248 protein-coding genes and 2 pseudogenes (1 of these 250 cut by a window edge) are annotated in these 219,883 nt (G+C 60.9%); 122 read left to right on the forward strand and 128 right to left on the reverse strand.

Features of this window, described 5'->3' with window-relative positions:
• Positions 1 to 124 precede the first annotated feature (124 nt).
• The 4 genes and pseudogenes from AB4Y32_RS15330 to AB4Y32_RS15345 all read right to left on the reverse strand — a co-directional run.
• Positions 125 to 1,279: pseudogene (locus tag AB4Y32_RS15330) on the reverse strand (DUF3422 family protein); the annotation flags it as partial.
• Between the two features lie 159 nt (positions 1,280 to 1,438).
• On the reverse strand, positions 1,439 to 1,573 hold the full coding sequence (locus AB4Y32_RS15335; RefSeq protein WP_368722140.1) for a hypothetical protein: 135 nt from the start codon (positions 1,571 to 1,573) through the stop codon (positions 1,439 to 1,441).
• A gap of 146 nt (positions 1,574 to 1,719) precedes the next feature.
• The gene (locus AB4Y32_RS15340) at positions 1,720 to 2,892 is read right to left on the reverse strand and encodes a WD40/YVTN/BNR-like repeat-containing protein (RefSeq protein ID WP_368722141.1); all 1,173 of its coding nucleotides are present in this window, start codon (positions 2,890 to 2,892) and stop codon (positions 1,720 to 1,722) included.
• A 74-nt stretch (positions 2,893 to 2,966) separates the two neighbouring features.
• Positions 2,967 to 3,236 carry a MoaD/ThiS family protein gene (locus tag AB4Y32_RS15345; protein WP_368722142.1) on the reverse strand — a complete coding sequence of 90 codons (270 nt, stop codon included), beginning with the start codon at positions 3,234 to 3,236 and terminating at the stop codon, positions 2,967 to 2,969.
• A gap of 794 nt (positions 3,237 to 4,030) precedes the next feature.
• On the opposite strand from AB4Y32_RS15345, the gene AB4Y32_RS15350 reads away from it, so the two are divergent.
• Together AB4Y32_RS15350 and AB4Y32_RS15355 are read left to right on the forward strand one after the other, a co-directional pair.
• Positions 4,031 to 4,525, forward strand: coding sequence for a hypothetical protein (locus AB4Y32_RS15350; RefSeq protein ID WP_368722143.1), 495 nt, complete (start codon positions 4,031 to 4,033; stop codon positions 4,523 to 4,525).
• Positions 4,526 to 4,838: 313 nt separating this feature from the next.
• Entirely contained in the window at positions 4,839 to 5,882 is a 1,044-nt protein-coding gene (locus AB4Y32_RS15355; protein WP_368722144.1) for a methyltransferase, read from the forward strand.
• A 190-nt stretch (positions 5,883 to 6,072) separates the two neighbouring features.
• Here the strand turns inward: AB4Y32_RS15355 and AB4Y32_RS15360 are convergent, their stop codons facing one another.
• Complete coding sequence (locus AB4Y32_RS15360) at positions 6,073 to 6,705, reverse strand: class I SAM-dependent methyltransferase (protein WP_368722145.1); 633 nt, start codon at positions 6,703 to 6,705, stop codon at positions 6,073 to 6,075.
• A gap of 124 nt (positions 6,706 to 6,829) precedes the next feature.
• On the opposite strand from AB4Y32_RS15360, the gene AB4Y32_RS15365 reads away from it, so the two are divergent.
• Positions 6,830 to 7,456, forward strand: a complete 627-nt coding sequence (locus tag AB4Y32_RS15365; RefSeq protein ID WP_368722146.1) for a class I SAM-dependent methyltransferase — start codon at positions 6,830 to 6,832, stop codon at positions 7,454 to 7,456.
• 45 nt (positions 7,457 to 7,501) lie between these two features.
• Here AB4Y32_RS15365 and AB4Y32_RS15370 read toward each other — a convergent pair whose 3' ends face one another.
• From AB4Y32_RS15370 to AB4Y32_RS15385, 4 genes are read right to left on the reverse strand one after another with little or no spacing between them, the layout of a single operon-like run.
• The gene (locus AB4Y32_RS15370) at positions 7,502 to 8,662 is read right to left on the reverse strand and encodes a betaine/proline/choline family ABC transporter ATP-binding protein (RefSeq protein ID WP_368722147.1); all 1,161 of its coding nucleotides are present in this window, start codon (positions 8,660 to 8,662) and stop codon (positions 7,502 to 7,504) included.
• Positions 8,659 to 9,312, reverse strand: a complete 654-nt coding sequence (locus AB4Y32_RS15375; RefSeq protein WP_087734931.1) for an ABC transporter permease — start codon at positions 9,310 to 9,312, stop codon at positions 8,659 to 8,661. Before AB4Y32_RS15375 ends, AB4Y32_RS15370 begins: the two co-directional genes overlap by 4 nt.
• Before the next feature lie 25 nt (positions 9,313 to 9,337).
• On the reverse strand, positions 9,338 to 10,255 hold the full coding sequence (locus AB4Y32_RS15380) for a glycine betaine ABC transporter substrate-binding protein (protein ID WP_439899792.1): 918 nt from the start codon (positions 10,253 to 10,255) through the stop codon (positions 9,338 to 9,340).
• Positions 10,252 to 10,971, reverse strand: coding sequence for an ABC transporter permease (locus AB4Y32_RS15385; RefSeq protein ID WP_368722148.1), 720 nt, complete (start codon positions 10,969 to 10,971; stop codon positions 10,252 to 10,254). The genes AB4Y32_RS15380 and AB4Y32_RS15385 overlap by 4 nt, the downstream gene beginning before the upstream one ends.
• A gap of 809 nt (positions 10,972 to 11,780) precedes the next feature.
• On the opposite strand from AB4Y32_RS15385, the gene AB4Y32_RS15390 reads away from it, so the two are divergent.
• Entirely contained in the window at positions 11,781 to 13,337 is a 1,557-nt protein-coding gene (locus AB4Y32_RS15390; protein ID WP_368722149.1) for a hypothetical protein, read from the forward strand.
• A gap of 458 nt (positions 13,338 to 13,795) precedes the next feature.
• On the forward strand, positions 13,796 to 14,809 hold the full coding sequence (locus AB4Y32_RS15395) for an AraC family transcriptional regulator (protein WP_368722150.1): 1,014 nt from the start codon (positions 13,796 to 13,798) through the stop codon (positions 14,807 to 14,809).
• 377 nt (positions 14,810 to 15,186) lie between these two features.
• On the opposite strand, the gene AB4Y32_RS15400 is transcribed toward AB4Y32_RS15395, so the two are convergent.
• Entirely contained in the window at positions 15,187 to 15,528 is a 342-nt protein-coding gene (locus AB4Y32_RS15400; RefSeq protein WP_090866774.1) for a helix-turn-helix domain-containing protein, read from the reverse strand.
• An 80-nt stretch (positions 15,529 to 15,608) separates the two neighbouring features.
• Between AB4Y32_RS15400 and AB4Y32_RS15405 the strand changes: the two genes are divergently transcribed.
• The 3 genes from AB4Y32_RS15405 (at position 15,609) to AB4Y32_RS15415 (ending at position 17,242) form a co-directional block, all read left to right on the forward strand.
• On the forward strand, positions 15,609 to 16,427 hold the full coding sequence (locus AB4Y32_RS15405) for a hypothetical protein (RefSeq protein WP_368722151.1): 819 nt from the start codon (positions 15,609 to 15,611) through the stop codon (positions 16,425 to 16,427).
• Between the two features lie 254 nt (positions 16,428 to 16,681).
• Entirely contained in the window at positions 16,682 to 16,912 is a 231-nt protein-coding gene (locus AB4Y32_RS15410; protein ID WP_368722152.1) for a hypothetical protein, read from the forward strand.
• A gap of 69 nt (positions 16,913 to 16,981) precedes the next feature.
• The gene (locus AB4Y32_RS15415) at positions 16,982 to 17,242 is read left to right on the forward strand and encodes an H-NS family nucleoid-associated regulatory protein (RefSeq protein ID WP_368722153.1); all 261 of its coding nucleotides are present in this window, start codon (positions 16,982 to 16,984) and stop codon (positions 17,240 to 17,242) included.
• Here AB4Y32_RS15415 and AB4Y32_RS15420 read toward each other — a convergent pair.
• A complete protein-coding gene (locus tag AB4Y32_RS15420; protein WP_368722154.1) occupies positions 17,239 to 18,591 on the reverse strand; it encodes an MFS transporter in 1,353 nt (450 codons plus the stop codon). The two genes, AB4Y32_RS15415 and AB4Y32_RS15420, sit on opposite strands and share 4 nt — an antisense overlap.
• Positions 18,592 to 18,845: 254 nt before the next feature.
• Between AB4Y32_RS15420 and AB4Y32_RS15425 the strand changes: the two genes are divergently transcribed.
• Positions 18,846 to 19,736, forward strand: a complete 891-nt coding sequence (locus AB4Y32_RS15425; RefSeq protein ID WP_368722155.1) for an alpha/beta fold hydrolase — start codon at positions 18,846 to 18,848, stop codon at positions 19,734 to 19,736.
• 94 nt (positions 19,737 to 19,830) lie between these two features.
• Entirely contained in the window at positions 19,831 to 20,718 is an 888-nt protein-coding gene (locus AB4Y32_RS15430) for a ketopantoate reductase family protein (RefSeq protein WP_368722156.1), read from the forward strand.
• 49 nt (positions 20,719 to 20,767) lie between these two features.
• On the opposite strand, the gene AB4Y32_RS15435 is transcribed toward AB4Y32_RS15430, so the two are convergent.
• Positions 20,768 to 21,118 carry a VOC family protein gene (locus AB4Y32_RS15435; protein ID WP_368722157.1) on the reverse strand — a complete coding sequence of 117 codons (351 nt, stop codon included), beginning with the start codon at positions 21,116 to 21,118 and terminating at the stop codon, positions 20,768 to 20,770.
• Positions 21,119 to 21,140: 22 nt separating this feature from the next.
• Positions 21,141 to 21,737 carry a glutathione binding-like protein gene (locus AB4Y32_RS15440; RefSeq protein WP_368722158.1) on the reverse strand — a complete coding sequence of 199 codons (597 nt, stop codon included), beginning with the start codon at positions 21,735 to 21,737 and terminating at the stop codon, positions 21,141 to 21,143.
• On the opposite strand from AB4Y32_RS15440, the gene AB4Y32_RS15445 reads away from it, so the two are divergent.
• Together AB4Y32_RS15445 and AB4Y32_RS15450 are read left to right on the forward strand one after the other, a co-directional pair.
• A complete protein-coding gene (locus AB4Y32_RS15445; protein WP_368722159.1) occupies positions 21,719 to 22,534 on the forward strand; it encodes a TetR/AcrR family transcriptional regulator in 816 nt (271 codons plus the stop codon). The genes AB4Y32_RS15440 and AB4Y32_RS15445 overlap by 19 nt on opposite strands.
• Before the next feature lie 3 nt (positions 22,535 to 22,537).
• A complete protein-coding gene (locus AB4Y32_RS15450; protein ID WP_368722160.1) occupies positions 22,538 to 22,939 on the forward strand; it encodes a DUF4148 domain-containing protein in 402 nt (133 codons plus the stop codon).
• 92 nt (positions 22,940 to 23,031) lie between these two features.
• On the opposite strand, the gene AB4Y32_RS15455 is transcribed toward AB4Y32_RS15450, so the two are convergent.
• The 3 genes from AB4Y32_RS15455 to AB4Y32_RS15465 all read right to left on the reverse strand — a co-directional run bounded on the left by AB4Y32_RS15455 (position 23,032) and on the right by AB4Y32_RS15465 (position 25,196).
• Positions 23,032 to 24,099, reverse strand: coding sequence for a hypothetical protein (locus AB4Y32_RS15455; RefSeq protein ID WP_368722161.1), 1,068 nt, complete (start codon positions 24,097 to 24,099; stop codon positions 23,032 to 23,034).
• A 240-nt stretch (positions 24,100 to 24,339) separates the two neighbouring features.
• A complete protein-coding gene (locus AB4Y32_RS15460) occupies positions 24,340 to 24,858 on the reverse strand; it encodes a phasin family protein (RefSeq protein ID WP_368722162.1) in 519 nt (172 codons plus the stop codon).
• Between the two features lie 137 nt (positions 24,859 to 24,995).
• Complete coding sequence (locus tag AB4Y32_RS15465; protein WP_368722163.1) at positions 24,996 to 25,196, reverse strand: hypothetical protein; 201 nt, start codon at positions 25,194 to 25,196, stop codon at positions 24,996 to 24,998.
• Between the two features lie 795 nt (positions 25,197 to 25,991).
• Between AB4Y32_RS15465 and AB4Y32_RS15470 the strand changes: the two genes are divergently transcribed.
• Positions 25,992 to 26,909: a LysR family transcriptional regulator gene (locus AB4Y32_RS15470; RefSeq protein WP_368722164.1), complete on the forward strand. Its 918-nt coding sequence runs from the start codon at positions 25,992 to 25,994 to the stop codon at positions 26,907 to 26,909.
• 64 nt (positions 26,910 to 26,973) lie between these two features.
• On the opposite strand, the gene AB4Y32_RS15475 is transcribed toward AB4Y32_RS15470, so the two are convergent.
• Positions 26,974 to 27,795, reverse strand: coding sequence for an SDR family oxidoreductase (locus AB4Y32_RS15475; RefSeq protein WP_368722165.1), 822 nt, complete (start codon positions 27,793 to 27,795; stop codon positions 26,974 to 26,976).
• A gap of 127 nt (positions 27,796 to 27,922) precedes the next feature.
• Here AB4Y32_RS15475 and AB4Y32_RS15480 point away from each other — a divergent pair, with 127 nt between their 5' ends.
• Complete coding sequence (locus AB4Y32_RS15480) at positions 27,923 to 28,960, forward strand: LacI family DNA-binding transcriptional regulator (RefSeq protein ID WP_368722166.1); 1,038 nt, start codon at positions 27,923 to 27,925, stop codon at positions 28,958 to 28,960.
• Here AB4Y32_RS15480 and AB4Y32_RS15485 read toward each other — a convergent pair.
• The 8 genes from AB4Y32_RS15485 to AB4Y32_RS15520 form a co-directional block, all read right to left on the reverse strand.
• Complete coding sequence (locus AB4Y32_RS15485) at positions 28,950 to 29,831, reverse strand: sugar phosphate isomerase/epimerase family protein (RefSeq protein ID WP_368722167.1); 882 nt, start codon at positions 29,829 to 29,831, stop codon at positions 28,950 to 28,952. The two genes, AB4Y32_RS15480 and AB4Y32_RS15485, sit on opposite strands and share 11 nt — an antisense overlap.
• The gene (locus AB4Y32_RS15490; protein ID WP_368722168.1) at positions 29,828 to 31,075 is read right to left on the reverse strand and encodes an NAD(P)/FAD-dependent oxidoreductase; all 1,248 of its coding nucleotides are present in this window, start codon (positions 31,073 to 31,075) and stop codon (positions 29,828 to 29,830) included. Before AB4Y32_RS15490 ends, AB4Y32_RS15485 begins: the two co-directional genes overlap by 4 nt.
• Positions 31,072 to 31,419, reverse strand: coding sequence for a MocE family 2Fe-2S type ferredoxin (locus AB4Y32_RS15495; protein WP_368722169.1), 348 nt, complete (start codon positions 31,417 to 31,419; stop codon positions 31,072 to 31,074). Before AB4Y32_RS15495 ends, AB4Y32_RS15490 begins: the two co-directional genes overlap by 4 nt.
• A 32-nt stretch (positions 31,420 to 31,451) precedes the next feature.
• Positions 31,452 to 32,483 (reverse strand): fatty acid desaturase, encoded by a 1,032-nt coding sequence (locus AB4Y32_RS15500; protein ID WP_368722170.1) that lies wholly within the window; start codon positions 32,481 to 32,483, stop codon positions 31,452 to 31,454.
• 205 nt (positions 32,484 to 32,688) lie between these two features.
• Entirely contained in the window at positions 32,689 to 32,823 is a 135-nt protein-coding gene (locus AB4Y32_RS15505; RefSeq protein WP_087737313.1) for a hypothetical protein, read from the reverse strand.
• 176 nt (positions 32,824 to 32,999) lie between these two features.
• Complete coding sequence (locus AB4Y32_RS15510) at positions 33,000 to 34,136, reverse strand: porin (protein WP_368722171.1); 1,137 nt, start codon at positions 34,134 to 34,136, stop codon at positions 33,000 to 33,002.
• A gap of 325 nt (positions 34,137 to 34,461) precedes the next feature.
• Positions 34,462 to 34,872 carry a DoxX family protein gene (locus AB4Y32_RS15515; RefSeq protein ID WP_087737315.1) on the reverse strand — a complete coding sequence of 137 codons (411 nt, stop codon included), beginning with the start codon at positions 34,870 to 34,872 and terminating at the stop codon, positions 34,462 to 34,464.
• 44 nt (positions 34,873 to 34,916) lie between these two features.
• Positions 34,917 to 35,642, reverse strand: coding sequence for a pirin family protein (locus AB4Y32_RS15520; protein WP_368722172.1), 726 nt, complete (start codon positions 35,640 to 35,642; stop codon positions 34,917 to 34,919).
• 156 nt (positions 35,643 to 35,798) lie between these two features.
• On the opposite strand from AB4Y32_RS15520, the gene AB4Y32_RS15525 reads away from it, so the two are divergent.
• The 4 genes from AB4Y32_RS15525 (at position 35,799) to AB4Y32_RS15540 (ending at position 41,205) form a co-directional block, all read left to right on the forward strand.
• Complete coding sequence (locus AB4Y32_RS15525; protein WP_368722173.1) at positions 35,799 to 36,689, forward strand: LysR family transcriptional regulator; 891 nt, start codon at positions 35,799 to 35,801, stop codon at positions 36,687 to 36,689.
• A 201-nt stretch (positions 36,690 to 36,890) separates the two neighbouring features.
• On the forward strand, positions 36,891 to 37,088 hold the full coding sequence (locus tag AB4Y32_RS15530; protein ID WP_087737318.1) for a DUF3311 domain-containing protein: 198 nt from the start codon (positions 36,891 to 36,893) through the stop codon (positions 37,086 to 37,088).
• Positions 37,085 to 38,560, forward strand: a complete 1,476-nt coding sequence (gene mctP, locus AB4Y32_RS15535) for a monocarboxylate uptake permease MctP (protein ID WP_368722174.1) — start codon at positions 37,085 to 37,087, stop codon at positions 38,558 to 38,560. Before AB4Y32_RS15530 ends, mctP begins: the two co-directional genes overlap by 4 nt.
• 161 nt (positions 38,561 to 38,721) lie before the next feature.
• The gene (locus AB4Y32_RS15540) at positions 38,722 to 41,205 is read left to right on the forward strand and encodes a penicillin-binding protein 1A (protein ID WP_439899793.1); all 2,484 of its coding nucleotides are present in this window, start codon (positions 38,722 to 38,724) and stop codon (positions 41,203 to 41,205) included.
• Positions 41,206 to 41,213: 8 nt separating this feature from the next.
• On the opposite strand, the gene AB4Y32_RS15545 is transcribed toward AB4Y32_RS15540, so the two are convergent.
• The 3 genes from AB4Y32_RS15545 to AB4Y32_RS15555 form a co-directional block, all read right to left on the reverse strand.
• The gene (locus AB4Y32_RS15545) at positions 41,214 to 42,026 is read right to left on the reverse strand and encodes a hypothetical protein (protein ID WP_368722175.1); all 813 of its coding nucleotides are present in this window, start codon (positions 42,024 to 42,026) and stop codon (positions 41,214 to 41,216) included.
• A 19-nt stretch (positions 42,027 to 42,045) separates the two neighbouring features.
• Positions 42,046 to 43,509, reverse strand: a complete 1,464-nt coding sequence (locus tag AB4Y32_RS15550) for a hypothetical protein (protein WP_368722176.1) — start codon at positions 43,507 to 43,509, stop codon at positions 42,046 to 42,048.
• Positions 43,510 to 43,708: 199 nt separating this feature from the next.
• The gene (locus tag AB4Y32_RS15555) at positions 43,709 to 44,608 is read right to left on the reverse strand and encodes a DUF72 domain-containing protein (RefSeq protein ID WP_368722177.1); all 900 of its coding nucleotides are present in this window, start codon (positions 44,606 to 44,608) and stop codon (positions 43,709 to 43,711) included.
• 427 nt (positions 44,609 to 45,035) lie between these two features.
• On the opposite strand from AB4Y32_RS15555, the gene AB4Y32_RS15560 reads away from it, so the two are divergent.
• The 3 genes from AB4Y32_RS15560 to AB4Y32_RS15570 all read left to right on the forward strand — a co-directional run bounded on the left by AB4Y32_RS15560 (position 45,036) and on the right by AB4Y32_RS15570 (position 47,939).
• On the forward strand, positions 45,036 to 45,344 hold the full coding sequence (locus tag AB4Y32_RS15560; protein WP_368722178.1) for a hypothetical protein: 309 nt from the start codon (positions 45,036 to 45,038) through the stop codon (positions 45,342 to 45,344).
• 347 nt (positions 45,345 to 45,691) lie between these two features.
• Positions 45,692 to 47,344, forward strand: a complete 1,653-nt coding sequence (locus AB4Y32_RS15565) for an acyl-CoA synthetase (protein WP_368722179.1) — start codon at positions 45,692 to 45,694, stop codon at positions 47,342 to 47,344.
• 340 nt (positions 47,345 to 47,684) lie between these two features.
• Positions 47,685 to 47,939, forward strand: a complete 255-nt coding sequence (locus AB4Y32_RS15570; protein WP_368722180.1) for an H-NS family nucleoid-associated regulatory protein — start codon at positions 47,685 to 47,687, stop codon at positions 47,937 to 47,939.
• Between the two features lie 207 nt (positions 47,940 to 48,146).
• On the opposite strand, the gene pcaG is transcribed toward AB4Y32_RS15570, so the two are convergent.
• Both pcaG and pcaH read right to left on the reverse strand, forming a co-directional pair.
• Positions 48,147 to 48,737 (reverse strand): protocatechuate 3,4-dioxygenase subunit alpha, encoded by a 591-nt coding sequence (pcaG, locus tag AB4Y32_RS15575; protein WP_368722181.1) that lies wholly within the window; start codon positions 48,735 to 48,737, stop codon positions 48,147 to 48,149.
• Positions 48,738 to 48,740: 3 nt separating this feature from the next.
• Positions 48,741 to 49,445, reverse strand: coding sequence for a protocatechuate 3,4-dioxygenase subunit beta (gene pcaH, locus AB4Y32_RS15580; protein WP_368722182.1), 705 nt, complete (start codon positions 49,443 to 49,445; stop codon positions 48,741 to 48,743).
• A gap of 108 nt (positions 49,446 to 49,553) precedes the next feature.
• Between pcaH and pcaQ the strand changes: the two genes are divergently transcribed.
• Positions 49,554 to 50,603 (forward strand): pca operon transcription factor PcaQ, encoded by a 1,050-nt coding sequence (pcaQ, locus tag AB4Y32_RS15585; RefSeq protein WP_368722183.1) that lies wholly within the window; start codon positions 49,554 to 49,556, stop codon positions 50,601 to 50,603.
• Positions 50,604 to 50,734: 131 nt separating this feature from the next.
• Positions 50,735 to 51,862, forward strand: a complete 1,128-nt coding sequence (locus AB4Y32_RS15590; RefSeq protein ID WP_368722184.1) for a 4-hydroxyphenylpyruvate dioxygenase family protein — start codon at positions 50,735 to 50,737, stop codon at positions 51,860 to 51,862.
• A gap of 29 nt (positions 51,863 to 51,891) precedes the next feature.
• Here the strand turns inward: AB4Y32_RS15590 and AB4Y32_RS15595 are convergent, their stop codons facing one another.
• Positions 51,892 to 52,521, reverse strand: a complete 630-nt coding sequence (locus AB4Y32_RS15595; RefSeq protein WP_368722185.1) for a helix-turn-helix domain-containing protein — start codon at positions 52,519 to 52,521, stop codon at positions 51,892 to 51,894.
• Positions 52,522 to 52,858: 337 nt separating this feature from the next.
• On the opposite strand from AB4Y32_RS15595, the gene amaB reads away from it, so the two are divergent.
• On the forward strand, positions 52,859 to 54,358 hold the full coding sequence (amaB, locus tag AB4Y32_RS15600) for an L-piperidine-6-carboxylate dehydrogenase (RefSeq protein ID WP_368722186.1): 1,500 nt from the start codon (positions 52,859 to 52,861) through the stop codon (positions 54,356 to 54,358).
• A 131-nt stretch (positions 54,359 to 54,489) separates the two neighbouring features.
• Entirely contained in the window at positions 54,490 to 55,662 is a 1,173-nt protein-coding gene (locus AB4Y32_RS15605) for an NAD(P)/FAD-dependent oxidoreductase (protein WP_368722187.1), read from the forward strand.
• 40 nt (positions 55,663 to 55,702) lie between these two features.
• On the opposite strand, the gene AB4Y32_RS15610 is transcribed toward AB4Y32_RS15605, so the two are convergent.
• The 3 genes from AB4Y32_RS15610 to AB4Y32_RS15620 form a co-directional block, all read right to left on the reverse strand.
• On the reverse strand, positions 55,703 to 56,212 hold the full coding sequence (locus tag AB4Y32_RS15610) for a metal-dependent hydrolase (protein WP_368722188.1): 510 nt from the start codon (positions 56,210 to 56,212) through the stop codon (positions 55,703 to 55,705).
• Between the two features lie 127 nt (positions 56,213 to 56,339).
• Positions 56,340 to 56,678, reverse strand: a complete 339-nt coding sequence (locus AB4Y32_RS15615; protein WP_368722189.1) for a sugar ABC transporter ATPase — start codon at positions 56,676 to 56,678, stop codon at positions 56,340 to 56,342.
• 350 nt (positions 56,679 to 57,028) lie between these two features.
• Positions 57,029 to 58,183, reverse strand: a complete 1,155-nt coding sequence (locus AB4Y32_RS15620) for a porin (protein ID WP_368722190.1) — start codon at positions 58,181 to 58,183, stop codon at positions 57,029 to 57,031.
• Positions 58,184 to 58,873: 690 nt separating this feature from the next.
• Between AB4Y32_RS15620 and AB4Y32_RS15625 the strand changes: the two genes are divergently transcribed.
• Entirely contained in the window at positions 58,874 to 59,377 is a 504-nt protein-coding gene (locus AB4Y32_RS15625; protein WP_368722191.1) for a hypothetical protein, read from the forward strand.
• A 26-nt stretch (positions 59,378 to 59,403) separates the two neighbouring features.
• Here the strand turns inward: AB4Y32_RS15625 and AB4Y32_RS15630 are convergent, their stop codons facing one another.
• Complete coding sequence (locus tag AB4Y32_RS15630; RefSeq protein WP_368722192.1) at positions 59,404 to 59,838, reverse strand: HIT family protein; 435 nt, start codon at positions 59,836 to 59,838, stop codon at positions 59,404 to 59,406.
• Between the two features lie 1,020 nt (positions 59,839 to 60,858).
• Between AB4Y32_RS15630 and AB4Y32_RS15635 the strand changes: the two genes are divergently transcribed.
• The 7 genes from AB4Y32_RS15635 to AB4Y32_RS15665 all read left to right on the forward strand — a co-directional run bounded on the left by AB4Y32_RS15635 (position 60,859) and on the right by AB4Y32_RS15665 (position 64,880).
• The gene (locus tag AB4Y32_RS15635) at positions 60,859 to 61,377 is read left to right on the forward strand and encodes a PAAR domain-containing protein (RefSeq protein ID WP_368722193.1); all 519 of its coding nucleotides are present in this window, start codon (positions 60,859 to 60,861) and stop codon (positions 61,375 to 61,377) included.
• On the forward strand, positions 61,374 to 61,892 hold the full coding sequence (locus AB4Y32_RS15640) for a PAAR domain-containing protein (protein ID WP_368722194.1): 519 nt from the start codon (positions 61,374 to 61,376) through the stop codon (positions 61,890 to 61,892). The genes AB4Y32_RS15635 and AB4Y32_RS15640 overlap by 4 nt, the downstream gene beginning before the upstream one ends.
• Positions 61,893 to 61,902: 10 nt before the next feature.
• Positions 61,903 to 62,415 carry a PAAR domain-containing protein gene (locus AB4Y32_RS15645; protein WP_368722195.1) on the forward strand — a complete coding sequence of 171 codons (513 nt, stop codon included), beginning with the start codon at positions 61,903 to 61,905 and terminating at the stop codon, positions 62,413 to 62,415.
• 5 nt (positions 62,416 to 62,420) lie between these two features.
• The gene (locus AB4Y32_RS15650; protein WP_368722196.1) at positions 62,421 to 63,083 is read left to right on the forward strand and encodes a M35 family metallo-endopeptidase; all 663 of its coding nucleotides are present in this window, start codon (positions 62,421 to 62,423) and stop codon (positions 63,081 to 63,083) included.
• 104 nt (positions 63,084 to 63,187) lie between these two features.
• Positions 63,188 to 63,571 carry a hypothetical protein gene (locus tag AB4Y32_RS15655; RefSeq protein WP_368722197.1) on the forward strand — a complete coding sequence of 128 codons (384 nt, stop codon included), beginning with the start codon at positions 63,188 to 63,190 and terminating at the stop codon, positions 63,569 to 63,571.
• Between the two features lies 1 nt (position 63,572).
• A complete protein-coding gene (locus tag AB4Y32_RS15660) occupies positions 63,573 to 64,064 on the forward strand; it encodes a hypothetical protein (RefSeq protein ID WP_368722198.1) in 492 nt (163 codons plus the stop codon).
• Between the two features lie 39 nt (positions 64,065 to 64,103).
• On the forward strand, positions 64,104 to 64,880 hold the full coding sequence (locus AB4Y32_RS15665; RefSeq protein ID WP_368722199.1) for a hypothetical protein: 777 nt from the start codon (positions 64,104 to 64,106) through the stop codon (positions 64,878 to 64,880).
• A 203-nt stretch (positions 64,881 to 65,083) separates the two neighbouring features.
• On the opposite strand, the gene AB4Y32_RS15670 is transcribed toward AB4Y32_RS15665, so the two are convergent.
• Both AB4Y32_RS15670 and AB4Y32_RS15675 read right to left on the reverse strand, forming a co-directional pair.
• Positions 65,084 to 65,227, reverse strand: coding sequence for a hypothetical protein (locus tag AB4Y32_RS15670; protein ID WP_368722200.1), 144 nt, complete (start codon positions 65,225 to 65,227; stop codon positions 65,084 to 65,086).
• A 162-nt stretch (positions 65,228 to 65,389) separates the two neighbouring features.
• A complete protein-coding gene (locus AB4Y32_RS15675; RefSeq protein WP_368722201.1) occupies positions 65,390 to 65,827 on the reverse strand; it encodes a hypothetical protein in 438 nt (145 codons plus the stop codon).
• Positions 65,828 to 66,131: 304 nt separating this feature from the next.
• Between AB4Y32_RS15675 and AB4Y32_RS15680 the strand changes: the two genes are divergently transcribed.
• The 5 genes from AB4Y32_RS15680 (at position 66,132) to AB4Y32_RS15700 (ending at position 71,027) form a co-directional block, all read left to right on the forward strand.
• On the forward strand, positions 66,132 to 66,821 hold the full coding sequence (locus AB4Y32_RS15680; protein WP_368722202.1) for a CDP-alcohol phosphatidyltransferase family protein: 690 nt from the start codon (positions 66,132 to 66,134) through the stop codon (positions 66,819 to 66,821).
• Positions 66,818 to 67,684 (forward strand): HalD/BesD family halogenase, encoded by an 867-nt coding sequence (locus AB4Y32_RS15685; RefSeq protein WP_368722203.1) that lies wholly within the window; start codon positions 66,818 to 66,820, stop codon positions 67,682 to 67,684. Before AB4Y32_RS15680 ends, AB4Y32_RS15685 begins: the two co-directional genes overlap by 4 nt.
• Positions 67,681 to 68,685, forward strand: coding sequence for a flippase-like domain-containing protein (locus AB4Y32_RS15690; protein ID WP_368722204.1), 1,005 nt, complete (start codon positions 67,681 to 67,683; stop codon positions 68,683 to 68,685). Before AB4Y32_RS15685 ends, AB4Y32_RS15690 begins: the two co-directional genes overlap by 4 nt.
• A 21-nt stretch (positions 68,686 to 68,706) precedes the next feature.
• On the forward strand, positions 68,707 to 69,471 hold the full coding sequence (locus tag AB4Y32_RS15695) for an NTP transferase domain-containing protein (RefSeq protein ID WP_368722205.1): 765 nt from the start codon (positions 68,707 to 68,709) through the stop codon (positions 69,469 to 69,471).
• 107 nt (positions 69,472 to 69,578) lie between these two features.
• On the forward strand, positions 69,579 to 71,027 hold the full coding sequence (locus tag AB4Y32_RS15700) for an MFS transporter (protein ID WP_368722206.1): 1,449 nt from the start codon (positions 69,579 to 69,581) through the stop codon (positions 71,025 to 71,027).
• A 57-nt stretch (positions 71,028 to 71,084) separates the two neighbouring features.
• Here AB4Y32_RS15700 and ehuA read toward each other — a convergent pair whose 3' ends face one another.
• The 4 genes from ehuA to ehuB form a co-directional block, all read right to left on the reverse strand.
• Positions 71,085 to 71,972: an ectoine/hydroxyectoine ABC transporter ATP-binding protein EhuA gene (ehuA, locus tag AB4Y32_RS15705; RefSeq protein WP_439899794.1), complete on the reverse strand. Its 888-nt coding sequence runs from the start codon at positions 71,970 to 71,972 to the stop codon at positions 71,085 to 71,087.
• Entirely contained in the window at positions 71,969 to 72,628 is a 660-nt protein-coding gene (ehuD, locus tag AB4Y32_RS15710; RefSeq protein ID WP_368722207.1) for an ectoine/hydroxyectoine ABC transporter permease subunit EhuD, read from the reverse strand. The genes ehuA and ehuD overlap by 4 nt, the downstream gene beginning before the upstream one ends.
• The gene (ehuC, locus tag AB4Y32_RS15715; protein ID WP_368722208.1) at positions 72,625 to 73,296 is read right to left on the reverse strand and encodes an ectoine/hydroxyectoine ABC transporter permease subunit EhuC; all 672 of its coding nucleotides are present in this window, start codon (positions 73,294 to 73,296) and stop codon (positions 72,625 to 72,627) included. Before ehuC ends, ehuD begins: the two co-directional genes overlap by 4 nt.
• Before the next feature lie 126 nt (positions 73,297 to 73,422).
• Entirely contained in the window at positions 73,423 to 74,277 is an 855-nt protein-coding gene (gene ehuB / locus AB4Y32_RS15720; RefSeq protein ID WP_368722209.1) for an ectoine/hydroxyectoine ABC transporter substrate-binding protein EhuB, read from the reverse strand.
• Positions 74,278 to 74,531: 254 nt separating this feature from the next.
• On the opposite strand from ehuB, the gene AB4Y32_RS15725 reads away from it, so the two are divergent.
• The 11 genes from AB4Y32_RS15725 to ppk2 all read left to right on the forward strand — a co-directional run bounded on the left by AB4Y32_RS15725 (position 74,532) and on the right by ppk2 (position 87,565).
• Positions 74,532 to 75,941 carry a MocR-like ectoine utilization transcription factor EhuR gene (locus AB4Y32_RS15725; protein WP_368722210.1) on the forward strand — a complete coding sequence of 470 codons (1,410 nt, stop codon included), beginning with the start codon at positions 74,532 to 74,534 and terminating at the stop codon, positions 75,939 to 75,941.
• A gap of 184 nt (positions 75,942 to 76,125) precedes the next feature.
• A complete protein-coding gene (gene eutB, locus AB4Y32_RS15730) occupies positions 76,126 to 77,100 on the forward strand; it encodes a hydroxyectoine utilization dehydratase EutB (RefSeq protein WP_368722428.1) in 975 nt (324 codons plus the stop codon).
• Positions 77,101 to 77,214: 114 nt separating this feature from the next.
• Positions 77,215 to 78,216 (forward strand): cyclodeaminase, encoded by a 1,002-nt coding sequence (locus AB4Y32_RS15735; RefSeq protein ID WP_368722211.1) that lies wholly within the window; start codon positions 77,215 to 77,217, stop codon positions 78,214 to 78,216.
• Between the two features lie 9 nt (positions 78,217 to 78,225).
• Entirely contained in the window at positions 78,226 to 79,437 is a 1,212-nt protein-coding gene (doeA, locus tag AB4Y32_RS15740; protein WP_368722212.1) for an ectoine hydrolase DoeA, read from the forward strand.
• A gap of 4 nt (positions 79,438 to 79,441) precedes the next feature.
• The gene (doeB, locus tag AB4Y32_RS15745) at positions 79,442 to 80,482 is read left to right on the forward strand and encodes a N(2)-acetyl-L-2,4-diaminobutanoate deacetylase DoeB (RefSeq protein ID WP_368722213.1); all 1,041 of its coding nucleotides are present in this window, start codon (positions 79,442 to 79,444) and stop codon (positions 80,480 to 80,482) included.
• 15 nt (positions 80,483 to 80,497) lie between these two features.
• Complete coding sequence (locus AB4Y32_RS15750; RefSeq protein WP_090866948.1) at positions 80,498 to 80,989, forward strand: Lrp/AsnC family transcriptional regulator; 492 nt, start codon at positions 80,498 to 80,500, stop codon at positions 80,987 to 80,989.
• A gap of 154 nt (positions 80,990 to 81,143) precedes the next feature.
• Positions 81,144 to 82,649 (forward strand): NAD-dependent succinate-semialdehyde dehydrogenase, encoded by a 1,506-nt coding sequence (locus AB4Y32_RS15755; protein ID WP_368722214.1) that lies wholly within the window; start codon positions 81,144 to 81,146, stop codon positions 82,647 to 82,649.
• Between the two features lie 40 nt (positions 82,650 to 82,689).
• Entirely contained in the window at positions 82,690 to 84,087 is a 1,398-nt protein-coding gene (locus AB4Y32_RS15760; protein ID WP_368722215.1) for an aspartate aminotransferase family protein, read from the forward strand.
• Between the two features lie 160 nt (positions 84,088 to 84,247).
• Entirely contained in the window at positions 84,248 to 85,981 is a 1,734-nt protein-coding gene (gene ggt, locus AB4Y32_RS15765) for a gamma-glutamyltransferase (protein WP_368722216.1), read from the forward strand.
• Between the two features lie 101 nt (positions 85,982 to 86,082).
• On the forward strand, positions 86,083 to 86,469 hold the full coding sequence (locus AB4Y32_RS15770) for a VOC family protein (RefSeq protein ID WP_368722217.1): 387 nt from the start codon (positions 86,083 to 86,085) through the stop codon (positions 86,467 to 86,469).
• Positions 86,470 to 86,638: 169 nt separating this feature from the next.
• Positions 86,639 to 87,565 carry a polyphosphate kinase 2 gene (gene ppk2, locus AB4Y32_RS15775; RefSeq protein ID WP_368722218.1) on the forward strand — a complete coding sequence of 309 codons (927 nt, stop codon included), beginning with the start codon at positions 86,639 to 86,641 and terminating at the stop codon, positions 87,563 to 87,565.
• Positions 87,566 to 87,652: 87 nt separating this feature from the next.
• Here ppk2 and AB4Y32_RS15780 read toward each other — a convergent pair whose 3' ends face one another.
• Positions 87,653 to 89,242: an inorganic phosphate transporter gene (locus AB4Y32_RS15780; protein WP_368722219.1), complete on the reverse strand. Its 1,590-nt coding sequence runs from the start codon at positions 89,240 to 89,242 to the stop codon at positions 87,653 to 87,655.
• A gap of 546 nt (positions 89,243 to 89,788) precedes the next feature.
• Between AB4Y32_RS15780 and AB4Y32_RS15785 the strand changes: the two genes are divergently transcribed.
• Complete coding sequence (locus AB4Y32_RS15785) at positions 89,789 to 90,868, forward strand: diguanylate cyclase (RefSeq protein ID WP_368722220.1); 1,080 nt, start codon at positions 89,789 to 89,791, stop codon at positions 90,866 to 90,868.
• A gap of 212 nt (positions 90,869 to 91,080) precedes the next feature.
• Here AB4Y32_RS15785 and AB4Y32_RS15790 read toward each other — a convergent pair whose 3' ends face one another.
• Positions 91,081 to 92,151, reverse strand: coding sequence for a DedA family protein/thiosulfate sulfurtransferase GlpE (locus tag AB4Y32_RS15790; RefSeq protein ID WP_368722221.1), 1,071 nt, complete (start codon positions 92,149 to 92,151; stop codon positions 91,081 to 91,083).
• A gap of 123 nt (positions 92,152 to 92,274) precedes the next feature.
• Complete coding sequence (locus AB4Y32_RS15795; RefSeq protein WP_368722222.1) at positions 92,275 to 94,290, reverse strand: bifunctional DedA family/phosphatase PAP2 family protein; 2,016 nt, start codon at positions 94,288 to 94,290, stop codon at positions 92,275 to 92,277.
• A 546-nt stretch (positions 94,291 to 94,836) separates the two neighbouring features.
• Between AB4Y32_RS15795 and AB4Y32_RS15805 the strand changes: the two genes are divergently transcribed.
• Positions 94,837 to 95,481 (forward strand): H-NS histone family protein, encoded by a 645-nt coding sequence (locus AB4Y32_RS15805; protein WP_439899801.1) that lies wholly within the window; start codon positions 94,837 to 94,839, stop codon positions 95,479 to 95,481.
• A gap of 256 nt (positions 95,482 to 95,737) precedes the next feature.
• A pseudogene (locus AB4Y32_RS15810) lies at positions 95,738 to 95,911 on the forward strand (GMC oxidoreductase); the annotation flags it as partial.
• A 108-nt stretch (positions 95,912 to 96,019) separates the two neighbouring features.
• Here AB4Y32_RS15810 and AB4Y32_RS15815 read toward each other — a convergent pair.
• Positions 96,020 to 96,613, reverse strand: a complete 594-nt coding sequence (locus AB4Y32_RS15815) for a YigZ family protein (RefSeq protein WP_368722223.1) — start codon at positions 96,611 to 96,613, stop codon at positions 96,020 to 96,022.
• 134 nt (positions 96,614 to 96,747) lie between these two features.
• Between AB4Y32_RS15815 and AB4Y32_RS15820 the strand changes: the two genes are divergently transcribed.
• Positions 96,748 to 97,833, forward strand: a complete 1,086-nt coding sequence (locus AB4Y32_RS15820) for an ATP-dependent DNA ligase (RefSeq protein WP_368722224.1) — start codon at positions 96,748 to 96,750, stop codon at positions 97,831 to 97,833.
• 108 nt (positions 97,834 to 97,941) lie between these two features.
• On the opposite strand, the gene AB4Y32_RS15825 is transcribed toward AB4Y32_RS15820, so the two are convergent.
• The 9 genes from AB4Y32_RS15825 to AB4Y32_RS15865 all read right to left on the reverse strand — a co-directional run bounded on the left by AB4Y32_RS15825 (position 97,942) and on the right by AB4Y32_RS15865 (position 102,766).
• Positions 97,942 to 98,685, reverse strand: coding sequence for a lipase family protein (locus AB4Y32_RS15825; protein WP_368722225.1), 744 nt, complete (start codon positions 98,683 to 98,685; stop codon positions 97,942 to 97,944).
• Entirely contained in the window at positions 98,670 to 98,924 is a 255-nt protein-coding gene (locus AB4Y32_RS15830; protein WP_368722226.1) for a hypothetical protein, read from the reverse strand. Before AB4Y32_RS15830 ends, AB4Y32_RS15825 begins: the two co-directional genes overlap by 16 nt.
• Entirely contained in the window at positions 98,924 to 99,382 is a 459-nt protein-coding gene (locus tag AB4Y32_RS15835) for a hypothetical protein (protein WP_368722227.1), read from the reverse strand. The genes AB4Y32_RS15830 and AB4Y32_RS15835 overlap by 1 nt, the downstream gene beginning before the upstream one ends.
• A gap of 30 nt (positions 99,383 to 99,412) precedes the next feature.
• Positions 99,413 to 99,616, reverse strand: a complete 204-nt coding sequence (locus AB4Y32_RS15840) for a hypothetical protein (RefSeq protein ID WP_368722228.1) — start codon at positions 99,614 to 99,616, stop codon at positions 99,413 to 99,415.
• A gap of 44 nt (positions 99,617 to 99,660) precedes the next feature.
• Positions 99,661 to 100,953, reverse strand: coding sequence for a GDSL-type esterase/lipase family protein (locus AB4Y32_RS15845; protein ID WP_368722229.1), 1,293 nt, complete (start codon positions 100,951 to 100,953; stop codon positions 99,661 to 99,663).
• A gap of 4 nt (positions 100,954 to 100,957) precedes the next feature.
• Entirely contained in the window at positions 100,958 to 101,356 is a 399-nt protein-coding gene (locus AB4Y32_RS15850) for a hypothetical protein (protein ID WP_368722230.1), read from the reverse strand.
• 1 nt (position 101,357) lies between these two features.
• Entirely contained in the window at positions 101,358 to 101,855 is a 498-nt protein-coding gene (locus AB4Y32_RS15855) for a hypothetical protein (RefSeq protein WP_368722231.1), read from the reverse strand.
• Between the two features lie 72 nt (positions 101,856 to 101,927).
• Positions 101,928 to 102,374 carry a glycoside hydrolase family protein gene (locus AB4Y32_RS15860; RefSeq protein ID WP_368722232.1) on the reverse strand — a complete coding sequence of 149 codons (447 nt, stop codon included), beginning with the start codon at positions 102,372 to 102,374 and terminating at the stop codon, positions 101,928 to 101,930.
• Positions 102,375 to 102,442: 68 nt separating this feature from the next.
• On the reverse strand, positions 102,443 to 102,766 hold the full coding sequence (locus tag AB4Y32_RS15865) for a hypothetical protein (RefSeq protein WP_368722233.1): 324 nt from the start codon (positions 102,764 to 102,766) through the stop codon (positions 102,443 to 102,445).
• A gap of 181 nt (positions 102,767 to 102,947) precedes the next feature.
• On the opposite strand from AB4Y32_RS15865, the gene AB4Y32_RS15870 reads away from it, so the two are divergent.
• The 3 genes from AB4Y32_RS15870 to AB4Y32_RS15880 all read left to right on the forward strand — a co-directional run bounded on the left by AB4Y32_RS15870 (position 102,948) and on the right by AB4Y32_RS15880 (position 104,916).
• Complete coding sequence (locus tag AB4Y32_RS15870; RefSeq protein WP_368722234.1) at positions 102,948 to 103,241, forward strand: XRE family transcriptional regulator; 294 nt, start codon at positions 102,948 to 102,950, stop codon at positions 103,239 to 103,241.
• Positions 103,242 to 103,249: 8 nt separating this feature from the next.
• A complete protein-coding gene (locus AB4Y32_RS15875; RefSeq protein ID WP_368722235.1) occupies positions 103,250 to 104,068 on the forward strand; it encodes a hypothetical protein in 819 nt (272 codons plus the stop codon).
• Between the two features lie 290 nt (positions 104,069 to 104,358).
• Positions 104,359 to 104,916, forward strand: a complete 558-nt coding sequence (locus AB4Y32_RS15880) for a hypothetical protein (RefSeq protein WP_368722236.1) — start codon at positions 104,359 to 104,361, stop codon at positions 104,914 to 104,916.
• 18 nt (positions 104,917 to 104,934) lie between these two features.
• On the opposite strand, the gene AB4Y32_RS15885 is transcribed toward AB4Y32_RS15880, so the two are convergent.
• From AB4Y32_RS15885 to AB4Y32_RS15935, 11 genes are all read right to left on the reverse strand, one after another.
• Positions 104,935 to 106,725, reverse strand: a complete 1,791-nt coding sequence (locus tag AB4Y32_RS15885) for a hypothetical protein (protein ID WP_368722237.1) — start codon at positions 106,723 to 106,725, stop codon at positions 104,935 to 104,937.
• 291 nt (positions 106,726 to 107,016) lie between these two features.
• Complete coding sequence (locus tag AB4Y32_RS15890; protein WP_368722238.1) at positions 107,017 to 107,265, reverse strand: hypothetical protein; 249 nt, start codon at positions 107,263 to 107,265, stop codon at positions 107,017 to 107,019.
• Complete coding sequence (locus AB4Y32_RS15895; RefSeq protein ID WP_368722239.1) at positions 107,266 to 108,966, reverse strand: hypothetical protein; 1,701 nt, start codon at positions 108,964 to 108,966, stop codon at positions 107,266 to 107,268.
• Positions 108,967 to 109,055: 89 nt separating this feature from the next.
• Complete coding sequence (locus tag AB4Y32_RS15900; RefSeq protein WP_368722240.1) at positions 109,056 to 109,868, reverse strand: hypothetical protein; 813 nt, start codon at positions 109,866 to 109,868, stop codon at positions 109,056 to 109,058.
• Between the two features lie 7 nt (positions 109,869 to 109,875).
• Complete coding sequence (locus tag AB4Y32_RS15905) at positions 109,876 to 110,610, reverse strand: hypothetical protein (RefSeq protein ID WP_368722241.1); 735 nt, start codon at positions 110,608 to 110,610, stop codon at positions 109,876 to 109,878.
• Complete coding sequence (locus AB4Y32_RS15910; protein WP_368722242.1) at positions 110,610 to 111,737, reverse strand: baseplate J/gp47 family protein; 1,128 nt, start codon at positions 111,735 to 111,737, stop codon at positions 110,610 to 110,612. The genes AB4Y32_RS15905 and AB4Y32_RS15910 overlap by 1 nt, the downstream gene beginning before the upstream one ends.
• A 55-nt stretch (positions 111,738 to 111,792) precedes the next feature.
• Complete coding sequence (locus tag AB4Y32_RS15915; protein ID WP_368722243.1) at positions 111,793 to 112,194, reverse strand: phage tail protein; 402 nt, start codon at positions 112,192 to 112,194, stop codon at positions 111,793 to 111,795.
• Entirely contained in the window at positions 112,194 to 112,874 is a 681-nt protein-coding gene (locus AB4Y32_RS15920) for a phage baseplate assembly protein V (protein WP_368722244.1), read from the reverse strand. Before AB4Y32_RS15920 ends, AB4Y32_RS15915 begins: the two co-directional genes overlap by 1 nt.
• Positions 112,871 to 114,016: a phage late control D family protein gene (locus tag AB4Y32_RS15925; RefSeq protein ID WP_368722245.1), complete on the reverse strand. Its 1,146-nt coding sequence runs from the start codon at positions 114,014 to 114,016 to the stop codon at positions 112,871 to 112,873. Before AB4Y32_RS15925 ends, AB4Y32_RS15920 begins: the two co-directional genes overlap by 4 nt.
• A gap of 260 nt (positions 114,017 to 114,276) precedes the next feature.
• Positions 114,277 to 115,230, reverse strand: coding sequence for a hypothetical protein (locus AB4Y32_RS15930; RefSeq protein WP_368722246.1), 954 nt, complete (start codon positions 115,228 to 115,230; stop codon positions 114,277 to 114,279).
• A gap of 3 nt (positions 115,231 to 115,233) precedes the next feature.
• The gene (locus tag AB4Y32_RS15935) at positions 115,234 to 117,006 is read right to left on the reverse strand and encodes a hypothetical protein (protein ID WP_368722247.1); all 1,773 of its coding nucleotides are present in this window, start codon (positions 117,004 to 117,006) and stop codon (positions 115,234 to 115,236) included.
• 166 nt (positions 117,007 to 117,172) lie between these two features.
• Here AB4Y32_RS15935 and AB4Y32_RS15940 point away from each other — a divergent pair, with 166 nt between their 5' ends.
• A complete protein-coding gene (locus AB4Y32_RS15940) occupies positions 117,173 to 117,421 on the forward strand; it encodes a hypothetical protein (RefSeq protein ID WP_368722248.1) in 249 nt (82 codons plus the stop codon).
• On the opposite strand, the gene AB4Y32_RS15945 is transcribed toward AB4Y32_RS15940, so the two are convergent.
• From AB4Y32_RS15945 to AB4Y32_RS16035, 19 genes are all read right to left on the reverse strand, one after another.
• The gene (locus tag AB4Y32_RS15945; RefSeq protein ID WP_368722249.1) at positions 117,403 to 117,876 is read right to left on the reverse strand and encodes a hypothetical protein; all 474 of its coding nucleotides are present in this window, start codon (positions 117,874 to 117,876) and stop codon (positions 117,403 to 117,405) included. The two genes, AB4Y32_RS15940 and AB4Y32_RS15945, sit on opposite strands and share 19 nt — an antisense overlap.
• The gene (locus AB4Y32_RS15950; protein ID WP_368722250.1) at positions 117,873 to 118,034 is read right to left on the reverse strand and encodes a hypothetical protein; all 162 of its coding nucleotides are present in this window, start codon (positions 118,032 to 118,034) and stop codon (positions 117,873 to 117,875) included. Before AB4Y32_RS15950 ends, AB4Y32_RS15945 begins: the two co-directional genes overlap by 4 nt.
• A gap of 35 nt (positions 118,035 to 118,069) precedes the next feature.
• A complete protein-coding gene (locus AB4Y32_RS15955) occupies positions 118,070 to 118,435 on the reverse strand; it encodes a hypothetical protein (protein WP_368722251.1) in 366 nt (121 codons plus the stop codon).
• Between the two features lie 96 nt (positions 118,436 to 118,531).
• Positions 118,532 to 118,963: a hypothetical protein gene (locus AB4Y32_RS15960; RefSeq protein WP_368722252.1), complete on the reverse strand. Its 432-nt coding sequence runs from the start codon at positions 118,961 to 118,963 to the stop codon at positions 118,532 to 118,534.
• An 11-nt stretch (positions 118,964 to 118,974) separates the two neighbouring features.
• On the reverse strand, positions 118,975 to 120,501 hold the full coding sequence (locus AB4Y32_RS15965; RefSeq protein ID WP_368722253.1) for a phage tail protein: 1,527 nt from the start codon (positions 120,499 to 120,501) through the stop codon (positions 118,975 to 118,977).
• A gap of 35 nt (positions 120,502 to 120,536) precedes the next feature.
• Positions 120,537 to 121,046: a BRO family protein gene (locus AB4Y32_RS15970; protein ID WP_368722254.1), complete on the reverse strand. Its 510-nt coding sequence runs from the start codon at positions 121,044 to 121,046 to the stop codon at positions 120,537 to 120,539.
• Between the two features lie 80 nt (positions 121,047 to 121,126).
• Positions 121,127 to 121,264: a hypothetical protein gene (locus AB4Y32_RS15975; protein WP_368722255.1), complete on the reverse strand. Its 138-nt coding sequence runs from the start codon at positions 121,262 to 121,264 to the stop codon at positions 121,127 to 121,129.
• 8 nt (positions 121,265 to 121,272) lie between these two features.
• A complete protein-coding gene (locus AB4Y32_RS15980) occupies positions 121,273 to 122,124 on the reverse strand; it encodes a hypothetical protein (protein WP_368722256.1) in 852 nt (283 codons plus the stop codon).
• Positions 122,121 to 122,762 carry a hypothetical protein gene (locus AB4Y32_RS15985; RefSeq protein ID WP_368722257.1) on the reverse strand — a complete coding sequence of 214 codons (642 nt, stop codon included), beginning with the start codon at positions 122,760 to 122,762 and terminating at the stop codon, positions 122,121 to 122,123. The genes AB4Y32_RS15980 and AB4Y32_RS15985 overlap by 4 nt, the downstream gene beginning before the upstream one ends.
• Positions 122,762 to 123,157: a hypothetical protein gene (locus AB4Y32_RS15990; RefSeq protein WP_368722258.1), complete on the reverse strand. Its 396-nt coding sequence runs from the start codon at positions 123,155 to 123,157 to the stop codon at positions 122,762 to 122,764. Before AB4Y32_RS15990 ends, AB4Y32_RS15985 begins: the two co-directional genes overlap by 1 nt.
• A gap of 3 nt (positions 123,158 to 123,160) precedes the next feature.
• On the reverse strand, positions 123,161 to 123,352 hold the full coding sequence (locus AB4Y32_RS15995) for a hypothetical protein (protein ID WP_368722259.1): 192 nt from the start codon (positions 123,350 to 123,352) through the stop codon (positions 123,161 to 123,163).
• 47 nt (positions 123,353 to 123,399) lie between these two features.
• Positions 123,400 to 124,761 carry a hypothetical protein gene (locus AB4Y32_RS16000; protein ID WP_368722260.1) on the reverse strand — a complete coding sequence of 454 codons (1,362 nt, stop codon included), beginning with the start codon at positions 124,759 to 124,761 and terminating at the stop codon, positions 123,400 to 123,402.
• An 80-nt stretch (positions 124,762 to 124,841) separates the two neighbouring features.
• Complete coding sequence (locus tag AB4Y32_RS16005; protein WP_368722261.1) at positions 124,842 to 125,462, reverse strand: phage scaffolding protein; 621 nt, start codon at positions 125,460 to 125,462, stop codon at positions 124,842 to 124,844.
• A gap of 75 nt (positions 125,463 to 125,537) precedes the next feature.
• Positions 125,538 to 125,873: a hypothetical protein gene (locus tag AB4Y32_RS16010; RefSeq protein ID WP_368722262.1), complete on the reverse strand. Its 336-nt coding sequence runs from the start codon at positions 125,871 to 125,873 to the stop codon at positions 125,538 to 125,540.
• Between the two features lie 8 nt (positions 125,874 to 125,881).
• The gene (locus AB4Y32_RS16015; RefSeq protein WP_368722263.1) at positions 125,882 to 127,333 is read right to left on the reverse strand and encodes a phage portal protein; all 1,452 of its coding nucleotides are present in this window, start codon (positions 127,331 to 127,333) and stop codon (positions 125,882 to 125,884) included.
• Positions 127,334 to 127,336: 3 nt separating this feature from the next.
• Positions 127,337 to 127,972, reverse strand: a complete 636-nt coding sequence (locus AB4Y32_RS16020) for a hypothetical protein (protein WP_368722264.1) — start codon at positions 127,970 to 127,972, stop codon at positions 127,337 to 127,339.
• Positions 127,969 to 128,142, reverse strand: a complete 174-nt coding sequence (locus AB4Y32_RS16025; protein ID WP_368722265.1) for a hypothetical protein — start codon at positions 128,140 to 128,142, stop codon at positions 127,969 to 127,971. Before AB4Y32_RS16025 ends, AB4Y32_RS16020 begins: the two co-directional genes overlap by 4 nt.
• Before the next feature lie 3 nt (positions 128,143 to 128,145).
• Positions 128,146 to 129,426, reverse strand: a complete 1,281-nt coding sequence (locus AB4Y32_RS16030) for a terminase large subunit domain-containing protein (RefSeq protein ID WP_368722266.1) — start codon at positions 129,424 to 129,426, stop codon at positions 128,146 to 128,148.
• Positions 129,419 to 130,177 carry a terminase small subunit gene (locus AB4Y32_RS16035; protein WP_368722267.1) on the reverse strand — a complete coding sequence of 253 codons (759 nt, stop codon included), beginning with the start codon at positions 130,175 to 130,177 and terminating at the stop codon, positions 129,419 to 129,421. The genes AB4Y32_RS16030 and AB4Y32_RS16035 overlap by 8 nt, the downstream gene beginning before the upstream one ends.
• Before the next feature lie 145 nt (positions 130,178 to 130,322).
• On the opposite strand from AB4Y32_RS16035, the gene AB4Y32_RS16040 reads away from it, so the two are divergent.
• From AB4Y32_RS16040 to AB4Y32_RS16050, 3 genes are all read left to right on the forward strand, one after another.
• A complete protein-coding gene (locus AB4Y32_RS16040; protein ID WP_368722268.1) occupies positions 130,323 to 130,517 on the forward strand; it encodes a hypothetical protein in 195 nt (64 codons plus the stop codon).
• A 113-nt stretch (positions 130,518 to 130,630) separates the two neighbouring features.
• Positions 130,631 to 130,771, forward strand: a complete 141-nt coding sequence (locus AB4Y32_RS16045; RefSeq protein WP_368722269.1) for a hypothetical protein — start codon at positions 130,631 to 130,633, stop codon at positions 130,769 to 130,771.
• A 35-nt stretch (positions 130,772 to 130,806) separates the two neighbouring features.
• Positions 130,807 to 131,025: a hypothetical protein gene (locus tag AB4Y32_RS16050; protein ID WP_368722270.1), complete on the forward strand. Its 219-nt coding sequence runs from the start codon at positions 130,807 to 130,809 to the stop codon at positions 131,023 to 131,025.
• Positions 131,026 to 131,186: 161 nt separating this feature from the next.
• Here the strand turns inward: AB4Y32_RS16050 and AB4Y32_RS16055 are convergent, their stop codons facing one another.
• The 22 genes from AB4Y32_RS16055 to AB4Y32_RS16160 all read right to left on the reverse strand — a co-directional run bounded on the left by AB4Y32_RS16055 (position 131,187) and on the right by AB4Y32_RS16160 (position 145,608).
• Entirely contained in the window at positions 131,187 to 132,401 is a 1,215-nt protein-coding gene (locus AB4Y32_RS16055) for a hypothetical protein (protein WP_368722271.1), read from the reverse strand.
• A 1,394-nt stretch (positions 132,402 to 133,795) separates the two neighbouring features.
• Complete coding sequence (locus AB4Y32_RS16060; protein WP_368722272.1) at positions 133,796 to 134,062, reverse strand: hypothetical protein; 267 nt, start codon at positions 134,060 to 134,062, stop codon at positions 133,796 to 133,798.
• A complete protein-coding gene (locus tag AB4Y32_RS16065; protein ID WP_368722273.1) occupies positions 134,059 to 134,340 on the reverse strand; it encodes a hypothetical protein in 282 nt (93 codons plus the stop codon). The genes AB4Y32_RS16060 and AB4Y32_RS16065 overlap by 4 nt, the downstream gene beginning before the upstream one ends.
• The gene (locus AB4Y32_RS16070) at positions 134,337 to 134,849 is read right to left on the reverse strand and encodes a hypothetical protein (protein WP_368722274.1); all 513 of its coding nucleotides are present in this window, start codon (positions 134,847 to 134,849) and stop codon (positions 134,337 to 134,339) included. Before AB4Y32_RS16070 ends, AB4Y32_RS16065 begins: the two co-directional genes overlap by 4 nt.
• 90 nt (positions 134,850 to 134,939) lie before the next feature.
• Positions 134,940 to 135,203: a hypothetical protein gene (locus AB4Y32_RS16075; RefSeq protein ID WP_368722275.1), complete on the reverse strand. Its 264-nt coding sequence runs from the start codon at positions 135,201 to 135,203 to the stop codon at positions 134,940 to 134,942.
• Positions 135,200 to 135,394: a hypothetical protein gene (locus AB4Y32_RS16080; RefSeq protein WP_368722276.1), complete on the reverse strand. Its 195-nt coding sequence runs from the start codon at positions 135,392 to 135,394 to the stop codon at positions 135,200 to 135,202. Before AB4Y32_RS16080 ends, AB4Y32_RS16075 begins: the two co-directional genes overlap by 4 nt.
• On the reverse strand, positions 135,394 to 135,771 hold the full coding sequence (locus AB4Y32_RS16085; protein WP_368722277.1) for a hypothetical protein: 378 nt from the start codon (positions 135,769 to 135,771) through the stop codon (positions 135,394 to 135,396). Before AB4Y32_RS16085 ends, AB4Y32_RS16080 begins: the two co-directional genes overlap by 1 nt.
• A 220-nt stretch (positions 135,772 to 135,991) precedes the next feature.
• Positions 135,992 to 136,753: a DNA cytosine methyltransferase gene (locus AB4Y32_RS16090; protein WP_368722278.1), complete on the reverse strand. Its 762-nt coding sequence runs from the start codon at positions 136,751 to 136,753 to the stop codon at positions 135,992 to 135,994.
• Complete coding sequence (locus tag AB4Y32_RS16095; protein ID WP_368722279.1) at positions 136,750 to 137,367, reverse strand: recombination protein NinG; 618 nt, start codon at positions 137,365 to 137,367, stop codon at positions 136,750 to 136,752. The genes AB4Y32_RS16090 and AB4Y32_RS16095 overlap by 4 nt, the downstream gene beginning before the upstream one ends.
• Positions 137,364 to 137,612: a hypothetical protein gene (locus AB4Y32_RS16100; RefSeq protein WP_368722280.1), complete on the reverse strand. Its 249-nt coding sequence runs from the start codon at positions 137,610 to 137,612 to the stop codon at positions 137,364 to 137,366. Before AB4Y32_RS16100 ends, AB4Y32_RS16095 begins: the two co-directional genes overlap by 4 nt.
• The gene (locus tag AB4Y32_RS16105) at positions 137,609 to 137,953 is read right to left on the reverse strand and encodes a hypothetical protein (RefSeq protein ID WP_368722281.1); all 345 of its coding nucleotides are present in this window, start codon (positions 137,951 to 137,953) and stop codon (positions 137,609 to 137,611) included. Before AB4Y32_RS16105 ends, AB4Y32_RS16100 begins: the two co-directional genes overlap by 4 nt.
• Before the next feature lie 178 nt (positions 137,954 to 138,131).
• Positions 138,132 to 138,365, reverse strand: a complete 234-nt coding sequence (locus AB4Y32_RS16110; protein WP_368722282.1) for a hypothetical protein — start codon at positions 138,363 to 138,365, stop codon at positions 138,132 to 138,134.
• Entirely contained in the window at positions 138,362 to 138,592 is a 231-nt protein-coding gene (locus AB4Y32_RS16115) for a hypothetical protein (protein WP_368722283.1), read from the reverse strand. The genes AB4Y32_RS16110 and AB4Y32_RS16115 overlap by 4 nt, the downstream gene beginning before the upstream one ends.
• Entirely contained in the window at positions 138,582 to 138,821 is a 240-nt protein-coding gene (locus tag AB4Y32_RS16120) for a hypothetical protein (RefSeq protein ID WP_368722284.1), read from the reverse strand. Before AB4Y32_RS16120 ends, AB4Y32_RS16115 begins: the two co-directional genes overlap by 11 nt.
• Complete coding sequence (locus AB4Y32_RS16125) at positions 138,818 to 139,390, reverse strand: hypothetical protein (protein ID WP_368722285.1); 573 nt, start codon at positions 139,388 to 139,390, stop codon at positions 138,818 to 138,820. Before AB4Y32_RS16125 ends, AB4Y32_RS16120 begins: the two co-directional genes overlap by 4 nt.
• Entirely contained in the window at positions 139,390 to 139,881 is a 492-nt protein-coding gene (locus AB4Y32_RS16130; RefSeq protein WP_368722286.1) for a hypothetical protein, read from the reverse strand. Before AB4Y32_RS16130 ends, AB4Y32_RS16125 begins: the two co-directional genes overlap by 1 nt.
• Positions 139,878 to 141,146, reverse strand: coding sequence for a site-specific DNA-methyltransferase (locus AB4Y32_RS16135; protein ID WP_368722287.1), 1,269 nt, complete (start codon positions 141,144 to 141,146; stop codon positions 139,878 to 139,880). The genes AB4Y32_RS16130 and AB4Y32_RS16135 overlap by 4 nt, the downstream gene beginning before the upstream one ends.
• Positions 141,147 to 141,397: 251 nt before the next feature.
• Complete coding sequence (locus AB4Y32_RS16140) at positions 141,398 to 141,751, reverse strand: hypothetical protein (RefSeq protein ID WP_368722288.1); 354 nt, start codon at positions 141,749 to 141,751, stop codon at positions 141,398 to 141,400.
• The gene (locus AB4Y32_RS16145) at positions 141,748 to 143,607 is read right to left on the reverse strand and encodes a toprim domain-containing protein (protein ID WP_368722289.1); all 1,860 of its coding nucleotides are present in this window, start codon (positions 143,605 to 143,607) and stop codon (positions 141,748 to 141,750) included. The genes AB4Y32_RS16140 and AB4Y32_RS16145 overlap by 4 nt, the downstream gene beginning before the upstream one ends.
• On the reverse strand, positions 143,526 to 144,422 hold the full coding sequence (locus tag AB4Y32_RS16150; RefSeq protein ID WP_368722290.1) for a replication protein: 897 nt from the start codon (positions 144,420 to 144,422) through the stop codon (positions 143,526 to 143,528). The genes AB4Y32_RS16145 and AB4Y32_RS16150 overlap by 82 nt, the downstream gene beginning before the upstream one ends.
• 345 nt (positions 144,423 to 144,767) lie before the next feature.
• Positions 144,768 to 145,115, reverse strand: a complete 348-nt coding sequence (locus AB4Y32_RS16155; RefSeq protein ID WP_368722291.1) for an XRE family transcriptional regulator — start codon at positions 145,113 to 145,115, stop codon at positions 144,768 to 144,770.
• 181 nt (positions 145,116 to 145,296) lie between these two features.
• Positions 145,297 to 145,608, reverse strand: a complete 312-nt coding sequence (locus AB4Y32_RS16160) for a transcriptional regulator (RefSeq protein ID WP_368722292.1) — start codon at positions 145,606 to 145,608, stop codon at positions 145,297 to 145,299.
• 108 nt (positions 145,609 to 145,716) lie between these two features.
• Between AB4Y32_RS16160 and AB4Y32_RS16165 the strand changes: the two genes are divergently transcribed.
• The 29 genes from AB4Y32_RS16165 to AB4Y32_RS16305 all read left to right on the forward strand — a co-directional run bounded on the left by AB4Y32_RS16165 (position 145,717) and on the right by AB4Y32_RS16305 (position 161,327).
• Positions 145,717 to 146,538 (forward strand): helix-turn-helix transcriptional regulator, encoded by an 822-nt coding sequence (locus AB4Y32_RS16165; RefSeq protein WP_368722293.1) that lies wholly within the window; start codon positions 145,717 to 145,719, stop codon positions 146,536 to 146,538.
• Positions 146,538 to 147,080 (forward strand): hypothetical protein, encoded by a 543-nt coding sequence (locus AB4Y32_RS16170; protein WP_368722294.1) that lies wholly within the window; start codon positions 146,538 to 146,540, stop codon positions 147,078 to 147,080. Before AB4Y32_RS16165 ends, AB4Y32_RS16170 begins: the two co-directional genes overlap by 1 nt.
• 747 nt (positions 147,081 to 147,827) lie before the next feature.
• On the forward strand, positions 147,828 to 148,127 hold the full coding sequence (locus tag AB4Y32_RS16175) for a hypothetical protein (RefSeq protein ID WP_368722295.1): 300 nt from the start codon (positions 147,828 to 147,830) through the stop codon (positions 148,125 to 148,127).
• A gap of 417 nt (positions 148,128 to 148,544) precedes the next feature.
• Positions 148,545 to 148,730 (forward strand): hypothetical protein, encoded by a 186-nt coding sequence (locus AB4Y32_RS16180; RefSeq protein WP_368722296.1) that lies wholly within the window; start codon positions 148,545 to 148,547, stop codon positions 148,728 to 148,730.
• 142 nt (positions 148,731 to 148,872) lie between these two features.
• The gene (locus AB4Y32_RS16185; protein ID WP_368722297.1) at positions 148,873 to 149,277 is read left to right on the forward strand and encodes a hypothetical protein; all 405 of its coding nucleotides are present in this window, start codon (positions 148,873 to 148,875) and stop codon (positions 149,275 to 149,277) included.
• Positions 149,278 to 149,428: 151 nt separating this feature from the next.
• Positions 149,429 to 149,797, forward strand: coding sequence for a hypothetical protein (locus tag AB4Y32_RS16190; RefSeq protein ID WP_368722298.1), 369 nt, complete (start codon positions 149,429 to 149,431; stop codon positions 149,795 to 149,797).
• 88 nt (positions 149,798 to 149,885) lie between these two features.
• Positions 149,886 to 150,143, forward strand: coding sequence for an acyl carrier protein (locus tag AB4Y32_RS16195; RefSeq protein WP_368722299.1), 258 nt, complete (start codon positions 149,886 to 149,888; stop codon positions 150,141 to 150,143).
• Positions 150,144 to 150,261: 118 nt separating this feature from the next.
• Entirely contained in the window at positions 150,262 to 150,435 is a 174-nt protein-coding gene (locus AB4Y32_RS16200; RefSeq protein ID WP_368722300.1) for a hypothetical protein, read from the forward strand.
• Positions 150,432 to 150,668 carry a hypothetical protein gene (locus AB4Y32_RS16205; protein WP_368722301.1) on the forward strand — a complete coding sequence of 79 codons (237 nt, stop codon included), beginning with the start codon at positions 150,432 to 150,434 and terminating at the stop codon, positions 150,666 to 150,668. The genes AB4Y32_RS16200 and AB4Y32_RS16205 overlap by 4 nt, the downstream gene beginning before the upstream one ends.
• Positions 150,665 to 150,937 carry a hypothetical protein gene (locus AB4Y32_RS16210; RefSeq protein ID WP_368722302.1) on the forward strand — a complete coding sequence of 91 codons (273 nt, stop codon included), beginning with the start codon at positions 150,665 to 150,667 and terminating at the stop codon, positions 150,935 to 150,937. The genes AB4Y32_RS16205 and AB4Y32_RS16210 overlap by 4 nt, the downstream gene beginning before the upstream one ends.
• The gene (locus AB4Y32_RS16215; RefSeq protein ID WP_368722303.1) at positions 150,934 to 151,143 is read left to right on the forward strand and encodes a hypothetical protein; all 210 of its coding nucleotides are present in this window, start codon (positions 150,934 to 150,936) and stop codon (positions 151,141 to 151,143) included. Before AB4Y32_RS16210 ends, AB4Y32_RS16215 begins: the two co-directional genes overlap by 4 nt.
• Before the next feature lie 192 nt (positions 151,144 to 151,335).
• Positions 151,336 to 151,668 carry a hypothetical protein gene (locus AB4Y32_RS16220; RefSeq protein WP_368722304.1) on the forward strand — a complete coding sequence of 111 codons (333 nt, stop codon included), beginning with the start codon at positions 151,336 to 151,338 and terminating at the stop codon, positions 151,666 to 151,668.
• Positions 151,661 to 151,864 (forward strand): hypothetical protein, encoded by a 204-nt coding sequence (locus tag AB4Y32_RS16225; RefSeq protein WP_368722305.1) that lies wholly within the window; start codon positions 151,661 to 151,663, stop codon positions 151,862 to 151,864. The genes AB4Y32_RS16220 and AB4Y32_RS16225 overlap by 8 nt, the downstream gene beginning before the upstream one ends.
• Entirely contained in the window at positions 151,857 to 153,266 is a 1,410-nt protein-coding gene (locus AB4Y32_RS16230) for a hypothetical protein (RefSeq protein WP_368722306.1), read from the forward strand. The genes AB4Y32_RS16225 and AB4Y32_RS16230 overlap by 8 nt, the downstream gene beginning before the upstream one ends.
• 182 nt (positions 153,267 to 153,448) lie before the next feature.
• Entirely contained in the window at positions 153,449 to 154,075 is a 627-nt protein-coding gene (locus AB4Y32_RS16235; RefSeq protein WP_368722307.1) for an ERF family protein, read from the forward strand.
• The gene (locus tag AB4Y32_RS16240) at positions 154,072 to 154,719 is read left to right on the forward strand and encodes a lambda exonuclease family protein (RefSeq protein ID WP_368722308.1); all 648 of its coding nucleotides are present in this window, start codon (positions 154,072 to 154,074) and stop codon (positions 154,717 to 154,719) included. The genes AB4Y32_RS16235 and AB4Y32_RS16240 overlap by 4 nt, the downstream gene beginning before the upstream one ends.
• A 24-nt stretch (positions 154,720 to 154,743) precedes the next feature.
• Entirely contained in the window at positions 154,744 to 155,187 is a 444-nt protein-coding gene (locus AB4Y32_RS16245) for a single-stranded DNA-binding protein (protein ID WP_368722309.1), read from the forward strand.
• Positions 155,188 to 155,329: 142 nt separating this feature from the next.
• On the forward strand, positions 155,330 to 155,767 hold the full coding sequence (locus tag AB4Y32_RS16250; protein WP_368722310.1) for a hypothetical protein: 438 nt from the start codon (positions 155,330 to 155,332) through the stop codon (positions 155,765 to 155,767).
• Positions 155,768 to 155,791: 24 nt separating this feature from the next.
• Positions 155,792 to 156,736, forward strand: coding sequence for a hypothetical protein (locus AB4Y32_RS16255; RefSeq protein WP_368722311.1), 945 nt, complete (start codon positions 155,792 to 155,794; stop codon positions 156,734 to 156,736).
• A 172-nt stretch (positions 156,737 to 156,908) separates the two neighbouring features.
• Positions 156,909 to 157,463 (forward strand): hypothetical protein, encoded by a 555-nt coding sequence (locus AB4Y32_RS16260; RefSeq protein WP_368722312.1) that lies wholly within the window; start codon positions 156,909 to 156,911, stop codon positions 157,461 to 157,463.
• The gene (locus AB4Y32_RS16265; protein ID WP_368722313.1) at positions 157,460 to 157,651 is read left to right on the forward strand and encodes a hypothetical protein; all 192 of its coding nucleotides are present in this window, start codon (positions 157,460 to 157,462) and stop codon (positions 157,649 to 157,651) included. The genes AB4Y32_RS16260 and AB4Y32_RS16265 overlap by 4 nt, the downstream gene beginning before the upstream one ends.
• Entirely contained in the window at positions 157,648 to 157,947 is a 300-nt protein-coding gene (locus AB4Y32_RS16270; RefSeq protein WP_368722314.1) for a hypothetical protein, read from the forward strand. Before AB4Y32_RS16265 ends, AB4Y32_RS16270 begins: the two co-directional genes overlap by 4 nt.
• The gene (locus tag AB4Y32_RS16275; RefSeq protein ID WP_368722315.1) at positions 157,944 to 158,123 is read left to right on the forward strand and encodes a hypothetical protein; all 180 of its coding nucleotides are present in this window, start codon (positions 157,944 to 157,946) and stop codon (positions 158,121 to 158,123) included. Before AB4Y32_RS16270 ends, AB4Y32_RS16275 begins: the two co-directional genes overlap by 4 nt.
• Entirely contained in the window at positions 158,116 to 158,358 is a 243-nt protein-coding gene (locus AB4Y32_RS16280; RefSeq protein ID WP_368722316.1) for a hypothetical protein, read from the forward strand. Before AB4Y32_RS16275 ends, AB4Y32_RS16280 begins: the two co-directional genes overlap by 8 nt.
• The gene (locus AB4Y32_RS16285; protein ID WP_368722317.1) at positions 158,352 to 158,615 is read left to right on the forward strand and encodes a hypothetical protein; all 264 of its coding nucleotides are present in this window, start codon (positions 158,352 to 158,354) and stop codon (positions 158,613 to 158,615) included. Before AB4Y32_RS16280 ends, AB4Y32_RS16285 begins: the two co-directional genes overlap by 7 nt.
• Before the next feature lie 169 nt (positions 158,616 to 158,784).
• The gene (locus AB4Y32_RS16290) at positions 158,785 to 159,435 is read left to right on the forward strand and encodes a hypothetical protein (RefSeq protein ID WP_368722318.1); all 651 of its coding nucleotides are present in this window, start codon (positions 158,785 to 158,787) and stop codon (positions 159,433 to 159,435) included.
• 285 nt (positions 159,436 to 159,720) lie between these two features.
• Positions 159,721 to 160,020 carry a hypothetical protein gene (locus AB4Y32_RS16295; RefSeq protein ID WP_368722319.1) on the forward strand — a complete coding sequence of 100 codons (300 nt, stop codon included), beginning with the start codon at positions 159,721 to 159,723 and terminating at the stop codon, positions 160,018 to 160,020.
• Entirely contained in the window at positions 160,017 to 160,253 is a 237-nt protein-coding gene (locus AB4Y32_RS16300) for a DUF4224 domain-containing protein (RefSeq protein ID WP_368722320.1), read from the forward strand. Before AB4Y32_RS16295 ends, AB4Y32_RS16300 begins: the two co-directional genes overlap by 4 nt.
• A 3-nt stretch (positions 160,254 to 160,256) precedes the next feature.
• Entirely contained in the window at positions 160,257 to 161,327 is a 1,071-nt protein-coding gene (locus AB4Y32_RS16305; protein WP_368722321.1) for a tyrosine-type recombinase/integrase, read from the forward strand.
• Between the two features lie 184 nt (positions 161,328 to 161,511).
• Here the strand turns inward: AB4Y32_RS16305 and AB4Y32_RS16310 are convergent, their stop codons facing one another.
• The 3 genes from AB4Y32_RS16310 to AB4Y32_RS16320 all read right to left on the reverse strand — a co-directional run bounded on the left by AB4Y32_RS16310 (position 161,512) and on the right by AB4Y32_RS16320 (position 162,632).
• Positions 161,512 to 161,652: a hypothetical protein gene (locus AB4Y32_RS16310; RefSeq protein WP_368722322.1), complete on the reverse strand. Its 141-nt coding sequence runs from the start codon at positions 161,650 to 161,652 to the stop codon at positions 161,512 to 161,514.
• A gap of 198 nt (positions 161,653 to 161,850) precedes the next feature.
• Positions 161,851 to 162,057, reverse strand: coding sequence for a hypothetical protein (locus AB4Y32_RS16315; RefSeq protein ID WP_368722323.1), 207 nt, complete (start codon positions 162,055 to 162,057; stop codon positions 161,851 to 161,853).
• Positions 162,058 to 162,407: 350 nt separating this feature from the next.
• Positions 162,408 to 162,632 (reverse strand): hypothetical protein, encoded by a 225-nt coding sequence (locus AB4Y32_RS16320; protein ID WP_368722324.1) that lies wholly within the window; start codon positions 162,630 to 162,632, stop codon positions 162,408 to 162,410.
• A 430-nt stretch (positions 162,633 to 163,062) separates the two neighbouring features.
• Here AB4Y32_RS16320 and AB4Y32_RS16325 point away from each other — a divergent pair, with 430 nt between their 5' ends.
• On the forward strand, positions 163,063 to 165,225 hold the full coding sequence (locus AB4Y32_RS16325) for a serine/threonine protein kinase (RefSeq protein WP_368722325.1): 2,163 nt from the start codon (positions 163,063 to 163,065) through the stop codon (positions 165,223 to 165,225).
• Between the two features lie 41 nt (positions 165,226 to 165,266).
• On the opposite strand, the gene AB4Y32_RS16330 is transcribed toward AB4Y32_RS16325, so the two are convergent.
• Positions 165,267 to 167,171, reverse strand: a complete 1,905-nt coding sequence (locus AB4Y32_RS16330) for an SUMF1/EgtB/PvdO family nonheme iron enzyme (RefSeq protein ID WP_368722326.1) — start codon at positions 167,169 to 167,171, stop codon at positions 165,267 to 165,269.
• 328 nt (positions 167,172 to 167,499) lie between these two features.
• Between AB4Y32_RS16330 and AB4Y32_RS16335 the strand changes: the two genes are divergently transcribed.
• The 9 genes from AB4Y32_RS16335 to AB4Y32_RS16375 all read left to right on the forward strand — a co-directional run bounded on the left by AB4Y32_RS16335 (position 167,500) and on the right by AB4Y32_RS16375 (position 180,196).
• Complete coding sequence (locus tag AB4Y32_RS16335; RefSeq protein ID WP_368722327.1) at positions 167,500 to 167,925, forward strand: DUF4399 domain-containing protein; 426 nt, start codon at positions 167,500 to 167,502, stop codon at positions 167,923 to 167,925.
• A 61-nt stretch (positions 167,926 to 167,986) separates the two neighbouring features.
• A complete protein-coding gene (locus AB4Y32_RS16340; protein WP_152755675.1) occupies positions 167,987 to 168,412 on the forward strand; it encodes a DUF4399 domain-containing protein in 426 nt (141 codons plus the stop codon).
• Positions 168,413 to 168,722: 310 nt separating this feature from the next.
• Entirely contained in the window at positions 168,723 to 168,968 is a 246-nt protein-coding gene (locus AB4Y32_RS16345; RefSeq protein WP_368722328.1) for a hypothetical protein, read from the forward strand.
• Between the two features lie 251 nt (positions 168,969 to 169,219).
• The gene (locus AB4Y32_RS16350) at positions 169,220 to 170,728 is read left to right on the forward strand and encodes an efflux transporter outer membrane subunit (protein WP_439899795.1); all 1,509 of its coding nucleotides are present in this window, start codon (positions 169,220 to 169,222) and stop codon (positions 170,726 to 170,728) included.
• A 276-nt stretch (positions 170,729 to 171,004) separates the two neighbouring features.
• Positions 171,005 to 173,539: an FHA domain-containing protein gene (locus tag AB4Y32_RS16355; RefSeq protein ID WP_439899796.1), complete on the forward strand. Its 2,535-nt coding sequence runs from the start codon at positions 171,005 to 171,007 to the stop codon at positions 173,537 to 173,539.
• On the forward strand, positions 173,536 to 174,909 hold the full coding sequence (locus tag AB4Y32_RS16360; protein WP_368722330.1) for an HlyD family efflux transporter periplasmic adaptor subunit: 1,374 nt from the start codon (positions 173,536 to 173,538) through the stop codon (positions 174,907 to 174,909). The genes AB4Y32_RS16355 and AB4Y32_RS16360 overlap by 4 nt, the downstream gene beginning before the upstream one ends.
• A gap of 99 nt (positions 174,910 to 175,008) precedes the next feature.
• Entirely contained in the window at positions 175,009 to 175,761 is a 753-nt protein-coding gene (locus AB4Y32_RS16365; RefSeq protein ID WP_368722331.1) for a peptidylprolyl isomerase, read from the forward strand.
• A 35-nt stretch (positions 175,762 to 175,796) separates the two neighbouring features.
• Positions 175,797 to 178,853 (forward strand): peptidase domain-containing ABC transporter, encoded by a 3,057-nt coding sequence (locus AB4Y32_RS16370; protein ID WP_368722332.1) that lies wholly within the window; start codon positions 175,797 to 175,799, stop codon positions 178,851 to 178,853.
• Positions 178,853 to 180,196: a sigma-54 interaction domain-containing protein gene (locus AB4Y32_RS16375; protein WP_439899797.1), complete on the forward strand. Its 1,344-nt coding sequence runs from the start codon at positions 178,853 to 178,855 to the stop codon at positions 180,194 to 180,196. Before AB4Y32_RS16370 ends, AB4Y32_RS16375 begins: the two co-directional genes overlap by 1 nt.
• 18 nt (positions 180,197 to 180,214) lie before the next feature.
• Here AB4Y32_RS16375 and AB4Y32_RS16380 read toward each other — a convergent pair whose 3' ends face one another.
• Entirely contained in the window at positions 180,215 to 180,985 is a 771-nt protein-coding gene (locus tag AB4Y32_RS16380; RefSeq protein ID WP_368722334.1) for a PP2C family serine/threonine-protein phosphatase, read from the reverse strand.
• 5 nt (positions 180,986 to 180,990) lie between these two features.
• A complete protein-coding gene (locus AB4Y32_RS16385; RefSeq protein WP_368722335.1) occupies positions 180,991 to 181,275 on the reverse strand; it encodes a hypothetical protein in 285 nt (94 codons plus the stop codon).
• A gap of 458 nt (positions 181,276 to 181,733) precedes the next feature.
• On the opposite strand from AB4Y32_RS16385, the gene AB4Y32_RS16390 reads away from it, so the two are divergent.
• Complete coding sequence (locus tag AB4Y32_RS16390) at positions 181,734 to 182,264, forward strand: lecithin retinol acyltransferase family protein (RefSeq protein WP_368722336.1); 531 nt, start codon at positions 181,734 to 181,736, stop codon at positions 182,262 to 182,264.
• 47 nt (positions 182,265 to 182,311) lie between these two features.
• A complete protein-coding gene (locus AB4Y32_RS16395) occupies positions 182,312 to 182,554 on the forward strand; it encodes a hypothetical protein (protein ID WP_152755683.1) in 243 nt (80 codons plus the stop codon).
• A gap of 72 nt (positions 182,555 to 182,626) precedes the next feature.
• Here the strand turns inward: AB4Y32_RS16395 and AB4Y32_RS16400 are convergent, their stop codons facing one another.
• The 5 genes from AB4Y32_RS16400 to AB4Y32_RS16420 form a co-directional block, all read right to left on the reverse strand.
• Positions 182,627 to 182,881 carry a DUF2866 domain-containing protein gene (locus AB4Y32_RS16400; RefSeq protein WP_368722337.1) on the reverse strand — a complete coding sequence of 85 codons (255 nt, stop codon included), beginning with the start codon at positions 182,879 to 182,881 and terminating at the stop codon, positions 182,627 to 182,629.
• A gap of 373 nt (positions 182,882 to 183,254) precedes the next feature.
• Complete coding sequence (locus AB4Y32_RS16405) at positions 183,255 to 184,706, reverse strand: cytochrome-c peroxidase (protein ID WP_368722338.1); 1,452 nt, start codon at positions 184,704 to 184,706, stop codon at positions 183,255 to 183,257.
• Between the two features lie 431 nt (positions 184,707 to 185,137).
• Positions 185,138 to 185,428 carry a hypothetical protein gene (locus tag AB4Y32_RS16410; protein ID WP_368722339.1) on the reverse strand — a complete coding sequence of 97 codons (291 nt, stop codon included), beginning with the start codon at positions 185,426 to 185,428 and terminating at the stop codon, positions 185,138 to 185,140.
• Positions 185,429 to 185,468: 40 nt separating this feature from the next.
• Positions 185,469 to 187,223, reverse strand: a complete 1,755-nt coding sequence (locus AB4Y32_RS16415) for a peptidoglycan D,D-transpeptidase FtsI family protein (RefSeq protein WP_368722340.1) — start codon at positions 187,221 to 187,223, stop codon at positions 185,469 to 185,471.
• Positions 187,224 to 187,560: 337 nt separating this feature from the next.
• A complete protein-coding gene (locus AB4Y32_RS16420; protein WP_368722341.1) occupies positions 187,561 to 189,102 on the reverse strand; it encodes a methyl-accepting chemotaxis protein in 1,542 nt (513 codons plus the stop codon).
• Positions 189,103 to 189,552: 450 nt separating this feature from the next.
• Here AB4Y32_RS16420 and AB4Y32_RS16425 point away from each other — a divergent pair, with 450 nt between their 5' ends.
• On the forward strand, positions 189,553 to 189,873 hold the full coding sequence (locus tag AB4Y32_RS16425; RefSeq protein WP_013341965.1) for a pyrimidine/purine nucleoside phosphorylase: 321 nt from the start codon (positions 189,553 to 189,555) through the stop codon (positions 189,871 to 189,873).
• Positions 189,874 to 189,915: 42 nt separating this feature from the next.
• Here AB4Y32_RS16425 and AB4Y32_RS16430 read toward each other — a convergent pair whose 3' ends face one another.
• A complete protein-coding gene (locus AB4Y32_RS16430; protein ID WP_368722342.1) occupies positions 189,916 to 190,806 on the reverse strand; it encodes a LysR family transcriptional regulator in 891 nt (296 codons plus the stop codon).
• A gap of 188 nt (positions 190,807 to 190,994) precedes the next feature.
• Here AB4Y32_RS16430 and AB4Y32_RS16435 point away from each other — a divergent pair, with 188 nt between their 5' ends.
• The 7 genes from AB4Y32_RS16435 to AB4Y32_RS16465 all read left to right on the forward strand — a co-directional run bounded on the left by AB4Y32_RS16435 (position 190,995) and on the right by AB4Y32_RS16465 (position 196,755).
• Positions 190,995 to 191,780, forward strand: coding sequence for a TSUP family transporter (locus tag AB4Y32_RS16435; RefSeq protein ID WP_368722343.1), 786 nt, complete (start codon positions 190,995 to 190,997; stop codon positions 191,778 to 191,780).
• 255 nt (positions 191,781 to 192,035) lie between these two features.
• The gene (locus tag AB4Y32_RS16440) at positions 192,036 to 192,749 is read left to right on the forward strand and encodes a succinate dehydrogenase/fumarate reductase iron-sulfur subunit (RefSeq protein WP_368722344.1); all 714 of its coding nucleotides are present in this window, start codon (positions 192,036 to 192,038) and stop codon (positions 192,747 to 192,749) included.
• A complete protein-coding gene (locus tag AB4Y32_RS16445) occupies positions 192,749 to 193,096 on the forward strand; it encodes a succinate dehydrogenase (RefSeq protein ID WP_368722345.1) in 348 nt (115 codons plus the stop codon). The genes AB4Y32_RS16440 and AB4Y32_RS16445 overlap by 1 nt, the downstream gene beginning before the upstream one ends.
• A complete protein-coding gene (gene sdhC, locus AB4Y32_RS16450) occupies positions 193,093 to 193,449 on the forward strand; it encodes a succinate dehydrogenase, cytochrome b556 subunit (RefSeq protein ID WP_439899798.1) in 357 nt (118 codons plus the stop codon). The genes AB4Y32_RS16445 and sdhC overlap by 4 nt, the downstream gene beginning before the upstream one ends.
• 62 nt (positions 193,450 to 193,511) lie before the next feature.
• A complete protein-coding gene (locus tag AB4Y32_RS16455; RefSeq protein WP_368722346.1) occupies positions 193,512 to 194,387 on the forward strand; it encodes a fumarate hydratase in 876 nt (291 codons plus the stop codon).
• A gap of 2 nt (positions 194,388 to 194,389) precedes the next feature.
• Positions 194,390 to 195,004: a fumarate hydratase C-terminal domain-containing protein gene (locus AB4Y32_RS16460; RefSeq protein WP_368722347.1), complete on the forward strand. Its 615-nt coding sequence runs from the start codon at positions 194,390 to 194,392 to the stop codon at positions 195,002 to 195,004.
• Positions 195,001 to 196,755: an L-aspartate oxidase gene (locus AB4Y32_RS16465; protein WP_368722348.1), complete on the forward strand. Its 1,755-nt coding sequence runs from the start codon at positions 195,001 to 195,003 to the stop codon at positions 196,753 to 196,755. The genes AB4Y32_RS16460 and AB4Y32_RS16465 overlap by 4 nt, the downstream gene beginning before the upstream one ends.
• Before the next feature lie 84 nt (positions 196,756 to 196,839).
• Here AB4Y32_RS16465 and AB4Y32_RS16470 read toward each other — a convergent pair whose 3' ends face one another.
• From AB4Y32_RS16470 to AB4Y32_RS16485, 4 genes are all read right to left on the reverse strand, one after another.
• Positions 196,840 to 197,760 (reverse strand): ABC transporter permease, encoded by a 921-nt coding sequence (locus tag AB4Y32_RS16470; protein WP_368722349.1) that lies wholly within the window; start codon positions 197,758 to 197,760, stop codon positions 196,840 to 196,842.
• Complete coding sequence (locus AB4Y32_RS16475) at positions 197,753 to 198,562, reverse strand: ABC transporter ATP-binding protein (RefSeq protein WP_368722350.1); 810 nt, start codon at positions 198,560 to 198,562, stop codon at positions 197,753 to 197,755. Before AB4Y32_RS16475 ends, AB4Y32_RS16470 begins: the two co-directional genes overlap by 8 nt.
• A 2-nt stretch (positions 198,563 to 198,564) precedes the next feature.
• Positions 198,565 to 199,584 carry an ABC transporter substrate-binding protein gene (locus AB4Y32_RS16480; RefSeq protein WP_368722351.1) on the reverse strand — a complete coding sequence of 340 codons (1,020 nt, stop codon included), beginning with the start codon at positions 199,582 to 199,584 and terminating at the stop codon, positions 198,565 to 198,567.
• Positions 199,585 to 200,088: 504 nt separating this feature from the next.
• A complete protein-coding gene (locus AB4Y32_RS16485; protein ID WP_368722352.1) occupies positions 200,089 to 200,874 on the reverse strand; it encodes a GntR family transcriptional regulator in 786 nt (261 codons plus the stop codon).
• A 309-nt stretch (positions 200,875 to 201,183) separates the two neighbouring features.
• Between AB4Y32_RS16485 and AB4Y32_RS16490 the strand changes: the two genes are divergently transcribed.
• The 5 genes from AB4Y32_RS16490 (at position 201,184) to AB4Y32_RS16510 (ending at position 206,217) form a co-directional block, all read left to right on the forward strand.
• Positions 201,184 to 201,453 carry a UxaA family hydrolase gene (locus AB4Y32_RS16490; RefSeq protein ID WP_235851095.1) on the forward strand — a complete coding sequence of 90 codons (270 nt, stop codon included), beginning with the start codon at positions 201,184 to 201,186 and terminating at the stop codon, positions 201,451 to 201,453.
• Positions 201,454 to 201,546: 93 nt separating this feature from the next.
• Positions 201,547 to 202,722, forward strand: coding sequence for a UxaA family hydrolase (locus AB4Y32_RS16495; RefSeq protein ID WP_368722353.1), 1,176 nt, complete (start codon positions 201,547 to 201,549; stop codon positions 202,720 to 202,722).
• Between the two features lie 185 nt (positions 202,723 to 202,907).
• A complete protein-coding gene (gene dctA / locus AB4Y32_RS16500) occupies positions 202,908 to 204,242 on the forward strand; it encodes a C4-dicarboxylate transporter DctA (protein WP_439899799.1) in 1,335 nt (444 codons plus the stop codon).
• Entirely contained in the window at positions 204,239 to 205,219 is a 981-nt protein-coding gene (locus AB4Y32_RS16505) for a hydroxyacid dehydrogenase (RefSeq protein WP_368722355.1), read from the forward strand. Before dctA ends, AB4Y32_RS16505 begins: the two co-directional genes overlap by 4 nt.
• On the forward strand, positions 205,216 to 206,217 hold the full coding sequence (locus AB4Y32_RS16510; RefSeq protein WP_368722356.1) for an Ldh family oxidoreductase: 1,002 nt from the start codon (positions 205,216 to 205,218) through the stop codon (positions 206,215 to 206,217). Before AB4Y32_RS16505 ends, AB4Y32_RS16510 begins: the two co-directional genes overlap by 4 nt.
• A gap of 46 nt (positions 206,218 to 206,263) precedes the next feature.
• Here AB4Y32_RS16510 and AB4Y32_RS16515 read toward each other — a convergent pair whose 3' ends face one another.
• Entirely contained in the window at positions 206,264 to 207,136 is an 873-nt protein-coding gene (locus tag AB4Y32_RS16515; RefSeq protein ID WP_368722357.1) for a right-handed parallel beta-helix repeat-containing protein, read from the reverse strand.
• Between the two features lie 162 nt (positions 207,137 to 207,298).
• Between AB4Y32_RS16515 and AB4Y32_RS16520 the strand changes: the two genes are divergently transcribed.
• Complete coding sequence (locus AB4Y32_RS16520; protein WP_368722358.1) at positions 207,299 to 207,688, forward strand: hypothetical protein; 390 nt, start codon at positions 207,299 to 207,301, stop codon at positions 207,686 to 207,688.
• 248 nt (positions 207,689 to 207,936) lie between these two features.
• Positions 207,937 to 208,212, forward strand: coding sequence for a hypothetical protein (locus tag AB4Y32_RS16525; RefSeq protein WP_152755711.1), 276 nt, complete (start codon positions 207,937 to 207,939; stop codon positions 208,210 to 208,212).
• A 383-nt stretch (positions 208,213 to 208,595) separates the two neighbouring features.
• On the opposite strand, the gene AB4Y32_RS16530 is transcribed toward AB4Y32_RS16525, so the two are convergent.
• Positions 208,596 to 209,624 carry a LysR family transcriptional regulator gene (locus AB4Y32_RS16530; protein WP_368722359.1) on the reverse strand — a complete coding sequence of 343 codons (1,029 nt, stop codon included), beginning with the start codon at positions 209,622 to 209,624 and terminating at the stop codon, positions 208,596 to 208,598.
• Between the two features lie 451 nt (positions 209,625 to 210,075).
• On the opposite strand from AB4Y32_RS16530, the gene AB4Y32_RS16535 reads away from it, so the two are divergent.
• Positions 210,076 to 210,612 (forward strand): Ohr family peroxiredoxin, encoded by a 537-nt coding sequence (locus tag AB4Y32_RS16535; RefSeq protein ID WP_368722360.1) that lies wholly within the window; start codon positions 210,076 to 210,078, stop codon positions 210,610 to 210,612.
• Positions 210,613 to 210,649: 37 nt separating this feature from the next.
• On the opposite strand, the gene nudC is transcribed toward AB4Y32_RS16535, so the two are convergent.
• The 3 genes from nudC to AB4Y32_RS16550 all read right to left on the reverse strand — a co-directional run bounded on the left by nudC (position 210,650) and on the right by AB4Y32_RS16550 (position 214,409).
• Complete coding sequence (gene nudC / locus AB4Y32_RS16540; protein ID WP_368722361.1) at positions 210,650 to 211,642, reverse strand: NAD(+) diphosphatase; 993 nt, start codon at positions 211,640 to 211,642, stop codon at positions 210,650 to 210,652.
• Between the two features lie 106 nt (positions 211,643 to 211,748).
• Positions 211,749 to 213,467, reverse strand: coding sequence for a SulP family inorganic anion transporter (locus tag AB4Y32_RS16545; RefSeq protein WP_368722362.1), 1,719 nt, complete (start codon positions 213,465 to 213,467; stop codon positions 211,749 to 211,751).
• 84 nt (positions 213,468 to 213,551) lie between these two features.
• On the reverse strand, positions 213,552 to 214,409 hold the full coding sequence (locus tag AB4Y32_RS16550) for a class I SAM-dependent methyltransferase (RefSeq protein WP_368722363.1): 858 nt from the start codon (positions 214,407 to 214,409) through the stop codon (positions 213,552 to 213,554).
• A 197-nt stretch (positions 214,410 to 214,606) separates the two neighbouring features.
• On the opposite strand from AB4Y32_RS16550, the gene AB4Y32_RS16555 reads away from it, so the two are divergent.
• Genes AB4Y32_RS16555 through AB4Y32_RS16570 form a run of 4 tightly spaced genes read left to right on the forward strand, consistent with a single transcriptional unit; the run spans position 214,607 to position 218,909 of the window.
• Positions 214,607 to 215,815: an efflux RND transporter periplasmic adaptor subunit gene (locus AB4Y32_RS16555; RefSeq protein ID WP_368722364.1), complete on the forward strand. Its 1,209-nt coding sequence runs from the start codon at positions 214,607 to 214,609 to the stop codon at positions 215,813 to 215,815.
• 5 nt (positions 215,816 to 215,820) lie between these two features.
• On the forward strand, positions 215,821 to 216,540 hold the full coding sequence (locus tag AB4Y32_RS16560; protein ID WP_368722365.1) for an ABC transporter ATP-binding protein: 720 nt from the start codon (positions 215,821 to 215,823) through the stop codon (positions 216,538 to 216,540).
• A gap of 33 nt (positions 216,541 to 216,573) precedes the next feature.
• Positions 216,574 to 217,728 carry an ABC transporter permease gene (locus AB4Y32_RS16565; RefSeq protein ID WP_368722366.1) on the forward strand — a complete coding sequence of 385 codons (1,155 nt, stop codon included), beginning with the start codon at positions 216,574 to 216,576 and terminating at the stop codon, positions 217,726 to 217,728.
• Positions 217,729 to 217,742: 14 nt separating this feature from the next.
• Positions 217,743 to 218,909 (forward strand): ABC transporter permease, encoded by a 1,167-nt coding sequence (locus AB4Y32_RS16570; protein ID WP_368722367.1) that lies wholly within the window; start codon positions 217,743 to 217,745, stop codon positions 218,907 to 218,909.
• A gap of 52 nt (positions 218,910 to 218,961) precedes the next feature.
• On the opposite strand, the gene AB4Y32_RS16575 is transcribed toward AB4Y32_RS16570, so the two are convergent.
• The gene (locus AB4Y32_RS16575) at positions 218,962 to 219,399 is read right to left on the reverse strand and encodes a YciI family protein (protein WP_368722431.1); all 438 of its coding nucleotides are present in this window, start codon (positions 219,397 to 219,399) and stop codon (positions 218,962 to 218,964) included.
• A 338-nt stretch (positions 219,400 to 219,737) separates the two neighbouring features.
• On the opposite strand from AB4Y32_RS16575, the gene AB4Y32_RS16580 reads away from it, so the two are divergent.
• Positions 219,738 to 219,883, forward strand: the 5' end (the start) of a protein-coding gene (locus tag AB4Y32_RS16580) for a GNAT family N-acetyltransferase (RefSeq protein ID WP_368722368.1). Its footprint extends 346 nt past the window's final position; the window shows 146 of its 492 coding nt (coding positions 1–146); the start codon lies at positions 219,738 to 219,740; the stop codon falls past the right edge of the window.

Raw genomic sequence — 219,883 nt, forward strand, 5'->3', positions numbered from 1 at the left:
CCCGCGCAAAGCGCCTGCGGCGCGACCAAATGAACCGGAATGACCATTTTCATTGGTGATTCGGAAAGTTTACGCATGCGCCATCGCAATCAGTCGCGTTTACTCGGCTTGATCAGCATTGCCTTAGCACGTGCAACGCCTTGAACGCAGCAGCCGCCAACGAAAGCACGTAGTACGAGATCGCGGCCACGGACAGCCCTTCGACGGCATGCTGCAAATGCAGCTGGTTCCGTGCCGTGCGCTCCATGCCGGCAAGCAGGCGAGTGACGTCCTTTTCCTGCGCGAGATTGACTCGCGTGCGCAACAGATCGACGGCGCGCGCGATGCGGGCCGCGATCTGTTCATGGCGTGCCCAGACGCTGCGGCATGTTTCCATCGCGGGCGCGAAGCGCCGTTCCATGAACTCCTGGATGGTCGGCATGCCCTCGATGCGTTCTTCGCGCAGTTCCTGAATGCGCGCCAGCACCAGTTTTTCGTAGGCTCGCGAAGCACTGAACCGCCCGCCCGATCCCGACAGCGATTCGACGCGCACCGCGAGGTGCGTGAGTTTGACGAGAAGCTGCGAGTCGTCATCATCGGCGCCTTGCGCATCCATGCTTTGCATCAGCGATTGAAGCGACGCATGGATCTCGTCCAGATCACGGCTCATCCGACGCGCAATCGGCAGCGCCAGCAGCGCCATCATCCGGTACGTTTCGATTTCGTAGAGGCGTTGCAGCAGGCGTCCGCCTTGCTCCTCGCGAAAGCCCTCATCCATGACGAGAAAGCGCATGAAACCGTCCGGGCGCACGTTCCAGTCGCAGAACACCTGGCCGCCACCAAGCACATTGCTGCCGACGAGAATCGGTCCATCGATCCATTGACGCAACGAATCGCGCGCCACGCGTGCGCGGTCTCCCGTCAATAGTTCCATGCGGGACGCGACGAACCGGCTTCCGGAGAGTTGCGTGAACCAGCCGGCGGGAATGCCGTGGATTGCACTGTCGTTGAAATAGTCGCTGTCGTTGCGCGGGATGACAAACGTGAACGTGGAGAATTCGGTGTGACGTTCCCACTTCAGATGCCACCCGCACGGGGACTGCACGGAATAATGTGTGGCACTTTCCGCCGGCATCGGTATGCCCGTGTCCCGGCACAATGCGTGCAATAGCGTCTCGTGTATCGATGGATCGTGCTCGGTGTAAATCGCATAGTGCGTGAGGGCTACAGACTCGGCGAGCTTCAGGAACGGGCGAGCATGCAATTCCGCAGCCAGTGTGGCGCGCAATGGGTGGTCCATGGTTGATGTTTTCACGGGTTGCTATTCACGCAGTCATCGACGACTGCAAACACCTGCGTGCAAGAACTATGGCAGAAGCGCGTCGACAAAGAAATCTCATAGTTTTAATCGCGAACTTCAGTTTTTCTGATGACACGAGAACGGCATGGCGGCGAAGGGCTACGCGTCATTGATGTCGGCATCGAGCCAGTGCTGGATCACGTCGTTGACCTTCACCCTGCTATGGTGGTGAAGCGCGATGAACTCTGTCCCGGCGGTGCATCGCCGAATCTGCGCCCCGTTATCCGTCAGCATCGTGACAAGCCGCGCTGCACAAAGCGGTTTTCCGGCGCGTATAGCACGAAGTGTCTATCCGTCACCCCGATGAACGCATTCAGGCCATGTCCCCTGAATGAACGAAAACATTGGCGCTTCATGTCTTACTGATCCGCCCCTCGACCTCATCCGAACCGGACACAATAAACAGGCGGCAAATGCGCTGAAATCAATTGCCAGCTTTCGCCGCCGTCGCAGGACGTCCATAGCGAGCCAGTTGTCGACCCCATCGCGAGGTGTATGCCGGAGTCATCGACAGCGAGCCCGTGCCGATACACGAGGTCATACGCCGGTGCAGGCGGCAATCCGCTCGAAAAACGCTCGAACGTGCGGCCGCCGTCGCGAGTGCGTGTGACGACGAACCGGCCGTCCACGGGAATGCGGCACTGGTCTTTCACTGCGGGCACGAACCACGCGGTGTCCGGCTCGCGCGGATGCACGGCAACCGCGAAGCCGAAGCTCGATGGCTGTGCTTCGATGCGCTGCCAGTGCGCCGCGCCGTCGGTCGAGCGGAAGATTGCGCAGTGATGCTGCGTCCAAAGCGCATCCGGGCTTGCCGCGCATTGCACGACGCGGTGCGGGTCTTGCACGTTGGCATCGCCGCGCCGCTCCGGCGGCATGTAGTCGGCCTCCATGCCTACGGCAGTCACGCGCCAGGTCGCGCCGCCGTCGGCGGTTTGCCAGACGCCGCCGCACGACACACCGATCGTCACGTGCCGGCTGTCGCGCGGATCGACCATGACGGAATGGATGCCCGGCGCGTCATAGCCGCCTCCGAACCATTCGCGGCGCTCCGGGCGATCCCACAGCGCGCGGTTGAGCACCCATGTATCGCCGCCATCGTCGGAACGGAAAAGCCCGCCTGGAATCGTGCCGGCCCACAAGACGCCCGGCTCGTCCGGACCGCCGGTTTCGAGCGACCAGATTTGCTGAAGCGTCCAGGCAGGGACGGGCGGGCTGGGCGCTGTGGCGCTCGCATTGTCCGCGCCGGCGTCTGCACTCGCGCTCGCACTCGCGCTCGCGCCGTCGCCGGTGCGTGTCTCGTCGGCGGGCTGCGGCGGGTAGACGGGGACCGCGCACTCTTCCCAGTCGGCCATGCCCGCGCGCCGGCGATGCAGCTTCACGCCGAAGTGGCCGAGATTGAGCGCGGCATACAGTGATCCGTCGCGTGGATCGGGCAGCACCATACTCACCGGCTCGCCGACGAAATACGGCTCACCGAACGTCCAGCTGCCCTTGCCATCGGCTTTCAGAACGAGCAGACCCTTGCGGGTTGCGACAAGCAATCGATCGCTCATGTCGAGTGTCTCCTGTCGGCGGGCGTCGGCGCTTCGGCGCTTACTCTGGAAGTTCGGGTACGGATGGAGCCCGCCTATCCACCCGACAGCGCCTGTACGACATAAACCCGGCTCTCCTCGCCGAGCGCATCGGACAGATGTTGTCGGTCGCGCACCGGCCGTCCGTCGACAAACACGGCGAGATGCCGCCGCACTGAGCCCTGGTCATCAAGTATGTAGCCGCGCAGTCGAGGTTGCACGGTAAAGACGGCCTCGAGCGCCTCGCCGAGCGTGCGCGCATCGATCTCTCGCTCGGGCGTTGCGATATGCCGCTGAATCGAAGCAGCGAAGAAGATGTGCGCCATGACGGGGTAGCGGCGCGGGAATGGCCGCGTCCGCTGGTTCTGTAGTTTAGGCGATCCGCCGTGTGATTCGCGACATCGCCGTACACCAGACGTCAGCTTGCGCTGCATTGCGAGAAGCGGCAGGCTTCGGCGCCCCTCACATATCGATAAGACGACGTCGACCAGATGACCGTCACAGTCCACAAGATCAAAGGCACAACGCAACGAAATGTGCCGCCGCGAGCTGTGAAACAGGCACACGCGCTTCTACGATCTCCGGTCGCGGACAGACGCACCGAAGGTTGCAAGCGCATAAACCGATTCGAAGCGAACCTTCAGATTTTTGGATATCGGCCGTTCAATAGAAGTCCTTTTCCGCTCTTCGAGTCGTCAATCATACGGACGCCACGCGAGTTCACAGATCATGAGAATCGATCATGCAAATGGCGCCTCCATTGACACCTGTACGTGCTCACATGCGATCTTTAGTTGAACAACGACGCGCTTTATGTGATCGATTCGGCACGCGATTCGCTGAATGTGATCCGCAGCTCAAGGTCGGCGTGTCATGGAACGTACGCAGCGGAGATTTCGACAGACATTCTGGGTGACGACTCTTTCCAATCTGTCTGGTTGCACCACCTGAATTTGGCTATAACAAAAAGGGAACAGGTGGTGCATGCTGTGGCCGGCCCTCGAATTGCCGATCGGCTATCCGCAAAGCACCATCAGCCTCTCGGGCACAAGTATCGAGGGGACCCTATCCGTCAGTTGGACCCGTCTGCGACGCCACTAAACCAGCCGGGAGGTACGACATGAAGATGATCGGTTTGCTGGGACTGCTGGCGAGCGCCGCCGTGCAGGCTCAGGTCACCCTGCCGTTGCCAGCGGCATACCCGACACTGCTCGGGGCCTCGTGCGGCGGTGTACACGTGGCCAGCTATGTCACGGGATTCGACGAGAATGGGTATATCCGCGGCGAGGTCTACGCGTGGACCCGCTGCGGCGGTTCGGGGCGCGGCGGCGGCTACCAGAGCCAGGCCTATCAGGCATGGCACACCATCGTGTGGGACCTGCGCCAGAACTACAAACTGCTGCCTTACGACAACGTCGTTCCCGACCCGGCATTCAGGGCCACCGATGCACACGGCAATAGCATCCTCAACACCTGTTCCGTTACAACCGATGGACAGCCGGCCTGCGTCGCGAGTGCCTATATTTACTATGTTCCGCCCACGATGAAGCCGATTTCGGACACCGTCCCTGTCAACCAGGCCGTTCCGGTGATACCTGTCATTCGCGATCGCTGAACTACGAAGGTCCGCAAAGCGACGACCTGCGCTCGCGCGCAAGACCTGATGGCCGTGAGTGGCATCGCGAGCTCGCAGACTGACAAAGGTCACAACCGCGCAGCTTGCTGTCGATTGCAGGTCGTTGAGCGGAAGCTCTTATCTCCCAACAAAGTCCATCGGCGATCGACACGATCCCGTTACGGCGCACATACCGAGGGGCTGGAGTCCGTCTGTGCGGTAGCGAACGCTTGAAAAATTACGCTTCGCCTACCATCCTGTCTGACGCTTCTTCACACGTCCTCCGGGAGCAATGATGGAAAGCACATCGAGCATGGTTCAACAGGAGCCTGGCGCCGACAACACGCGCCAGCGCGAGCCCTCCCCTGAACGGGTATTCCAGCTGGGCATGGGGTTCTGGGCGTCCAAGACCCTATTGTCCGCAGTCGAACTCGGTGTGTTCTCGCGCCTCGCGACGGGTCCTCACGACGCTGCGGAGCTTGCTGAGGCACTCGGACTGCATCCGAGATCGGCCCTTGATTTTCTTGACGCGCTGGTCGCATTGAATCTGCTGGAACGCGAAGACGGGAAATACCGCAATACGCCGGACGCCGGGCTCTTTCTGGACGTGGCCAAGCCCAGCTACGTCGGTGGATTACTGGAAATGGCCAACGCGCGCCTATATCCGTTCTGGGGCTCTCTGACGGAAGCCCTTCGCACGGGGCTGCCACAGAACGAGGCAAGAGGGGGTGGCAATCCCTTCGACGCGATGTATCGCGACGAACACAAGCTACGGGGATTTCTGCGGGCGATGAGCGGGGTCAGCCTGGGCGCGGCCAAGGCGATTGCGCAACAATTCCCCTGGCAGAACTACGGCACCTTCATTGACATCGGCGCGGCCCAGGGCGCCTTACCTGTGCAGGTTGCGCTCGCTCATCCTCACTTGCGCGGCGGCGGCTTCGATCTGCCGGTGGTGGGCCCTGTGTTTGAAGAGTACGTAACGTCGCACGGCCTGCAGGAACGGCTGCATTTCTATCCGGGCGACTTCTTCAAGGACCCCTGTCCGGCGGCCGACGTGCTCGTGATGGGGCACATCCTCCACGACTGGGATCTCGGGCAGAAGCTCGAGCTCCTTGCGAAGTGCTATGCGTCGCTACCTCCCGGCGGTTGCCTGATCGTCTACGACGCGGTAATCGACGATGACCGCAGGCGCAATGCCTTTGGCCTGCTGATGAGCCTGAACATGCTTATCGAGACACCTGGCGGTTTCGACTATACGGGCGCGCAGTGTCGCGAATGGATGCAGGAAGTCGGCTTCACACAGGTACGCGTCGAGCCGCTTATCGGCCCCGACTCAATGGTGATTGGAACCAGATAGAAACTTGCCGCGAGATTCGCGGGCATTCTCAGGGGCGGGAACTGACGCCACGGTACTGGTTTGGACGACGGGCGCGTTGCGCGCGACATGCCGTCGTCCGCACCAGCATCTCGCCGACGATTTCCCCAAGTGTTCGACGGCCGGAATTAAAAGCGCTTGTAGAAGATTGCGTACGAGAAGCGGCTTCGGCTTAACCTTGTCGGAGTTCCCAAACGCCGGCCGGCGGCGTGTTGCGCCAGATGACACGCCGCCAGCGCCAGGTGAGGCTCGTCGGGACGTCAAACGGCGTTCTAGGCTGATAGGTGAACTGCACGAGCCTGCGCCCGACATTCTGCATGAGAAATCTTGCGAGAATCACCGTCGTCGGGCGAATGACCTCTTTCGGCAACGAGCGAAACGGCAGCGCCGAGACGATTAGCGCGCGCTCCGGCAATGAATCTAAAATCTGCGCCCGTTCGTGGAAGCAGCCGGCGACTACTTCGATGCCCGGATGTCGCGCGGCAAGCTTGCCAGCCAGCGCCGGGTCCAGTTCGAAGGCTATCAGTCTTGCCGAAGGGTTGCGCTCGATAAGCGCATCGGTAATGACGCCGGTGCCGGCGCCGAGTTCAATAATCGTATCAAACTGGTCGGCCGGCTGTGCCATTGCGCGCGCCAGATGCAGGGAAGATGGAGCGATCGCGCCCACGGCGGCGGGGTTTTTCAGCCAGTGTTTGATGAAGTGGATATTCACGAATTTAAAGGCTACGGCGTCTACGCAGCACAAAAACAGCTGACAAACAGGGATAGTGTCCAGACCTGGACACAGCGCCAGCGTTGCAATCATCGTGCCTGCCATGACTGGCAGATACCCGATTGAACGGCATCCGTCTCTAGCATACCGCGCGTGCCGGTGCTGCATGACACGATACTGCGGAACCTACCCGGATCACCACACAGGAGAGTCGTCAGTGTCTATCGACGTACGCGGTACGGAGGGCTACGCGCAGGCCGCTCGATCGCTCATCGGTCAATGGCGGAACATCCCTTTTGCCGAGCATCACGCGGCCGTTTTGCATCTGATACCAACCCGTCCGTCCCGTGTGCTCGACGTTGGAGCAGGTATAGGAAGCGACGCGGCTGCGCTTGCTGCAATGGGGCATCACGTAGTCGCCGTCGAGCCGGTCGACGAGTTCCGGGCGGCTGGCGTCAAGCTGCATCCGGCATCGCGGATTGAATGGCTCGACGATAGCCTTCCGGACCTCAGCGTCCTGCGCGCAACGACACGACATTTCGACCTCGCGATGCTGACGGCCGTCTGGATGCATCTCGACGAAGAAGAACGTCGTCGCGCGATGCCGAATGTCGTTCGTCTGCTGTCTGACGGCGCTTTGCTGATCCTGTCATTGCGGCATGGTCCGATTCCAGAAGGACGGCGGATGTTCGACGTCTCGGCTGAAGAGACCATCCAGCTCGCGAATGTCCACGATTTACAACCGATACTCGGCGTTCGATCGGAATCCGTCCAGCGATCGAACCGGCGCATGAACGTGACGTGGACCCGACTCGTGTTCATCAAAGGCCCTGGATCGAGCTGACGTCGCGCGAATCGCCAGCAACAGTGATTGAGCGCATTTCGTGCTTCAAGTCACCTCGCTTGTCGTGAACACGGGCGCCTTGCCGGTCTGATGACGCGAGCGGCCCGAGCTCAGATACTCCGCGATCGAGTCCTGCGTGACTTCGCCGACATATACGCCGTCGGCGTCGAGTACCGGCATCCACGACGTGCGGAACTGATACATCTTCGAGAGCACGATGCGCAGATTGTCGCCGTCGGACACGGTGGCCGGGAATGCGGCCAGCTTGTCCGCGCACACGCCTTCGACATGGCGCGCGGCGCGGCGCGTGACGAAGCCTTGGGCGTGGAAGGCTTCGTCCACCACGGTCAGATAGCGGAAGTCATGTTCGTCCATCGTCATGAATGCCTCCGGGAGCGGCGTGTCGGGACGCGCGGTTTCCGGCGTCGTCGCGGCATCGCCGGCCTTCACCAGCAACAGGCGCTTCAAGGTGCTGTCCGCGCCGACAAACTGGCCGACGAAGTCGTCGCGCGGATGTGCGAGCAGCGTGTCGGGATGGTCGTACTGCACGAGCTTGCCGCGCCGAAACACGGCCACGCGATCGCCGAGCTTGATCGCCTCGTCGATGTCATGGCTCACCATGATCACGGTCTTCTTCAGTTGCCGCTGCATCTGGAAGAACTCGTTCTGAATCGCCTCGCGGTTGATCGGGTCGACAGCCCCGAACGGTTCGTCCATCAGGAGCACGGGCGGGTCCGCCGCGAGTGCGCGAATCACGCCGATACGCTGCTGCTGGCCACCCGACAACTCGCGCGGATAGCGCTTCAGATACTGCTTCGGATCGAGCGCGACCATCGACATCAGTTCGGTCGCGCGCTCCGCGCAGCGCTTCTTGTCCCAGCCGAGCAAGCGAGGCACGACCGTGATGTTCTCCTCGATCGTCATGTTCGGGAACAGGCCGATCTGCTGGATCACGTAGCCGATATGACGGCGCAGGTCCGTTTCGTTCAGCGTGCCCGTGTCCTCGCCGTTGATCAGCACGCGGCCCGAGGTCGGCTCGATCAGCCGGTTGATCATCTTGAGCGTAGTCGTCTTGCCGCAGCCCGAGGGTCCGAGAAACACACAGATTTCGCCCTCGTTCACCTCGAGGCTGACAGAATCGACGGCGTGTACTTGCTGGCCGTCTTTCTGCGTAAAAGTCTTGGTCAACTGGTCGAGTTCGATCATGTTTCCTGTACTCCCTTCGGTGTCAGTACGCGCTGCAACAGTTGCAGCAGCAAATCGGCGACGATCGCCAGGATGCTCACGAGCACCGCGCCCACCAGCAGCTTCATCATGCTGCTCTGGCTGATCGCGCGCAGAATCAGCGAGCCGAGGCCGCCCGCGCCGATCACCGCCGCAATCGTCATCACGCCGATGTTCATCACGACGGCTGTGCGCACGCCGCCGAGTATCACCGGCACTGCGAGCGGAAGCTCCACGAGCCGCAGTCGCTGCCAGCGCGTCATGCCGATGCCGATGCCCGCTTCCTTGATGCTCGCCTCGACGTTATGCAGCGCGAGATAGGTGTTGCGCATGATCGGCAGCAGCGAATAGAGAAACACGGCGGTGATCGCCGGCACAGCGCCGATACCCTCGCCGAAGCGCGAGAAGACGGGGATCATCAGGCCGAACAGCGCGATCGACGGCAGAGTGAGGATTACCGTCGCGATGCCAAGCAGCGGCGCGGCGAGCCATTCCCAACGGCTCATCAGGATGCCGAGCGGCACGCCGGCGATGATCGCGCAGCCTACCGCGAGGCTCACGAGCCACGCATGCTGCAGCGTGAGTTGAAGCAGTTCAGGCCAGTTCGCCGACAGATAGTCGAACAGGTTCATCGTTCCTCCGTTGTTGCGGCAGTCGTTACGGCAGTTGATGCGCGCGCAGGAATTCGGCTGCGACCGCCTGCACCGACCTGCCGTCTATATCGACCTGCTTGTCCATGTCGAGGACCACGTCGTTGTTCAATAGCGCCGACAGTGCGTTCAGTTGTTCCGCGAGCTTCGGGTTCTGTTGAAGGATCGGCGCGCGTACCACGGGGGTCGCGTTGTACGGCGGAAAGAAGTGCTTGTCGTCCTCGAGCGGCACGATGCCGAAACCCTTCACGCGGCCGTCCGTCGTGTAGACGAGGCCGATCGCGATCTGGTTGTTGTGGAGGGCGGTGTAGACGAGGCCGGGGTCCATCTGGCGCGTTTCCTTGCGTGTGAAGTGCATGTCGTAAGCGGCTTCGAGCGGCTTCAGGCCGTCTGGACGATTCGCGAATTCCGCGTCCATGCCGAACACGTTATGCGTGCCTTTCGGGTCGCTCTTCATCTTCGCGGCCAGTTGCGAGATCGTGCGGATGCCGGTTCTTTTGGCCGCTTCGGCGGGCAGCGCGAGCGCATACGTGTCGTTCATCGGCGACTTGTTCAGCCACACGAGGCCGCGCTTCGCATCGAGCTCTTTCACGCGCTGGTACATCTCATCGGGTGTCATCTTTTCCGTGAGCTTGTCGTAGACGAGCGCCGCCGTGCCCGTGTATTCCCACGTCAGATCGATCTGGTTGTTCTCCTGCGCGCTGCGCAGCAGCACGCTGCCGAGGCCCGTGCGCGTTTCTATCGTGTAGCCGCGCGAGCGCAGATACTGCGCCGTGAGTTCGACGAGCACGTATTGCTCGGTGAAGTTCTTGCCACCGATGACGATTTTTGCGGCCCACACAGGCATGCTCAGGCACGCGGCGACACAACCGGCGATCAGCAGCGTAACGATGCGGTTCAGTCGATCAGCAATCAGTCGCGTCATGCCGCCACCCCTTTACGTGTGAGCCACACGCGGCTGATTGTCGAGACGATTGCATCGAGCAGCAGCGCGAGAATGGCCGTGGCGGCCGCGCCGAGAAGCAGCATCTGGTTGTTGTTGAGATTGATGCCGGGAAAGATCAGCGTGCCGAGGCTGTCCGCGCCGATCAGATACGCAAGCGGTGCAGTGCCCACGTTGATCGCGAGCGCGGTGCGAATGCCGCCGACAATGATCGGCATCGAGTTGGGCAACTCGACTCGCAACAACGATTGTGTATTCGTCATGCCGAGCCCGCGTGCCGCTTCGAGCAGCGCCGGCGCGACGCCCTTCATGCCCACATACGCGTTTCGCGTGATCGGCAATAGCGACGCGAAGAACAATGCAACGATAGCCGGCACATCGCCGATGCCGAAGATGCCGAGCGCAATTGCCAGCACGGCGAGCGACGGCACCGTGTTGCCGATGTTGAAAATCTGCATGAACGCTTCGGCCTGGCGCGCCATTGACGGCCGGCTCAGCAGCACGCCCATCGGCACGCCCACGAGGATCGCAAGCACCATTGAATAACCCACCAGTACCAGATGCCGGATCGCGTAGTAAGCGAGATCGCCCGAGTACTGGCGGTAAGTGCCGGGCTCGATTGCCCGTGTGAGAAACACGACGATGAGCACGACGAAGATCAGGCTGCCCGCGAAACGGACAGTGCGTCGGTTAGGCAAGATGGCCTCCTTTTTCTGGCTGAAGCGGAACCTGTGTCCGCTGTGGACGCATCCGGCAAAGCGCGCAGTCCATTCGGGTGGCGACGACTCAGGCCGGTGACGAAGGCGGCAACATCGACGGCTCGGAGGAGACCGGACGCTGCATACGGTGAGGCCGACGGCCTGCCGGCTCGTTGAACAAGGAACGCACGCGTGGCGACGTTCCGTGGATTTCAAAGGTGTGGTTGTGTTGGCTTCCCTTGTGTTGCTGTGAACTCAAGTGTCTCGCGATGAGCACCGGGAGGATGCAGCAAGCAGCGTGCCTCTCTGTTGGCGATCTCGATAGCGAAGCCCGTATTTCTACGGAATCATTCCCTAATTAATCAAAAACTCGTTCCCTGATTAAATTCCAATTAATTAGGGAGCTATAGAGAATAAAATTCCGATACCGAGTGGGCGAACTCATCAGGTAGGCGATAAAAACGTTTTCTCTGTAACATTGTGTTACATGCTGCGGAAGCATCCCTCTGCATAGGGCTGTACGCGAAAAAAATCTCTTGCCTGTATATTCATCAGAAGAAACGACTTATTTGAGTTTTCGCCCTACTGTGCCGCCTTTCTGCTGCCGAAAAACAGGCATTAATTGCGCGTATTCGCGAGCACTAAGGCAGTAATTACCGATTAAGCGATTGGTTCCCACTCGGCATTTCGCGCGGGGATCAATGGCAGATATTTCGGAATGCGAAGTAACTCTATCGGTCTTCACTCGTCCGGACGTGCCGCTGTAACCACCGTTCCTTTTTAGCCGTTTTCGGCAGCGGACCATTTCCATGATTAATCGACGTCAATTTCTAGGCCGCGTCGCGGCACTTGGTGGCAGCTACGTGCTCAGCGCATGCGGCGGCGCATCCGATTTCGGCACGGGCGATACCGTTACGGCCAAGGCGGCCAAGGCAGTCGCCAAAGCGGTGGGGGCATCCGCCAACGGGACAACGATTCCGCCCGCCAACTCGATCATCGACAACCAGGGCGCCGTCTGGACACTGGTTGGCGGTTCCGTCTACAAGAACGGGGTCAAGGCCAACAACAACTACAACGTGTCGATGGTGCTGTGGTATGGCGGCGGCGTCTATCACCAGGGAACGGGCGGGCAGTTCTACGGATGGAACGGCTCCACGTGGATCGCGTGCAACGATCCGCGGCTCGGCGGTACTTCTGTCGATGGCACGACGATTCCGTCCGCCTCGTACATCATCGACAAGGTCGGCAATGTGTGGACCGTCGTGAATGGCGTCATTTATCGGAATAACAACACTGTCGGCAATACCTACAACGTTTCGCTGCTGCTGTGGTACGGCAGCAAGATCTGGCATCGCGGCACGGGTGGACAGTTCTATGTTCTTACTGACGCGAGCACATGGTTGCCGTGCAACGATCCTCGCATCGTGTCGGCGGCGACGGCTGGTACGTTCTACGGTATCAACGGACACTACGATTATCGCTACACGCCCGACCAGATCGTGTCGATCATGAAGAGCATGGGATGCTCGACTTACCGCGTCGGTTGCATTGACGACCCGGTATCGCTAGGCGCAGTCGTCGAACTGGCCAAGGCCTTCCAGGCAGCGGGACTGACGTTGTTCGTGCTCGTCAATTTCGGCATCCACGAATCGCCCGGCGTCATGTTCTCGAGCGAATCGGCCGCCTATAACCGCACACGTGCAGGCGCGGCCACTATCGCGGCCGCGCTCGCACCGTGGGGCGTCACGATGTACGAATGCGGCAACGAGCTGACCCGGGAAATCGAGATCATCCTCGATCCGACCAATGCGGGATCGAAAGCAGTCGACTTCAACAACGTGAACTGGCCGATCATGCGCGGCGCGATGCGCGGCATGATCGACGGCGTGAAGTCGGTGCAGCCCACGGCCAAATGCGGCGTCAACTTCTGCGTGGCCGACGTCGGCGCGTCCGATGCGCTGTGGGACGGCATGCAGCCGGACGGCACGGGCGGCTATCCGAAAGTGCGCTGGGACATGACGACGTGGCACAACTACGAAGTCTACGGCGACATCTTCAACCTCGGCACGGATGGAGCGGGTCCGGGCTTCGACCTGCCGACCTACTGCAAGGCTCGCTACGGCGTGCCGTTCCTGATCACGGAATGGAACACCGGGCCCGAAAGCACGGAGGCTTATCGCGCGAACTACATCAGCACGCAGTTCGCGAACTACTATCGTGCGCGGAAGACGAAGAACATCCAGTCCGTGATGTATTACGTGCTCGACAGCGGAGATACGACTTATGGCCTGATGATCGACGGAGCCGTGGTGGCTCAGCCCTATAACGCATTTACTGCGTTCGTCGCCGGCAACCCTGACGCCTGATGGACTAGTCGCTTATTGCAGGCCCACGCGCATGAAGAAATGCGTCTGGGCCTGGCTGCTTTCCGCGTCATCGCTATGTCGCCCGAGAACCCGGCAAACGCAGGATCGCGTTCATCGTCGTTGGCTGCCTTCCGCCATTCGACGCTTCCCGGCCGACCACGCATCCTTTCAGCTTTCTACGGATTTGCCAATAAAGCCCCGTTAGTCAATCGCGAAAGAACTGGACTCGAAGAACGAAAGGCGCGCTCTCTTGCTGTCATATAATCCTCGCTCGACCGCCGCCGCTTCTTTTATGTCCCTGCTCGAAACAAAAAGTCGAAGACATCAAAGTCGCTGATCCACAATGACGCATGAGCCGCGCATGCACGAAAGCTCGATCCGAAGGCTCCCGGATCAAAGTGAAAAAAACAGCGACGCGTGCCGTGAAGCATGAAGTCCTCACTTCGACGGGAACACGAATGCAAACACCAAGTGCAACTGTCCCGATCTCGCTCGTCAACGGCTTTCTGGAGGCGGCCGGCGCGCGAGTCGACGTCACGCATCGCTATCTCCGCGAGGCGGGCATCACGCCCGCACTACTCAGCAAGCGCGGCGCCCGCGTGACCGAGGAGCAGTTCTCCACGCTGTATCGCATGCTCGCGATCGAACTGGACGACGAAATGCCGGGCATCTTCAGTCGCCCGCTGCGCAGCGGCACATTGAAGTTTCTCTGCCTCAGCCTTCTGGATGCACCGAACCTCGAAACGGCGCTGCACCGCTTCGGCCAGTTCTTTCATATCGTGCTCGACGACTTTCGTCTGGAATCGCGCCGCAGCGATCTGATAGCTCAGGTCGAACTGCGTCCGAGTCCTGCCTATGGGAACATCGGACCGCTCGGCCAGGAGTTGACGCTCAAGCTCGCGCACGGTGTCTCGTCGTGGCTCGTCGGCCAGAAAATACCGCTGCTGCGAGTCGATTTCGCGTGTCGGCAACCTCCGCATGCCGTCGATCACCGCTACTTCTTTTCAGGCCCCGTGCGCTTCGGCTGCGATGCCACGCTGATGCGCTTCAGCGCGGCCTTTCTCGACATGCCGATCCGCCAGCGCAAACGCAATTTGCGCAAGTTTCTCGCGCGCTCTCCGGGCGAGTGGATCTTCGAGTCGTTCAGCGAGCAACTTGTCAGTCATCGCGTTCGCCAATATCTCGCAGGCGATCTGCCCGACCTGCCGACGATCGAGCAGGCCGCGAAAAATCTCCATTGCTCGGTCCGCACGCTGTGCAGGCGCCTTTCCTCCGAAGAGACGACGTTTCAGATGCTCAAGGACGAACTGCGGCGCGACATCGCGATCCAGCGGCTGACCGAGACGCAGGACACGATCGCCGTCATTGCCGGCGACATCGGCTTCGACGATCCAAGCGCTTTTCATCGAGCGTTCCGCCACTGGACGGGCAGCACGCCCGGCACCTACCGACGGCCCGTCGAGGCTGGTTGAAACCCTGGCGCCGGCACGAGCGCGCCCGCCCGTCGCGGCCAGTTTCGTCAGTGCTTGGGCACCTTTGGGCAGCCGATTCACGGCATATGCCGCTACGATCGGTTGCATCGTCATGGCCTGGCAATTTCCTTTTGAGCGTCGTGGCAGTGATCCATCGACCGCTTGATTGGACGAATCACCATCACCATGAGCTACACCACATCGAACGCTGCCCGCGATGTTCCACTCAATGCGTAGCGATGCGGACGAGCAACGAAACCGCATTCGCAATCTGCTCGCTTCTTCTCTCCCAGCGGCTGCCACGTGGCCCTTCCATCGCGTCCCGCACCAACTCATCCCGCACGGCATAGCCCGTCGAGCGTCCCGACACACGCCGCTCACCCCATCTTTCCGCTCAATCCCTTCAGCCCTTTGATCACGACGAGCAATGCGCGACCGTGCTCTTCAGAGCCGTCCCATGCGTCGACGATCGCATTGCGCAGCAACTCGTTGTAGCCCGCTGCCCGGCCGCTCGCACGGCGTGGCTCCACGCCGTAGAAACTGCATAGCTTATTGAATGAGGCGCTCTTGCGCACACGCTGCCCCTCCGACAGCCGAAGCCGCGACACCGTAGGCTGGCTGACTCCAGAAAGCCTCGCAATTTCGCTGGACGAACGCGTATCCGCCAGCAAGCGGCGCATCAGGTCCTGCACGGGAAAATCGCTCTTCGGGGCTTCCATTCGACGCATTATATCTATACATTAGCGCTTATTGAATTGGCCAATCAATTTTGACGAATGGCTGCCTCCCGAGGAAGTGAATGACACTGAAGCACCTACCGCCCACGTTCTGCTGGACCAAGACCGGCCACGAGTCCAGTGAAGGTCTGCCTGTCGTCGTCCTTCAAAAGGAGTGGGAGCGCAGGCTGGGCGGCGGGCGTTTTCTGTGGGGCGTCGGGCGGTCGCTGGGCAACAGCGCGCAAGTCGCGGCGCACCGCACGGGCTCGCTGCTCGCACTCTTTTCGCCGGCATCGAGCAAGCCCCGATCCGCCGGCCGCAAAAAGGAAGACATGCTGCTGTGGAACGCGTGGATCGACAGCACGGGGCAGGTGCGGCAGCTTCCGCCTCACGCGTTCATCGTCAGCCGCGCGACGCTGCCTTCCGGGCAGCGCAAGGAACAGCACTACGCGCTGGTGTGCTCGTCGCCGACGGAACTGTGCATGGGCACGCGCTTGCGCGTGTACCCGGAACATCTGCGCAGCGTGAGCACGGGCAAAGCGCTAGGTGCCGCGCACGGCACGGCCGTGGTCGATTGCATCGCGCGCGCGGGCAACCCGAATGCCGAGAGCGGAAAGACCGGCAAGAGCTATCCGGTTGCGCTCGCCGTCGAACTCGAAGCGCCGTATTTCGTGCGGCTCACGCAACCCGGCGTGCTCAAGGCGCGCGATTTCGCGGAGGTCAACAAGGCCACGCGCGACGGCGATCTCGCAACGTTCATCGAACTGGTCGGGCGTTTGCGCAGCCGGCCGCCGCAAGAGCGGGTGCGCGGCTTCACGCGCGACCTGTTCGATATGCCGCCCGTCGAAGCGATGGCTGCATTCAGCAACGCGGCACATGCGCAGCCGAGCTTCGCGACGTGACAGACGCGGACGGTCTGCGAGTGTTCATTGCATGGAACCTGGGGGCACTGACACTTCGGTGCTCGCGTTAAAAAAGCGCGTGTTGTTGTATTCCCGCCCTGGCGCTTGGCCGCGAGCGGAGAGAAAATCGGCGTGTCGCGCAATGCATTGCAACCGATATCCGTTCAAGTCGCTGGCTCGAACCAGTGCTATCGCTGCACCGTGTGCTTCCGCAAATGAAGTACACGGACCTGAAACGAAATGGAGGAATGCCTATGTCGGCGATTACGCATTCGCGGCAGGCTCAGGCCGCGCAGCGTTTTGTAGAGGCGACGCGAAATGTCGATCTGGCGTTTCGCGCCGTGCGCGGCGATACGGAAGACAGCACATCGAACGTCGAGTATGCTGCCGCCGTCGCGCAACTGGACCGCGCGCTCGACGAGCTTGCGCGAGCGCAGGCGCTGTTCGACTCGGCGGTTCGCATCGACGCGCGGCGGCGCAATTGAATTCGTCACGCATCGCCATGCCCGTACGAATGGATTGCTGAACACTTCACCTTTCGAATCGCACGAGCAATGTCTACTTCAATCGCAAAACTCGACGGCCAGGCCAGAGAGCGCCTGATCGCGTGGATACGGCACAAGATGACCGAGTTCGGCATCACCGTCGACGCGATCGAACGGTCGCTCGCCGAGGACCAAAAGTCGGCGCGCGCGGTACGCTATCAGGATGCGCTCGGGCATGTCTGGGACGGTCAAGGCGATCTGCCCGACTGGCTGCGCCGCGCGGTCGCGTCGGGACAGAGCATCGATTTTTTCCGCTGCGAGCAGGGCTAGACGGAACGATTCACTGATCCCGATGCGCGCAGGCTGCGCAGCGTCAGCAGAACGAGCACGCCCATCACGAGGGCCGTGAACAGATAGAGGCCGGCGGGGCCCGCGATGGCCATCATCGCGGATGCGAGCGTCGGGCCGCCGCTCGCGCCAAACGAGAAGATCAACAGCAGAGCAGCGCTCACGGCGATCCGCTCGTCGGCGGGAATGCAGTCGTTCACATACGACGCGACGACGCCATACATCGAAAACGCGACAGCAACGTACAGGTAACCGAGTGCCTCGATCAGCACGCCGTCGCGCAGCACGAACAGCAGGACGCTCAACGTTCCGGCGCTTACGGCGAGAGTGAGCAGGACCTTGCGCCGGTCGAACCGATCGGCGACGCGCGCAACGGGCCATTGCGGCACGAGCGCCGCGAGCAGCGCAAAGCCCATGAAATGCGATACGTCCGGCACCGAATAGCCGACGCGCCGCATGAACACCGGCTGCATCGTGTAGAACGCGCTGTTCAGCAGCCCGGCCGCAAGGCACGCGATCACGCCGAGCGGCGCCCATCGATAGATCGTCCGCAGCCCCGACAGGCCGCGCGCGAGACGTGAGCCGTAGGCCGCGCCGTGAGCATCGTGCGCGATGGCGGGCGCGGGCGCCGTGCCTGCGAGCGCGACGGGAATCAGCGATGCCGCAAACAGTGCGCTGACGGCGCTGAAGAGTTCGAAGCCCGCCGGGTCGGCGAGGCCGATCAGAAACTGGCCTGTGCCGACGCCGAGATAGTTCGTGATCAGATACGCGGAGAACACGCGTCCGCGCTGCGCGTTGCTCGCGACCTGATGCAGCCAGCTCTCGATCACCGTGAAGATGCCGACGAGACAGAAGCCCGTGATGAAGCGCAGCGCGGCCCAGGTCGCGGCGCTGCTCCACACCGCATAGCCGAGCGCGCAGCACGCCGATGCCGCGGCGAACGTGACGAACGCGCGATGATGGCCGACGCGCCCGATCAACGAGCCGCCATACACGGCGCCCAGCATGAAGCCGACGTAGTACGCGGACTGCACGACGCCGACCACGATCGACGGCGCCTGTTGCTGAATGAGCCGCAGCGAGATCAGCGTGCCGAGCAGGCCATTGCCCGTGATCAGGATCGCGTAGCCGAGCAGCAGGATCGCGGTGGAGCGCAGGCTGCTGACGGGAGGCAGCGGCGCTGGGATGGGCGCACGAGTGCAGTGATCAACGGGCGCAACCCGCGCGTTCGACGAAGAACCGCTCTCGACAAAATCGGTGCGCGGCTGCGCATCCGACAGAGAAAATGCGCCGCACGGCTGGCGGGCCGCCGAATCGTGTGCCTGGTTCATCGTGCTCAGTCTCGTTCGTCTTTCGCGGCACCCGGATCGCGACGTTTTACGGGCTTTCTCTCGTCGAATGTAGCGGGCGTGTGCGTCGCCGGCATGGCACGAATCCGACATCGGCTTGCGGTAAAACGACTTCTCTTTCGCATTGCTCTTATACGAGGCACATGCGCACGGCCGTCAGCGTATTTCGTGCGGCGGCGCTACCATGAACGCTCTCTGTGTTGTCGCCATCAGCGCTTGATGCGGAGCCGCCGATCATGCTGAAGCACGTGAACACCGAACTGCTGAACATCGCCTATGAAGAAACGGGCGATTCGCAAGGCTGGCCTGTCGTGCTGTCGCACGGTTTCCCGTACGACATCCATGCGTACGACGAAGTCGCGCCGCTGCTGGCTGCGCGGGGCGCGCGCGCGATCGTGCCTTATCTGCGAGGCTACGGTCCCACGCGCTTTCTTTCCGCCGACACGCCGCGCTCCGGCCAGCAGGCCGCGCTCGCCGCCGATCTGCTCGCGCTGCTCGACGCGCTGTATATCGAGCGCGCGCTGCTCGGCGGCTACGACTGGGGCGGGCGCGCCGGCTGTATCGTCGCGGCGCTGTATCCGCAGCGCGTGCAGGGGCTCGTGACCATCAACGGCTACAACATCCAGGACATCGCGGCGTCGGGCAAGCCGGCGCCGCCGGAGAACGAGCTGCGCCACTGGTATCAGTACTACTTTCACGGCGAGCGCGGCCGCGCGGGGCTCGCGGAAAACCGGCGCGCACTGTGCCGCCTGCTGTGGACGCTCTGGTCGCCCACATGGCGTTTCGACGACGCGTGCTACGAACGCACGGCGGCATCGTTCGATCACGCCGATTTCGTCGATGTCGTGATTCATTCGTACCGGCATCGCTATGCGCTCGTCGAAGGCGACCCGCGTTACGAAGACATCGAGCGGCGTCTCGCGGCGCAACCTCCCATCAGCGTGCCGTCGATTTCACTCGACGGCGGCGTTGACGGCGTGATGCCTGTCGGCGGCACTGCGCATCATGCGCCGCATTTCACAGGGCCTTACGAGTATCGCGTGATCGCGAATGCCGGGCATAACCTGCCTCAGGAAGCGCCCGCCGCATTCGCCGATGCGTTGTTCGCCGTGCGCACGCGCGCCTGACGACACGCCTCTTCGCAGGTTCGCCGACGATTCATCCTTGCACGCCATGTGGTAACTTTTAACGGTTCAAAACCATTCAAGAAGAGCGTTGCTTATGAAAGTTGCGGTGATGGGCGCGGGCGCGGTGGGCTGCTATTACGGCGGGATGCTGGCGCGCGCGGGACACGAAGTGGTATTGATCGGACGGCCTCCGCATGTCGACGCGATTGCGCGTCGCGGCCTTCGGCTCGAAACGCAGGCATTCGACGAGCACATCGATCTTGCCGCCAGCACGAACGCGAGTGCCGTGCAGGGCGCGAAGCTCGTGCTGTTCTGCGTGAAGTCCACCGACACCAACAGCGCCGCGCTCGAAATCAAGCCCTTTCTCGCACCCGATACGCTGGTTCTCTCGCTGCAAAACGGCGTCGAGAATGCCGACGAAGTGCGCAACGTCGTGCAGCAGGAAGTGGCCGCCGCCGTCGTCTATGTCGCGACTGAAATGGCAGGGCCGGGACACGTCCGCCATCATGGACGCGGCGAGCTGGTAATCGAGCCGTCGAAGGCAAGCGCGGAAGCCGCGCAGGCGCTGATCGCGGCGGGCGTGCCGACCGAGATCTCCGATAACGTGCGCGGCGCGCTATGGGCGAAGCTGATTCTGAATTGCGCGTACAACGCGTTGTCGGCGATCACGCAGTTGCCTTATGGTCAGCTCGTGCAGGGCGCGGGCGTGAAGGCAGTGATGCGCGATATCGTCGACGAATGTCTTGCCGTCGCGAAGGCGGACAGGGTCACCGTTCCCGGCGATGTCGACGCGGCCGTGCGCATGATCGCGGAGACGATGCCGCGACAGTATTCGTCGACGGCACAGGACCTGTCGCGCGGCAAGCGCAGCGAGATCGACCACCTGAACGGGCTGATCGTGCGGCGCGGCGAAGCGCTCGGCGTGGCGACGCCGTCGAACCGGCTGTTGCATACGCTCGTCAAGCTGATCGAGAGCAAGTAGCGCGGCCTCAGCCTTCACGACGCCTTCACGCGTGAAGGCGTTTTGTGCGTTAGCGATGCGCGAGGATGTTCACGAGCTTGCCGAACGGATCGCGCACATAAAAGCGCCGCACGCCCCACGGCTCGTCGACGGGACCGTATTCGACCGCGAAGCCGGCAGCGTTCATCGCGTCGAACGCGGCGTCCACATCGTCGACTTCGATTGAGATATCGGGCACAGGCGTGCCCGAACCGCCTTCCTGCGCGAAGCTGATTTGCACGGTCATCGACTGGTCCGAACCGTATGTGCGAATCCAGCCGAGATCCATCAGCAGATCGAGGCCGAGAATCTCCTGATAGAAGCGCTGCGCCTGCGCCGTGTCCTTGACCTCGATGTTCGAGACGATCCGGTTGACTTTCATCGCTCAAGCCTCACGTGGCCCGCTATTGCTGGGCCTGTTCTTCACGAAACAGCGCCACTTCCTCCGACAGCGCTCTCGCCACGTGCGGCCGCGCGACGATGCGCCGGAAGTACGCGTCGACAGCCGGCCATTGCGCGAGATCGACACCGCAGTACTTCGCCCAGTTCAATACAGTCGTCAGATACGCATCGGCGACGCTGAAACGATCGACCAGGTACTCGTGTGCCGCGAGATGCGTCTGCAACAGATCGAACCGCCGTGCCAGCTTCTGCCGCGCGTATTCCGCTGCTTCAGGCGGCGCGGTGGGATCGAGCACCGGCACGAAGACACCTTTGTGCAATTCCGTGCTGATAAAGCCGAGCCATTGCTGGAGTTGCGCGCGCTCGCGTGTGCCGGATGAGGGCGCGAGCCCTGCGGCGGGAAACCGGTCGGCGACGTAGGGCAGGATAGCCGTGTTTTCCGTCAACAGCCAGCCTTCGTCTGTGCGCAATACGGGTACCTGGCCGAGTGCGTTGATCGCATAGAAATCGGAACCGTCGCGCAGCTTCTTCTTTTTCGTGTCGACCTGAATGAACCCGACGGGCGCGCCGGCTTCGTAAAATGCGATGCGCGTGGCCATCGAGCACGCGAGCGGAGAAAAATAGAGATCCATGGCGATGTCTCCCGATCGTTGGATTGTTTTTGTACTATAGTGAACAAAAATCGACGGTGTCAAATATTTATATGCGAGACGGTACAAAAAACGAAAAACGTGCGCGCGGCCGGCCACGTGCTTACGACGCAGACGAAGCGCTGAGCAATGCCACTGACGCGTTCTGGGTGAACGGCTATTCGGGCACCTCGCTCGACGCGCTGAGCGAGGCGACGGGCATGAACCGTCCGAGCCTCTATGGCGCGTTCGGGGACAAGCATGCCCTCTATCTGAACACGCTGGACCGTTATGTCGAAGCGGGTGTGCAGGCAATGGAATCTGCATTGAGCGACGATATTCCGTTGGCGCAAGCGTTGCAACGTGTCTATGATGGAGCGCTCGCGCTTTACCTGCCTGCGGGCGGCACGCCGCGTGGCTGCTTTCTGATCGGCACGGCGGTTGTCGAATCGAAAGTCGATGAAGAAGTGCGCACCCGATTGACGCAAGGGCTCAAATCGTTTGATCGTGCATTCGAAAGGCGCATACGGCGCGCGCAGGCTGACGGAGAACTTTCTGCAACTGCGGATGCGGTCGTTTTGGCGCGCGTCGCGTCAGCGATCATGCATAGCCTCGCGCTACGTTCGCGCGCGGGCGATTCGCGGGCGTCGCTGCGCGCGACAGCGGCAGAAGGGGTCGCGTTGATTTGTGGTGCGCGCAATGACGGTTCGTCGAAACCCGGCAAACGCGCATCTATTACGCGCTCCGTAAAGCCTGCAAGGAAATAGACGATGCGCGTCGATTGGCGCCTTTTCACGCTCGTTTCATGGCCACTACGGGTACAGGGTTTGCGCAAAAACACTTGTATCAGCTATTTCATGGAGGAAGTCATGAAACTGATCAAGCATGTCGTCATTCTTGCAGCCGTGACGGGCATTTCCGCCGCAGCTTACGCGCAAACAGCCGTCCAGCAGAATCGGCCGCTTACTCGCGGCGAAGTGAAACAGGACCTGAGAAACGTCGAAAGCCAAGGCTATCGTCCGGGCGATGGCGACCGCACCGATTATCCGCGGAACTTGCAGGCGGCCGAACGCCGTCTGTCAAAACAGCAGGGCCAGGCGGAAGGCTATGGCGGCGTGACGAATGGCACGACGGCGTCGGGCATGGCGCCGCGACCAGAGAAACGCCATTGATTGAGTTGCCGTGTACGCAAGCGCAATAGCAAGGACGGGCCGCCTGATAGTGCGGCCCGCTCATCTGTTGTTCCCGCATGGCGTGTGCATCATCAATTAGCGGGAATCGTCACGATGGGCGCCTTGCTGCTCGTTTCCGCTTCGGCGAGCGCCATCAGATTCTGGACGACCGTGAACGCATATTTCGAATCGAAATCCGAGCGGTCGACCCAATACGTCGACGGGCCATAGCGCACGGCGGCGTATGCATCGGCGGGCGGCTTGTCACCCATCTGCACGATGATCGTCGGCCGCGTCTCGCCGCCGACTAGCGTAACAGTGGGCTTCGTCGAACCGTCTTGGATCTTCCGATCGGGCACGTGCACTTGCGCGCCGAGATCGGTCAGGATGCCGAGCACCGAGCGCGTCAACATTGCGATCTGATTGCCGCCGCGCGACGACTGCCCGTAAACGATTTCATAGTCGCCCGTTTTCGCATTGAGGTGCAGGAGCTTGCGTACCAGTTGCAAATCGGGCGCGGCTTTTTGGGCATCCGTCGTGGTTGCCGTGCCCAGTATCAGATAGACGTGCTGCTCGTTCTTTACGGTACGCGATTCGACATTCAATTCGCCCGCCATTTGCAGGCGGCGCAATGCCTGAATCAATTGAAAGAACTGCGGCGACCCCGCACTGTTTTCTCCGCCGAGCGCAGTACCGTTTTGCAGACCGCCGATCGATTGCGCCGAAATGCGCAGCAACAGATCGATAGGTATGCCGCCTTCGGCGAGCGGCAGGACGAGCGTCGGCGCGAGCGGGCGGATATACGCTTGCGCATAGGCTTCGCCTGTCGTCGGTGTGAACGTGAATGTCGGGTGGTTCGAGTACGACACCGTTCCCGTCACAGACGCATAGTCCGGCATGGTGCCGGAGCCGGCATTTAGCGTGGACGAAGCCGATGCGTCGACGTTATAGGCCGCGATGATCTGGCTGACGGTCAGAAAAGAGGGCGCGTCGGCGAAGCGCAAAGCGATGATGGCCGCGAGTATTTCCCTTTTCTTCGCTTCGCCGAGTGCACGCGAATAGTCGACCTGATCGGCTTTTAGCCGCGTCGGGCCGACGCTGCTGCATGCCGCGAGCAGGCTTGCTGCGCAGCAGACGACTAGACCTTGAAGTCTTTTCATCGACGTAGAAATATTTGCGTGGGTGGCATGGGCGGACGGCATGTGCCGGTAAAGACGTCCGTGGCGAGGCAGCACGTCGCGTGCCTCGCTCTCGACGTGCAATGAACTAACGGAGGTGTACAGCGGGAGACGGACGATTGCGGGACGAAAAAAAGCCCGCTCGAAAGCGGGCTGCAAAATGCGCCTGACGCGGGGAATTGCGTCCGGTTTCCTACTCCTTTTTGCCGCGAGCCTCTCTATTCAGGCCGCGTGCGAGATGTTCTTCGCGCTGCGCGCCACCACGTTCAGATTGCTCTCCGCAGTTTCGACTGCCTGCCGCGCGGTCTTCCAGATGCTCTCGTAAAACTCGTTCGCCGCCGCAATGGCGGTGTTCATCGCGGTTACGGCGACCTCGGCGCCTGCCGGCGCGCGCTGCGCGGCGTCGTCCAGGTCGGCCTTGACCGCGCCGATCTGCGATTCGTATTGCGCGGTCGCATGTTTCATGATGGCCGCCTGCGTACCCGCGATGATGTCGTACACCTGCTGGTTGTAGATCGCGGAGCGCTCGACGATCGACAGATCGCCGGCTTTGAATGCACTTGCGCCGGGCATCTCGCCGTTCGCCAGTGCATCCATCGCGCGTTGCGTGCCGTCGCGCAATGCCTGGAAATTCAATTGAACGAGCTTCTCAAAGCCGCTCACCGCTTCATTCGCGATGCCGTAGAACGTCTGAACCCGGGCTTTCTGTGCAGCAGTCACTTCGTCGATGGACATGAACATCGCAGGGCCTCGCAAGGTTGAATGCGCGAAAGAATGACTGGCATCGATCGCTGGACGATCGGCGCCAACCGGTTGCTTGGGATTTGCCGTAACTCGTTTACCCGTACGGCGACGGCGCGTATTCGCGCCGGGTGACGTCATGACAATGCAGCGCCGAGCCGGGCGAGCAGCGCATGTCCGCGGTCTGTGACGCGCGGAACGATGCGGGCTGCGTCAGGCAGGCCAATGGTGATCAGATCGTGATCAGCCAGCGCGATCAGGTCAGCCTGATCGAAGTCCGACTGATGTTTCGCGTCCTTGATAAGCATGAGCGTCGCAAATTCGTGTGGGCTCAGCACGTGTGTCTCCTGAAAGGCGCATCGCGCCCGTTCGCATGCGTAAATGGCCTTTGAATGCACTTGCGAACGGTAAATATGGTTCGAGGTTTTTTCCGTCTGAAGAAGCGTGCTGCATCGACGGGGAACCCATACTAATGCGGCGAATGTTAAATTTCAATCGGAATTAACGGTAAATCTGCAAGCAGATTTGTCGTAGGAGTCTGCGGCAATTATTGCCTGCGCAAAACACGATTAAGAGGAAAATATACCGGCGTACCTTCGTCTAACCGGCAATCGTTTGCCTACGGCTCGCGGCCTTGTCCAGCGCGCCTTACAGGCATTATGTTGGGATGTGACATCAGATAGTCACACTTTTAGGGGCGTCGGTGCGAATTCAAACGTCGGCGTTTGCGGGCATTAAAGCGCGATCATTTTTGCGGATCTGCTTAAAACTGGCAGCGCTCAATCTGAATCATAGATAAAGCGTCGCTTTAACAGTGAATATCCACTTTCGTCTGGGAGGGAAATAATATTAGTCATAATCGGACTGGTGTCCGGTGCGCGAGGCCAGTAAATCGACGGTATTCGTAAGGCCTTTTAAAACCGGCTGTGAGCGATCCGCAATCCGCAGATAAAGCCCCGCTGTTCGCGCCCCTTCTTGCGCGTGGCGATTATCTGCATGTTATTTTTGCGTCAGCCAGGCTGCGCGCGAAAGGCAGACGGGCAGCCGGACCGACGGCATATCGAACTCCTCCGACATGGCGCAACCCGCCACGCTGGATGTTTTCGCCGCCAAACAATGACAGGGCACAGGAAATGGACCGCTTCGAGGCAATGGAGATCTTCACGCGCGTCGTGGATGCGAACAGCTTTTCAAAGGTATCTGAAATGCTCGATTTGCCGCGCGCAAAGGTGAGCAGAACGATTCAGGCGCTGGAAGAGCACGTCGGCGTGCGTCTGCTGAATCGTTCGACGCGTCAGGTCAGCGTCACGGAAGACGGCGCGCTGTTTTATGAGCGATGCGTGCGCATTCTCGCCGAAGTGGCGGATGCGGAATCGTCGTTGTCGAACAAGCGAGAGAGTCCGACGGGCACGATACGCGTCGATACGTCGGGCACGCTTGCGCGCGCGTTGCTATTGCCTTCGCTGGAAGACTTCTATCAACGCTATCCGCAAATCGACGTGCGCCTGGGCCTCGCGGACCGCAATATCGATCTCATTCAGGACGGCGTGGATTGCGTGATCCGAATGGGCATGCTCGAAGAGTCGAGTCTCGTTGCGAAGCGCATCGGCAATGCGCGCATCATCACTTGCGCGTCGCCTGCCTATCTGGAACGGCACGGCACGCCGAAGACGCTCGAAGAACTCAGCCATCATCAGGCGGTGAATTACGTGTCGGCGCGCTCGGGAAGAACTTTTCCATTCGAGTACAGCGTCGGCGGAGAAGTCGTCCGGGTGCAGATGAAGAGCGTGCTGGCCGTCAACGACGGCTCGGTCTATATCAATGCGGGTGCGTTGGGGCACGGCATCATCCAGCCGTCGCGCTTCATGGTCGCCGATCTCATCAAGCAGGGTGCCCTGCGGGAAATCCTGAGCGAATACAACATTCCATCGACGCCGCTTTCGGTTGTTTATCCGCATCGCCGAAATCTGAGTTCGCGGCTGCGCGCGTTCGTCGATTGGGTATCGGAAATCGCGCAGAAGAACCCCGACCTGCGCATCGCGCAAGAGTGACGCTCGCGCTTGCCTGCTGCGCAACGCAACTTTAAGGCTACTCAGCAGGCAACACGGCTCAGATTTACTTCAAGGGCTCGACGGGATGCGGCGCATTTTCATATGCGCCCCACACGGTCTGATCGAAGTTGACGATCGAGCCCGTCATCAAGCCCGATTCATCGCTTGCGAGAAACGCGACGGCGCGCGCGGCTTCCGCGGGATCGATCAGCCTGCCGAACGGCTGCGCGGCGGCCGCCTGTTGCAGCCAGCCGTCTGTCGCGCCATGAAACTCGCGTTGAATACGGTCTTCGCCGGCTGAAGCCATCCAGCCCAGATTCAGCCCGTTCACGCGAATACGATTGCGCAATAGCGCGTATGCGGTGTTCTGCGTGAGCGTCGCGAGCGCGCCTTTGGATGCGCAATAGGCGGAAATGAACGGCTGCCCCGCCTTCGCGGACATCGAGCCGATATTCACGATCGTCCCTTCGATACGCTCGCGCAGCATCACGCGAATCGTCTCCTGCATCAGAAAGAACGGTGCGCGCACATTGGTCGCGAAGATGCGGTCGAACAGCGCGGGATCGGTATCGAGGATCGTGCCGCGATCGGTCAGTGCCGCCGCATTCACCAGTACGTCGATGCGCCCGAATTGTCGATCGGCAGTGGCGACGACATTGCGGCAGTCATCGACATTCGCGAGGTCCGCCTGCACGAACACGACCTTTGCGCCAATCGTTTCACCAAGCTGGCTCAGCTCGCGTGCTTTCGCTTCGCCTTTCTCTTTCGCGCGGCCGCAAATGACGATGCCGCGTGCGCCGCGCTCGGCGAATAGCGCGGCAATTGCGGCGCCTAGCCCCTGCGATCCGCCCGTAACAATGGCGATCTTCGAATCGAATTGGCCCATACGTTGTCTCCTGTGATTCCTTCAAGAGTGAGAGCAGGTACTGCTTTGAATAGCGGAATAACGCGGCTTGCTGCGCGCGCGGCGTCGATGCGATCATTGTGCTATTTCGATCACAACGAATCCGATCATGACCGAGTCCCGCCGCCGCAAGACGAGCATGAGTGACATCGCGCGCGCGGCGGGGGTCAGCGAGGCGACAGTCGATCGGGTATTGAACGGGCGCGGCGGCGTATCGCGCGACAAGGAAACCCGCGTGCTCGAATGGGCGCGCAAGCTGAAGATCGATCGCGCGCTGGAGTCCGTGTCGGTGCGCTGGCTGCGCATCGCGATCCTGTTGCAGCAGCCCGTCGCGCAGTACTACGTGCATCTGAAGCAGGGTTTCGAGCTTGCGCAAAAGACGTTCGAAACGCAGCGTGTGATTTGCGCGGTCACGTACTTCGACAGCCTCGAACCACATGCCGTCGTCGAAGCGATCGAGCGGGCGACGCGCAAGGCCGATGCGCTCGTGATCGTTGCGTACGAGCATCCGGATATCACGGCGGCGCTGCGCCACCTGAGCCACAGAATGCCCGTCGTCACGCTTGCAAGCGATCTGCCGGGTACGGGCCGGCTTGCCTATGTGGGCATCGACAATCGCTGCGCGGGGCGCGTCGCCGGCGAGCTGATGGGCCGCTTTCTCGGCGATGGGGGCGGCAAGGTGCTCGTGATGACGGGCATGCATGATTTCCTCGGCCATGAAGAACGCGAAAGCGGTTTTCGTTCCGTGCTGCGGCGGCGCTTTCCGGCTTGCGACATCGTCGAGACCGTCGAAAGCCGCGAGCAGTCGTCGATCACCGAAAGCCTCACGCGCGACGCGTTTCGCCGCCATCCGGACCTGCGCGGCATCTACAACATCTCGGTCGGCGACGAAGGCATCGGCAACGCGCTGCGCGCAATGGACCGCGTGCACAAGACCGTGCTGATCGGACACGAGCTCAACGACACCTCGCGACGCCTTCTGATCGAAGGCGTGCTCGATGCCGTGCTCGATCAAAATCCGATCGGAGAAGCGCTGCATTCGATCGAAATCGTTCTGCGTCACTATCATCGAGATCCGGGCGTGACGATGGCGCAGCAGATTCCCGTGTCGGTCCTGTTGCGCGAGAACCTGCCGCTTACCGATTGATCTCGAGCGCGGGCGCTTCGTCTCGCTTCGCTTCGTCCCGCGTCACGTCATTCCACAGATCGCGTATCCAGTCGCGCATCAGCAGCGATTCGGCCCAGCGGTCGGTCGTATCGTTGCCGTCGCGCCCGATGATCGCGTAGGGTTTAGGCCCGAGCTCGCACGTGAACACGAGCGTGTCGTCGGGGCCCGCGCGCTTGCGCCATGAAACGAAACCATCGCGCCACCAGCGCAGAAACAGATCGACCCACATCCGGTGAGGCTCGAATGAAATCTCGATCTGTACGTGCTCGCGGCTCGCCACGCGCCCATGAAATGCCCACGAATGATCGATGATCCGTTGCATCGCGGCTTCGTTCTCTTCGTTCACGGGCCACGCGAACTCGCGGCCGACGAGGTAATGCGAGAGATCGCCGAGCAGACGCAGATCCGGCCTTTCATCGAGAAGATCGAGCGTGAAATGCAGATCGGTCGTCATGCGGTCGCGATGCGTTTCGATGTAGACGGGAATGTCCACCTGTTCCGCGAGCCGCTGCCAGCCGTCGATCAGCGCGAGCGCATCGGCGAGACGGCGCGGCCTCACATCCGGTTGCAGGTCGATATGATGCGCGCCGAACTCGACGGCCTGTTCGAGGATCGGGCAGAGATCGTCGACCGTGCGCGGAAAGCATTGCGCTTCCACTTGCAGACCGAGTGGCGCGAGAACTTGCGTGAGGCGCCGGACATCGTCGCGCGATCCATACGACGCGCTCACGCCTTCGAAACCCGCTTGCGCGATCATGGCGACGTTTTCTTCCAGCGAGCGCTCGAAGCCATCCGTATGACGGCGCTCCATGGCCCACAGCGACTGATAGACGGCAAGCCGTTGCGTCATGCCGCCTCCGCGGCGACGAGATCTTTCAGCTTGACGGCGGGATCTTCGAGCTTTGCAGGCTCGATGCGTGCCTGCTGCGCGATCAGCGCCTGAGCGACGCGCACATCGCGCGCGATCTCGGCGACCTTGCCGACGCCGCTTGCGCCGACCAGCACGCCGTCGCGATCGAGCGCGAAGAAAATGCGCGACGTGGCGCCTGTTTCGCGCACGACAGTCTGCACGCCGAATGCGGGCATGCCGGCGATCTGAATCGTCATGTCGTATTGATTCGACCAGAACCACGGCACTTCCGAATACGTTTCGCCACGCTCCAGCATGTTGCGCGCGACGATGCGCGCGTGGTCCTCGGCGTTCTTCCAGCATTCGAGCCGCATGCGCCGCCTGAACAGACGATGCGGAAACGAGCACACATCGCCCGCCGCGAAGATGTGCGGGTCGTTCGTGCGCAATGTATCGTCGACGGCGATGCCGTCCGCGACATCGATGCCCGCGGCTTCCGCCAGTTCCGTGCGCGGCTTCACGCCAATGCCGACGACCACGCAATCGCACGCGATCTGCGTGCCGTCCTTGAGCTTGACGCCCGTCACGTGCGTCGTGCCCAGCAGCCGTTCGATCTGCGCGGCGAAATGAATCTTCGCGCCCATCTCGCGATGCCTGTCGATCAGGTAGCCCGCGACGACTTCAGGCACCGCGCGCATCAACGCGCGCGCGCCCGCTTCGATGACGACCACTTCGCAGCCGCGCGCAACGGCTGACGCCGCGACTTCGAGGCCGATGAAGCCTGCGCCGACAATCGCGATGCGCCGCGAAGGCTGCAATGCTTCGGCTAGCGCATTGGCATCATCTGCCGTACGCAGCAGATACACGCCTTCGAGATTCGCGCCCGGCACGTCGAGACGCCTGGGTTCGGCGCCCGTCGCGATCAACAGACGCTGATAGACGATACTGCGTCCATCCTTCAGGATGACCTTGCGCGCGCCGCGATCGATCTGCTGCACGCACGCATCGACACGCAGATCGATGCGCCGGTCCCGATAGAACGCTTCGTCATAGAACGCGCACTGCGCCGTGCTTCGCTCGCCGAGCAGCACGGCTTTCGACAGCGGCGGCCGGTCGTAAGGGGCCGTGCATTCGTTGCCGAGCAGCGTGATTTCGCCGTCCCAGCCGTTTTCGCGCAGCGCATGCGCGGTGCGCGCGCCGCATTGGCCTGCGCCGATGATCACCATCGCGGGACGTGCGCTCATGACGCCTCCTGCACGGGAAGGCCAAGCAGTACTTCGCCGTTTTCGACACGCACGGGGTACGTCTTCAGATGCACGCACACAGGCGCGCTCATGGCCTTGCCGCTTGGAATGTCGAAACGCCCCTGGTGCAGCGGACATTCGATTTCGCGATTCACGACGAAGCCATCGGCGAGATGCGCCTGCTCATGTGTGCACCAGCCGTCCGACGCATAGTAGCCGTCAGCGATTCGATAGAGCGCGTAGCTCGCGCCATTGTGATCGAAGCGCATGACGTCTTCTTCGTCGATATCATTGGGCGCGCACGCCGCAATCCAGTGGATCTTTTCATTCGTTTCGACGCTCATGGTGCTTTCCTCTCCTCTAATGTTCTTTTACGTCAGACAGTGGGAAGGTTTCGTTCGATCACATGCGTGGGGTCCGTGCGCTGCTTCCACAACGCGGGCACCATTTCGCGGTACGTCGCATACACACTCGGATACGCGGGCGGCAACTGGTCCTTGATCGCTTCGTGAAGACGCGGCAGTGCATGGAACGGCACCATCGGCAGCAGATGATGCTCGAGGTGATAGTTCATGTTCAGATAAAGAAAGCGGAACACGAAGTTGGTATGCACGGTGCGCGTGTTCAGCCGATGGTCTTTTACGTTGACGGCAAGCCCCGCATGCTGCGTGAGGCCGAGCAGTTGATGCAGCCAGCCGCCATAGAAGCGCGGCGTCCACACGAACATCAGCGGGAGAAAGCTGCGCATGGCGATCGCCAGTGCGATCGTGCCGATGACGATGGCGAGATAGATGCGGCACGACCAGATCATCTTGGGCTTTTCGCTTGCGGGCAGAAAAGCGTCGGTGGCGGCATCGACGCGGCCAAATGCGTGACGCACGATCTTCTTGATTTCGAGCGAGCTGCCGACCAGTCCGACGAAATCGAGGACGATGGGCAGTACTTTTGTCGGGCGCGCGACCTGAATTTCCGGGTCGCGCGTCTGGAAGTACGTATGCGTGTGATGGCGTGCGTGACTCCAGCGCCACCAGTAGCCTTCGCGGATCGTCATGAACGACGACAGGTGATAGAGCGCGTCGTTGATCCAGCGTGTCTTGAACGGCGTGCCGTGCGACAGCTCATGCCAGCGCGCGTCGCTCGACGAATAGATCGTGCCGTAGACGAAGAACGCAGGCACGGCCCACCACGTCCCCCACGCGAAGGCCGCCACTGCGCCGGACGCGGCGAGCAGCACGAGCCACGGAATGAAATTGCGCAGGCCCGCGGCATCGTCGCGCTTCATCAGCTCTTTGAGCACAGCTCGCGGAATGCGCGGCTGATACCACTGCTGCGCGATGCTCGCGTCGAAGGACGAGTCGTCTGCCTGGCGCGCCGTTGCGCGGCCATCGACGGCTGAAGTCGAGGACATGAGTTGTCTCCTTACTCTGGTCCCATGCAAGTTTGTTGTTGCATGCTTTGCGTTTGCGGGATTTCCTTCAGCGGGACGCTTCAGGACTTATTCCGTTTGCACAAAGATAGTGGAAGGAGAGCGAGGTCTCACGTCGAAAAATGATGGATTTCCATCATGCCGCGCGGACGGCGTGTGTGACGCGGTAAAGCGGGGCTTGGCTGGCTCAGGGGCGCAGAAGATCGAACCCGCCGAACACGATCACACCGCTCAATACGATGAGTGAAACCGAGTGCTGGCCGAAATAGAGAACTGCTGCGGCGGACCACGTCGTCAGGCAAAAGGCGGCAATGCGTTTCATGCTGGTACTGCTCGAACAGAGCGACTGCGAATCAAGGGTTTTCCTGTATATCATAGTTCTTCCCGGCAGGTGTTTTGCGCGGCTGAAATGAAAAGCGGGCGACATGGCCTTTCAAAGACCATGACGCCCGCCTTCAGGCATGCGTGCGCGTTACCGGACGCGCGTGCCGTCCATCATCAGAAGATGTTGCGGATGCCGATCGAGACGCCCGTCTGGTTCGACGTGCCGGGGAGTTCGGCCGTCGCTGCGCCCGTGACCTTGTTGAAGTCGACGGTGCCATACACTTCCGTGCGCCTGGACAGCGCGTATTCCGCCACGGCCACGCCCGTGTAGCGGTTGCCGCTGCCGAGTGCGCCGCCGCCGATTGCCGCGTTCTTCATGTGGTCGTAGTAGAACGCGCCCGTGAGCAGCAGCGCCGGCGTCGCTTGCCACGTGACGCCCGCGAACGGACCATCGTCCTTGCGGCCGGAGCCCTTCAGGATATCGACGCCGAGCGTCAGATCCCGTTGCGAGAGCGTGCTGTCGACGAAGCCCGTGTCATCCTTCGAATGCAGATAACCGACATAGACCTTCGCGGTGCTGAACGCGTAGACGGCATTCGCGTTGAAGATCGTCTGCTTGTGATTCGAGTTGTCGCTGTTCTGCTGCACGCCTGCTGCAACGCTCAGCGCACCGAATGCATACGACGCGGTGAAGCCATACATGCTGCCCGCGCCGAGGTGGCCCGGAATCTGGCCGGAGAAGCCATTTGCGCCCGTCGACGTCGAGTCCGTGCCGAACGAATACATCGCCTTGACGTTCAGGCCGCCGAACGTGCCGTCGTACTTCACGGCGTTGTCCGCGTAGAGGCCTGCGCCCAATGCAACGGGAAGCCACGCGTTCTCGAAGTAGTTGCCGACGGTGAGAGGATCGTACGTATCGCCGAGCAAATCGAATAGCGGCGTCTTTTGACGGCCCAGCGTCACCGTGCCGTAGTTGCTCGACAGGCCGACATACGCCGCGCGATTGAAGAGGCGCTTGCTATCCGATTGCGCGCCGTTTTGCAGATCGATGCCGCTTTCCAGCTGGAAGATCGCCTTCAGGCCATTGCCCAGATCTTCGGAACCCTTCAGGCCGAAACGGCTGTTCGTAATTGCGCCGTTGGTCATGAAGAGGCGTCCGTCGTTGTTCGCGTCGGAGTGCGTCAGATAGCGAATGCCGACGTCCGCGACGCCATACAGCGTGACCGAGCTTTGTGCGAATGCGGACTGGCAGGCGAGGGTGATCGCCGATGCGCCCAATGCCGCGGCGGTTCGTTTGAGTTGTTTGTTCATGATTGTCTTTTCATCCGTTGAGAACCCTGTGGAGCTTTTTGTTTTTGCGCGCGACGAGTGAGCCGCTGTGCATTTGCGTCGCCAATGCGTATGTGCAAATTGCGTATTGCAAACCGGCAGGCTGATTGCGAGAGTCTCCTGGCTCGTGCGCGCCTGACTCGATGCAGGCAGGCGGACTTTTATCACATCAATTTCGACGATGCCGCGAACGTGACAATAGTGTTGCGCCGATGCCTCAATTGCAGTGATTTGCGCTTCCGTTGCGATTCCAAAGAAAAAAAAGGGCGGCCAGTGGCCGCCCTGCTTGACACCTCTCCAGGTCTGCCTAGACGCGATCGATCGAGTACTTGCCCGGACCCGTCACGAACAACAGCAGCAATCCACCGATGATGCTGATGTTCTTGTAGAAGTTGATCATATTGACGAAATGCTCCATGCCCGTTTGCGTCCAGAAGTGGTGGCCGATAAACGCGGTGGCGAGCGTATAGACGGCAAGCAGCAGTGCGAGCGGGCGCGTCTTGAAGCCGATGGCGATCACGATGCCGACGGCCAGTTCCATCACGATCGCAATGATCGCGGACACGGCGGGCGCGGGCGCGCCCGTCGCCGCCATATACTGCTCGGTGCCGGAGAAGCCGGTGAGCTTGCTCCAGCCAAACAGCACGAAAAGCACGACCAAAAGCACACGTCCGACGAGCAGCAGTGCGTCCTTGCGTTGTTCGATAAAAGCGTTCATTTCAAAGCCTCTTTCAATGTAGTTAGGTCGTCAGCGTTTGCCGCTTACGACCACAGTTCCGATACTTCGTTATTGCGCAGGTCGAATACGAGAACTTCCGCGTCCTGCCCGTCCGTCAATTCGAGTCGGCGTTCGTTGCGAATGCGCGCGCCGTCGCCTTCTTTCAGCTCGACGCCGTTCACCTTCACGCTGCCGCGCGCGACATGCACATACGCGTAGCGGTCAGCGGCAAGATCGACGCCGGCCGTTTCGTTGCCGTCGAGAAGACCGGCATACACGCGCGCGTCCTGGCGCAATTCGAGCGACCCGTTCTCGCCATCGGGCGACAGCACGAGGCGCAGCGTGCCGCGCTTGTCCTGCGCAGAAAAGTTCTGCTGTTGATAACGCGGCGTCGCACCCTTCACCGACGGCGCGATCCAGATCTGCAGGAAGTGCACCGGCTCGTGTGCCGAATGGTTGAACTCGCTATGCGTGACACCCGTGCCCGCGCTCATCAACTGCACGTCGCCGGGGACGATCACCGAGCCCGTGCCCATCGAGTCCTTGTGCTCGAGCGCGCCTTCCAGCACGTACGAGAAGATCTCCATGTCGCGATGCGGATGCTTGCCGAAGCCGCGCGCCGGGACCACGCGGTCGTCGTTGATCACGAGCAGATCGGAGAAGCCGACCTGCTTCGGATCGTAGTAGTTCGCGAACGAGAAGGTATGGCGTGAGCTGAGCCAGCCGTGTTCGGCGCGCCCGCGTTCATTGGCGTGTCTGAGGTCGATCATTTCCCATCTCCGTTTATCGATTGCCTTTGCTTCACAAGACAGCGACGGTGCCGTTGTCTGAAGCAGTGATCGAAGTGTAGGTCAATCGGAGTGACTATAATCGACGTCAAATGGGAATCACCGTCGCATTAGAGTGGACAAAAGAGGCCGAACCCAATGCAGCTAGACGACTTGAGAATCTTCGTCGCCACCGTCGACGCGCGCAATTTCACGGCGGCCGCGAACCGCCTGCAACTGTCGAAGCAGTTCGTCAGCCGGCGCGTGATGGCGCTCGAAGCGAGCCTCGGCGTGCGCCTGCTCGTGCGCAACACGCGCAAGCTCGCCGTGACCGACCTCGGCTACGAGTTCTACCAGCGCGCGACGCGCATCCTTGCGGACGTGGAAGACGCCGAGCAGGCGATGTCGTCGGGGCGCTCGGACCCGCGCGGGCTGCTGCGGGTCAGCGCGCCGATGTCGTTCGGCATGATTCACCTGTCGCCGCTCGTCGCCGCATTCCTGCGCGCGAATCACGATGTGCGCATCGACATGGATCTGAGCGACCGGGTCGTCGACGTGGTCGGCGAGGGCTTCGACATGGCGCTGCGCATCGGCACGCTGGCGGACTCGACGCTGATCGCGCAGAAGCTCGCGGAAATGCGCATGGTGTCGTGCTGCAGTCCCGCTTATCGCAAGGCGCGCCGCCCGCCCGTGACGCCCGACGATCTCGCGCGCCATGCCTGCCTGCTGTATGGGCAGGAAGGGCGCACCGGCTGGGAGTACATCGTCGATGGGGCGAGCAAGACGATCGAAGTGCACGGTCCGCTGCGTGTGAATAACGGCGAAGTGATTCGCGACGCGGCGATCGCGGGCCTGGGTATTGCGCGCCTGCCGGAGTTCATCGTGGCCGACGCGCTGGCAAGCGGCAAGCTCGTCGAAGTGCTCGACACATTCGTCTCGCCGCCGTTGACGCTTTATGCCGTGTATCCGCAGCACAGACAGGCATCCGTGACGATCCGTGCGTTCACGCAGTTCCTGCGCGACCGTTTTGCGAAGGCCTTACGCAAATGACCTGCAACCCATTTGCACGTAGTGGGTCCGATGGATCTGCCGAGAGACCCTAAGGACCGGGTGCCGTGCCAGCACTTTTGAAGGTTTTCGCACATAATGCGCGTACCTTTGCGGGGGGCGGCGGAAATATGCACATGCACGCATATTGACGCGGCGCCACAGCAAGGCTGAATCAATCAGATAGACCAAAGAGGGACAATCGTGGAACCTACCGAACCGGCCGGCCGCTCGTGGCTATGGCTCATCTTGCTGATCCCCTATATCGCGTTGTTGTGGCTGCCGTTTTACAACGACACGCGCCCTTCGTTCGCGGGCTTTCCTTTCTTCTACTGGTATCAGTTCCTGTGGGTTCCGCTCACGTCGCTGCTGATCTATATCGTTTACCGGGGTATTAAATGAGCGAACTCAACCCCGTGAACCCGGTCGCGATGGCCGTATTCATCGCATTCTTTCTTCTCGTCACGGTACTCGGCTTCATTGCCGCGCGATGGAAAGCAGGCGACCTCACGCAATTGCACGAGTGGGGCCTCGGCGGACGCCAGTTCGGTACGATCATTTCTTGGTTCCTCGTCGGCGGCGATTTCTATACGGCCTATACGGTGATCGCCGTGCCCGCGCTGGTCTATTCGGTCGGCGCGTATGGCTTCTTCGCGCTGCCTTATACGATCATCGTCTATCCGTTCGTGTTTGCCGTGATGCCGAAACTGTGGAAGATCGCGCACGCGAAGAACCACATCACGGCTGCCGACTACGTGCACGGCGAGTACGGCGGCAAATGGTTCCCCGCTGCCGTCGCGCTGACGGGCATCGTCGCGACGATGCCGTACATTGCGCTGCAACTGGTCGGCATGCAGGTCGTGATCAAGGGGCTCGGCGTGACGGGCGAGGCGCCTCTCGTCATCGCGTTCGTGATCCTCGCGCTCTATACCTACACGAGCGGCCTGCGCGCACCGGCGATGATCGCGTTCGTCAAGGACATCATGATCTATATCGTCGTGATCGCGGCGGTGTGGCTGATCCCCGTGAAGCTCGGCGGCTATGGTCATGTGTTCGATGCGGCCGACCAGTACTTCCAGGCGAAGGGCGGCGCGACGGGCATCACCCTGAAGCCTTCGCAATTCACCGCGTTTGCATCGCTGGCGCTCGGCTCGGCGCTCGCGGCCTTCATGTATCCGCATACGATGACGGCCGTGCTGTCGTCATCGTCGATGCAGACGGTGCGCAAGAATGCGATCTTCCTGCCCGCGTACACGCTGCTGCTCGGCCTGATCGCGCTGCTCGGCTATATGGCGATAGCGGCCGGCGTGCACGTGAAATCGGCGTCCGACGTCGTGCCGATGCTCTTCGGCAAGCTGTTCCCGTCGTGGTTCGTGGGCTTCGCGGCGGCGGCGATTGCGATCAGCGCGCTGGTGCCCGCCGCGATCATGTCGATCGGCGCGGCGAATCTGTTCACGCGCAACCTGTGGCGCCCCATCGTGTCGCCGGACATGCGGCCGGCTGAGGAAGCCTCCACCGCGAAGATCGTGTCGCTCGTCGTAAAGTTCGGCGCGCTGCTCTTCATCGTGTTCCTGCCGACGCAATACGCAATCGACCTGCAGCTGCTCGGCGGCGTGTGGATTCTGCAGATCTTCCCGGCCATCGTGTTCACGCTGTACACGCGCCGCCTGAATACGCCGGGGCTGTTCCTCGGCTGGCTGGTCGGCATCGTCGTCGGCACGGGGCTCGCTATTTCGCAAGGCCTCAAGCCCGTGTTCCCGCTGCATATCGGCGATTCGACGTGGCCGATCTATATCGGTCTGATCGCGCTCGTCGTGAATATCGTCGTGACGTTCGTCGTTTCGACGATCACGCCAAAGCGCGCGCATGCCTGATAACGCTTTAGCACTACGCTTCGGCCGAACCCGTCTTCGCAAGCGGGTTCGGCCGTTGTCTTTTCCAGCATTGGATCGGCGGGTCTGCGATTCTTGCAAAACGCCTGTACGTTCGCGCTCTTTTGGTAGGATGCACGCTTTTCAGCCGATGGTGCGTTAGCGTGGGACGGTCGATACTGTCGTTTCTCCGGGAAATCTTCCTCAGGGCGTGGGCCCATCTGAAGCCGTATGCAATGAGCGCGGTGCATCGTTTGCGCCACCCGACACGGCGTGGCGTCGCGTTGTCGATTGCGGCCATTCCGGCGCTCATGCTGCTTTACGTGCTGATCCTGATTCCGTTCACGCCCGGCATCGGGGACATTCGCAAGGCGAAGATCGAGCAGCCCGCGCAAGTCTATTCGGCCGACGGCAAGCTGCTCGCCGAATTCAAGCCGACCAACCGCGTGTGGGTGAAGCTCTCCGATATTTCTCCGCACGTCATCGACGCATTGATCTCGACGGAAGATCACCGCTTCTACGAACATCACGGCATCGACTTTCGCCGTACGGCGGGCGCTGCGTTGCACACGTTTTCGGGCGACCGCCAGGGCGGATCGACGATCACGCAGCAGCTCGCACGCAATCTCTATCCCGACGACATCGGCCGCGCGCCGACGCTCACGCGCAAGATCAAGGAAGCGATCACGGCATTCAAGATCGAAGCCGTCTATACGAAGAGCGAGATTCTCGAAACCTATCTGAACACGGTGCCGTTTCTCTATAACGCGTACGGCATCGAAATGGCGGCGCGCACCTATTTCGACAAGTCCGCCAGTGATCTCACCGTGCTCGAAAGCGCGACGCTGATCGGCATGCTGAAGGGCAATAGCTATTACAACCCGGTGATCAATCCCGAGCGCGCGCTGGACAGGCGCAATATCGTGCTCGGACAGATGGTGAAGTACAGCCGTCTTTCTGTGGCGCAATTCAATTCGCTCAAGGGCAGGCCACTGCGTGTCGATTTCGAACGGCAAACGGAACCGCCCGGTCCCGCGCCGCATTTCGCACAACAGTTGAAAAAATGGCTGATCGCATGGGCCGATGCGAACGACTACAACATCTATTCGGATGGTCTCGTCGTGCGCACGACGATCGATGCGCGTCTTCAGACGATGGCCACGCAGGCGCTGACGTGGCAGGGCAATCAGCTGCAATCGATTGCCAATGCGGCCTGGAATGCACACGGCGCATGCTCCGGCCATAAGGATGTGTTCGACGCGTTCATTCGCGAGACGCCCGAATACCGCAGCGCCAAAGACTCGGGCATCAGCGATGAAGATGCGCTCAAGCATTTGTCGGCGGATCGCGCGTTCATGAAGTCGCTGTGCGAAAGCAAGACGCGCGTGCAGGCCGCGTTCATCGCAATGGACCCGCGCGACGGGCAGATCAAGGCGTGGGTGGGCAGCCGCGATTTCACGCAGGATCAGTACGATCACGTATCGCAGGCGCGGCGTCAGCCGGGTTCGACGTTCAAGCCTTTCGTGTACGGCGCGGCATTCGAGCAGGGCGCGAAACCGGACGATACGTTCCCCGATCAGGCCGTCGAAATTCCGCTTGCAGGCGGCGAGGTCTGGCGGCCGAGCGACGAGGACGCGCCGAGCGGCCGTCCCATCACGTTGCGCGACGGCCTTGCGTATTCACGCAATCGCATCACAGCGCAACTGATGGAGACAGTCGGTCCGGCAAAGGTCGCGCGGCTCGCGCGCGCGATGGGCGTGCGTGAAAGCCCGCTCGAAGCGGTGCCTTCGCTGGCTCTCGGCACGAGCCCCGTGACGCTGAAGGAGATGGTTTCGTCGTACAGCACGATCTCGAATGAAGGCGCGTGGCTTGCACCGATGATCGTCACGCGCATCGAAGACCGCAAGGGCGAAGTGCTAGCCGAATTTCAGCCGTCGCGCGCCGATCAGGTGATGCCCGTCGCCAGCGCACTGAGGTTGATCGATACGATGCGCTCGGTCGTCAACAAGGGAACCGGCTCGGCGATTCGCACGCGCTTCGGCATTCGCGCCGATGTCGCGGGCAAGACGGGAACGACGCAAGACAACGCGGACGGCTGGTTCATCCTGATGCATCCACAACTCGTCGCGGGCGCGTGGGTCGGCTTCAACGACAGCCGCGTCACGTTGCGCAGCGATTACTGGGGGCAGGGCGCGCATAGCGCATTGCCGATCGTCGGCGACTTCTTCCAGCGGGCGCTGCGCTCGCGTCTTGTCGATTCGCACGTGAAGTTTGAACAAGAGCCGCCGCCGGGCATGTTCGAGACGTTCCGCGAGAAGCTGCGCGCGTGGATGGAGCATCTGTTCCCGTCGTCCGGCAAGAGCGAGACGCCTGCGCCGGCTCCGCGCGCGAAGCCGCGTCCGGCGCCTGCCGCGCCCGTCGTGGAGAATGCGCCCCCTGCCTCAGAAGGGTCCGCGCCGACGGATGCCGAGCCGCCGCAGATCATCTCTCCCGCCGCATCGCAGCCGCCGATTCTCCCAACCCCTGGCCAGGCGAGCGCGAAAGCATCGGCGAGCGCGCCCGCTGCGGGCGCTAGCGAATCACAGCCGCCCGTGCTTGCGCCGACGCCTGCTCTGCCGTCCGAGAGTGCGCCTGCTTCACAGCCCTGATATGGCGCTCATCGCTTCGCCTTGCGTTTAGGCGGAGTTGATGAAGAAGGCGAGGGCGCGGACGGCTCTACGATCGGATATGTATGCGACGTGAAGTAGCGGCCGATCGGTTCTCTGCCGTTGAACTTCTCGAAGTACTCGTGCCAGTAGTTCGCGGCGGCCCAGATCGCTTCGGGACATGACGCTCTCGATTCGAGCCCTGGCGTCAGGTCGAAATTGGCGGCTGCGCAGACTGTTTCGATCATGCACGTGGACGGCAGGCCATAGTTGTCGTGCAACGGATTCGGCGTGCGCGCCGCGCCCCACGCAAAGGCGAGCCAGCGCAACACGTGTTCCAGCGCATCGAGTGTCGCGCGCGACTGCTGAAAGCTCGGCACCTTGCCCACCACTTTCTCTTGCTCGACGGGCAATGCAATGACGGCGATGTTCGGAAAGCGCTGCGTGTCGTCGAAATCGGTGAGCGGACGCGCGACGACGCCATTCACGCGCGCCGCAAATGCGGGGCCTTCGGGCTGATGCAAAGGCACATGCAGCGCTTGAGCGTTGGCGAGCGACGCGTCGGCGAGCTTGACGAGTATCGATTCGGACCAGAACGACGGCAGCATGTCGTGCCGCAAATGCGATTGCGCGACGCGCACGCGAAACGCTAGCGTATCGCTGCCGCCGAGCAGCACCACATAGGTCCACTCGTCGGGGCCGCCCGCTTTCATGTCGAGCACGGCGCGCTCGCCCCATGCGGTATTGCTCTCGCCATCCTTGCGGTCGAATGAAACGAATTGCGGATTCGATTGCGTCGTTGTCGATCGTACGATCTTGAGCATGGCCTCGCCTCATTTCTTGTTAGCGCGCGCGCAGTTCGAAGCGCGTCGTGGATACCGATTGCGAAATCGCTTTGTCGCTGGAAATGCCGTAGTACGTGACCTGCATATCGACGCCGCTGCCGACGCGCGTGAACGATACGATCGCCACCTGGTCGCCGCGCTGCCCATATTCCTGCTTGAGCGCGAAGCGATGATTGAGGCCGAAGCGATCCGGCACCGGCTCCGGATCGGAATGGCGCGGCCATGGGGCTTTCGCGCCGAAAATGCCTTTGATCGAATTGGCCGCTTCTTTCGCCGTGTCGAGAAACGGCACGCGAATGAGCCGGGACGGCGATGCAATCACTTCATAAAGCGCGGTGTTCGTCGGCAGATCGTGGCCCGATGCGACGCGTCCCCAGTGCACGTCGCCCGTCATGTAGACGACGGGAATGCCGTCATCCGCAAGCCGGCCGAGCGTCGATTGCAATACGCTGAACTGCTGGTAATTCGGCATTTCCGCGTCGAAGGTTTTCATGCTCCAGTCGCTTTGCGGCGGATCGATAAAGAGCGCCTGGCCCGACGCGAGCAGGCCGACGGCGGGCTTACCCGCTGCATGCGCATCGATCAGATCTTTTTCCCACGCATTCATTGCGGCGACAGCCTTGGGGCCCATCAACGACGTGAGCGCACTGTCGCGATCGCAGCGCATATCGACAAAGAGCATCTTCAATGGCTCGACGTCGAGCCGTATTGCACCGCCCGCGCCGCCTGGCGGCCCGCCGATCTGATAGTCCTCGTATAGCGCGCGCGCCGTATCGCCGAGCAGTTGTCGCGACCCATCCGTCCACGTGTCGGGCAACTGCTTTTGCGCGAACGGGTAGTTGTTCCAGAACTCGTGATCGTCGGGAATGCACACGACGGGCGCACGCTCCAGCACCGATTGCAGGCCCGGCACGCGCAGCGCGCCGGAGAGCCAGTTGAGGTAGTACTTGTTGGCAAGCAGATGCGCGCGGTCCGGATTCCGGTCGGGCACATGCTGCGTGAGCGGAAGATCGAGATACACCTGATCGCCGGCGAGCACCGTCAGATGCGGTTGCACCTTGATCTGCGAGACGATCGTGCCGAGCAGTCCATCGAGATCTTCCGGCTGCGAATAGCACGACGACAGCAGAATATTGAAGCTGCCGTTCATCAGCGTCGGCACTTCTCGAGGCAACGAAGTACTCGCGAATTCAAACGATTCGCCGTCGGCGTCGATTCGAATCTGGCGCGGTCTCGATTCGTCGGACACCTTGAAGCGCATCACGCATTGGTGATTGATCGGCTGGCCGGCGTCGTCGATCCTGAAATCGCGGATCGGAAAGAACTGCGTGGGCGCGAGGGGAATGGCCGCTTGCCGGTCGATGAAAACCTGAGGCGCGGGCGGCGCGGCCACGCCGAATACGCCAACCCATAGTTGCAGCACGCCCGGCTCGCTGGCCTGCGCGTAGCCGGTCAATAGCATCGATACACCCTGGCGTCGTTATTCATAAGCGTCGCTTGCCTTATTCGTCTTATGAAAGCGGTTTGTAATTGCTTTGAATAAGACGAGGCTAGTCGATGCAGACTGAATTGCAACCGGGAAAGTAGCGCAACGAATGCCGCGCGCGAATGCGAGGTTCGCTAAAGGCTATTCAAAGGCTATTGAATGGCGATGCAATGGGTTACGCGAAGCGCTCTTGCTGAAGGATGCGAATCATCGAATGCGCGTTGCGCTGCGCGGAGTCTTCAAAGCAGTTGTTGAAAACGACATGCGTGCGACCCGCGCGTTTGGCGATCTCGCGCACGGGCATCGCAATCTCTTCGAGTTCGCGCTGCGAGTAGTCGTAGTTGAAGCGGCCCGACGCGGTCGCGCTGCCGCTCCATGTTTCTGCATTGCGGCCATGCATGCGCACGATAACCAGTTCCGGCGACGTCGCTTCCCACACGGTATGCGCGCGGTTCGCGACGCCCTCGGGTGCATCCATCACGACATGCACGAGGCCGCGCTCGCGCTCGAATGCGAGCGTCGATTCGCGATGCCGCTCGTCGAACCAGCTCGCGTTGCGAAACTCGAAGGCCGTCAAATACGCTTCCATCCGGTCCGCGCAGTGCTTGACGTGCGCCTTGTCGCGCGGCGCGGTGGAGAGCCACGGCGCGAACTGGAACAGGATCGCGCCGAGCTTGCCCGCCGCGCGCAAGGGTTCGAGTGCCTCGAAGAAACGACGCCACATCTCGTCGATGATGTCGGGCGGCACGTCGCGGTAATAGAGGTTCCGCTTGTCGTTCTGCGGCAGCAGCGGCTGGATGTCCGGCGGAAAGAACTTGCGCTCTGTCTGGTGTCCCGTGAAAAGCCGGAACGCCTTGACGTTGAACGTGAAGTGCTCGGGCGTGCGCTCGGCCCACTGCGCGCAGTTCGCCACGCTGGGCATCGCGTAGTACGACGCATCCACTTCGACCATCGGAAACTGGCTCGAATAGAAACGCAGGCGCGCTTCCGCGCTCGTGCAGCCCTTCGGATAGAAGCGGCCGGATTTGATCAGCGTGGCGTCGGTCCACGACGCCGTCCCGACTTCGATCGACATAGCGGGCCTGGTGTGCGGGTCATTGCGGCCATCGTACTGCATGTTGCGTCGATGCACGCCGGGACGGTCCGCGCGCGCTACATACGGTATTGGGGCAAACCCGGGTTCAGTCAGATTTGCGCACGATCGTTATACGAATTGGAAGCCATTCGAAGTTGCAGTCAATTCCGTGCACAGCGGCTGTCACGCGGCGGTCGGCGCCGCAGAGTACATCCGGACAACGGCCGTGCAGGGAAGCGCCCGCGTTCGAATGAGTCCATCGGTATGCGGCCTGCGGGCCGCGTCCGTCTGCTTCTCTCCCGCTGCGCATCGCGCTTGATGCGTTCGCAGCGCTTCTACGCCGCCCCAAAAGTACCGATCACGCTGGTTCGCTTCGTCTAACCAGACATAAGTGCTACGATGCCTTCAGACGACGATGGAGGTGGAAATGGCAACCTATGCTATCGATGCCGTACGCATTAACCCTATGACGGATCGCGTCACCCACGTCCGGTGGGCCCTCGTCAATCCAAAAACAAACGAATGGCTCTCGCCGCACGAAATCGTCGAAGTCTCGGACGTCGTGACGGCAATTCATTCCGGCAATGCCGTCTGGTCCCTCTTCACACTCGGCGGCATGAAGCTGCTGGGTCCCAAGATCAAAACGGTCTCACACGCCGATGGCATAGACGGGATCGACACCGACGTCCCTGACGGTCACATCGAAAAGTTCATCGACGATCTGCCACGTGTCTGATTGCGCGTTTAGCCCACGTTTCAGCCGGTGATTTTATAAAACGCATTTACGCGGTATTCCGTTTCTCGCATGCGGCGCGCGCTTGATGCGCGCGCCGCGCGTCTGCTTCACGCGTTGCCGCTTCGCGCGATCAGCAACGTTCCGGCACCGGATTTTTTGCGGCGCTTGCGCTCGGCAATCAGCGCTGGCCACTACAGTGCTGGTCCGGTGGGTGACCAGCCACGCGCGATGACATGCCTTGTCGACGTGCCGCTTTCAGCCGCTGCATGTATCGGGCGCCGCTGTCATGCTTCGCATGACGACTTCACGTGATTGACGGAGCCGCACGCTCCGCAGGAGACACAGCCATGACGCACATGTTCGACGCGGGCCTCGAGCGCCGCGAGGCCAACTATGTTCCGCTGACGCCGATCGACTTCATCGCGCGAGCCGCCGACGTTTATGGCGACCGTCTCGCCGTCGTGCATGGCCACATGCGCCGCACGTGGCGCGAGACGTACGAGCGCGCGCGGCGACTCGCGAGCGCGCTGCGACGCGCGGGTGTCGGCCGTGGCGATACCGTCGCGGCGCTGCTGCCCAATATCCCGCCGATGATCGAAGCGCATTTCGGCGCGCCGATGGCGGGGGCCGTGCTGAATACGCTCAACACGCGACTCGATATTCCGTCGATCCTTTACATGCTGCGTCATGGCGAAGCGAAAGTGCTGATCGTCGATACGGAATTCGGCGAGCTTGCTCAGCGCGCGGCCCAGGAATGCCCGCAATTGCGCATCGTCAGCGTGAGCGATGCGATGCCCGCGCGTGCGCAACACTTCGCGGGCGCGACCGACTACGAAGCGTTCCTGCAAGACGCTGATCCGCTATTCGCGTGGACGCCGCCCGCCGATGAATGGGACGCCATTGCGCTCAACTACACGTCGGGCACGACGGGCGAGCCGAAGGGCGTCGTCTATCACCATCGCGGCGCGTATCTGAATGCGCTCAGCAACATCCTCGAATGGGACATGCCGAAGCACGCGGTGTATCTGTGGACGCTGCCGCTTTTTCACTGCAACGGCTGGTGCTTTCCGTGGACGGTCGCGGCACGCGCGGGCGTCAACGTCTGTCTGCGGAAGTTCGATCCGAAGCTCGTGTTCGAGCTGATCCGGCGCGAGGGCGTCACGCACTATTGCGGCGCGCCCATCGTGCAAAGCGCGCTCGCGAATGCGCCCGCCGAATGGCGCGAGGGTATCGCGCATCGCGTATCGACGATGGTGGCGGGCGCGGCGCCGTCGCCTGCCGTGATCGCGCGAATGAAGGCAATCGGTTTCGATCTGACGCACGTGTATGGGCTCACGGAAGTGTACGGTCCGGCCTCCGTGTGCGCGAAGCAGGACGCGTGGGAAGCACTCGCCGACGACGAACGCGCGCGGCTCAATGCGCGTCAGGGCGTGCGTTATCACCTGCAGGCGGCGATCGACGTGTGCGATCCCGATACGCTCGAACCCGTGCCGCGCGACGGCGAGACGATCGGCGAGTTGATGTTTCGCGGCAATATCTGCATGAAGGGCTATCTGAAGAACGAGCGCGCGACGGACGCCGCATTTCGCGGCGGCTGGTTCCATACGGGCGATCTCGGTGTGATCACGGAAGACGGCTACGTGCGCATCAAGGACCGCAGCAAGGACATCATCATTTCGGGCGGCGAGAACATTTCCAGCATCGAGATCGAAGATGTGCTGTACCGGCATCCGGCTGTATCCGTTGCCGCCGTCGTCGCGATGCCGGACCCGAAATGGGGTGAAGTACCGTGCGCATTCGTCGAACTGAAAGAGGGCATGGATGCAAGCGCCGAAGAAATCATCGCGCACTGCCAGCAATTCCTTGCCGGGTTCAAATTGCCGAAAGCCGTGGTGTTTGGCGAATTGCCGAAAACCTCTACCGGCAAGATTCAAAAGTTCGAATTGCGCGCGCGCGTGAAGTCGTCGAGTGCAATCGACCAGACGCGCCGCGATGCCTAGCACGCAAATCCGCGCGTCCTGCGCAAAGCGAGAGCCCGTGCCGCTTTTCGCGGCGCGCGTATCATATAGGAATGCGGCGCGAACGCAGGAATGAATGCTAGAATTGGGTTCAATTCAGGGAACCGGCCTTGGCTCTTCAAGGTCCGTTGATGAGATCCAGTACTCACCGTGCGGGTTTTCACGACCATTCAATCGGCCGGAAATCAGTTAACCCGGGCCGATTATCTGCGGGCCGCAAATATTGACAGAGTCGTATTAAGGCTTCGCTGCAAGCGCGAGGCCTTTAATCTATTTGACGCGAGCTTATTGGCCGCGTCGTTCTAAACGTTATCGGCACGTTATGAAAGAGCGAGAGGAACATCGGACGCTCGACCTCGACGGTCAAGCGCGTGAGCGACTGATCTTGTGGATTCGGCGCCGCATGGAGGAATTCGGCATTACGCTCGAAGCACTCGAAGCGGCACTGATCGCCGATGCCGCCATACCCAAATACCGCGATGCTTTTGGACACGAATGGGACGGCACGGGCGAGCGCCCCGACTGGCTCACGCGCGCGATCAACGCCGGACAGGACATCGAGCACTTCCGCGTCTGAGAGTGACTCTCACGTCGTCGAGCCCAAAAGAGTTCAAACGAAAAAAGCCCGCAATGCAGCGGGCTTTGAAAATACTACTCGGAGTTTCGTTGCGCGATTTGACTCGCGCAACGCATCCTAACGATCATTTGTGAATACGCGATGAACCTTGCATGGAATGCATGCAAGGCTCGCGCGATGACGATTCAGCGTGCGCCGCATTACAGGTCACAGGTCGAAGAACACCGTTTCGTTCGTGCCTTGCATGTGTATGTCGAAGCGATACACGACCTTGCCGCCGCGCTCCTCGCGCTTTGCGACCAGCGTCGCGCGGCGCTCTGCGGGAACGCTCGCGAGCACCGGGTCCTTGTCGTTTGCCGCGGCTTCGTCGTCGAAATAAATGCGCGTGAACGTGTGCAGCAGCATGCCGCGCATCATGAGAATCACGTTCAGATGCGGCGCTTCTTCGGGCGATGCGCGCCCTGGCTTCACCGTCTCGATGATGAAGCGCTTGTGAGGGTCCGTGCCCGTGCCGAAGCGCGCAAAGCCGCGAAAGCCCGTCTTCGCCACATCCTCGCGTGATTGCGGATAGCGCCCTTCGCTATCCACTTGCGACACTTCGAGCATCGCATCGCCGATCGCCTCGCCGTTGCCGTCGAATACCTGGCCGACGAGCGTGACGTGCTCGCCCGCCGCTTCGCGCTCGGCCAACGTTCCCGTGAACAGGCTCTTCAGATCGAAATCGTATTGCTGCGGGCACAGGCCGTATGCGAAGTACGGTCCGACCGTTTGCGAAGGGGTCTCTTTAAGCGTCGTCATGATTTAGCGCTCCATCGGGGTTTCGTTCGGGCCGCGCAGCACGATGTCGAATTCGTAGCCGAGCGCGAAGCCTTCCTGCGTCACGTCGAGCGTGAAGCGCGAGATCAGCCGGTCGCGGGCCTGTTCCGGCGTGCCCTGGAAGATCGGGTCGTATTGCAGGAGCGGATCGCCAGGGAAGTACATCTGCGTGACGAGTCGCGAACCGAAGTAGTCGCCGAACAGCGAGAAGTGAATGTGATTCGGGCGCCATGCGTTCGGGTGATTGCCCCACGGATACGCACCGGGCTTGATCGTCAGGAAGCGGTAGCGGCCTTCGTTATCGGTCAGGCAGCGACCCGCGCCCAGAAAGTTCGGATCGAGCGGCGCATCGTGCTGATCGTTCTTGTGCACGTAGCGGCCAGCGGCATTCGCCTGCCACACTTCGACGAGCGTATTGCGCACCGGGCGGTCGCCTTCGTCGAGCACGCGTCCCGTGACGATGATGCGCTCGCCGACCGGCTCGCCGTTTTTCGCTGCATTGCGCGTGAGGTCGTGGTCGAGCGCGCCGAGATCTTCCGCGCCATAGACGGGCACGCGCTGGTCGCGCAGCCGCTCCTTCAGCGGAATCAGCGGACGCGTCGGGCCGCGCTTGACGGACGAACCATACGGCGAATGGACATAGGCGGGATGCGAAGCGAAGTCGCGCGGACTCAGACTGGAATCGTCCATCAGATGTCTCCTTGGGGATTCGATTATGGGTAGTGGATGACGTGACTTTATAGAAGCCAGGAAGTTATGCAAAATGACGTTTTTTCCCGTCTCGTATAACGAACTGTTATGCAACGCAGCCTCGCCGACAGCCGCGTCAAGTTCCGTCATCTGCAGTGCTTTCTGGCCGTCGCGCAGTTCGGCGGCGTGCAGAAGGCGGCCGAGAGCCTGTCGATCACGCAGCCTGCCGTATCGAAGACGGTCGCCGAACTCGAAGACATCCTCGGCGTGCGCCTTTTCGAGCGCGGCCGCCACGGCGCCGTGCCGACGCGCGAAGGGCTGCTTTTCATGCCGCACGCGAGCGCCTGTGTGAGCGCGCTGCGCCAGGGCGTCGATCTGCTCGCGCGCGCGGAAGGCGAGGCGGCCGCGACGCTCGATATCGGCGTGCTGCCGACCGTGGCCACATCGCTCGTGCCGCCCGTGCTTCGGCTTTTCGCGGAGCAGTGGCCCAATGCGATCGTGCGCCTCAAGACGGCATCGAACACCGAGCTGCTCGAACGCCTGAAGGCGGGCACGATCGAGTTCGCTGTCGGCAGGCTCGCCGATCCGGAGCGGATGGTGGGCCTCACATTCGAGCAGCTGTTTAGCGAGCCGCTCGTGGCCGTCGTGCGCGCGGGGCATGCGATGGCATCGGGCGCTGCATCGCCCACTACGCAATTGCATCGCTATCCCGTCGTCGTGCCGCCGTATGGCACCCTGATCCGGCAGTCGGCGGAAAGTCTGCTGCGCGCGTGGGCCGTGCCGCCGCTGTCGTCGTTCGTCGAGGTGCTGTCGGTATCGGTGGGCCGCGCGCTTGCGCTCGAGAACGATGCCGTGTGGTTCGTGCCCCGCAGCGCGATCGAATACGAACTGGCGCATGGTTTGCTCGTTCCGTTGCCGTTGCCCGTTGCGGGCACGGAGGAACCCGTCGGGCTGATCTTGCGCTCGGACACACAGCCCACGCCCGTAGGCCGCGCGCTGATCGACGCGGTGCGCAAGGTCGCGCGCGAACGTCTCGCGCGTAAAGGAACTGCGGGCACTGCGGGCACTTCGCGCTCGCCGGAGCGGCGTCGCAAGACAGCGGCGAGGAAGAGCGCGAAGCCGCAACGCAGCGCAAAAAACGCACAAGCGCCGCGCTAGGGATGCATCTTTGAACCAATTAGTACAAAATCGAGGTTGCGGGAGAGGCGGCGCGCGGTGTAAAACACGGAGCGCGGCAACCTGATCCCTTTGTCTGTCGAGTTTAAACAGCACGAGCCATGGAGATGCACATGCCCACCGACCTGCCGACCCCCACCGACGCGCTCAAGGCCGTCGCGGACCCGGAGCACAATCCGCTCGGCACGGCCGGTATCGAGTTCGTCGAATTCGCCGCGCGCCATCCGCAGGTGCTGGCCGATACCTTCGTGAAGCTCGGCTTCAAGCCGATCGCGCGTCACATTAGTAAGGACGTGACGCTGTTTCGCCAGGCCGACATGAATTTTCTGCTGAACGCCGAGCCGGATTCATTCGCCGAGCGTTACGCGCAGGAATACGGCGTGGGCATTTGCGCGATCGGCATTCGCGTCGCCGATGCGCAGCGCGCGTACGACCGCGCGATCGAACTGGGCGCGTGGGCCTTCGAAGGCGAGCGCGTCGGCAAGGGCGAGCTGGTGATCCCGGCCATTCAGGGCATCGGCGATTCGCACATTTATTTCGTCGATCGCTGGCGCGGACGCGGCGGACAGAAGGGCGGCCTCGGCGACATCTCCATCTTCGACATCGACTTTCGTCCGATCGAAGTCAGCACCGCGCAGGCCGATCTGAGCCACGCGGGCATGGGCCTCGTCGCCGTCGATCATCTGACGCAGACAGTCGGCGCGGGCCGCATGCAGGAATGGCTCGACTTCTACCGCGATCTGCTCAACTTTCGCGAGATTCACGAGCTGCATGCGAACTGGCACGTGTCGGCGGAATCGCGCGTGATGGTGTCGCCGTGCGGCGCGATCCGCATTCCGCTCTACGAGGAAGGCACGCCGCGCACGAGCCTGATGCACGAGTATCTGCCCGATCATCCGGGCGAAGGCGTGCAGCACATCGCGCTCGCCACCGACGATATCTTCGCGTGCGTCGACCGGCTGCTCGCGAACGGCATCGAACTCGTCGAGCCGCCGCCGCGCTACTACGACGGGATCGATGCGCGCTTGCCGGGGCATGGGCTCGATATCGAGCGGCTCAAGCGCGGCCGGATTCTCGTCGATGGCGAGATCGGCACGGATGGCGTGCCGCAACTGTTCTTCCAGACTTTCGTGTTGCGGCGCGAAGGGGAAATCTTCTTCGAAATCGTGCAGCGCAAAGGCCATCACGGTTTCGGCGAGGGCAATCTCAGCGCGCTTGCGCAGGCGCGCGCCGCTACATAAGCGGCCCTGTATCGGGCGCTTGCCGCGCGTTACTTCTTCGACGTATTGCTCTTGCCCGCATGCGGCAGATCGGCGTTCGTCGCCATCCACAGCACTTCGGCGTCTTCTTCGCTCGTCGAGACGGCCGCATGGCCCGTGCGGCTGTCGAAATAGAGGCTGTCGCCCGCGTTCAGATGCGTCGGCGCGTACAGCTCCGAATACAGGCACACGCTGCCGCTGATCACGTACAGAAACTCCTCGCCTTCATGGCGGCCCCAGTCGTCGAAGGCGTCGAGCGTGTGCGCCGTGATGCGGATGCGAAACGGCAGCATCGCCTTGTGCGCGAGGTCCGTCGCCAACAGTTCCATCTGATAGCCGCGATACGCGTGCCGCTGCCCCGCGTCCTTGCGCGTGAGCGCGCGCCGGCCGCTCGCGTTGACCTTCGGCGTCGAGCCGAACAGTTCGCCGAGGTCGATCTTCAGGCCCACGACGATTTTCTGCAGCACGTCGAATGTCGGCGACATCAGGCCGTTTTCGATTTTCGACAACGTGGAGCGCGATACGCCGCACAAACGGCTGGCCGTTTCGAGCGTCAGGTCGTGTGCGAGCCGTGCGGCACGCACGCGCCGGCCGAGGTCCGACGTCGAGGTTTCGGGCGACTTGGTGAGTGAGGTGTCCATGAGCGTGAATGACAATGCGGCTTGGCGCTTTCGGGGCATTTCGGGGCTGTTTCCGATCATAACATCCATGTGTCCGCGCACCCTTGCGCGGCCTGCGGCAAGTACCGCAGTGTCGACGAATTTCCGATCTGAAACGAACCCGGACAGTGTGCACGAGCGACATTCACGCTGAAAGGCGCTCGACACGAAAACTCGGGAAAACCCTCATATTTCCCTTGTTTTCTGATTGCGCGGAATCTCGCAAGAACGTGTTGCCGCGCCGCTTGTCGCCAGAAATGGCGGCGTGTATAGTTTCTGAACTTACTTTTGTTTCGTATCGGAAATCAAAGGAACCCAGATGAACGCATCGAGCATCCTTGCCGACCTCGGCATCGCGAGCGCCGCGCAAGCAGGCGATATCGCCGTCCATTCCCCCATCACGGGCGAGCTCATCGGCCGCGTGGCGAGCCGCACGGCGACGGAAGTCGATACCGTGCTGGCCAATGCGAAGCAGGCATTCGAGCAGTGGCGCAACGTTCCCGCGCCTCGCCGCGGCGAACTCGTGCGCATCCTCGGGCAGAAGCTGCGCGAGAAGAAGCAGGCGCTCGGCAGCATCATCACGCTGGAGACGGGCAAGATCCTTCAGGAAGGTCTCGGCGAAGTGCAGGAGATGATCGACATCTGCGATTTCGCCGTCGGCCTGTCGCGCCAGTTGTACGGCCTCACGATCGCTTCCGAGCGCCCCGGTCACCGGATGGCCGAAACGTGGCATCCGATGGGCACCTGCGTCGTCATTTCGGCGTTCAATTTCCCGGCGGCCGTGTGGTCGTGGAATGCGGCGGTCGCGCTCGTGTGCGGCAATGCCGTGGTCTGGAAGCCGTCGGAGAAAACGCCGCTGACGGCGCTTGCCGTCAACCACATCCTCGACGAAGCGCTGAAGGAATTCGGCGATGCGCCCGCAGGCCTCACGACCGTCGTGATTGGCGGGCGCGACGTCGGCGCGAAGCTGGTGGCGGACCCGCGCGCGTCGATCGTCAGCGCGACGGGCAGCACGGAAATGGGCCGCACGGTCGGCGTCGAAGTGGCGAAGCGCTTCGGCCGCTCGCTGCTCGAACTCGGCGGCAACAACGCGGGCATCGTCGCGCAGACGGCGGATCAGGAACTCGCGCTGCGCGGCATCCTGTTCTCGGCGGTCGGCACGGCGGGGCAGCGTTGCACGTCGCTGCGTCGCCTGTTCGTGCACGAGAGCGTGTACGAGCAGACCGTCGAGCGGCTGAAGCAGCTTTATGCGAAGGTGCCGATCGGCAATCCGCTCGAAAAGGGCACGCTGATGGGACCGCTGATCGACAAGCAGTCGTTCGCGCGCATGCAGGAAGCGCTGCAACAGGCGACGGCCGAGGGCGGCAAGGTGTTCGGCGGCGAGCGCGTCGAAGTGAAGGGCTATGAGGGCGGCTATTACGTGCGTCCCGCGCTCGTCGAAATGCCGTCGCAAACGGCCGTCGTGTTGAAGGAGACGTTTGCGCCCATTCTCTACGTGCTGCGCTACAAAGAATTCGACGATGCGATCGCTGCGAACAACGCGGCGCATCACGGCCTGTCGTCGTGCGTATTCACGACCGACTTGCGCGAAGCCGAGCGCTTCACGTCGGACTCGGGCAGCGATTGCGGCATCGCGAACGTGAACATCGGACCGAGCGGCGCGGAAATCGGCGGCGCGTTCGGCGGCGAGAAGGAGACGGGCGGCGGACGCGAATCGGGCTCGGATGCGTGGAAGGCCTACATGCGACGCGCGACGAATACCGTCAACTATTCGTCGGCGTTGCCGCTTGCTCAAGGCATCGACTTCAATCTCGGCTGATCGTGAAAGGCGGCGCGCGTTGTTCACACTGCGCGCCGCTTTCTCTTACCTAAACCGCTGCCCCGCATTCTTCAATCTGTCGCGGACATGCGCATTCGATGTCCGCCGACCCGCTTCGTCTGGAGTGGCATGTGAGTTCGAAAGTCGTCATTGTCGGTGGAGGCGTGATCGGCAGTTCGATCGCGTATTTTTTGCGGCTGTCGGACCCGACGGTCAGCGTCACGGTGATCGAGCGCGATCCTGCTTATACGCGGTCGTCGTCGGCGCTGTCGGCGGCGTCGATCCGGCAGCAGTTCTCGACGCCGCTGTCGATCCAGATGTCGCTATACGGCATCGACTTCCTGCGATCGATCGGCGAGCGGCTGGAGATCGACGGCGCGAAGCCTTCGATCGATCTGCACGAAGGTGGCTATCTGTTTCTCGCGACGCCTTCCGGCGAGGCGACGTTGCGCGACAACCATGCGTTGCAAAAGAGCCTTGGCGCCGACATCACGCTGCTCGACAAGCCTTCGCTCGGCGCGCGCTTTCCGTGGCTCAACACGGACGATCTGAGCGCGGGTGCGTTCGGCGAAACGGGCGAGGGCTGGTTCGACGGCTACGGGCTCGTTCAGGCGCTGCGCAAGAAGGCGCAGGCGCTCGGCGCACGCTATATCGCCGACGACGTGACCGCGTTGCATCGGGAAGGCCGCCGCATCACGGGCGTCGTGACTTCACGCGGCGAGATGTATGCGAGCGATGTCATCGTGAACGCGGCGGGCCCGTGGGCGCGGCGTGTGGCGTCGATGGCGGGCATCGGGATTCCTGTGTTCGCGCGACGCCGCAGCATCTTCAACGTGAGTTCGCCGGCGAAGCTCGAACGCTGTCCGCTGTTGATCGACCCGACGGGCGTGTACTTCCGTCCCGAGGGCGCGACGTTCATTTGCGGAACTTCGCCATCGCCCGACAACGACCCTGATGATCTGCCGCTCGATGAAGTCGATCACGCGCTATTCGACGACGTAATCTGGCCGACGCTCGCGCATCGTGTGCCGCAGTTCGAGGCGCTGCGTGTCGAGCATTGCTGGTCCGGATACTACGAGTACAACGTGTTCGATCAGAACGCGATCATTGGACATCATCCCGATGTCGACAACTGTATTTTCGCCAATGGGTTCAGTGGGCACGGATTGCAGCAAGGGCCTGCTACGGGACGCGGCGTCAGCGAACTCATTTTGCGCGGGCGCTATGTGACGCTCGATCTGTCGGCGCTTGGCTTTGATCGTGTGCTGGAGAACCGGCCGATCGTGGAGAAGAATGTCGTTTGACGGTGGTGTTGATGATGGAAGCGGTGTCGGCGGTAGCAAGCTAGAACAGATGCTTGAGCAAACCCAATGGCCCACCGCCTTGCACCCACACACGAGATACGACGAACCAGGCCCCCGCCCAGGACGCTGCGACGACAATCAGATCGCAATGCCCGCTATTCCACAGCTTCAGCGAATGACGCCCGAGTATCCAGGGCACGCCCAAAGGATTCGGCCAGTCAGCGAGCAGATGCATTACGCCGCCGCAGGCGAATCCAAACGCGACGGCCGCAGCCGGATGATGTGGCATCGCATGCCACGAAAAGAACAGCATCGCGAGCCAGCCGACGCCCCAATGCGTGGCCGTGCGATGCGTGATCCAGAGACGCCGCTTGCGCGACCACCACGCCACTTCGAGCCAGTCCGGCGCCGTCGCGCCGGCGAGACCCGCTGCAAACGCCAGCCAGATCCACACGTGAAAAGGGCCGCGGTATCCGTAGCGCGCAGCCAGTGCAGCGGAGATCGCTCCCGCCGCCCAACCTGTCGCGTGATGTGCGTTGCTCGATGCCATTGATGTCTCGCGCCGATGCACGACGCAGAAAAACACGGGCGGCCATCTTCGCAGAAGCATGCGCAAAAAATAGCCCGCGACTTTCGCGGGCTTATGCGCGGGGCGTGCTGTTACGAAGACTTACACGTCAGGTCGTGCAGCGCGCGATTGCAAAGCGCAGTTCTTCTTCAGGCGGATCGTCGCCCGTGCCGCGCACGACCTTGATGACCGAGCCGTGACCTGAAGGCGTCAGTGAAATGAAATACGAACTGTTCGACGAAGAGCCGATCGTCAAATCGGTTACGCCATTGTTCTTCGAAACGTGCACGCGCGACAGGCGGCGGTCGAGGCATCGCGCGATTTCTGATGCGGGACGCGCCGACGACGCATACACCATCGGTTCGGCTGAAGCGCCGGATTCAGGGCCGCGCGACGATCCGCATGCAGCGAGAATGGCCAGAGGGGCGAGAAGGATGAGTCGTTTCATGATGGTGTCGTCGGCGTCTCCATGCGGCGGGATCGTAGGGCGCAAGCGGGATGCAATGCGTCGCGACAAGACCGCTTGCGTTGCCGGGACGTTCATTCAACGTCCATTCATCGAATGATCCATCGACGATTGCAAACGGCCCACGTGCAAGTATAGCCACGCGGGTCGCGTGCAATTGCCACATCGTGTTAGAAATTGAATCGAAGCGCAACGTCGCCATGGCGAGCGGCGCATGCCTTCGCGCAGCCATTAAAAACGCGCGTCGGACTGCACGCGCGCGTTTGTCGTCGAGGACGGAGCCGGCCGATCTTTGCGCCTCCGTCTTCGCGAATACCTGCTTGGACAACTGGTTAGAAGCGGTGACGCAGACCCACTGCCACGGCAGTCTGGTTTTGCGTCGACGACGGCGTCAGCGTGTTGATCGCTGCGACGTTCTCGCCGAAGTTGCCGAGGTTGCCAGAAGCGTGCTGGTAGACGCCTTCCAGGTACACGTCGGTGCGCTTGCTGAGCGAGTAGTCGCCCTGCAGCGAAACCGTGTGCCACTTCGGCGAGCCCGAGCCGTTCGAACCCGACACCTTGCCGTCCGTGAACGTGTACGCGGCAGCGAACGCGAGAGCCGGCGTCAGTTCGTAGCGGCCGTTCACTTCGTAGTTGTCCATGTGCAGGTTCGTGCCCGCCAGACCGTTGATAAACGTGCCGCCGACGTTCGCGCTTTGCAGGTTGTCCAGTTGCGTGTGGGTCCACAGCAGGCCGACGGTTGCCGGACCATACGTGTAGTTCGCGCCGACGCCATATGAGCGCTGCGTCTGTGCCGCCAGTTGCGCCGCGCCGCCCTGGCCTGCCGAGATCGCGCCGTTGGTGTTGTTGCTGCCCGCGTTGTTCAGTTGCAGGTAAGCCGCCGCGATGTTCAACGGACCGTTCTTGTACGAAGCGCCCGCGCTCCATGCCCGGTTGTCCGCGAAGCCGTTAGCTTCGTTCGAGAAGCCGTACAGGCCGCCGAATTGAAGGCCAGCGTAGTTCGCGCTCGTGTACTTGACTGCGTTCTTGATCGAGAACGAGTTGTCGAGGTTGTCGTTGTCGAACGGGTGGCCGGCCAGGTTGTTGCCGAAGCCCGAACCTGCTGCCGACAGCGGCGCCAGGTAGTCGACCATCGAGTCGTACTGGCGGCCGAGGGTCAGCGTACCGAACTGGTTGCTCTGCAGGCCGACGTAAGCCTGACGGTTGAACAGCGTGTTGTTTTCCGTCAGGCCGCCGTTGTTCAGGTCGAAGCCGTTTTCCAACGTGAAGATCGCATGCAGGCCGTTGCCCAGGTCTTCGCTGCCGCGCAGGCCGAAGTACGTATCCGAGACCGTTCCGCTGCCTTGCTGCCAATTGCTGTGACCGGCCTGATTGTTCGTGTAGACGAGGCCCGCGTCCAGCGTGCCGTACAGCGTCACGCTGCTTTGCGCGTTGGCCGTTGCTGCGAATGCGCCGAGAATGCCCGCGACGATAAGGGTTTTTTTCATGCTTTATTACTCCGAGACTTTGCGTGGGGATCGCAATACAGAACACGTGCTGCGATGCGTGCTGCCGATCCGGAGCGAAGTGTATTACCGATATGCATTCGCTTATTTCTATCTGATGCAACAATGCCTTCCAGAATCGGGAATAGACGAATTAATGCCGCTAAGTGTTTTTATTTAAAGGATTTTTTTGAACCCAATGAGCGCCGGGCATGTTGCTGTCAACTAGTCGATTGTTGCGTTAGCGCGACGACGAAGGACTCGATTTACTCGGGTTAACCCGTTTTAAACCGTATTCGGCGGCATCTGCAAGCATCGATTCATGCGATTTCTGGAAAGGTACTGTTCCAGCCGATGGGCTCGAACCGGGCGGGCGTGACTTATACAATTCGTTTCACCCCTTTGACCAAGGGTTGTCTTTTTTCATCTGTTTTTTACGCGGCCTTCGGGCCGCTTTTTTTGTCGTATTCAAATGCAAGCCAGATCATTTGAATAGAGCGGAAATGGATTATTTCGTAAATCGACAGCAATTTCGATTGAAATTTTTATTTGCGGTGATCACTGCGTCGTTTTCTTATCCTGTCGTTATAGGCATGGCCCTCGGCCGGATTTGCCGCGGCATGGGCGGGTAGAATGCGTACCTTCGCGCCGAAATCCCTCGATGGCGCCCGACGAAACGCGAGCATTCCCGCAATGACCGATACGCTTCTTTCCGAATCCGACGCTGGCAACACATCCGACGCCGTGCACGAAGACCGCCTGTGGCGCGATAACGGCTGGACCGCGCGCGTCATCAAGAACGAGGACGACGACGGCTGGGCCGTCGAAATGATCAAGGACGGCGAGGCGGAGCCTGCGCTGGTGGGCCCATGGACGATGGGCCGCGACAAGAAGAATCCCAAGCCGCTCGACGTCGGGGCTTTCATTACGCTGGTGAAGACGGCATCGGAAGTGCTGCGCCGGCATGAGCAGCAACTGCACGCACAGTTGCACAAGCGGCTGACGGTGGAGTCGGGTGACGGGAGCGTCGACGTCACGCTCGACATTGTCCCCGACGAGGACGACCCCTATGCGCTGCTCACGGCGTTCGACGCGCTCGGCGAGCAACTGGCGCAGGTGAAAGTCGCGCCGAACTTCAAGCTCAGCAGGGCAGGCGCGGCGTCGTGGGTCGAGAACGGGTTTCGTCGGCCGCGCTGACGCCGCGTTAGTCGTTGGAGTTGCGCTCAGGCGGACGCGCTCTTGTCCAGCTCCTTCCTGATGCGCTCGGCCAGCGCGCGCAATTCATCGAGGTCGGCGCGTTCGGCCGCGTGAATCTTGAGCGGGATGCCGTCATGGCGCGGAATCACGTGGAAGTGCACGTGAGGCACGGTTTGTCCGGAAGCGGCGCCGTTCAGTTGCGCGATCATCATGCCGGGCGGGTTGAGCGCGGCCTTCACGGCAATGGCCACCTTGCGCGTCGTGCGGATCGCGGCGGCCGTCGCGTCCTCGGACAGTTCGAAGAGCTCGGCGGCGGGCTCTTTCGTCAGAACCAGTACGTGACCTTCGGCTTGCGGCATGATGTCCATCAACGCGACGGTGTGCTCGTCTTCATAGATGCGGATCGACGGCAGTTCATCGCGCAGGATGCGGGCAAACGGGTTCTGCTGATCGTAGGGCATGAGAGGCTCCGGTGGTCGGGCGCATCGGCTGTGTGTCGAACGCCGTGCATGAATGGTCCGGGCATTTTAGCCGACGAGATCGGGCGTATTGCATTCCCTGGCGCATCGACCCAATGCTTCGACGCGTTGCATCGACCTGTTGCATCGATCTGCACCGCGCATCGATTTCTCTTTCGCGGCGGGTACTTGCGTGGCGTGTGCTCAGGTTGTCCACATCGTTATCAAGCGATTCTGTGGACAAGGCACGCACTACGGCTCGGCACGAGCGAGGTGTCATCAACGATGTGGCGGCGAGTGCATCGTGCGCAATTCGAGTCGTATCAATGACTTGCCTGGGTCTTGCCCAGGTTACTCACAGCCTTTTGAACAGAAAGTGTGGACAACCTCACTAGCGATACACGCTTCGTCGGACCGTCGGTACATGACGAAAGCGCGGACGCATGCAGTCCACACATTCCGAGCCGCATCAACGACTTGCCGCATTCATACGCAGGATACTCACAGCCTTACCCACGAAAAGTGTTGATAACCGGCGTGCTCCCATGCGCGAGGAAAAAGGCAACCGCCCTAACTCCGCTTGCAGAAAATCGCCGTCACATGCGGCGCAACATGATGGACGATCGCGGTGCTGCCCGCTGCGGTGACGGCGGATTGCACCTTTTCGTGCTTTCTATGTGCCTGCCATAGAGGTCTTTTTTCTGACCGCTTCCGGATGCGCATCGCATAACTTTCGCCCGTTCGGGCAATTTTCGAATTCTTCTGATGTCGGCTTGCCTTTGCATGTGCTCGAATCGCGGCGAGCCTATGCGCGTGCCGGTTTGCCATGTTTCGGAGACTCAGTGGATGCGATGGCGAAGTGGACGGAAGACGAGTCGGCCCGTGAGGTCGAGGAACCGCGCAGACGCCTGCCCGCCACGGTCAATATGGACCAGCTTGGGAAGCGGCATATGAGCCAGTGCGCGATTTATGACCCTGAGACGGGTGACTGGCGTTTCGTTGATCGGGACTGAGGGAGGGCGAATGCGGCGTTACTACGTCAGGTCAGGTGACAGCACAACGGCGGGTGGCGAGGTCATTGAGGGAGAGATGTCCTGCACGCAGCATGGCATACCGATGGCCTATGCGGGTGCGAAAGTCTGGTGTCCGGCCTGCAAGAGTACAGGCGAGATCTGCAATGTGCCGCTCTATCGTCCCGACACGATGATGAGCAAGCAGACGGCGCTCGACGGTGATGAATGCCTTTGCAAATGCAGGCCGTATCCGAAGCTGATTGCGTCGCAGGACTGCGACTGGGTGGAGTTCAGCGGGGGCGAGCTGGCAGCAGTGGGACTTGATGTCATCGGCAAGCCGTTGCAGTTCGATGAGCAATTCGTGGTCAGAGACCGTGGCACGGGGCAGCCCTTGCAGGGCATCCGCTACCGGATACGGACGGCTTCAGAGAAGGTATTCGGCGGCGTTACGGACGCGTCGGGGCGTACCGGACGTGTGACGACCGGGCTGGCCGAACAACTGGCGCTTGAACTGGAGGAATCTGCGTGAGGCGTTACTACATTAGGCAGGGAGACAGGACTACGGCGGGCGGTGAGGTGCTGGAAGGGGATCAGCGTTCATCGATTCGCGGCATTCCGATGGCGTTTGATGGAGCAAGAATCTGGTGCCCCGCGTGCAAGAGCGAAGGCCGCATCTGCAATGTTGCGCCGTACCGGCCTCACACCTTGCATGGAAAGCAGGCCGCGCTGGAAAACGATATATGCATCTGTGATTGTGATCCACCACCACGGCTGATTCCGTCGCAGCACGCTGCTTCCATGTCATTCAACAGTGACGAGCTTGCGAGAAGAGGGATGGATGCATTCGGCAACCCGGCACTTCACGATGAACAGTTCGTGTTACGCGATCGGCAGACCGGGAAGGCACTTGCCAATGTCCGCTACACGATCAGGACAGCATCGGGGAGAAGCTTTGGCGGCGTGACCGATTCGATGGGGCACACGCAGCGGGTAAGCACGAGCGGTGCCGAAAATCTGACGTTTCACATCGAAGAAACAGCATAAGGGAGAACGTATGGAACGACTTGTCAAAGCGGGAGACAGAACGACAACTGGCGGACGGGTGATGAGCGGAACATCGTCGCAGTATGAAGAGGGCGAGGCGCTGTGCTGCGATGGCGACATGGCAACCTGCGGCAACTGCAAGGGTGTGTATCCCATCTTCGGCACAGCACGTACCTGGCTTGATGAAGGCAGGTCGATGGTGCTGGACCTCGATCAGGTGGGCTGTCCCTGCAGGAAGAACCGCGTGCTGGCATCGGGTGGCATGTCGATGTTCTATAGCAAGGACCGCAACGTGTCTGTGACGCCTGTATCTACGCCCAATCCGGCTGCGGCTCCCGCCTACGATGAACAGTTCGTGCTGCGCGATCCGGCTACAGGGGAGCCTTTGCAGGGTGTCGCTTACCGGATCGTGAGCAGGACAGGAGCGGTACTGGCTTCGGGCGTTACCGATAGCAAAGGCGCGACCGCTCGTGTGACCACAAATGGAGCGGACGCGCTTAAATTTGAATTGAGCGAGACGTAAGAACTATGGCCGAACAAAACTGGTACAAAATCGGCGAATCGGTTACTAACACCGTAAAGAATTCGCGAACCTACGTGGACGCTGACCTGTCGAGAATTTGCGAGAACATGTCTAATCCGCAGTTTCGCGAACTAATGATGCGATGCCGTGATGCAGCTGTCCTATTAATCGAAAAGCGCTACAAGGTGCTCCTCGCATGGAAGCCCGATGAGCAGAAGCGTTTCAAGGACTGGTTTGGGCGGAACGACGAAGTGACACGCAGGTACATTCTTGACGGGATGCCTAGACTGTTGGATGCGGTGCGCGGGCTTAAACCTGAGAGCATCTTTCGTTGGGACGAACAAACGGGACGCGGCCTCACGTGTACGCCGGCACCAGCTAATAGTGGCATTATGGCGGAAGTATGCAAACCCGACTCAGACAAACGCATTATTGCGATTCGCCACCGCTTTTGCACCGCCTATGACGCATTCTTGTGGACCGACTGCAAAGTCACGACGATTATCCACGAATGCACACATTTTACGGATGTATTTGATACAGAAGATCCGATGTACGGAATAAGTATTGGTTTGACCTTCTGGGCGCAAAGAGAACCTGAGAAGGCGCTTAAAAACGCAGACAGCATAGCTGGCTATATCGCATTCTTTAATGATCGTTTATGGTGAAAATCCCTTCACTTGCAAACCGCTGCTGTAGCAGACTGCTAGTATCGGGGGCGATTTTTTTGACATCAGCGATACCTGCTCTAGCGTGTTCGGTAGCGCTTGATATGGCGGATAGCGTTCCACTCAACTCTGTAGAGATACCGAATACGGATCGAGTACGAATTGCCGAAATGTATGCGGAGGCGCAGGCTTGGCCGAATGCTGAAATTCGCGGGATAGTACGCGCTGGGGGTTACGAGCGTGAAGAACACCCCCAACGGATCGCGGCGCAGAGAGCAGGGGAACTCAAAAACTACCTGATCCAGTTGGGAATAAAGGAAGATAACATCTGGACTGATTTGCGAGTAGTTAGCGCACGTTTTGCGAACGTTGGTGGCAAGTTCGAGCCGTATCAAATTGCTGTGACAATGGTTCCAATTTGCGATGGCGGCTGCGAACGGCTATGCAACGAATCACGCATTGATTGGAACTCGAAAGCAATCAAATAATATGAGCGAATTGCATTGGAAATGGCGGTTAATATGCGTGGGCAGTTTGATGCGTGGACAACTTGCCTCTTCAATGGATGCTTACGCCTGCACAGCGATGGAGTTTATGCAAAGCAGGCTCCCGTTTAATTCCATTGACATACCTAACGCTGACAGACTGAAGATAGCCGATATGGTGCTGGAAGCGCGAAAATGGCCGGGCGTGCAGATGCGCGGCATTATCGAAGCGAACGCGTATGTGCGTGAATCAAATCCAAAAGAGCTGATCGAAGAGCGTGGTGCTGCACTGAAGGCATATCTGATTCAGCTCGGCATCAAGGAGGAGAATTTTTGCATTGAGCCACATGTACTCACTGAAGAAATGGCTCGAAATTCCAAAGGCGAACTCGATATCCACCAGATAGCCGTGACTCTCGTGCCGATCTGTGAAGGCAGATGTTCCCGGCTATGCAATGACCCACGCGTGACACCAACAAGCAAGGCTATTCAATAGTTTTCGCGTTCGTTTGGGATTGGATTTGACGCCCTCGAAATGAAATTTTCCCATTACGCTTTGGGCGCCATTGTTGGCCTTGTTTCTCTACAGGCGAGTGCATGCAAGGTCCTACTCCAGGATAACTTGCAGTTGGCGCTCAACGCACCTGACATCGGCAATAGCGATCGTCTCAGCTTGACACGCCATTACCTGACGGCCAGGGAGTGGACAACCGAGGGGGCAATGGCTTCGGTTGATGCGGCGGCGTTTGAATCTGAACTGAATCCCAAGGCGCTTGCAATAGAGCGGGGGAGAAATTTCAAAGCGTTTCTCGTCCAGTTGGGCTTCAATCCAGATGACATCGACGTGCACGAGCGAGTCATCAAGTCGAGGAAAGGGAAAATTGATCCCGACGATAAATGGCAGGTCGGTGTTGAATTTGTGCCTAAGTGCCCGTCTTCTGGAAGTCAGAGCTTATGTAACACGCCGAAACTTCAAGGCGTCGTTAGTTACGCAGTCACACACGATACCCCAGGACCTCCAGCAGATAGTTACCACTTCACTTGTGGTGACAACCGGGAACCGAGCAACGCGCGTTTCACGTCACAAGAGAGCTGGACACCGCGTACAGTTGATACCTTTTGGACGCTTGTTGAGAATGGAAAACCATTGACGCATGTGTGCTACCGGATTACGACAAGTGCACGTGAGTACGTTGGTATGACCGACGATCAGGGGCGCACCGGAACGATGCAGGTGCTTGGGCCTGAATACACCAGAATGGAAGTCAAGATTGACGCGGACAAGTATTCCGATTCGGTCAGCCACGAATAGGAACACATTTGATTGTTCAGTGCGTCAGGGGCCAATCCCCTTTTGCCGCGTCTTCGGCGCGGTTTTTTTACGCCTGGAACTGGCAAGTGACTTGACCGGTCTACATCGGTTGGGGGGCCTCATGACAATGCAGGGTAGTGCATCGAGGCATGCGCAATACCGTCATGGCTTTTGCGCGGGACCGGCCTCTATCATGGCGAGCGTCAGTGTCGCCTGCTGCTGGCAGCTTTCGCTCCCTGCTGCATCAGCTGTCCGTCCAGTTCGTCCCATTTCTCCGGGTCGCGGTTGCGGGAAAACATGAGACGTTCCCTGTCAATCGTCGCTTCGCTGACGAAGAAATACGTCACCGTTCAAGCGCCCTCGTGATCGCCTTGCAATCGGTTTCTGACGCGCTGGGATGCAGAGTCGCGCTGGCCATCGCCCGTGACCGTTTCGACGTCGGCGCCACGCTAGCCGGCGTGTTCGAGGGCGTTTTGCATTGCGCGAGAAAAGAAGGAACCGCAACCGCCCTAACTCCGCTTGCAGAAAATCGCCGTCACATGCGGCGCAACATGATGGACGATCGCCGTGCTGCCCGCTGCCGTGACGGCGGCTTGCACCTTCTCGTCGCTGCCCCAGACGACGGCGCCATAAGCCGACTTCGCAAGCGGCTCGCCGTTGCCGACGCGAAAGATGGGATCGTCCTGTTCATATCCGACGACGGCGAACACGCTAAAGCCATACGCGTTCAGGTTCGCGCCGCGCACGGGGCTAAACGCGTTAATCGAGTTGCTCTCGACGCGCATCGGCTTCGGATCGATCAACTGCTGGGCGGCGAGATCCGCGATGAACTTGTGCGCCGACTCATCGCAAGCGAGCGCGGCATCGAGCGACGCGGCGCGCGCGGCGAACGGCAGCGCCGACAACATCAGCGTAAACAGCACAGGGCGGACGAAAAAGCGTTTCATGGTATCGACAAACATCCGCGCGACGGCACGCGCACGCATAACTTCAAATGAAAGAGCAACGGGAAAGTCAACGGCGATTCACGCCAGGCGAATCAAAATAACTGGCAAAACAAAAACGCGGACAACGGCGCAGTACGCGGGGCAATCAGCACAACAAAGCCGATAACAGAGCCGCGACAGACGCGCACTCTACCTGCGTTCGACAATTCGTGCTGTCAGGTCCAACACGGGTAGGTCATTGAAACGCAACATAATTATGAGTGACTGAGGCAAGAAACCGCGATCCCGTATATATTTCCGGGTTATGACTTCGCAATCCAATCCGCCCCGGAATGTCCCGCCGCCCAAAATGTGGGATGCCAGGCTTGCCCGGCGGCTCATCATGCCGCTCGTCGATACACCCGTTACGCCCAACCATCTGACGACCGTACGCCTGCTTATCGGTCTTGCAGGCGGCCTTGCATTGGCGCGCGGCGGTTTCGCGTGGACCAACGTCGGCGCGTTTCTGATCGTGCTCTCCAACTTCGTCGATCACACGGACGGCGAGCTTGCGCGCGTCAGCGGCAAGTCGAGTCGCATCGGTCATTTTTACGACCTCGCCTGCGATGCGCTCGTCACCGTGCTGCTGTTTGCCGGCATGGGCTATGGGATGACGTCCTCTCAAGTCGGCGATCTGATCGGCTTCGCGGTGTCGCCGTTCCTGCTCGGCACCATCGCGGGCATCGCTGTCGCGCTGATCTTCTTCCTGCGCATGCGCATCGAAGAGATGGCGGGCAAGGCGGGCACCAAACAGGCGTCCGTCGGCGGCTTCGAGACGGAAGACGTTCTGTATCTGCTGCCCCTCGTCACGCTGATGAGCGGCGTCGCGCCGTTTCTCGTGGCCGCGTCGATCGGCGCACCGCTCTTTGCCGTATACGTGGTGATCGACTACCGTCGCGTCGTGCGCCGAACGCGCTCGGCGCAAGAAACCAGTCATGCATGGGTGAGCCGATGAGCACGCCCGCAGAAGAACACTTGACCACATCCAACTCGTTGAACAATGCCGGCCTCGCGCCGGCTTCTGCTGTTTCCGGGGCTGCATCGTCGTCGTCCGCTTCCGCGAATGCCGCGCCCGATGCGGATCGCGCCGTCGCGAGCCGTGTCCGCACGTTCGATAACGCGCAACTGCGCAAGGATTTCGACGACCAGAGCGCGTTTCTGTACCTCGAAGATTTCCTCGCGCCGGAAGTGACGGCGCAACTGATCGCAGCCGCGCGCGCGCTCCTGCCCGAAGTGAACCGCAACTATCTGCCGGGGCACAAGCAAGGCGGCAGCGTCAGCCGCCATACGATCGACCGTCTCGCGCCGTTCATCGCGCAGCTTTATCGCTCGAAGGAACTGATCGGCTGGCTCGAGCATCTGACGGGCGACAAGCTGCTGCTGTCGCCGCCCGACGATCCGCACGCGTACGCGCTCTACTACTACACGAAGCCCGGCGACCATATCGGCTGGCACTACGACACCTCGTACTACGACGGCCGCCGCTACACGCTGCTGCTCGGCGTGATCGACGAATCGTCGTGCCGTCTCGACTACGAACTGCACACGCGCAACCCGGACAAAGCCGACGTGCCCGGTTCGGTGCAGATTCCGCCAGGCGGCCTCGTGTTCTTCGACGGCGACAAGCTGCGTCATCGCATCACGCCCGCGCTCGACAACGAAATGCGCGTGTCGCTGACGTTCGAATACGTGACCGACCCGAACATGCGCCCGTGGCGCCGCGTGATTTCGAATCTGAAGGACGCGATCGCTTACTTCGGCTTCCGCCAGGTGTTCAGCCAGTTCGCACGCCGCAATGCCAGGGGAGAAGGCGTGTGACGCGCGCAGCGATGATCCTGCTGACGATCGGCGGTGCGCTGTTCGTCGCATTGCTCGCATGGCAGGGCTTCGGCCTCGTCGTGTCGACGCTGATGGCAGCCGGATGGGGCCTCGCGCTCGTCGCCGCGTTCCATCTGCTGCCGCTCGTGCTCGATGCGGGCGCGATCTCCGTGATGTTCGACAGGAAAACGAGGCATGTCACCGAGCGCGACGCGGTGTTCGCGCGCTGGATCGGCGAATCGGTGAACAGCCTGTTGCCCGCCGGGCAGATCGGCGGGCCGGTGATGATGGTCCGTCAACTGTCGCAGCGCGGTCTGCGCATGCGTGACGCCGCGGCGGCGATCACCGTCAGCACGACACTGCAGGCGCTCGCGCAGATTGTCTTCGCGATGCTCGGCTTGCTGCTGTTCGGCGCATCGGCGGCGCACGGCGCAATGCACGACCTGCAGACAGCCGCGCTGATCGCGACGGGCGTGCTCGGCGCGCTGATCGCCGGCTTCTATATGGCGCAGCGGCGCGGCCTGTTCGGCAAGGCGCTTCGCGTGCTGTCGAAAGTGTTCGGCAAGCGCGACTGGTCGTCGCTGACGACGCGCGCCGATGCCGTCGACGTCGCCGTGCGCGAACTCTACGGCCAGCGCGGCAAGGTCGCCGCGAGCTTCGCGCTGAGTCTCGCGGGCTGGATCGTCGGCACGGTGGAAGTGTGGCTCGCGCTGCGCTTTCTCGGCCATCCCGTTGGCTGGATCGACGCGTTGCTGCTCGAAAGCCTCGGCCAGGCGATCCGCGGCGCGGCCTTCGCGATTCCCGGCTCGCTCGGCGTCCAGGAGGGCGGTTATCTGCTGCTCGCGCCGCTCGTCGGCCTGCCGCCCGAAGCAGCGCTCGCGCTGTCGCTGGTGAAGCGCGCGCGCGAGTTGCTGCTCGGCTTGCCGGGCCTGCTCTATCTGCATTTCAGCGAACGTAGCTGGCAGCGGCGGCGCGCAACGCGTCTGCCCGCTGTCGATTGATCTCTTTGGAAAGGACCGCGAATGCGCGCCATCATTCTTGCTGCAGGTCTTGGCCTGCGTCTCCAGCAACCCGCCGGAGAACAGTTTCCCAAATGCCTGCTGCGTTTCGACGGCGTGACCCTGCTCGAGCGTCATCTGCAGATGCTCGATGCGGCGGGCGTCGATGAAGTCGTGCTCGCGCTCGGTTTCCAGCCGGAACTGGTCGAAGCCGAACTGAAGCGGATCGAATGGCCGCACAAGGTCGAGATCAAGCTGAACCCGCGCTTCGACCTCGGCAGCGTGCTCACCGTGCACACGGTCGCGGACGCACTGACGCGCGGCGGCGACGTGCTGCTGATGGACGCCGACGTGCTGTACGACGAGCGCATCCTGAGCGCGCTGGTGGCGGGCGAGCACGCGAATCGCCTGCTCATCGACCGCGATTTCGAAACGGGCGACGAGCCCGTCAAGCTGTGCCTTAAAAACGGCGTGCCTGTCGAGCTGCGCAAGCAGCTGGCCGTCGGGCTCGACTACGACACGATTGGCGAATCGGTCGGCTTCTTCCGTCTGCGCGAAGAAACGGCGAAGCGTTTTGCCGAGATCGTCGCGGGCTACGTCGACAGCGGTCGCGCGAACATGCCTCACGAAGAAGCCGTGCGCGATCTGCTGCTGGAACGCAGTCATGTGTTCGACACGGCTGACGTGACGGGCGCGCCGTGGATAGAGATCGACTTTCAGAACGACGTCGAGCGCGCAGCAGCGCAGATCCTGCCGATGCTGCAACCGCTGGTGGGCGCAGCGCGCTAAGCCGGCATCATAGACAGCGCTGTAAAGAATCGCGTGCACGGGCAACGGGCACGCGATTTTCTTTTGCTGCAAGCGTCGCAACATCGTTTGTTGAGCCGGTGCGATAATTGCGGCTTTACGCCGACGGTCTCCCCGCTGTCGCCTCCTCAACCATGCCCCTGGCAATAGGCGCATTCATCGTTCCGTTGATCGTCGCGTGCGCGATGTTCATGGAGAACGTCGATTCGACGGTACTCGTCACATCCCTGCCGGTTCTCGCCCGCGATCTCGGGCACGATCCCATCACACTGAAGCTCGCGATCACCAGCTACGTGATCGGCCTGGGCGTCTTCATTCCCGTATGCGGCTGGGTCGCCGACCGTTATGGTCCGCGTTCCGTGTTTCGCACGGCAATCGGCATCTTCATGGCGGGCTCGCTGATGGCGGCCGCCTCGACGAACCTGCCGCTCTTCGTCGCCGCGCGTTTCGTGCAAGGCATCGGCGGCGCGATGATGGTGCCCGTCGGGCGCATCATCATCTTCCGTTCGGTGCCGAAGTCGGACTTCATCCGTGCCGTCAACTATCTGACCGTGCCGGCGCTGCTCGGGCCCGTGATCGGACCGCCGTTGGGCGGCTTCATCACGACGTATCTGCACTGGCGCCTGATCTTCATCGTCAACATTCCAATTGGTCTGTTCGGCATCTGGCTCACGAACCGGCACATCGCGAACATGCGCGAAGCGCATCCTGGGCCGCTCGACTGGACGGGCTTTTCGTTGTCGGCGAGCGGTGCGTCGCTCTTCATGCTGGGACTGTCGCTGGTGGGCGGCGAACTGGTGTCGAACAGCGTCTCGGTGACGATGTGCGTGCTCGGCGCCGCGTTGCTGCTGATCTACTGGCGCTATGCAAGCCGTGTCGAGCGACCCGTGCTCGATCTGAAGCTGCTGCGCATTCCGAGCTTTCATGCGAGCGTGGTCGGCGGCTCGCTCTTTCGCATCGGTCTTGGCGCCGTGCCGTTTCTGCTGCCGCTGAAGTTGCAGGAAGGGCTCGGCATGACGCCGTTCGTCGCGGGCACGATCACGTGCGCCTCGGCGTTCGGCTCGATCTTCATGAAGACGATTGCTTCGTCGGTGCTCGCGCGCTTCGGCTTTCGACGCGTGCTGATGTTCAACGCGCTGCTCGCCGGCTGCGCAATCGCGAGCTATGCACTGTTCACGCCGAATACGCCGCACGTGCTGATCTGGTGCGTCGTGCTGTTCGGCGGCATCTTTCCTTCGCTGCAGTTCACGTCGCTGAACTCGCTCGCGTATGCGGACATTCCGAGCCGCGACGTCGGACGCGCGACGAGTGTCGCGAGCGTCGTCCAGCAGATCTCGCTGGGCCTCGGCGTGACGGTTGCGGGGATCGTGCTGCAGATTTCGCACGAGCTGCAAGGCCATTCGACTATCGTATGGACCGACTTCTGGCCCGCGTTTCTCGCGATCGGCCTGTTCTCGCTCGCGTCGATCCCCGTGACGGCGAAGCTTCCGCATAACAGCGGCGAAGAACTCGCGCGCGGCGGCAGAGGGCAGGCCTGACGCGCGGGCTCTGCTTGAGCGCGCATGAACGCCGCGTCAAAGCCTGCAATCAAGACATCAAACGGCTTCGTGCACTGCACGCAGGAACTGCTGCGTGCGCTCATGTTGCGGCGACGTGAAGAACTGCTGCGGCGGTCCTTGCTCGATGATCTTGCCTTGCGAGAAGAAGCACACACGGTCCGCGAATTCACGTGCGAAGCCCATCTGGTGCGTGACCATCAGCATCGTCAGATTGTGTTCTGCGCCAAGCCGGCGAATCACGTTCAGCACTTCGCCGCACAGCTCAGGGTCGAGCGCGGACGTCACTTCGTCGAACAGCATCACTTTCGGACGCATCGCGAGCGCCCGCGCAATCGCGACGCGCTGCTGCTGACCGCCCGACAGTTGCGACGGATAGTGATTGCACTTGTCCTCGAGCCCGACCATCGACAGCAGTTCGCGCGAGCGGTCCGTCGCTTCCTTGCGCGACAGTCCGAGCACCTGCATCGGCGCTTCGATCGTATTCGCGAGCGCCGTCATATGCGGGAACAGATTGAAGCTCTGAAACACCATGCCGATCTTACTGCGCACGCGTCGCAGATGCGCGGGCGATGCAGGCACGAGCCCGCCGTTCTTGCGCATGTGGGTCAACGGCTCGCCGTCGACTTCGATCATGCCGCCCGTCAGCGGATCGAGCGTCATCAATACGCGCAGCAGCGTCGACTTGCCTGAACCGCTCGGCCCGATGATGGCAACCTTCTCGTTGGGCGCGATGTCCAGATCGAGTTCGTCGAGCACGGTGAGCGCGCCATAGCGCTTCGTCACACGGGCGAAGCGCACCATCGGCTGCTGGCCGCCGGCGTTCGGCGCGTCGCCGTGCGCGGAAACGGGCTCTCGCTTCATCTCTTTCTCCATCACGGGGGACTCGGATTGCAAGTGGGTATCGATGTCGGTGCGCGACTTCATGGGAGCCTCAAACGGAATTCGAGCCGCCGCACGAGTTGTGCGAACGTAATGCTGATGACGAGAAAGAACAGGCCTGCAAGCGTGATCGGCTCCAGATAGCGGAACGTTTCCGAGCCGACGTTTTTCGCCTGCTGCATCAGTTCGACCACGGTGATGGCCGACAGCACGGGCGTGTCCTTGAACATTGCAACGAGGTAGTTGCCGAGCGCGGGAATGATGGGCCGCACCGCTTGCGGCAGAATCACGCCGGCATAGGTGCGCCATGGCGACAGCGACAACGCGCACGCCGCTTCCCACTGTCCGCGCGCGACGCCGTTCAGGCCGGCGCGATACACCTCGGACGTGTAGCACGCATAGTGCAGCGCGATGCCGATCGTGCCCGCCATCAGCGCGGACATCGTGATGCCGTAAACGGGCAGCACGTAGTAGAGCACGTACACCTGGATCAGCAGCGGCGTGCTGCGGATGAACTCGACGATGAATGCCACCGTGCGCGACACGGACTTGATGTGGCTGCGCCGCAGGATCGCGAGTGCGAGGCCGAGCACGAGCGCGATCGCGAAGCCGACGAGCGTGATCAGTATCGTGTACACCGACGCGCGCGCGAGTTGAGGCAGGATGTGCGCGGCGTACTGCAAATCGAAGAAGTGATTCATGACGCCGCCTTTGGCACGGTTCGAACGATGATGCCGTGGCTCACGCGCCGCTCGAAGTAGCGCATCAGCGTGGCCAGCAACTGCGCGAGCACGAAGTAGATGACGAGCGTGAGGCAGAAGATCTCGGCCGTCTTGAACGTCGCTTCGTCGAGCTGACGCGCGCGGAACGTGAGATCGGACAGCGTGATCAGCGACACGAGCGACGTGCCCTTCAGCAATTCGATCATCAGATTGGTCGCGGGCGGCAGCGCGCAGATCATTGCTTGCGGCAGGATGATGCGGCGCATGCGTGAGAATGCCGACATGTTCAACGCGAGCGCCGCTTCGAACTGGCCGCCCGGCACCGAACGCAGCGCGCCGCGCAAAATCTCCGAACCATACGCGCCGTAGTGCAGGCCGAGCCCGACGATTGCCACCGTGAACGGCGTCAGCTCGATCCGGAACGGCGGCAGCGGCAGCACGAAGAAGAACCAGAAGAGCTGCACGAGCAGCGACGTGCCGCGAAACACCTCGACATACACGTTGCCGGTCCAGCGCAACGGCGCCCACGGCGAGAGCCTCGCGGCCGTGCCGACGAACGCCATCACGATTGCAAGCAGCGTGCCGAGCACGGCGATCTCGACAGTGACGAGCGTGCCTTGCAGCAGCAGGGGAAACAGTTCACGCATGGCGGTGGCCTCGCTTGCATGACGGCGCATCGGCGCGCCTCGGATTGAACGGGGGAAGCATTTTGAGTGCCTCCCCCGGCGTGCGATCGCGCTGCATCATGTGCGGCCCGATGCGTGAGCGGCGAATCACTGGCCGCAGATTTCGGCGGCCTTTTTGGTAGTCAGATTCGATTTGTCGAAGCCGAACGGTCCGACGGTTGCGAGATGATCGGGCGTACCGAGCCATTGATGCAGTTGCTTGTTCACGGCGTTGCGCAGATCGGTGTCTTCCGGGCGGAACGCGAGCGCGCCATAGCCAGTATGCTTCGGATCGTCCTTGAATACGGAGACCGTTTCGACCTGGCCCGCGTCCTTCGCGGCGAGGCCCTTCATCGTGAGCGCCGTGCCCGCGGCCGCATCGGCGCGTCGCGTGCGCACGGCCTGAAGTTGCGCCGTCGTATCGGGTACCTGCAACAATTGCGTGTCCTTCACGCCCGCATCGCGCGAGTTCGCGACTTCAACGGCACCCGCCATCACGGCCAGTTTCAGATCCGGCTGCTTCGCGATGTCGGCGAAGCTATGCAGGTTCTTCGGATTGCCCTTCGTCACGAGCAGCGTGTCCTGGATCTGATATTGCGGATCGGCAAAAGCGACCTGCTTGCAGCGCTCCGGCGTGATGTACATGCCTGCGGCGATGACGTCGAAGCGTCCCGCGCGCAGGCCCGGAATCAGCGAGCCCCATTCCGTCAGCACGGCATCCACTTTCTTCACGCCGAGCTTCTCAAAGACCTTGCGCGAAATTTCCGGCGATTCGCCCGTTACTTTGCCATCCGGCGTCGTATAGGCGAACGGTGCTTCGTTCGCGTAGCCGATGCGGACTTCGCCGGTGCGCTGGATGCGCTGCAACGTCGTTTCAGCCGACGCGAACTGGGTGTGCATTGCAAGGCCGGCTGCCGCGAGGCAGAAGGCGCCGAGCATGACGGACGTGCGCTTCGATTTCATGTCGATTCCGTAGGCGAAAGTAAAAGTAACGAATGTCGTGCCACAGCGGCGCGATCCCCGGGAAAACCCGGTGTGGCAAGGGTTCCAGCGTATCGAGCGACCTGAAACCGAACCATGAGCGCAGCATACAAAGCCATTTTTTTGTTCCCATTGCACTAGGACAATTATTTTCTGGGCTGCTTTCGTCGCACTATGCATGCTGTAGAGCTTTGCATGGGACGGGAGTAAGTGCTCTGCACCAACTCCCGTCGACAATGGAGACGGTAGTGATAGAACAATGGCGGGATGCGGTCGGCGCGGTGCGTGGCGTCGAATCGAAATACAAGCGGCTGGTGAAGGCGATTGCAACGGATATCGAAAGCGAGTCGCTGCGCGCGGGCGCGCGTCTGCCGCCGCAGCGCGATGTCGCGTCCGAACTGTCGATCAGCGTGCAGACAGTGACGAACGCGTACAAGGAACTGGAGCGGCAAGGGCTGATCCGCTGCGAAGTGGGGCGTGGCAGCTTCGTCGCCGAGCGCGTCACTGAGACGATGTCGAACTACATGCTCGATACGGCCGAGCGCTCCGTGGTCGACTTTTCGATTGCGCGCATCATCCATACGCCCGAGCACGACGCGATGTGGCGCAAGGTCTGCGCGACGCTCGCGAAGATTGACGACCAGCCGTGGATACGCGCGTTCAGGCCCATCGTGGGCTTCGAGCATCACCGGCAGGCGGGCATCGCGTGGCTGGAGTCGCTCGGCATGCCGGCTTCCGTCGATACGCTGCTCGTCACCAACGGCGCGGCGCACGGCATCTTTCTCGCACTCGCATCGCTGGTCGGTCCCGGCGATACCGTGCTATGCGAAAGTCTGACCGATCACGGCGTGATCGGCTCCGCGAATGTCCTGGGGTTTACGTTGAAAGGGCTGGAGATCGACGAGTACGGCATCCATCCCGAGCACTTCGAAGAGATGTGCGATAGCGAGCGCATCACCGCGCTCGTCTGCACGCCGACGCTCAACAACCCCACCGTTGCGCTGATGCCCGAATCGCGGCGCCGCGCAATTGCGCGCATTGCCGAGCGCTATGGCGTGTACGTGATCGAAGACGATGTCTATGGCCCGTTGCCCGCCACGCGTCCCGCGCCGATTTCGAGTCACATCCCCGAGCTGTCGTTCTACTGCACGAGCATGACGAAGTCGGTGATGGCCGGCTTGCGTACGGGCTATATGACGACGCCGCGCCGTCTCGCGCTGCGCGTCGAGAGCGTGTTGCGCGTCAGCAGCTGGATGGCGAACTCGCCGATCGCGGAAGTGGCGACGCGCTGGATCAACGACGGCACGGCCGCGCGTCTGGTGGAGATGCAGCGCGAGCGGCTCGCCAAGCGCCAGGCGCTCGTGCAGAAAATACTCGGACCGTATGTGCTCGGCTCGCATCCGCATGCGCTGTCCGTGTGGCTGCGCGTGCCCGATCACTGGCAGGCGGACCGGCTCGTGCGCGAGTTGCGCAATCGCAATATCGCCGTGACGTCGCCCGATCCGTTCCTCGTGCGCGGCGCGGAACGGCCCAATGCTGTGCGGCTGTGCGTGGGCGCGGAAGTGAGCGAAGAAACGTATCAGGAAGCGCTCGAAACGATGCACGATGTCTTCGAGCAGTACCCGCAGGTGCATGACTTCGGTTGATAGCAAGGCCGCATCGGGTGAGCGCACGGCGATACAAGACGAAATGTACCAGGACAATAGAAAAGAATATTTAGAACATTAGACTGGCCACACTGAGTCCGGTGTGGCCCACGTTCGACGTATTGAAATATTGACGTCTGGGGATTTCCGCATCGGTCGCGTTTCTCATGCAGGGCCGATGCCAATGTCCGTTCTCTCGCTTGCCGATGTCTATCGCGCTCGACGCCGTATCGAAGGGCGCGTGCTGCGCACGCCGCTCATCGAATCGCCCACCTTGTCGGCGCTTGCAAAAATACCTGTTTATCTGAAGCTCGAAACGGTCCAGCCGACGGGCAGCTTCAAGCTGCGCGGCGCGACCAACGCGCTCGTGCGTCTTGCGGAAACGGGATGCAAGCGCGTGGTGACGGCGTCGACGGGCAATCACGGGCGCGCCGTCGCGCATGCGGCGCGAGCGCTCGGCATCGAAGCGGCCGTGTGCATGTCATCGCTCGTGCCGTCGAACAAGGTCGAGGCCGTGCGCGCGCTGGGTGCGCAGGCGCGCATCGTCGGCAAGAGCCAGGACGACGCGCAGGCCGAAGCACAACGCCTCGTGCGCGAAGAAGGCTATGCGTATGTGCCGCCGTTCGATCATCTCGACGTCATCGCCGGACAGGCGACCATCGGCGTCGAAATCGCCGAGGACTTGCCCGATGTTGCGCACATCGTCGTGCCGTTGTCGGGCGGCGGGCTCTTCGCCGGGATTGCGTTCGCGGCGAAGCAGATCAATCGCGCGGTGCGTATGACGGGCGTGACGATGGAACGCGGCGCCGCGATGCACGCGAGCCTCGAGGCGGGCAAGCCCGTGCTCGTCGATGAAGTCGAGTCGCTCGCGGACTCGCTGGGCGGCGGCATCGGGCTCGACAACCAGTACACGTTCCCGATCACGCGCGAGTTGATCGATGAAGTCGTGCTGCTCGACGAAGCGACGATCGCGCGCGGCCTCGTGCATGCGTATGAACACGAACGGCTGGTGCTCGAAGGCGCGGCCGCCGTCGGCATTGCGGCGCTGCTCGCGCAGCGTTTGCACAATGCCCCTGATTTTCAAGGCCCGATCGTGCTGATCGTGACGGGTGCCAATATCGACATGAATCAGCATCGGCGCATCGTGTGCGCAGGCTGAACGAGTTGCATGGGACCAGAGTAAATGCTCTGCATGCGGCTGGAGTAAGTGCTGAAGCACTAACTCCAGCCGACAGCTAAAGCGCCAACTCTGATCGACAAAAGGAGACACTGCATGACTGCCATTACCCTCTTGGGCGAATCGCAACTGCGCGAACTCGTACCGCTCGATCTCGCCGCGATCGATCAGGTCGAATCCGCGTTCCTGTCGCTTGCCACCGAGCCCGTCGCAATGCCGCCCATCTTGCGGCTCGACCTGCCCGAGCATCGCGGCGAAGTCGATGTGAAGACGGCCTACTTGCCGCGCTTCGACAGCTTCGCGATCAAGGTGAGCCCCGGCTTCTTCGATAATCCGAAGCTCGGTCTGCCGAGCCTCAACGGACTGATGCTCGTTCTGTCGGCAAAAACAGGCCTCACGGAAGCGGTGTTGCTCGACAACGGCTATCTGACGGCCGTGCGGACGGCGGCGGCTGGCGCCGTCGCGGCGCGCTGGCTCGCGAAGCAGCAGGCGCCGAGCGTCGCCGTGATCGGCGCGGGCGAGCAGGCGCGTTTGCAACTGCAGGCGTTGTCGATGGTGCGAAAGATTGAGCGCGTCAAGGTATGGGCGCGCAACCGCGCGAACGCCGAGCAATTCGCGGCGGACATGTCCGTGCAATTGCACATCGCCGCTGAAGTCGCGCGCGACGTTCATCACGCGCTCGCCGAAGTCGACATCGCGATCACCACGACGCCGAGCACCGAGCCGCTGATCCAGGCCGCCGACCTGCATCCGGGCCTGCACATCACGGCGATGGGCTCGGACGCGGAACACAAGAACGAAATCGCGCCGCAAGCGCTCGCGGCGGCGCGCTACATATGCGATCGCGTCACGCAGACGCGCGTGCTCGGCGAACTGCATCACGCGATCGAAGCGGGTGTCGTCGATGCGAACGCAAAGCACGCGGAGCTTGGACAGGTCATCGCAGGACAGGCCAAAGGACGCACGAGCGACAGCGACATCACGCTGTGCGATCTCACGGGCACGGGCGCGCAGGACACGGCCATCGCGACGCTCGCCGTCGCGCGCGCCCGCGCGGCCAACGCAGGGACCATTTTCCGTAACGACATGAAGCGCTGAGAGGAAACCATGTCAGATACACCCCAACAGGCGGCGACCCCCGTGGTTCGTTTGCCTTTCGATCGCGCCGAATACGACGCACGCATCGCGAAGACACGCAAGGCGATGGAGAAGGCGCAGATCGATCTGCTGATCGTCACCGACCCGACCAACATGGCGTGGCTCACCGGCTACGACGGCTGGTCGTTCTACGTGCATCAATGCGTGCTGCTCGCGCTCGACGGCGAGCCCGTCTGGTACGGCCGTGGACAGGACGCGAACGGCGCGCTGCGCACCGTGTTCATGAAGCGCGAGAACATCATCGGCTATCCCGATCACTACGTGCAGTCCACCGAGCGTCACCCGATGGACTATCTCTCGCGTGAAGTGATCGAGGCGCGCGGCTGGCAGTCGCGCCGCATTGGCGTCGAGATGGACAACTACTATTTCAGCGCCGCGGCCTATGCATCGTTGCAGCGCAATCTGCCGAATGCGACGTGGCGCGATGCGACGGCACTCGTCAACTGGCAGCGTGCCATCAAGTCGCCGCGCGAGATCGAGTACATGCGCATTGCCGCGCGCATCGTCGAGAAGATGCACGCGCGTATCGTCGAGCGGATCGAGCCGGGCATGCGCAAGAGCGATCTCGTCGCCGACATCTATTCGGCGGGGATCACGGGCATCGAAGGCTACGGCGGCGACTATCCCGCGATCGTGCCGCTGCTGCCCACAGGCGCCGATGCCGCCGCGCCGCACCTGACGTGGGACGACTCGCCATTCGAAAAGAACGCCGGCACGTTCTTTGAAATCGCCGGCTGCTTCAAGCGTTATCACTGCCCGCAGTCGCGCACCGTGTATCTGGGCAAGCCGCCGCAGCATTTCATCGATGCGGAAAAGGCCGTGGTCGAAGGCATCGAAATGGGGCTGGCGGCTGCGAAGCCGGGCAATACCTGTGAAGACATCGCGAATGCGTTCTTTGCGGTGCTGCGCAAATCGGGCATCGAGAAGAACAGCCGCTGCGGCTATCCGATCGGCGCGAGCTATCCGCCGGACTGGGGCGAGCGCACGATGAGCCTGCGTCCCGGGGACAAGACGGTCCTCGAACCCGGCATGACGTTCCACTTCATGCCGGGCCTGTGGCTCGACGACTGGGGACTCGAAATCACGGAGAGCATCCTGATTACCGAGTCGGGTGTCGAGCCCTTCTGCAACACGCCGCGTAAGCTGTTCATCAAGGAGTAGTGCAATGCGGGCATCACCCATTCATGCCACTGTCGATTTCGAAGCGGACGGCGAACAGCACGGTTTTCTGAAGCTGCCGTATTCGCACGACGCTTCCGCGTGGGGCGCCGTGATGATCCCCATCACGGTGATCCGTCGCGGCGATGGCCCGACCGCTCTTTTGACGGGCGGCAATCACGGCGACGAGTACGAAGGTCCGATCGTGCTGTCGAAGCTCGCGTCGACGCTGAAGGCGAGCGAAGTGACGGGACGCGTGATCATCGTGCCATTCATGAACTATCCGGCGTTTCGCGCGGGCAGCCGCACGTCGCCGATCGATCGCGGCAACCTGAACCGCAGCTTTCCGGGCAAACCGGACGGCACGGTGACCGAGAAGATCGCCGACTACTTCCAGCGTTATCTGCTGCCGCTCGCGGATTACGTACTCGATCTGCACGCGGGCGGACGCACGCTCGACTTCGTGCCGTTCGCAGCCGTCCACGTGCTCGACAATGCGAAACAGCAGGCGCGTTGCGAAGCGGCGATGCGCGCATTCGGCGCACCGTATTCGATGCGGATGCTCGAGCTCGATAGCGTCGGTCTGTTCGACACGGCTGTCGAAGAAGCGGGCAAGGTGTTCGTGTCGACGGAACTGGGCGGCGGCGGAACGGCGACGGTTGCAAGCGTCGCCGTGGCCGAGCACGGCGTGCGCGGCTTCCTCGCGAATGCGGGCGTGCTGCCGGCGGCACCTGCCGACGACGCATCCGTGCGCACGACGACGTTGCTCGACATGCCGGACGGCACTTGCTACACGACGAGCGAGCACGACGGCCTGCTCGAATTGTGCAAGGACCTGGGCGACAACGTCGAAGCGGGCGAAGTGATCGCGCGTGTTCACGACGCGACGCGCACGGGCGCGAAGCCGTTCGAATATCGCGCGAAACGCAGCGGCCTGCTCGCGGCACGGCATTTTCCGGGGCTCGTGCATATCGGCGATACGGTGGCCGTGGTGGCCGATATCGTCGAGCGCGGCATTCCCGTTTCGACGGGCACCGCGAAAAAGTAAGGGCACGTGCCGATGATGAAACTCGATCGCTACGATCTCGCGATTCTTCGCATCCTCGCGCAGGACGGACGCATCACGAAGTCGCGTCTTGCGGAGGAAGTGAACCTGTCGATCTCGCCTGCGTGGGAGCGCGTGCGGCGGCTCGAAGAGAGCGGCGTGATTCGTGGCTATCGGACGGATATCGACTGGGCACGCGCATTCAAGGGCAGCCGCATCATCGTCGAGGTGACGCTCGCGCGGCACACGGCGCAAGACATGCGCCGTTTCGAAGAGCGCGTCGCCGCCGCCCCCGAAGTGACGCAATGTCACGCGACGGGCGGCGGCGTCGATTATGTGCTGCACGTGATGTCGCGCGACATCGATCACTATCAGCGCTTCATCGATGCGCTGCTCACCGATGAGCTGGGTATCGAGCGCTACTTCACGTATATCGTGACGAAGGTCGTGAAGAACGTGCCCGAGACGATGCCGGACTGGGCCTCGGATGCAATCAGCGGCGGCGAGTGAAGCCGTCGATGCAGTGCTAGACGGGCGGCCAAAAAACTTCGCGTAGCGCCGCGCCAAAACAGAAAAAACACACAGCGCCGGCGCTCCGAACCAAAAAAACACGATGCGTATCGCCCGTACAGTAACAGTCAGATAACGCACATAGGAGATCGTCATGTTGCTGGGTCATCCCGTTCTGTTCAAGTCGCTGTGTTACGTCGATGGCCGTTGGGTGCATAGCGAAACGGCATCCACGGTGGCCGTGCAGAATCCCGCGGATCAGGAAGTGATCGGCCACGTGCCGATGCTCGAAGCGCCGCAAATCACGCAAGCCGTCGATGCCGCACAGCGCGCGTTCGAAACATGGCGCTGGGTGCCCGTCGCGAAGCGCGCGGCGTTGCTGTTGCGCTGGCACGAACTCGTGCTGCGCCATCAGAACGATCTCGCGGGCATTCTCTCGCTGGAACAGGGCAAGCCGCTCGCAGAAGCCGCCGGTGAAATCGCGTATGGCGCGAGCTTCATCGAATGGTTCGCGCACGAAGGCAAGCGCCTGAACGGCCGCACGATTCCGACGCATATCGACGGCGCGCATCTCGGCACGATGATGGAGCCTGTCGGCGTGGCCGCATTGATCACGCCGTGGAATTTCCCGAACGCGATGATCACGCGCAAGGCAGCGGCCGCGCTGGCGGCGGGTTGCACCATCGTCGTGAAGCCCGCGCACGAAACGCCGTTCTCCGCGCTCGCGCTTGCGCAGCTCGCGGAAGAAGCCGGCTTTCCGGCTGGCGCGTTCAACGTCGTGCTCGGCGAACCGCAAATGGCGATGGAAACGCTCGTGCGCGATCCGCGTGTGCGCACGGTGAGCTTTACGGGTTCGACGCGTGTCGGCGGGCTCGTGATGCAGGCCGTCGCGCAAAGCGGCATCAAGAAGACGGCGCTCGAACTGGGTGGCAATGCGCCGTTCATCGTCACGGAAGACGCCGATCTCGAACAGGCCGTGCGCGTGGCCGTGAGCGCGAAGTTCCAGACGTCGGGCCAGGACTGCTGCGCGGCGAACCGTATTCTGGTTGCGCGTCCGATTTACGACGCGTTCGTCGAGCGCTATGCGCAAGCCGTGCGCGCGTTGAAAGTTGGCTCGGCATTCGAAGCGGGCAGCGAAGTGGGGCCGCTGATGCATCAGGCTGCGTTCGATGCAACGGTGCAACGCGTCGAAGATGCGCGGGCGAAAGGCGCGCGCATCGTCGCGGGCGGCGCGCCGCATGCGCGCGGCGGCTGGTTCTTCGAGCCGACCGTGGTCGCCGATGCGGGCAAAGGCATGCGCATCTACGATGAAGAGAACTTTGCGCCCATTTCTCCGGTGTCGCCGTTCGATACGCTCGACGAAGCGATCGCCCGCGCGAACGACACGGAGTACGGCCTCGCTGCGTATCTCTGCGCAAAGGATATGAACACGGTGTTCCAGGTTATTCGTCGACTGGACTTCGCGATGGTTTCCGTGAACGGCGTGAAGTTCACGGGCGCACCGATTCCGTTCGGCGGCATGAAGGCATCGGGCCTCGGCCGTGAAGGCGGACTCGAAGGTTTCGAGCCGTTCGTCGAAACGCGTTACTACTGCCTCGGTCAATTGGGCTTGCCTGTCGCCGACGCTGCTTCTTGTGCTCATCGGCCGCACGCCGCTTGAGACCTGTCATTCAACTATCGATCAGAAAACGGAGTTTCCCATGACCCAGCTCGATCAACTGTTTAGCGCGGACCGCGCGCATTTCATGCACCCGTCGACGCACGCTCACGACCACGCGAGCGGCGCGCTGCCCGGCCGTATCGTCACGGGCGCGAAGGGTATTCGCATCGAAGACCATCAAGGCAAGTCGTTCATCGACGCGTTTGCCGGCCTCTATTGCGTGAACATCGGCTATGGCCGCACGGAAGTCGCGGACGCGATCTACGAGCAGGCGAAGAAGCTCGCGTACTACCACACGTATGTCGGCCACTCGACGGATACGATCATCGAGTTGTCGTCGCGCATCATCGACTGGTCGCCGAAGGGCATGAAGAAGGTGTACTACGGCCTGTCGGGCTCGGACGCGAACGAAACGCAGATCAAGATCGTCTGGTACTACAACAACGTGAAGGGCCGCCCGAACAAGAAGAAGATCATTTCCCGCCAGCGCGGCTATCACGGCTCCGGCATCGTCACGGGCAGCCTGACGGGCCTGCCGAGTTTCCATCAGCATTTCGATCTGCCCATCGAGCGCGTCAAGCACACGGTGTGTCCGCACTGGTATCGCCAGGCGCCCGCGGGCATGAGCGAAGCGCAGTTCGTCGACTATTGCGTCGAAGAGCTGGAGAAGCTGATCGCCAAGGAAGGCGCGGACACGATTGCCGCTTTCATCGCCGAGCCCGTGATGGGCACGGGCGGCATCCTGCCGCCGCCGGCCGGTTACTGGCCCGCGATCCAGAAGGTGCTGAAGAAGCACGACATTCTGCTGATCAGCGATGAAGTGGTGTGCGGCTTCGGACGTCTGGGCTCGAAGATGGGCGCGCAGCACTTCGGCATCGAGCCGGATCTGATCACCGTCGCGAAGGGCCTGACGAGCGCGTATGCGCCGCTGTCGGCCGTGATCGTCGGCGAGAAGGTTTGGGACGTGATCGCCAAGGGCTCGCAGGAACATGGCCCGATGGGACATGGCTGGACGTATTCGGGGCATCCCGTTTGCGCCGCTGCGGCGCTCGCGAACCTCGACATCCTCGAGCGCGAGAACCTCACGCAAAACGCGGCCGACGTCGGCGGCTATCTGCTCGCGCAGATGCACGCTGCGTTCGACTCGCATCCCCTCGTCGGCGAAGTGCGCGGCGCGGGCATGCTGGCTGCTCTCGAATTTATGGCGCATAAGGAAGAGCGCCGTCCGTTCGATGCCGCGTTGAAGGTCGGTCCGCGTGTATCGGCTGCCGCGCTGCAACGCGGGCTCATTGCGCGTGCAATGCCGCATGGCGACATCCTCGGCTTTGCGCCGCCGCTCATCACGACGCGCGCCGAAGTCGACGAGATCGTTTCGCTGACCAAGGCCGCCGTGGATGAAGTCGCATCGCAGGTGCTCAAGGACGCGGCCACGGCATAACAGCGTCCACGCTGATTTGCAATTGGCGTAATCGAGTGCGAAAGCGGCCCCATGCACAACGAGTGCATGGGGCCGCTTCGCATTTGTGCGCATTGCGTGTTATAAGCCCAAAGACAGGCTTTTCGTTCCTGAACCGGAAGAATGTCTTTGGAGACGCACGTTGAAATTAATCGATAAAGCAAAGTTCTCTGCAACAGCCCTCGCGGTGGCCGGGCTTTTCACAACTTCCGCGGGTTTTCTCGAATCCGCACCGGCCTACGCCAAGGCCCCTCCCAAACAGCAGGTCGTACTCGATGCGTCGGCCGTGGCCGTCGCCGACAAGTACAGCGCCGATGCCGCCGAGCATATCTTCAAGGAAGGCGGCAATGCTGTCGATGCGGCCGTCGCGATCGCGTTCACACTGGCCGTCACGTATCCCGAAGCGGGCAATATCGGCGGCGGCGGTTTCATGACGCTGTACATAAACGGCAAACCGTACTTCATCGACTATCGCGAGCGTGCGCCGCTCGCTGCGAAGCGCACGATGTATCTCGACGAGCAGGGCAACGTCATCAAGGGCAAGAGCCTCTATGGCGCCGATGCCGTTGGCGTGCCGGGAACGGTTGCGGGCATGTGGGAAGCGCAGCATCGCTTCGGTAAGCTGACGTGGAAGCAGGTACTGGCGCCAGCGATCAAATACGCGCGCGATGGATTCGAAGTCGACGAGCAGCTTGCGCAGCGCCGCGAAAATGCGGAAAAGGACTTTGGCGGCAAAACGAATTTCGACACCTATTTCGGCAATCTGAAACAGGGCGTCAATTTCAAGCAGCCGGATCTTGCGGCCGTGTTGACGCGCATTGCGAATCAGGGCGCGCGCGAGTTCTATAACGGCAAGACGGCCGATCTGATTGCCGCGTCGATGAAGAAGGACCACGGCCTCATCACGAAGCGCGACCTGCAGGAGTACAAGGCCGTGTGGCGTCAGCCCGTCCAGGCGAACTGGAACGGCTATCGCGTGATCACTGCGCCGCCTCCGAGCTCGGGTGGTATCGGCCTCGTGCAATTGCTGAAGATGAAGGCGGACCGCAAGGACGACTTCAATAATGTCGCGCTCAATTCGCCGCAGTACATTCACCTGATTTCGGAAATCGAAAAGCGCGTGTTTGCGGATCGCGCGCAATATCTTGGCGATCCCGACTTCTACAAGGTGCCGGTTGCGCAGCTGACGGACGACGCATACATCGCAAAGCGCGCATCGGAAGTGAATCCGACCACACTATCGGACACGAAGAGCGTGCAGCCAGGGCTGGGCACGTCGATGCCCGAGAAGGCGGAGACGACGCATTTCTCGGTGGTCGACAAGTGGGGTAACGCCGTCTCGAACACGTACACGATCAACGGCTATTTCGGCTCGGGTGTCGTGGCGGAAGGCACGGGCATCGTGCTGAACGACGAGATGGACGACTTCGCGTCGAAGCCGGGCGTGCCGAACATGTTCGGCGTGGTGGGCAGCGACGCGAACTCGATCGAACCGAAGAAGCGCCCGTTGTCGTCGATGACGCCGACCATTCTGACGAAGGACGGCAAGGTGTCGCTCGTGATCGGCACGCCGGGCGGGTCGCGCATCTTCACGTCGATCTTCCAGGTGATCAACAACGTGTACGACTTCAACATGCCGTTGAACGAAGCCGTTGCCGCGATGCGTTTTCACCATCAACTGCTGCCGCCGAACACGATCTTCTGGGAGCCGTACAAGCCGATCGACGGAGACCTCGCGAAGCAGGTCGAAGCGAAGGGCTACACGTTGCAGGCGCAGAACTTCAACGGCGACATTCAGGCGATCAAGATCAACGGAGAGACGCCGCAACCCGTATCCGACCCGCGCGGACGCGGTGTGACGCGAGTGATACCGTAATAGCGTGACGTGCATCGGCACGTCGTGTCGATTCGCTTTGCAGCGGGCATTGCCGGAATGGCAGTGTCCGCTGTTTTTACTTTCAGCAGCGGGAGAGGGCGATGAATCAGCCAGTCACACCGAACGATACCGCCGAGCTGCGCTTCGAAGGATTGAGCGCCGTTACGCTGGCGACGCACGACATGCAGCGCGCCGTTGCGTTTTACCTTGCGCTTGGGTTTCCGCTTTCGTATGGCGGGCCGTCCGAAGCGTTTACGTCGTTTGCATTCGGCGGCACTTATCTGAATCTGATCGTCGATACGCGGGGGCCCGTTCTCTGGTGGGGACGGGTTATCGTTCACGTGTCCGACGTGGACGCTGTCTATCACAAGGCGCTTGCGGCGGGATTCACGCCGGAGGCCGCGCCTGCCGATGCTTCGTGGGGCGAGCGATACTTTCATATTAGCGATCCCGATGGACATGAGATCAGTATTGCAAAGAGGCTTTAGTGTTTGACATTCGCCGCCGCGCAACCGGCGGCAAAGCCGCTGCTGGTGCGCTGTCGGGCGCAGCGGCAAAGGGAGTAATATGAATGACACCCACGATCGCCACAATCACAAGAGCCCACGCGCAGAGTAACCCCCTTCCGTGGAATGGAAGAAACCAGGAGCCACTGTGATGAAGGAATCCGAGCAGGAATTGGACGGCGCGACGCTCGCCGCCCGGCAGCGCCGTTTCGAAGAGGACCTCGTCGACGCATACGACGAGGAACTGGAAATGGAAGTGGACGACCGTATCCTCGACGGCTCGGAGGGTTTTACGCCCGAAGCACGCGAAGCCCGCAAGCACTATTTCCGCGAATTGTTTCGCCTGCAAGGCGAGCTCGTCAAACTCCAGGACTGGATCGTCAAGACGGGGCATCGCCTCGTCGTGATCTTCGAGGGCCGCGACGCGGCAGGCAAGGGCGGTGCGATCAAGCGCATCACGCAGCGACTGAATCCGCGCGTGTGCCGCGTCGCCGCGCTGCCCGCACCGAACAACCGCGAACGCACGCAGTGGTACTTCCAGCGCTATGTGAGCCATCTGCCCGCGGGCGGTGAAATGGTGCTGTTCGATCGCAGCTGGTACAACCGCGCGGGCGTCGAACGCGTTATGGGCTTCTGTAACGACGACGAGTACGAAGAGTTCTTCCGCTCAGTGCCCGAATTCGAAAAGATGCTGGTGCGCAGCGGTGTCCAGATTCTCAAGTACTGGTTCTCCATCACCGACGAAGAACAGGAAATCCGCTTCCAGGCGCGCATTCACGATCCGCTCAAGCAATGGAAGCTGAGCCCGATGGACCTCGAAAGCCGTCGGCGTTGGGAGGACTATACGCAAGCGAAGGAAGTGATGTTGCAGCGCTCTCATATCCCCGAGGCGCCGTGGTGGGTCGTGCAGGCCGTCGACAAGAAACGCGCGCGCCTGAACTGCATTCATCATCTGCTGAGCCAGGTTCCGTATCATGAGATCGAACACCCGTCGATCATGTTGCCGGAACGCGTCTATCACGACGATTACATTCGTCAGCCTGTGCCGTCGTCGATGATCGTGCCCGAAGTCTATTGATCGACGCTCTGTTCACAGGGCTCAAATGAAAAGCGCGGCTTGCTGGCCGCGCTTTTTTGTTTGCCGCCCGGGGCGAATGGCCGTCGATCAGAACGTATGGCGGAACACCCAGTACAGACATGCCGACAACGCAATCGACGCCGGCAGCGTCAATACCCATGCCAGCACGAGGCTGCGCACGGTGCCCCATTGCAGTCCCGAGCCGTTTGCAGCCATCGTGCCCGCAACACCCGACGACAGCACGTGCGTCGTCGAGACGGGAAGCCCGTAGACGTCGGCGGCGCCGATCGTCACCATCGCGACGAGTTCGGCCGACGCGCCCTGGCCATAGGTCAGATGCTGCTTGCCGATCTTCTCGCCCACCGTCACGACGATCCGCTTCCAGCCCACCATCGTGCCGAGACCCAGCGCAATCGCCACCGCGACCTTGACCCACGTCGGAATGAACTTCGTCGCGTGGTCCATCTGCTTCTTGAAGTTGTCGATCGCTTTGGCGTCGTCCGGCGCAAACGCGGGCTGCTTCGCTTTTTCCATCAGGCGGATCGCTTCGGACGCCACATACATGTTGTTGCGCACGTTATCGACGATGTCTTGCGGTACGTTCGCCATCGAGCCCGACGCGCCGACCTGCTGGCCGATCTGTTCCGATAGCTTCTGCAGCGCGGGCACCGTCGCGGGCGTCAGTTGACGCGTGCGCACATAGTTCTCCACTTCCGTGCGCGCCGCGGCGACAGGCGGCGCGCCCTCGGTCGTGTACTTGCCGAGCGTGGCGGAAGCCTGCTGCGAAACCGCGAGGAACGTCTGCGTTTCCGTTGCGTTGACGGCCTTGTTCAGCGCGTAGGCCGTCGGCACCGTGCCGATCAGGATCAGCATGATGAGGCCCATGCCCTTCTGGCCATCGTTCGAACCGTGCGCGAACGAAACGCCCGTGCAGGTCAGAATCAGCAGCGCGCGAATCCAGAACGGCGGCGGCTCTTTGCCCTTCGGCTCGGAATAGAGCTCTGGCACGCGCACGATCGCCTTGAGGATCAGCAGCAACAGCGCAGCCAGCAGGAAGCCGACAATGGGAGAAAACAGCAGCGATTTGCCGACACCGAGAGCTTGCGCCCAATCGACGCCGCTCGTGCCGTTCGGGCCGTGCAGCATCTGGTTCATCAAGCCGACGCCGATGATCGAGCCGATCAGCGTATGCGAACTCGACGACGGCAAGCCGAACCACCACGTGCCGAGATTCCAGATGATCGCGGCGATCAGCAGCGCGAAGACCATCGCAAAGCCAGCACTGCTGCCCACCTGCAAAATCAGTTCGACGGGCAGCAATTGAAGGATGCCGAATGCGACTGCGCCCGTCGATGTCAGCACACCGAGGAAATTCCATGTGCCCGACCAGACGACAGCCACGCTAGGCGTCAGCGAGTGGGTATAGATGACGGTTGCGACCGCGTTCGCCGTGTCATGAAAGCCGTTGACGAATTCGAAGCCGAGCGCGATCAATAGAGCAATACCAAGAAGCAGATACGGAACGAACGAACCCATGCGCACGGATTCGAGGTCGCCGATCAACTGGAACGCGCAATAGACGGCGCCCGCGACGAGCGCGATCAGAAACACGGCGACGCCTAAATTGCGGTTCTTTGCGGTTGCAGCACCTGGTTGCGGGTATGAGAGTTCCGGCATGGCCTGGGCCTCGGGGGAAGGTTCGGGGGGATTTACGATGCTGCAAGGCCAGTATGTCTGTACGATGACAGCGGCGTGACGGATGCTGCCCCTTAACGTTTACGCCTTGAATCAAGGGGTTTTTGAGCAGCGGCGCATGCTCGTCCGGGCATGCGATGGTGTAGTGCCTTAAAAGAAGAGCGCGTTGGCACGAACGCTTGAATGCCTGCTTGACCGCCCTTTGCGGCCTTGAAAATAGAGACATCCCTTTCGCGACTGGCTGCAACAGGAAGTGTGGCTAACGCAGCGCAGCTTCGAAACATCGGCGGCATCGGCCGTGCCTCTGATAAGCGGCCATTGAACACAGCAAGATCGACCTCTTGTGGGAAAACAACACACGCGCGCGACAGAAGCGCTTCCACCCGTTAAAGGGGCTCATCGCCCGCTGCGGTACTGGTATTCTTTTTAGATCAATCCATGACGTTGCGTCTGCATTGAAAGCCCACACGCCACGCGTAATGAGTGCAGCGCGTGCCTGAATTCCCGCAGTCACTTGCTCAGAGAGCGATGAAGTTGGCAACGAATAGCAAGGCCGCGCAAGGGACACGCTTTGTCGAACGCATCTACAGTTTGCGCATTGCCGGGCTAGGACTTGGTTTCTTCTGTGTCGCTTCCGTATTCGCGCAACAGCATCGTGGCTTCGTGCTGTGGGCGCTGCTCGTGCTCCATGGCTTCTTCTGGCCGCATGTCGCGCGGCGTGCTGCGCTTGCCTGTGCCGTGCCCTCGCGGGGCGAGCGCGTGAACCTGATGGTCGACGCGCTGCTGGGCGGCTTCTGGGTCGTCGCGATGCGGTTCAATGTGCTGCCCAGCATGCTGATTCTCGCGATGCTCAGCATGGACAACATCGCCGCCGGCGGTCTCAGGCTATTTGCGCGCGGGGTGGTCGCGCATGGGCTCGGTTTGCTCGCGGGACTTGCGACGCTGGGCTTCGTCTTTTCGCCGATATCGCAGATGCCTGTCGTTCTCGGATGTCTGCCGTTCCTTGTCGTTTATCCACTCGCTGTTGGCCTGACTAGTTATCGCCTGTCGCTCGAGCTTGCGCAGCGCACGCGGGAACTGGAACGTCTGAGCCGGACCGACGGTTTGACGCGCTTGTGGAACCGGCGGCATTGGGAAGGGATGCTCGCCGACGAATTCGAACGATGCCGCGCGAACCGCTACGCGTCGTGCCTTCTGCTGATCGACCTCGACCACTTCAAGCGCATCAACGACACGATGGGCCATCCTGCTGGCGACGCCGTGCTACACGCATTCGCGAATCTGCTGCGCCGCCATTTCCGTGCGGGCGACAGCATTGGGCGCTACGGCGGCGAGGAATTCGGCGTCGTGCTGCCGGGCGCGACGCTGCGCGAGGCGCACGCCGTCGCGAAAGCGCTGGTGCAGCGTGTGCGCGAGAAGTGCAAAGAGGCTTCGGCGGAATGCCCGTGCACGATCAGCGTGGGCATCGCCCAACTCACCGACGATTTGCCCGACTATCACACGTGGCTGCTGGAAGCCGACCGCAGCCTGTATCAGGCGAAGGCGACGGGGCGCGACCGGATCGTCGTCGGCGGACTCGCGCCCATGCAGGAAGTCGCGCGTGGCTAAAGCGGCGCGGGCCGCGCGACAACGCAAGCTCAAGACACGTGCCTAAAGAATAGCGCTCAAGCGAAGCGCCTTGGAGCGCATCAATAACGCTCGCGAAAATCGAGCCGAACAGCGTCCATTCGACGACGAGGCTCAACGCGTTTTCCCGGTAAAGACCAAAGCGTGCATTAACACAATCTTCTTCTGGAACTTGCGCGCCGAAAAAGATTTGCTTAACCAGAAACGGCGCCTCTTGGCGCAATACCTCGCAGCGTGATGCTGCGCTCTTTGCGCAGCATGCGGCTTTTTTCGCGCGTGGGATGCGCGACCGTCTCTTCGTCGGCGCCCGAAGGCTCGACTGCATAGCCGCGCCGTTCCCATGCGTCGAGTCCGCCTCTTAGCGCGCGGACCCGCGTAAAGCCCTTGCTTCGCATATGCTGCGACAGTGCTTTCGCCGTGACATCGTCGGCGCAAATGCAATAGACGACGACATCGCGCGCGAGCAATGCAGCGTCGATGGTGCCGGGCGAATTGATGTCGAGCGGCAGCGCGCCCGGAATGCGCTGCTGCGCTTGCGCTCGCCCCGCTTCGGGGCGGGCGTCGAGCACGATGGGCGGCTTGTCGGCGTGCATCATCGCATCGAGCTGTTCGGGCGAGACGGGCGCAAGCGACAGCGGCTGTTGCAGCCGCCAGCGCTGGATCAGGCGGAACGCCAGATACGCAATTGCGATGGCGAACAGAACATCGACGATCGTCCAGCCATGAGCCCGCACTTCGAAAATGAGCAGGGTGAGCTGATGCTCGAATATCGCGCCGCCGAGCAGCCAGAACGTTGCCCACGCGACGATGCCCACGGCATCCCACGCGAAAAAGATGACGGCGCCGACGCGCGTCGTGCCCATCAGCGGCGGCGTGATGATCGCAAGTCCCGGCACGAACTTCGACACCGACACGATGGCCGGGCCAAAGCGAATGAAGAGCGCGCGCGCCTTGCGCATGTGCATTTCCACGGCAGCCGACAGACGGGCGAGCGCGCGGATCAACCGCCGGCCGAGCAGGCGCCCGGCCAGGAACCATGTGCCGTCGCCGATCAGCGCGCCCGCAAGGGCCGCTATCAGCACATGCCAGAACGACAGATGGCCAGTCGCGATGGCCGTGCCCGCAAGCAGCAGCACGGGCACGGCGGGCACCGGAACACCGAGGCGCGTGAGCAGCACGTTAGCGAAAACGACGGTTGCGCCCCAGGTAGAAATTGCCGACGGGTGGAACTCGACCAATTGCAGCGACTCCTTGGCGCTCTGCATTGCTTCGTCTCGCGTTGCCTGTCGCGCGGTTCGCGCCGGCAGCCGCTCATTGTTGCACGGCTGGACGCATCGCGCGTGTCGAGCGCATCGAGCGTAAAGCCGAAGCGGAAACGATACGCAAGACTAGCGCCGGTTCGACGCAAGCAGCGTGACAGGAATGTCGGTGCATCCGATGCTGCGCGAGATTTCGAGCTCTCGCCACTCGCCGTCGCTCGATTTCGACGAGATGAGCGGATCGAGTTGATGGTCGGTGCGCAACACGTTGAAGGGCCACGACGGCCGCAACAGCCGTTCGTGTACGAGCGAGCCGAGCCAGATAGGTGTCGGCGCAATGCCATCGTGGCGTGCAACGGCATAGCGGGTGCGCCAGAAGCGCAGCACATCGCGTTCGTCGCGGCGATCGCGCGGTCTGCTGAAGACGAGCATCGACGGTTCGCCATCGTTGAGCTTTGGCAGCACGGGCAGGTCCATCGCGGGCACGTCGGGCGATACCAGCGAGAACAGACTGCGCGCGTTGAAACGCGTGCCCTCCAGCCAGCCGTGGCTGCGCAACTGCGCGGCGATCTGCTGCGGATTGGCTGTCCATTGCAACGTGATGGGCTCGCGCCGGTCGCCTTCCATGTCGGAGCGGTAACAGGGGAAGATCTTCCACAGCGAGTCCGTCCATTGCGCTTGCGTCACGACGACAGGGGGACGCTCGCGCATGGGCCGTTGCGCATCCGGCTGGCGTCCCAAGCCGATCTGCAAACCTACGCTCGCGCACAGCACCGCGAGCAGAACGGCGGGCATGGCTTCGCGCAACGGCGGCGTTTCAGGGTGCCGCCATACGGCCGTCAGCGCGACCACGGCCACCCACACGGCTGCGAACGCCGCGCCGCCCACGGCATCGGAGAACGCAAAGCGTCCCGAGTACAGGCCCCCGAAAGCGATGACGATCACGATCAGCGTGGCAAGCGCCGTCACCGCGATGCCCGTCAGCATGCCGACGCGGCGCGCGACGACGAACGCGAGAAAGCCGTACACGGTGACGCTCGCCGCGACGTGATTGCTGGGGAACGCGTAGATATCGGGTTGCGTGGCGGCAGGCGGTGCGTGATGGACGATGACCTGGATCGCGAAGATCAGCAGTTGCGAGAACAGCACGGCAGTGAGCCAATAGATGAGTGTGCGCCAGCGCTTCTCATAGGCCATCAGAATGACGGACGTGATGACGAGCGCCATCAGCGTCGGAATGCTGCCGAGTGTCGAAGCGCGCGCAAGCGCGTCGTCGATCCACGGCGCGCGCGACGATTGCAGGAAGCGATAGACGGACATGTCCACCTGAACGAGCGGATCGCCTGCCACGACGTCCTGCATGACGCCAAAGAATACGCCCGCGCACAACAGCACGAACAATGAGATGCCGACAAGCAGGCCAATGGCTTCGCGTTCCGGATCGACGATGCGATAGATCAGCCGGCCATACGGTGCTTCGTGATTGCGTGCCCAGTTCAGGATGCCCCGGCGCGATGCGCTCGCCCATGCGCGCGCATGCGAGACGATCACGCGCATGATCCAGAAGCAGGCCCACACGATGGCGACGACGATCGCGAGCGCGGCGACGAGGCGGAACGATACCGCGCCCGCCAGCTGAATCGACGCGCCGAATACGACGCCGGGGAGGATGTGCGCGGGTGCCCATAGCAATGCCGAGAGCAGGTTCATTGCATAGAAGCGCGCGGGCGGCATTTCGAGCATGCCCGCGACGACGGGCACGACTGCGCGCAGCGGCGCGGCAAAGCGCGCGAAGACGACGCTCTTTGCACCGTGTTTGTCGAAGTACTTCTGGCCGCTTTCGAGCAGGCCCGGATGCGTGCTGAACGGCCAGAACCTGCCTATCCTGTCTTTATAGCGGTGGCCGATCCAGTAGCTCATTCCGTCGCCCGCGACGGCCCCTGCAATCGCGCACGCGAGCAGCCAGCCGAGATTGAGCGTGCCCGTGCCGACCAGCGCGCCTGCGATGAACATCGCCGTGCTGCCCGGCACGAAGGTGCCGACGATCGCGACCGCTTCGAGAAAAGCCGCAAGAAAGACGACGACGAGCGTCCATGCCGTATGGCCTGCAAGCAGGTGCAGCAACTGGACGTACGCGTGCTCCATCGATTTCTCCGGGTATTGAAGCTGCTATCCAAGAGCACGGCGACGCAGCACGGTGACGCGCATGGCGCGCAAATCACTCCATGAAAGTCTACCAGTGTGCTCATGCCAGGCGCAGATATGCGGCTACGCATCACAAGCAGGATATGGAGACTCAACGTTCGAAAGCCACTGCTTATTCTCGCGACATGCCATGCCGCAACGACGACGCTTCAAAGCACGACGCTTCTAAGCGGTTTCGGCGAGGCTTCAAAGATGCTTCAACGTTCTTTAAAGCGCTTCAATGCAGCCTTGACGATTGGGTGTTACAAACCTTATGCGAGTCTTAAGGGCGACAGCGATATAAATGCGCAACGGTTGTCTTATTCACGCTTCAAAACCATAGCGCTTCTAAGCAATTCCGTGGCATAGTCGGCCTATGCAATTCAAAGGGAGGCAATAATGGCAACATTGGAATCTATCCAGGCACGTATAAAGAAACTGCAAACCCAGGCCGAAGCGATCGTCACTCAACGCGCTCAGGGCGCGTTGGACCAGATCCGCGAACTGATGATCAAGCACGGTCTCACGACGGAGGATATCGAGCGGCGTGCAAAGGCCCGACGCGAACGCGCGCGCGCAGAGCGTCTCGGTCTTTCGGGCGGCAAGGCAAAGGCGGCGACGGCTACGAAAGGCAAGTTGCCGCCCAAGTACCGCGATCCGAAGACAGGGGCGACGTGGAGCGGTCATGCACGTCCGCCGGCATGGATCAAGAATGTGAAGGACCGCCGCAAGTTTCTGATCGATCCGGCTGAGGCTGTTTCTGAAGCGGCTGTGACCGTCAAGGCGGCCGCGAAGAAAACGGCTGCAAAGAAGACCACTGCAAAGAAGACCACCGCAAGGAAAACTGCGGCAAAGAAGGCGGTGACGGTGAAGTCGGCGGCGGTCAAGGTCGCGAAGAAAGCGGCCGTCAAGTCTGCCGGCAAAAAGACAGTAGCCGGAAAGACCGCCGCGAAATCGGCCGCGTCGACGGCTGCAAAGAAAGCGGTTGCAAAAAAAGCGGTTGCTAAAAAAGCCACCGCATCCAAAACGCCCGCAAAAAAGGGCGTCGCAAGAAAGGTCGGCGCGAAGAAAACGCCCGTAAAGACCGTGGAGCCCGTCGTTGAAACGCCGGCGGCAGTGCAGGCGCCCGCCGAGACAACAGGCGAGGCTTGAGTCGCGCGGTCGACGCGTAACGCTACGACACGACCCGGCCGGATCTCACGAGGTCCGGCCATTCCCCCGGCGCGGTGCATCAGCCCCTGCGCCGTCATTCGCAGCCGGCTTGCTCAACGGCAGCTTTGCCGCTTTCCGCGTGCTTAAAGCATTCGAACAGACGCATTTCCGCACATCGGTCCGATCCATTGGCGCTTCGTTCGTCTGCTGTCAATTTGCCCCACAAACATGAGTTTTTCGAATGCCTGCCGGAGGTCGGAGGTCGGTGGTCGGCGAGCGGTTGCGCGTGCGTCGCATATCGGGCCTGCGCATCGTCGATGCGTCGATCTTCCCGAACATCACGTCGGGCAATATCAGTGCGCCGACGATGATGGTCGCGAAAAAGGGTGCAGAGATGATTCTCGAAGACACGCAAGCGCGCGAAGCGGCAAAGGCGATAGTTGCCGCGCACCAGGTTTTTCTGAAGAAGCCAGCGGTCGCGTGTACGGAGTTGATTGCCTGCACGCGGCCGCTTTGTTTCTCTTCTCGCGAATCGCGCTCAGACGTCTTCGAGAAAATTCGCGCGGCCTTGCGTCATATCGCGCAGTGCTTCGCGCGCGGCGTCGATGGCGGTGATGGGCATGCGTATCGTCAATTGCACGCTCATTCCATAGGCGCTCGATTCGAGCGTGTGACTTTCCTGTTCGATCCAGCGGCGCACGCGTGCTTCGTCGGGGTAGCCGATTTCGACGCTCAGCGATGCGAGCGCAATCCGCTCGACGCGCGGCGCGTCCTGTAGCGTCGTCGCAATGGCGTCGGTATAGGCGCGCACGAGGCCACCCGCGCCCAGCTTCACCCCGCCGTAATAGCGCACGACGGCGGCCAGCACGCCGTCGAGATCGTGGTGACGCAGCACTTCGAGTATCGGGCGGCCGGCCGTGCCGGAAGGTTCGCCGTCGTCGGACATGCCGGACTGGCCGCCCGCGAGGAGTGCCCAGCATACGTGCGTAGCAGTGGGGTGCTCCGCGCGCAGGCGCTGAAGTTCTTCCATCGCGGCGTCACGGTCGGCCACGGGAATCGCGTAGGCAATGAAGCGGCTTTTGCGGATTTCGAGTTCCGCGTGAAGCGTCGAGGGCAGCGTAAAGGTCGGCAAAGCAGATTGCGAACGGTGATTAAAGGCGCGGGTGCGTCCGACATATTAACGGATGTGCGAGCGCGGCCTGTCTTCGAGGGTGGATTGGCTGCTCGCATTTTGACGCATCTGGCAAGAGTCTCTTGCTGACTTGCATGATGACGCAACTGCACCGCGAGCCGATAATGCATCGCATGACGGATCTAGCTCTGGCTGGAGCGATGCCGGACTCCTCATCCGGTGATCCGTCATATCAAACAGGCTCCAAAGCCACATCACGCAACGGTTTGACGGATTACGCGATTTCCGCAAATCTTGGTCATTTCCGCAAAAATATCCGACTGACGAATCCGAACCGGACCCAAATCGCGCTAGACTACACCTGTATATTCGTACAGGACTCCGGTGATGGGGCTGTTTCAAGATCCAATCGAAGGCCGCTCATGTTGGAATTGCGAGTGGTGGGAGATCGAACATCCTCGCCCGAGCACAATCGCATGCCTGCGCGATGGACGGGTGATCATGCATCCGTTTCCGGACACAGGGTGTGCTTTCTACGCGCGCGCCATCGGGAGCGACGACGAAGGCGTGCTGAATGCTCGCCAGAAGAGATGATCGAATCATCCGACCTGATGCACACCACGCTCCAGAAGCGCCCATTCTCCAGCCGAGACTGGATCTACGAATGGAAGTACGACGGCTTCCGCTGCCTCGTCAGAAAACATGGCGCTCAGGTCGATCTGATCAGCCGCGAGGGCAAGTTTTTCAACGGGTCGTTTCCTGAGATCGTCGAGGCTGTCGCCGAGGTATCGGGCGATTGCGTCTTGGATGCCGAACTCGCCGTAGGCAGTGCGCGCGGTAGAGAATGCTTCGCCAGCCTGCAACAGAGGGCGCGAACCGTATCGCCGAGAAGCGTCCCGGCAGCGGTGAGAAAATGCCCCGCACGGCTCTACGTCTTCGATATGCTCATGGATGGCAAGGAAGACATGCGCGGGCTCGCGCTAACCGAGCGGAAGGAACGGCTACGCGATGCGTTCGACGACACACCGACGATGGTCTATGTGACGGACGTCGAGACGGTCGGCGAGCTCGTGTTCGAACAGGTGTTACTTCATGACTTCGAGGGAATGGTGTGCAAGCGGAAGGATTCAGCCTACCTGCGAGGCAGGACGCACAACTGGATCAAGGTGAAGAATCCGGGGTATAGCAGGCCGGAGGCTTTGGGATGGCGAAGGAAGTGACGCGTGGCAATGCCAGCGATTGAGGGGTGTGGCGCCAGACGACCGAAGTCGACCGGCGCCAGAAACATCGAATAAAACTTGTATTTCGCGAATACAAGGCAGGTACTGTTAAGCGGCGGGCTTGACGTCCGACATCGCCGCGATCTTTTCGATGCGGACCTGATACTCGCCCATGTCGTGATCACCAAAATTCCAGCCACCCGGCCACTTGTTGCCGTCGATCATGGCAAACGTGCCGCGATCGTCTTTGAGCCAGATATGCTGGATTGGCGGTCGAGACTGCCAGCGCTTGTCGAACCACGGCCACGAACACCAGCCGTCGCGCCCCGAGACGATGCATGTCATGCGCGACAATTCGGCGGCGTAGGTCTTGTAGAAGTCTGCCGCGAGGAATTTAGGCTGGGCGAACGAGTATAGAGCGCCGACCTGATCGGCAGGCAGGTAGGCCAACGACAGGGCCGCCCGGGCCGCGCCAAGGGAGTGCCCGCATACGTTCAGCACCGTGCCAGCCGGAGCCGTCGAGAGCGCCCAATCGAACACGTGATCCATGCCGTCGCAGACGCCCCGGGTGACAGTTCCACCTTTGACGGCTACGGGCTCGAGTTGCGTGTCGCGGTAGATGTCGAGCAGTTGGCCCTGACTCGCCCGGGTGCCGCTGATAGACAGCCATGCAGCGCCGCCCGGGTCGACGGACAGACACGCTTGCCGTGAATCGTCCTGGAACTGCGCGACCCATATATCGCCAAGCGCTTCGAACGCCGCTTTGCTCTCGTCATCGTTCTCGACGTATGCGGAGTTCGCCCGTTTTGCGGCCAGAGCGAGAGCATGGAAGTCGATCACACCGACCTCCACGCGCCGCGCTCCAGAAAGCCATGCCATTCTGGCGGCGATTCACCCGACTGCGTGACGAGGATCGACGGGCTAACCGTTATCGATCCATCCTCATGCTCAACAACTGCATGGGCAGTGAGGTTGGCGAGCTTTCCATCTGGCACGCACGCATACCAGTTGCCCTTGTCGGCGTCCCAGCGCCCGTAATCGCCCGGCTCCAACTCATGCGGAGCCTTGTCGTAGACGCGACGGCCCTGCATCACTGGCTCGCTGCCACAGGCGCAGCAGCCGTTGCAGCGCTAGCCTTCGACGCCGCAATCGCATCCGCCACAACCTGATTCAGCACCGGCTGTGCGAGCTGGAGTGCAAGCAGGATTGCGGGCTGATTCGGGATGGCGGGCACCGCTGCAACGATGGCCGTCACTGCGGGGAAGAGCGTCGAGTTGAACTTCTGCAGGTCGGTGAGATCGACCGTCGCTGCCGCCGAGCAAACTGCATCGTTGATCGGCGCGACTTCCGCCAACTTGTCCTTCTGGGCTTGCGAGAGGAGGACGGACGCCTTCAGGATTTCGATGTCTGCCTTGACGATCGGGCAGAACTGCGCCGCGAGTTGGGCCGGCGGTATGACGGGGATCGAGACGGGCTTGACTTGCAGACCCGAGCAAGCGGAAAGAGCGAGCGCGGCTACGCCCGCCAGGACTACGGCGATTCGTTTCATGGTGAGGGAATCCGGGAGTTGAGACGGGGATTAAGCGGCGGGGGCTTGCTTGTTCGCGCGTGCGGCGATGTAGTTTATGGCAGCGTGGGCGCCCGCGGCGATCAGGCCGGCAACGAGCGACGAGACGCTAGCCGGGACTGGTGCGTGCGAGATCAAGCCGAGCGCCCATTCGACTGCGGGCATAAGCGTGGCCGTGCTGATGGCGATACCGCCAGTGTTCAATGCTGAGTTCATGTGTGCTCCAAAAGAAAACCCGCGCGCGGCGGGTCTTGGTTCAATCAGGGAACGACGATGTAGCCGCCCGATGCGATTGCGGCGTAGCCTGTTGCACTTGGATGCAGCCCGTCTGTCGTGTAACCGGGTGCCTTCCAGAGGTTCGTGTTCTTCCCAGTCTCAACGCCGAGCGCCGCATCAAAGAATTCGTCAAACTTGAACAGGCCCGCGCGCAGATAGTTATTCACCTGCTGGCGCTGTTTGTCCTTCGTCGCATCGACGGGAGTTTGGTTGGTCGTCGTGGCCCAGCTATCAGTCGAGCCCGTTTCGCCCATCATCGTCGTCTGGTAGAAGTACTTGTCCGGAAACTTCGCCTGAATCATATCGAGCAGGTTCAGTACTGTGTCCGCGCCTTGCGAGTTAGCGTAGATGTCGTTGATGCCATACTCGCTGACGATGTGCGTGCAGTACTTGCGGATGATCGACGCGCGATGGTTAAAACCTGTCTTCGCCGCCGAGTCCGTCAGTTCTCCGTACTTGGAGAGGTTCGTGTATGCGCGGGTCGGGCCAACAGATCGAGCGAGCCAGCCGATGTCGAGATTGCCGTTTCCGGTATCTCCATATCCTTCGCCGCGGCTATCACCGATCAGCGCATAGCTCGGCAACGTGGTGTCGCTGACGATATAGGCCGGTCGCGCGTGGGATGATCCATCACCACCAGCAAATGTTCCGCCCGTTCCCGTCGCATCAGTCTGAGCCGTGGCGCCGTAGGTGAAACAATCACCATCCGTCGCGTCGAGTGCAACGATGTTGCTGAACACGACAGAGCCGGTCGATGCATAGTTTCTCCACTCGCGGATTGCGAAGGTCGCGCCGTCAGGAATCGAGACCGTCAGCCAGTCGGATTCGAGCGTCGAGAAATCGGCTGCCGTGCCAGTGTTTGACGCACTGAACGTCAGGCGGCCGGCAATAGTGCCAAGCGGGTATTCGACGGTCGCAGTGATCGTTGCGGGACCACCCGCTGCAACCTCGCCAGCATAGGCAAATGAGTTGCCACCGTTCGCCGCCGACACATACCAGTTCGGGAATCCGACCTTGATACGCGTCATCGCACCGCGCGCCTTGTGAATCGAGCGCGACATGAAACTTGTATTCGATACCGTGCCGTTGGTCGGAGCCTTGCAGCGGGTCGCGGTCAGGCCGACGTGGCTTGTGCCGGTCTGCCATTTCGCGCCGACACCGGGGACGCCCTGCGGGCCAGTGGCACCGTTTGCTCCGTTCGCGCCGGCGACGCCCTGAATACCTTGCGCCCCCTGCGCGCCTTGAGGCCCAGGAGTGCTCGTCTGAATGATCGTCATAAGGTCAGAAAGGAATGGTTATGCCGAGCTGCAGCAGAATCTGCCCGGAGAGATACGTGACGATTTCTCCGGAGGGGAACTGGATGCGGAGGTCGTAGTAGCCCCACGGCGCGGTGCCGGGGTTCATCTGCGACAGGGGAGTAACGCCGGGCTGAGGCTGGAAGGTTGCCGTCTGTGTACCGGGCACATTCCAGTTGATCTGCGCTGCTGCACCGTTGAGCGTGATCGATCCGGACGCAGTTGAGAGGTCGAGCAGGACAACAGGACTACCCACAAAGGCGCGAACCTGCATGTGCACCTGGCAGCCCGTCAGGTTCATCAGGGAGCCGTCATCGTTCTGCAGGATGAGTTGCTGTACCCACGAGTCGCCTTGGTTAATAATGAAAGTGGCGGTGTCGGTCATGTCACACCTGATCGTGATGGATGACCTGCGACGGCGTGAACTGGTAGCCCTCGCGGATGTACCTTTGGGCTAGGTGCAGTGGATACGGGAGCATGTGGATTCCCGCATCCTTTCCGATGTGATGGTCCGGGCACAGAACGCGACCGTTAGCTAGGGCGTTATCGACGAAGGCGTAGACGTCGCCATGTGAGAAGAACGCTTTCCAGTCGAACGTCTGCGCGTCCGGCCCGTACATGCCGGCTTCGCAGTCGCGCTGCACGAGTTTGAAGTCGATCGCGTTGGCCAGCGAGCGCTCTACAGGATGGTGGTGTACCTGAGCGGGCTTGCCAGTCTCTTCTGGCGTGCGGCCGCAAATCCAGCAACGATGCCCTTCGCGGTCAAGCAATTGCGCCTTCGTGTGGCGGAAGAGGGATGTTTCCGTGCGCGCCTCATGGCCAGGGATTTCCACATCGACGCTTAGGGTCAACTTCTCTTCGTGAACTTGGGTGACGTCGGTCATGGCTCAGAAATGAAAAAACCGCCCGAAGGCGGTATGCGTGAGAGTGGTAAACCGGGTTTAACTGTTTGGCTGCTAGCTCGGCATCGCGCCCGTTTCCATCGCCTTGCAGAGGCGCACGGCGCGCTGACCTACTTGTCCGTACCAGTCGCTTGCCTTCATGCCAGCAGCCGCAACTGCGTATGACCCGCGCTGCATGGCCGCAAGCGTGTTCTTAAAGCCGAGCAACTTGCCGATGCCGAGGTTGAACGCCATATTCGCGACGACGCGCTGGCGAACCTCATCAAGCGATCGCCACCACGGAAGATTGCGATCGAGGACGGCGAATGTGTCCGCAACGTCGCCATCGAGTAGTTGCTGAATCTGCGCATCCGATAGCGGATAGGCCCAGCTCGACGGCAAAGGCTTCGCTTGCAGGTTGCGACCGACGCCCGTCGTTTGAATGCCCTTCGTGTCGCGATAAGGCCAGCGACGCACGCCTTCATCGCGCCGCAGTTCTGCTTCGAGAAGTTGGAGGTCCATTGCGAGCGCCCAATAAAAAACCCGCGCGCGGCGGGCTATACCTTCTATCGGTGTGGCGAGGGATAAGACTAGAGAAGGATCTTGATCAGCTTGTAGAACTCAGCGACCACGTTCGGTACGGTCCCGTGATTGGCGTAGTAGATCAGCGCATAGATGAACAGCAGCGGCAGGCCAACCGGCACCACAACCTGCCTCAACAGAAACCGCCACGCCGCAGCGAGCCGACAGAAAAACCGCACCGTCGCAATGCCGTCTTTCCATGCTTCGCGCATGAATGACGTATCGGCAGCAATGCTCTTCGTCAGGTCTGTGTTTTCCTTGATTGCTGCATCCTGGGCGTTGAGGCGATCGACGACGTTCCTTCTGAAGTCGTCTTCGGGCATTGAGATCATCTTTTCGGCTTCCAAAATTGCCCCGGAATGGTCGTGTGAAATTGTTGTTGACAGGCGTACCCGACGGGTACATACTTCGCCTCAATGAGCCGCGCATATCGTGTGGTTCGACACTCCGACAAGGAACGACATCAAATGAAGAACTCTCTTCGTGCGCGCCTCTGCGCAACTGGAACCGCCAATGAATTACGAGCCGCCAAGCCCAGAAGACCTGGAACGGCTGAAGAACGAGCTGGGCAAGAGCAGCGGCGAGATGGCCGAACTGTTCGGACTTGCAAACGGGCGTCAGTGGCGTCGGTATCTGTCGACGGACAAGGCCAACAAGCGGGACATGGGTCTGCACATGCTGTTCTTCGCAATGGCTCGACTGGTGCTCACCCCAGAAGATTTCGAGCGGGTCTTGGCCCGCGTACGGAAGGTGGGCGCGTCGGTCGATCTATCGGCGGATGGAGAAGATTTGCGATCGCAGGACTGACCGCCTGTTTGGCGGCTTGTGGCGGCGGCAACGATCAACCAACCGCGCAGCCAGTAGCCAAGCCCGTCGTCATCGCTGCACCGGCCTCTGAGGCATCAGCTCCGGTTGCTGCATCTTCACCAGCAGCATCAGTGCCTGTTGCTTCGGAGGCGGTTGCGTCGGGGCCTGTTGAGGCTTCCGCGCCAGTTGTTGCGAGCGATCCCGTACCGCCCAGGACTGTCCAGATCGACGTCTACGGCGACGACAGCATGATGGGCTTGACCGCCATGAACTACGGCATGGCGACCATCACGCAGAACTCGGAGCCGAACGTCTCGCAGAAGATTCTGCGCGCGCAGTTTCCAGGCGTGACGATTGTTAATCGAGCATCGGGCGGAAGGGCGAGCACGCTGGTCAACATGATGGTCGGCATGGACGGAGGAGGGCCGCCGTTCGCGCAAAGAATTGCGTCATCCAAGGCGCAGATAGTGCTGCTGAATCATGCGATCAACGACGATCTTAGCCAGTCGCTTGCGCCCTATACGGATGCGCTGATTCAGTGGATTCAGGATGCTCGAAACGCTGGCAAGGTTCCAGTTTTTGAGGAGCCGAACCCGGTCTGCGACGGCGATCATCCGCATTTGGAAAATTACGTCGCGACGATGAACAACATCGCGATCGGCTACAACGTTCCTGTCATCCACCAGTACCAGGAGATTCTGAATCTCCAAGACTGGAAGACGCACATGTGGAACTGCTTTTTGCCGGATGAATATCTGCTCAGCTTCAAAGCACAGCGTCAGGCCGAAGCACTCGTGCCGATCGTGAAAGCTGCGCTCGGAGAATAAAAATGCATACGCAAAATCGGGTGGTTCAATCGTCGCGTGTTCGCCGGGCGTCACGCAAACCTGTCGCAGTAGCGCGCGCCAATCGCAAAGTCGGCTCACGCTGGCGCGCTGCGGCTGTCGCGATGTCGCTTGGTTGCGCCGCCGCAGCAGCGCACGCCGAATCGTGGTTCCAGTTCGAAGCTGGGGCTGGCGTCACATTCGCCGAGCGACTTGGCGATGACATGTACTACCAGCGTGGCTTCTCGCACGATACGCCGAACGGCTCATATGGCGGGCGGATTGGTATCCAGATGAACGTTCTCAAGCCGGATCATTGGACGCCGGGGGTTCATTTGCACCTCGATTACTACAACTTCGGCAAAGTGCGCTGGAGTTCGACGGACGCGGAAGATCCGAACCCACAAGGAACCTCGGGTTACAACGTCGCCACGCAGAAGTGCAACGGCAACAACTGCGGTACCTTTCGCAACTTTGAGTCGACTGGCGGCATTCAGGCAATTGCCCTGACCATCGAGCCATATTGGGACATTGGAAGCGGTTGGTCGCTAGGCGTCGAAGCTGGGCCGTCGCTCTTTCGCTCGACATGGTCGGCCACTGCGACGGCGCTATCTGATGGCGGCTTCGGGCCGGCGGGGAGCCAGGAGCAATTCAGTCGCCAGCCGCGCACGCAGTTCGGTTGGCTCATCGGCGCGTCGATCAGCAAAGGCCCATTCAGTCTGCGTTACAACTACCTGCGCGCGCCGGTCGATGGATCGAACAGCGGAACGTCATCGCGCGTAGGCGGCGGTCAGTGGGTGCCGAGCGGCATCAATGGGGTGCATATGATCTCGCTGAACTATACGTTCTGAATGATCCGAGAAGGGTGGCTACTTCCTGATGTCAAAGAAGGATGCCACTCCGTCGCTTCGGACCAGCGCAGGACCATGACCGAGCGCTTGGGCCAGTTCCTTCTCTACCTCGGTGCCGTTATCGGCGAAGCCTCGACGGTCGATGTAGATCCCAGAGAATCCGAGGCGGCGCACTTCCGACAGTTGATCCTGAATCGGATGCTTCGATAGCTCACGGAAGAACCGATCGCCCTGGCGTCCGGCCATACCACCGAAACTCCATCGCAGATGGTCGGAGTTTATGAACCCTGTGCCAAGCTCATACACTTCAAGACGATTGAGTGGCGCCGACTCGGGGAAAGCGATATACGGTAGATCGTAGACCGCCGCGCCGGCCGGCATCGTCGCCTCTATCTGGCGAATGAACGCGCGGTCGACAGTAGCTTTCGCGAACGCATAATCGGTCAAGCCTCGGAACGATTTCGGAGTCTGATCAAGTATCCCGATGGTCAGCACGAGAGCAGACGTGATAGCTAGCGCATGCCGCCTCATCGAACCGGTGAAACGCTGAAGCAGAAACATCGCTGCGAGCAGCGCGGTGCAGTTGATGAAGATGCTGATGCGATCCCATCCCCGTATCAAGGGAGAGACGAGCAGCGCGAAAATGACGTTGAATCCACCGACCGTCGAGACCAGCAAGATTGACAGCGTGATGATCGAGGCAAAGCCGAAGTTCGGCGAGACGCGCTTGCCCGCGAGTGCAGCGACAGCAGAAATCAGCAGCGCGACAAAGCCCATAACGCCGATGATGCCGAGCGATGAATTCGTGTTTGAAAGCGGAAAAGTTGAGTCGTAGTTGCGCGTGAATTCACCAAGCGCGGTGATGCGGTGCTCGGGTTGCGGAAGTAGCAAATGTATCGTTTTCAGCGAATACCACTCCGACTCCCACGCGAGGCGCGCCGCTACTTCCGGGTTTGCGCCTTCATGCGCGCGATACACGATGTTGGGCGCGAGATTCGTGATCACGACGACGCCCACAGCTAGAGACAACAGTATCGCGTTCCAGATGGGACGCCAGCGCTTTGTCCTGAATGCGCCAACAGCGCCGCTGATGCACACGACGATAAGGCCAAAGAACGCATAGTAGACACCGAAGCAACTGACGATGACCACACCGCATACAGCCGACAGCAAATTGCGAGGCCGGGACAGATCGGCATGGCTCTGCCCATACATGAACAGGTTTCGCCCGTAGTGGACGAACAACGGCACGCACATGTACCAGAGATACAGGTCGTGCCCCATGAAAAATCGCGCAAAGTGAAAGGGCGCGAATGTGAACAGCATGGCCCCGACGAAACTCCAGCAATCCCGCAATCCGAATGACCGGAATGCGACCATTGTCACCGCGAATACAGCCGGGAAACTGAGCAACAGAAACAGATCAAACGCGGCGAACGGACTGTGCGTCAGCCAGCCAAGCAACTTGAAAAGCGCAAAGTTAGCGGCGTCCGATCCGGGGTAATCCAAAAAATTTGAACCGAAAGGGAAGCCGCTGCGCGGGTTATCGAAAACCCAACCTTCCATGGTTCGACGTATCAGCCACAGAATGGCTAGACCGTCTCCCCGATAGGTGTATGGAAGGCTGAAGTTCGGGATCAGCCCTCGAGGCCAACCCGTCAACAGGACGCTCGCCAACTCGAAACTTCCTACGCAACCGATCGCCAGCCATCCCCACACCTCCTTGGCATGATGCCACAGTGATTTTTGTGACTCCAAAGTCTGGCCCGTGGATTTTTGTGACGCCAAAGACTGTTCCGCGACTTCCATCGCTCCCCCTGATCTTGAAGGAGGGATTGTAAGCCATCGGCTACAATGTCTTACCTGCGATTACAGGAACTGACCATGAGCAACAGATTACGCAGATTGTTCGTGAACATCCTGCCGCTTCTGGTGATGCCCGTGCTGGCTGTTCTGATGTTCGCGATCATGTTCGCCACGCACACCTGGAGGGTAGATTGAATGCGAACCCGAGTAAGCAAACTGTTTGATAGCCTGTTTCCGCTGCTGATTGCGATCGTGCTGGCGGCCCTGTTTTACCTGACGATGAAGGCCATGTATTTACACGGTCTTCGTTGAGGGCGCTGTGAACACCTTTCCGTCGTATGACCATCCTTGCTGAGGCTGCGGGCTAACGCTGGTGATGTCGACCATTGTTGAGACCAGATCTGGCGTGTAACGTCGCTCGATCGGTACTTCGTCGCCAAGTTTCCACGCCAACGCGATGCCAGCCGGATTATCCGCGTCATACTGCATGGGTGGGATTATCTCGGCGACGATGCCTTGCTGGATCCGCGCATAGGTTTTCATTTACGCATACTCCCAAACGGTGATTTCGCCGCCCACGCCAGCGCCGCTCGCCGCTCCAGTCCCATTCGATGGCCCACTTGAGCCCCCAGAGCCCCCAGAGCCAGGCGAGGATGCGCTGTTGCCGGAACTCGTCCCGGATACAAACGGTGCGCCGCCGCCGCCGAAGGCACTAGCCCCACCCGCTCCGCTAGATACAGAGCCTGTATTATAAAAAGCAGGGCCGCCAGGGCTACCTTGAAGATTACTATCGCCTCCCGATCCTATACCCGCGCCAGCCTGTCCGCTGGAGCCGCCGCCACCCGTATTCGCCACTCCTAGTGCGCCGCCTGAGCCGCCCGTTGCAGAAACTGACGCGCCAAACGAAGACGACCCGCCAGCATTCCCTGCGACCCCTGGGCTTGCAGCTGCGCCGCCCGCACCGACCGTGACAGTTGACCCATTGAAACCGCTGGTGAGATATTTGCGCGCACCACCACCGCCACCGCCACCGCTACCTGCCGCATATTGAGCGCTCGTTGTCGCTTGAGCGCCGCCGCCGCTCGCTCCGCCCCCCAATACCTCAACATAGACAGATGTGGTTAGCGTCTGCGCCGTGAACGTCGAAGAGGCCGTTGCATACGCGCCACCGTTTATCGACGACTGAAGAGTGCCCGCATTATTGCGATACCGAGTAACACGCAACAACCGCCCCGTCGCCTGCCCCAACTGCATAGCATGCTGGCTCTGCGTGGCGGGGGAGACTTGGAGGGCGCCACCGCTCGAGTCGAGCATGATGTACGAGCCGCCGCCGATCGAGCTGTTCCACTGGACCCAGACGTCGCCGTTCTGGATCGTTTCGCCGCCTTGTAGGGCCGCGTGAGCACCACCGACCACTGCAACCGTACCGATGCCATCATTGAGCGTCAGCGCAGCATTGTTCGCAGCAGGCGCCTTGTAGCGGATCACCATGCCATCGACGCGCGACGTGAGAGCGGGCGTCAGGGCGACGACGTGAGCGTTGGCTGTGCCGGTTGCTACTGCATACGACAGGTTGCCGTTCTGGATCGACGCGAGCAGGGACGACGGGAGGATCGGCGCGTTCGTCGCCTGGACGATGTTGCCAGCGGTGATGGTCGACTGGCCGTTCGCGACCGTGACCACCCACAGGCCTGTGTAACCAGAATCGGCTGCCGGAGTCACCTGCGATCCGGTCGTCGCCGCGGTGCCGGCCTTCGCCGACAGCACAACGATGCCCTTGCGCGTCGTTGCCTGAGCAGTGCCCGAGTTGTTCGGGCCGATCCATGCCTGCGTGGGATTCGAGGCATTGTAGTAAGGCAGAGCGACGTTATCTGTATCGCTGTCCTGATACGCCGCCTGGACCAAGTAGTTGATCGACTGGCCGCCCGTTGCCGGTGCGGGGCACGAGAGGTTCACCACGTCGAGCGAGATGCCGCTCTTCATGATCTGGTGCGCCGTATCAGCAGCGAGCGACGATTGCGGCGAGCTGTCAATGTTGATCAGCGAGTAGATCTCGCCCGGATTCACGTTGACGGTCAGCCCTGCGGGCGTCGTCGGCACGCACGACAGACCATTGACGACCGTCGATGTGCCAAACATGGCTGCGGCGAGCTTTGCGATGCCGATCATCGCGTACTTGCCGTTGCGCATGACATCCAGTTCTTGCGGGATAGCGCCCGCCCACGTAGTGACGCGATCAGTCATGTCGTCTCAGAAATGAAAAAGCCCGCGAGTGCGGGCCGTAGAAATGGGAAAGCCGCCCGAGGGCGGCTGGATGCGGGGTGTGCGGTGGATTACGGGATGACGCGGACGTTGTATGTCGATGCAGTCGGCGTGGCACTCGCAGATGCGCACACCTTGACCGTGACAGTCCCGCCAGTCGAGACGTAGCCGTGCCAGAAGATGCCATCGCCGAGATAGGTTGCCGGCGCAATGGCTACCGCCATGCCGGTAGTTGAGCCGGCGATAGACACTGTGCCAGAGGAACATGCACCGGCTGCGAGTGCGCTGCCGCCGATGCTTCCCGAAGTGCCAGTCAGAGGCGGAGTGAAGTTCGCGCTATCCCACGGAATGGCGCCGTTGAAGGTGGGGCGAACGGTGAATGATGCGCCGCCAGTAACCTGGAGCGCCGCTCCCGTAGGCGAAAGACGGGCCACCTCCGTCGTTCCGAACTTGAATATGAGCGGATTGACGAATGTCACGCTCTGCGGAACGTCGATCTTCCAGCTACCGCCGAAGGACTCGAAGTCAATACCTGTGAGCGCGGACGTGCCTGACGACTGATTGCTGACAGTGAATCGGGTTGCGTTATTCTGGTCGAAGCTGATACCGGCAGCGCCCGTGAAATTGCCGCCCGCGATCGGCATCGCGCCGAGATTCGAGAGCGCCGCGCTCGCCGTCGCCGCGCCTGTGCCGCCGCTCGCCATGGGAACCGGTGACGATAGTCCGGTTATCGTTCCGCCTGTAATGGCGGCTGCGGCATTGTCCGTTTTCGCAGCGAATGCGTTATTTAAGGCGGCTGCGGTCAGAATTTGGCCCGGCAGAAACTGCGCGTGCGTTACGCACGAAACCAACGCCAGCGTGGCCGCAATTAAAATTTTGCGCATTTGATCCCTAGAGCAATTGAGATTGATCGAGCACGAATGTGCTGTCGAGATATGTGACGGGCGGTCGAGGATTGGCGGCAATGGCAGTCCAGATGATCGTTCCTGCGGCCTTTGTCTGGTCGATGGCAGCGTAGATATCAGCATCGGTCACATCGTTCTGAACCATCGAAAGAGACGACCATTCGGCCTGTGATGCAGTGCTATACGCGCCAGTAGGGATGCCGTACCCAGCCACTGAAGGAATGCCAACGCCAGCCGGACGGTACGCGATGACAAACGCCTGATACGGCATCAGCATCGAACCGTAAGCCCCGGCAGCGCTATAGCCGATCAATGGGCCGCCATAAACACCCGTATCAGCCGGGCGCATCGGCTCAATGATGGTCGGCGTGCGTCCGGTTATGTCCTGCAAAACCTTGATGATGCCGTTGCGCGTGGCCCGTTCACGAAACATGTTCGCGATGATCGTCGCCAGAAACGATGCATCAGACTGGTTTGCCTTGCGCTGGACGGTCGAACCAAAGAAGTCCGACGCTATGAGATCAAGGTACCCATCGCTCGAAGTTTTGATGCGCGTCTGATTTTTCGCATACGCATAGAGCGAATAGATGAAGCTCAGCCCCGTTGCGATGCCTGTCAGGATCGAGTCGACGACTGGCATCGAATCCGATGTCGAACCAAACCAGCGCTGAGGCAATGCGGTTTTCAGGCGCGCGAAGGTATCGTTTTGATCTCCCGTCATCACGCCACCGATACGGTTCCGTACTTGACCACCTGGAGGCTCGTGGCCGCCAGATCAGAAGTTCCGCCGTTGAGCGTCGCCGCAGTAACATTCGTCACGCCCGGCGATGCGTCATATGCGACCTGCGAGAGCCGCGAATAGGGTAGCGACGTGCCGAGCGGTAGGCTATTGATAAACGTCTGCAACGCCGTCGTCACTGTCGCCACAACAGCCGAGTGCGTGTAGCCGGAAGCCGTCGTGATCGTCATGGCGACGTTCGCCGTCACGACGACCGGCGCATGCACTTCGTATGTGCTCGTGAATGGCCGAACCGCGTCAATCGCATTGGCTACCGTCGAGAGCAACGTCGAAGAAGGTGATCCGGTTCCGTCGTCCACTATGGCTACGATATTTCCCATCTGCGTCGCGCCGGCATAGTTCACGTTCTCAAGCAAGGTGTATTGCAGTCCTTGCTTGACTGCGAGAATCGCAGCTCCGATCGCCGCCTTCGTTGCCTTCGACAGGCTGTTGATGTACGTGACGAATCGCGCACGGAAAGCAGTATCGGTCTCGGCATCGGCAGCGTTCGTGAAGGCCGATGCGTTAGTGACGGTATCGACGTACTGAATCGCCTGCGTCAGAACGGTGATGGTGTTGGCGAGAACGTTCGTCGCCGAGCCGGTATTGACGGCCTGAACCGTGGCAACCGCACTTCCAACGCCAGCAGCAAGAACATAGCCGCCGAGCGTCGCGCTGTATGCCGTTTGCGTCGTATCGGCAATGACGGTGAATTGCTGCGTGCCGTCTGCCGTCTGAATTACCGTTCCGACCGGTACAACAGCCTGATACGTCGGCGTGAAGCGCGAGAACGTGACTTGCCCGGTCGATGAGGTAGCTGCAAGGCGCGTCAGGCCATAGTCGGCCATCCACGTATCGAGATCGGAGCCGTTCGACGTCGCTGCGCGCGTCGTGGCGAGTAGCAGAAGGATTAAGCCTTCGAGCCACACGACGACTTGCGCCACCGCTTCGATGATTGCGAGGTTGACGGAGCCAACCGTGAAGTCCAGCAGGACACGAGCTTTGGCTTGCGCGGACGTGGCCATATTGGACACAGCCGTTGTCAGTGACCATTGCTGAGGGGATGCCATGTCGTCCTAGAATGCAAAAAGCCGCCCGAAGGCGGCTTGCGTTGAGCGTCGAACGTCAGGAGTTGACGTTGAAAGAAAGTGTTGATGGCGACCCCGACCCGGCGATCGTGTACCTGATGTAGACGGAAATCGTTGTCGGGTCGATCAACGTCACAGTGACTTGCGGCTGCGGATTCTTCGCGACCGAATCCTCGAGCAGCATTTGCCCGCGGATCAGCGCGCGCAGTTTTGCAACGTTGACATTCGCGCCGACGTAGCGGGCGAGTCCTGCGCCGTAGTCAGGATGCAGCGGATAGTCGGGAGGTCCGTTGGCGTCGAGCGGATTTGTCAGCAGGCGCCGGATGACGCGCTGCTGGCTGCGGGTGGCGTCTGTTGCGATGCCGAGGTCGCCTGTGGGGCTGGTGACGATATCGTTCCCCCACAATTGCGAGCAGTCGGCCAAAAGTTGCGTCGTCATCAGCCGCCCGTAATCGTGGATGTGAGGTGAGAACTGCCCATCGTCTGATTCGGCGCCTGTGTGCTCCCGCCGTCGTGCTCAGGATGCGTGTGAGTGTTGAACAGGTTCACGAATGCCGACGTCACGAACTGGAGCAGCGTTTGCCCGTTCGCACCGAGTTTGATTGTCGGTGCCGTGACGCTAGCGGAACTCGTCGCGGTCACATTGGCCTGTGCGGCATTTGTGTTGGAGTTGCCCGTCACATTGGCTGTCATGTTGCCGCCGACCGTCGCGCTGAGGTTGCCCGTCACGTTGAGCGACACGTTGCCGTCGTTCGTGAATTTCAGGTAATTCCCCGACTTGTGCACCAGCCAGAACTCGCCAGACGGCGCGGCAGGCGGTTGCTCTACGTCGGTGAAGAAACGCCCAACCACGACGCCCGCATCCTGGTCCTCGCGGTCAAACGCGACCATCACCTGATCGCCGATGCTTGGCGCGGCAACCAGTCCCCATCCCGCACCGATGAATGTCGAGAGCAGGGGAATCCAGCCAGTACTGTCCGTCGTATCGGGCCAGAACTTGACCTTGACCGCATACTTGCTCGGGTCATAGGCGGTGATCTGCCCGACCCGATGCGTCGTCTTGTCGCCCTGAGCCATCTGCGCGTGGGCGCGGATCTGATTGAGAAAGCTGTCGATCATGACGGGATGATGGTCGTATCGAGACTGTGGTTTTTGCCGCGCACGCTCATCGTATAGCCTGCATCGAACGACATGCGCCTGCTGACTGACTCGACGTAGTACATGTCATCAAACGGCGTTTGCGTCCCGGAAACGCTCACCATCACGTTCGGCGTCAGGATGTTGTCGCCGGGCAATTCAGCCTGGAACTTGCGCTCGTGGAGGATGAGGTTGTCGTAGATGCTTTTCGCGCGCTGCTGCGCGTCTTGCTGCGTCAGGTTTGCGATGATGTAGCTATAGACTTGCTCAGGCGCCGTCGCCGCCCCCGGCTTGATGCCCTTGGCTTTACTGTCGGGGTAGGTGACTGTGAAGCCCTGTTTCTGCTTGTGGTTTGTGCTATGCACCTGGACAACGAGACCCTTGCCGACCGTGAGCGTCCGACTGAATGACATATCAAGCACGTTGCCCTGAAACGTCGTGCTCGTGATGGCGTCGGGGTTCTTCCACTGGAGCGCATAAGGCGTCGCCGTTTTCGGGTCAGGCTTCGGCCCGAAATACAACGTCATGCCCTGCACGTAGACCACGAAGTCATAAATGCTTGCCAGCCACGTGAGCAATTCCCATTCGGTCGAGCCGTGCCGATCATGAATCTTGTCGATTTCGTAGATCTTGCCGACTGCGCCCGTCGTTGCTGTGACCTGTGGCGTCAGGCCGTGGCGTTTTGCCAGCGTAGTCGCTATTTCGCTTGCCGTCTGGTTCGTCCAGCGGTCGAACGTCTTTGCATCGATCAGCAGCGACGTGTAATCGCGCCCCGACAATTCGACCGTTCGCCGCGCCGGATCGAATCGGATCTGATCGACGTTGCCGGTGATGAGTTGCTGAAGATCGGCCGTCCCGTACTGGTCAGGATCGCCCGGAAAGCCCGCGAAAATCTGCGCCTGAATCGGATTCGTGCCGAGCACATAGTTGATGTCGATCGGCGCCGTCAGAGCGGAGACGGGCAGGCGCATGCGGAAAGTGCTGGCCGAGTGCCACGTGTTCTGGTCGACATCCCATTCTATCCACGGAACCGACGTACCGGGCTGGCTCGGGTCGCCGAGCAACACCACGCCTCGCGGTTGCCGGGCGGCGGCGACCGCGGGAACGATGTTGAGTGTTGTCATCGGGCAATAAAAAAGCCACCCGAAGGTGGCTTGTGTTTCAATAGGCTACGGGTCAGGCAGTCTTTGGCGCGTCGCTCAGTTTCAGAAGCAGCTCGCACACGTCATCGAACCGGAGATATTCGCCGCGGCCACTCGATTCCATTCCGGGGCCGGAAAGATCATCGTCGACAACTTCATAGCGCTTCAGTTCGGATACCGCTTTCCATGCATCGTCTCGCGTCACAATTTTCTCCCGTCAAGTCGCCAAACCTGATTCTAGGTCAAGCACTTAGGAGACCGCCAGAATTATCCGGCGTGACTGGGATATTGAGTGTTTGAACGCCTTGCACGACGGGATCGCTGACGCCGTTAGCCTTCGCGATGCCAGTCCATGCCTCAGCCTTGCCGTAGACCTTCGCGGCCAACTGGAAGAGGTTCCCGCCCGCTACCGTGACCTGTTGCGCGGCACCTGTGACGCTGCCGAGATTGATCGACATGCGCCCCATGACCGATTGCAAGTTGTAGAGCAGGGGGGACTGCTGGTAGGCCGTGACCTGTGAAGCGATGTTCGCGACCGACGTCGAAATCGGGTTATTCGGCAGGATGCCGCCCAGCGTCGTGACGTTCGTCATCGTGTTGGCAGCCTGTCCGATTAGCGTCGAGACTTGCTGCTGAACGGCATTGATCGGCTGCAGGACACCGTTGATCGTGCTGGCAGTCGCGCTGGCGAAATTCGACACACCGGCAATCGCCGTATTGACCGTGCCCATCAAGCCGGTCAGCGTGCTATTGCCAATGAGGCTTGTAAGGCTGTTTGCGCTCGACAGGTCCGTGTTGATCAGGTCATTGATCGACGGACCCGCCAAAGACGTCTGAGGCTGCGAGTGATTCGCGACGACTTCGCAGACGATCCGGTACGGGATCATCCACTCACGTTGAAAATCCGCCTCGAATCGCCGGATAACGACGTCGTAGAACAGTTCCGACCAGACGAGAGGCAAGGAAACGCCCGCAATGCGCTGTGCTTCGAGATATTGCGCACGCTGGAGGGCGTTCTGACCCATGAACCATCCCGACCACTCCAGCGGCATGTCCGAGCGGCCCATCGCGTCAACAATGCGCGTGCCGCCGACCAGTTCCTGCACGATCAGGCGTTGCTCACCACCGAACGTGATGTGCTCAGGGACTTCCAGATCGGCAAAGAGGACGTCGCCGAGGGAGAGGGAAGTCGCCATATTTTATTTCGCGAATGAGTGGCCGATCGGAGGAGCGGAGCGGCCGAAATCGAAGCCGGAGGATGTGGATTGCGGGCGATTCATGCCGCCAAGGATGTAATCCGTCGCAGCCTCGCCGATCTTGCGACCGTCGATGTTGATGGTGGTGCTCAGCTTGAATGGCTGTCCGGCGCCAGTCTGGACATTCGGACTCTTTCCGGGCTCTGCCGCATTGGCGGACCCGAAAAACTGCTTTGGCAACCAGCCGAATGTGCCGTTGACCTTCGAGGCGAAACTCATGAACGACTTGAAGTTCTCGCTTTCTGTGATGCTTGCCAGCGAACGCAGCAGGTCAGTACCAGACTTCAGCATGCTCGTGATCTGCGGCAACATTGTCGTGCCGAACTGCTTTTTGAAGTCCGTCCACGCGGCATCGAAGTCAGCTTCAGCGCCCGACGCCGAGTCACCGAACATCTTCGTGACCTTATCGGCGCCCATCGCGCCAGTGGCGAGTTTCTGATCCCGCAGAATCTGCATCATCTGCGTCGTCATCAGCGAACCCTGATTGGACGCATTGCGGTTCGAAAGCACATCATTGACGGCCTTCAGAACATCGCCTTCCTTCGTGATGCCCTTAGCGGACAGAGCGGGCAGAAGCACGTCCGTCATCCACTTGGCCGGGTCCGACTGGAGCAATTCCGAACCCTTGATGCCGGTCATCACGAGCGACTTCATCGGCTTTCCGCCGACTGCGCCATGTTCCTGCATGGCAAGCTGAGCTAGCCCAAGTTCCTGCAGCAAGCCCATCGTCTTTTTCGGCGTACGGCCGGCGACAAGGTTCTGATACAGCGACATGAGCGCAGTACCGGCCTTCTGGCCGCCCTGTTCGATCAGCAGACCCTCCATATGCAGAAGGCCTTCATCCGATAGGCTGCGGAATGCCGTGCCAGCGTTCTGCGAGAAGCCGGCGAGATCCTGAAACTTCAGGAAACCGGACGAGCCGGTGACCATCTTTTCGGCGAGGTCAAGATTGCGCTTGAACGTCGCTTCATCCTTGAAGCCGCCGCGGCGATCAATGAACTTCAGTAGGCTTTTCAGCCCCTCTTCGTCCATGTGGCCCAGCTTGTCGCCGAATACCGCCGAGTTGGCCTTGCCGAGCGTCAGCAGATCGGGCGTGAACTTCTTCGCCTCTTCGAACGAACCGAACAGGCCGACCGATTCGCCCAGCGCCTTCATCAGTTCGGTCTGCGAGACGCCATAGACCTTCGTCGCCTTGACGAACTTGTCAGCCTCCGCATTGACCTGATCGCCGAGATTCAGCGACTTGAAGCGCATGAAGGCGTCCTGATAATCCTTCGCGCCTTCGTAGAATTGTTTTCCGACGTAGTACGTGACCATGCCGGCGCCGAGCGGGATCAGGGCATCGCTCATCAGTCCCATGCCGACGCCGCCGATTCCGATGCCGCCTGAACCGACGTGGATATTGCCGCCATGAATGTGGCCGCCACCGCGACGACCGCCACCACCACCTGGGCCCGGAAGATGACCACCGCCACCGCCCGGAGGCAGGCGACCGCCGCCACGAATGCCGGCCAGCGTCGCCGCCAGCGTGCGAGCCTGAGCGTTTGACGCGATCAGTTCCGCCTCAAGACCGAGGCCACCGCTAGGCAACGCCATGCGAAGCGCAAACAGGTTCTTTTCCGCCAGCGCCGACTCGTCCTTGATCGCCTTCATGCTGGCGGCCAGGCCTTTTGTTGCACCAGCAAGGTTGCGAATACCGACAATCTCGGCACCCATCGACTTCAGGCGCTTGTTGATCTGCAGCGCGACTGCATCGACCTTGCGGAATTCATCCGACAGTTTGAGCAGTTGCGGCGTGATCAGGTCATTCAGCTTGAGCGTCGTGCCGATTTCGTAGACGTTGATCATTCCGCTATATACTCAATAACTTACTGGAGTTTCTATGGGCATCGCCTACCGAATCCATGAATGGTTAGCTGACCGCGTCAGCTTTATTCAGTACCCGAAGCCGAAGGTGAAAAGCCTGAGCGGCCATACTTACGGCTGGAAAGCGCGATGGGCTACCCGACCGCACATTCCGAAGCTCTTTGCGCTCTTTATGCCGTCGATGCTGCTGTTCGTGCCATACATCGGCGTCTATCTGGCGGTCCTTGCCATCGTCTTTCTGTTCTTCTACTTCCGCCGTAGCTGATTGCGCCAGCCTTTACCCGACAGAAAGTAAAACGTCGTCGTAGCCATGCGGGATAGAATTCGAGGCGTGCTGTGATGCGCAGCCGGTCCCAAAACGGGACGAGGCGGCATCTTTGGCGTGCCGAACTCGTGATACTCCAGCACCTTGTCATTCGAGCCAGTCGCGGCTTCGTTGCGCTCTGCGGTTGAATGGACGCTCTTCTGCATCTCGCCCGTACGCAGCAACGGCGCATCCGGTTCAAATCCAGCCGCAACCTTCGCGGCTTCATACTTCTCACTGAGCGGCGCCCAATCGGGGTAGGGAGCGATGTCGGTCTGGTAGAACCCGATCATGCCTTTCGCCGTTTCCTCGATCTCTTTTGCGCCGGACTTGACCATTTCATGCGTCACTTCCGGCGTCGTCACCGCGAGTTTCTCAAGGTGATTGGCGAAAGCGCCGAAACTGTTGAATTTCATCTCGGCGGGTCCTTGAAGCGCATCGCTTCCCAGTCATACTCGGCACCGTTGAAGCACGAGAACGTAATTGCCATCGCGCGACGCTCGATCTTGTCGATCCGCCAGTCACGCGACGCCGACATGCCGAACGCGCTATGAAACGGAACCCCATTCTTCATCAGCCAGCAGGCCTCCTGAAAAGCGGGATTCCGGGCTAGTTTTTTACCGCGGCGTCCTCTTCGTCCTTCCTCTTCGCTGCCTGATACTGAATCACAGCGTTGATGCCATCGTGATCAAGTCGCTTGATCGCGGCGTCAACTTCGCGCTGGCTCATCGGAAACGGCATCTCCTCGCCATCGATCTCGACCACCGATACAGCCGGCATCACATAGAGCCGCATGTAAGCCGGGTTCAATGCTGCTTCCGGGCCGACCATGCGCATCAGACGGCTCTCAGCGAGGATGTCGGGATCGACGACCTTCAGCACACGACCTTTTGCGTCCGTGACGAGGTTGTCGGCAGCCGAAGCGGGTTGCTCGACTGTTGCCGCATTCAGTTCCAGCGTGGGTTTCTTCGTCATGTTGGGTCTCCCCTGAAAAACCCTGAATAGAGGCTTGCGGAAACGCGCTCAGGGAGGCGCGCTTGTCGGCCGGCCAGCCTATCCGCAGCCAGAGAGTTACAGCGGAACGCGACGCGACGCCGAGAAGCCGATCGTCACCTGCACGCGATCATCACCGACAAACTTGCCGTGCTCTTCAAGGCGCAGCGACACTTTCGTGTAGCGGTACTGGCTTACCGAGCCATTGCCTTCCGAGATCGTCTCGGTGATCGTCGCGTAGCCGATGTTGATGCCGGCGTAGTAGTTCGATTCCAGTGTTGCGAAGAAGGCGTCAACCTGGTTGTCCGTGCGGTCCAGACCGATAGTGCCGGTCCAGCCGATCGGAATCGACGCGTGGTTGTTTTCGCCGCTGATCGAGACGGACTCGATTTCCTTGTATTTCGGCTTCGCTTCCCAGCTCGTCGTAGTCGTCGGGAGACGCAGCGGGCCAGTCGGGGTCATGACGTCAAGCACCACGTCCCGCCCGGTATTAAACGGACCAATTGCCATTTACTTACTCCTTAGAAGGACGGGACTTGCTGACGGGTGATCGTCACTGACTGGCCGCCTTCCTGGTTGATCAGGATCTTTTCGGCGACAGCGAGGAAGCGCACGCGGACATCGGCCTGCAGATAGCCCAGCGCGATGCGCGATGGTGTGTTGTTGTTCAGATCGCACTGGACCGTGAAGTCGTCGATCATGTTTTGCTGCTGGAGACCGAGATAGAAGTTGTCCAGCGTGGCCTTGACCGCACGGCGCAACGGGTCGGTCGGCTGCGTCGATTGCAGGCGCCCGTCGTAGATGCCCATGCCTTGCGCCGTCGTGGCCGCGAGGTAGTTGGTCATCCGCGTGTAGTTGTCGCCGTTGCGGGTGTTGTCCGACGAACTGTTGTGGCCGATACGGCAGCCGAACTGATTGCCCGCGGGGATCGGATTCGTGATGACGTCAATGCCGGCCTGAGCCAGCGTCTGAAGCTCTGCGCTCGAATACTGCTGGTTCTGGTAGCTCTTCTGCGTGCCGACCACGCCATACAGCGGCTTGTTCAGCGATGAGTTCTGCGGCGAGAGATTCGCAAGCACGCCAACGACATAGCCCTGCGGCGAGATGAGGCGTACGCCACCATTGACGGGATCGAGGAAGTAAATCCAGTCGCCGAACATGTACTTGAAGATGTACGTGTCGATGCCTACGGTTGCCTTCGTCGAAACGGCGTTGCTGATCGTGTCGCCAGCGGGCGTGACGCCGATCATGTACGTGCCTTCTGACAGGCCATACGAGACCTGCGTCGAGAACGTCGTCGTGTCCGAGCAGTCCACGAGAGCGGCAACCGATGCGCCCGTGCCGCGGAGTGCGTACATGCCCTTACGCGGGATCGTGTCGACGCCGACCAGTACGGTGCCAGTGATCGTGGTTGCGCCGTCTGTGCCGCCCGTCAGCGAGTATGTCGCAGCGCTCGGAGCCGTGACACCAGCACCAGCCGTTGCAACGATGATCTGCGAGGGACCGCGCGCACCGACCTGGCCGTTGTTGATCGCATTCGCCATCGCGACCCACAGCGCGTTACCCGAACCGGTGATGTTGTCGAACACTTCCGGCGTCTGACCGGGCAGCGTGACGATGACCTTTTGCGAGCTGGCAGCCGAACCCGGCGCAACCTGAACCTGGACCGAGTTACCCAGCGTGCCGGTGTACTTCGCCGTGAACGTGATGCAGTTCGTCAGCACCGCGATCGAGGCGGCGACGTCCGTGCCATCGGTCACGCGCACGCAACGGAAGTTGTTCGCGCCTTGCAGGACAGCAGCAGCGACTGCGGTGCCCATGTCATAGGTGCGGTTCTGGATTGCGCCGAAATTGCGGGCGTAATCCGCCATGCTGCCGACGATGGTCGGGCTGTTGGTCGGGCCCCACGTGGCCGTACCGACAAAGCCGGCTACGTTCGTGGGCACGCCGTTAAGCTGTGCGACCTGAGGCGCAATGATCTGCACGATCAGGTCTGGAACGATCAGCGCTGTCGTGTTGACCTGTCCATATTGGACAATTTGGGTCATCGTGGGGCTCCAAAGAAAAAGCCCTCCGAAGAGGGCTAAGAAAACGAGAGTGAGGGCTGTATCTTTTCTGCGATCAGCGCTATTCGCTGCATGAGCGGAGGCTTCTGCTTTTTGTGGTCATTCAGGCCGCGCCCGCACAGACTTGCGAACCTGTTCTGGTTGTCGAGCGCCGCTTTCGCGTCGTACCACTCCGACATCAGCGAGCGATTGGCGACCCGTTGTTCTTCGATCGCGTCAAGTTGGTCTAGCACCCATTTGCGGAACTTCATGCCGTTCGCCGTGCGTGCAAACATGCCAAGCAGATGCGCGCCGCGGAGGCTGAACATGCGCGTCTCCGAGGTCAGGTTCGGGAACCCCAAAGTGGGGGTCTCGACAACGCATGTCATCGAAGCGGTGAATTCCGACGCATGGCGGTCATAGACGCGCGTCAATTTGTCGGTCCGGGCGTACCCGAGCGCTTTGGCGATGTCCGCAGATTTCAGCCACAAGCGCCCGTCATGGTCGATGAGCGTCATCGGCTGGTTTTCGAATGTCAGTTGGTTCATGCTTCCTCACAGAGTGATTGGGCCAAAGGCCAATAAAAAAGCCCCACGAATGGGGGCTTTGGGGTAGAGCGGGAGGGCGCTTACTCAGCAGCCGCCCGCTTGATCACGTGATGCTGGTTTTCGCCAGCCAGAATTTCGGCAACCTTGTCGGCGTCGGTGATTTCCTCACCTTTCGCATAGCCGCCGAACGGCTCGATAACGACGAGAACGAATTTCATTGCGATTCCTAGATGTTGACGGTTGTCGTGTTCGGGTAAGTGCCGCCGTTGTAGCCATTCACGCCGACTGCGATGTTCTCGACGATGTCGACGACTTGGGTAGCAGTGACGCTCGCCGTCTCGGCGTATTCGACCGTAACCATGATGTCGCGCCGGTAGAGCAGTTCCTTCTGTGGTACATCGTCATCGCGTTGACCCTTGAGGATCAGGCGCGCGGCAGAGCCATCGGCCAGCGTCAGGAAGTGGTTCTGCATGATCGCAGGCACGATCAGCGAGGCGATGGCCTTGCGATTGGCCGGCGTGTTGCTCCAGACGGTGATCTGGAAGATCTGCTCGACGCGCCCGACTTCTATCGACTGCGACGCAGAACCGCCGACGCGGGCTGCGTTGATCGCTGGGCCAGCGGGTAGGGTGATGACGGCGCCCGATGCCGTCGTGCCCGCATACGTCGCATTGATCAGCGCCGCAATGTTCGTCGCGATGCTGTTCAGCGTGTCGCCCGCCACGGTTTGGTATACAAACGCGTTCGTGCCGACGATAACTGCCGTATTGACGCCCGTTTGCACCGTGCCGCCTACGGTTACGGTTCGCCCGTTGATGGCCAGCGTCAGTGTCGGAGGCGTGATGACCGGATCGACTTGTGCGAGCTGGTAGCGCGTCGAGTTCTTGGATTCGCGGTTGAAAACGCTTATGTGAGCCGTGCCCGCCAGTAGATCGGTGTCGAGTTGCGCGGCTTCGGGCCATCCCGCATACACACGGACGGGCACACCAGCCGCAGAGGGTTGGCCTGTCCCGTTCGGATAGATCGTGCTAGCAAGGAGCGAGACCAGGCCGTCGTTGACGTCTGCGAGATCGCTCATGTCTGGGCCTGCTGCGCAGTGATCCGCCACCCGAGATCAGTATTTTCAGCGCTGGAAATCACGTAGCGGCGGCTCAAATCGTCTGTGATGGTGTCGGACGTGCGAAGCGTCACGCCAGCAATCGCAGGAAGCAGGATCGCCCACCACGGCGTACGCACGTCACCAGGCAAGTTCGTCTCATTCTTCTCGCCCTTCGTCCCTTGGAGCACAGAAGCGGGCCAGCCCTGCATCAGCATCGTTTCGGTTGACGCCGTGTTGCCGCCGTATCCAACAGCGCCGACCGCACCCTGTTGTGCCGGTCGATGAATGCTCAGCGTCCGGTTGCACTCCACCGCCAGAATCGGCAGCGTATCCTGCATTGCGGCGATGAAGAACGTCTTGCCTGCGTTGATCAGGTAGTCGCCGACCTGCGTTTGAGTTCCGTCGACCAGCGCATACCAAAGCGGCTTGCCATAGATGTTCGGCTTGCCGTAGGTCATGTCCTGCGCGTTAAAGCTCGCGTTCAGCGTGGCGATTGGACCGTTGCCTAGCGGGTTCGTCGCGGAAGTTGGGCGGTAGAGGTTGTAGGCGGGGCCGATGTACTTCGCGGCTTTGCCGTAGCCCTTCCACAGCTTTTGATTGAGCGTTGCGGCATCCATCAAACCACCAGCGCGTTAGACGACCCGCCGAAGTTAGGACCGGGCGGCACGCCTAGGAAATTGCAGAGACGACGGCGCCACGAGTCGAACAACTGCGATCGATGAGCCACTTCATCGCGATTGTGTTTCCACACCGCTGCCTGATCGGTATCGAGGTTCGCGCTTGATGCGGGTATCGCCGTCTCAAGCGTCGTCAGATTCGCCAGGTACGTGTTCACCACCACGTTTCCCTCATCCGTGCTCATGTGCTGGAGCCGGTATTCGATCGCCAGATACTTGCGATAGACCCATGGCGCAGGAAACACCGTGGCTCCGTCACCGTAAAGCGGATAACCACAATGGCGCCTGATGTCCACAAGCTGGGCTGAGGTGAAAACGTAGGCGGTGAATGGCATGGATTACTCGAAGACTGCGCCCGATTGCACGAGCGCAAAGATGAGTTTCGCGTCTGTTTCCGGATCGAATTCCGTGCCGGCAGCGAAGAACTGGTTGGTCTTGCCGTCGACGATCAGGCCGTGATTCTTTTTGAGAACGAAGCCAGGCTTTTGCGCAGACGCCTGTTCGGCAACGTCTTGCTTGGGTCGAGCCATTTCAGTGTCCTATGGGAAAGGAGGGGGATTTCTCCCCCTCGCGCCGATTACAGCGATTCCAGGAGCACGCCGCGCTTGGCAGCCGAGCTGTTCGCGGTCGGGATGGTCGCCGAAGTCGTCGTCGTGTCGGTCGGAACAACGAAGCCGCCGATGTACGACCACGTCTGCGTCACAACTTGCTTGAGCGCGTCCAGCGGCTCACGCGTCACGTGGGCGATGCCCTCGATGATGGTGATCATCTCGTCCTTGTCGACCGTCGCGAGCGCTTCGCTGTAGGCTTCGTTCGTGAACTGGCCTTCGACGAGTGCACCCTGACCGACCAGCAGACCGCGGCGAACCAGACCCACACCAGCCAGGTTCTGCACCGGGTTGAGGTTGGTTTCCTCGACGCGCACGCCGAGCAGTTCGGCGATCACGCCACGGCGGTATTCTTCCGTCGTCACCTGGCCGCGGAAGAACTGCTGGAATGCCGGGTCGCTGTACAGGCCGGTAGCCTGGAGCGGGTCGATGTACAGGTGATACATGCCCGTCGCATCGACAACCGGTACGCCGTTCGCTGCCATCGTGGCCTTGGCGTTCAGCACCATGCCCATCGTCAGCTTGCCGTTGTTGATGCAGTTGGCAGCCGAGATTGCAGCGGTCGTCGCGACCATCGTGTTGTTCGACGTGAGGCTCGGACGCACGACGTACGGAGCCACGGCCGACACGACAGCGTTGAGCGCCGTACCGTCAGCGACCGTCACGTTGCCCGAGAACGTCAGCGTTCCCGAGATACCGCCAGGCGCCGTCGATACGTTCGAACCGTCAGCCGCCGAGCCCGTCAGCGAGTAGGTATTGGAACCAACCACCACGTTGACCGGGTTCGACACCGAGATCGCCACGACCTGGCCGGCGCTGTTCAGCGTGTTCTGGAAGCCGCGGATGTCGTCGACCGAGATGGTCACAGCCGGCGCGCCGAGCGTCGTACGCACGCGGGTATTGCCGCCCATGTACGTGTTGAACAGGGTTTGCTGTGCAAGCGTGTCGACCGAGCGGAAAGCCTGTTCGCCCAGAGTGTAGGCGTTGCGCAGATACAGGTCGGCAATCGCGACCTTCTGCGTCACGATGTTGAGCTGCATGTTCGCTGCGTACTGCGCGATCGACAGAACGTACTGCTCGATCGAATAGTTCTGCGGCGTGAGACCCGACGTGATATCGCTGTTTGCGGCGGGCGACATGGCGGTCGTCACGGCCGGGAGCAGGCCCGTACGCGTCTTGGTGATCGTTTCACCGATGTTAGCCGTGAACGGCTCACGGTCGGCGATTGCGCGGAAGCCGAGCTTTGCCTTCAGCGGGAGGCCGAATTGATGTTCAAGGAAGCCGGTTTGAATGACGCTTTGCAGCGCGGCCGGCAGATTGTTCAATGCCATGATGTGTGAGTCCTATCGGAAAAGGGAAATTGCTTTCGCTTCCCCTCGTCGTCAGGACTCACGGGGCGCTGCTAATGCGGTTACTGCTTGATCTTCAGGCCCATTTCGCGGGCCTTTGCCTTCAGTTCTTCCGGCGTCGCCTTGCGCGCGTCGAAAGGTTCGGGCTTCTTCTTCGGAGGGGGGTCGCCAGCGTGCGACGTGCTCGAAGCGGGTTCCTTGAACAGGTACGGCTTCGATTCCTTGAGCGTGGCCATGAGTTCGGCTGCGCCCTGGATGTCGCCTTTCTCGTCGATCTTGATGCTTGACAGGTCGGCCAGCTTCAGGCCGTCGAGATCCACCATGCCGGCCTTGATGGCTTCCGCCTTCAGTTCGGCGCGGATGATGCGTTGCTCCGCTGAGGTGTGCGTGTCCTTCACCTTCGCGTCGGCGTCGTCCGAGGCTTTCTTCGCCTTGGCGTCAGCTTCTTCGGCGGCCTTCGTTGCTTTGGCTTCGGCTTCCTGAGCCTTGCGTTCGGCTTCGATGGCGCGGGTGCGGTAACTGGCGTTTTCCTGACGCAGTTCTTGCACGTATTCGCGGGAGAACGTCTCTTTGCCAGCCACTGGAGCAGCAGGCGCAGGAGTCGGAGCACCTGGACCGGGGTCAACCGGATCAGCGTTCATCAGACGGTTTTGCATCATCAACTGGCGAAGCAGGTTAGGCATCTAGCCCTCACAAAAGAAAAAAGGCCGCATCTAGCGGCCCGGTTTGAGATCCGGCATCAAGCCGGGGTAATGCGTTTAACTGAATGCGCCGGTCGCAATGACCGAGACACCAGCGCCCGTCGTGACTTTCCAACTACCAGAGTTGGATTTCATCGCGACGCGAATGACGTATGTACCGACTCCGCCACCAGGCGAGTTCGGAAAGACTGTGAATGCCGAACCTGAGCCGTCTTGCAACTGCACCTGAGCGGTTGCGGCTGTCGAGACGACGCAGATCAGGTTCTCGATGTAGTCGGCGACGTTGCCCGATGCTGTCTTGAGCGTGGCCGTCGTGCTGGCTGGAATGACCTGATAGTTGGAGGGCGGCTCGACCGTCTCGATCGGGCGCCCGGATGAACTGACCGCAGCCATGAAGGCTCCTATTCGTTGATCGCGACTTTCTTCTGCGCGTCGGCGTTGCGTTCGGCCATATCCGCATCAGCGAGCAACTTCTCAGCCTTCGCGTCAGGGATGTCGTACTCGGCAGCCAGAATCTTGATGGCCGTCTCACGACTGAGCAGGCCGGAATCACACAACGTCCTGAGTGTGCTTGCCCGCGCGGCCATGTCCTGCAACGTGGGCTCAAACCAATCGGGCCAGCGCAGCGAGATGTCCGCGTTCTGGTCGAACTTTCCAACCTTCGCGCCGCTCTTGAACTGCAGATTGATCTTCTGCGACGCCTTGACGACCATGCAGACGATTTCGCAGATCGCCCCTTCACCGTAGCTGATGCGAAGCCGATCGGAGAGGTTCACGAGTGCGCGCTTGGCGATTTCCATCGCACGACCGGACTGCACCGAAGCCATCTTTTCCGGGCTCGTCTGGTCGCCGTGCATCGTCTCGATCGCGATTTCTCGCAAATGCTTGACGTAGTCGAGTACCGCAGCCGCGCCCGTGCCGTTGATTTCGAGCAGCTTGGCGTCGCCCTCAGCAGAGACCTTGATCGCGTTTGCAGCACCCTTGACGGTAGGCCCTTGCTCACCGAATGCCGGCTCCTTGATGAGCAGCGTCGGATCGGACGTGTACTTCAGACCGCGGCCAGCCTGCGAGAGCTGGTAATCGATCTCGATTTGAGTATCGATCGCCTCGTCACAGAACGTCGGCAAGCCGTCGACCGAATCTCCGCCAGGCAGATTCTTGATCCACACGACGGGCACGAAGCCAAGTTCATGCTTGACCGTCTTGTCATTGTCGACCTTCGGCGTCTTGTCTTCGGCGGTCGTCTTGAGAGGGAGATACCACGTTTCCGCCCGGTCATTCCAGTCACGCTGAAACCAGAACGAAGCGCCATACTCATCGGCGGGAATCGTGTAGCCCTGCGCGGCCAGATCAGAGCCTCTGACCTTGTACCGTTCTGTCACTGACAGCAGCGTATCGGGCGCTTCCGGGTCCCAGTTCGGCGTGAGGTCTTCCGTGCTCATCACGTCAAGAAAGACGCGTTTCTTGAGCACGCGAAACAGGATCGCCGCCGAGCCGACAGAGCCGCGCGTCGCTGCGTCAATCATCACCGCATTGAGCTTGATCTCCTTGATCAGCTTCGCAATCGCAGCCTTCTGTTCGTCGCCTTCCAGTTCGACGGTCGGGAAGTGACCCTCGCTGAACAGTAGCGAAACGGAATCATCAACGACCGTACGGCACAGATTCGAACGCACACACGGGCGACGATCACGCAGCGGAATGTATTCCTCCGCGTCGTTCTTCTCTTCATGGAAGGCGTGCGGAAGATCGTCGTACAGCGTGCCATTCAGCACACGCTGCAAGACCTGGAGCCGGAAATTGCGCTCCGGCAGATCCTTGTCTCTCGGCAGCTTGGACTGGATGGTTCGGAACATAGATTACTTGGGGGCGTTGTGCGAGATGATTTTTTCGCAGAATTGAATGAGCATGCTCATGTCTAGATCAGATTTCATCTGATTCACTGCCATGCAGACCAGCTGGACATTGCCCTTGATGTACCCCACGTTTGGATTGGCTCTGTCCAAACTAATATTCGTGGGCACGCGCCCTTCGAACATGGCGTAAGTCATCGGAACGCCAGAGAGTGCGCATTTTCCTTTCTGCGACTCCCAGAGACCAAAGAGATCGTCTAGGGTGATGTCTACTTCTAATGAATGGCGCTTCGACCTATCTTTGGCACCCGCCAAGCGCTCTACAAGCAATCGCCTCAATGGTTCTTGCTCGTATCGATATTTCTGCCGCTTAACATCAGATGCTTTTCTACACGCTTTGCAGCGAATATCCTTGCCCGCACGATGTTTCTTATTTGAATCAGTCTTGAAATCATCTAGGGGCTTGTATTCTCCACAGCCAAAGCATTTCAGCTTGCCATCCTTCCAATGCGCATTTAGACGTTGATTTCGGCATGTGCTGCACTCTGCTTTACAGCCGCCTTCCGGAATGACCGGCAACGCAGATTCGTCTACCCCGGATCCGATGAAACTTCTGCGGCAGTACGGGGCTGATGCTTTCATCGTTTTTTAGGGTGCCTGAAATTGTGCGCGAAGTTAGCCATCTGGCGCACATGAGCGTTGCTCGAATGCGTTGCCTCGACGATGCGTTTCTCGGGGATTTTCTTGTCTTGCGGGATGCCCAGCGCCTTGTGCAAATCGCCTTTGTGCGCCGGGTTGATCTTGATTGCCATGTGTCACCTGTGCATGTGAGGGACGTGTGTGCTGTGCGTGGCTGTCGGTTTGGCGACCGGGAACATGTACGCGATCGGATAGCCGGCCGCGTCGCACATATGGTCTTTGCCCGACGATTTATCGGGCTCGCCGTTGTCGTCGTAGACCTGTTGCTCAAGACACTCAGTCAATACGGGACAATTGCGAGTGTTGACCATCAGGCGCCGCTCACCTTCGCCATTCAGGATCAAGGCGTTGACAGCGTTGACGCGATCTTTCACGCGTGGGTTGGAATCCTTCGCGCGAATCTTGAAACCGGCGTTCTGCAGGATGGTCAGGTCCGAAACGCTCGCGCTCTTGCTGGTCGTGTTCTTCCCGCTTGCGTCAGGAAACACGATGATTTCGTGTCCGCCGAATCCTTGCTTGAGCGAATCAGCCAGCGCCGGAGTATCCCGCACGCCCTTGCGCTCAGCCACGGCATGAGGCCGGCCGCCACGCATCACATAGATGACGGCTGACATGTTGTTCACGTTGAAATCGGAACCTGCGTAAAGCGTCTCGCCAGCCTCAATTTCCGTATTGCAGTGATTCAGCGTCCGCGAGAACTCAGGGTAGACACTGCCGCTCGTCAGATTACAAAACTGCCCGCGCAAATACGCGTCGATCAGTTGCGCCGGATACGATTGAAACAGCGAGTCGATGTAATCATCAGGTAGGTTCGCCTCGTTATCGTATGTACTGGCCTGAATCAGACCGTACATCGAGCCGAGTCCCGGCTTTTCCGAGACCTGCTTGACGAACTGGGCATGAACGAATCTGAAACCCTCCGGCGTAGTCGTCACGTCGACACCGTTTTTCAGGTTGTCGATCTTGTAACGCATACGGGCGATGATCTTTCGCCACGCCTGCTGCGCCTTGTCGGCCTTCATGACGTCGAGCTCGTCGCACAACGCCTTGCCAATCTTGAAGCCGATTATCGTGTCGGGGCGCTCCATCGAGCGACAGATGATCGTGCCGCGGGATTTGCGCCCCTCGAATACGTGAACTTCCTTGTTCGACTCGTTGACTTTGACCTTCAGGCCCCAATCGAACGCGACTTCATCGACGGTCGGGTAGAAGATGTCGCGAATCTGAGGGTAGGTCGGCGCGAAGTAGCCGGCGTTGATGCGCGGATACTCCCAGAAGTGTTGCATCAGGCCGCCACTACCGACCCATGTCTTACCCGACCCGAAACCAGCCACGTACGCGCGAAACTTGTGTTCCATCGCCAAAAACTGAGCTTGCGGCACGTTCAGGCTAGGCATCGCGCTTCCTTGCATCCCGCACTTCGATCACGAACTTACGGGATTCTGGCGGCTCGTCGTCATCGTCATCCAAGCCCTTTCGCAGGCGCTCATTCTCGATGCGTAACTTCTCGGCAGCCAGCGCCTTGCCGTCATCATCGCGTTTGTCGTTGAACATGCCGAGATGACGCGCGACGTTCTCGAGCGCTTTGCCGCGGTCTTCTAGCAGCACTTTGAGGCCGTCTTTGCCTTGATGGACGCCAGCGTACAGCGCGCGCGCAGCACCTTTCAGGCGTCGCGTGTCGTGCACATGGATCTTGCCGCGACCATCACCGCCGCATTCCGGGCATTCCGGATTGGGCTCGCGGTTATGGTCAAAGCCGAATCCGCCTTCGCAACTTGGCGAATCGTTCCCTTCGGCATCAGCATCGCGCTGCGCCTTCTCGTACTCACCGTGTGTCCACTGATAGCCGAACTCGATGCCCCAGCAGTGACGGCAGTTCTGGCGTCGATACTCAACCAGATCATTGACGTCGACATTGGCTAGATCCCACCAGCGCTGAAGCACCTTGTCAGCGGTGATCTGCGTGCGCTTCGAGCGAGACTTCTGCGACGCCTTGATCGCAGTTTTTACCTCAACATTTCTCAACAGCCTTTCGCCTTGAGATGAGGCCGTCTTTTCGCTATACCCCGCCCGAATCGCCGCTTGCGTAGCGTTCAAGTCAATGAGGTACTCGTCTACGAAGCGGCGCTGCTTGTCTGTCAGCGCCATAAAAGTCCATTTTTTCTATTCGTGCCGTACCGACACGATGTTTTGAGGCACAAATATCCTAAACAGTGCTTGACGGCACGGTGTGCCGAGCCTAAGATCCACTCATGCCGCCACACAACGTGGAAGGCGAACCCGGAGAAACGAAATGAGCCAAGCCCCTGTCTGCGCATTCATCCGTCAACACGCCGTCAGCGTGGAAATGCTGCCCAATGGCAATCTGATCTGCGAGGAGCAATATGCTGGCGATGGCTTCCCTGATGCAGCCTGCGAACTCTACGGCCCGTACTGGACCGTGATCGAGAACAGCATGCGCGCTGCTCGTGACTGGCTCGGTTATTAATCGGAGCCTGCCATGATCGCGAAAATCGCAACCTACGTGGGTATCGGAGCCGTCGTCATCAACACCGTTGGCATGATTGCGTGCTTCGTTGCGCTGTTCTGGAAGTTCTGATCATGATCACCTTCGGCGCCTTCCTCAACGGTCAACTGGTCTGCACCATCACCGTCGATTCAACCAAGCCGCGAGACGTCGAAAGCGCTTTGCGCTGCCTTCGTAACTCGTATCCTGAAGCCATCATCTATCGGAAGCTATGACGCCAAACGCCAACGAACACACGCCCACGCCTGATATGGTCCGCGAACTCGTCAAGCGCATCGACAAGTCGCAGTACTGGATTGCTTGCACCATCGGAATCAGCGAGAGGCGCTTGCGCTACCTGCTGGCTGGCTCGCGCGAGGTCGACGGAAAGACTGTCGCCGTCACGATGACCTATGCGGAGCAATACGCGCTTCAGGATCTGGCGCGCGCCGCTGAGATCATGCGGCTGGAGTGGAAGCGACCGAGCTAGAGGCTAGCCGCCAACAAGACAAGTCCAATCGGGATGCACCAGACAATCCCCCAGATCAGCGCGTCAAACTCTCTGCTGCGCTCACAGGCGCGGCTGAATTCGTCGTCCGTCATCTCTATCCACCCCCCTTCAATCAGTATGTATGGGGGATGGTGTGCCGGTTAAGCGGCCAACAATTCGCTTTCCGCGCGTTCGTAGAACCTGCCGCCGATCATCGCGAAGTCCCGCAACTCGACGTATTCGAACTGTGTGTGCTTCTTCTGCGTGTCCACATGGCACAGCATGAAGCCCAGCGCCCACTTCTCGCCCGCACAGTACGTCGCGGCTCTGGCGTGGCCGCAGCCAAGCTGATGCCATTCCGTCGACCCGAAGGTGGGCGAGTAGAACGGCCAGACGATGTGCTTGTGATGGTGGCCCGAAAAGCCCGGATAGCCCATCTCCCTCCCTTCAGGGAAGTGATGCGCCATCAGGCAGTCGTACATGATGTGGTAGTTCTTGGATAGCTCCTTTTTAAGGTCCCTCTCGCTGAACGCCGCCAGATCCATGCGCGCGATGTAATTCACCTGATAGGCGTCAAGACCAAGCAGTTTCGGCACCGTGAAGCCGTGCAAGTCCGACAGTACAACCTTCAGGGCAGGCGTTGCCTCGCCAAGGTGGCGAATCAGGCGCGCTTCGTGGTTGCCCTCGATGTAGACAATCTCCGTATCGGGGCAGGCACTGCGGATGTCGCCAAGGAACTCATGTAGCCACTTGATGCGGCCGACCACATTCCATTCGCGCGGGTCGACGCCGTACTTGCCGAACTCAGGCAGGTCCAGCGCATCGCCGTTGATGACAACCTTCTCAGGCTGCACCCGCTTCGCCGTATCGATGAAGCAGCGACGCCAAAACGGATCGCACTCGATGTCGTGGATGTCTGACGCCACCAGAACCGTTTGGAAGCGCCTCGAAGACGGGCGCAGGTACGCATCCTCCCATCCAGATTTCTCAATGTTCATCTGCCGCTGCGCGTCTTTGCTGGCGTGCTTGGCAATGTGACGCTCTAGCTGGTGCGCATGGCGCGACAGGATGATTCCAGCTTGGCGTTTGAACTCAAGGAACGTGCCAAAGTGTTTTGACCACGTGGATTCGGAAATGTCCGAGTGCACACGGAAGTAGTTCCGGCTGATAACCTTGTCTTCGTCCAGCTTCGCAATGCGCTGAAGCTCGGCGATACAGTCTTCCGCCGTCCAGTCGTCGCGGAATTTCCGCTCGTTCTCCGACAGGGGAATTTTCAGTTTGCCGCGGAGTGTGGATTCGGGCATGCCCAGTTCGCGAGCAGCAGCACGGACACTTCCGTGTTCCTTGACGGCTTTCTTTAACTCGCGAATATCCACAGTTTCCCCTTTACGAATTTAGATATGCGCCAAACTCTCCGCACCAATGATCGGCGTCGACAATCGGATGCGTGACAGCCGTGCAACCACTTGAGGGGTCGTACACGAACTGAGGCGGAAACCTTCGGCACTGGATTTCTTCGCCGCGCTTTACCGATGCGTGACGACAGTTCTTGCATATCTCCGTGCGCTCAGCGGATACCGTGACTTTCGGCTTGCGAGCTGCCATCGGGAATCTCGAATGAAAAGCGCCGCACTCAGCGGCGAACCCAGCAAGGGGAGGCTGGGCGAGGAGAATGGGTGAGGCTACTTTGTCGCTGACCGCGTGATCCGAAGAGGGCCATCGCCCGGCGCGTCGCTCAATTTCACCTTCAATGGAACGGACTGGCATGCGAGTTCGCGCCACTCACCAGTCCAGTACTGCGCGCTCCATTGAAGGGGCTGGTGACGGATTCCAGCGTCTGCCTGATCTTGCAGCCGATTTGTGCCGATCACCCAATACGCGCCGGGACACCGCCCAATCGCGCGCAGGGGAACAGCGTTATTACAGGTGAGGCGCCCGGATGTACTCTGCGACGCCGACCGTCGCGTGACGCTCTCAGGTCGTGCTAACTGAGCTTGACGTCTGCTCCTCCATGCCGATAGGCCATTGGAGCGGTTCTCTCAGTCAGCACGCCTCAGAGCGCCTTGTACGATTTCCTGGCCGTGTTCGCTTTTCCCGAACAGCCATCAGAAATCGTACAAAACCGACCTAATGCTCTGTATTTAAAGCGTTAAGTTAGGGGCGCGGCCTAATGTATCGCATGCGGAACATCACTCTTCCGGCTCCAGCGCGTCCGCCATATCTATCCAATACCGGCTAGCCTCAAGATGCCAGGTGCCTAGCCAGAGCATGAACGCAGTTATCGGATTCAAGCCCATTTCGTTACCTCAAGGAATTCGTCCGGGGTTGCTCTCCCGGCAGAGCGGCATTGCGCCACGGCGGGGCTTACTGCGAGGAGTCACGCCCGAGATTCGGACGCGGAGGGAAATCAAAGAGCGCCTCCGCCGCTTCTCTGGCCGACGACCAGCGCTTACCTAGCGCCTCGCCGACTCGGCGGGATTCTCGCTGCTCGCGGGATTGCTTCTCCTCCAGCACGCGCATCGGATCGCGGTATTGGTATTGAGGCAGGGCCATAGCGAGCGGAAAACAAAAAGCCCCGCGAGGCTTTCACCTGGCAGGGCTTGGGGAATTTCGGAGACGAGTTTACCCATCGTCATTTGGGATGTGAGCCTTTCGGCCCCACTGTTCAGCGGTCCAACACAGAGCGCCGGCAATCCAACAGAGTGCGAATAGTAGAACACAAGATTTAGATTATTGCAACAACTATTTTCTATATTTTGTTGTTTACTGGTCAATACAGGTTCTCGGAATACAGCGTTCCGCCGTTCTTGTCGTCACCGCCGACGCGGCGAATGATCTGATTCGCCGATACAGCAATTAACCACGCGCCTTCGCGTGTATGAAAGTTCCCATGGTTGTCGATGAATCCCTGGTCGACCGGATCGCCTTCTGTGTCCAGCGCGTTCGTCATGAATGCATCCCAATGGCGAATGCCAAGCACGACTTCGCCAGTGAAGCGCTTGCGGTTAGCGGCGCAGACTATGCGATGGATGGTCATTTCGCCTCCTTCGAGAATTGCGAGAGCGCCGAGTCGCAATGCTTGATCGCGTTTTCCGGCGTGGCAAGCGCATAAGAGCCGCCAGCGCGCCAGTCCTTGCCGTCCATCATGTCCCGCGCCTTCTCAACGATGCTCTCGAAGCGCTCGCGGCGAGCCTTCGATGTACTCTTGAGAGAGCCGTCATAACTGAGCGTCGCGGCGTGGCATGAAGCCAAGTAGGCCGCAACGCGCTTCCAGTAATCGCGGTCTTTTTCGAGTTGGCGGATTTGATCGCTCATGCCGCATCCCTCATCAGCGCGCTAACTTTCCCGCCCGTCGCCGCCACGGACGCCATCATGCACGTCATGGTGCGGTCGAAGTTCTTCTGGTGCTTCGACCATGATTCGATCGTCAGCCCGGCAGCAAGGGCGCGCTCGGTGTCGCTGTACCGCTTGACTCCCGAGCCATCGCACTTCGGGCACTTGTCGTAACGCGCGCCATTCAGGATCAGGCCAGCACCATTGCACGGAACGCAGTTGTCCAGCACGAATTCTTTGATGCATGCCGTCGCCAGCTTCCGCGCGTATGTATCCACGAAACCGTGATTGCATGTCATTTTGTGCGCCAACAGATGCAAAGCACGTTTTCCCGCCGCAGCATCCGATCCATACTTGAAGCGGAACAGGGCAGCGCCCAGTTGGTCCGAAAGCCCCATTGCCGTCAGTCGATCAATTGCCTTCACCTCGCGATCATTCCACGCGAGATTAGAGCTTCTGACATCACTTGCGTACTTGTCTTTGAACATCATGAACCCCGCATGATTGACTCTATGAGTATACAGCAAATTTCAGTAGTCCTCACGGCGTAGGTGTGATAGACGCGCGTGAGGACGACACTTTCAGACGTCTTCGTTACCTACGCCCATGAACTCGTAGCGGATGCCGCCGACTCCTGCTTCATCTAGCGGCTGAACCCTTGGCAGACGATCCTCCCTCCGCCCCTCTGCATCGCGATACTGACGATGCGTGTACTGGACGTCTACTGGCTTGCGGGAGGCCTTGGTGATGCTGGGCGGGCGGTGCGCAATCATCAGAATCGCCAGCATGCCGAATGCACTTGCGCCGAGGAGAAAGCCGGCTGCGAATAAGAGGAAGTTGCTCATTTGCGCTCCAGCCAGGTAACGAACAGGATGCAGACCAACCCGCCGATCAGCATTCCGGTTGCCGCCATCAGGAACATCGCTACGCCAAGCCAAAGTGGAAGGGTGATGACCCACCACGGCAACGCCGCGAGGAACGGAACGCCCGCGAGTTTCAACGCAATCGCGATGATTGTTGCGATCAGGACTGGCATTAGAGGCTCCGCTGGCTAAAGTTGGCGTCGAAATAGGCTTGTGCCTCGGTTGCGTGCGGCTCGTCATCCTCGGGGATCAGCCCCGGACCGGCGAGCGTATTCTCAATCCATTCCATCGCACCGTCAGCGCCTTCGCCGTGCTGCCATTCGATCCAGGCTGCCTGCATTGCGACCGTGTTGTTATGCATGATGTTTGCCAGCATCAGACTGCTGCGCTCGTGCCTCGCGTTTTCCTCCCGCAGCCTCCGCACCTCTGCGACGAGTTCGAGGATGGCGGCCGGCGCGGTTGCCTCACAATACCTATGCCAATCACGTACGCGCGGACAATCCACGCTAACCTCATTCGCTCGGGCTTCCAATGCGTCTAAATCGATCATGTCGCCTTCTCCGTTAGTCCGCGCCATTCATAGTTTTCCGGACGAAGATTTAGCATGCACGCGAAAGACGTCCACTTCCAATCGCCCAAGGCCGTGCGCTGCCTAATCTGGAACTCACCATTGAACCTTGTCTTGAGCACGAGAGAGTCGCCCTTATAGCGGAACTCATACACACCGATACGCACCGGTTTTATTGTTGCCGGATACCATTCTGTCCTCGTCATGCTGCCTCCAAAGTTTCCATTGACGCCTCTATGAACGCTGCTGCGACTTCCGGACTGATCGCGTTCCCGATGGCGCGCAGTCGTCCCACTCGACCGGAACTCCCATCAACCAGTACCGGAATGTCGTTGACTTGACCAGGTCCCGGCGGCCAAGGTCCACGCATTGATCGCACAAGTTCGCCACGTGGAGCCGGCCGTTCTTCCCGCGCCTGATCCGATTCCCCTTTCCCGACTCTCCCTTGCCGTCGCGCGTGGTCGGCGTCTGCCACCCACCAAAGCCGGTCTCTTTCCTGTGGGCCGCCGACGCTTGCGACTGGCAGAATTGCCGCCCCGCAGGCGTAGTCCATTCCTTCCATGTCAGCGAATACAAGGTCGATCCACGCCCGAGCAGCCTTTGATGCAACCTGTTCGCCAAAGACGATTGCAGGGCGACACTCGCGGATGAGATTGCACCAGACCGGCCAAAGGTGGCGATCGTCGGCAAATCCGAGCCCGCGCCCCGCGTCACTGAATGGTTGGCATGGGCATGATCCCGTCCAAACAGGTCGAGCGTCGTCCCAACCGGCCAGTCGAAGTGCGTACGACCAGAGCCCAATCCCTGCAAAGAAGTGACATTGGCTATAGCCTCGCAAGTCATCAGGTCGGACATCCTCAATACTCCGTTCGTCTATGTCGCCGGCGGCAATGTGACCGGCTGCTATCAGGTTCCGTAGCCACTGGGCGGCGTACGGGTCGATTTCGTTGTAGTAGGCGGTCAAGCGGCCTCCATTTCTTCTTCTAACGCCTTCTTAAGCTCCCGGACCTTCGCCCGGAAGAGCGCCTTCATTTCCTTGATCTCCGCCACAGTGATCTTCAGCGGCTCGTTTCCGGCTGGTCCCTCCAGCCATGCGACCTGATCGGCGCCGATCTTTTTCTCCAACTTCGGCTTGTAGCCGGCGTAATTACCTGACTTCCACTTGTTGCAGATGGAGCACGCCTTGTGGATATTGAGCAGGTTGAACCGCAAGCCGGGGTGCGAGCCGACTGACAGGAAATGCGATGCGTGCCACTGCCCTTGCCAAGTCGCCGGTCGATCACACGAAATGCATCCGTCTTTCGCATCCCGCAGTCGCACATAAGCGTTCACGGCATCCTGCAATTCCTTCAGATGCGCCCCGCGCGTCTTCGTCTTTTCAAGCGCCTCCCGAATCGACCTCTTCTCCTGGCGCTTCACCTTGGCCGCTTGCTTTGCCTTGGCGGTCTCGGTTAGGGCTATTGCGCAAGGAACGCTGCAGGCCCGCGACATGCTACTGATCGGCGTGAAACTGTTCCCGCAATGGCGGCAGCGTTTGGGCTTGAGCGCTTTCTTGACGGGCAGAGAGGTGCGGATCATTCGCCCTCCAACAAGCACGCGCCATCGAATGCTTCCGCAACGGCATCATCTGCCGACTCGATGCCGCTTTCGGCCCACCATCCGTCATAGATGTAGCAACCATCCGGCGCTATGACGCGGATATACCAATCGCCCATCGGCTCAAGCTCTACCCAGATCAGGTTGTCTCGCCAGTAGCCGCAGACCTCATCGCGTTCGTCGATGCTCACGTTGCCTTCGGCGCGCAATAGTTCGATGGGCGTCATAGCGTCTTAGCCTCCACGCGTCGCGACGATTCCAGGCTACGCCACGCCTCAATCCGCGCTTGCGCCGCCACCATCAGCCACCTCAAGCGCTCTTCTTCCTCGACTGCTGCGCTGAGCGCCACCAGGTGCTGCTGATAGTCCTCGTCGGCGTAGGCTTCTCTTTCCTGCGCCACTGCCGCCTTGTGGCCAGCAGATTCCGCCTTGCGCATCAGCAGAGCCTTCTTCGACTTGCGAAACTCCTCCAAGTAGATGCGATCGGCCTTCGCCTTTGCGTAGGCGGGCGCGTTATCCCGAATCCAGTTCAACGCGTCGAAGATTCTGATTTCACCTTCGTCAGTCATTTGAGGCTCCCGTAGCAGGTCTCACTGCAAACCGGGCATGGGATGCTCAGCGAGTCACCATCGCGCTGATCCGAAACGAAGTGGCCTTCGCTCTGCATGCATTCGAATATGGTGCGGCAGTGCGTGCACTTGAACTTCCATTCCCGCTCGCGCGGCGGCGTTCCGCGTTGGATGATCTTCATGCGGCCTCCCGCTTGATCCAATGCACATAGAACCCACGCACCCACGAGAACGCGTACAGGATGCAAAGTGCGAAGATGCCGTATTGCTTCGCGTGCCACGTTGTCCAGAACCAGAACGGCTGCGATACCATGCCGAACAGGCAGGCAAAGCGACGAACCGACTCGCGCTTGTCTTGCGACAGGAAAACGGCTGTGACCCCGCACAAGCCTATTGCTATTTGGTCAATCATTCGTTGCTCTCCGCGAGTCCGCGCCACGTTATGTTTTGATCAATCAGCGTCATGCCGTATTTGTCGCGCCAGTGGCGGCCGTCAAACCAGACCATCCAGAAATAGTCCCAGCCACCGTCGAAAATTCTGCTTTCATAGGTCCCGACGCGAACCGGCTTCATGTCGCCTGGATACCAGTCTGTGAGCTGCACCCACTCACCGTCGATGATTCGCACGTCATTGACCATTCGTCGGCTCCAGGTCATAACCGCCCATTTCCTCCGACAGCGCGACCAATTGATCCATCGCCTCCTCACGCTTTGCCTGGTCGGCGAGGGCGCGACGTTGTGCTTCCTGCAAAATGCGCGTGAACTTGTCGACAGAACAGAACACGCCAGCATCGGCCATCCACGAGAGCATCTCGCGGTGAGTAATCGCGATAAGAAGGCTGCTTGGCTCTTTGGGTTCGGTTTTCATGCGGCCTCCTGGTCATCCCAACAGTTGTTAATGACACGCCCTTGCTGGCCTTGCGGGATTGTCACGAGACCGGCAGCGGCGGCGAAGGGGTTCGGCGTGCGTTTTTTGCCGTGGCGACGTGCGTACCAATCCCGCTTAACCGACGCGATCGACTTTCGCGCGGGCTTCGGAATGTTCTCTCCATTGCCGAGCGCATAAGCAGCCGACCATTGCCCGTCGCTACTGCGGCGACGCCAATCGACAACATGACATTCACCATTTTCCAGCCACTCCCTAACGATTTCTTGAGCCCGCGCCATCTTTACGCCCGCAGCACTTTCAAGTTCGTAGCATGTGAGAGGGCCATTTTCTTCAATGGCTTTTCTCATCTGCATGGCGCAATAGGAGACTTGCCCATGCCCGAGATTTCCGCGCTTCGTGGGAAGCCCAATGCGCCTCGCGCGATCCGCAATCCCCTTTCCTGTCCTGCCGGGGAAATGCTTGGCAGCAAGGATCTTCAGCGATCCTTTCTCGCCCCATACGCGCTTGAGGCGTTCGTCCTCTTCTTCGATCCAAACTCTTGTGAACATTAGGCGGCCTCTCTCAGTTGCTCGCGCTCTTGGCGCGCTTCGAGTTCAAACTTGATCTGAATGTCGCGAATCAGGCGATAGGCGTAGTCCGCTTCCATGTCGCCGGATTGCTTCTTAAGCGCCGTGATCGAATGGCGGGCACCGGCCAAGTCGTACTGGTCGAGCATTTCGCCCTTATCCAACTTCACGCATACGGTCTTGAGCGGGTTGGTGACGATGGGCAGGCCGTTGCGCTCTGCATGCAGGTCGAAGGCGTCTATCAACCCGCAGAGCGACGGCACGAACTCATACACATCGTTGTGCGCCAGTTCGCTGAAGATCGGCTTGCCTTCTTCGGTCACGCTCACCATGCCGCTCGATTCAATCTCGTCGAGAATCGCCTCGACGGGCTCAAAGACGGCGTGAATCTTCCACGGCTGCGCGCGGAGCTTGACGTGACCGGCGCGGGATTGCGGGTTGTAACGCTTGCGGGGTTTTTTGTTGCGGCTCATGCCACCTCCGAGAACAAATCTGATTGACGGCTTGCGTCGATTCGCGTCTGCTCGACGCGATCGGCTTCGAATTGAATGCGGGCCTTGGCGATCTCGACGTACTCGGGCGTCATGTCGATCCCGATGAACCGGAATCCCTCACGCATCGCTGCCTTGCCCGTGCTACCCGATCCCATGAATGGGTCGAGCACGGTACCGCCGGGCGGCGTCACCAGACGGCACAGGTAGGCCATCAAGTCAGTCGGCTTGACGGTCGGATGGAAGTTGCCGTTGCGCTCTTGCCAATCCGCCGTCTCGCGATCGCGCATGGTTGCTTTCGTCTCCACTGCGGGCGCGTCGCTGCCGCCGATTCCTTCGTTTCGGTCGGCGCGGGACGCTTTAGCGCAGTAGAAGAATCGGGCTGCAGAGCCAGTGTCGAGCCGACGCGCGCCAGGCTTCATGGCGAAGTTGGTGCCGCCGTTGTCGGCGTACGTGCGATCGCGGCTCGGTTCGTGTCCGCGATTCATCGCACCGTAGACGTTTTGCGTCTTGCGTGCGTCGCCCTGATAGCTCACATCGGCGAGCTGGCCGGGAGCATCGGGAAATGCGTCGAGTACTTCTGGCGAACCATCATGGATAACGTTGGCAGGCCAGCGACCGGCTTTCATCTCGCCGCGAAACTCGACATCCTGTTTCCAGTTGCCGTCCTTGACGACGGACGCACCAGGCGCGAACCTCTTCACGGTGTATTCGCCGCCGATCGCGTCGTCCGCGTGAACGCGACAAGCATCGATGTTGATCGCGCCGGTACCGTACGCTGCGACGTTCTCAGCGACCGTTCCGATGAGCGGCTTGCGGGCCATGCAGATTGGCTCCGTGGCTGGCTTGAGTGCGGTACCCCAGCCGTCCCATTGGCCGTCGAGATTCTTCGACTTCGGGAAGCCGCTGCCGTAGTGCCACGGCACCATGTCGCGGATCTCGAAACCAGCGTCCTCGATCGCACAAGTCATGCGGTGATAAGTGCGAGTCGCGGCGAAAGCCAACAAGTGACCGCCCGGCTTGAGTACTCGCAGGCATTCGGCCCACATCTCGACGCGGTGCGCGATATCTCCGCCGTCCCAGACCTTTCCCATAAAACCCTTGTCGCCGATCCGATGGCGGCCATGCGGCATTTCCGGGTTGTTCGTGCGGGCGTGTCCGCCGCGCGAAACCTGAGTCAGGTGATAAGGCGGGTCACAGACGATCGAATCGACGGATTCATCCGCGATCGTCTTGAGCACGTCCATGCAATCCCCGTGGTGCAGCGCAAAACGGTTTTCAGTACTCCTCACCGCCATCCCCGTTCTCATTCCGTCCATTCGTCCTTCCCCTTACTTGTCCCGTTCAGCCCACAATTCCGTCAAAGCCCGTTTAACCTGCTCCGCCGCCTCCACCCCCTGAGCCTCTTCCAGTTGCCGCAGATAGAGTCTTCGTTTGGCTAGATCCCATTGGGATATTTCCTCTGCGACTTCGCGGAGTCTTGCGGGGTCGTGGATCATCAGAAGGGGCAGTCGTCGCGAAACTGCTGCAACCGGATCTCGCCGATTTCCTCGCGCAGCATGCAAATGGCTTCAACCAACATTCGAATCGTTGCCTCGATCTCTTCCTCGTTTTTCTCGACGTCGACCAGTTCCAATTTGACGTGACCGAAGTTCATTTCCATTACCTTGATCGAGCGAACCGGGAATTCCTCGTAGGTGTAATGGATGGCCGGCGTCGTCAGATCCTCATCGTCAACAACCGGGTCTTCATCTTTCATGCACTCGCGCAGGCGGTCCAAAGCCTCGGAAGGCGTGCGGATCTTCATGCCGGCTTGACGAAGTGCGTCCAGTGCTTCTGATGCTTTGCTCATGCTGCTTCTCCAATGGATTGTTTGAATGGAACGTAGATATGTGGCCGGCGCGAGTCGTGCGTGCTGAACTGCATGCACTCCTTGTTGAAGAACAGCGCTAGCACCCGGTGTTGCGTCTCGCCGTTGCGGGCCTTCCACAAGGTCAGATAGGCGTCCGGTTTGTCAACTTCAGGATCGCCATCCTCTTTCTGAGCCGACCAGACGGAGAACACGTTGTCTGCGGCGTCGGTAATCTTCGAGCTGCCGGCGACGTCCATCTTTCCGGGCGAACGCTTCTCGTCTTGGCCCTTGCGCGGGTGAGCCACTAGATGGACATGCACATTCATTCCGCGAGCGAAGCCGGCAAGTTTCCGCATTGCCTCTTTCTGCGCGCTCATGGCGCCTGCGCCGTCCTCTGGAACGTCCGTCATCATCAAACTGTCGATCACGAAGTGACGGATGCCATAGCGCTTGAATGCGTATGTGAAGACCGTAATCAGGCGGTCAATCGAAGCCGTGCCGACCAGATCAAAGATCCACGCGCGATCACGCAGCCATGCGCCCATCGCGTCGAGATACTGAGGTGTCGGACGGTCCAACCCGCCGAGTTGCTTCGCCATGCGCTTACCTTGGCGTTCGGGCGTCATCTCTCCGGAGAACACGCAGACGCGCTCACCTTGATCCATCAGCTCGACGAGCACCTGATTCAGCAGCAGTGACTTGCCGTGACCGTTATAGCCCGTCCAGACCGTCAGTTCGCCATAGCGGAACTCAAACCACATCTGTGCAACGCCGCAGAACGTGAGCGTCGGAATCGACTCTTCGTCATGCGACGGATAGAACAGCGCTTTGACGCCGGGCCAGAAATCGGCAAGCGAGCGTAGTTCGTCGGGATCGAACGTCTTGGCTTGGGCGAAGTACTTCTTGAAATCGTCCTGCTTCGCGCCGGTCAACAGAAAATCGTTTGCATCCTTCGTCGGGAATGTGACAACCTTGCAGCGATCCAGCCCGAGCCGGTTAGCGACTTCCTTAGCGCCTTTCTGGCCCGGTTCGTCGTTGTCGTAGCAAAGGTAGATCTCGCTGAAACGCTCAAGGCGCGTCCAGTCGTTGTCGATCCATTGGTGATTGCCTGCGCCGGCATTTACGGACAGGGCAGGGATGCCGACCTGATACAGGCTCATGGCGTCTATCTCGCCTTCGGTAATGGCGATGCCGCGCTTCTTCGGGTCGATCAGATGCCAGCCGAACAGGCATGGCTCAGCGCCGCCTTCCTGGCGCATGTCCTTCTTGTCCGCGATGTTGCGATACTTGGCGTTGATCAGTTCGGCGTCGCGGACATACGGAAACACGGCGTAGGTAACGCCATTGCGGTCCTGCTCGCCGATTCTGAACGCTTCGAGCGTCGCCGCCGTAATGCCACGCTTCGAGAACCATTCGCCGAGTGCGCTTTGCGGAGCCAGGCGCTTCATCTTCGCCGGCCGCTTGTAGCTGGGCGCCTCACGTGCCAGCATTTCATCTCGAACGCCAAGGAACTGCTTCGCCTCGCGCATCGCGTCGGCCACCGACAGAGCGCGGCATTGGCACCAAAGCTCCAGCATGTCGCCTGATGCGCCGGTCGAGAAGTCGGCCCATACGCCACGCTTCGCGCCGGTCAGACGGATCTTCATCGACTTGCCGGCCTCGCCACCGACAGAGCCGACGCACCATTCTCCGCCTTGCTTCTTGCCTTGCGGAAAAAGATGCTCAGCGATTGCCGCCGCATTCTCAGCCATCAGTTTCGAAAGTTCGCCCGCGTTCACTGTTTGCCCTCGATTCTCTTGCCGTCTCTGAAAAATCTTGCGTTGGTCTGCGTGCAGCCGGCGTTCGTCGCCTGCCATTCCTTCTGGAAACCGGCCTTCACCCACCAATCAGCGTCTGAGGCGATCTTTTGGCCCCACGCTTCCGCGTAGTGGCCGTCCGGTCCAAAGAAGGTCGCGGCCTGCTTCACGTACTGCGTGCCGATATCGCCTTTCTTTTCGAGATGCGCGATGTAGCGTTTCAGGCCGGCGATAATTTCGGCGGGATTCACGCCTTCACGAATGCGTGCATTCCAAGCCTTCAGCGCCTTCGCCTTCGAATCACCCCCATCGCGCTCCGGATACAGCTTCCACGCTTCTTCGAATTCCGGATTTTTTTGCGCGCGCTCCTTTTGTTGGTTTTCTTTTGGAAGGTTTTCTTTTGTGTGTCCCGATTTGGGACTATCGACCTGTCCCAATTCGGGACTATCTGCGTCCCGATTCGGGACTAGTCCCAATTCAGGACTACTATTGGTAGTAGACAAATCAATACCCTCTACGCTAGATGTGGTAGTCCCTATTTGGGACAGGGTGTCCCGATTTGGGACTACCCAGCGGCGATGATTCTTGTTGATGCCGAGCACAGATCCGTAGACTCCAGCACGACGATTGATTACGTTCATGGCCGCGAGTTGGCCTATCACTTCCGTGACATGATTGCGCTTGACGCCGCACATTTGCCCGATCTGCCCCGCCGACATGTCGTCCTCTTTTTTCCCGTAGCCGTAGGTCTTTCTCAGTACTGTCAGCAAAACAAGAAGCTGCCGCTGGGTGAAGCCGAACCCCAAGATCGCTTCGAATAGTTCGTTCGCGATTCTGGTGAATCCGTCTTCGAGTTGCGGAGTTTCTTCTTGCACACGTAAGCCTATTTCCCTCGAATCATTCGCACGAGCGATCTGCAGAGCAGATGCACCTGTTGTTGCTTCGATTACTGCTTGCTACGCAGCGCCGCGACGTTTCGAGCCATCTGCATCTGGCTTTCCTGGTCGGGCGTCCTCATGTTCAACAAGTCTCGTTTCATCACATAACCCTCATCGCAGAGGACCACTGGATAAAACCGCCGATCGCTGCGGCCAGAAGAGTGGCCAGCAGGATCGCGGACGTAACGACAATCACAACCTTCATCTGGCCTCCAAGGTACGGGCTGACGGGGTCACAAGGAAAGTCAACCTCCGTCAACTCGACGCAACCAAAGTCAACTTTCACGCTGCCGACCTCTCCGCAATAACCTCTTCAAGAATCGTCAGCCGCGACTGTCGATTCAGCCACTGCTGGACGCCCCAGTTACCTACTGCCGCCGAGAAGGCGCTTACCTTGTCGGCTGGCAGGCTGCGGCGCGTTGGCTTGTCGTCTGAGTGCAGGTAATCCGACACATGCGACGGATAGCACTCAGTGCGCTCTGCCAGGCTCCGCTGGGTCATCGCCTTGATTCTGCGATGCGCCCATGCCGTCCTTACTGCCTCGCGGTAGGTGTTGCAGGCCGCGATCACATCAGCCGGCAGGAAGGCCGGCGCGTTGACTACCCCTCCAAACAGATGCAGGTCGTTCATTTCGAGCTCCGTAGTGAAAAATTCATCGTGTAACCGCTTGAATCAGCGGTTATCTGAGAGCCAAAATTTTTTGCACCAGCATCGATGCAAAGAACAAAAAGGCTTCCAGATGAACCATCACCCCCAGCTCCCGGTAAATGTTTTTGGAGTGTCATCGCCCGGTGATCCGGGCGTCCTCGGTTTAGACGGCGCTCGGACGCGGCGCCTCTTTGGTCTTACGATTTCCGTTGCCGCCAGTCTTCTTGCCGCCGTGGTATTCCGGCCAGATGCGCTGCCAGTCGTCAGGCCTCAACTCCTGGAGCGTGACCTTGCCATCAGTGGCGAGATGAATTCCCATGCAATACTCTGGGCTTGGGATACGCTTGTAGTAGCCATGGCGCCATTGACGAATCTGGTCCGGGCTCTGGACGTCGTATCCGAGGGCGTTCATCTTTTCTTTGAACGCCTTCATGGTCGGTGCGCCGGGTTCGTTGAAATATTCGTCGAGTGTCATGGTCGTTCACTAGTAGCCAGTTACGCCATGATAGGAGCGAACGGTACGGTGCGTCAAGGACTATTTGAGGAGCGATTAGTACGCGTAGCGCGTGCTACGCTTTGAACCATGAATGAACAAGAGCTCGCGCACCTGCGGATTGACCTGCTGCGGGCTGCCATAGAAAAGGTCACGGGGACTCCGGATAAACCGGAGGGGAATCAGACTCAATTCGGCAAGATATTGGGGTACAAAGATGGCGCTTTCGTGCGTCAGATGCTGGCCGGAGGGAAGGCGGTAAGCGATAAGACGATAAGGAAAATCGAGTCCTTACCGGGAATGGCTGGTTGGTTCACTTCGCGCGAACAAACGGCAGGCGCTCCTGCCCATGACAAGCATAAACCTTCTAGTAGCGATGCACCGAAAACAGGCATCGCAAACGATTTATTTAACAAATTGCTCCCTGAAGGGAAGGGTAATGTTGTTACCTGGGAGCGGCCAGAAGACCTAGAACCGGATGAGAGCCGGGTGTGGATCGACCGCTATGACTATCGTTTTTCGGCGGGGACCGGCGTGATCCAGTGGGAAGTAAGGCAAAAAAAAGCGCTTCCGTTCGATGTTGGTTTCTTCAAGGCGCTTGGTGTGCGCCCGCAAGATTGCAGGTTGGCCCAGGTGCACGGGCGCAGTATGGAGCCGTATCTTTTCAACAAAGATATGATGATGATCTGCACGGCAAAGACGCACGTGCGAGACGGCCTCATTTATGCCGTCTACCTCGAAGATGAGCCGCTAGTGAAACAGGTATTCAAGGAGCCAGATGGCTCGCTGCGCCTGCACTCATACAACGCGGAGTTTCCGGACAAAGTGATTACGCCCGAAAATCTTGAGCGCCTGCACGTGGCCGGCGAGGTCATCTATCGATCAGGTTCCGGCTTGGCTGGAGGAAACTGATGAATTGGCGAACAGCATTCCTGGCTGCTGTGCTGGCGGCCTCGGCGCCCTTGGTGCACGCGAATTGCCTGACGGTACTGGACGACGCACCCGAGACGATCGCGGAATTCCGCGACAACGGCGTTTCGATCAAGAGCGCCAAGAAAGTCATGACGGATTCGTATTGGTCCGACAGCGAGAAACCCTACGCGCTGGCGATGGTGGATTCGATCTACGCATCCAAGGTGAAGCCGTGGAGCGCGAAGAAGTCTGTGGAATCCATATGCAAGGGCACGGTGCCGCCGAGTCGAAGCGCCTCTGTAGCGCCGCCCAGCTCGAAGTGCCCATATGGCGAGCACACACTTGGGGATGGCTCCTACCAGTGCCTCCGGTCGCCGCAAGAAATCGCAGCAGACGAAGCCAAGGCCGAGAAGCAGCGCGAGATCAACTACCGCGAGTCGAAGAACCGCATGCCTAGCATCCCCGGAATCTGTGTCGGCGACGAATGCAGTCAGATACGAAAGATTCAGCACTGGGACGCTGACGGCCAGATGACCAACTAAACACCCCTCAACCCAACATCAAGCCCGCCTAGTGCGGGCTTTTTTATGCGCCCGCTTAGAAGCGTTAGCTTCTATCGCTACTATCACCGTAATTAAAAAATACAATTGCGTCTAGTAGCCTCCGCTACTTGTCGGTACGCGTACCTTTCGCTACTATTCACCCATACCAAGCAACGCCAGCAACACCCAACGTTGCCCACGGTATTCGCCCCGGCAGAGCTGGAAGCGATTCGCACATTAACAATTGACGCAAAGAAATGCCGGGACCGCTAGTACAGGGAGCAACCGGTCGTTGTCCCCATGGTGGACTCGTGAAAGCAGAGTATCGCAACCATTTCCCGCAAGGGACGCGAACCAAGGAAGGGCCACCGATCGCGTAGTAATCGGGGCACCCGCAGCAGTCAGGCTGACAGGATCGGTCTGGGTGCTGCGGAAAGCAGTCTGATGGAACGGGAATGCGCAGGTGGTGACTGCGCGCAGGATCGCAACCGCTTCGGGCGGTGATAGGTGGTATGAGCGGCGTATGCCGTACAAGCGGGGAATCAGTGCCACGCCCCAAGCCGGATCAGATGAAAACCGCCGGCCCCGTTCCATGAGACTGAATTCCTAAAGCCAGCAGTACCGCCTTGCAAGCGGGAAGGAGAAGTGCTGGCATTTCCCGTAGCACGCTTTGTTAGGGATGCCGCCCGTTAGGTGGCTTACTGAATTTCACTGGACTGCGAGTTTAGTAGTCCTTCTGGAGCAGACATGACAACCGAAAGAGAACGCCTGCGGGACGAGTTCCTCACACGGATACTGGCCCTGATCGAAGAGGCTGCAAGCCACGATATAGCACTATCTGGCCGCTACATGGCGAACGGCAATAGCGCGCACGCCACCAGCGTGAGCAAGCCAACACTGGCCGAATTGAAGTCCGACATGCTCGCCAAGATTCGCGAGGCAGAGAAAGCGGCCTACGCGTACTTCTGCGAGTGCGAAGTGGGCCCGGAGCGCGAACGTGCTCACGACGTGTACTCAAACATCCTGTACTCGACGCGCGTCGGTTAAGGAGCCCACCATGCCTTTCTATTCCGACTACATCCCCAGAGCCCCGAAGATCAGCAACTACATTCTTCGGTTTGCGAGGCACTTTGATGTGTACCGTAACTCGCGGTTTGTAGCGAGTGTGGATTACTCGTCGATCGTTTGGTGCTGAGCCATGCTGAATCAACTCTACTCGATGGCCTACCACGCCCTCTTCATCATCTGCACCGGCCACCCGTTCGACTCTCACGCCTACCTTCGCTGGACGCCTGACGGGATGCTGCGGAGGCCGGCGATAGAGGGCGTACCTCAATTGGGGTGGTGATATGTGGAACACAAAAACCTACTACATGTGCCAAGGCATGGTATTCGGCGTTGGCGCAACGCTCGTTCTGCTCATCCTGTGCCCGTGGCTTCGGGCGATTCTTATTGGAGGCTGACATGCTCCGATTCATCATCAAAACCAAGTGGCGTGAAGGCCATAGCGGCGCAGAGGGCGAGTTCTTCAAGACGATCGATCTTGACGTGCCCGAGCTTCAAGACGCGCTGACTCTTGGCGGATACAGCGAGAACAGCTACGAAATGGCGCAATTGATCGGTGTCGAGACGCTGAAGGACCAGACATGACCTCCGACCAATTCCGCTCCCGCCCGCTCGAAGTGAAAGTGTTTGAGCCGTGTCCAAGGTGCGGAAAGCTGGCTCAGGGCGTCGAGAAGCGCACGCTCTATGGTCGATGGCTTCAGCGGTTTGAGGAGACGACTTGCTTTGATTGCGCGGTCGTTTTGCAACATCAGTATTTGGAGGCGCCATGAACAAGCCAACCACAGTGCAGCAATTGCACGACTTCCTGAACGCCGCAGCCAGTGACGGCTTCGTGATGGATGAAGTAGACGCTGGCGATCTGTTCATGGCGATCTTCGACTTTGAGGGCAAACCAAACGCCAACTTCACCGAGGAAGTCACAACGGTTTCCGTCGATGAGCTTCGCGCCGAAGTGGCAATTCTGAACGGCGCACTGCACGAGGCCGAAGAGAAGGAATCGGCACTGATCGAAGCGCTCGAACACATCGTCGAGTACTGGAATCGCGACCGCAACGACGCCGCAATGCATAACGCGCTGTGGCACATCATCGAGACGGCAGAGAGCGCACTGGAGGCAAGCAAATGCACTTAATCCTTACCGCCCTGAAGTGGTACTTGATAGCCTTCCCGGTCGTCCTGTTCATTGCGTGGGGGCTGTGTTATTCGGGCGCTCGTGTTGACCGCCGCGATGCCGCAGAAAGGGCCCGTCGTCATCGGATTTACCTGCTTACTGGAGAGAGGGTGTGAGCGCAATCACTGGACCGATAAGCACGATGCCGGGCGCACATCATTCCGCCAGTGGCATGTGCGATTCCCATCCCGACCGACCGGCGACGTACCGCATCCAGGGCGAGACCGACTCATTCGGGTGCGAGATGCACGACATGTGCGACGAATGCTACGCAGAGCACTGCGAGGGAATGGCGGCAACCGCCGCCGAACGCGCGACCGGCACATGCGAATGGTGCGGCAAGCATGCGACGGACTTGCGTTCGATGCGTGATTACGAGGAAGGCTCATACGGTCGCCTGTATGACGTCTGCTTAGCTTGTCGAAAAAGCGCCAATGACCGGGCGCAGGAAGAACTGGACCGATACGGGTACCACGACTGAGCACCACAAATCGTCGCGGACCTCTGACCGACGGGTTATGTCGGACGCGATGCCGGAACCGTAACCGGCACCAACACAGGAGATAAACATGCAAACGAACATCGAAGAACGCGTCAGAACGATTCTGGCAGCGCAGTTCTGCGTCGAAGCGGGCGAAATTGACTTGGCGGCGAATCTGGAGGACGCGTACACATGCGATTCGCTGGACCTTCTCGAAGTCACGATTACTGTCGAGGATGAATTCGGGATTGAAATTCCCGATGAGCCGATGTGGGCGATGAAAACCGGCCAACAGATCGTTGACTATGTGACGGCAGCGGTTTCCGAGAAAGCGACGGCCGCTTGATAAGCCGCGAGCGGCGAGAGGCCGCCGCCTGGTCCCCGTCAACGGACCACCCTGACGAATCCACCGTGGATCGTTTGATTCGCCAGGGTTCTCCACTTAACGGATAGGAGTACTTCAAATGAAATCGCGACAAAGGATGGTCGATACGCTGCCGAACCATGATGACATGCTTCTTGCGGGATCGGATGACGACTACGAGCCGCTGACGGAAGAGCAGCGCGCAGCCGTCTGGGATGACACCTACTGGGAACGGATTGACGCCGAAGTGCGGTATTTCGGAGGTGTGCGATGAGCGATATCAACACTGGCGGCGGCGCCTTTCCTTGGTGCGGCGATCTGAACGAAACGCCGTATATCAACCTTGGCGTCACAGTCCGCGATTACTTCGCGGCGAAGGCGATGCAAGCGATTGTTTCGGCGACCGTTGAGGCGGACGGAAGCATGACCGCACATGCGGTCGATTGCGCGACGGACGGCGCGTATTTCATCGCTGACGCGATGCTTCGCGCGAGGGAGAAGCCATGACCGACGACCTTCTCGACATGGACTGGATAAACAGTCTGCCGCAGCCGTTCTTTGCGGGCTATTGGGTGAACGACAAGCGCTATTGGTGGCCCGTCAACGACTTCGAAGTTCAGACAGGGCTGTACCGAATCGACGTGTGCGGGCTGCTCCAAGTCTGCCGAATCGGCGACCACTTTGTGTTTATGGACGGCAACGGAACAGAGCACAGCTACGAGGATTTCTTCGTCGATAGCGACCGCGCCATGAATTCCAAAGCGAGGGAAGCATGACCACCTGGACCGTAGTAGACGACCGCGAATCCGACGACGCAGAACACTTCGTCGTGACGCTATCGGCGGAAGGGTTGCGCCGGGCTGCGAACGATAACGCGCTGTTGGCGCAGACCGCACGCACACACGAACTGACGGCTGGCATCGCTTGCGGCTGCATCGTTGTTGCGATTGTGATGATGGCAGTTCACACACTGATTAGCTGAGGGGACTATGACCGCAATGCAACTTCGACCGGCGATCCGACGATACGCCTCGCACCTGAATCGAGAGCAGCGCCGCCGCTGGATGGAACAACGGCTACGCCTGACGCCCAAGGTCAACATAAGCGGTGCCTACGTTCCGCCCAGCGTCGCACGGCAGTTCCAGCATGTGCAGTTCATTCGCGGAGGTGCGTGATGAGCGAGACAAAGCACACACCCGGCCCATATCTGCGTACCGGCACGACGGTGTACGCGCTCCAACACGCTGGCTGGCGAAAGGGTGAAGAACAGTTCTGCAATCGCATCTACGCCAACGTGCAGCGCGGCCCAGATTGCTCGACGGAAGAGGCCGAAGCGGTTGCGTGTCTGTTTCAGGCTGCGCCTGATCTTCTGGAAGCGCTTCAATGGGTAAAAGATCAAGGCTGGCTGAAATACGCCCAGCGCCTCAAGCAAAACGTCCACTTCTGCGACGCAGTAGACCGAGCTCTGGCGGCAATCGACAAGGCAACCGGAGCCACAAATGACTGATCTGCAGTCACTTTCAAACGACGAACTTCTCTCGCGGCTCGCCAGCAAAGGCCGCTCCCTCGAATGCTTCGAGCGCGCAGACGGCCAAGCCTGGTACGACGAACGCCAGCAACGCGAGCAAACGAAGCGCGAATACAACAACCTCGTCGCCGAATGGGTGCGGCGCGGTCAACCGAAAGGGGAAACAAGTGAGTGAAGAAAAAGCATTGACCCTGCCCGAACGCGCATCCGTCGCGCTGGGCGCACCGAAGTATGAGCAGGAAATCCGCGAACTCGTCGCCAAGACGGTGACGATCACGGAAGTCAAGAACAAGGACGGTCGCGATCAATGCCACGGCGCAATGATGACGCTCAAGAACACGCGCGTCGCCATCGAGAAGGCTGCCAAGGGCGCACGCGAGGATGCGACGGCGTTCAGTAAGGCCGTGATCGCCGAAGAGAAGCGCCTTGTTGCGCTGACTGAGCCGGAGGAAGCGCGCCTGCAAGGTCTTCGAGACGCTTGGGATGCCGAGATCGAGCGCGAGAAAGCCGCCAAAGCCGCCGCCGAGAAGCAGCGAGTCGATGGCATCCGCAAGCGCATCGACGAGATGAAGGCGATTCCTGCTGCGATGATTGGTAAGCCGTCAGAGCACATCGCCTGCTGCATCGAAGGGCTGGATGCTGCATCTATCGAACTGAGCGACTTCGCTGAATTCTCCGGCGAAGCTGAAATGGCAAAGATTGCGGCGCTTGAAAAGCTTCGCGAGATGCACGCCGCGCAGAGGGCGCACGAAGCCGAACAAGCCCGCCTCGCCGAGGAGCGCGCGGAACTCGAAAGGCTCCGACGCGAAGCTGCCGAACGTGACCGCCAGATTGCCGAGGCGAGGGCGCTTGACGAGCGGTTGGCGCGTGAGGCGCGAGAACGAGAGGCGGCTCGCGTGAAGGCGGAGCAGGATAAGGCAGCCGCAGAGTTGCGGGAAGAGCGTGAGCGCATCGAAGCCGATCAGCGAGCCGCAAAGGAGAAAGCCGACGCCGCGTTCGCCGCTGAACGCAAAGCCGCCGCACTCACTCAAGCGGCAATGTCCGAAATTCAGGGCATCCAACAGCAAGTCATGATCGCCGTCACTGGCCGCTCTGGCGTTCGCAAGGGCGGCACCATCGCATGCATTCGCGAGACGCTTGCCGAGACGGAAGCATGGGAGATCGACCCGGAGCGGTTTGGCGTGCTGGCTGGCGCGGCAGAGATGGCGAAGACGACCGCCGTTGCGGAGATTCGCCGGATGTTGGCGGATGCGGAGCGACTTGAGCAGGAAGCCGCAGAGGAGCGCGCACGGCGTGAGGCTGCGGAAGCTGCGGAACGCGCCGAGGCGGAACGTATCGCAGAGGCGCAGGCAGCCGAAGAGGCTCGCTTGAAAGCTGAGAAGGACGCCGCCGAGCGCGAGCAGATTCGCCGGGTTCGCATGGAGTTCGCGAAGAACGGCCCCGGCGATGTGGAAATCGTCGAGACGCTGGCGAAGCATTACGACGTCGAGATTGGCGACGTCATGCAATGGATCAAGAAATTCGACTACGCCGCAGCAGATGAATATTTCGCCGCCGCGAACGTCGCCGCTAACTAACTGGAGCAAGTATGCAAACCGCAACGATGGCAGATATCACCGATGTTGAGATGGCAACACCAGCGGCGAGGCCGCCAGCAGTAAAGCAGACGCGAGCCGTAACGGCTGGTTCCGCGACGCCTGCCGACCTTCTCCGCATCGCGGTTGAGAGCGGAGCCGATCTTGACAAGCTTGAACGCCTGATGGCGCTTCAAACGCAGTGGGAAGCCAAGGAAGCGAAGCGCGCTTTCGACGCGGCGTTCTCCGCGTTCAAGGCTGAAGCCGTGACGATCATCAAAGGTCGCAAGGTCACGGATGGCCCGCTGAAGAACAAGAGCTACGCCGAACTGCACGATGTGGTGAACGCAGTAACGCCGGCACTCTCGAAACACGGACTGTCGTCGTCGTGGAAGCTGACGAAGGACGAAAAGGACTGGATGGAAGTGACGTGCTACCTGCGCCACGTCAACGGCCACGAGGAAAGCGTGTCGATGGGCGGGCCGCCTGACGCGGGCGGGGCGAAGAACGCGATTCAGGCACGCGCCAGCACGAAGACCTATCTGGAGCGCTACACGCTCAAGGCGATCACCGGCCTGTCTGAGCAAGCCGACGATGACGACGGCAACGGCAAAGGACAGAAGCCGAGCGGCGACGAAACGTTCATGAAGTACGAAAGCCAGTTGCTCGACGCTGCGACGGTCGACGACGTGCGCCGCATTCGCGCCCTGGCTGGAGCCGCGTTTGAGGCAGTCGGCGACGTCAAGGGCTGGAATCAGTTCAAGACGATGGCCGACAAGAAGAAGGCCACGCTCGAAGGAGGTGCGCAATGAAGCGGAATTTCATTGTCTCGGAGCATCCGCAGAACACGCCCGAGTGGCTTGCGGATCGCGCTGGCCGGGCGACCGGATCTAAGGCCGATTGCGTGACGGCCAAGGTCAAGTCTGGCGAGGCTGCGACGCGTGCCGACTACCGCGTTCAACTCGCGCTTGAGCGCCTTCTGTGCAAACCGTGCGGCGATGAGTTCTCCACCGCCGACACCGATCGCGGACAGGAGCGTGAGCCGTTCGCCCGCATGCGTTACGAGATCGCGACGGGCATCACGGTCGTGGAAAGCCCGTTCGTGTACCGCGAAGACATGATGGCCGGGTGCAGCGTCGACGGCTTCATCGAGGACGGTGGCCGGTTCGGCATTTGGGAAGCGAAGTGCCCGAAGACGAAGACGCACTTCAAATACCTGGTCGAGCAGCGCGTGCCGCCGACGTACATGAAGCAGGTTCTTCACAACATGCTCGTGACCGGCGCGGAGTTTGTCGACTTCGTTTCTTTCGATCCAGAGATGCCGGAAAAGCTTCAGTTGTTCGTGTTCCGCTATGAGCGCGACGAAGAGGCGATCAAGGAATACGAGATCGAGCTTCGTCAGTTCCTGATTGAAGTCGACGACACCCACAAACAGATTGCGGCGATGGCCGCCTGATTCACCTTACACAAGAGCGAAACCATGATTCAGATTTTCGGACTGGCGCGGATTGGCCGCGATGTCGAAGTACGCAACACAACGGGCGGCGATGCAGTCGCAAGCGTCTCTCTGGCGTTCAGCTACGGTCGCAAAGGCGACGACGGCAAGAAACCGGTTCAGTGGGTCGACGGTGCGCTGTGGGGCAAGCGTGCCGAAGCACTGGCTCCATACCTCACGAAGGGCACCCTCGTTACTGTTGCCCTCGAAGACGCCCACATTGAGACCTTCCAGAAGGACGGCGGCGGCGAAGGCGTGAAACTGGCCGCGCGCATCACTGCGATTGACCTGGCTGGCGGCGGACAACAGCAAGCGCCTGCACAACAGCAACCGCAACAGCAGCAACGCCCAGCAGCGCGCCAGCAACAACGTCAAGCCGCGCCGGCTGGTGGCGGCTTCGAGGACATGGCAGACGACGTGCCGTTCTAGATCGAGGCACCGCCCGCGAGCCGTGTCCCGCAAGGGATTAATCGTCGGGCAAATCTTCTCCCTTCCGCTTTTGTCCCCGTGCGGAAGGGCGGCGCTTAGAGGGCGGCTATGGCTAGGTCGCCCTTTCTTTTTGAACAACAACATGAGCTTCGACTACATCAGAAAGCACTACGGCGTTCCCGCCGAGCGTGGGCGTCAGGTGACGTGTTACGGCGAGCGCGGCGTGATCGTCGGCGCAGATGGTCACTATCTCTGCGTTGTGATTGATGGCGACAAGAGCGAGACCGAGGGTCGCTATCACCCGACATGCGAGGTTGTGTACGGCGACATCATCGACCGTCCAGCTTTGCGCGAATGGAAGTGCCTGTTGCCACGCGACAGGTGGGACGACTGGGATAGCCCAGCCGTATTCACGGTGACGGCGAGCACGCGCAGCAAAGCCCGCTACAAGGCTTTCATCGATCTTAGCGACTGCTACGACCTCGACGGCAAAGACATGATCCGCATTCGCGTGAAAGCCGTGCCGCGAGTGAAGGCTGTCGAGATTGACGATGACACCGATAGCGATGTTCCATTCTGATCTACCGCAAGGGCAACGATAACCATGAGCAACATTCTAGAAATTCAAGGCTGGTCGGTCAGCGTCGAGGTTGATGCAGAAACGATCCTGACCATCGGTCACAACAGCCTTTCCGGCATCGATGACTTCACCGAGGCGCAAGCTCAAGTCATTCGCAACTGCGCCGAGCATTTGCTTGCGTTCATCGGGACGCCTCGCGCCACTCCCGCAGCAGTGGCGCCAGCCGTCGATGCGGGATCGTGGGCGACCGTGGAGGAAAGCTGCGTTGGTGCCAATTTGCTGGTCGCGGGCGTCCAGGTGAATTCCTGGCTCGGCACGATGTATATCCCGCGAGCGCATGAACTCGCTAACGCGGTCAACGCCGCACTATCCGCCAAGTCCGACGCGGGGGCCAGGGAGCCGGTTGGAGTTGTTGCACACGACCCTGTCGAACGCGGCTACCACATGGAAGCGCTGATCTCGTGGGATGACATTCCCGTTGGCGCGAAACTGTATCTGCACCCCGCCAGCGAGCCGAAAACGCTGACACTCAATCAGTGGATTGACATCGCATCCCGTCACGCCAACCGGGATTGGAACGGCGGAGGTTATCTGGATTCGGTGAAGGCGGTTTGTGCCGATTACGCCCGCGTCACTTTCGGCGAGCCGCCCAAGTTATCCACAGAAACGGTTGATAACCCTGTGAGCAAGTTGACGGATGAGCAGCGCGTTCGTGGCCGCATTCTCGTTGAGAAACTCGCCGGAAAGCTCGACAGCGTCGAGAAGAACATAACCGACATTGTTGAGGCCGACAACAGCGTGAGCGGCGTTCGCATGGGGTGGGGACACTGGGCGATGCTCCGCGCGGCGATCCTCGAAGTCATCGAGTGGAAGTGCGAGAGCGACCGGCAGATAGCGTGTGGGTGCGACGGGACGACTGGCGATACTTGCGAATTCTGCCCACAGAACAAGACCGAGGCCGCCAAGTGAAATCTACACTTGTTCTTGATTATCCAACTGGCCGGTGGCGCGATTTTCGGCCAAACGAATATGTCATCCCCGTTTTTCAGAGGGAATGGGTTGCGCACACAGAGCCAGATGGCCTGAAGGGTAAAGCTTGGCTCAGTGAGGATGATGTTTCGCGAATTATGGACCAATCCAAATGACCGACACAAAGAAACTGATTGATCTACTACGCGACGCATCCGTCAAGGATGGCATGTGCGATGTCGCCGCAACCATGATCGAGCAGCAAGCCGCGCGCATCGCAGAACTCGAAGCAGCATTGACCGTTCCGGACTATGCCATGCCGCCAGACGGTCAGGAGTGGGCAAAGGTTATCCCTGAAGTGGCTTTCCATCTGATCGAACGGCACGCCGAGAACTGGGCGCACGCGGGACAACTGATGGAAGCATGGCGGGATGCGACGGCTAAAGCGCCCGAACCCATCTGGTGTCAGTCCTGCGGCGACGGCATCACGGCGCACGATCCGGGTGTGTGCGGCAACTGCTTTGCGATGAAGTATCGGGATGCCTACGAAGATGCCGCCCGCTATCAATTCCTCAAGCGGCAAGCGAAGTCCGATCCGAAGATGGACGGGCGCCATGTCTGGTACAGCATCCCGATGCGCAATCCGAAGGGCGGGACGCTGACGGGGAGCACGCTAGACGAAGCGATTGATGCCGCTATCGCATCCACTAGGGAGCAAACGGAATGAGTGAATGGCAACCGATCTCGACGGCCCCAGAAAACGTCGAAATCCTGACCAAGATTGATGACAAAGACGGCGAGCGCAACGAGCAATCGTTGATTCGAAAAGGTCGTTTGTTCTTCTTCCCAGACGAATCCATGTACGTGTATTACACGCCCACGCATTGGAAGCCGATGCCTACGGAGCAACCATGAAACCCTACGCAGTAGAAGTCTCCTTCACCATGATCGTGATGGCAGACAACGAAGTTGATGCACAAGAGGTCGCCGAAGACAACTCGCATGAAGCGTGGCGCGACACCTTCGACCAGAAACATTGCGTACTCGGTCCGGTGACGGACGAGCGACAACTGAACGCGCACGGGTGGAGTCTGAACGACATTCCTTGGGGCGGCGATGGCGAAACATCGCTCCGGACGATCTTGGCTGAGTTGCCGCCAGTGGTGGAGCAGGATACGCGGACGATCGACATGTTCAGCGAGGCGTCATGAGACGTGCAACCGGCTTCGCAGTCTCCTGGCTGCTATTTGGAATCGGCCATATCGTTTCGCGCCCGATGTTGTGGTGGGACTGGCCCGTTTATCCGGTCTATAACTGGCTGATGCTTGCCTCTTGCGGCGTGCAGGATTGGGGCGGGAGTGGGCCGTGGGAGGTGGCGAATGACTGATTCGCCGAAACGCGCGGTGCAATTCCGCGTCGATATTCAAGCCGATGACATGGCGGCTCTAGCCGATACGCTCCTAAACTTGTCGATTAAAGCTGATCGCGGGAAGTTGTCTGAGCACTCGGTCAGTGGTGGCTATGACTCGGGCTATGAGCACTGGCTCACCGTGTCCGACGAACCAACGCACGATGAGTATGTGCGGCAACTGAATGCCTGGCTGGAGGCGAGGAAATGCTGATCCGACGAATTGAAGGCGCAACACGAAATCTCGGAGCGCCGCCCGATTGGGATGGCGATATCTCGAAGTGCAACGTCCTGCCGATCCGAGACGTGATGACCGAGCACGGACCTTTCATGGTTTCGTCGTGGGAACCGACGCCGGATGAAATGGCTGCGATCAACGCAGGCGGTTCGATTCAACTGTGGATTTCAGGAACCGGGCATCCGGTCGTGTCGTTGACCGTGGATGCTATCGATGCGGAGGCGCAATGCTAGGCGACAAATGCAGCCACGGCGTGAAATGGGGCGACGAGTGCAGGGAGTGCCAGTTGGTATGGGATCGGGAACTGGTCAGGCGATGGTCGCCCGTTGTCGAGGAGGCTAAGAGGCGGATTATCGCCAACGAAGCGGCGATGATTGAGACAACTTTTGTGGAGGTGAAGGCGTGACCTGTGACCAACAACGATTCAAGCGCGACGTCGCCGACCATGTGATGACGATCGTGCGGGATGACGGCGTGGATCGTCATATCAAATTCGGGAACAAGGACGGCGGAAGCCCGTACTGGTTCGAGATTCTGACGTGGGCTGGAACGCTCTGCATCCACGGCGACTGCGGAACGTTCGTGTTTTCACGCCTGACGGACATGTTCAAGTTCTTCCGCACCGATCGTGGCAACGATCCGAGCAAGCTGTACATCAACGAGGGCTACTGGTGCGAGAAGTTGCAGGCGGTTGATTGCAATGGCTACGGGAAAGGCGCGGCGAGGAAGTTCGATCCGGAGGAGTTCAAGAGCCGCGTGAAGGAGCATGTCGAAAGCTATCTTGAGGGCTATGAGATCACGGACGAGCGACGCGCCGACCTGTGGGACAGCATCCATTCGGAGATTCTTGGCTACGTCGATAACTACAGCAGCGAGTACGTCGCATTCCACCGAATGCACGAGTTTCACGACGATGAATTCCCCGAGCTTTTCACGGACTGCTGGGAATGGGATTGCGACGAATACACATTCCGGTTTCTGTGGAACCTGTACGCCATTGCATGGGCTATCCGCAAGTACGACGCGGCGAAGGCGGAGAAACGGGCGGCATGATCGAGGCGGCACAACGGATTCTGCGGGTGACCGCGAGGGAGTTCGATATGGAGCGACGACAAGTAGTCGACCTGTTCGGCGAAGTGCCGAAAGCACCGCGTGCGCCGAGCGTGCTACGCATGCACGTAGTTGATGCGGGCGACGGGTGCGAGTGCGTAGAGCGCGGCATGCCAGTTATGGCGAGGTTTGCATGTCACCGATGCCATAGCGTGACTGACTGGCTGTACGTCACTTACAGCGAAGCAAAACGCGGCATCCCATGCGAGAAATGCAACGGAGAGAAGAATGCTCGATGACGACGGCTATCCAACCGAAGAAGCGTTAAAGCGTATTGCTGATTGGCCGTGGCGAGATGCACTTGGGATGCTGGCATTCGTGCGGGATCTATGGCGATACCCGAACTTCTGGACTCAGGAAGGCGGCAGGCTGAGCGTTTCGACGGGAGGGTGGTCGGGCAATGAATTGCTGATCGCCGCCATGCAGCGGAATATCGGGTTCTGGAAACTGTGCTGGCATCAGTCGACGCGTGGTGGTCACTATACGTTTGACCTGTCTCGTGTGAGAGGAATGGAGGGTGAGGGATGAGCGACACGTTTCTGTCTGCTGACGAGGTGGCGGAACTAACCGGCGTGCGGATCGGCCGACGCGGCAAAACGCGCGAGGAATTGCAGGTCGAATGGTTGCGGACTTCGGGCATCCCGTTCTGGCAGAATGCGCGCGGGCGTCCGATAATTCCGCGTACGGCCATCGAAGGCAAGACCACACGCGCCGAACCGCCGAAGAAGAAATGGCAACCGAAGTTTCTAGCTACCGGGTGACACATGGGTAGGAAGCCCACGCGCAACACTCACTTGCCGCCAGGGATGCGCGCCCGTCACCGCGGCAAGACGACATACTATTACTATGACCACGGCGGCAAGCCTCGCCGTGAGGAGCCGCTAGGCACTGACTTCCGGCTGGCCGTCAAACGCTGGGCGGAAATCGAACAGGTTGATGCACCGAAAGAGGCGGGGCATACGTTCAAGGACGCCACCACGGCCTATCTGCGCGAGGTATTGCCCGGCAAGGCACCGCGTACGCAGGCCGACAATCTGGCCGAACTGGAAAACCTGCGCAAATACTTTGAGGATGACACGCCGCTTGATGAGATTGAGCCAGTGCACATCAAGGCATACCTGCGCTGGCGCCATGAGGAAGCGGTCAAATGGTTCGCCAGCAAGAAAAAAGTCGCCCCGGTAAATGCCGGTCACGTGCGAGCCAATCGAGAGCTTGCCCTATTCAGCCACATCTTCAACTTTGCGCGTGAGAAGGGGTTGGCGAAGGTGGCGAATCCATGCTCCGGGATCAAGAAGAACTCCGAAGATGGGCGCAGCGTCTATGTCGAGGACGATCTGTATGCGCGCGTTTATGCGAATGCCGACCAGCCGACCAAGGATGCAATGGATTTGGCCTACCTCGCCGGCCAGCGTCCACAGGACACGCTCAATTATGACGAGCGCGACATCCGCGATGGGTTCCTGCTGATAGACCAGGGAAAGACGAAGAAGAAACTTCGGATGGAAGTGACAGGCGAGCTCAGGGCCGTGATCGACCGCATCCGGGCACGCAAGGCGGCGTACAAGGTCGTGACGACAGCGCTGGTCGTGAATGAGAAGGGCGGCCGCCTGACGCTTCGTGCGCTGCAACTCCGATTCGGTGATGCGCGCGAGAAGGCGGGCATAAAGACGGACGAATTCCAGTTCCGAGATTTGCGTGCGAAAGCGGCGACGGACAAGACGGATTCGACCGGCGACATTCGACAGGCGCAGAAGCAGCTTGGACACGAATCGGTCTCTATGACAGAGCACTATGTCCGCAAGCGCCGAGGTGAAAAAGTGGGCCCGACGCGCTAAAATTATTTCCGCAAAAATAATTCTGAGCCGGTTTTATAGGGGTTTCTGACGATCAATAAAGCCGTATTTGCGGAAAGAAAAATAGCGTAAACGTTTGATTTGACGGATTATTGATCTGGACTCCTCATCCGGTGATCCGTCTGCTTTTCTCTTTCGACGTAACAAACATCGCTGAGGGCCGGCACTAAAATCGTGTCCCCGCCGTGCAACCGGCGGCATATCCGCTGTTACCGCCGACGCCCGCGCAACCAAAAATTCCACACGCGGAAAGCAGTGCGCTGACGATCGCCAGCATGGCGATGAGCTGGAAACGTGATTTCATCATGCAGTTCCATCCGCCTTGATCTTCAGCGAATCGAACTCGATCGCGAGTTCTGCGCCAGGGCTCAAGCGCATATATCTGGCACGCGCCTGGGTGGATCGCAAAGTTCGTCAAGCTCTTTAAAGTTGCCCCTCTGTTCCATTCGCGAACAAAGGGGCCTCGCTCCGCCAACACCCAAAAAGCAAACACCAAATAGCACCCTCAAATCATCGACCCTTTGATACGTCCTTCGAAAATAGCGGTGTCGATTGCCCAATCGTCGACAGTGCCGCTACGGGTGCCGTCGACGGTCACGGCCACGCTTCGACCGCCAACAATGCTCTTCATCTTGTCGGGAATCAGCGCGGTTTCCTTGCGGTCGAGGGTGGTGGATGGGGACAGGTCTTTGACTACAACAGTGGCTTTCATGGCAATTCTCCTGATGCGGATAAACGAGCACGATTCAGCGCTCGCTTCCTGTTCCGCAACACCTATGCCGCTTTCGCAGCACTGTGAGGGGTAACGCACATTGCTCGTTGAAAAACGCCTGTGCACAAGGGAATATCGGAGGGCGTTCACGCGTCTATGACCGGTTGGCCTTCGTGTCGGCGCAAATCTGTTGGCGTGGACCACACCGGCGCGCGCGGACGGTTGTTGGAACGAACCCGACGCGTCGATCAATGCTGCGCATTGACGCGCGAACGAACGCCATCCGTATGCCGCCGCGTGTCGGCATACGGAACGAAGGTACACGTGAGCAAGGGACGAGAGCGCTGCAGCTATTTGCGCAAAAGGCTTTGCGGCGGTATGCGCTCGTCGACGGGTCGGCGCGCGGCCGTCGGGAATCCTGCGGGATAGTCGACTACGCGCGTCGCGGCGGGCAGCGCTTGCGCGGTGACGCCAAAGAAGCTTCCCCCCGTTCTTGCGCCGCCGACGATGGCCGTCATGGCCGCGCGATCGAGTTCGGCGCTTGCGGAGAGATCCTTGATGACGAGCTTGGACATGGCAGTTCCAGAAGAAATATCGCGTGATGCCATTTCGGCCAAAGGCGCGATTCAGTGGCGACAACGCATAGGGCTCGAACCACCAGTATAGGTAATCAGGCTCGATACGGTGTGAGCCGCCGGGCAATGCGAACGAAACGAGGCGAGAAGCGAAGCGAAAAGCACAGCGCTCGTATTCGTCGCATCGTTTACAAGCTGCCGGGCGTCGACCGTCTTGCTGTTGTTGAACATGAACGATGGCCGCACCGCTCGCGCCGTGCGCACCAGTCAACGCATAGGCCATGCCAGTCGTACGAGCGTGCCGTGAGCGTGTCGCGGGCCAATCCTGGTTTGCGAAAGGCATACGTGCGAACTACTATCGAACGAGCAAATGTAATTGGTTACGACAGGGAATTTCTTCGGCCAACGGGAGCTGCAGCGCTTTGAACACATGGCTAGCCTTGCGCACGTGATTCGGGATTTTCAGAGCGGCGCGCTCACGCAAGACGCGTTTGTCGCTCAACTCGACAGCACGCTGACGACGGAAGGTCTCGGTTCGGCTCGTCTGCTCGAAATACTTGGCGAAGCGCACACCAGGAAGCCCTTGCCTCCTGATCTCTACACCGAAGTGCGCCGTCGGATCGAGCAGATGCCGGTGTCGAATCTTGCCGCGGCGGGCGGCGAGGAAACGCGCGTGCAAACGGTACGGGAGCGCCTGATCACGCCGCCGCACACGAAGCACGCCGACACGTCGAGCGTCTTTTCCGGCATCGATCAGGTGAAGGGCACGGGCGATACGCTCAACAACCGCTTCGTTCTCGAAGAGTGTCTGGGCGTGGGCGGCATGGGCACCGTGTACAAGGCACTCGATCTGCGCAAGCTCGAAGCATCCGACCGCAAGCCCTATCTCGCGATCAAGGTACTCAATACGCAGTTCCGCGGCAATCCTAAGTCGCTGATCGCGTTGCAACGCGAGGCGCGCAAGGCACAGGTACTCGCGCACCGCAATATCGTTACCGTTTACGATTTCGATCGCGAAGGCCCCATCGTCTATCTGACGATGGAGTACCTGTCGGGCAAGCCATTAAGCCAGATCTTGCGCACGCCCGATTTCAAGGGCATGCCCGTTCAGTCCGCATTGCCGATCGTGCGTGGCATGTCGAACGCGCTTGCGTATGCGCATGAGCGCGGCTTCGTGCATTGCGATTTCAAGCCCGCGAATGTCTTTCTCACGGATACGGGCGAAGTCAAGGTGATCGACTTCGGCATTGCGCGCGTTTTTCAGCGCCCCGAAGAAGAGAGCGACGCAACGGTTTTCGATCCTGCCAGCCTCGGCGCGTTGACGCCCGCGTATGCGAGCCCGGAAATGCTCGAGCATCTCGAGCCCGATCCGCGCGACGACATCTACGCGCTTGGTTGCATTACGTATGAGCTTTTGACGGGACGTCACCCGTTCGAGCGCATGTCGGCGACTCAGGCGCGCGCCGCGAATCGCCAGCCGCAGCGGCCTGAGAATCTGGGCAACCGTCAATGGCGCGCGCTGCGCTCGGCGCTGGCGTTCGATCGCAAGGCGCGCATGCCGACCGTGTCGCGCTTCGCCGAAGAGTTTGGCGCGCAGGAACGCCCGTCCGCGTCGAAGTCGACGACGCGCAGCCCGGACCGCACAGGGATGCTGGTGAAATCCGGGGTCGCGGGTCTCGCGCTCGCTTGCGCGGCGGCGGGCGCGCTGTACTTCTATCGCGCGTCGCAGAACCTGGAGCACGAGAACGACGCGCAGCAGGCGTCGGTCGTGCCCGAGGCAGGCGCGCCGACTGCACAGAGCGCGGCCGCGTCGCCAACGTCGCCTACGTCTGTTACACCCTTCATACCCGCACAGCCGTCCGCTTCCGTGGCGTCCGTGGCCTCGGCGCCTGCGCCGCAAGCTCCCAGCACGCCCGCGCCGCCGACGCTCGCCGCCGTCACGTCGGTGCTCGCGTCACTGCCGTGCTCCGCGCTGGCCGCTTCCGTTCAGGATCGCGCGGTAGAGGTGCGCGGATTCGTGCCGCAGCAAGGCGAGGCGCAAGTCAACGAGCGCCTTGCGACGTTGCCCGGCGTGGCATCGACGAAAGTCGACGTGCATCACGTGAGCAACGACAAGTGCGACATCCTGAAGGAACTCGGGCCTTACTGGTCGCATAACTGGCTGGTGGGGCACATCATTTCGCTGAAGGCGCGCATGCCGAATGGCGTGCTGACGGAAGGCGATCCCCTCGTCGTCGATGTGACGACGCCGGGTTACGACTCGTATGTGAACATCGACTATTACGTGCTCGACGGCACGGTAGTACACATGGTGCCGGGGCCGCGCGCAAAAGGTAATCAGGCGCCGCCGCACTACGCGGCGACGATCGGCAATGGCGGCGAGTGGGTCGTTTCGAAGCCGTTCGGCCAGGAACTGGTTGTCCTACTGGTCACGCCTGTACCGCTATTCGACGCGCCGCGTCCGGAGAGCGAGTCGCGCGCGGACTATTTGCGCGCACTCGATGCGCGGCTCAAGCAGCTAGCGGCGAGATATGGGAAGGACCGCATCGTCGCCGATATCGCGCAGATCAACAGCAAGCCACGGCCGAATTAAAAGTCGCGCGCGTTTTCTGCGTATTGCGCGCGGCCTTTAAATCATTTGAGTTCTTTGACGACACGAAAGCCGTTTTGCGACTGGCGCACGCTGGGGCTGTATTTGAAGCGTGTCGAGCTCAGCATGTAGTCGTTGCCTTCGCGCCATGAGCCGCCACGAATCACGCGCATGTTGCAGCCGGGCGCATCCCATGAGCGTCCGTCGGCCGGCGCGTTCTGGTATGAGTTATGCCAGCAGTCGCCGACCCACTCCCAGACGCTGCCGTTCATGTCATACAGTCCATTTGGATTCGCCGCATATGAACCGACGGGTTCCGGCGCTTCCTTGTGATAAGGATCGCCGCAGTCCTTGCAGTTCGCCACGCCTTTGCGCATCTGATCGCCCCACCAGTACTTCGTCGATGTGCCCGCGCGGTCCGCGTATTCCCATTCGGCTTCAGTCGGCAGCCGATAGGTTTTGCCCGTTGCTTTGCTCAGCCATTTCACGTAGGCCTGCGTATCGTCCCAACTGAGATCGCGCGCGGGTGCATTCTTCACGGAACTGTTTTCGGACGACAGCTTCGGGCATCCATTGGCGTCCGCGCACGCGTTCCATTGCTCGACCGTCACTTCGTATCTGGCGATCGCGAACGGCGTGGAAATGGTCACGTGATGCGGCGGCTTTTCAGACGGGTCGCCGTAATTGCTGCCCATCGTGAACGAGCCCGCGGGCAGCGACACCATTACGGGGCATGCCGCGCAGTCCTTGCTTTCGCCGCCCGTCGCGGCTTGCGCGGGCGCTGGCGTCGGCGCAGCGGGCGCGGGTGTCACTGCGGCTTTCGGCGCGGGAGCGGGTGTGGAAGCGGGTGAGGGCGTCGCAGCAGCCTTCGGTGCAGGTGCAGGCGAAGGAGCGGGCGTCGCGTGCGTGGCAGGCGGCGTCGCCGATCCCGCTGCCTTGAGCCGTTCAATGCGCGCCTTCGCGAGCGCCGCAAAGCGGCCGTTCGGATAGGCCTTCAGATACGCTTCATAGTCGCTCGCGTAATTGCTGTCCTTGATCGAATCCCAGAACGTCAATTCATATTGCTCGTTGCTGTCCTTCGGCAAAATGCCCCGGCTATTCAACTCGACAAGTGCATTCGGCGAATCGTCCGCGGCCAGCGTCAGCGGATGCGATGCAAAGACGCGCTCGGGTTTCGCGAGCGATGAGACGGCCCACGGTTTCTGCATGCCGTGCGTTGCTTGCATCACGCGTTGCGTCACGTGAGCGAACATAGAGTCCAGTGGCTGATCGGGCGCACGGGCCATTTCGCGCAACCATGCGTCCGTGAAGATGCCGTGACGCGCGCCGTCGGCGGCTTGTTCGCCCTGCGCAGCCGCGAAGGCGACGAGCGTTTGCGCGGGCAACGAAATCGCCGCTGCGGACCGCGCGAACGGTTGCGTGAGGCACGCATCGAGCACCACCAGATTGAGCGCATGCGCGCGCGGCTCGGAGAGCGTATCGAGCACGCCCGACAGATCGACGCTTGCCGTTATCAAGGTCGAGGGCGCGCGCGGATCGGCGCTCGCGGAAGCGAGCAGCATCGAGTGCCCCGCCTGCAATCCGTGTCCGGCGAAATAGAACAGGGCGGTACCGCCTGGTTGCACGCGACTGCGAAATTCGGCGAGCGCATCACGCATCTGTTGCGCCGTCACGTTCGTGCGCAGCACGACATCGAAGCCTTCAACGCGCAACGTGTCGGCGACGCTTTGCGCATCGCGCACGGCGTTCGGCAGCGCATCGACGGGGTAGTCCGCATTGCCGATCACGAGCGCGACCTTGCGCCCGGCGCCTTCGACTGAACTTGTAACGGCATCGTCCATCGCGATGCGCAGAGCGGCAGCGCTTGCTTCGCGCGGTAGCGTTTGCGCGGCGGCTGCTTGCATCTGGAGTGCCCCGATGATGCAGACCAGCAGAAGTTTTCGCCACATTTTCAGATCCTGTTTGTTCTGGAAGTTCTGGAAGGAACCTCGCTATGGACGAACCGGCGGGACCAGCCGGAGGGGCCCGGCGCGCAATGAGAACGACAGCCGTTCGCTGTAATGCAATCGACGGCGAAGCATGCAGCCGTTCGCGACGTTGCACGCGCGCTTGCTGGCGCCCACGCGACGCATTGCCTTTGCATCGACCACCCTCTTCAACGATAGCACGCGATTCGAAACGTCAGAACGTTAACGAGCGTGGCGTATCTTTTTGACAAGTTACGTCCTAAGCTAAAGCGGAAGCAAGCGGCACTGACCCTCCCTCGGAGAATGCGCAATGCAAAGAAGAATAAGGCTGGCGATTTTTGGCGCGCTCTTTCTCGCTTCGGCACAGACATTCGCTGGACCGACGCCTTCGCCGCCCGGAGCCGAAGCGTACATCATCTGGCCGTCGGACGGCACCGTCATTACGGGCGGCAAGCTCTGGGTGCGAATGGGCTTGCGCAATATGGGCGTGTGCCCTAAGGGCGTGAACGTGCCGAATACGGGACATCACCATCTGCTGATCGATACGGACCTGCCGCCGATGGATCAGGAGATTCCCTCCGATCGCCAGCACCTGCATTTCGGCGCAGGGGAAACGGATGCGCGCATCGAGTTGCCGCCCGGCAAGCACACGCTGCAATTGCTGCTCGGCGACTACAACCACGTTCCGCATAATCCGCCCGTCTATTCGAAGAAGATCACCATCATCGTGAAGTGAGCACGCGCCGCCACTGCGCCGGCGGGCCGGTGCAATGCGCGCAAGACGGAGAACAGCAGCCATGATCAGGATCGTTGCCGCCGCGGCGCTTGCCGCTCTCGCTTCGTTGAATATCGCATTCGCTGGGCCGACGCCTGCGCCAAAAGATGCATACGCGTATATCGGCTATCCGAACAACGGACAGGTCGTGCCCGCCAACAAGCCTTTTCGCGTGTGGTTCGGCTTGCGCTACATGGGCGTCGCGCCCAAGGGCGTCAAGTACCCGAATACGGGCCACCACCATCTGCTGATCGACACCGACCTGCCGCCGATGGATCAGGGGATTCCTTCCGATCGCCAGCATCTGCATTTCGGCGCGGGCGAAACGGAGACGATGATCGAATTGCCGCCCGGCAAGCACACGCTTCAATTGCTGATGGGCGATGAAAATCACGTTCCGCACAATCCGCCCGTCTACTCGAAGAAGATCACCGTGATTGCGAAATGAACGAACGTGTGTGCTCAATAATCACCGGACAAATTGAGTACTTTGCGCGTGTTCTTTTCGGCCAAACAGTTTCCTTATAAATGTCGGCTGCGCTGCATCACATGCGCGACAGACGGATGCACGCGCGATTCGTATGCGCAGACGCGTTTTCGGAGGCAACTCAATGCGAGCAAGGCTGTGAAGGTTTCGCCAGGTACACGCGGTGCAATTGGCACGACCCATGCGTGAGTGAGGCTCGAGCAGACAAGATGCTTGAAGCACCCACCCGAATATCTCGCGAACCCTTCGCTTCTCTCATGGGAGAACTGTCATGAGCGCACTGATGATCAAGGACCTGTCCGTTGCCGAAGAACTCGACAGCGAGGCACTGAAATCCGTCCGCGGCGGCTACCTTGCCAATCCGTTGTTCCCGAGCCTGTCGTTCATGTTCGACAACAGCAAGACGATCAACGCGCCGCAGTTCATTCAGCAACACATGAACATCACGAACGTGGGCGGCAACAACTCAACGATCATTCCGATGATGACGGCCGGAAACAGCATTGTCATGAACTGACGTCCACCCGCGCATCCGAGGCTGTCCGGAGCGGCCGCCTCGGATGGCCAGGCGCTCGTACCAAAGACGTCGTCGCCACCGTCAAAAAGATCGAAAACGTAATCGTCCTTTTCAAAAGACCGCCGCGTCACCGCACGAACTCCACGCCGAACGAAATCCGCCGACATCCATAGTGATGCCGCGCTGGACGTGCTTTACTTGAATGGCGCGCTTTGCACGTGCAGTAGAGCCGGGAAAGATCGGAGAATATCGTGTCTGCGTTGCCTGATTCGTTCGTCGCCTGCTGCACGCAACGGAGTTTGTCCGCCAGCGTTCATGCGGATAACCGCGACTTGGCGCCGAAAAGCCGTATCGCCATCGTCGTACGCGCAATTGCATCCACCGTCGTCTGCGCGGCACTGCTTGCCGGTTGCGTCGACGTTCACCAGCCCGACTATAAGCGTCCCGATACGCCGGCCAAGGCATCGTGGTCGGACAAGACGGGCTCGCTCGTTTCACCCGCCGACACCATCGTGCCCGACTGGTGGAAGGGCTTCCAGGACCCGTATTTGAACACGCTGATCGACAAGGCGATTCAAGGCAACTTCGACATCAAGGTACTGGCCGCGCGCATCGACGTGGCCGGTGCGCAAATCGGCGAAGCGAAGGCAGGCGCACTGCCGACGGCCGATCTCGGCGCGGGCGCTAATTTTCAAAAGGTCACGGGGCAGCCGTTTACCAAGCAGTACAACGTCGCCGCCCAGGTGAACTGGGACATCGACATCTGGGGCAAGGTCGAAAAGGGCGTGCAGGCGCAAAAGGCCGAATTCCATGCGACGGAAGCGGACTGGCGCGCGGGCTATCTGGAATTGGTGTCGAACGTGGCGACCACGTATTTCCAGATTCTCCAGTTCGACGACCAGATGGAAGCGCAGCAAAAAATGGTCGACGAGAACAAGCAGATTCTCTCGATCTTCGACGGCATGAACCGCAATGGCCTCATTCCGAAGACGCAGGTTCTTCGCCAGCAGGCGGAGGTCAATCGTCTAACGAAGGATCTGATCGATCTGCGCCGTTCGCGCAGCCTGGCGAACAACGCGCTGTGCACGCTGATCGGCGTGCCCGCCGGCGAATTCACCGTGCCTGTCGGCCATTTGCAGCAGCGCGTGCAATTGCCGCCCGTGCCGGGCGGACTGCCTTCGCAATTGCTGTCGCGCCGGCCGGACGTCGTCGCGGCGGAACTGCGCGTGCTCGAAGGCTACGACTTCGTCGGCGAAGCGAAGCTCGCGCAATTGCCGACCGTCAGCCTGACGGCCCACGGCGGCACGGCGAGCTTTGCGCTGTCCGAGCTGCTGAAGTCGTTCACGTTCGGCCTGCTGCCGAGCATCAACATTCCGCTGCTCGATCCGGGCGTGCGTGCTCACGTGAAGACGACGGAAGCGCAAATGGCCGTCGCCGAACAGCAGTACCGGCAAACGGTGATGGCGGCATTCGAAGAAGTCGAGAACGCGCTGGTCAGTCTGGATGCGCACAAGCAGCAGCGGGTGGAATTGCAACAGGAAGTGCAGCGTCTCAGCGTGGTCGCGCAGCAGATCGAGTCGCAATTGCGCGAGGGAGTGGTCTCGCAGCTGGAAGTATTCGAAACGGAGCGCACGCTGCTTCAGGCGCAACTCGATGTACTGACGAATCATCAGCAAATACTGTCGGACACGGTACTGCTTTACAAGGCACTCGGCGGCGGCTGGCCGGCCGTCAATGTCGAAGCGCAAGTCAAGCAGTGAGCGCAGCAGCAAATCCCGTAATCGACGGGTACTGCTCGCCAATGGAAAGCACTGGCACGGTTCTTAAAAGTACTGCGTCGAGTCGAACGATTTGCGGCAGCCGCAGTGGCCGGACCAATAATTGACTAACACCATGCGTGACTTAAAATTCCTGATTAGCTGCCGAATTGGCGTCCAATTCGGTGGCTGCGTCGAATACGCTCTGGTCGCCGCGCCTGTCGAAAGCTCTGTCCTGCCGCTCGTGCGTCAGGTGTCCACGCTTGGTGATGCAACGAGATGAATCCCGGCGAAGCTCCGATTGCTGAGATGCGGGCGGCTCTGGACAAGGAGTTCGACGTCCTGCTGCTTCCCGTCTCGCATCCGTCCCTGGGCCCTATCCGCATCGTCGACGATCTGTTCGCGATCGGCCGCAGCGAGCCGCCTTTTGCGGAATATCCGCGAGAGCTGATCACGAAATTTTCGCGGCGTCACGCACGCATCTTTAGCGAGCACGGCGCGGTTTACGTGGCGGATCTCGACAGCAAGAACGGCACGACGGTGAACGGCAATGCCGTGCGTCAGACGCCTGCGCGCGTGCGCGCGGGCGACGAACTATGCTTTGGCGGCGAGCTGAGTTATCGCGTCGCCATAGAACCTCGCCCGTTCAGTTCCGCGTCCGCGCGTGGCATTCAGCATCTGACGGTGACGCTCAAGCCGGAACGTACCGATCTGGGACTCGAAGCAATCGACATCCCTGTATTTCCGTTTCTCGTCAGCAAGACGGATGAACTGTTCGCGCGCTATAAAGATCGCTACCCGCATCAGGTCAATTACATTTCGCGACGCCACGCTCATATTTTTCTGAAGAGCGGCGAACCGTGGATCGAAGATCTCGGCAGCACGAACGGCACATTCGTCAATCACAAGCGCCTGGGCGAGTCGGCCGTCGCGCTGCGAAACGGCGATGTGGTCGGATTCGGCGGAGATCATTTCGTCTATCAGGTCGCGCTCGAAAAGATTTTCGAAATCGAGCCCACCGTCACGCAGATGACGCCGCCGCCCGCCGACGCTGCGTCGCCCGTTTCTTCCGACACACCTGCGCCCATTGCCGCCGCCGCGATGCCTGCGGAAGATCCCGACAAGACGACGTTCGTCGGCGCGGCGCATTCGTTTCTCGACATCTTCTGTGTCGATCGCGCTTTGCAGCGTGAAGACGAAGTCAACGAGAACTCGCCGCCATTGACGCCGGAAGAGTCGACGGAAACGCAACCGCGCCGTCCGCGCCGCCGCTGGCAACTCCTGCTCAGCGAATTGACGCGTACCTTCGCGGGCGGCGACCGCACGACGATGCGGCGTATCGGCTGGGGCGGCCTTGCCGGGCTGATCGTCATCGGCGGCATTGCCGTTGCGCTCTACATGCGCGGTGCGTCCGAGCGTGAAGTGAAGAATCTGCTCGCGGCAGGCCAATACGAAGAAGCGGCGGATTCCGCCGCGTCTTATCTCCAACATCATCCCGCCAGCGATTCGATCAGGTCGCTCGCGAGCGAAGCGCTGATGAAAGCGCGCGTGCCCGGTTGGCTCGCCGCATTGCGCGGCAAGCAGTTCGACCGCGCGGCGGCCCTGGTGGAAGGTATGCGCGCATCGAGCGAGGGCAATCCGGATGCCGTTTCGCTGATCGACCAGTTGCGCTGGGTCGGCGACCTGGAGCGTTTCGTCGTAGGCCGTGGCGGCCCCGACGCGCCGATTCACATCTACAGCGACGAAGGCCGCATCGACAATCTGCTGAAGCGCTGGGAAGACGATGCGAAAGGGCATCAGCGCATACTCGATCGCATCGCGTCGTATGTGCCTGAATTTACCGAGCCGTACGCGCTCGCGATGAGCCATCTGCGCAAGTTGCAAAGCGACGATTCGGTGTACCTCGCCGCGATCGAGCGGCTCGATTCGACGATCGCGACCGAACTGGGACGCGACAAGCCGAATGCATTGACGGCCGTGCTCGACGACTACGCGCAGCGTTATCCGCGTCTCGCCGGACTTGATGCGGTACGCGCGGATTTGCAGCAGTACTCGGATATCTTCGACAAAATGACGGCGCGTCATCTGGCGCCGCTGCTCGCATTGATGAAGAAAGCGAGCTTCGGCACGCCGCCGTTTCAGTCGCAATACAGGCAATTGAGCGCGAGCCGCTTGCCGTCGGCGGAAGTGATTGCAAAGCACGATGCGGTGAGCGCCGCATGGCAGAGCGGCGACAGCCAGCAGGCGCTGGCCGGCTTGCAGGCGATGCCCGCTGGCCCGTGGTCCGATGTGCTTGCCGCGGAACTCGCGCACAAGAAGGCGGTGCTCGATCAGTTCGCGGACTTGCAGAAAAGCCGCGGCGCGGGCAATCGCGACGACAAGCTGCTGTCGTTTTACGCGAGCCTCGATCCCGTCGTAGACGCGTACTACGTGCACGCAATTCAAACCGACGTCGATGCGCTGCGCGACCGGGCGCTCGCCCGCGCGCAGGACTCGATCAATCGCGCGCAGACGCTGTGGCGGCAATATCGCGCGAACGGTTCGATCGGCGGCACGCAACGTCTCGAAGCGGGCGTTTCCGAAGGGTTTCGCAATCAGGCGCGTCTGCTGTCGGAAGCGAATGCATCCGCGCAACAGGGCATGCGCATCTATACGCAATTGAAAGCGCCGCATCCCGCCGGCTCCGATCAGTTGCTCGAAGACATCGAAGCGGAAACGCAATTGCAGCGCCGTTCATTGCAGGAGTTGCGGATGGTGCTCGAGCCCGGCTTGCTGAAGTCCAAACTCACGTTGATTGGAGGCACTGACGAGTGAAGCGCGACAATCATCCGAAACCGCTTTACGAAGCGCTCGAAGATCACAGCGCCGAAGGCATCGCGATCCTCACTGCGGAGCCCGTGCGCATTGCGACGGCGCTCGTCCTGACGCTGGTCGCGCTGGTCGTGGCGGGCCTGTTGTGGTCGTTTATCGGACGCGCGGATGTAATCGTGACGGCGCAAGGCACGCTCGCGCCGGAATCGGACGTGCGGCGCATCTATGCGCCCATCGACGGCGAATTGACCGATTTGTATATCGCGGAGGGACAGCCTGTATCGAAGGGCGATGTGCTCGCGCGAATCAATGCGCGCGGCGCGATCGAAGCGGCGACCAATGCATTGCAGGCGCAACTGAAACTCGAAGACGCCGAGCGCGAGTGGAAAGAGTTTCCGCAAAAGAAGGAGTTGATGGAGCGAAGAGCGGCCGCGCTCAAGGATCAACTCGAAGTGGAAGAACGTCTGCACGAGAACCGCATTTCCGAAGGCACGACCAAGCTCGCTGAAGGCCAAAAGGCGGAACTCGAAGAAGCGCGCAGCACCCTCGACAACGCGCGCCGCACGCGTGACGCCGCGCGCCAGGAGGCGGACAAGTACGCGCGCCTCTTCGCGCAGCCTGGCGGTGGCGGCGTGGCCGAACTGCAAGTGGAGGCGAAGCGCAACACGTATCTGGAAGCGGACAACGCCTATCGCGTCGCGCAATCGAGACTCACGGAACTCGACTTCAAGCTGAGCCACGAATACGCGCAGGCCAATGCGCAACTCGAAACGAGCGGCCAGCAGGCGACGAGCTTGCAGCTTCAATACGACGCCGCGATTCGCGAGATCACGAGCACGGAGGAGAAACTGCGCCTGCAATTGCAGACGGCGCGTCTCGTCGCCGACGCCGCCGCGCGCATCCGCTTCGAGAACATCGACAAGGACAATTTCCTGCTGATTCTCGCGCCGACATCGGGCGTCATCACGGATGTCACGTCGACGCAAACGGGCGACAAGATCCAGGCGAACACGCCATTGGGCGGCATCGCGCCGAAGGATGCGCGTCCCGTGCTGAAGATCGAGATCGCCGAGCGCGACCGCGCGTTTCTGCACGAAGGGATGCCCGTCAAGCTGAAATTCAACGCGTTTCCGTATCAGCGCTATGGGCTCATCAGCGGCACGCTCGCGTATATCTCACCGGCGACGAAACCTTCGGCGCAGGACAAGCAGCCCGTCTACGAAGGCCGCGTGTCGCTCGACAAGAATTACTACCAGGTCGCGGAGAATCGCTATCCGCTGCGTTACGGCATGACGGCGAGCGCCGAAATCGTCGTGCGCGAGCGGCGGCTGATCGACCTGGGGCTGGACCCGTTCAGGCAACTCGCCGGATAAGCCGGCCACGATCTGAACGTGCTGCAATGCAAGCCGTAGTCAACATACAACCGCCAGCCCGCCTGTTCATTCGGGCCACCATTAGAAGGAGCGGACGAGATGACCGCGATCGTACGAATCGATGATGAAGTCGTGGATGTCGGTGAATTCACACGCCTGCTGAAGCTCACGGGCCAGTTCGAAAGCCTGATCGAGCAGATGGTGCGCGACAAGCTGACCGTGCATGCCGCGAAGAAGCATGGCTTGACAGTGAACGCCGACGAAATCCAGGAGCGCGCCGATCAGTTCCGCCGCGTGCGGGGGCTGCATCGCGCGGCCGACATGAACCAGTACCTCGACACACTCAAGGTCAGTCTCGACGAGTTCGAGGGGTTCATCACCGACAGCCTGTATCAGGAGAAGATGCTCGACAAGGTCTGCAGCGACGGTGCGATAGAAGAGTACTTCTCGATGAATTCGCCGAAGTTCGACGCGATCGAGATCAGTCACATTCTTCTCGACGACGAAGGCAAGGCCAAGGAGATGATCTCGTATCTGAACGACGATCCCGATGCATTCGCGGAAATGGCCCGCGAGCATTCGATTGCGGATACGAAAGCCTCGGGCGGCGTGATCGGCAAGGTACTGCGCGGCTCGCTGAAGCCGGATATCGAAGCGAAGATCTTCAATGCGGCAGTCGGCGATCTGCTCGGGCCGTTCGCTTCGCCGGACCGTTCGTGCTTCGAGATTTTCGCCGTGACGGCGAAATATCCGGCAGCGCTCGACGCCGATGTGGCGTCGGAAATCAAACGCCTGCTGCGCGAAGAGTGGCTGATGACGCGCGCTCAGGAACACATTATCGAAGCGCTTTGAGTTGAAGCGCGCTGCTGCCGGGGACCACGAGCATCATGGATGCACCGCAAACCACGCCGTCCATTGCCGATTTTCTGTCGACGGTCGAGATACTTTCGCCGTTCACGCGCGAAGAACTCGAACGTCTCGCGGAACACGTGCAATCGCGCTTTTATTCTTTCGGCGAGACGGTGTGCAACGTGGGCGATCCCGCCGACGGTCTCTATCTGATCAAGTCGGGCTCGGTGCGCATCTTCACCGAGGAGCACGGCAAGGAAATCAGCATGGGCGTGCGCAAGTCAGGCGAAGTGTTCGCCGACATTGCGATGCTGCGCGCGTACGTGCACGAGTCGTCCGTGCGTTCTTCCGGCAAGACGGAGTTGCTGTTCATTCCGCGCGCGGCGATCGAGCCCGTCATTGGGGGCAATCAGGCCGCGCTCGCGTTTGTCGCGAGCTATGTTGCTATCAATTCGGCGGGCGGCTTCGTGGCGCAGCTATTCGATCTGCGCGGCAAGCTGAACAAGCAGGAACTCGAGGAATACGTGCGCAGTGTCGGCGTCAAGCGTGTCACCGCCGGCAAGGAGATCCTCAAGCAGGACGGACGCGACGACCGGCGTCTCTATGTGGTGCGGCAAGGCGAAGTGCGCATCGTGCGTCACGAGGACGGCAACGACTACACGCTTGCGACGCTGCGCGACGGCGAGATCTTCGGTGAAAAGGCCTGCCTGATGCGACAGGAGCAGGCGGCGTCGGCGATCGCCACGACCGATACGCGGCTGCTCGTCATTCCCGAGCGCACGGTGCATTTCATTCTCGAGCGCAATCCGAAACTGCGCGAAGTACTCGACGAGCGCATCAAATACGCGGATCGCGAGCTGGACCGGCAAAAGCGCATCGAGCAGCGGCGCAAGATGCCGCTGCGGCTCGATCTGCATACGAAGCCGGAGCTTGGCGAACGCGTGATCAAGCGTTTTGCGCTCGTCGAGCAGGCGGAGGAAATGGATTGCGGCGCCGCGTGCCTTGCGATGATCTGCAAGCACTACGGCATACCGATGACGCTCGGCAAGCTGCGCGAGCTCGCGAACGTGACGACCCAGGGCGCGACGCTCGACAGCCTCGCGCGCGCAGGCGAATCGCTGGGCTTCACCGCGCGCGGCGTGCAATGCACGTTCGATTCGCTGCGTGGCTTCGATCTGCCCTTTATCGTGCATTGGGAGGGCTACCACTACATCATCGTGTACGGCGTGTCGAAGGATCACGTCTGGCTCGCCGATCCAGCACTTGGTTTTCGCAAGCTGAATATCGAAGACTTCGAGCGCGGCTGGAGCGGCACATGTCTGCTGTTCACGCCAGGGCCGAACCTCGTGCAGCTATCGGCGTCGCGCTCGCCGTGGCTGCGCTTCGTCGCGTATCTGACGCCGTACAAAAAGATACTGATGCACCTGTTTCTCGCGACGTTCGTGATCCAGGTGCTGGGCGTGATTCCGCCGTTGATCATCCAGAACATACTCGATGGCGTGATCGTGCATCAAAACATCAGTCTGCTGCACCTGCTCATACTCGGCCTCATCATTTCGAACGTGTTCTCGCAGCTGATGTCGATGATCCGCGCGTACCTGTCGAACTTCATGGTTCGCAACATGGACTTCGCGATGATGTCGCAGTTCTTCAAGCACACGATGTCGCTGCCGTTCTCGTTCTTCGCGAAGCGCAAGACTGGTGACATTTTCGCGCGCTTCCAGGAGAACCAGACGATCCGCGCATTCCTGACGGAATCGACGGTGACGACGGCGCTCAATCTGCTGATGGTGTTCATCTACTTCGCGATCATGTTCTTCTACAACGCGAAGATGACGATGGTGCTGATCGCATTCGTCATTCCCATCACGGCTCTGACGGTTGTCGCGACGCCGAAGATCAAGAACTACGCACGCGAAACGTTCTCGGCGGCGACGGATTCGAAGTCATTCCTGATGGAGGCGCTATCGGGCGTCGAGACGGTGAAGGGCATGGGCATCGAGCGGCCCGTGCGCCTGCGCTGGGAGAAGAAGTACGCGAAAGCACTCGAAGTGCAGTACCGCGCGCACGCGTTCAACATCCTGATCGGCTTTATCAGCCAGTTGCTGAATGCGGCGACGACGATTGCGATTCTCTGGGTCGGCGCGAATCTCGTGCTCGCGCGTGAAATGACGATTGGCCAGTTGATCGCCTTCAATGCGTTCATGGGCAGCGTGCTGACGCCGCTGATGGGACTGGTCAGCTTGTGGAGCATGCTGAACGATGCGGGTGTCGCGATGGAGCGCCTCGGCGACGTGCTCGACATCGAGCCCGAGCAGAAGCCGGAAGATCTGCCTTCGCGCGTGATGCTGCCGGACCTGCAAGGCGCGATCAGCCTGAATGGCGTCTATTTCCGCTACGGCGAGAACGAGGGCGCGTATGTACTCGAGAACATCACTTTCGATATCAAGCCCGGCGAGCTCGTCGCGATTGTCGGAAGAAGCGGCTCGGGCAAGACGACGCTCGCGAAGCTGCTGGTCGGCTTCTACACGCCGAGCGACGGCAAGATGACCGTCGACGGCTATGACATGAATGTGGTCGACAAGGCGTTCTATCGCGCGCAGATCGGCTACGTGATGCAGTCCAATCTGCTGTTCTCGGGAACGATTGCCGAGAACATCGCGAGCGGCGACGATACGCCCGACAGGCGGCGCATCGAGGAAGTGGCGAAGATGGCCGACGCGCACGCGTTCATCAGCAAGCTGCCGCTCGGCTACGAACAGATTGTCGGCGAGCGCGGCATCGGCTTGTCGGGCGGACAGATCCAGCGCCTGTGCATCGCGCGCGCGCTGTATCACGATCCGCGTCTGCTCGTATTCGACGAAGCGACGTCGGCGCTCGATACGCAGTCGGAAAGCAATATCCTCAGCAACATGCACGACATCCTCAAGGGACGCACGGCTGTCATCATCGCGCACCGTCTGAGCACGATCATGCGCGCGGACAAGATTCTCGTGCTGTACGAAGGCGCGATCGTCGAGCAGGGGCGTCACGAGGAACTGGTCAACCGGAAGGGCATGTACTACCAGCTCGTCCAGAAACAGTTGAGCGCGTGATGAAGATACTCGACCAGCAGCCGGAAGACAGCGGTTCCGCCCTCTCGTACGCGGGACTGATCGAGAAGATCGAGATATTGCGTTCGACGCTGCGCTGGTCATCGCGGCTCGAACGCGCGGATATCGAAAAGCTCCTGAAACAGGCCAGTTCCTTGCGCGATGAAGTGATGCAAATGTCGCACAAGGAACGCTTCGTGCAGGCGGCTGCCGTCGAGCCGTTGCGCGGCGAGCAGTCGCGTGGCGCGCGGCGGCAGGCGCTGCTTGCGCGCAGCTTCATTTTCGAAGGCACGTTCGGCGACAACCCTAAGCTGCTGGAAGCACTGGAAATCTCGGAGAAAGCCGCGCCGACCGATCTGCCCGTTCTCATCGACGGCGAAAGCGGCACCGGCAAGGAGCTGATGGCGAAAGTCATTCACGCGAACGGCAGCCGCGCGGACAAGCCGTTTATCTCCGTCAACTGCGGCGCGATTCCGGACAACCTGCTGGAATCGGAACTGTTCGGTCATCGCAAGGGAGCATTCACGGGCGCGACGAACGACCGCAAAGGAAAATTCGAAAGCGCGCATACAGGTACGATCTTTCTCGACGAAATCGGCGAACTGCCGTTGACGGGACAGGTGAAACTGCTGCGCGTGCTGGAGGCGCATGAAATACAGCGCGTGGGTTCCGACGAGCCGATCGGCGTCGATACTCGCATCGTCGCGGCGACCAACCGCAACTTGCGCAAGCTGAGCGAGCAGGGGACGTTCCGCGAAGATCTGTTCTATCGGCTGAGCGTCATTCATGTGACGCTGCCGCCGTTGCGCGAGCGGCGCGATGAAATTTCCCTGCTGATCCAGTACTTCGGCGACGAGGCAGCGGGCGTGCTCAAACGCCGCCCAGTGAGAATAACCCCTAAATTAAGGGACTTTCTGCTGACCTATTCGTATCCGGGCAACATCCGCGAATTGCGCAACGTGATGTACCGCATTTCGTGTCTCGCGGGCGATATCGCCGATGTCGACCATTTGCCGACGGATATGCGGCCGTCGTCACCCGTTGCTTCGTTGATATCGGGCGTGGCGAACGAAACGGCGAACGACGTCGCGAGCGTGACGAACCTGCTGTCGCTCAGCGACGCGAAGCGCGCCGCCAGCGACGAAGCCGAAAAGGCTTTCTTGCAGCGCGGCTTGCAGGAAGTGGGCGGCACGGTGGCGGAACTGGCGCGGCGCGTCGACATGAACCGCTCGCATCTTCAGATGCTGCTGAAGAAGCACGGGCTGCATTCGAAGGATTTTCGCCGTCAGCATGCGCAGGCCAATGCGCGCAAGGACGAGGCGGAAGCGAACGACGAAACGCAATGAAGCGATCAATGCGTCGTATCAGGGCGTCGGATTGAGCAGCGTTTTGTCTGACGCATGCGGGTCTTCCGCCTGCACGACGATGGCCGTGATGTTGTCGCGGCCGCCGCGCGCGAGCGCGATATCGACGAGTTCGCCGGGCGCATGCAGGCAATCGACAGTGGAGAGCATCTTGTGAATCTCTTCGTCCGTCACTTCATTGCTCAGGCCGTCGCTGCATAGCAGGAACACGTCGCCGTCCGCGACTTCGATCGCATCTTCGTCGAGATCGAGATGATCGGTTGCGCCGACCGCGCGCGTAATGATGTTGTGCGCGGGATGATTGCGCGCTTCTTCATCAGTTAGATAACCGGAGCGGCGCAGCTCTTCCACCTGGCTGTGATCGCGCGTCAACTGGCGCAACTGCCCTTGACGGAGCAGATAGATGCGGCTGTCGCCCGCCCACAGATAGCCGCAGAAACGGTCGCATGCGAGCAGCACGACGACGGTGGTGCCGATGCGCGGCACCTGCCGGCGGCTCGCCTCTTCGCGCAGCTGGCGATTCGCGTCTTGCAGGCACTCATGCGCTTGTGCGATGGACTGCTTGATGCCCGTCGCGTCCGGTAGCTGGCCGAGCATTCCGACGACGAGCTGGCTCGCGAGATCGCCGACGGCGTGGCCGCCCATGCCGTCGGCCACGGCCCAAAGGCCGCGCCGCGGCTCATCGAGGCAGGCGTCCTCGTTGATCTCGCGCACGCGGCCGGTGTCGGAGCGTGCCGCCGACGCCCACCGGAATTGACTGATACAGGTCACGGCATCTAAGCCCGGTTCAGGCTTCGTTCGTCAGGAGCGGCGATGACGTTCGAGTTGTTGCCCGTGTTCTGGACGTTGACCGTCTGGAACTGGTTGATCATCTGGTTAGCATAGAAGTTGTTCGTGACGTCGTACAGGTTCACGACGGGGCCGACGCTCGGCGTATTTTGCACGAACGGCGTGATCCAGCCGAATACCCAAGGCGCGCCGCCGCCGCCGCTGATTGCGGACATCGCCTTGCGATCGAGCGCGAGGTTGAGGGGCAGGTCGCTGATGTTGATGGATGCCATGACGTGTCTCCTGATGGGCCGTCAGTCATGAGGCCGCGAGTCAGAGAATGATGTGTGATGCCGGTTAAGGCGCAAGGCCTATGCCAGTTTGCATCGCGCATGCGAGCTTTCCTGCCGATCGTTGCCGGGCAAGGCATGGCGGCGACCGCGCTCCGGTGGCGCGACATGCCAGTGACTCGCTGCGTTGGCGGCAGCCCAACAAAGGGCCGCCGCAAAAGGTGGGGTAGCCAACACTTTTGCGGGCCGCGCCGCGCATCGCGGCAGAACGCGAAGTGATGGTACGGGCGCAACACAACGGCCTGGATTCGTGTTGGGATTGTCCATACACAAGGTGCCTGCAAGGCGCCCTTCTGGAGGGGAATCTACCGTTAAATCAATGGCTTGATTCACATGGTCCGCTTGATGCGAAAGAGCCGGCAACAGTGTTGGCCTTTTGAATCGGAAAGCTGGACGAAGCCATGAACCGCAACCTCCAACAATCAGGCAGTGAACAAGGTGCAAACCGCGCGGCCGCGTATGCATCGGCGGACGTCGCGCTCGGCGGTTCCAACGACGAACCTGCTCTCGGTGCCCACCTCATCACGCAACGCCGCGGCTACGAACATCACGGCATCTATGCAGGCAACGGCAAGGTCATTCACTACGCTGGTTTCGCCAAGTCCGCGCATCGCGGTCCCGTCGAAGAAGTCCCGCTCGAACAGTTCGCCGATGGCCACGCCGTCGCTGTGCGTCCGCATCCGTTCCCAAAGTATTCCGGCGAAGAAACCGTGCTGCGCGCCCGCGCACGCCTCGGCGAAAACCGCTATCGCCTGCTGACGAACAACTGCGAGCACTTCTGCGCATGGTGCCTGCTCGGCGAAAGCCGCAGCGAACAGGTCCACGAATGCCTCACGCATCCGCGTGCGGGCGTCCATGCGCTGCTGTGCCTCGTGAGCGCTTTCGTCGGAAACCGGATGAAAATCGGCCACGCCGTTGTTAACGCAGCATGAGCCCCGCAACTGAAGTTTGAAGAGATAAGGACGCGAAGGAGACCACCATGAGCCCGACCGGAAAGACACTGCACTGGGCCGTCGACAAATGGCTCGCGCCCACGCCCGCGATGCCCGCGCGCGTCGTTCGCTTCTGCCGCACGCAAATGCATCGGCGCTGCGTGTGTGTCGAGGCCGCGCGTCCCGGTGGGCTGCTGTCGATTTTCTTCTTCCGTCACGACGACGGATCGTGGAATGTGTTCCCGCCCGCACAAGCGCGGCCGGCGATGTCGGCATGGAGGACTGCATGATGAAAAACGGCGATCCGGCGAGCAACGCACGCGGCCCGCGCATCGAGCGGCTTGCGCTGTGCGGCGCGCAATCTATCCGACAGGCTGGCAGAAGCGCCGCCCCGGCACGTGCGACATTACGGCCTCGGCGATTTGACGAGGCGTGCTCTCGGCAGGCACGACGCGCCGGCAGGATTCAACGTCGTGCCTGAAGGTCCATTCGACGAGCCGGTACGAGCGTCCCCACGGATGCTGCATCGGCGGTGAAACGGTGCAACTGCGGATCGTGAGCGTTTGCGCGTTGCCGTGCAGCGCGCGTAGATGTTCGAGCACCGTGTCTTCGACCATCGTGTATCTCCTGTGTCGATCGGAGTTGGCGCTTTAGCGCCTACTCCGATCCCATGCAGCGCGGTCGGCTGGAGTTAGTGCTTAGCGCCTACTCCGATCCCATGCAGCGCGGTCGGCTGGAGTTAGTGCTTAGCACTTACTCCAGCCCCATGCAGAGCGGTCGGCGGGAGTCGCGCCTTGAGCGCTTGCTCCCGTCCCATGCAAAGGGTTGCAATGGGAGGCGTCACCCCCGGCGGATAAAAAAATGCCGCCGATACTCAGGCGGCTCAACAGGGGATGTTGAGCCGCATGTTCACAGGAAAGAATTAAACGAGCCTTAAAGTGGTGGCTCCACTATTCGCCGACGCGCAGCGCGTCCCACTAGAGCCAGCCCTTAATGCTGCTGCCCGTAGCCGTCCGTCAGCGTATGCAGGAACGCGACGATGTCGCGCATGTCCTGATCGGTCATCGCCGGTTGCTCGCCGAACTTGCGGTCGAACGGCGCATCCTTCACGTCGACGTTCGCGCGGTACGCGGGCGGAATGTCGTTGTACTTCTCCGGCTTGCCGTCGGCGCCGCGCGGATAGAAGCGCGCCGGGTCGGTATTGCGCGCGTTGTAGAACGCCATCACGTCGTCGAGATTGTTGTAGATGCCGTTGTGAAAGAACGCATGGCGCGTCGCCGAATTGCGCAGCGTCGGCGTGAGGAACATCCCGCAGTATTGCGTCTGGCCCTTCAGGTCGGTGCGGAAGGGGCCGCAGATGCCCATGTCGAAGAAATGCGGATCGCGATTCTGCGTAAGCGCCGTGTTGCGCGGCACGCCGAGCGCTTCATACTGGAAGTCGGTGAACATCGGCGGCAGGCCGTCGCGGCTCGGCTTCGACAGATGGCAACCCGCGCAGTTGGCTTTGTCGGGATCATTGAAAAGATGCAGGCCGCGCAGTTCCGCACGCGAGAGACGCGCCTTGCCTTCGAGCCAGTAGTCGTACTTGCTGGTGTACGGATGGAACGACGGGTCCTCGACCTGATAGCGCGCGACGGCAAACATCGCTTCGGCGACCGCGAGCCGCTGGTCCTTGAAGATGTTGGGGCCGAACAGCTGCATCATCGTCTTGGCGTAGCGCGCGTTCTGCAGCTTGTGCAGCACTTCGGCGTCGTCCTTGTTGGCCATCTCGACGGGATTGAGCATCGGGCCCGACGCCTGCTGTTGCAGCGTATCGACGCGGCCGTCCCAGAAGAGTCCGCCTTGCGGCACCATCTCAGCCGCCGCGGGCGCCGCGCCCGCCGTCTTTTGCGCGCGTTGCGTGCCCGCTGCCTGGCTTGCGAGCTGCGCGAGGTTGGCCGGGTTGTCGTCGTTCTCCGCGCTGTCGGGGCCGATGCTGAAGTTCGGCTGACGGTACAGGTACATCAGAGAAGGCGGCGGTCGGTAGCCTTGCAGCGTCATGTGCTCGCCGCCCGGCTGCACGGCGAGATCGTTGGGCGGCCCGTATGCATGCGCGGGGCTATGGCACGTCGCGCACGACTGCTTGCCGGACGCCGACAGCGACGTGTCGAAGAAGATCTCCTTGCCGAGCATCGCGACGGCGGAGAGCGGCGCGGCGGCCGGGCGCTGCAACGTGACGGGATGCGCATTGGCGCCCGTCATGTCCTCGACGATCTCGCCGATGGCATCGGGCATGTACTGCGGATAAGCGACTGCGAATCCGCACGCGCCTAGGGCCACGATGACGACGGCCGCGGCGCACAGCGCGAGCGCGCGGCGCTTCGAGCCCGTCGGTGAGCCGCTCGGAGCGTTCTTTGGCTCAAGAGGCGTGGGATTCGCGGGCGGCGTAGAGAGCTCGGTCATATTCGATCGCGATGCAATGACTGATTCGGAAAAGACGCTCCACACAGGCCGCGCCTCGAAAACGAATGCGCCACGTTGCGCCCGTTTCTGGGCTGCAACACGGCCATGCTGCTAAACGCCAGACGCGCTCGCTCGGCGAAACACAATGACGTAGTTCCAGGGAATGAATTAGTTGGTTTGTTTCGGGGCGGTCGTATCGTGAGCGCGCCGATGACGATCCGCATGGACGTTCAGGCCGCGTGTCGTCGATGCCGACGCGACCGAATTGAATCAAACAGGTGTGAACTTATGGAGTCGCATAACTTTCGCCGCTGTCATCGTCAGACAGCGTTGTGAAAGGCATCGATTGCTAAATCGTCAGTGGATTTCGATGCAACCACGGGCGCGGCTGAAGTTTGTCTTGCATCGTGCTTACGGAAGGAGGCGGCGCGTCATTGCGCCGGCGACGCCGACGATGACGATGTGGCGTCAGGAGACTGCACAGTGTCGAGCGATTCGACGCGCACGGCAGGCAGTTGCACGCGTTGCGTCTCGCCGTTATTGACGTGCGCGATCGTGCCGTGCACCTTCACATGCCGGTTCTGCAACGAGAGCGACCGTTCGCGCGTGATCCCTTCGAGTTCGAACACGCCGCGCGCATTGTAGACGGCGGGGTAGACGAAGGGCTCGTTGCCGCGCGGCGCGAGCCGTCCCGACAAAACGACGGCGTCGCCCTGGTGCATCGCCCGTTGCATCAGCGAGGCACAGGGGATTGAGGAGCCGTCACACATCGGGCGCATGCGTGGCCTCCGAGGCAGGCGCCGTCACAGGTGCATCGGGCGGCACGCCGAGCAGTTGCAACGCGCCGCCCGTCACCGCGCTGAACACCGGGCCCGCGACCGCGCCGCCGTAGAACGCGCGGCCCGCCGGATCGTCGATCATCACGGCGACGATCAGACGCGGATCGCTCATCGGCGCCATGCCGACGAAGAGCGACCGGTAACGGTTCTTCGCATACGTCGCGCCGACCTGCTTGCGCGCCGTCCCCGTCTTGCCGCCGACGCGAAAGCCGTCCACATTCGCCGCGCGCCCCGTGCCGCCCGCGCCCGTCGCCATTTCGAGCATCGAGCGGATCGAAGCGGCCGTCGCAGGCGTCGTGACGCGCTGGCCATCGCCTCTTGCGGCGGAACGCGCCGGGTCGGTCATGAGGCTGACCGGGTGCAGCGTGCCGTCGCCGGCATAAGCGGTGTACACCTGCGCGATCTGCAACAGCGATGTCGACAGGCCGTAGCCATAGGCCATCGTCGCCTGCTCGATCGGGCGCCAGCGCGCGAACGGACGCACGCGGCCCGCCGCGACGCCAGGAAACGTCAGCTGCGGCGCGCGCCCGAGTCCGTACTCCTGATACTTGTCCCAGATGGTCTCGGCGGGCAGGTTCAGCGCGAGCTTCGCGAGCGCGATGTTGCTCGACTTCTGCAATGCCTCGGCTATCGTCATGCGTCCATGATTCGACGTGTCGTGCACCACGTTCGGGCCGATCCTGTACCAGCCCGGCGCGGTATCGATCATCGAATCGGGCCGCACGACGCCGCGATCGAGCGACAGCGCGACCACCAGCGGCTTGATCGTCGAGCCCGGCTCGAACGTATCGACAACGGCACGGTTGCGCAACTGTTGTCCCGTGAGACGCGCGCGGTCGTTCGGATCGAAGCTCGGGTAATTGGCGAGCGCGAGAATCTCGCCGTTGCGCGCATCGAGCACGACGACGCTGCCCGCTTGCGCGCTGTGCTTCGCGACGGCCGTCTTGAGCTGCGCATATGCAAGCTGCTGGATGCGGCGGTCGATGGTCAGATGCACGGTCGCGCCGTTTTGCGCGGGCGTGAGCGGCCGCGTATCGGAGATCACGCGCCCGAGACGATCGCGGATCACTTCGCGCTCGCCCGGCTCGCCGGCAAGCAGTTCGTTCGCCGAGAGTTCGATGCCTTCCTGGCCGTTGTCCTCGATATCGGTGAAGCCGACCACGTGCGCGGCCGCTTCGCCTTCCGGATAGAAGCGCTTCGAATCGGCGATGCGCGTGATGCCCGCGAGGTCGAGCTTGTCGATATGCGCGGCCGTCCGTGCATCGACCTGGCGCTTGAGCAGCACGAAGCTCCTGTCGCCGGATACGCGGCGCGTGAGTTCCGCGTGCGGCATGTCGAGCAGCTTCGCGAGCGGCGCATGTGCGGCTTCGTCGAGCAGCTTCGGCGTCGCCCAGATCTCGTATGTCGCGAGACTGACGGCGAGCATCGCGCCATGCCGGTCGACAATGCGCCCGCGTGTCGCATCGAGTTCGATGGTCCGCTGATAGCGCTTTTGTCCCTGCTCGACGTAGAAGTCCCGATTGACGATCTGCACCCAAAGCGCGCGGCCGATCAGTGATGCAAATGCCGCGAACACGAGGATCACGATCAGCTTCGAGCGCCACATCGGCAGCCGCGCGACGAGGACGGGATTCTTCGCGACGGGCGCGTACGGGTCGTGGTATTGCTTGCGTGTCATGAGGGCGAAGCCGGCCGTTCCGATGACCGGTCCACAGTGAACGTGGAACGGATTGTAATAAGAACGTAATCTCGGCGCGAGCTTCGCGCGGGGAATCGCGATGAAAGAGCGCCGCTTCGGAGTTGTCCTGCTCCGTGCGGTTGCGCTCACATCGGGCGGAATGCGAGGGAAGTGGAGTTGAAAAATCGGACGGATCGCCCGTTCAACTTATGCGTCGTCTCCGACGCGGCGTGTTGAAGAGGCGCTCAACGATGAGCGCCTTCTTTTTATCGACTGCTTTTTTGCGGGCTGCGTCTGATCGACCGCGCTGCTGAATCAAAAAGGCATGTCAGCGCACTCACGCGGGCAGCGAGAAACTCGAAATCGCCTCGCGCAGCACGCCGACCTGATCCTTCAGCGAATGCGCGGCCGCGGCGGCCTGCTCGACGAGCGCGGCATTTTGCTGCGTGACCTGATCCATTTCGCCGACGGCGCGGTTCACCTGCTCGATCCCCGCGCTCTGCTCGCGCGACGCATGGCTGATTTCCTCGAGTATTTCGTTCACGCGGCGCACCGATGCGACGATCTCCGTCATCGTCGAGCCGGCGTTCGCGACGAGCGACGCGCCTTCCTCGACGCTGCCCGTCGACGTTTCGATCAGCGCCTTGATCTCCTTCGCGGCCGTCGCCGAGCGTTGCGCGAGGCTGCGCACTTCCGCCGCGACGACGGCAAAGCCACGGCCCTGTTCGCCGGCGCGCGCGGCCTCGACGGCGGCGTTCAGCGCAAGAATGTTGGTCTGGAACGCGATGCCGTCGATCACGCCGATGATGTCGCCGATCTGCCGCGAGCTGTTCGTGATGTCGCCCATCGTGCGAACGACGTCGTCGACGACGCGGCTGCCGCGCGTCGCGACGTCGGCGGCCTGGCTCGCGAGGTGAGCGGCCGTGGCCGCGCTGTCGGCGTTCTGCTTCACGTTCGACGTCATTTCGTCCATGCTCGATGCCGTCTGCACGAGGGCGGCCGCCTGCTGTTCCGTGCGCTGCGACAGGTCGGTGTTGCCCGCCGCGATCTCGCTTGCGCCGACGTTGATGTTCTCGGTGCCGGCGCGCACGCGCGACACGGTGTCGACCAGGCCTTTTTGCATCGTGCGCAGCGCGTGCAGCAGGCTCGCGCCGTCGCGATGCGCGACGGGGATGGGCGTCGCGAGATCGCCGCGCGCCATGCGCTGCGCGGCTTCGACGGCTACTTCGAGATCGCCGCCGAGCGTCTGCTTCACGCTGCGCAGCACGATCACCATCGCGAAGGTCGCGAGCGCGCCGAGCGCGAAGGTGATCGCGAGCCAGCGCACGAGGTCCTCATAGAACGCGCGCTGGACGTCGTCCATATACATCCCCGTGACGAGCACCCAGTCCCACGGCGCGAAGCGCATCGCGTAGCTGGTCTTTGCTACGGGCGTTTCGCTGCCGGGCTTCGACCACAGATAGTCGATGAAGCCGCCCTTGCTCTGGTTCGCGGCCTTCACGATATCGACGAACAGGTGATTGCCCGCCGGGTCCGCGAAATCGGACAGGTTCTTGCCGACGAGCGCCGGCTTGAACGGGTGCATCAGCATGACGGGCTGCGAGTCGTTGATGGAGAAATACCCGTCGGTGCCGTAGCGCAGCGCGGAGACCGCGTCGAGCGCGTGCTTCTTCGCGTCGGCTTCGGACATCGCGTTCTGCTGCGACAGCGTGTAGTAGTGGTTGACGATCGCGTTCGCTTCTTCGACGAGCGTGGTCAACTGGTCGCGGCGGTCGGAAATCATCGACGAGCGGTTGTGCCACGCGCCGAACGCGCCGATGAGGATCAAGCCGATCCAGAGGATCGCAATCATCGAGGCGAGTTTCTTGTTGAGAGTCATGGTGAAGTCAGGATGGTCGGTTTGCTGCGGCTGGGGTCGAGGCTTGCGAGTGCTTGCGGGTCGTTGCTGATGAGGCTGGTTTTCATGGTGGCTGATGACGCGATGCTCGATGGGTATAACGGCGCGCTCGCGGCAGACCTGACGCGGGGAAACCCGTAATTGGGGATGCTCTATTCGTATGATGTATTTCCTCGCGAGCCGCTTTTCATCGACGCACGACCCTCTTGCCTGCTCCAGGGACACAATCTCCGTATCGCGGTACGCTCCTACCCGGCGCACTTTCCGCTTTGTCGCAATCCGCAACGGTTTCAAAAGGACACGATCCGATGCCCAACGACATTCCAGAACCGCAAGCCGTCGACGAATCGAATGTATGATTGCGGGCTCGCGCCGCGCGCATAACGATGCAGCGCGGACGCATCCATTCACGACGACAAGAGGAAGACAGCCATGACGGCCGCGACGCAATTCGATCAGGTTTCCGTTATCAAACGGGCCAACGTCTATTTCGACGGCAAGTGCGTGTCGCACACCGTTCTCTTTGCCGACGGCAGCCGCAAGACGCTCGGCGTGATCCTGCCCGGCACGCTGAACTTCGGCACCGATGCGCCGGAACTCATGGAAGTGCAGGCAGGCCAATGCCGCATTCGGCTGGAAGGCAGCGACGAGTGGAAGACGTATCGCGCGGGCGAGTCGTTCTCGGTGCCCGGCAAGAGCCGCTTCGATATCGATGTGATCGAAACGCTCGATTACGTGTGCAGCTATCTGTAAATGTAAAGACGCGCGGACGCGTGTCGCTTGCGCCGCTCGTGTTTACGCTGAACGCGACGGCGTATTGAAGAACCCTTTGATCGCGTCGGTGAACGCCATGCGGTTGTGCCGCGAGCGTTCGAGCAAGCCGACGTGACGAAGTAGCTCGACGCCATTCAAAGGCATCACTTGCAGCTTCTGGTCATTGGCCCACGCGACGTTAGCGAGCTTCGGCACGATCGAAATGCCGAAGCCCTGCCGAACCAGCTCGATGATGGCTTCGACCGAGTTCAGCTCCATTGCCTCGTTGACGAGCGTATCGCACTGATTCAATACGTCCTGCACGAGATGTCCCGTCCATGTGCTTCTGTCGAAGCGCATGAACGGCGCTTCACGCAGGATGTCGTTCTGGTTGCGCGGCAGATCGAAATGCGGACTTCTCGGGACGATGAGAATCATCGGCTCCGAATACAACGGCGTCCACAGAAGATTGGAAGCGAGCGCGCGCGGCGATTGCGTGACGACGGCCGCATCCAGTTCGCCCGTTTCCACCTTTCGCGCGAAGTCGCTCGACATGCCCGCAAACAGATGCACGTCGAGCCGGGGATAGCGTTGACGGATCGACCATAGTGCATCGGCGAACGAACCCATCAATGCCGATACGAGCGCGCCCATCGTCACCGTGCCCGACATTTCGCCTCCGCCGACTGCGGACTCGAGCAGTTCATAACGGCGCACGATCTCCTGCACATCGGCAATCAGTGCACGGCCGACTGAATTGAGCACGGCCGCGCGTGCGCTCCGATCGAAGAGTTGTACCTTGAGCTCGTCTTCGAGCGCGCGAACCTGAAGGCCGATTGCGGCAGGCGTGAGGCCAACCTCGGAACCCGCTGCCGCGAATGTGCCGCAACGGGCGACTGTAAGGAAGATTTTGAGGGTTCTGATCGAAGGCATGACAATGAGTCAGGCCGCGCATCGACGCGGTAATGCGTTGAACTGGCAGAACCCCATCATACAAAAGCAAAAGTTTTCCTTGTGCTAAGGAAAACCATTATTAGATTTTTCTTTATCAACACCGGTTTCATAATGACTCATGCAAAGGGACCCCCGCTGGAACCCCGATACCACGAGGCAATGCACCGATGCTTGACCATGCGTATCTCGCTCTGTCCACGATCGGAATCGACATTGCTTCGATAGCGGCGTCGGGTGTAATCGTCGCGCTTGCGTATCTCGTGTACGGCATGACGGGGTTCGGTTCGTCGATCGTCGCGATTCCGATGCTGACCCAGCTCATTCCGTTGAAGACGGCCACGCCCGTCATGCTGATACTGGATCTGATGGCGGGACTGCTCGTCGGCATGCGCAATCTGAAAGACGTGCAGATCTGCGAGCTGCGCAAGATTGGCCCGTGGCTTTGCATCGGGCTCGTGCTTGGCGTGACCGTGCTCGTTTCGGCACCCGAGAAGCCGCTCGAACTCATACTGGGTGTCTGCCTGCTCGTGTATTCGACATGGCGAATCATGTCGAGCGGTGAGTTTCGTGCGCTGGGCGCGGCCTGGGCACTACCGTTGGGGCTCGGCGGCGGATGCCTGACAGCCGTGTTCGGCACGGGCGGGCCTGTCTATACGATCTATCTCGCGGGGCGTCTGCGTGATGCGGACCAACGGCGCGCAACCGTCAGCACACTCATCACCGCGACTGCTGTCGCGCGGCTCTTTTTATTCAGTGCATCCGGCTTGTACAAGAACCCGGTGGTGTTGCCGCTGGCGGGATGGCTCCTGCCTTGCGGCGCGCTCGGTCTCGCAGCGGGCGCGTTGTTGCGCAGCAGAGTGCCGGCCGCCAGCGTGTCGACGCTCCTTTGGGGAATGCTGATTCTGGCGGGAGCGAATCTCATCGTCCGCTCTTCGATAGGAATGCTGGCATGATCCCGGCGTTTTGGCGGGCATGCTGCGTCGTTCATTCCTGCAAGACACCTCATTCATAGCGATAACGAGAAGGAACGCGATAACGCGCGCATGGCGCTGGTCCTGAGCCGTCGCGGCGTCGACTGACGAAAGCGCTCCTTTCTCTCAAGCCAAGAAATATTCGCTTTTCCTTTATCTAAGGATGCAGAACACTAGTGACTGACAAGCCGCTATTGGCTATTGCATGGGTCGTTCTTCACTAAAGGCACTGTCGAGATGGACACACTACGCGTCAAGGTCTGGAGAGGTCGCACGGAAGGAGAACTGGTCGCCTACGAAGTGCCTCGCCATGAAAGTCAGACCGTATTGGACGTCGTGACTTATATCCAGCGTCACCTTCAACCCGATCTCGCCTATCGCTTCGCGTGCCGCGTGGGGATGTGCGGCTCGTGCGCGATGAACGTGAACGGCAAGGCGCGGTGGACGTGCCGCACGCACGTCGCAAAGGTCGCGGCGGGCAATCAGCTTGAAATTGCGCCGCTGTCGAACCTGCCCGTGATCAAGGATCTCGTGACCGACATGAGCCGCTTCTTCGATAAATGGGCTCAGGCCAAAGGCCAATTCAGCGGGGAACGTACGCGCCGCGATGACTTCGCGCGCGTGCAGCCGGACAGCCCCCGGCGGCAAGCGGCCGACGCGGGCGTCGAGTGCATCGGTTGCGGCGTGTGCTATTCGTCGTGCGATGTCGTGACCTGGCGTCCCGACTACCTGGGGCCTGCCGCGCTGAACCGTGCATGGACGCTCGTCAACGACGAGCGCGACAGCAAGCGTGTCGAACGCCTTCGCGCGGTCGCGGGCGATGCGGGATGCCATTCGTGTCACACGCAGGCGACCTGCACGGAACGTTGCCCCAAGCACATCTCGCCGACGGCTGGCATTGCGGGCCTGAAGCGGATGACGATGAAGGCCGCGCTCGAAGGGGAATTGTGATGAACGCGATGTCGCTGAAAACACAGGCGCGTTTGTGGTATTGGCAAAGAATGAGCGCGACGGTTCTGGCGTGCTGCGTATTGGTTCACATCGCCGTCATCGTGTACGCGGTGCACATGGGGCTGAGCGCCTCTGCCATTCTTGGCCGCACGCATGGCAACTGGTTCTTCGGCGCGTTCTACACGTTGTTTGTGATCGCGTGCGCGATTCATGTTCCGATTGGTTTGCTGCGGATCGCGGAAGAGTGGTTGCAATGGCGCGGCAAATCCGCAGTGGCGGCAAGCGTGGCGATTTCCGCGATGCTGGCTTTCATGGGACTGCGCGCGGTTTATGGAGTCGTCGCATGATGCGCAAGAACGACTATCGCGCGCGTACGCATCCGGCGTATTGGGCGTTTCTCGTACACCGCTTGTCCGGTCTCGGCCTTGCTCTCTTTTTACCCGTTCATTTCTGGGCGCTTGGGCAGTCGATTGCCGGAGAGGGCGCGCTCGAAAGTTTCATTCGCGTCACTGACCAGCCGCTTTTCAAGTTCGGCGAATGGGGGCTCGTGGTCCTGCTCTCGCTTCATTTGATGGGCGGCATACGGCTATTGCTGATCGAGTTTCTTCCCTGGACCGGCCTGCGAAAGAACTGGCTCGCGTTGGGGTTGGGAGCGAGCACATGCGCCGGTCTCGCGTTTCTGCTTGCACTGATGCACTGATGCCGCGTTTGCGAAGGCCAGCTACATCTGGATTCGCAAACGCTATCCGGGAGGAAATGACCATGAAACTGGATCTCGGCGCCGTCGAGGAAGCGTCTAAAGAGCTTTATATCCGCGCGCTCAAACTGCTTCCGCCGGATGTGAAGCTGGGTATCGACAGGCTCGCGGCAACCGATACGTCGCCCGTGGCAAAGCGTGTGCTCGAAACAATGCGCACGAACATTCAAGTGGCGGAGGGCACCGACAATCTCCTTTGCCAGGACACGGGTATCCCGATCTACAACGTTGTGATCGGACGCAATGTCGAGTTCGATGGCTTCGAACTCAAGGCCGCAATTCGCAAGGGTTGCGAGCGAGCGACGCGCGAGCATCCGTTGCGTTCGTCGGTCGTGCATCCGCTGACGCGCAAGAACGACCACACGTCTTGTGGCATCGAAGTACCCGTCATTCACATCGACTTCTCCGGCGACGCGAATATGGCGGCTATCGAAATGGTGCCTAAAGGCAGTGGCTCCGAAAACAATTCGTTTCTGAAGATGGCCGTACCTGCCGAAGGCATCGATGCGATCAAGACGTTCGTCGTCGATTGCGTGCTTGCTGCGGGCGGCAAGACCTGTCCACCGACGATTGTCGGCGTCGGACTCGGCGGCACATCCGATCTTTCGATTGCACTCGCGAAGCGGGCGGCCACGCGCGCGCTCGGCACACGTTGCGACGATCCCGACGGCGCGGCGCTCGAAGGGGAACTGTCGGCAGCCGTGAACCAGCTCGGCATCGGTCCGCAAGGTCTGGGTGGCGACAGCACGGCATTCGCCGTTCACATCGAACTCGCTGCGACGCACATCACGATGAATCCCATTGCAGTGAACATGCAATGTCACTCGGCGCGGCGTGCGAAAGCCGTGTTCTCTACCGACGGACTTTCATACGGTTTCTGAAAATGGCCCACTACGATCTATTCACGCCCGTCGACGAGTCACAGATCCGGCAATTGCGTGTGAACGATACGGTGACATTGCATCGAACGCTTTACGGCATTCGGGACGCGACGCAAATCCACATGTTCGACAGAGGGCGCACGACGCATTTCGATCTTCGCGGTCATGCCGTCATTCACACGGCGCCGAACGTGCGCAAGGTTCCCGTCAGCGACGACAATCCGGCGGGCTATCAGCCGATCTGTATCGGCACGACGACGTCGGACCGGATGGAGCGCTTCACGCGGCCGCTAATGGAGCAATACGGCGTGCGCATGATCGTCGGCAAGGGTGGCCTGCGCGAAGCATCGCAAGCAGCGTTCAACGATCTGGGCGGCGTCTATCTCGCGATCATTGGCGGCACGGCCGCGCTCGAAACGACATGGATCGAGCAGATCGAAGCCGTCGATCTCGACGATCTCAATCCCGAATCCTTGTGGCGATTCAGGATCAGCAACTTCGGTCCCTTGCTGGTGGCGATGGATAGCCATGGCGGGAGTCTTTACGACGCAGTGAAGCTCGACGCAGCCGACCGTCGCGCGGCCGTGCTCGCCAGTCTCGGAGTACAGGCCAAATGAATATCGCGCACATTCGGACGGATATCCTGATACTCGGCTCCGGCGGCGCGGGTCTCTTCGCAGCGCTGCACGCGCATCAGACCGCGCCTCAGCTTTCGATTACCGTCGCTGTCAAAGGGCTGTTAGGGAAGTGCGGCTGCACGCGCATGGTGCAGGGCGGATACAACGTGGCGCTGGCGCCGGGCGATTCCGTCGAGCGTCATTTCATGGACACGATCGAAGGCAGCAAATGGCTGTCGAATCAGGATCTCGCGTGGACACTGGTGAGCACGGCCGTCGAGCGCGTTCGCGAACTCGAGAACGAGTTGGGCTGTTTTTTCGATCGCAATCCCGATGGCTCGATTCATCAAAAGGCATTCGCGGGACAGACGTTCGACCGGACCGTGCACAAGGGCGATCTGACGGGTATCGAGATCATCAACCGCCTTGCCGAGCAGGTATGGAGCCGTGGCATTAACCGGCTCGAAGAGCACCGCGCAATCGAGCTGATCAGAACCCGCGACGGCAAGAGCCTCGCGGGTGTCCTGATGATCGACATGCGCTCGGGGCAGTTCGTGTTCGTGCAGGCGCGAGCGATGCTACTCGCGACGGGCGGCGGCCCGACGATGTACAAGTTTCATACGCCATCGGGCGACAAGAGTTGCGACGGCCTTGCGATGGCGCTGCGCGCCGGCTTGCCATTGCGCGATATGGAAATGGTGCAGTTCCATCCGACAGGATTGCTCGCGGGCAGCCATACGCGAATGACGGGCACGGTCCTGGAAGAAGGCTTGCGCGGCGCGGGCGGTCATTTGCTGAATGGCGATAAAGAGCGCTTCATGCATCGCTACGACGCGCGCGGCGAGCGTGCGACGCGCGACATCGTATCGCGTGGCATCTACTCGGAAATGAGAGAGGGCCGCACATCGCCGAATGGCGGCGTGTACATTCAGATGGGTCACCTTGGGCCTGACAAGGTTCGCAAGCAGTTCAAGGGCATGGTGGAACGCTGCGCCGATTGCGGATTCGACCTTGCGGGCGGTCTCGTCGAAGTCGTGCCGACTGCGCACTACATGATGGGCGGCGTGGTTTTTCAGTCCGATTGCCGCACGGAACTCACGGGCCTTTTCGCCGCCGGCGAGGATACGGGCGGAGTGCATGGCGCGAACCGTCTGGGTGGCAATGGCGTCGCGAACTCCACCGTATTCGGCGGCATTGCGGGCGATAGCATGGCATCGTGGGTCAGCGAACATGGCGCGCATCATGCCCCTGACGAGGACGCAATACAGGCCGCCGTCAGCGAAGCCGAAGCGCCTTTCAAACAGAACGGAAAAGATCTGGAGAAGATTCGCGAAGCGCTCTACGACTGCATGTGGAAAGACGTCGGTATTATTCGCCACGGCGACGGACTCCTTCGCGCACGAGCGGCATTGCGAGATCTTCACGGCCAGTTGATGCGCACGGGCGTTGCCGATGGCGACCGCGCATTGAATCTGCAATGGCACGACTGGCTCAATTTGAAGAACCTGATATCGGTCAGTCAGGTGATTACGGAAGCGGCAATTGCTCGCGAGAACTCGCGTGGCGCGCATTTCAGAGAGGACTTTCCGGATGCGGGCGATCTATTCACATCGGCATTCACGACGGTTCGCTGCCAGCAAGGAGAGATCTGCGTATCGCAAGAGCCTGTGATATTCACGCGCGTCAAGCCCGGCGAAACGATTCTGGATGAGCGTGAAAAGACTCTTGAGGCTGGCGCGGTTCGCGGCTGAGGAAAACCCTAAGGCAATAAAAACGGCGGGCGCATCCAATTGCGCCCGCCGTTTTTTAATTGAAACAGATAACAGATAAAGCCTCTACGACTGCATGCCCCAACGCTGCACTGTATGCCGTTCGAGCACGCGGAAGATCAGGTTCTCGACAGCGAGGCCGATCAGGATCACCGTGAACAGGCCCGCGAATACATTGGCGATGTCGAGCAGATTCTTGTTCTCGTAGATGAACCAGCCCAAACCGCCCGAACCCGAACTGACGCCGAACACCAGTTCCGCCGCGATCAGCGTGCGCCATGCGAATGCCCAGCCGATCTTCAGGCCCGTCAGGATGCTTGGAAACGCAGCGGGCACGAGTATCTTCGCGACGTAATCGCCGCCGCGCAGCCCGTAATTGCGGCCCACCATCTTCAGCGTGTTGCTGACGGAGAGAAAGCCCGAGTGCGTATTCAACGCAACGGACCACGTGACGGAATGCACCAGCACGAAGATCAGGCTGCCGTTGCCCAGCCCGAACCAGATCAACGCGAGCGGCAGCAGCGCGATCGCGGGCAGCGGGTTTAGCATCGACGTCATCGTTTCGAGGAAGTCAGTGCCGATGCGCGATGTGATCGCGGCCGCCGTCAGCAGTGATGCGAGCACCACGCCGCACACATAGCCCATCAGCAGTACGTGAATCGAGGCCCACGCCTTGCCGGGCAGTTCGCCGCTCGCGATGCTGCGGAACAACGCTTCGACGGTCGCCGTGAAGGTCGGGAACAGCAGCGGATTGTTCAGCCAGCGTGCGTACGCTTCCCAGATGATCGCCAGCACGGCGAGAATCATCGCCTTGCGCAGCCACCCCTGGTTGTAGAGCCGCTCGAACGCCGACAGCGGTTTCTCGACCACGCTGAAATGCGCGGCGTCGCTCGGCTCGCGGATGATCTCGGCGCGCGGCGCGCGCGTGCCGGCATCGCGCCGCGTCGAACGAACGGGTGCTGCGCCGGGTGCAGTAGCTTCAGACATTCTCGGCCTCTTCGATCTCGTCTTCGAACAGCATGTGCTGGATGCGTTTTTCGAGCGTGGCAGGCGTTTCGCCGGCGGCAGCCGTGTCGAGTTCCGCCTTGACCTGGCCCGGATGCGGCGACAGCAGCAGAATCCGGCTGCCGATCTTGATCGCCTCCGGAATCGAGTGCGTGACGAACAGCACGGTGAAATGCGTGTCCTGCCACAGCCCGAGCAGTTCGTCCTGCATCTTGCGGCGCGTGAGCGCATCGAGCGCGGCGAAGGGTTCGTCCATCAGCAGGATGTCCGGCTCCATCGCCATGCCGCGCGCAATCGCAACGCGCTGCTTCATGCCGCCCGACAGCGTGTGCGGATGACTGTCGGCGAATTTCGTCAGGTTGACCTTGTCGATGTAGTGCATCGCGCGCTCTTCCGCTTCGCGTCCCGACAAACGATGCGACGCCTGCAGCGGAAACATCACGTTCTGCTTGACGGTTTTCCACGGCAGCAACTGGTCGAATTCCTGAAACACCATCATCCGGTCGGGGCCGGGCCTCGTGACGGTCTTGCCCTTCAGCGTGATCGTGCCTTCCGTCGGCGGCAGATAGCCGCCAACGCTCTTGAGCAGCGTCGATTTTCCGCAGCCAGACGGACCGAGCAGCACGAAGCGGTCGCCTTCGAATACCTTGAAGTCGACGCGGTAAGTGGCCATCACGAGATGCTTCGGCGTCTTGTACTGCAACGTGACGCCGCTGACATCGAGCAATGGTCCGCCATCATGCGATGGCATATCGGATCTGGCTGCTGCGCGCGTACGTGACATCGTCAGCTCCCTTGCAGCGATTGAACGGTCGGAAAGAACATGTCTTTCCACGAAGCGGGCTTCGCCTTGATGAGACCCGTGCGTGCCATGAAGTCCGCGTATTTGACGGTGTTTTCCGGCGTTGTCGTAAAGGCGACGTCGGGCGACGAGATCATCTTCTCGATGTCCGCGACATTGCTCTTGTCCTTGCTGATGCGCAGATACGCGAGTGCCGCCGCGTGCTTGTCCTTGTTGATCTGCGCTTCCGCCTCGTCGAGCGCGGCCATGAACGCCTGCACGAGTTTCGGGTTCTGCTGGTAGAACTTCGACGTGCACCACACGAGATTGAACGTCGATTTGCCGCCGAGCACGTCATACGAATTGACGACGGTGCGCACGCCGCCGTGCGCAAGCTCCTGTTCCTGGAACGGCGGCGAGCCGAAATGCGCCGTCACTTCGCTGTTGCCCGACAGCAGCGCCTGCTGCGCGTCGGGATGCGCGAGCGACACCGTGTATTTATCCAGCTGCCCCTGATTGCCCGCGCCGAATGCTTTTTCCGCGGCCATTTGCAGCGTGATCGCCTGAATCGACACCTTCGCCGCGGGCAGCGCGATCTTGTCCTTGCTGCTGAAGTCCTTCAGTGTCTTCACAGAGGGATTGCGGGTGTTCAACAGCAGCGGCATCGAGTTGATGGCGGCGAGCGCCTTCACTTCGACGGGCGTGCCGCGCGTGCGCGCCCACAGCAGCACGAGCGGCGCGACGCCGCCCGACGCGATCTGCAGCGAGTCGGAGAGCAGCGCGTCGTTCATCACGTTGCCGCCCGCGAATTCGACCCATGACACTTTCAGGTTCGGCACGCCGAGTCGTGCCGCGTGTTTTTCGAGCAGCTTCTGATCCTGAATGATCATCAGCGGCAGATAGCTGACGCCGTACTGCCGCGCGATGCGGATCTCGGAGAGTTCGGCGCGCGCGGGCGCGCTGGCGAGCATCGCGAACAGCGCGAGCAGGGTCGAGAAGAAAATGACAAGTCTGCGGAGGCTCATTGCGGGTCACTCCTTGTAGTTGCCGTGCGTGACAAAGCACGGCGGGACGGTCGGATGGTGCGCGACAGGCAAACGTGCGCACCGGGCAAGCCGGTATGCACGCGCGACGGAATCAAACAATGGCGAACCGCGCGCAGACAGGCGCGCGGCCATGCGGACGTGGCCGCTGACGATGGAACAGATGTGCAGGACGACGATGAGGCGGGGTACGCATCGCGAGTGTCTCCTTGTGTTCCGTTCGTGCGCGCCGCGAAGCGTTGCATAGCGTTGCTGGCGGCGCGCGACGGGAACCCGGTGCCTTGATGGTCTGTTGTCGGGCACCGCGCACGGCGGCGCGTTAAGTGCCCTGTGATTTAACTCATCTGTATGAGTGTCGAGTGTAGGTGATGCCCTTGCCGATTGCAACTGCGGGAAAACGTGAAAAAGGGACGTGCTGGCGCGTCCCTTTTGTCGTGTGATTGCCGAACGCTTAAGGCGCGCAACTAAAGCGCGTAACGCCTGCCGTTACAGCGGCTCCTCGTGCGAAGCGGACGGCCCGACGTATTCATAGCGCGCGGTGTTCACGTGGGAAATGCGCACCTCGACGGGCGCGTGATGATACGAATACGCGACCCGCCGCACTTCGAGCAGCGGCGTGCCGCGCGGCACTTCGAGCAGCTTGCTTTCGGCGCCGTCGGCGGTGGCGACGCGCAGGCGCTCTTCCGTCCCGACCACGTTGATGTGGAAGGAATCCTGATAGAAGTTGTAGAGCGTGCTCGGCCGCTCTCGCAGCGCCGCTTCCGTCAGCCCAGGAAAGCGCGCCTCGGCGACGGTGATGTTGTCGATCATCACCGTTTCGCCGTGGAGCGCCAGCCGGTTGACGAACGTGAAGACGCGCGCGTTCGGCTCGACGCCGAGCATCGCGGCGATTTCGCGCGTCGCCTTGGTCTTCCTGAAGGACACGAGGCTCACGCTCGGGTAGGTCTTGTCGCCGTCCTGGCGCACGATGCGGAAAAAGCGGAAGAAGTGCCGGTCGCGCTGGTGTTGCGCAACGAACGTGCCTAGTCCTTGATGACGTACGAGGATGTTGTCCGCGACCAGCTCGTCGATGGCCTTGCGCAGCGTGCCGATCGACACGCCGAAGCGTTCCGCGAGACGCTTTTCCGACGGTATCGCCTCGCCGCCTTTCCATTCCTGCGCGGAAAGCGCCGCGAGCATCGCATTCTTCACTTCCTTGTAGCGTGTGCCGCCGATGCTTGGCGTGCCCATGGTGCCGCTGGCGTTGTTCGAGCCGATCGTCAACGTGTTCATGGCTGTGTCCTCTCGTGCATGGTGCTTCGTCAGTGCGTTGTTAGTGCGTCGTTGTTGGCTGTGCAGCACGCAGTGCCGCTTCTTCCCGTCTCTTTTCCAAATTATTCTACTTCATCCGATTCATCAAACACATATAGATGATCTGGTTGACATATGGATGAGTGCTGCCTAAGATGGTTTGCACGGAGACGAAACACAACCTGTCAACCAGACTGGAGACAAACGATGAGCTACACGGCAGCAGGTGGGTCGCAAACGGGTTCTGGAGCTTCCGGCAACCCATCACACGAGCGCAGGACGATTCATATCGTGCTGCACGAAGCGAAAGACACTGTCGGTGTCGCGGTCGTCGAAGGCATCAAGGCGGGCACGCAGCTGAATGCGTGGATCATGGACGACGACGAAGTCATCACCGTCTCCGCGAAGCAGGACATCCCCATCGGTCACAAGGTGGCGCTCAAGGACATGGCCGTGGGCGACACCGTCTACAAGTACGGCGTCGATATCGGCAAGGTGGTGCAGCCCATCAAGGCGGGCGAGCACGCCCATGTGCACAACATCAAGACGAAACGCTGGTAAGTCGGCGCGAGGGGCATGCGTCCCCACGCACGCGTCCCTTTTCGACCTCCAGCCATTCCCTCACTGAACAGAGCCCGATCAAAGAGACCCACCATGAGCGTGATTGACCAGAACACTACTTTCCGCGGCTATCGCCGCTCGAATGGACGCGTCGGCGTGCGCAACCATGTGATCATTCTGCCCGTCGACGATCTGTCGAATGCCGCCGCGCAAGCCGTCGAAAGCAACATCAAAGGCACGATGGCGCTGCCGCATCCGTATGGCCGCCTGCAGTTCGGCGCGGATCTCGACCTGCATTTCCGCACGCTGATCGGCGCGGGCTGCAATCCGAATGTCGCGGCCGTCGTCGTGATCGGCATCGAGGAAGGCTGGACCAAGCGCGTCGTCGACGGCATCGCGCAGTCGGGCAAGCCGGTGATGGGCTTCGGCATCGAGCTGCACGGCGACCACGACACGATCATGCGCGCGTCGAAAGCGGCGAAAGAGATGGTGCAGTACGCGACGTCGCTCGAACGCGAAGCGTGCCCGATCTCGGACCTGTGGGTATCGACCAAATGCGGCGAATCGGATACTACGTCGGGCTGCGGCGCGAATCCGACCGTCGGCAATGCGTTCGACAAGCTCTATGGTCTCGGCACGACGCTCGTGTTCGGCGAGACGTCGGAACTGACGGGCGGCGAGCAGCTTGTCGCGGCGCGCTGCGCGAACGACCAGGTGCGCGAGCGCTTCCAGTTCATGTTCGACCGCTACCAGGACATGATCAACCGCTGGAAGACGGATGACCTGTCCGAGTCGCAGCCGACCAAGGGCAACATCGCGGGCGGCCTGACGACGATCGAAGAGAAGGCGCTGGGCAATATCCAGAAGATCGGCAAGAAGTGCCGCGTCGACGGCGTGCTCGACAAGGCCGAGATGCCGACGCATTCGGGCCTGTGGTTCATGGACTCGTCGTCGGCGGCGGCGGAGATGGTGACGTTGTGCGCGGCCTCCGGCTTCGCCGTGCATTTCTTCCCGACGGGGCAGGGCAACGTGATCGGCAATCCAATCGTGCCCGTCATCAAGATCTGCGCGAACCCGCGCACCGTGCGCACGATGAGCGAGCATATCGACGTCGACGTGTCGGGCCTGTTGCAGCGCGAACAGAATCTCGATCAGGCAGGCGACAAACTGCTGGAGTCGATGCTCGCCACGGCGAACGGCCGCTGGACATCGGCCGAGGCGCTGGGTCATCGCGAGTTCGTGCTGACGCGTCTGTTCGAAAGCGCCTGATCTGCGCGATCACATCGCATTGCCCCATGAAGTCCGCCCGCTCTTGCCGAGTGCGGCGGACTTTGCGAACGCAGTTTCGCTACAGCGCGCGCGCCGTGCAGAGCCGGCAATAGAAGGACAGAATGCCGACGCACGATGCGCGACGCTGTTCACTTCAAGCAGCAGCGAGTGGAGGAGACACCATCTTGCGCGTGCTCAAGCATCTTTATGTGCAGGTTCTGATCGGCCTCGCGGCCGGTATTCTCGTCGGCTATTTCTCGCCGGATCTTGGCGTGCAGATGAAGCCGTTCGGCGACACGTTCATCCGCCTCATCAAAATGCTGATCACGCTGGTGATCTTCTGCACCGTGTCGGTGGGCATCGCGCGGATGGAAAATCTCAAGCACGTCGGCCGTGTGGGACTGAAGACGATTTTCTACTTCGAAGCAGTGACGACGCTTGCGCTCGTCATCGGTCTCGTCGTCGCGAACGTGCTGCATCCGGGCGAAGGGCTGAACATCGACCCGAAGACGCTCGACACGCATGCCGTCAGTCACTACGTAGCGGAGGTGCATACGGCGGCGTCGCAGAGCTTCCTCGAAGAGATCGTGCCGAACTCCGTGGTCGGCGCGTTCGCGCGCGGCAATCTGTTGCAGGTGCTGCTGTTCTCGGTGCTGTTCGGCATCGCGCTGTCGATCATGTCGCGCCGCAGCCGCTTCCTGTCGCGCGTGATCGAGCAGAGCGGCGAAGCGCTGATGAAGATCGTCGAGATGATCATGCGGCTCGCGCCGCTCGGCGCATTCGGCGCAATGGCGTTCACGGTCGGCAAGTACGGCATCGGCACGTTGCAGCAACTGGGCCTGCTGATCGTCTGCTTCTATCTGACGAGCATCGTGTTCATCGTGCTCGTGCTCGGCTCGATCTGCCGTTGGACGGGCGTCGGCTTGTGGCCGCTCCTCAAGTATCTGCGCGAAGAACTGCTGATCGTGCTCGGCACGTCGACGACGGAATCCGTGCTGCCTCGGTTGATGGAGAAGCTCGAGCGCCTCGGCTGCCCGAAGCCCGTCGTCGGCCTCGTGCTGCCGACAGGCTATTCATTCAACCTCGACGGCGCGGCGATCTATCTGACGATGACGTCGCTCTTCATCGCGCAGGCCACGAATACGCATCTGTCGCTGCTTCAGCAGATCGGCCTGCTCGCGATCCTGATGGTGACATCGAAGGGCGGCGCGGGCGTGGCGGGCGCGGCACTCGTCGCACTGACGGCGACGCTGTCGACGCACGACATCATTCCCGTCGCGGGCATCACGCTGATCATCGGCATCGACCGCGTGCTCAATGAGATTCGCGCGATCGTCAACATGATCGGCAATGCGGTGGCGACGCTCGTGGTGGCGCGCTGGGAAGGCGCGTTCGATGCCGAAGCGGCGCGCAAGATACTCGCCGAGCCGCTCGCCATAAGCAAAGAGGACGAAGAAGCCGAAACGGCCGAGGAGATCAGCGAAAGAACGCCCGCCTACGCACAGGAGCACTCGAATTGAAGAACGATCGCAAGAAAGTCGTCGTCAGCGAGTTCATCGACGCATCCGCCGTCGAAGCGCTGAAGCAACATTTCGACGTGCATGCGAACGCATCGCTCGTCGATCAACCCGACGCGCTGCGCGGCCTGCTCGCCGATGCAGATGCGCTGATCGTGCGCAACCGCACGCAGGTCACGCAGGCGTTGCTCGACGCCGCGCCCAAACTGGTTGCCGTCGGCCGGCTCGGTGTCGGGCTCGACAATATCGATCTCACGGCGTGCGCGCAGCGGGGCGTGCAGGTGCTGCCTGCAACGGGCGCGAATGCGCGCGCCGTCGCGGAGTATGTGATCGCGACGGCGTTGATGCTGCTGCGCGGCGCGTATCTGTCGAGCGCTTCGGTGGCGGCGGGCGAATGGCCGCGCACCGCGCTGTCGAACGGACGCGAAGCGGCGGGCAGCAAGTTGGCCGTGATCGGCTTCGGCGGAATCGGACAGCTCGTCGCGCAACTGGCGCGCGCGCTCGGCATGCGGGTGGCGGGCCACGATCCGCAGCAGCCGGCGAGCGCCGCTTGCTGGAAAGAGACGGGCGCTCAATGTATGACATTCGACGCGGCGTTGCGTGCGGCGGATGTCGTCTCGGTTCACGTGCCGCTTGTCGAGAGCACCCGCAATCTGCTTGGCGCCGCGCAACTGTCGAGGCTCAGGCCGCATGCCGTGGTGATCAATACGTCGCGCGGCGGCGTGATCGACGAACACGCGCTCGCCGATGCGCTGAAGCACGGGCGCCTCGGCGGCGCAGCGCTCGATGTATTCGCCGACGAGCCGCTCACGGCGGGCTCGCCGCTTGCGCGCGCGCCGAACCTGATCTTGACGCCGCATATCGCGGGACTCACAGTGCAATCGAACGAACGCGTCAGCACACTCGTCGCGGCGCGCGTGACGCAGGCGCTGCTCGAAGGCGTACGCGATTCGCAACGACGGGAAGGAGTTTTGACATGACGTGTGTTTCATCGGGCGACCTGTACGCGCTCGCGATGCGCGCAATGCTGGCTGCGGGCGCGACGCAGAACACGGCCGCGGCGACGGCGCGCGCGCTCGTCTACGCGGACGAACGCGGGCTGTCTTCACATGGCGTCGCGCGTCTGGCGATGTATGTCGCGCAGTTGCGCAACGGCCGCGTCGATCCGCAGGCGCAGGCGTTCGTCGCGAACGCGCGCAACGCGGCCGTGCTGATCGACGCCGCGGACGGCATGGCTTTTCCGGCCTGCGAGCTCGCGATCGAAACATTGATCGGCCGCGCGCGCGAGCATGGCAGCGCGGTCGCGAGCGTGCGGCGCAGCCATCATTTCGGCGTCGGCGCGTATCACCTCGAAGCGCTCGGCGCGGCGGGCCTCGTGGGGCTCGCGTTCAGCAATACGCCCGCTGCGATGCCCGCGTGGGGCGGGCGTCATTCGCTGTTCGGCACGAATCCGATTGCGGCTGTGTTTCCGCGCCGCGATGGAGCGCCGCTGCTGATCGACCTGTCGCTGTCGAACGTGGCGCGCGGCAAGATCATGGTCGCGGCGCGCGAAGGCCTGCCGATACCCGAAGGCTGGGCGACGACGCGCGACGGTTTGCCGACCACCGATGCGAAAGCCGCGCTCGACGGCATGATGCTGCCGTTCGGCGGCGCGAAAGGCGCGATGCTTGCGCTGATGGTGGAACTGCTCGCGGCTGCGCTCGCGGGCGCGAACTTCGGCTATGAGGCGGGCTCGTTCCTGACGCAAGAGGGCGAGAAATCGCAGATCGGCCATCTGTTCTGGGCGATCGATCCGGGCGCGCTGGCGGGCAGCGAAACGTATCTGTCGAGAGTGGAGGCGCTGATCGCCGAGATGCTTCAGGATGCGGACGTGCGCTTGCCGGGCGAGCGCCGGCGCAGTCTCGCCGACGCGGCGGCGCGCGACGGGATCGAGATTCCCGATGCGCTTCATGCGCAGCTCGTGGGGCTGGCGGGCTAGTCGTTTGGCTGCTGAAGATACGCAAGGTCGTGTAGACGGCAGGATTCTATTGATCTTCCCTCGCGACCATACGGCAACCCAGGTAGGAGCGTTGACCGACTGCCGCTGATAGACGTTGTCGTCCGCGGTGGTCTTGAGTTGCGCGGCCGTGTACTGATGCGAGTAGTCCTCGACGCACATCAGGCAATTGCCCGGAGCCGCCGGCAATGACGTTGTTGTGGGCATTGGTCGGCCCCGTGATCCACGTCATGTCAGGCGGCGTTGCCACGCCCTGACGCAAATCCTTCTGGCTGGATGATGTTGCCGTGGCCCAGCGTCGGGTATCCATCACGATGTTGAGATTGCGCTCGCTCGTCGTTGTGCTGTTCTTTGCAAGCGTGTTATTCCAGATATCGACGTCACTCGTGTTGATGACCTTGATGCCGCTCCCGCCATTCGAGACCACCAGGTTATTGACGAATTGCGCCTTGTCCGAGATCTCCGTATCGAGGCCATGCCCGGCGTTGCCGATCGAGTCGTTGTTCAATATCTTGATGTCGTACGACGATTCATCGAACCACAAGCCTGTACCGAGATTCCTCAGGAAGACGCTGTCGCTCACGGTCACATTGCGGGAATGCGATGTCTTGAAGCCGCCCGCGACGGGCGACATGTTGAAGTACTCCTGATTGAAATGTACTTCGCCATACTGAATTACCGGTTGCTGCGACCGGGATTGTGAGCGTGAATCGGTTAGAAGTCTGTAGTGCGGGTTCTGAAGTCCATCCCTGTGCGCCGTGTAGGACACATGCGAGCGCAATGTGCGTTCGAAGCCGGAAAGCCGAATGCGTTGAATGACCATGCGCATCTTCGAACGCCGATGCGCATGGCCGTCGTTCAACTGCGCACGTGCATTTGATGTCCGTGTGATGTCGCGCATGTGTCGCGACAACGTCTTTCGCCATCCTCTGAAATGGGCTAGTCTGAGTGCCCCGACATCCCTCGTCGGCAGCCGTGACATCGTCTTGCAAAGCGTCAGCTAAATGTCACGTCGGCTCCATTACCCGGTCCTCAATGCGTCACTTTCGTAGGAGAGCGTTCCATGGACGTACAGCAACTCGTTTCCGAATTCCTTGCGTCGGAGCATGGCAATCAGGCCGCACAGGCTCTTGCGGACCAGGGCGTAAGTCCCGACGATGCGCAGCAGATGCTCGGTCAGGTGGCCGAGACGGCGCATGCGCATGTCGAAGAGCAGAGCGCGGGTCTGCTGGGTGAGCATCCGGGCAAGAGCTTCTTTGCGGCATTCGCGGCTGGCCTCGTCAGAGGCGATGGTTTTTTCAAGTCGATCGAGGAAGGAGGGGAAGGCATCCTGACTGGCCGCGTCGCTGAATCTCTCGCGCAGAAGATGGGAATCGACCCAGCCGTCGCGTCGACGGTCGCGGCTGCCGCGACGCCGTATGTGGTCGCTTTTCTGAAGGAAAAGCTCGCCTGAGATGATTGTGCGAACCACTCGCGAGCTTTGCATGTACACGCGTGCTGAATCGGGCGATAGGCGGGATGCGCACCGCAATCCGCAGCAATGCGCAACGGGGGATTTGCCGAGGTATCGTTTTCGCAACACGTGCGATAAGACACACAAGGGTCTATCTTATTTTTGATAGCCTAGAGCCGTGGTGAATAGGAACAGCGCGCGTGTGTTTCATGCCGCTTAAGCACAACTGCGAAGAGGAGGGCTCCACGATGCTGCAATGGCTAATCCGCTGGGCGTCACATCACTCTGCCGCCCCTGAAAGACAGGCCGAACGTGCGCTGCACGATCTACGGATGGAGCTCTACCAGGCCGAGCAACGTGTCCTCGACGCGCAGATGCAGGCGGACTACTACCGCTCGCGTATCGCGTTCTGCGAGGAAGTGCAGAAGAAAGGCATCGAGCAGGTGTCCGACGACCGGCGCGGGCACCAGGAAGTGCCGCCGTCGTTGCGGCCTGCGGGGTTGAAGCTCACTGCGGCGCAGTAGCGCGTGCCGTGCGCGGAACGACGATCGCGGTCGGGTGCAGCGCGCAGCGCTGCAACCGACACGCGGTTCACCCGTAAATCGACGATTCATCGATAACCTGTCGACAACCGTTCAGACGGCGCCGCTGAACGAGACCGCAAGCGCGAGTCCAATGTTGACGGCAGTGAGGATGATCCAGCCGGCGAATACGAGCACGGGTCCGAAACGAGACATGATGTTCTCCACTCACGGCCTTGACGGCTCGTCAACCGAGTCGGTCGACCGCGTTACCATGCCCGAATCGTAGGCGCAAGGTTGATGCTTCAGTAGAGGCACATCGCAACACTCACCGTTTCCGTGGCGGCATCAATTGCAGAAGGCTATTGCCACGGCGCGAATGGCTTTCACGCCTGATGCTCGCGCTTAGGACATTCCGTATAAAAATCTTCGAAGCAAAGCAGATTGAGCGCGCGGATCTGCTCGGTCATGAAATCGACGAATACGCGAATGCGTGACGGCAGATGCTGCCGGCAGAGGTAGCAGATGTAGTGGCCGCGATCGTCAGGCACATGCCGCTTCAAAGCCATCACGAGTTCGTGGCGCGCGATGTGATCGCATATCTGGTAGCCGGGCATTTGCGCGATGCCATGTCCGTCGAGGACTGCACGCAATACGAGGTCCGCGTCATTGAAAGTCAGCCTCGCCGTCGGCAGAAACTTTCGCATATGGCCGTCGACCTTGAATTCCCATTCGAACACGCGCCCGCTAGAGAAGCGGAAGTTGATGCACTCATGCTGGCCCAGTTCTTCGAGCGTCGACGGCAACCCCCGTCTTTCCGCGTAGAGAGGGGACGCGCAGAGCACCATCTGCATCGGAATCAGCTGTTTCGCGATGATGCTGGAGTCCTCGATGCGCCCGTCGCGAAACGCGACGTCGATCTGCTCGGCGGCGAAATCCGTAGGCCGGTCATCGAGAAGCAGATCCACGGCGATATCCGGATAGGCTTCCGTGAAAGTGGAAATCAGCGGCGCAACCACCTTGCGTCCGAATCCGGCTGTCGAGCTGATGCGAAGCAAGCCGCGCGGCGGGCCGTGGCGAAGATCCAGCATATCGTTCATCGCCTCGACGATATGGGTCACGCCCCGGTTGCAATTCTCGAAGAACCGCTCGCCCTCGCGCGTCAGATGGGTCGTTCGCGTCGTCCGCAGAAAGAGGCGCGTGCTGAGCTGCGTTTCGAGCTTCTGGACGTTGCGGCTGACAGCCGAGCGCCCGATCCCCAGTCGCTCGCCCGCCTTGGCGAAACTTCCTTCTGTGGCGACGGCCATGAACGAGATGATGCCCGCGTAGCTCGTCGCGAAACAGGTCGACAAGGCGTCAGCGGGATTGGGCAGGCCAACGCGAAAACCATGCTGCGGTATATCCGGTTGATCCATTGAGGGCTCCGACTATGGGCACCTTCATCGCTGAACCGTCCCGGGGTGCCAGTCTGTACTGAGCATCGGGAGCTTTTGCGCAGCCGCAGAATTTTGGCGGGGCTTTCTGCTGGCTTTCGTAGTGTAGGACACGGTGAAGAGATGCGGTACAGCGTTCTGGCGGCCGGCTTTTCGATTGACGCCTGACGGGCAACACCGTGAGGCCGTGGAGGGCTCTACCGCCGTGGTCCGCGCTCGCCTAGCATGTTGGGTGCGGCGCCCGGACACGCATTCCGAAGCGGATACGTCCGGGCGAAAACCATCTGGAATGCCGACGCCGGTTATACGATCGTTCGTTCGGCGCAAATCGGCGAAGGCGGGAGCGGATTCGACGATATCGGGGCAGAAGGCAATCCGGTACGCTTGTCTGCTGAGAATCAGAACGCTCGTCGCCGCTGGGTGAGAGGGCAACATGGAGCACGAAAAAGACAGCGAAAAAGGCAGCGAAAATGGCAGCGAGGGACTGCAAGCCCCTCCGCTTTCACTGCTCGACCGGTATCGGGGCCGGGATTTCGCGCCGCTGTACACGACGACCGTCACGGTTTCGGGCGGCGAGACGGGACACGGCCGCGCATCCGGCGTGGCCCGTTCGGACGACGGGAATCTTGTCGTGGATCTGCGACTGCCGACGGAACTCGGCGGTCCCGGCAACGGAACGAATCCCGAGCAGCTGTTCGCGGCGGGCTTTGCCGCCTGCTTCCATGGCGCGCTGAATCTGCTCGGGAAGCGCGCGAAGATGGAACTCGACGATACGGCCGTCGAGGTGCAGGTTGCGTTCGGCCGCGATCCGATGGACGGCGGCTACGCATTGGTGATCGATGTCCGCGTGCGGATGCCGGGCGTCGAGCGGGCCGTCGCGGAAGAGATGGTGCGCAATGCCGAGCGCTTGTGCCCCTACGCGAAGATGGCCCGGCAAGGGACGGTCAATGTCGTGGCCGTCATCGACTGAGGCGGGATGCCTCCCTCGCTTGCGAGCGCGCGGCGGTTCAGGACTGTGACGAGACCCTGGACGGTGCGATCGCCTGATCGCCTTTGCCTTGCAACACAGCCTCGCCATGCTCGACGTAGGCCCGCAGCAGATGATGCGCGATCGCAAGCGGCTTCGGTGCGGACAGTCCGTTTGCATGCGTGCCCGCGAGCATTGCGGCGGCCTCCGTGCGCGTGAACCAGCGCGCGTCTTCGAGCTCCGCCTCGTCGACGACGATCTCCGTGTCGGCGGCCCGCGCAAAGCAGCCGATCATCATCGACGAAGGAAACGGCCACGGCTGCGATGCGAAGTAGACGACTTGCGCGCACGTCACGCGGGCTTCTTCGAGCACTTCGCGGCGCACGGCATCTTCGACGGTCTCGCCCGGCTCGACGAAACCCGCAAGCGCCGAGTACATGCCCGGCGCAAACTGACGCTGGCGTCCGAGCAGGCACCGTTCACCGTCGATCGCCAGCATGATCACGACGGGATCGACGCGCGGAAAGTGACGCGTGCCGCACGCATCGCACACGCGTTGCCAGCCCGCCGCCGCCGAGCGGCTGGCCGCGCCGCAGTTCGCGCAGAAGCCATGGCGGCGATGCCAGTCGAGCATCGACTTCGCCTGACCCAGCATGCCCGCCACCTCAGGCGCGATGAGGCCCCGCACAGCGATAGAGCGCAGATCGGTTCGCTCATGCAGCACGCCTTGCGTCTGCCCTTCGCCCGGTTCGAGGCCGAGCGTGAAGCCGAGCGCGAAGCGGCCGCTGCCGTCGTCGTGCTGCCCCAGAAACACGCTTTGAAGCGGGTCGCCGAATGCAGCCGCTTCACGGGCGAGGAACCACGCATCCTGCCCGTCGCCGCGCTTGAGCAAGGGGACGTCGCCATCGAAGACGAAAAAGCGCGCGGCGGGATCGCTGCGCAGGCGTTCGATGAAAGCGTCGTCGTCGCGCATGTCGGAGCGGCGGTCGAGCGGATTCAGGTTGAAGCCGATGGAAGCGGAAGAGGCGGTCATCGCATTGACGTGTGAAGAGTGTGAAGAGGACGGTTCGCAAGTATGGCACGGCATGTCGTACTTTTCTGCGGGCGCATATTCGCGCGGCGTCCGCGCGGTGCAACCTTTACAGCACGCCGGGCTCGTGCGCCGGCGGACTGCTTACGCCCGCCGCCGCGAGCGCCTCGTGCAGCGTTTCGAAGATGTTCGAATCGCCGATCGTCTTCGTGATGCCATGCCGGTCCATATCGGAGCGCAGATAGCGGTTCACCCGTCCGAACAGCACGCCGATCCGCCGCTCATGCAGGTTGTCGATCAGATCGTTCACCGTGCGCGCGGCGGAGTAGTCGAGATCGGTGATCGCGCCCGCATCGACGACGAACCAGTGCAGCGGACCGGGCGCCGCGTCGATCAGCCGCGAGACTTCCGCCGTGAAGAAGTGATCGTTCGCGAAGAACAGATCCGAGCCGAAGCGATACACGATGAGCCCCGGCGCTGTCATGGTCCCCGGCTGCGCGGGCACGGGCAGCCAGCGTCCCGTCGAGGGCGCGGGCTCCAGCACCATCGTATGCGGATGGTAGCTGTGCCGCACGTGCCGCATCAGCGACAGCGCGACCGCAAGCAATATGCCGTGCTCGACGCCCACCATCACCACGGCGGCCGCCGTGACGAGCGCCAGCGTGAACTCGCCGGGGCTCTCGCTGCGGATCGCCTTCAGGCTTTGCACGTTGACCATGCCGATCGCGATCGTGAACACGATGCCCGCCAGCACGCAGTGCGGCAGATATTGCAGCCACGTGCTCAGGAACAGCAGCACGACCACCACCACGGCGGCGAACACGAGTTGCCCGAGCTGGCTGCGCGTGCCGGCGCGTTCGGCCATGGCGGTCTGCGTCGGGCTGCCGTTGACGACGAACGTGCCGCTGAACGCGGCGGCTGCATTCGCGGCGGCCAGCCCGAGGATGTCGGCGTTCGTGTCGACGTCTTCGTGATACTGCTGCGCGAACACGCGCGCCGCCGCGGCGCTTTGCGCGATGATCATCACGAAGCACGACGCCGCGACGGGCACGAGATCGAGAAACTGCTGCCACGTGACTTCCGGAAAACGCAGCGGCGGCAGGCCGCCCGCAAGCGGGCCCAGTACGGAAATGCCATGGGACGCGAAGTCGAACGTCTTGCTTGCCGCGATGCTGCCGACCACGACGACGAGCGGTATCGGCAGGCGCGGCGACAGCGCCTTCGAGCCGAGGATGGCGGCCACCACCAGTGCCGTGAGCGCGAGCGTCGGCAGATGCGCGCCAGCGAGATGGCCGATCACGTACGTGAGCTGCGCGAGACTTCGCGACGACGGATAGGGCACCGTCATGCCGAACATGTCGCCGAGCATCGCAATCGACACCTGAATGCCGACGCCCGTCAGAAAGCCGACCAGCACCGTGCGCGAGAGGAAGTCGGCGAGAAAGCCGAGCTTGAAGATGCGCGCGAGCAGCAGCAGCGCCGCGGTGAGCAGCGCGACCATGCCCGCCAGCGCCACGTATTCGGCGCTGCCCATCGGCGCAAGCGTGGAAGCGCGGCTCGCGAAGATCGTGGCCGTCGCCGAGTCGGCCGCCACCACGAGGTGACGCGACGCGCCGAAGAACGCAAACGCGACGAGCGGCACAAAGACGGTGTAAAGCCCTGTCACGGCGGGCATTCCCGCGATGCGCGCGTAGCCGAGCACTTGGGGAATGTCCATCGACGCGAGCGATATGCCCGCGAACGCATCGCGCAAGGCCCGGGTACGGTCGATGGGAAGCAGGCCTTTCAGAAAGCGCAGGCGTGCCGGACTTTCAGTTGTATCGCGCATGCTCGACACCTTGTTGTTATAGATTCCAACCGCGGATTCAACCGTGCGACCGCATCGAACGCGTCGCGGGCGTGGTGATGGCTCTCACGTGCTCGCGACGAGAAACGCCTCGCCGGTCGCCGGCCGCAGGCCATCGGATCGGTGCGAGAAATAGCGTTCGGTCAGGCCGGCCGTCGATACATGCCGGACCCGGCTGAAACCCGCTTCGCGCGCCAGCGCCAGCATCTCGTCGGGGCTGAAGAAGCTGACGAACGGCGTGCCCGCCGCGCGCGCCCGTTCATAGATGGCCTGATGCTGCGCGCGTTCGGCGGCGTCGATGAGATCGAGCGGCAACAGAAAAGTCATCGCGAGCGTCGAGCCCGGCGCGAGCTTCGCGATCTGACGCAGCGTCGCGAGGTTTGCGTCGCGCGTCAGATACATCGACACGCCCGTCGATGCGACCACGGCCGGCGCGTCCGCTTCGAAGCCCGCGCGCGACAGGCAGTCCCACCATGACTGGCCTGCTTCGAAGTCGACGGGCACGAGCCGCAGCCACGGAGGAATCCCATAGCCGAGCTCGATCAGGCGCTGCCGCTTCCACGCCTCGGCGCCCGGACGATCCACTTCGAACACGCGCAGCCGCGCTGCGATCTCCGGCTTGCGCTGCGCGAACGTATCGAGTCCCGCGCCGAGAATGACGTATTGCGACACGCCGTGGCTCGCCTCTTGCGTCACCAGGTCTTCGATGAAACGCGCGCGGGCCACGATCGATGCACGATAGCCGCGCGTGCCCTGCGGGTCCATGTCGGGACGGTCGCGCCAGCCTTCGTCGGGCGCGGCGAGACGCAAGCCGATTTCGTCGTCGAGCACGTGCGGCGGCGCGTCGACCTGCACATGCATGGCTCGCCACAACGCGACGCGCACGGCGGTGCTGTCCGCCGCCACCGTCTGCTTGTCCTGCATGATGTTCTCCCTTCGAATAATCGAATGTCGACGGCAAGACTGTAAAGCAATCGCGCGCCTCCGGACAAAAGTACGGATGGTGCGCAGCGCTATACTGTGGGCCCGACTACAGGACAGGTAGCCGGCATGGCAGTGCGCCGACGCTCATCACATGATGTGTCCGGGGTTGCACGAGCCGCCCGGCGACGACATATAAATTGGCAGATCACGATCTGAAGCGGCTCAAAATCGACCGGCCGGCCGTCGCTACGGGCGGCCGCCGGCGCAACTGGATCGGCTACGGGGCCGCCGCGCTGCTGCTTGCCGGCGCGCTCTTTGCCGGGTTGAGGCTCGCCGGGCCGCAGACCGTCGACACCATGACCGTGGTGTCCGCTTACCCATCGCAAACCTACACGCTGCTCAACGCGACGGGCTACGTCGTACCGCAACGCAAGGCGGCCGTGGCGTCGAAGGCGCAAGGGCGGCTCGAATGGCTCGGCGTGCTCGAAGGCACGCGCGTCAAGCAGAACGAGGTGATCGCGCGGATCGAGAGCAACGACGTAGAGGCCGCGCTCGCGCAGGCGAAGGCGCAGGTCAAGGTCGCGCAGGCCAATCTCGCGTTGCAGGAAGCGGAGTTGAAGAACGCCGAAATCAATCTGCGCCGCTCCGCGATACTTGCGCCGAACGGCGCTATTCCCGCTACCCAGTACGACGCCGATCTCGCCCGCTACGACAAGGCGAAGGCGTCGATCGACAACAGCCGCGCCGCGATCGTGTCGGCGCAGGCCAACGCGCAGGCCGCGCAGGTCTCTGTCGATCAGACGGTGATCCGCGCGCCGTTCGACGGCGTCGTAATCGAAAAGCACGCAAACGTAGGCGACAACATCACGCCGTTCTCGCAGGCATCCGACAGCAAGGGTGCCGTCGTGACGATCGCCGACATGGCGACGCTCGAAGTCGAGGCCGACGTCGCCGAATCGAACATCGCGAAGATCGCCGTCAACGAGCCGTGCGAGATCCAGCTCGACGCGCTGCCGGAAGTTCGCCTCGCGGGAAGCGTGTCGCGCATCGTGCCGACCGTCGACCGCTCGAAGGCGACCGTGCTCGTCAAGGTGCGCTTCGTCGATCGCGACGAACGCGTGCTGCCCGACATGAGCGCGAAGATCGCGTTCCTGTCGAAGCCCGTGCCACCGCAGGACAGACGGCCGGTCGTCGCGGTGCAGCCGGCCGCGATCGTCGAGCGAGGCGGGCGCAAGGTCGTGTTCGCGATCAAGGACGATGCCGTGCATGAAGTGCCCGTCACGACGGGCGCGACGCTCGGCGAACTGGTTGCCGTCGGCGGCGTGCGTCCCGGCGATGTGCTGGTGCGCTCGCCCAACGAGCACATCAAGGACGGCGCGAAAGTCACCGTGGCGAAGAAGCCGTGAACCACATGAGTCATGACGCGAGCGCGGCACTGAAAGAGGCGATGCCCCTCGTCGAGATCCGGCACCTCGTGAAGTCGTACCGGCGCGGCGTGCAGACGGTGCCCGTGCTGTTGGACATCACGCTCTCGATCGGCGATGGCGATTTCATCGCGCTGATGGGACCGTCCGGTTCGGGCAAGAGCACGCTGCTCAATCTGATCGCGGGCATCGACCGGCCGGACGGCGGCGAGCTGCACGTCGGCGGCGTCGACATCACGCGGCTCTCCGAAGCGGCGCTTGCGCAATGGCGCGCGGCGCATGTCGGCTTCATCTTCCAGTTCTACAACCTGATGCCCGTGCTGACGGCGTTCGAGAACATCGAGCTGCCGTTGATGCTCACGCGCCTGACGCGCAAGGAGCGCCGCGAGCGCGTGGCGCTCGTGCTCGACATGGTCAATCTGTCGAACCGCGCGCATCACTATCCGTCGGAGCTGTCGGGTGGCCAGCAGCAGCGCGTAGCGATTGCCCGCGCTCTGATCACCGATCCGACGCTGATCGTCGCCGACGAACCGACGGGCGACCTCGATCGTGCGTCCGCCGAGGAAGTGCTGTCGATGTTGCAGCGGCTCAATCGCGAGCTGGGCAAGACCATCATCATGGTGACGCACGACGCGCATGCGGCGGGCGCGGCAAGGGCGCTCGTGCATCTGGAGAAAGGGGAGCTGATCGATGGACCGGCTCGCTGAAATGCCCAATGAAGCGCGCAATCGCAGGCTGCCATGCATCTGCTGAAGCTGATCACGCGCAACGCGCTGCGTCACAAGCTGCGCACGATACTGACCGTGCTCGGGCTGACGATCGCCGTGCTCGCGTACGGGCTGCTGCATACCGTGGTCGACGCGTGGTACGCGGGCGCGGCGGCGGCGTCGAATGCGCGGCTCGTCACGCGCAACGCGATCTCGCTCACGTTTCCGCTGCCGCTCAGCTATGAAAACCGCATTCGAGGTGTCGACGGCGTGACGATGGTCGCGCGTTCGAGCTGGTTCGGCGGCATCTATCGCGAGCCGAAGAACTTCTTCGCGCAGTTCGCGGTGTCGGACAACTATCTGGACCTGTACCCGGAATTCATTCTGTCCGCGCAGCAGCGCAGCGATTACGAGCGCGACCGCAAAGGCTGTCTGATCGGCAGGCAACTCGCGAACGCGTTCGGCTTCAAGGTCGGCGACGTGATTCCCATCAAGGGCACGATCTATCCGGGCACGTGGGAGTTCACGGTGCGCGGCATTCTCGACGGGCGCGACGAATCGACGATCACGCGCCAACTGATTTTCCACTGGGACTATCTGAACGAAACGGTGCGCAAGATGCCGGGGCGCAAAGCCGATCAGGTCGGCGTGTACGTGCTCGGCATCGCGAATCCCGACGATGCCGCCGCGATTTCGCGCGACGTCGATGCCGTGTTCAAGAACTCGCTCGCCGAAACGCTCACGGAAACGGAGCAGGCATTCCAGCTCGGCTTCGTCGCGATGTCGAATCAGATCATCGCGGCGATCCGTCTCGTGTCGTATGTGGTGATCGTGATCATCATGGCCGTGATGGCGAATGCGATGGCGATGAGTGCGCGCGAGCGCACTGTCGAATACGCGACGCTCAAGGCGCTCGGCTTCGGACCGGGCTTTCTCGCGCTGCTGATGTTCGGCGAATCGGTGACGATCAGCGCGGTGGGCGGCGCGCTCGGCATGCTCGCGACGCCGCCCGCTGCGAGCTTCTTCAAGCAGGCGACGGGCGGCGTGTTTCCCGTATTCGTCGTGTCGCACCAGACGATGCTGTCGCAGGCCGCGTGCGCGCTCGCCGTTGGGCTCGCTGCCGCGATCATTCCGGCGATGCAGGCCGCGCGCGTGCGGATCGTCGAAGGCCTGCGGGCGATCGGCTAGAGGCGAGGTCTATCGTGGCGATCCCGCTCTCGTATATCGCTCGCAATCTGTGGACGCGCCGTCTGACCACGGCGCTCACCGCGAGCGGACTCGCGCTCGTCGTGTTCGTGTTCGCGACCGTGCTGATGCTCGACGCGGGCCTCAAGAAGACACTCGTTTCGACGGGCGGAGAGGACAACGTCGTGGTGATCCGCAAGGGCGCGGAAACGGAAGTGCAGAGCGCGATCGACCGCGCTCAGGCCAACGTGATCGAAATGCACCCTGCCGTTGCGATGGGCGGCGATGGCAGGCGCATGGCGTCGAAAGAATCCGTCGTGCTGATCTCGCTGCTGAAGCTCAGCACGGGGAAACCGTCGAACGTCGTGATACGCGGCGTGTCGCCCGCCGGCATGAGCTTGCGGCCGCAGGTGAAGCTCGCGTCGGGACGCATGTTCAGTCCGGGCTCTTCGGAGATCATCGTCGGCAGCAGCGTCGCGAAGGGCTTCAGCGGCACGCAGCCGGGCGAGCATTTGCACTTCGCGCAGCGCGACTGGACCGTGGTCGGCACGTTCGACGCGGGCGGCAGCGGCTTCGATTCGGAAATCTGGGGCGACGTCGATCAGTTGATGCAGTCGTTTCGCCGCACCAGTTATTCGTCGATGGTGGTGCGCCTCGCGCAGTCCGACCAGTTCGATGGCTTCAAACGGGATCTCGACGTCGATCCGCGCCTCGCCGACGAAGCGAAGCGCGAGCAGACGTTCTACAGCGACCAGTCGAAGGCGCTCTCGACGTTCATCAACATACTAGGCTTCACACTGTCGACGATCTTTTCGATTGCCGCGATGATCGGCGCGATGATCACGATGTATGCGTCCGTCGCGAATCGCGTGGCGGAGATCGGCACGTTGCGCGCACTCGGCTTCAGGCGCTCGAACGTGCTCGCCGCGTTTCTCGTCGAAGCGATGTTGCTCGGATTCGTAGGCGGCGTTGCGGGCCTGGGCTGCGCGGCCTTCATGCAGTTCGCGTCGTTTTCGACCACCAACTTTCAGACCTTCGCGGACCTGTCGTTCCGCTTCATCCTGACGCCGGCCATCGTCGTGAAGACGCTCGCGTTTTCGATGACGATGGGACTCGTCGGCGGATTCCTGCCCGCGATGCGTGCCGCGCGCATGAGCATCGTCGATGCGTTGCGTACGCGTTGAGCACACGTTGCATACACGTTGAGCGCGTTCCGTTCCGCCGACGAGGGGAGCGTCACTTCTTCCTGTTCGCCTGCTGTTCGATATCGGCCCGCAAGCGGTCTTCCTGTTCGCGCAGCTCAGGCGTGAATTCGTCGCCGAAATCTTCGGCCTCGAACACCTGGCGGATTTCGATTTCCGATTCGCCTTCCATCGGGTTCGGGCAGCGACGGACCCATTCGACGGCTTCTTCCATCGACTTCACCTGCCACAACCAGAACCCCGCGATCAGTTCCTTCGTCTCCGCGAACGGCCCGTCGATCACAGTGCGCTGCGGGCCTGAGAAACGCACGCGCTTGCCGCGCGAGCTGGGATGCAGGCCTTCGCCCGCGAGCATCACACCCGCCTTGACGAGCTGTTCGTTGAAGTTGCCCATGGCGGCCAGCAGTTCGGTATCCGGCATCTTGCCGGCTTCCGAATCGCTCGTGGCCTTTACGATCACCATCACTTTCATCGTTGCTTCTCCTCGAATGGGTTGTCGAAACCGCGCGATCAGGCGGCTTTCATCGTTACGACGATCGACGATAGCTGAAATCGACAGCGTGCGGGCGTTTTGGGCGAATCGAAATGGTGGCTTGCGATCGTCGAGCGCGTTCAGTTCGCTCGCTTCGTTCGATGTGCTTTGTCCGCTGATTCCCGCTTCGGCTTCGATGTGCACGTTAGCGTTCTGCATCAGATAGTGGGAATGCAAGTGCGCCGCGCATCGTGCACAAACGTTCAAGACTGCGCGCGGTCCCGCGCACTACGCTGTGTCCCGTACGGATGATCCGGGTATTCAGCCGCGAGGGCGACATGTCGGCTTCAATCACGCATCAAGTGCATCCTTCAATTCGCGAAGCCGTTTTTCCGGCCGATACGGCGGCTCTTGTCGCGATCATTCGCGAGTATGTGCAATGGCTCGACATGGACCTGTCGTATCGCGGCTTCGAACATGAAAT

It is taken from the genome of Paraburkholderia phymatum, from assembly GCF_040965635.1.
GTDB lineage: Bacteria > Pseudomonadota > Gammaproteobacteria > Burkholderiales > Burkholderiaceae > Paraburkholderia > Paraburkholderia phymatum_B.

Coding starts and splice junctions, on each gene's coding strand:
- AB4Y32_RS15860 (WP_368722232.1), bottom strand. CDS start 102,374: ATGGACCTCCAACTTCTCGAAGCAGAACTGCGGCGCGATGAAGGCGTG.
- AB4Y32_RS15520 (WP_368722172.1), bottom strand. CDS start 35,642: ATGATCGACCTCAGACACGCCAATGAACGCGGGCGCGCCGAACACGGC.
- AB4Y32_RS15995 (WP_368722259.1), bottom strand. CDS start 123,352: ATGGCTCGACCCAAGCAAGACGTTGCCGAACAGGCGTCTGCGCAAAAG.
- AB4Y32_RS15455 (WP_368722161.1), bottom strand. CDS start 24,099: ATGAAAAGACTTCAAGGTCTAGTCGTCTGCTGCGCAGCAAGCCTGCTC.
- AB4Y32_RS16455 (WP_368722346.1), top strand. CDS start 193,512: ATGAAACTGGATCTCGGCGCCGTCGAGGAAGCGTCTAAAGAGCTTTAT.
- AB4Y32_RS15855 (WP_368722231.1), bottom strand. CDS start 101,855: ATGACCGACGTCACCCAAGTTCACGAAGAGAAGTTGACCCTAAGCGTC.
- AB4Y32_RS15845 (WP_368722229.1), bottom strand. CDS start 100,953: ATGACGATCATTCAGACGAGCACTCCTGGGCCTCAAGGCGCGCAGGGG.
- AB4Y32_RS16285 (WP_368722317.1), top strand. CDS start 158,352: ATGCTGATCCGACGAATTGAAGGCGCAACACGAAATCTCGGAGCGCCG.
- AB4Y32_RS15935 (WP_368722247.1), bottom strand. CDS start 117,006: ATGGGTGCCGAGATTGTCGGTATTCGCAACCTTGCTGGTGCAACAAAA.
- AB4Y32_RS15915 (WP_368722243.1), bottom strand. CDS start 112,194: ATGACGACGCAACTTTTGGCCGACTGCTCGCAATTGTGGGGGAACGAT.
- AB4Y32_RS15695 (WP_368722205.1), top strand. CDS start 68,707: ATGCGCGCCATCATTCTTGCTGCAGGTCTTGGCCTGCGTCTCCAGCAA.
- AB4Y32_RS15655 (WP_368722197.1), top strand. CDS start 63,188: ATGGCGGATAGCGTTCCACTCAACTCTGTAGAGATACCGAATACGGAT.
- AB4Y32_RS15440 (WP_368722158.1), bottom strand. CDS start 21,737: ATGGCCACGCGCATCGCATTTTACGAAGCCGGCGCGCCCGTCGGGTTC.
- AB4Y32_RS16135 (WP_368722287.1), bottom strand. CDS start 141,146: ATGGACGTGCTCAAGACGATCGCGGATGAATCCGTCGATTCGATCGTC.
- AB4Y32_RS16245 (WP_368722309.1), top strand. CDS start 154,744: ATGATTCAGATTTTCGGACTGGCGCGGATTGGCCGCGATGTCGAAGTA.
- AB4Y32_RS16180 (WP_368722296.1), top strand. CDS start 148,545: ATGCTCCGATTCATCATCAAAACCAAGTGGCGTGAAGGCCATAGCGGC.
- AB4Y32_RS15480 (WP_368722166.1), top strand. CDS start 27,923: ATGACCGAGTCCCGCCGCCGCAAGACGAGCATGAGTGACATCGCGCGC.
- AB4Y32_RS15620 (WP_368722190.1), bottom strand. CDS start 58,183: ATGAAAAAAACCCTTATCGTCGCGGGCATTCTCGGCGCATTCGCAGCA.
- AB4Y32_RS15410 (WP_368722152.1), top strand. CDS start 16,682: ATGTCGGCGATTACGCATTCGCGGCAGGCTCAGGCCGCGCAGCGTTTT.
- AB4Y32_RS16305 (WP_368722321.1), top strand. CDS start 160,257: ATGGGTAGGAAGCCCACGCGCAACACTCACTTGCCGCCAGGGATGCGC.
- AB4Y32_RS15435 (WP_368722157.1), bottom strand. CDS start 21,118: ATGAAAGTCAACCGGATCGTCTCGAACATCGAGGTCAAGGACACGGCG.
- AB4Y32_RS15665 (WP_368722199.1), top strand. CDS start 64,104: ATGAAATTTTCCCATTACGCTTTGGGCGCCATTGTTGGCCTTGTTTCT.
- AB4Y32_RS16300 (WP_368722320.1), top strand. CDS start 160,017: ATGAGCGACACGTTTCTGTCTGCTGACGAGGTGGCGGAACTAACCGGC.
- AB4Y32_RS16445 (WP_368722345.1), top strand. CDS start 192,749: ATGAACGCGATGTCGCTGAAAACACAGGCGCGTTTGTGGTATTGGCAA.
- AB4Y32_RS16460 (WP_368722347.1), top strand. CDS start 194,390: ATGGCCCACTACGATCTATTCACGCCCGTCGACGAGTCACAGATCCGG.
- AB4Y32_RS15770 (WP_368722217.1), top strand. CDS start 86,083: ATGAATCAGCCAGTCACACCGAACGATACCGCCGAGCTGCGCTTCGAA.
- AB4Y32_RS16345 (WP_368722328.1), top strand. CDS start 168,723: ATGAGCGCACTGATGATCAAGGACCTGTCCGTTGCCGAAGAACTCGAC.
- AB4Y32_RS16465 (WP_368722348.1), top strand. CDS start 195,001: ATGAATATCGCGCACATTCGGACGGATATCCTGATACTCGGCTCCGGC.
- AB4Y32_RS15355 (WP_368722144.1), top strand. CDS start 4,839: ATGGTTCAACAGGAGCCTGGCGCCGACAACACGCGCCAGCGCGAGCCC.
- AB4Y32_RS15925 (WP_368722245.1), bottom strand. CDS start 114,016: ATGACAACACTCAACATCGTTCCCGCGGTCGCCGCCGCCCGGCAACCG.
- AB4Y32_RS16125 (WP_368722285.1), bottom strand. CDS start 139,390: ATGTTCACAAGAGTTTGGATCGAAGAAGAGGACGAACGCCTCAAGCGC.
- AB4Y32_RS16020 (WP_368722264.1), bottom strand. CDS start 127,972: ATGAAAGCATCAGCCCCGTACTGCCGCAGAAGTTTCATCGGATCCGGG.
- AB4Y32_RS16420 (WP_368722341.1), bottom strand. CDS start 189,102: ATGACTCTCAACAAGAAACTCGCCTCGATGATTGCGATCCTCTGGATC.
- pcaG (WP_368722181.1), bottom strand. CDS start 48,737: ATGACGACGCTTAAAGAGACCCCTTCGCAAACGGTCGGACCGTACTTC.
- AB4Y32_RS16155 (WP_368722291.1), bottom strand. CDS start 145,115: ATGAACGACCTGCATCTGTTTGGAGGGGTAGTCAACGCGCCGGCCTTC.
- AB4Y32_RS16440 (WP_368722344.1), top strand. CDS start 192,036: ATGGACACACTACGCGTCAAGGTCTGGAGAGGTCGCACGGAAGGAGAA.
- AB4Y32_RS15990 (WP_368722258.1), bottom strand. CDS start 123,157: ATGCCATTCACCGCCTACGTTTTCACCTCAGCCCAGCTTGTGGACATC.
- AB4Y32_RS15495 (WP_368722169.1), bottom strand. CDS start 31,419: ATGAGCGTCGAAACGAATGAAAAGATCCACTGGATTGCGGCGTGCGCG.
- AB4Y32_RS16145 (WP_368722289.1), bottom strand. CDS start 143,607: ATGGCAGGCGACGAACGCCGGCTGCACGCAGACCAACGCAAGATTTTT.
- AB4Y32_RS15505 (WP_087737313.1), bottom strand. CDS start 32,823: ATGAAACGCATTGCCGCCTTTTGCCTGACGACGTGGTCCGCCGCAGCA.
- AB4Y32_RS16320 (WP_368722324.1), bottom strand. CDS start 162,632: ATGTCCAAGCTCGTCATCAAGGATCTCTCCGCAAGCGCCGAACTCGAT.
- AB4Y32_RS16400 (WP_368722337.1), bottom strand. CDS start 182,881: ATGGTCGAAGACACGGTGCTCGAACATCTACGCGCGCTGCACGGCAAC.
- AB4Y32_RS15645 (WP_368722195.1), top strand. CDS start 61,903: ATGGAACGACTTGTCAAAGCGGGAGACAGAACGACAACTGGCGGACGG.
- ehuD (WP_368722207.1), bottom strand. CDS start 72,628: ATGAATCACTTCTTCGATTTGCAGTACGCCGCGCACATCCTGCCTCAA.
- AB4Y32_RS16015 (WP_368722263.1), bottom strand. CDS start 127,333: ATGTTCCGAACCATCCAGTCCAAGCTGCCGAGAGACAAGGATCTGCCG.
- AB4Y32_RS16430 (WP_368722342.1), bottom strand. CDS start 190,806: ATGCCTTCGATCAGAACCCTCAAAATCTTCCTTACAGTCGCCCGTTGC.
- AB4Y32_RS15820 (WP_368722224.1), top strand. CDS start 96,748: ATGATGACGCAACTGCACCGCGAGCCGATAATGCATCGCATGACGGAT.
- AB4Y32_RS15795 (WP_368722222.1), bottom strand. CDS start 94,290: ATGGAGCACGCGTACGTCCAGTTGCTGCACCTGCTTGCAGGCCATACG.
- AB4Y32_RS15610 (WP_368722188.1), bottom strand. CDS start 56,212: ATGGCATCGAGCAACGCACATCACGCGACAGGTTGGGCGGCGGGAGCG.
- AB4Y32_RS15725 (WP_368722210.1), top strand. CDS start 74,532: ATGGAGACGGTAGTGATAGAACAATGGCGGGATGCGGTCGGCGCGGTG.
- AB4Y32_RS16105 (WP_368722281.1), bottom strand. CDS start 137,953: ATGACTGACGAAGGTGAAATCAGAATCTTCGACGCGTTGAACTGGATT.
- AB4Y32_RS16220 (WP_368722304.1), top strand. CDS start 151,336: ATGAGCGAGACAAAGCACACACCCGGCCCATATCTGCGTACCGGCACG.
- AB4Y32_RS16410 (WP_368722339.1), bottom strand. CDS start 185,428: ATGCACCAGGGCGACGCCGTCGTTTTGTCGGGACGGCTCGCGCCGCGC.
- AB4Y32_RS15430 (WP_368722156.1), top strand. CDS start 19,831: ATGAAAGTTGCGGTGATGGGCGCGGGCGCGGTGGGCTGCTATTACGGC.
- AB4Y32_RS15485 (WP_368722167.1), bottom strand. CDS start 29,831: ATGACGCAACGGCTTGCCGTCTATCAGTCGCTGTGGGCCATGGAGCGC.
- AB4Y32_RS16485 (WP_368722352.1), bottom strand. CDS start 200,874: ATGAACACGTTGACGATCGGCTCGAACAACGCCAGCGGCACCATGGGC.
- AB4Y32_RS15980 (WP_368722256.1), bottom strand. CDS start 122,124: ATGAGCGATCTCGCAGACGTCAACGACGGCCTGGTCTCGCTCCTTGCT.
- AB4Y32_RS16520 (WP_368722358.1), top strand. CDS start 207,299: ATGGACGTACAGCAACTCGTTTCCGAATTCCTTGCGTCGGAGCATGGC.
- AB4Y32_RS16160 (WP_368722292.1), bottom strand. CDS start 145,608: ATGACACTCGACGAATATTTCAACGAACCCGGCGCACCGACCATGAAG.
- AB4Y32_RS16265 (WP_368722313.1), top strand. CDS start 157,460: ATGAGTGAATGGCAACCGATCTCGACGGCCCCAGAAAACGTCGAAATC.
- AB4Y32_RS16235 (WP_368722307.1), top strand. CDS start 153,449: ATGGCGCTTCAAACGCAGTGGGAAGCCAAGGAAGCGAAGCGCGCTTTC.
- AB4Y32_RS15945 (WP_368722249.1), bottom strand. CDS start 117,876: ATGAAATTCAACAGTTTCGGCGCTTTCGCCAATCACCTTGAGAAACTC.
- AB4Y32_RS15830 (WP_368722226.1), bottom strand. CDS start 98,924: ATGCAGGGCCGTCGCGTCTACGACAAGGCTCCGCATGAGTTGGAGCCG.
- AB4Y32_RS16385 (WP_368722335.1), bottom strand. CDS start 181,275: ATGGCATCCATCAACATCAGCGACCTGCCCCTCAACCTCGCGCTCGAT.
- AB4Y32_RS16390 (WP_368722336.1), top strand. CDS start 181,734: ATGAACCGCAACCTCCAACAATCAGGCAGTGAACAAGGTGCAAACCGC.
- AB4Y32_RS15345 (WP_368722142.1), bottom strand. CDS start 3,236: ATGGCGCACATCTTCTTCGCTGCTTCGATTCAGCGGCATATCGCAACG.
- pcaH (WP_368722182.1), bottom strand. CDS start 49,445: ATGGACGATTCCAGTCTGAGTCCGCGCGACTTCGCTTCGCATCCCGCC.
- AB4Y32_RS15590 (WP_368722184.1), top strand. CDS start 50,735: ATGCCCACCGACCTGCCGACCCCCACCGACGCGCTCAAGGCCGTCGCG.
- AB4Y32_RS16210 (WP_368722302.1), top strand. CDS start 150,665: ATGACCGACGACCTTCTCGACATGGACTGGATAAACAGTCTGCCGCAG.
- AB4Y32_RS16215 (WP_368722303.1), top strand. CDS start 150,934: ATGACCACCTGGACCGTAGTAGACGACCGCGAATCCGACGACGCAGAA.
- AB4Y32_RS15625 (WP_368722191.1), top strand. CDS start 58,874: ATGACCGATACGCTTCTTTCCGAATCCGACGCTGGCAACACATCCGAC.
- AB4Y32_RS16280 (WP_368722316.1), top strand. CDS start 158,116: ATGACTGATTCGCCGAAACGCGCGGTGCAATTCCGCGTCGATATTCAA.
- AB4Y32_RS16100 (WP_368722280.1), bottom strand. CDS start 137,612: ATGACGCCCATCGAACTATTGCGCGCCGAAGGCAACGTGAGCATCGAC.
- AB4Y32_RS16050 (WP_368722270.1), top strand. CDS start 130,807: ATGGTCCGCGAACTCGTCAAGCGCATCGACAAGTCGCAGTACTGGATT.
- AB4Y32_RS15865 (WP_368722233.1), bottom strand. CDS start 102,766: ATGATCTCAATGCCCGAAGACGACTTCAGAAGGAACGTCGTCGATCGC.
- AB4Y32_RS15375 (WP_087734931.1), bottom strand. CDS start 9,312: ATGAACCTGTTCGACTATCTGTCGGCGAACTGGCCTGAACTGCTTCAA.
- AB4Y32_RS16170 (WP_368722294.1), top strand. CDS start 146,538: ATGAATTGGCGAACAGCATTCCTGGCTGCTGTGCTGGCGGCCTCGGCG.
- ehuA (WP_439899794.1), bottom strand. CDS start 71,972: ATGAAGTCGCGCACCGACATCGATACCCACTTGCAATCCGAGTCCCCC.
- AB4Y32_RS16140 (WP_368722288.1), bottom strand. CDS start 141,751: ATGAGCAAAGCATCAGAAGCACTGGACGCACTTCGTCAAGCCGGCATG.
- AB4Y32_RS15735 (WP_368722211.1), top strand. CDS start 77,215: ATGACTGCCATTACCCTCTTGGGCGAATCGCAACTGCGCGAACTCGTA.
- AB4Y32_RS15840 (WP_368722228.1), bottom strand. CDS start 99,616: ATGAACTCAGCATTGAACACTGGCGGTATCGCCATCAGCACGGCCACG.
- AB4Y32_RS16405 (WP_368722338.1), bottom strand. CDS start 184,706: ATGACCGAGCTCTCTACGCCGCCCGCGAATCCCACGCCTCTTGAGCCA.
- AB4Y32_RS16565 (WP_368722366.1), top strand. CDS start 216,574: ATGCATCTGCTGAAGCTGATCACGCGCAACGCGCTGCGTCACAAGCTG.
- AB4Y32_RS16515 (WP_368722357.1), bottom strand. CDS start 207,136: ATGCGCGACATCACACGGACATCAAATGCACGTGCGCAGTTGAACGAC.
- AB4Y32_RS15525 (WP_368722173.1), top strand. CDS start 35,799: ATGCAGCTAGACGACTTGAGAATCTTCGTCGCCACCGTCGACGCGCGC.
- AB4Y32_RS16325 (WP_368722325.1), top strand. CDS start 163,063: ATGGCTAGCCTTGCGCACGTGATTCGGGATTTTCAGAGCGGCGCGCTC.
- AB4Y32_RS16250 (WP_368722310.1), top strand. CDS start 155,330: ATGAGCTTCGACTACATCAGAAAGCACTACGGCGTTCCCGCCGAGCGT.
- AB4Y32_RS16260 (WP_368722312.1), top strand. CDS start 156,909: ATGACCGACACAAAGAAACTGATTGATCTACTACGCGACGCATCCGTC.
- AB4Y32_RS15615 (WP_368722189.1), bottom strand. CDS start 56,678: ATGAAACGACTCATCCTTCTCGCCCCTCTGGCCATTCTCGCTGCATGC.
- nudC (WP_368722361.1), bottom strand. CDS start 211,642: ATGACCGCCTCTTCCGCTTCCATCGGCTTCAACCTGAATCCGCTCGAC.
- AB4Y32_RS16110 (WP_368722282.1), bottom strand. CDS start 138,365: ATGATTGACCAAATAGCAATAGGCTTGTGCGGGGTCACAGCCGTTTTC.
- AB4Y32_RS16200 (WP_368722300.1), top strand. CDS start 150,262: ATGAAATCGCGACAAAGGATGGTCGATACGCTGCCGAACCATGATGAC.
- AB4Y32_RS15565 (WP_368722179.1), top strand. CDS start 45,692: ATGACGCACATGTTCGACGCGGGCCTCGAGCGCCGCGAGGCCAACTAT.
- AB4Y32_RS15445 (WP_368722159.1), top strand. CDS start 21,719: ATGCGATGCGCGTGGCCATCGAGCACGCGAGCGGAGAAAAATAGAGAT.
- AB4Y32_RS15595 (WP_368722185.1), bottom strand. CDS start 52,521: ATGGACACCTCACTCACCAAGTCGCCCGAAACCTCGACGTCGGACCTC.
- AB4Y32_RS16335 (WP_368722327.1), top strand. CDS start 167,500: ATGCAAAGAAGAATAAGGCTGGCGATTTTTGGCGCGCTCTTTCTCGCT.
- AB4Y32_RS15545 (WP_368722175.1), bottom strand. CDS start 42,026: ATGCTCAAGATCGTACGATCGACAACGACGCAATCGAATCCGCAATTC.
- AB4Y32_RS16095 (WP_368722279.1), bottom strand. CDS start 137,367: ATGATCCGCACCTCTCTGCCCGTCAAGAAAGCGCTCAAGCCCAAACGC.
- AB4Y32_RS16195 (WP_368722299.1), top strand. CDS start 149,886: ATGCAAACGAACATCGAAGAACGCGTCAGAACGATTCTGGCAGCGCAG.
- AB4Y32_RS16060 (WP_368722272.1), bottom strand. CDS start 134,062: ATGACCATCCATCGCATAGTCTGCGCCGCTAACCGCAAGCGCTTCACT.
- AB4Y32_RS16010 (WP_368722262.1), bottom strand. CDS start 125,873: ATGGCTGCGGTCAGTTCATCCGGGCGCCCGATCGAGACGGTCGAGCCG.
- AB4Y32_RS15415 (WP_368722153.1), top strand. CDS start 16,982: ATGTCTACTTCAATCGCAAAACTCGACGGCCAGGCCAGAGAGCGCCTG.
- AB4Y32_RS15950 (WP_368722250.1), bottom strand. CDS start 118,034: ATGAAGAATGGGGTTCCGTTTCATAGCGCGTTCGGCATGTCGGCGTCG.
- AB4Y32_RS15965 (WP_368722253.1), bottom strand. CDS start 120,501: ATGACCCAAATTGTCCAATATGGACAGGTCAACACGACAGCGCTGATC.
- AB4Y32_RS16205 (WP_368722301.1), top strand. CDS start 150,432: ATGAGCGATATCAACACTGGCGGCGGCGCCTTTCCTTGGTGCGGCGAT.
- AB4Y32_RS16415 (WP_368722340.1), bottom strand. CDS start 187,223: ATGACACGCAAGCAATACCACGACCCGTACGCGCCCGTCGCGAAGAAT.
- AB4Y32_RS15570 (WP_368722180.1), top strand. CDS start 47,685: ATGAAAGAGCGAGAGGAACATCGGACGCTCGACCTCGACGGTCAAGCG.
- AB4Y32_RS16005 (WP_368722261.1), bottom strand. CDS start 125,462: ATGCCTAACCTGCTTCGCCAGTTGATGATGCAAAACCGTCTGATGAAC.
- eutB (WP_368722428.1), top strand. CDS start 76,126: ATGTCCGTTCTCTCGCTTGCCGATGTCTATCGCGCTCGACGCCGTATC.
- AB4Y32_RS15370 (WP_368722147.1), bottom strand. CDS start 8,662: ATGATCGAACTCGACCAGTTGACCAAGACTTTTACGCAGAAAGACGGC.
- AB4Y32_RS15405 (WP_368722151.1), top strand. CDS start 15,609: ATGACACTGAAGCACCTACCGCCCACGTTCTGCTGGACCAAGACCGGC.
- AB4Y32_RS16025 (WP_368722265.1), bottom strand. CDS start 128,142: ATGGCAATCAAGATCAACCCGGCGCACAAAGGCGATTTGCACAAGGCG.
- AB4Y32_RS16130 (WP_368722286.1), bottom strand. CDS start 139,881: ATGAGCCGCAACAAAAAACCCCGCAAGCGTTACAACCCGCAATCCCGC.
- AB4Y32_RS16120 (WP_368722284.1), bottom strand. CDS start 138,821: ATGAAAACCGAACCCAAAGAGCCAAGCAGCCTTCTTATCGCGATTACT.
- AB4Y32_RS16330 (WP_368722326.1), bottom strand. CDS start 167,171: ATGTGGCGAAAACTTCTGCTGGTCTGCATCATCGGGGCACTCCAGATG.
- AB4Y32_RS15885 (WP_368722237.1), bottom strand. CDS start 106,725: ATGGAAGTCGCGGAACAGTCTTTGGCGTCACAAAAATCCACGGGCCAG.
- AB4Y32_RS16040 (WP_368722268.1), top strand. CDS start 130,323: ATGAGCCAAGCCCCTGTCTGCGCATTCATCCGTCAACACGCCGTCAGC.
- AB4Y32_RS15490 (WP_368722168.1), bottom strand. CDS start 31,075: ATGAGCGCACGTCCCGCGATGGTGATCATCGGCGCAGGCCAATGCGGC.
- AB4Y32_RS16295 (WP_368722319.1), top strand. CDS start 159,721: ATGCTCGATGACGACGGCTATCCAACCGAAGAAGCGTTAAAGCGTATT.
- AB4Y32_RS16355 (WP_439899796.1), top strand. CDS start 171,005: ATGAATCCCGGCGAAGCTCCGATTGCTGAGATGCGGGCGGCTCTGGAC.
- AB4Y32_RS15940 (WP_368722248.1), top strand. CDS start 117,173: ATGGGCATCGCCTACCGAATCCATGAATGGTTAGCTGACCGCGTCAGC.
- AB4Y32_RS15660 (WP_368722198.1), top strand. CDS start 63,573: ATGAGCGAATTGCATTGGAAATGGCGGTTAATATGCGTGGGCAGTTTG.
- AB4Y32_RS16030 (WP_368722266.1), bottom strand. CDS start 129,426: ATGCCTAGCCTGAACGTGCCGCAAGCTCAGTTTTTGGCGATGGAACAC.
- AB4Y32_RS15425 (WP_368722155.1), top strand. CDS start 18,846: ATGCTGAAGCACGTGAACACCGAACTGCTGAACATCGCCTATGAAGAA.
- AB4Y32_RS16065 (WP_368722273.1), bottom strand. CDS start 134,340: ATGAGCGATCAAATCCGCCAACTCGAAAAAGACCGCGATTACTGGAAG.
- AB4Y32_RS16075 (WP_368722275.1), bottom strand. CDS start 135,203: ATGAGCAACTTCCTCTTATTCGCAGCCGGCTTTCTCCTCGGCGCAAGT.
- AB4Y32_RS15400 (WP_090866774.1), bottom strand. CDS start 15,528: ATGGAAGCCCCGAAGAGCGATTTTCCCGTGCAGGACCTGATGCGCCGC.
- AB4Y32_RS15790 (WP_368722221.1), bottom strand. CDS start 92,151: ATGCAGAGCGCCAAGGAGTCGCTGCAATTGGTCGAGTTCCACCCGTCG.
- AB4Y32_RS15635 (WP_368722193.1), top strand. CDS start 60,859: ATGCGGCGTTACTACGTCAGGTCAGGTGACAGCACAACGGCGGGTGGC.
- AB4Y32_RS15340 (WP_368722141.1), bottom strand. CDS start 2,892: ATGAGCGATCGATTGCTTGTCGCAACCCGCAAGGGTCTGCTCGTTCTG.
- AB4Y32_RS15870 (WP_368722234.1), top strand. CDS start 102,948: ATGAATTACGAGCCGCCAAGCCCAGAAGACCTGGAACGGCTGAAGAAC.
- AB4Y32_RS15380 (WP_439899792.1), bottom strand. CDS start 10,255: ATGACGCGACTGATTGCTGATCGACTGAACCGCATCGTTACGCTGCTG.
- ehuC (WP_368722208.1), bottom strand. CDS start 73,296: ATGCGTGAACTGTTTCCCCTGCTGCTGCAAGGCACGCTCGTCACTGTC.
- AB4Y32_RS15510 (WP_368722171.1), bottom strand. CDS start 34,136: ATGAACAAACAACTCAAACGAACCGCCGCGGCATTGGGCGCATCGGCG.
- ehuB (WP_368722209.1), bottom strand. CDS start 74,277: ATGAAATCGAAGCGCACGTCCGTCATGCTCGGCGCCTTCTGCCTCGCG.
- AB4Y32_RS15960 (WP_368722252.1), bottom strand. CDS start 118,963: ATGGCAATTGGTCCGTTTAATACCGGGCGGGACGTGGTGCTTGACGTC.
- AB4Y32_RS15680 (WP_368722202.1), top strand. CDS start 66,132: ATGACTTCGCAATCCAATCCGCCCCGGAATGTCCCGCCGCCCAAAATG.
- AB4Y32_RS15930 (WP_368722246.1), bottom strand. CDS start 115,230: ATGGCGACTTCCCTCTCCCTCGGCGACGTCCTCTTTGCCGATCTGGAA.
- AB4Y32_RS15395 (WP_368722150.1), top strand. CDS start 13,796: ATGCAAACACCAAGTGCAACTGTCCCGATCTCGCTCGTCAACGGCTTT.
- AB4Y32_RS15475 (WP_368722165.1), bottom strand. CDS start 27,795: ATGGGCCAATTCGATTCGAAGATCGCCATTGTTACGGGCGGATCGCAG.
- AB4Y32_RS16470 (WP_368722349.1), bottom strand. CDS start 197,760: ATGTCTGAAGCTACTGCACCCGGCGCAGCACCCGTTCGTTCGACGCGG.
- AB4Y32_RS16270 (WP_368722314.1), top strand. CDS start 157,648: ATGAAACCCTACGCAGTAGAAGTCTCCTTCACCATGATCGTGATGGCA.
- AB4Y32_RS15890 (WP_368722238.1), bottom strand. CDS start 107,265: ATGAAAACCTATGCGCGGATCCAGCAAGGCATCGTCGCCGAGATAATC.
- AB4Y32_RS15760 (WP_368722215.1), top strand. CDS start 82,690: ATGACCCAGCTCGATCAACTGTTTAGCGCGGACCGCGCGCATTTCATG.
- AB4Y32_RS16225 (WP_368722305.1), top strand. CDS start 151,661: ATGACTGATCTGCAGTCACTTTCAAACGACGAACTTCTCTCGCGGCTC.
- AB4Y32_RS16575 (WP_368722431.1), bottom strand. CDS start 219,399: ATGAAAGTGATGGTGATCGTAAAGGCCACGAGCGATTCGGAAGCCGGC.
- AB4Y32_RS15500 (WP_368722170.1), bottom strand. CDS start 32,483: ATGTCCTCGACTTCAGCCGTCGATGGCCGCGCAACGGCGCGCCAGGCA.
- AB4Y32_RS16365 (WP_368722331.1), top strand. CDS start 175,009: ATGACCGCGATCGTACGAATCGATGATGAAGTCGTGGATGTCGGTGAA.
- AB4Y32_RS16370 (WP_368722332.1), top strand. CDS start 175,797: ATGGATGCACCGCAAACCACGCCGTCCATTGCCGATTTTCTGTCGACG.
- AB4Y32_RS16080 (WP_368722276.1), bottom strand. CDS start 135,394: ATGCCAGTCCTGATCGCAACAATCATCGCGATTGCGTTGAAACTCGCG.
- AB4Y32_RS16560 (WP_368722365.1), top strand. CDS start 215,821: ATGAGTCATGACGCGAGCGCGGCACTGAAAGAGGCGATGCCCCTCGTC.
- AB4Y32_RS16545 (WP_368722362.1), bottom strand. CDS start 213,467: ATGCGCGATACAACTGAAAGTCCGGCACGCCTGCGCTTTCTGAAAGGC.
- AB4Y32_RS16425 (WP_013341965.1), top strand. CDS start 189,553: ATGACGGCCGCGACGCAATTCGATCAGGTTTCCGTTATCAAACGGGCC.
- AB4Y32_RS16535 (WP_368722360.1), top strand. CDS start 210,076: ATGGAGCACGAAAAAGACAGCGAAAAAGGCAGCGAAAATGGCAGCGAG.
- AB4Y32_RS16070 (WP_368722274.1), bottom strand. CDS start 134,849: ATGATGTTCAAAGACAAGTACGCAAGTGATGTCAGAAGCTCTAATCTC.
- AB4Y32_RS16310 (WP_368722322.1), bottom strand. CDS start 161,652: ATGATGAAATCACGTTTCCAGCTCATCGCCATGCTGGCGATCGTCAGC.
- AB4Y32_RS16510 (WP_368722356.1), top strand. CDS start 205,216: ATGACGTGTGTTTCATCGGGCGACCTGTACGCGCTCGCGATGCGCGCA.
- AB4Y32_RS15560 (WP_368722178.1), top strand. CDS start 45,036: ATGGCAACCTATGCTATCGATGCCGTACGCATTAACCCTATGACGGAT.
- AB4Y32_RS15900 (WP_368722240.1), bottom strand. CDS start 109,868: ATGCGCAAAATTTTAATTGCGGCCACGCTGGCGTTGGTTTCGTGCGTA.
- pcaQ (WP_368722183.1), top strand. CDS start 49,554: ATGCAACGCAGCCTCGCCGACAGCCGCGTCAAGTTCCGTCATCTGCAG.
- AB4Y32_RS15650 (WP_368722196.1), top strand. CDS start 62,421: ATGGCCGAACAAAACTGGTACAAAATCGGCGAATCGGTTACTAACACC.
- ppk2 (WP_368722218.1), top strand. CDS start 86,639: ATGAAGGAATCCGAGCAGGAATTGGACGGCGCGACGCTCGCCGCCCGG.
- AB4Y32_RS16340 (WP_152755675.1), top strand. CDS start 167,987: ATGATCAGGATCGTTGCCGCCGCGGCGCTTGCCGCTCTCGCTTCGTTG.
- AB4Y32_RS15920 (WP_368722244.1), bottom strand. CDS start 112,874: ATGATCGACAGCTTTCTCAATCAGATCCGCGCCCACGCGCAGATGGCT.
- AB4Y32_RS15905 (WP_368722241.1), bottom strand. CDS start 110,610: ATGACGGGAGATCAAAACGATACCTTCGCGCGCCTGAAAACCGCATTG.
- AB4Y32_RS16530 (WP_368722359.1), bottom strand. CDS start 209,624: ATGGATCAACCGGATATACCGCAGCATGGTTTTCGCGTTGGCCTGCCC.
- doeA (WP_368722212.1), top strand. CDS start 78,226: ATGTCAGATACACCCCAACAGGCGGCGACCCCCGTGGTTCGTTTGCCT.
- AB4Y32_RS16165 (WP_368722293.1), top strand. CDS start 145,717: ATGAATGAACAAGAGCTCGCGCACCTGCGGATTGACCTGCTGCGGGCT.
- AB4Y32_RS16495 (WP_368722353.1), top strand. CDS start 201,547: ATGAGCGTGATTGACCAGAACACTACTTTCCGCGGCTATCGCCGCTCG.
- AB4Y32_RS16475 (WP_368722350.1), bottom strand. CDS start 198,562: ATGTCACGTACGCGCGCAGCAGCCAGATCCGATATGCCATCGCATGAT.
- AB4Y32_RS16435 (WP_368722343.1), top strand. CDS start 190,995: ATGCTTGACCATGCGTATCTCGCTCTGTCCACGATCGGAATCGACATT.
- AB4Y32_RS16240 (WP_368722308.1), top strand. CDS start 154,072: ATGAAGCGGAATTTCATTGTCTCGGAGCATCCGCAGAACACGCCCGAG.
- AB4Y32_RS15805 (WP_439899801.1), top strand. CDS start 94,837: ATGATCAAGCACGGTCTCACGACGGAGGATATCGAGCGGCGTGCAAAG.
- AB4Y32_RS16175 (WP_368722295.1), top strand. CDS start 147,828: ATGACAACCGAAAGAGAACGCCTGCGGGACGAGTTCCTCACACGGATA.
- AB4Y32_RS15955 (WP_368722251.1), bottom strand. CDS start 118,435: ATGACGAAGAAACCCACGCTGGAACTGAATGCGGCAACAGTCGAGCAA.
- AB4Y32_RS15335 (WP_368722140.1), bottom strand. CDS start 1,573: ATGCTGACGGATAACGGGGCGCAGATTCGGCGATGCACCGCCGGGACA.
- AB4Y32_RS15550 (WP_368722176.1), bottom strand. CDS start 43,509: ATGCTATTGACCGGCTACGCGCAGGCCAGCGAGCCGGGCGTGCTGCAA.
- AB4Y32_RS15360 (WP_368722145.1), bottom strand. CDS start 6,705: ATGATTGCAACGCTGGCGCTGTGTCCAGGTCTGGACACTATCCCTGTT.
- AB4Y32_RS16255 (WP_368722311.1), top strand. CDS start 155,792: ATGAGCAACATTCTAGAAATTCAAGGCTGGTCGGTCAGCGTCGAGGTT.
- AB4Y32_RS15350 (WP_368722143.1), top strand. CDS start 4,031: ATGAAGATGATCGGTTTGCTGGGACTGCTGGCGAGCGCCGCCGTGCAG.
- AB4Y32_RS15970 (WP_368722254.1), bottom strand. CDS start 121,046: ATGAACCAACTGACATTCGAAAACCAGCCGATGACGCTCATCGACCAT.
- AB4Y32_RS15390 (WP_368722149.1), top strand. CDS start 11,781: ATGATTAATCGACGTCAATTTCTAGGCCGCGTCGCGGCACTTGGTGGC.
- AB4Y32_RS16395 (WP_152755683.1), top strand. CDS start 182,312: ATGAGCCCGACCGGAAAGACACTGCACTGGGCCGTCGACAAATGGCTC.
- AB4Y32_RS16315 (WP_368722323.1), bottom strand. CDS start 162,057: ATGAAAGCCACTGTTGTAGTCAAAGACCTGTCCCCATCCACCACCCTC.
- AB4Y32_RS16035 (WP_368722267.1), bottom strand. CDS start 130,177: ATGGCGCTGACAGACAAGCAGCGCCGCTTCGTAGACGAGTACCTCATT.
- AB4Y32_RS15750 (WP_090866948.1), top strand. CDS start 80,498: ATGAAACTCGATCGCTACGATCTCGCGATTCTTCGCATCCTCGCGCAG.
- AB4Y32_RS15630 (WP_368722192.1), bottom strand. CDS start 59,838: ATGCCCTACGATCAGCAGAACCCGTTTGCCCGCATCCTGCGCGATGAA.
- AB4Y32_RS15910 (WP_368722242.1), bottom strand. CDS start 111,737: ATGGCATCCCCTCAGCAATGGTCACTGACAACGGCTGTGTCCAATATG.
- AB4Y32_RS15975 (WP_368722255.1), bottom strand. CDS start 121,264: ATGAAATTCGTTCTCGTCGTTATCGAGCCGTTCGGCGGCTATGCGAAA.
- AB4Y32_RS15450 (WP_368722160.1), top strand. CDS start 22,538: ATGCGCGTCGATTGGCGCCTTTTCACGCTCGTTTCATGGCCACTACGG.
- AB4Y32_RS15985 (WP_368722257.1), bottom strand. CDS start 122,762: ATGGATGCCGCAACGCTCAATCAAAAGCTGTGGAAGGGCTACGGCAAA.
- AB4Y32_RS16115 (WP_368722283.1), bottom strand. CDS start 138,592: ATGGTCAATGACGTGCGAATCATCGACGGTGAGTGGGTGCAGCTCACA.
- AB4Y32_RS16000 (WP_368722260.1), bottom strand. CDS start 124,761: ATGGCATTGAACAATCTGCCGGCCGCGCTGCAAAGCGTCATTCAAACC.
- AB4Y32_RS15675 (WP_368722201.1), bottom strand. CDS start 65,827: ATGAAACGCTTTTTCGTCCGCCCTGTGCTGTTTACGCTGATGTTGTCG.
- AB4Y32_RS15470 (WP_368722164.1), top strand. CDS start 25,992: ATGGACCGCTTCGAGGCAATGGAGATCTTCACGCGCGTCGTGGATGCG.
- AB4Y32_RS15755 (WP_368722214.1), top strand. CDS start 81,144: ATGTTGCTGGGTCATCCCGTTCTGTTCAAGTCGCTGTGTTACGTCGAT.
- sdhC (WP_439899798.1), top strand. CDS start 193,093: ATGATGCGCAAGAACGACTATCGCGCGCGTACGCATCCGGCGTATTGG.
- AB4Y32_RS16375 (WP_439899797.1), top strand. CDS start 178,853: ATGAAGATACTCGACCAGCAGCCGGAAGACAGCGGTTCCGCCCTCTCG.
- AB4Y32_RS15850 (WP_368722230.1), bottom strand. CDS start 101,356: ATGACCGACACCGCCACTTTCATTATTAACCAAGGCGACTCGTGGGTA.
- AB4Y32_RS15515 (WP_087737315.1), bottom strand. CDS start 34,872: ATGAACGCTTTTATCGAACAACGCAAGGACGCACTGCTGCTCGTCGGA.
- AB4Y32_RS15420 (WP_368722154.1), bottom strand. CDS start 18,591: ATGAACCAGGCACACGATTCGGCGGCCCGCCAGCCGTGCGGCGCATTT.
- doeB (WP_368722213.1), top strand. CDS start 79,442: ATGCGGGCATCACCCATTCATGCCACTGTCGATTTCGAAGCGGACGGC.
- AB4Y32_RS15780 (WP_368722219.1), bottom strand. CDS start 89,242: ATGCCGGAACTCTCATACCCGCAACCAGGTGCTGCAACCGCAAAGAAC.
- AB4Y32_RS15895 (WP_368722239.1), bottom strand. CDS start 108,966: ATGACTGATCGCGTCACTACGTGGGCGGGCGCTATCCCGCAAGAACTG.
- AB4Y32_RS15785 (WP_368722220.1), top strand. CDS start 89,789: ATGAAGTTGGCAACGAATAGCAAGGCCGCGCAAGGGACACGCTTTGTC.
- AB4Y32_RS15460 (WP_368722162.1), bottom strand. CDS start 24,858: ATGTTCATGTCCATCGACGAAGTGACTGCTGCACAGAAAGCCCGGGTT.
- amaB (WP_368722186.1), top strand. CDS start 52,859: ATGAACGCATCGAGCATCCTTGCCGACCTCGGCATCGCGAGCGCCGCG.
- AB4Y32_RS16085 (WP_368722277.1), bottom strand. CDS start 135,771: ATGATCGATTTAGACGCATTGGAAGCCCGAGCGAATGAGGTTAGCGTG.
- AB4Y32_RS16275 (WP_368722315.1), top strand. CDS start 157,944: ATGAGACGTGCAACCGGCTTCGCAGTCTCCTGGCTGCTATTTGGAATC.
- AB4Y32_RS15880 (WP_368722236.1), top strand. CDS start 104,359: ATGAACGTTCTCAAGCCGGATCATTGGACGCCGGGGGTTCATTTGCAC.
- AB4Y32_RS15555 (WP_368722177.1), bottom strand. CDS start 44,608: ATGTCGATCGAAGTCGGGACGGCGTCGTGGACCGACGCCACGCTGATC.
- mctP (WP_368722174.1), top strand. CDS start 37,085: ATGAGCGAACTCAACCCCGTGAACCCGGTCGCGATGGCCGTATTCATC.
- AB4Y32_RS16045 (WP_368722269.1), top strand. CDS start 130,631: ATGATCACCTTCGGCGCCTTCCTCAACGGTCAACTGGTCTGCACCATC.
- AB4Y32_RS15835 (WP_368722227.1), bottom strand. CDS start 99,382: ATGAAACGAATCGCCGTAGTCCTGGCGGGCGTAGCCGCGCTCGCTCTT.
- AB4Y32_RS16550 (WP_368722363.1), bottom strand. CDS start 214,409: ATGCAGGACAAGCAGACGGTGGCGGCGGACAGCACCGCCGTGCGCGTC.
- AB4Y32_RS15685 (WP_368722203.1), top strand. CDS start 66,818: ATGAGCACGCCCGCAGAAGAACACTTGACCACATCCAACTCGTTGAAC.
- AB4Y32_RS16525 (WP_152755711.1), top strand. CDS start 207,937: ATGCTGCAATGGCTAATCCGCTGGGCGTCACATCACTCTGCCGCCCCT.
- AB4Y32_RS16480 (WP_368722351.1), bottom strand. CDS start 199,584: ATGAGCCTCCGCAGACTTGTCATTTTCTTCTCGACCCTGCTCGCGCTG.